The 230,686-nt window shown below is 69.2% G+C and carries 204 protein-coding genes and 2 pseudogenes (2 of these 206 only partly in view); 76 read left to right on the top strand and 130 right to left on the bottom strand.

The window, feature by feature from the left end; genetic code table 11:
• Nucleotides 1-393 carry the end of an immunoglobulin domain-containing protein gene (locus tag K340_RS0109225; protein WP_154674154.1) on the top strand. 696 nt of this gene lie to the left of the window's left edge, so the window shows 393 of its 1,089 coding nt (coding positions 697-1,089); its start codon lies off the left edge, out of view; it ends in the stop codon at nucleotides 391-393.
• 124 nt (nucleotides 394-517) lie between these two features.
• On the opposite strand, the gene K340_RS28625 is transcribed toward K340_RS0109225, so the two are convergent.
• Complete coding sequence (locus K340_RS28625) at nucleotides 518-1,486, bottom strand: helix-turn-helix domain-containing protein (RefSeq protein WP_051265577.1); 969 nt, start codon at nucleotides 1,484-1,486, stop codon at nucleotides 518-520.
• 165 nt (nucleotides 1,487-1,651) lie between these two features.
• Between K340_RS28625 and K340_RS28620 the strand changes: the two genes are divergently transcribed.
• Nucleotides 1,652-6,070, top strand: coding sequence for a carboxypeptidase regulatory-like domain-containing protein (locus K340_RS28620; RefSeq protein WP_154674153.1), 4,419 nt, complete (start codon nucleotides 1,652-1,654; stop codon nucleotides 6,068-6,070).
• 61 nt (nucleotides 6,071-6,131) lie between these two features.
• On the opposite strand, the gene K340_RS0109205 is transcribed toward K340_RS28620, so the two are convergent.
• Complete coding sequence (locus K340_RS0109205) at nucleotides 6,132-7,307, bottom strand: acyl-CoA dehydrogenase family protein (protein WP_051265573.1); 1,176 nt, start codon at nucleotides 7,305-7,307, stop codon at nucleotides 6,132-6,134.
• Nucleotides 7,308-7,501: 194 nt separating this feature from the next.
• Between K340_RS0109205 and K340_RS0109200 the strand changes: the two genes are divergently transcribed.
• The 5 genes from K340_RS0109200 (at nucleotide 7,502) to K340_RS0109180 (ending at nucleotide 10,739) form a co-directional block, all read left to right on the top strand.
• Complete coding sequence (locus K340_RS0109200; protein ID WP_029136513.1) at nucleotides 7,502-8,305, top strand: hypothetical protein; 804 nt, start codon at nucleotides 7,502-7,504, stop codon at nucleotides 8,303-8,305.
• 569 nt (nucleotides 8,306-8,874) lie between these two features.
• Nucleotides 8,875-9,270 (top strand): hypothetical protein, encoded by a 396-nt coding sequence (locus tag K340_RS0109195; RefSeq protein ID WP_037363585.1) that lies wholly within the window; start codon nucleotides 8,875-8,877, stop codon nucleotides 9,268-9,270.
• A 57-nt stretch (nucleotides 9,271-9,327) separates the two neighbouring features.
• The gene (locus K340_RS0109190; protein ID WP_154674152.1) at nucleotides 9,328-9,696 is read left to right on the top strand and encodes a pilus assembly protein TadG-related protein; all 369 of its coding nucleotides are present in this window, start codon (nucleotides 9,328-9,330) and stop codon (nucleotides 9,694-9,696) included.
• A gap of 220 nt (nucleotides 9,697-9,916) precedes the next feature.
• Complete coding sequence (locus K340_RS0109185) at nucleotides 9,917-10,150, top strand: HTH domain-containing protein (protein WP_029136510.1); 234 nt, start codon at nucleotides 9,917-9,919, stop codon at nucleotides 10,148-10,150.
• Between the two features lie 4 nt (nucleotides 10,151-10,154).
• Nucleotides 10,155-10,739: a Clp protease N-terminal domain-containing protein gene (locus tag K340_RS0109180; RefSeq protein ID WP_029136509.1), complete on the top strand. Its 585-nt coding sequence runs from the start codon at nucleotides 10,155-10,157 to the stop codon at nucleotides 10,737-10,739.
• A gap of 45 nt (nucleotides 10,740-10,784) precedes the next feature.
• On the opposite strand, the gene K340_RS0109175 is transcribed toward K340_RS0109180, so the two are convergent.
• Genes K340_RS0109175 through K340_RS0109165 form a run of 3 tightly spaced genes read right to left on the bottom strand, consistent with a single transcriptional unit; the run spans nucleotide 10,785 to nucleotide 12,915 of the window.
• Nucleotides 10,785-11,408: a hypothetical protein gene (locus tag K340_RS0109175; RefSeq protein ID WP_029136508.1), complete on the bottom strand. Its 624-nt coding sequence runs from the start codon at nucleotides 11,406-11,408 to the stop codon at nucleotides 10,785-10,787.
• A gap of 50 nt (nucleotides 11,409-11,458) precedes the next feature.
• On the bottom strand, nucleotides 11,459-12,574 hold the full coding sequence (locus tag K340_RS0109170; RefSeq protein WP_037363582.1) for a carboxylate-amine ligase: 1,116 nt from the start codon (nucleotides 12,572-12,574) through the stop codon (nucleotides 11,459-11,461).
• A 38-nt stretch (nucleotides 12,575-12,612) separates the two neighbouring features.
• A complete protein-coding gene (locus K340_RS0109165; protein WP_029136506.1) occupies nucleotides 12,613-12,915 on the bottom strand; it encodes a hypothetical protein in 303 nt (100 codons plus the stop codon).
• A gap of 151 nt (nucleotides 12,916-13,066) precedes the next feature.
• Between K340_RS0109165 and K340_RS34065 the strand changes: the two genes are divergently transcribed.
• Nucleotides 13,067-16,621, top strand: a complete 3,555-nt coding sequence (locus K340_RS34065; RefSeq protein WP_051265571.1) for a DEAD/DEAH box helicase — start codon at nucleotides 13,067-13,069, stop codon at nucleotides 16,619-16,621.
• 63 nt (nucleotides 16,622-16,684) lie between these two features.
• Here the strand turns inward: K340_RS34065 and K340_RS0109155 are convergent, their stop codons facing one another.
• Both K340_RS0109155 and K340_RS0109150 read right to left on the bottom strand, forming a co-directional pair.
• Entirely contained in the window at nucleotides 16,685-19,009 is a 2,325-nt protein-coding gene (locus tag K340_RS0109155) for an alpha/beta fold hydrolase (RefSeq protein WP_211229348.1), read from the bottom strand.
• A complete protein-coding gene (locus K340_RS0109150; RefSeq protein ID WP_029136504.1) occupies nucleotides 19,006-20,097 on the bottom strand; it encodes a class I SAM-dependent methyltransferase in 1,092 nt (363 codons plus the stop codon). Before K340_RS0109150 ends, K340_RS0109155 begins: the two co-directional genes overlap by 4 nt.
• Before the next feature lie 109 nt (nucleotides 20,098-20,206).
• Here K340_RS0109150 and K340_RS0109145 point away from each other — a divergent pair, with 109 nt between their 5' ends.
• Nucleotides 20,207-22,936 (top strand): AAA family ATPase, encoded by a 2,730-nt coding sequence (locus tag K340_RS0109145; RefSeq protein ID WP_029136503.1) that lies wholly within the window; start codon nucleotides 20,207-20,209, stop codon nucleotides 22,934-22,936.
• Nucleotides 22,937-23,121: 185 nt separating this feature from the next.
• Here K340_RS0109145 and K340_RS28610 read toward each other — a convergent pair whose 3' ends face one another.
• Together K340_RS28610 and K340_RS37285 are read right to left on the bottom strand one after the other, a co-directional pair.
• On the bottom strand, nucleotides 23,122-24,558 hold the full coding sequence (locus tag K340_RS28610; RefSeq protein WP_051265569.1) for an MFS transporter: 1,437 nt from the start codon (nucleotides 24,556-24,558) through the stop codon (nucleotides 23,122-23,124).
• Nucleotides 24,559-24,568: 10 nt separating this feature from the next.
• On the bottom strand, nucleotides 24,569-24,703 hold the full coding sequence (locus K340_RS37285) for a hypothetical protein (RefSeq protein WP_281170706.1): 135 nt from the start codon (nucleotides 24,701-24,703) through the stop codon (nucleotides 24,569-24,571).
• Nucleotides 24,704-24,804: 101 nt separating this feature from the next.
• Between K340_RS37285 and K340_RS0109130 the strand changes: the two genes are divergently transcribed.
• The gene (locus K340_RS0109130; RefSeq protein WP_029136502.1) at nucleotides 24,805-25,368 is read left to right on the top strand and encodes a pyridoxamine 5'-phosphate oxidase family protein; all 564 of its coding nucleotides are present in this window, start codon (nucleotides 24,805-24,807) and stop codon (nucleotides 25,366-25,368) included.
• A gap of 88 nt (nucleotides 25,369-25,456) precedes the next feature.
• On the opposite strand, the gene K340_RS0109125 is transcribed toward K340_RS0109130, so the two are convergent.
• Nucleotides 25,457-25,933: a VOC family protein gene (locus K340_RS0109125; protein WP_029136501.1), complete on the bottom strand. Its 477-nt coding sequence runs from the start codon at nucleotides 25,931-25,933 to the stop codon at nucleotides 25,457-25,459.
• A 202-nt stretch (nucleotides 25,934-26,135) separates the two neighbouring features.
• Here K340_RS0109125 and K340_RS34060 point away from each other — a divergent pair, with 202 nt between their 5' ends.
• Entirely contained in the window at nucleotides 26,136-27,083 is a 948-nt protein-coding gene (locus K340_RS34060) for a GGDEF domain-containing protein (RefSeq protein ID WP_051265567.1), read from the top strand.
• Between the two features lie 8 nt (nucleotides 27,084-27,091).
• Here K340_RS34060 and K340_RS0109115 read toward each other — a convergent pair whose 3' ends face one another.
• From K340_RS0109115 to K340_RS36975, 3 genes are all read right to left on the bottom strand, one after another.
• Nucleotides 27,092-27,439 (bottom strand): thioredoxin family protein, encoded by a 348-nt coding sequence (locus K340_RS0109115; protein WP_029136500.1) that lies wholly within the window; start codon nucleotides 27,437-27,439, stop codon nucleotides 27,092-27,094.
• 101 nt (nucleotides 27,440-27,540) lie between these two features.
• The gene (locus K340_RS28600) at nucleotides 27,541-27,903 is read right to left on the bottom strand and encodes a MerR family transcriptional regulator (RefSeq protein WP_037363579.1); all 363 of its coding nucleotides are present in this window, start codon (nucleotides 27,901-27,903) and stop codon (nucleotides 27,541-27,543) included.
• A 111-nt stretch (nucleotides 27,904-28,014) separates the two neighbouring features.
• A complete protein-coding gene (locus tag K340_RS36975) occupies nucleotides 28,015-28,542 on the bottom strand; it encodes a ribonuclease H family protein (protein ID WP_029136499.1) in 528 nt (175 codons plus the stop codon).
• 64 nt (nucleotides 28,543-28,606) lie between these two features.
• Between K340_RS36975 and K340_RS37280 the strand changes: the two genes are divergently transcribed.
• Nucleotides 28,607-29,983 carry a vWA domain-containing protein gene (locus tag K340_RS37280; RefSeq protein ID WP_029136498.1) on the top strand — a complete coding sequence of 459 codons (1,377 nt, stop codon included), beginning with the start codon at nucleotides 28,607-28,609 and terminating at the stop codon, nucleotides 29,981-29,983.
• 109 nt (nucleotides 29,984-30,092) lie between these two features.
• Here the strand turns inward: K340_RS37280 and K340_RS0109090 are convergent, their stop codons facing one another.
• Nucleotides 30,093-31,532: an MFS transporter gene (locus tag K340_RS0109090; protein WP_084614200.1), complete on the bottom strand. Its 1,440-nt coding sequence runs from the start codon at nucleotides 31,530-31,532 to the stop codon at nucleotides 30,093-30,095.
• A 159-nt stretch (nucleotides 31,533-31,691) separates the two neighbouring features.
• On the opposite strand from K340_RS0109090, the gene K340_RS28595 reads away from it, so the two are divergent.
• The 4 genes from K340_RS28595 to K340_RS28590 all read left to right on the top strand — a co-directional run bounded on the left by K340_RS28595 (nucleotide 31,692) and on the right by K340_RS28590 (nucleotide 34,747).
• Entirely contained in the window at nucleotides 31,692-32,567 is an 876-nt protein-coding gene (locus K340_RS28595; protein WP_051265700.1) for a helix-turn-helix transcriptional regulator, read from the top strand.
• A gap of 70 nt (nucleotides 32,568-32,637) precedes the next feature.
• On the top strand, nucleotides 32,638-33,138 hold the full coding sequence (locus tag K340_RS0109080) for a sigma-70 family RNA polymerase sigma factor (RefSeq protein ID WP_029136496.1): 501 nt from the start codon (nucleotides 32,638-32,640) through the stop codon (nucleotides 33,136-33,138).
• Nucleotides 33,135-33,803: a hypothetical protein gene (locus tag K340_RS0109075; protein WP_029136495.1), complete on the top strand. Its 669-nt coding sequence runs from the start codon at nucleotides 33,135-33,137 to the stop codon at nucleotides 33,801-33,803. The genes K340_RS0109080 and K340_RS0109075 overlap by 4 nt, the downstream gene beginning before the upstream one ends.
• 74 nt (nucleotides 33,804-33,877) lie before the next feature.
• Entirely contained in the window at nucleotides 33,878-34,747 is an 870-nt protein-coding gene (locus K340_RS28590; RefSeq protein ID WP_154674150.1) for a class I SAM-dependent methyltransferase, read from the top strand.
• Here the strand turns inward: K340_RS28590 and K340_RS0109065 are convergent.
• Nucleotides 34,668-35,633 carry a sugar-binding transcriptional regulator gene (locus tag K340_RS0109065; protein ID WP_029136494.1) on the bottom strand — a complete coding sequence of 322 codons (966 nt, stop codon included), beginning with the start codon at nucleotides 35,631-35,633 and terminating at the stop codon, nucleotides 34,668-34,670. The genes K340_RS28590 and K340_RS0109065 overlap by 80 nt on opposite strands.
• A gap of 249 nt (nucleotides 35,634-35,882) precedes the next feature.
• Here K340_RS0109065 and K340_RS0109060 point away from each other — a divergent pair, with 249 nt between their 5' ends.
• From K340_RS0109060 to K340_RS0109020, 9 genes are all read left to right on the top strand, one after another.
• Entirely contained in the window at nucleotides 35,883-36,512 is a 630-nt protein-coding gene (locus tag K340_RS0109060) for an SIS domain-containing protein (RefSeq protein WP_037363776.1), read from the top strand.
• Nucleotides 36,513-36,579: 67 nt separating this feature from the next.
• Nucleotides 36,580-38,115, top strand: coding sequence for a sugar ABC transporter ATP-binding protein (locus K340_RS0109055; protein ID WP_029136492.1), 1,536 nt, complete (start codon nucleotides 36,580-36,582; stop codon nucleotides 38,113-38,115).
• Complete coding sequence (locus K340_RS0109050; protein ID WP_029136491.1) at nucleotides 38,112-39,164, top strand: ABC transporter permease; 1,053 nt, start codon at nucleotides 38,112-38,114, stop codon at nucleotides 39,162-39,164. The genes K340_RS0109055 and K340_RS0109050 overlap by 4 nt, the downstream gene beginning before the upstream one ends.
• The gene (locus K340_RS0109045) at nucleotides 39,161-40,228 is read left to right on the top strand and encodes an ABC transporter permease (RefSeq protein WP_154674149.1); all 1,068 of its coding nucleotides are present in this window, start codon (nucleotides 39,161-39,163) and stop codon (nucleotides 40,226-40,228) included. Before K340_RS0109050 ends, K340_RS0109045 begins: the two co-directional genes overlap by 4 nt.
• A 99-nt stretch (nucleotides 40,229-40,327) precedes the next feature.
• Complete coding sequence (locus tag K340_RS0109040) at nucleotides 40,328-41,446, top strand: autoinducer 2 ABC transporter substrate-binding protein (protein ID WP_029136489.1); 1,119 nt, start codon at nucleotides 40,328-40,330, stop codon at nucleotides 41,444-41,446.
• A 47-nt stretch (nucleotides 41,447-41,493) separates the two neighbouring features.
• Nucleotides 41,494-42,489: an LLM class flavin-dependent oxidoreductase gene (locus tag K340_RS0109035; RefSeq protein WP_029136488.1), complete on the top strand. Its 996-nt coding sequence runs from the start codon at nucleotides 41,494-41,496 to the stop codon at nucleotides 42,487-42,489.
• 2 nt (nucleotides 42,490-42,491) lie between these two features.
• Nucleotides 42,492-44,201: a ribulokinase gene (locus tag K340_RS0109030; RefSeq protein ID WP_029136487.1), complete on the top strand. Its 1,710-nt coding sequence runs from the start codon at nucleotides 42,492-42,494 to the stop codon at nucleotides 44,199-44,201.
• Nucleotides 44,198-44,845 (top strand): class II aldolase/adducin family protein, encoded by a 648-nt coding sequence (locus K340_RS0109025; RefSeq protein ID WP_029136486.1) that lies wholly within the window; start codon nucleotides 44,198-44,200, stop codon nucleotides 44,843-44,845. The genes K340_RS0109030 and K340_RS0109025 overlap by 4 nt, the downstream gene beginning before the upstream one ends.
• The gene (locus K340_RS0109020) at nucleotides 44,842-45,507 is read left to right on the top strand and encodes a beta/alpha barrel domain-containing protein (RefSeq protein WP_029136485.1); all 666 of its coding nucleotides are present in this window, start codon (nucleotides 44,842-44,844) and stop codon (nucleotides 45,505-45,507) included. Before K340_RS0109025 ends, K340_RS0109020 begins: the two co-directional genes overlap by 4 nt.
• Nucleotides 45,508-45,561: 54 nt before the next feature.
• Here the strand turns inward: K340_RS0109020 and K340_RS0109015 are convergent, their stop codons facing one another.
• Nucleotides 45,562-46,392 carry a helix-turn-helix transcriptional regulator gene (locus tag K340_RS0109015; RefSeq protein ID WP_029136484.1) on the bottom strand — a complete coding sequence of 277 codons (831 nt, stop codon included), beginning with the start codon at nucleotides 46,390-46,392 and terminating at the stop codon, nucleotides 45,562-45,564.
• A gap of 158 nt (nucleotides 46,393-46,550) precedes the next feature.
• On the opposite strand from K340_RS0109015, the gene K340_RS28585 reads away from it, so the two are divergent.
• Together K340_RS28585 and K340_RS0109005 are read left to right on the top strand one after the other, a co-directional pair.
• Nucleotides 46,551-48,017 carry an MFS transporter gene (locus K340_RS28585; RefSeq protein WP_084614198.1) on the top strand — a complete coding sequence of 489 codons (1,467 nt, stop codon included), beginning with the start codon at nucleotides 46,551-46,553 and terminating at the stop codon, nucleotides 48,015-48,017.
• Nucleotides 48,018-48,091: 74 nt separating this feature from the next.
• Entirely contained in the window at nucleotides 48,092-49,840 is a 1,749-nt protein-coding gene (locus tag K340_RS0109005) for a proline--tRNA ligase (RefSeq protein ID WP_029136483.1), read from the top strand.
• Nucleotides 49,841-49,902: 62 nt separating this feature from the next.
• On the opposite strand, the gene K340_RS34055 is transcribed toward K340_RS0109005, so the two are convergent.
• Nucleotides 49,903-52,896, bottom strand: coding sequence for an eCIS core domain-containing protein (locus K340_RS34055; protein WP_051265562.1), 2,994 nt, complete (start codon nucleotides 52,894-52,896; stop codon nucleotides 49,903-49,905).
• 262 nt (nucleotides 52,897-53,158) lie between these two features.
• On the opposite strand from K340_RS34055, the gene K340_RS0108995 reads away from it, so the two are divergent.
• Together K340_RS0108995 and K340_RS0108990 are read left to right on the top strand one after the other, a co-directional pair.
• Complete coding sequence (locus K340_RS0108995; protein ID WP_029136482.1) at nucleotides 53,159-54,676, top strand: acyl-CoA synthetase; 1,518 nt, start codon at nucleotides 53,159-53,161, stop codon at nucleotides 54,674-54,676.
• A 77-nt stretch (nucleotides 54,677-54,753) separates the two neighbouring features.
• On the top strand, nucleotides 54,754-55,152 hold the full coding sequence (locus tag K340_RS0108990; protein ID WP_029136481.1) for a DUF3224 domain-containing protein: 399 nt from the start codon (nucleotides 54,754-54,756) through the stop codon (nucleotides 55,150-55,152).
• Between the two features lie 80 nt (nucleotides 55,153-55,232).
• On the opposite strand, the gene K340_RS0108985 is transcribed toward K340_RS0108990, so the two are convergent.
• From K340_RS0108985 to K340_RS0108970, 4 genes are all read right to left on the bottom strand, one after another.
• Nucleotides 55,233-55,637, bottom strand: a complete 405-nt coding sequence (locus K340_RS0108985) for a TIGR03618 family F420-dependent PPOX class oxidoreductase (protein WP_029136480.1) — start codon at nucleotides 55,635-55,637, stop codon at nucleotides 55,233-55,235.
• A gap of 68 nt (nucleotides 55,638-55,705) precedes the next feature.
• Nucleotides 55,706-56,305, bottom strand: a complete 600-nt coding sequence (locus K340_RS0108980) for a GNAT family N-acetyltransferase (protein WP_051265558.1) — start codon at nucleotides 56,303-56,305, stop codon at nucleotides 55,706-55,708.
• A gap of 46 nt (nucleotides 56,306-56,351) precedes the next feature.
• Nucleotides 56,352-57,113, bottom strand: coding sequence for a L,D-transpeptidase family protein (locus K340_RS28575; RefSeq protein WP_051265557.1), 762 nt, complete (start codon nucleotides 57,111-57,113; stop codon nucleotides 56,352-56,354).
• A gap of 202 nt (nucleotides 57,114-57,315) precedes the next feature.
• Nucleotides 57,316-57,810 (bottom strand): DUF2231 domain-containing protein, encoded by a 495-nt coding sequence (locus tag K340_RS0108970; protein ID WP_051265556.1) that lies wholly within the window; start codon nucleotides 57,808-57,810, stop codon nucleotides 57,316-57,318.
• A 94-nt stretch (nucleotides 57,811-57,904) separates the two neighbouring features.
• Here K340_RS0108970 and K340_RS0108965 point away from each other — a divergent pair, with 94 nt between their 5' ends.
• The 4 genes from K340_RS0108965 (at nucleotide 57,905) to K340_RS0108950 (ending at nucleotide 62,564) form a co-directional block, all read left to right on the top strand.
• Entirely contained in the window at nucleotides 57,905-58,408 is a 504-nt protein-coding gene (locus K340_RS0108965) for a sigma-70 family RNA polymerase sigma factor (protein ID WP_029136477.1), read from the top strand.
• A complete protein-coding gene (locus K340_RS0108960) occupies nucleotides 58,405-59,145 on the top strand; it encodes a zf-HC2 domain-containing protein (protein ID WP_051265553.1) in 741 nt (246 codons plus the stop codon). The genes K340_RS0108965 and K340_RS0108960 overlap by 4 nt, the downstream gene beginning before the upstream one ends.
• 102 nt (nucleotides 59,146-59,247) lie before the next feature.
• Nucleotides 59,248-59,841 carry a COG4315 family predicted lipoprotein gene (locus tag K340_RS0108955; RefSeq protein ID WP_029136475.1) on the top strand — a complete coding sequence of 198 codons (594 nt, stop codon included), beginning with the start codon at nucleotides 59,248-59,250 and terminating at the stop codon, nucleotides 59,839-59,841.
• Nucleotides 59,842-59,945: 104 nt separating this feature from the next.
• On the top strand, nucleotides 59,946-62,564 hold the full coding sequence (locus K340_RS0108950) for a hypothetical protein (RefSeq protein WP_029136474.1): 2,619 nt from the start codon (nucleotides 59,946-59,948) through the stop codon (nucleotides 62,562-62,564).
• Here the strand turns inward: K340_RS0108950 and K340_RS0108945 are convergent.
• Nucleotides 62,561-63,178 carry a DedA family protein gene (locus K340_RS0108945; RefSeq protein WP_029136473.1) on the bottom strand — a complete coding sequence of 206 codons (618 nt, stop codon included), beginning with the start codon at nucleotides 63,176-63,178 and terminating at the stop codon, nucleotides 62,561-62,563. The genes K340_RS0108950 and K340_RS0108945 overlap by 4 nt on opposite strands.
• 112 nt (nucleotides 63,179-63,290) lie before the next feature.
• Complete coding sequence (locus tag K340_RS0108940) at nucleotides 63,291-63,842, bottom strand: phosphatase PAP2 family protein (protein ID WP_029136472.1); 552 nt, start codon at nucleotides 63,840-63,842, stop codon at nucleotides 63,291-63,293.
• 370 nt (nucleotides 63,843-64,212) lie between these two features.
• Between K340_RS0108940 and K340_RS28570 the strand changes: the two genes are divergently transcribed.
• The 3 genes from K340_RS28570 (at nucleotide 64,213) to K340_RS0108925 (ending at nucleotide 69,414) form a co-directional block, all read left to right on the top strand.
• The gene (locus tag K340_RS28570; RefSeq protein ID WP_154674148.1) at nucleotides 64,213-67,275 is read left to right on the top strand and encodes a S8 family serine peptidase; all 3,063 of its coding nucleotides are present in this window, start codon (nucleotides 64,213-64,215) and stop codon (nucleotides 67,273-67,275) included.
• A 156-nt stretch (nucleotides 67,276-67,431) separates the two neighbouring features.
• Nucleotides 67,432-68,373: a lipoprotein gene (locus tag K340_RS0108930; protein WP_029136471.1), complete on the top strand. Its 942-nt coding sequence runs from the start codon at nucleotides 67,432-67,434 to the stop codon at nucleotides 68,371-68,373.
• 177 nt (nucleotides 68,374-68,550) lie between these two features.
• Nucleotides 68,551-69,414, top strand: coding sequence for a TIGR03619 family F420-dependent LLM class oxidoreductase (locus tag K340_RS0108925; RefSeq protein ID WP_029136470.1), 864 nt, complete (start codon nucleotides 68,551-68,553; stop codon nucleotides 69,412-69,414).
• A 123-nt stretch (nucleotides 69,415-69,537) separates the two neighbouring features.
• On the opposite strand, the gene K340_RS0108920 is transcribed toward K340_RS0108925, so the two are convergent.
• From K340_RS0108920 to K340_RS0108860, 13 genes are all read right to left on the bottom strand, one after another.
• Nucleotides 69,538-70,386 carry an enoyl-CoA hydratase gene (locus K340_RS0108920; protein WP_029136469.1) on the bottom strand — a complete coding sequence of 283 codons (849 nt, stop codon included), beginning with the start codon at nucleotides 70,384-70,386 and terminating at the stop codon, nucleotides 69,538-69,540.
• A 54-nt stretch (nucleotides 70,387-70,440) separates the two neighbouring features.
• The gene (locus K340_RS0108915) at nucleotides 70,441-71,451 is read right to left on the bottom strand and encodes an acyl-CoA dehydrogenase (RefSeq protein WP_029136468.1); all 1,011 of its coding nucleotides are present in this window, start codon (nucleotides 71,449-71,451) and stop codon (nucleotides 70,441-70,443) included.
• 9 nt (nucleotides 71,452-71,460) lie between these two features.
• Nucleotides 71,461-72,600, bottom strand: a complete 1,140-nt coding sequence (locus tag K340_RS0108910; protein WP_029136467.1) for an acyl-CoA dehydrogenase family protein — start codon at nucleotides 72,598-72,600, stop codon at nucleotides 71,461-71,463.
• Between the two features lie 5 nt (nucleotides 72,601-72,605).
• Entirely contained in the window at nucleotides 72,606-73,823 is a 1,218-nt protein-coding gene (locus K340_RS0108905) for an acyl-CoA dehydrogenase family protein (protein WP_029136466.1), read from the bottom strand.
• Between the two features lie 38 nt (nucleotides 73,824-73,861).
• A complete protein-coding gene (locus tag K340_RS0108900; RefSeq protein ID WP_029136465.1) occupies nucleotides 73,862-74,839 on the bottom strand; it encodes an NADPH:quinone oxidoreductase family protein in 978 nt (325 codons plus the stop codon).
• 13 nt (nucleotides 74,840-74,852) lie between these two features.
• A complete protein-coding gene (locus tag K340_RS28565; RefSeq protein ID WP_245599505.1) occupies nucleotides 74,853-75,656 on the bottom strand; it encodes an enoyl-CoA hydratase family protein in 804 nt (267 codons plus the stop codon).
• A complete protein-coding gene (locus K340_RS28560) occupies nucleotides 75,649-76,047 on the bottom strand; it encodes a MaoC/PaaZ C-terminal domain-containing protein (RefSeq protein WP_051265695.1) in 399 nt (132 codons plus the stop codon). The genes K340_RS28565 and K340_RS28560 overlap by 8 nt, the downstream gene beginning before the upstream one ends.
• 80 nt (nucleotides 76,048-76,127) lie before the next feature.
• Complete coding sequence (locus K340_RS0108885; RefSeq protein ID WP_029136464.1) at nucleotides 76,128-76,595, bottom strand: FAS1-like dehydratase domain-containing protein; 468 nt, start codon at nucleotides 76,593-76,595, stop codon at nucleotides 76,128-76,130.
• 28 nt (nucleotides 76,596-76,623) lie between these two features.
• The gene (locus K340_RS0108880; RefSeq protein ID WP_029136463.1) at nucleotides 76,624-77,418 is read right to left on the bottom strand and encodes an SDR family oxidoreductase; all 795 of its coding nucleotides are present in this window, start codon (nucleotides 77,416-77,418) and stop codon (nucleotides 76,624-76,626) included.
• Between the two features lie 16 nt (nucleotides 77,419-77,434).
• Nucleotides 77,435-78,310 carry an SDR family NAD(P)-dependent oxidoreductase gene (locus K340_RS0108875; RefSeq protein ID WP_029136462.1) on the bottom strand — a complete coding sequence of 292 codons (876 nt, stop codon included), beginning with the start codon at nucleotides 78,308-78,310 and terminating at the stop codon, nucleotides 77,435-77,437.
• Between the two features lie 34 nt (nucleotides 78,311-78,344).
• The gene (locus K340_RS0108870; RefSeq protein ID WP_029136461.1) at nucleotides 78,345-79,457 is read right to left on the bottom strand and encodes an NAD(P)H-dependent flavin oxidoreductase; all 1,113 of its coding nucleotides are present in this window, start codon (nucleotides 79,455-79,457) and stop codon (nucleotides 78,345-78,347) included.
• Nucleotides 79,454-80,248, bottom strand: a complete 795-nt coding sequence (locus K340_RS0108865) for a CoA-transferase subunit beta (RefSeq protein ID WP_029136460.1) — start codon at nucleotides 80,246-80,248, stop codon at nucleotides 79,454-79,456. The genes K340_RS0108870 and K340_RS0108865 overlap by 4 nt, the downstream gene beginning before the upstream one ends.
• Nucleotides 80,245-81,108, bottom strand: coding sequence for a CoA transferase subunit A (locus K340_RS0108860; protein ID WP_029136459.1), 864 nt, complete (start codon nucleotides 81,106-81,108; stop codon nucleotides 80,245-80,247). The genes K340_RS0108865 and K340_RS0108860 overlap by 4 nt, the downstream gene beginning before the upstream one ends.
• Before the next feature lie 132 nt (nucleotides 81,109-81,240).
• Here K340_RS0108860 and K340_RS0108855 point away from each other — a divergent pair, with 132 nt between their 5' ends.
• Nucleotides 81,241-82,050, top strand: coding sequence for an enoyl-CoA hydratase/isomerase family protein (locus K340_RS0108855; protein WP_029136458.1), 810 nt, complete (start codon nucleotides 81,241-81,243; stop codon nucleotides 82,048-82,050).
• Between the two features lie 40 nt (nucleotides 82,051-82,090).
• Here K340_RS0108855 and K340_RS37275 read toward each other — a convergent pair whose 3' ends face one another.
• From K340_RS37275 to K340_RS28545, 13 genes are all read right to left on the bottom strand, one after another.
• Nucleotides 82,091-83,161: an amidase gene (locus tag K340_RS37275; protein WP_051265546.1), complete on the bottom strand. Its 1,071-nt coding sequence runs from the start codon at nucleotides 83,159-83,161 to the stop codon at nucleotides 82,091-82,093.
• Between the two features lie 67 nt (nucleotides 83,162-83,228).
• A complete protein-coding gene (locus tag K340_RS0108845; RefSeq protein WP_051265542.1) occupies nucleotides 83,229-83,678 on the bottom strand; it encodes a Zn-ribbon domain-containing OB-fold protein in 450 nt (149 codons plus the stop codon).
• Nucleotides 83,679-83,712: 34 nt separating this feature from the next.
• Complete coding sequence (locus K340_RS0108840) at nucleotides 83,713-84,930, bottom strand: thiolase family protein (protein WP_029136456.1); 1,218 nt, start codon at nucleotides 84,928-84,930, stop codon at nucleotides 83,713-83,715.
• A gap of 35 nt (nucleotides 84,931-84,965) precedes the next feature.
• Nucleotides 84,966-85,430: a MaoC/PaaZ C-terminal domain-containing protein gene (locus K340_RS0108835; RefSeq protein ID WP_029136455.1), complete on the bottom strand. Its 465-nt coding sequence runs from the start codon at nucleotides 85,428-85,430 to the stop codon at nucleotides 84,966-84,968.
• Nucleotides 85,431-85,439: 9 nt separating this feature from the next.
• Nucleotides 85,440-85,973, bottom strand: coding sequence for an FAS1-like dehydratase domain-containing protein (locus tag K340_RS0108830; protein WP_037363566.1), 534 nt, complete (start codon nucleotides 85,971-85,973; stop codon nucleotides 85,440-85,442).
• Nucleotides 85,957-87,336, bottom strand: coding sequence for a CaiB/BaiF CoA transferase family protein (locus K340_RS0108825; RefSeq protein WP_161632079.1), 1,380 nt, complete (start codon nucleotides 87,334-87,336; stop codon nucleotides 85,957-85,959). Before K340_RS0108825 ends, K340_RS0108830 begins: the two co-directional genes overlap by 17 nt.
• Nucleotides 87,337-87,341: 5 nt before the next feature.
• Entirely contained in the window at nucleotides 87,342-88,586 is a 1,245-nt protein-coding gene (locus tag K340_RS0108820) for a CaiB/BaiF CoA transferase family protein (RefSeq protein ID WP_161632078.1), read from the bottom strand.
• Nucleotides 88,583-89,743 carry an acyl-CoA dehydrogenase family protein gene (locus K340_RS28550; protein WP_161632077.1) on the bottom strand — a complete coding sequence of 387 codons (1,161 nt, stop codon included), beginning with the start codon at nucleotides 89,741-89,743 and terminating at the stop codon, nucleotides 88,583-88,585. The genes K340_RS0108820 and K340_RS28550 overlap by 4 nt, the downstream gene beginning before the upstream one ends.
• A gap of 13 nt (nucleotides 89,744-89,756) precedes the next feature.
• The gene (locus tag K340_RS0108810) at nucleotides 89,757-90,935 is read right to left on the bottom strand and encodes an acyl-CoA dehydrogenase family protein (protein ID WP_029136451.1); all 1,179 of its coding nucleotides are present in this window, start codon (nucleotides 90,933-90,935) and stop codon (nucleotides 89,757-89,759) included.
• 46 nt (nucleotides 90,936-90,981) lie between these two features.
• Nucleotides 90,982-91,788: an SDR family NAD(P)-dependent oxidoreductase gene (locus K340_RS0108805; protein ID WP_051265538.1), complete on the bottom strand. Its 807-nt coding sequence runs from the start codon at nucleotides 91,786-91,788 to the stop codon at nucleotides 90,982-90,984.
• On the bottom strand, nucleotides 91,781-92,722 hold the full coding sequence (locus K340_RS0108800; protein WP_029136449.1) for an alpha/beta hydrolase: 942 nt from the start codon (nucleotides 92,720-92,722) through the stop codon (nucleotides 91,781-91,783). The genes K340_RS0108805 and K340_RS0108800 overlap by 8 nt, the downstream gene beginning before the upstream one ends.
• Nucleotides 92,719-94,404, bottom strand: a complete 1,686-nt coding sequence (locus tag K340_RS0108795) for a thiamine pyrophosphate-binding protein (protein WP_029136448.1) — start codon at nucleotides 94,402-94,404, stop codon at nucleotides 92,719-92,721. Before K340_RS0108795 ends, K340_RS0108800 begins: the two co-directional genes overlap by 4 nt.
• Nucleotides 94,401-96,083, bottom strand: coding sequence for a flavin-containing monooxygenase (locus K340_RS28545; protein ID WP_051265537.1), 1,683 nt, complete (start codon nucleotides 96,081-96,083; stop codon nucleotides 94,401-94,403). Before K340_RS28545 ends, K340_RS0108795 begins: the two co-directional genes overlap by 4 nt.
• Before the next feature lie 56 nt (nucleotides 96,084-96,139).
• Here K340_RS28545 and K340_RS0108785 point away from each other — a divergent pair, with 56 nt between their 5' ends.
• Complete coding sequence (locus tag K340_RS0108785) at nucleotides 96,140-96,757, top strand: PadR family transcriptional regulator (protein ID WP_029136447.1); 618 nt, start codon at nucleotides 96,140-96,142, stop codon at nucleotides 96,755-96,757.
• A gap of 128 nt (nucleotides 96,758-96,885) precedes the next feature.
• Here the strand turns inward: K340_RS0108785 and K340_RS28540 are convergent, their stop codons facing one another.
• The 3 genes from K340_RS28540 to K340_RS0108770 form a co-directional block, all read right to left on the bottom strand.
• Nucleotides 96,886-97,809 carry a sugar phosphate isomerase/epimerase family protein gene (locus tag K340_RS28540; protein WP_154674146.1) on the bottom strand — a complete coding sequence of 308 codons (924 nt, stop codon included), beginning with the start codon at nucleotides 97,807-97,809 and terminating at the stop codon, nucleotides 96,886-96,888.
• 51 nt (nucleotides 97,810-97,860) lie between these two features.
• A complete protein-coding gene (locus K340_RS0108775) occupies nucleotides 97,861-98,748 on the bottom strand; it encodes an SDR family NAD(P)-dependent oxidoreductase (protein ID WP_037363562.1) in 888 nt (295 codons plus the stop codon).
• A gap of 93 nt (nucleotides 98,749-98,841) precedes the next feature.
• A complete protein-coding gene (locus K340_RS0108770) occupies nucleotides 98,842-100,125 on the bottom strand; it encodes an ABC transporter substrate-binding protein (protein WP_154674145.1) in 1,284 nt (427 codons plus the stop codon).
• A gap of 269 nt (nucleotides 100,126-100,394) precedes the next feature.
• On the opposite strand from K340_RS0108770, the gene K340_RS0108765 reads away from it, so the two are divergent.
• On the top strand, nucleotides 100,395-100,979 hold the full coding sequence (locus K340_RS0108765) for a TetR/AcrR family transcriptional regulator (protein WP_029136444.1): 585 nt from the start codon (nucleotides 100,395-100,397) through the stop codon (nucleotides 100,977-100,979).
• A gap of 133 nt (nucleotides 100,980-101,112) precedes the next feature.
• On the opposite strand, the gene K340_RS0108760 is transcribed toward K340_RS0108765, so the two are convergent.
• From K340_RS0108760 to K340_RS0108750, 3 genes are read right to left on the bottom strand one after another with little or no spacing between them, the layout of a single operon-like run.
• Entirely contained in the window at nucleotides 101,113-101,850 is a 738-nt protein-coding gene (locus K340_RS0108760; protein WP_029136443.1) for an ABC transporter ATP-binding protein, read from the bottom strand.
• On the bottom strand, nucleotides 101,850-103,682 hold the full coding sequence (locus K340_RS0108755) for a branched-chain amino acid ABC transporter ATP-binding protein/permease (RefSeq protein ID WP_029136442.1): 1,833 nt from the start codon (nucleotides 103,680-103,682) through the stop codon (nucleotides 101,850-101,852). The genes K340_RS0108760 and K340_RS0108755 overlap by 1 nt, the downstream gene beginning before the upstream one ends.
• Nucleotides 103,683-104,543 carry a branched-chain amino acid ABC transporter permease gene (locus tag K340_RS0108750; protein ID WP_029136441.1) on the bottom strand — a complete coding sequence of 287 codons (861 nt, stop codon included), beginning with the start codon at nucleotides 104,541-104,543 and terminating at the stop codon, nucleotides 103,683-103,685.
• Between the two features lie 133 nt (nucleotides 104,544-104,676).
• On the opposite strand from K340_RS0108750, the gene K340_RS28535 reads away from it, so the two are divergent.
• A complete protein-coding gene (locus K340_RS28535; RefSeq protein WP_084614195.1) occupies nucleotides 104,677-105,714 on the top strand; it encodes a phosphotransferase family protein in 1,038 nt (345 codons plus the stop codon).
• A gap of 47 nt (nucleotides 105,715-105,761) precedes the next feature.
• Here K340_RS28535 and K340_RS0108740 read toward each other — a convergent pair whose 3' ends face one another.
• The 3 genes from K340_RS0108740 to K340_RS0108730 form a co-directional block, all read right to left on the bottom strand.
• A complete protein-coding gene (locus tag K340_RS0108740; protein ID WP_029136440.1) occupies nucleotides 105,762-106,391 on the bottom strand; it encodes an acyltransferase in 630 nt (209 codons plus the stop codon).
• Between the two features lie 36 nt (nucleotides 106,392-106,427).
• Complete coding sequence (locus tag K340_RS0108735) at nucleotides 106,428-107,648, bottom strand: acetyl-CoA C-acetyltransferase (RefSeq protein WP_029136439.1); 1,221 nt, start codon at nucleotides 107,646-107,648, stop codon at nucleotides 106,428-106,430.
• Nucleotides 107,649-107,713: 65 nt separating this feature from the next.
• Entirely contained in the window at nucleotides 107,714-109,423 is a 1,710-nt protein-coding gene (locus K340_RS0108730; RefSeq protein WP_211229343.1) for an AMP-binding protein, read from the bottom strand.
• Between the two features lie 116 nt (nucleotides 109,424-109,539).
• Here K340_RS0108730 and K340_RS0108725 point away from each other — a divergent pair, with 116 nt between their 5' ends.
• Both K340_RS0108725 and K340_RS0108720 read left to right on the top strand, forming a co-directional pair.
• Complete coding sequence (locus tag K340_RS0108725; protein ID WP_029136437.1) at nucleotides 109,540-110,694, top strand: acetyl-CoA C-acetyltransferase; 1,155 nt, start codon at nucleotides 109,540-109,542, stop codon at nucleotides 110,692-110,694.
• Nucleotides 110,695-110,717: 23 nt separating this feature from the next.
• Nucleotides 110,718-111,515 (top strand): SDR family oxidoreductase, encoded by a 798-nt coding sequence (locus tag K340_RS0108720; protein WP_029136436.1) that lies wholly within the window; start codon nucleotides 110,718-110,720, stop codon nucleotides 111,513-111,515.
• A 66-nt stretch (nucleotides 111,516-111,581) separates the two neighbouring features.
• Here the strand turns inward: K340_RS0108720 and K340_RS28530 are convergent, their stop codons facing one another.
• The 9 genes from K340_RS28530 to K340_RS0108675 form a co-directional block, all read right to left on the bottom strand.
• Nucleotides 111,582-113,261: a class I adenylate-forming enzyme family protein gene (locus K340_RS28530; protein ID WP_051265529.1), complete on the bottom strand. Its 1,680-nt coding sequence runs from the start codon at nucleotides 113,259-113,261 to the stop codon at nucleotides 111,582-111,584.
• A 131-nt stretch (nucleotides 113,262-113,392) separates the two neighbouring features.
• A complete protein-coding gene (locus K340_RS0108710; protein ID WP_051265527.1) occupies nucleotides 113,393-114,127 on the bottom strand; it encodes an ABC transporter ATP-binding protein in 735 nt (244 codons plus the stop codon).
• A 4-nt stretch (nucleotides 114,128-114,131) separates the two neighbouring features.
• Nucleotides 114,132-114,941 carry an ABC transporter ATP-binding protein gene (locus K340_RS0108705; RefSeq protein ID WP_051265524.1) on the bottom strand — a complete coding sequence of 270 codons (810 nt, stop codon included), beginning with the start codon at nucleotides 114,939-114,941 and terminating at the stop codon, nucleotides 114,132-114,134.
• Nucleotides 114,938-116,002, bottom strand: coding sequence for a branched-chain amino acid ABC transporter permease (locus tag K340_RS28525; RefSeq protein WP_051265522.1), 1,065 nt, complete (start codon nucleotides 116,000-116,002; stop codon nucleotides 114,938-114,940). Before K340_RS28525 ends, K340_RS0108705 begins: the two co-directional genes overlap by 4 nt.
• Nucleotides 115,999-116,868: a branched-chain amino acid ABC transporter permease gene (locus tag K340_RS0108695; protein ID WP_029136433.1), complete on the bottom strand. Its 870-nt coding sequence runs from the start codon at nucleotides 116,866-116,868 to the stop codon at nucleotides 115,999-116,001. Before K340_RS0108695 ends, K340_RS28525 begins: the two co-directional genes overlap by 4 nt.
• Nucleotides 116,869-116,940: 72 nt before the next feature.
• On the bottom strand, nucleotides 116,941-118,152 hold the full coding sequence (locus tag K340_RS0108690) for an ABC transporter substrate-binding protein (RefSeq protein WP_084614194.1): 1,212 nt from the start codon (nucleotides 118,150-118,152) through the stop codon (nucleotides 116,941-116,943).
• 164 nt (nucleotides 118,153-118,316) lie between these two features.
• On the bottom strand, nucleotides 118,317-119,198 hold the full coding sequence (locus K340_RS28520; protein WP_051265520.1) for a TIGR03619 family F420-dependent LLM class oxidoreductase: 882 nt from the start codon (nucleotides 119,196-119,198) through the stop codon (nucleotides 118,317-118,319).
• Nucleotides 119,199-119,255: 57 nt separating this feature from the next.
• Nucleotides 119,256-120,155, bottom strand: a complete 900-nt coding sequence (locus K340_RS28515; RefSeq protein ID WP_051265518.1) for an SDR family NAD(P)-dependent oxidoreductase — start codon at nucleotides 120,153-120,155, stop codon at nucleotides 119,256-119,258.
• A complete protein-coding gene (locus tag K340_RS0108675) occupies nucleotides 120,152-121,033 on the bottom strand; it encodes an NAD(P)-binding domain-containing protein (protein ID WP_029136431.1) in 882 nt (293 codons plus the stop codon). Before K340_RS0108675 ends, K340_RS28515 begins: the two co-directional genes overlap by 4 nt.
• Nucleotides 121,034-121,086: 53 nt before the next feature.
• On the opposite strand from K340_RS0108675, the gene K340_RS34050 reads away from it, so the two are divergent.
• Entirely contained in the window at nucleotides 121,087-121,590 is a 504-nt protein-coding gene (locus K340_RS34050) for an acyl-CoA thioesterase (RefSeq protein WP_051265516.1), read from the top strand.
• Between the two features lie 17 nt (nucleotides 121,591-121,607).
• On the opposite strand, the gene K340_RS28505 is transcribed toward K340_RS34050, so the two are convergent.
• The 4 genes from K340_RS28505 to K340_RS0108650 are packed head-to-tail and all read right to left on the bottom strand — an operon-like array spanning nucleotide 121,608 to nucleotide 125,335.
• Entirely contained in the window at nucleotides 121,608-122,078 is a 471-nt protein-coding gene (locus tag K340_RS28505; RefSeq protein WP_051265514.1) for a nuclear transport factor 2 family protein, read from the bottom strand.
• The gene (locus K340_RS28500; RefSeq protein WP_051265512.1) at nucleotides 122,075-123,187 is read right to left on the bottom strand and encodes an acyl-CoA dehydrogenase family protein; all 1,113 of its coding nucleotides are present in this window, start codon (nucleotides 123,185-123,187) and stop codon (nucleotides 122,075-122,077) included. Before K340_RS28500 ends, K340_RS28505 begins: the two co-directional genes overlap by 4 nt.
• 25 nt (nucleotides 123,188-123,212) lie before the next feature.
• Nucleotides 123,213-124,409 (bottom strand): acyl-CoA dehydrogenase family protein, encoded by a 1,197-nt coding sequence (locus tag K340_RS0108655; protein WP_029136430.1) that lies wholly within the window; start codon nucleotides 124,407-124,409, stop codon nucleotides 123,213-123,215.
• A 5-nt stretch (nucleotides 124,410-124,414) separates the two neighbouring features.
• A complete protein-coding gene (locus K340_RS0108650; protein WP_245599503.1) occupies nucleotides 124,415-125,335 on the bottom strand; it encodes an SDR family oxidoreductase in 921 nt (306 codons plus the stop codon).
• A gap of 87 nt (nucleotides 125,336-125,422) precedes the next feature.
• Here K340_RS0108650 and K340_RS0108645 point away from each other — a divergent pair, with 87 nt between their 5' ends.
• The 5 genes from K340_RS0108645 (at nucleotide 125,423) to K340_RS0108625 (ending at nucleotide 129,447) form a co-directional block, all read left to right on the top strand.
• Nucleotides 125,423-126,643, top strand: coding sequence for an MFS transporter (locus K340_RS0108645; RefSeq protein WP_029136428.1), 1,221 nt, complete (start codon nucleotides 125,423-125,425; stop codon nucleotides 126,641-126,643).
• 54 nt (nucleotides 126,644-126,697) lie between these two features.
• Complete coding sequence (locus K340_RS0108640) at nucleotides 126,698-127,495, top strand: SDR family NAD(P)-dependent oxidoreductase (protein ID WP_084614192.1); 798 nt, start codon at nucleotides 126,698-126,700, stop codon at nucleotides 127,493-127,495.
• Nucleotides 127,485-128,030 carry a nuclear transport factor 2 family protein gene (locus K340_RS0108635; protein WP_051265510.1) on the top strand — a complete coding sequence of 182 codons (546 nt, stop codon included), beginning with the start codon at nucleotides 127,485-127,487 and terminating at the stop codon, nucleotides 128,028-128,030. Before K340_RS0108640 ends, K340_RS0108635 begins: the two co-directional genes overlap by 11 nt.
• 129 nt (nucleotides 128,031-128,159) lie before the next feature.
• Complete coding sequence (locus K340_RS28495) at nucleotides 128,160-128,915, top strand: SDR family NAD(P)-dependent oxidoreductase (protein WP_051265508.1); 756 nt, start codon at nucleotides 128,160-128,162, stop codon at nucleotides 128,913-128,915.
• 19 nt (nucleotides 128,916-128,934) lie between these two features.
• The gene (locus K340_RS0108625; RefSeq protein ID WP_029136425.1) at nucleotides 128,935-129,447 is read left to right on the top strand and encodes a nuclear transport factor 2 family protein; all 513 of its coding nucleotides are present in this window, start codon (nucleotides 128,935-128,937) and stop codon (nucleotides 129,445-129,447) included.
• A gap of 111 nt (nucleotides 129,448-129,558) precedes the next feature.
• On the opposite strand, the gene K340_RS0108620 is transcribed toward K340_RS0108625, so the two are convergent.
• From K340_RS0108620 to K340_RS0108595, 6 genes are all read right to left on the bottom strand, one after another.
• Nucleotides 129,559-130,398 carry an SDR family NAD(P)-dependent oxidoreductase gene (locus K340_RS0108620; protein WP_084614190.1) on the bottom strand — a complete coding sequence of 280 codons (840 nt, stop codon included), beginning with the start codon at nucleotides 130,396-130,398 and terminating at the stop codon, nucleotides 129,559-129,561.
• Between the two features lie 11 nt (nucleotides 130,399-130,409).
• On the bottom strand, nucleotides 130,410-131,297 hold the full coding sequence (locus K340_RS0108615) for a 2-dehydropantoate 2-reductase N-terminal domain-containing protein (RefSeq protein WP_029136423.1): 888 nt from the start codon (nucleotides 131,295-131,297) through the stop codon (nucleotides 130,410-130,412).
• Nucleotides 131,294-132,100, bottom strand: a complete 807-nt coding sequence (locus tag K340_RS0108610; protein WP_211229342.1) for a hypothetical protein — start codon at nucleotides 132,098-132,100, stop codon at nucleotides 131,294-131,296. The genes K340_RS0108615 and K340_RS0108610 overlap by 4 nt, the downstream gene beginning before the upstream one ends.
• Nucleotides 132,097-133,368, bottom strand: a complete 1,272-nt coding sequence (locus K340_RS0108605; RefSeq protein WP_084614189.1) for a DegT/DnrJ/EryC1/StrS family aminotransferase — start codon at nucleotides 133,366-133,368, stop codon at nucleotides 132,097-132,099. Before K340_RS0108605 ends, K340_RS0108610 begins: the two co-directional genes overlap by 4 nt.
• Before the next feature lie 66 nt (nucleotides 133,369-133,434).
• Entirely contained in the window at nucleotides 133,435-134,619 is a 1,185-nt protein-coding gene (locus K340_RS0108600; RefSeq protein ID WP_029136420.1) for a lipid-transfer protein, read from the bottom strand.
• Entirely contained in the window at nucleotides 134,616-135,050 is a 435-nt protein-coding gene (locus K340_RS0108595) for a Zn-ribbon domain-containing OB-fold protein (RefSeq protein WP_029136419.1), read from the bottom strand. Before K340_RS0108595 ends, K340_RS0108600 begins: the two co-directional genes overlap by 4 nt.
• 135 nt (nucleotides 135,051-135,185) lie before the next feature.
• Here K340_RS0108595 and K340_RS35775 point away from each other — a divergent pair, with 135 nt between their 5' ends.
• On the top strand, nucleotides 135,186-136,187 hold the full coding sequence (locus K340_RS35775; protein WP_161632076.1) for an FAS1-like dehydratase domain-containing protein: 1,002 nt from the start codon (nucleotides 135,186-135,188) through the stop codon (nucleotides 136,185-136,187).
• Nucleotides 136,184-137,164 carry a quinone oxidoreductase family protein gene (locus K340_RS0108585; protein WP_029136417.1) on the top strand — a complete coding sequence of 327 codons (981 nt, stop codon included), beginning with the start codon at nucleotides 136,184-136,186 and terminating at the stop codon, nucleotides 137,162-137,164. Before K340_RS35775 ends, K340_RS0108585 begins: the two co-directional genes overlap by 4 nt.
• A 23-nt stretch (nucleotides 137,165-137,187) precedes the next feature.
• Here K340_RS0108585 and K340_RS28485 read toward each other — a convergent pair whose 3' ends face one another.
• The 4 genes from K340_RS28485 to K340_RS0108565 are packed head-to-tail and all read right to left on the bottom strand — an operon-like array spanning nucleotide 137,188 to nucleotide 142,553.
• On the bottom strand, nucleotides 137,188-137,787 hold the full coding sequence (locus K340_RS28485) for a TetR family transcriptional regulator (protein WP_037363554.1): 600 nt from the start codon (nucleotides 137,785-137,787) through the stop codon (nucleotides 137,188-137,190).
• A 53-nt stretch (nucleotides 137,788-137,840) separates the two neighbouring features.
• Nucleotides 137,841-140,000 carry an acyl-CoA dehydrogenase gene (locus K340_RS0108575; protein WP_029136416.1) on the bottom strand — a complete coding sequence of 720 codons (2,160 nt, stop codon included), beginning with the start codon at nucleotides 139,998-140,000 and terminating at the stop codon, nucleotides 137,841-137,843.
• Nucleotides 139,997-141,652 carry an AMP-binding protein gene (locus K340_RS28480; protein ID WP_051265507.1) on the bottom strand — a complete coding sequence of 552 codons (1,656 nt, stop codon included), beginning with the start codon at nucleotides 141,650-141,652 and terminating at the stop codon, nucleotides 139,997-139,999. Before K340_RS28480 ends, K340_RS0108575 begins: the two co-directional genes overlap by 4 nt.
• Nucleotides 141,645-142,553 (bottom strand): 3-oxoacyl-ACP reductase, encoded by a 909-nt coding sequence (locus K340_RS0108565; protein WP_037363551.1) that lies wholly within the window; start codon nucleotides 142,551-142,553, stop codon nucleotides 141,645-141,647. Before K340_RS0108565 ends, K340_RS28480 begins: the two co-directional genes overlap by 8 nt.
• Nucleotides 142,554-142,656: 103 nt before the next feature.
• On the opposite strand from K340_RS0108565, the gene K340_RS0108560 reads away from it, so the two are divergent.
• Nucleotides 142,657-143,805 carry a steroid 3-ketoacyl-CoA thiolase gene (locus tag K340_RS0108560; protein WP_029136414.1) on the top strand — a complete coding sequence of 383 codons (1,149 nt, stop codon included), beginning with the start codon at nucleotides 142,657-142,659 and terminating at the stop codon, nucleotides 143,803-143,805.
• Between the two features lie 27 nt (nucleotides 143,806-143,832).
• Here the strand turns inward: K340_RS0108560 and K340_RS0108555 are convergent, their stop codons facing one another.
• From K340_RS0108555 to K340_RS0108470, 18 genes and pseudogenes are all read right to left on the bottom strand, one after another.
• Nucleotides 143,833-145,377, bottom strand: coding sequence for an acyl-CoA carboxylase subunit beta (locus K340_RS0108555; RefSeq protein WP_211229341.1), 1,545 nt, complete (start codon nucleotides 145,375-145,377; stop codon nucleotides 143,833-143,835).
• A complete protein-coding gene (locus K340_RS28475) occupies nucleotides 145,355-147,013 on the bottom strand; it encodes a class I adenylate-forming enzyme family protein (RefSeq protein WP_051265506.1) in 1,659 nt (552 codons plus the stop codon). The genes K340_RS0108555 and K340_RS28475 overlap by 23 nt, the downstream gene beginning before the upstream one ends.
• Entirely contained in the window at nucleotides 147,010-147,579 is a 570-nt protein-coding gene (locus K340_RS34045; protein WP_051265504.1) for a nitroreductase/quinone reductase family protein, read from the bottom strand. The genes K340_RS28475 and K340_RS34045 overlap by 4 nt, the downstream gene beginning before the upstream one ends.
• Nucleotides 147,569-149,059 carry an MmgE/PrpD family protein gene (locus K340_RS0108540; protein WP_029136412.1) on the bottom strand — a complete coding sequence of 497 codons (1,491 nt, stop codon included), beginning with the start codon at nucleotides 149,057-149,059 and terminating at the stop codon, nucleotides 147,569-147,571. Before K340_RS0108540 ends, K340_RS34045 begins: the two co-directional genes overlap by 11 nt.
• A complete protein-coding gene (locus K340_RS28465; protein ID WP_051265502.1) occupies nucleotides 149,059-149,892 on the bottom strand; it encodes an ATP-binding cassette domain-containing protein in 834 nt (277 codons plus the stop codon). Before K340_RS28465 ends, K340_RS0108540 begins: the two co-directional genes overlap by 1 nt.
• 25 nt (nucleotides 149,893-149,917) lie before the next feature.
• Nucleotides 149,918-151,015 (bottom strand): ABC transporter ATP-binding protein, encoded by a 1,098-nt coding sequence (locus tag K340_RS0108530; RefSeq protein ID WP_037363549.1) that lies wholly within the window; start codon nucleotides 151,013-151,015, stop codon nucleotides 149,918-149,920.
• 2 nt (nucleotides 151,016-151,017) lie between these two features.
• A complete protein-coding gene (locus tag K340_RS0108525) occupies nucleotides 151,018-151,953 on the bottom strand; it encodes an ABC transporter permease (protein WP_084614188.1) in 936 nt (311 codons plus the stop codon).
• Nucleotides 151,950-152,960 (bottom strand): ABC transporter permease, encoded by a 1,011-nt coding sequence (locus K340_RS0108520; RefSeq protein ID WP_211229340.1) that lies wholly within the window; start codon nucleotides 152,958-152,960, stop codon nucleotides 151,950-151,952. Before K340_RS0108520 ends, K340_RS0108525 begins: the two co-directional genes overlap by 4 nt.
• 37 nt (nucleotides 152,961-152,997) lie before the next feature.
• Nucleotides 152,998-154,653, bottom strand: coding sequence for an ABC transporter substrate-binding protein (locus tag K340_RS0108515; protein WP_029136408.1), 1,656 nt, complete (start codon nucleotides 154,651-154,653; stop codon nucleotides 152,998-153,000).
• A 150-nt stretch (nucleotides 154,654-154,803) separates the two neighbouring features.
• A complete protein-coding gene (locus tag K340_RS0108510) occupies nucleotides 154,804-155,985 on the bottom strand; it encodes a lipid-transfer protein (RefSeq protein ID WP_029136407.1) in 1,182 nt (393 codons plus the stop codon).
• A gap of 83 nt (nucleotides 155,986-156,068) precedes the next feature.
• Nucleotides 156,069-156,479, bottom strand: a pseudogene (locus tag K340_RS28460) (MaoC family dehydratase); the annotation flags it as partial.
• Nucleotides 156,476-157,585: an acyl-CoA dehydrogenase family protein gene (locus K340_RS0108500; protein ID WP_029136406.1), complete on the bottom strand. Its 1,110-nt coding sequence runs from the start codon at nucleotides 157,583-157,585 to the stop codon at nucleotides 156,476-156,478. The gene K340_RS0108500 and the pseudogene K340_RS28460, both read right to left, overlap by 4 nt.
• Nucleotides 157,585-158,589 (bottom strand): bifunctional MaoC family dehydratase N-terminal/OB-fold nucleic acid binding domain-containing protein, encoded by a 1,005-nt coding sequence (locus K340_RS0108495; RefSeq protein ID WP_051265501.1) that lies wholly within the window; start codon nucleotides 158,587-158,589, stop codon nucleotides 157,585-157,587. The genes K340_RS0108500 and K340_RS0108495 overlap by 1 nt, the downstream gene beginning before the upstream one ends.
• On the bottom strand, nucleotides 158,586-159,770 hold the full coding sequence (locus tag K340_RS0108490) for an acyl-CoA dehydrogenase family protein (protein WP_029136404.1): 1,185 nt from the start codon (nucleotides 159,768-159,770) through the stop codon (nucleotides 158,586-158,588). Before K340_RS0108490 ends, K340_RS0108495 begins: the two co-directional genes overlap by 4 nt.
• On the bottom strand, nucleotides 159,760-161,472 hold the full coding sequence (locus K340_RS28455) for an AMP-binding protein (protein ID WP_051265500.1): 1,713 nt from the start codon (nucleotides 161,470-161,472) through the stop codon (nucleotides 159,760-159,762). Before K340_RS28455 ends, K340_RS0108490 begins: the two co-directional genes overlap by 11 nt.
• Nucleotides 161,473-161,619: 147 nt before the next feature.
• On the bottom strand, nucleotides 161,620-162,708 hold the full coding sequence (locus K340_RS28450) for a CaiB/BaiF CoA transferase family protein (RefSeq protein WP_037363546.1): 1,089 nt from the start codon (nucleotides 162,706-162,708) through the stop codon (nucleotides 161,620-161,622).
• Nucleotides 162,708-164,357: an AMP-binding protein gene (locus tag K340_RS28445; RefSeq protein ID WP_051265498.1), complete on the bottom strand. Its 1,650-nt coding sequence runs from the start codon at nucleotides 164,355-164,357 to the stop codon at nucleotides 162,708-162,710. Before K340_RS28445 ends, K340_RS28450 begins: the two co-directional genes overlap by 1 nt.
• Before the next feature lie 45 nt (nucleotides 164,358-164,402).
• Nucleotides 164,403-165,827 (bottom strand): ABC transporter substrate-binding protein, encoded by a 1,425-nt coding sequence (locus K340_RS0108470; protein ID WP_211229338.1) that lies wholly within the window; start codon nucleotides 165,825-165,827, stop codon nucleotides 164,403-164,405.
• A gap of 490 nt (nucleotides 165,828-166,317) precedes the next feature.
• On the opposite strand from K340_RS0108470, the gene K340_RS0108465 reads away from it, so the two are divergent.
• Genes K340_RS0108465 through K340_RS0108440 form a run of 6 tightly spaced genes read left to right on the top strand, consistent with a single transcriptional unit; the run spans nucleotide 166,318 to nucleotide 171,212 of the window.
• Nucleotides 166,318-166,956, top strand: coding sequence for a PaaI family thioesterase (locus tag K340_RS0108465; protein WP_037363543.1), 639 nt, complete (start codon nucleotides 166,318-166,320; stop codon nucleotides 166,954-166,956).
• The gene (locus tag K340_RS0108460) at nucleotides 166,956-167,855 is read left to right on the top strand and encodes an SDR family NAD(P)-dependent oxidoreductase (RefSeq protein WP_037363540.1); all 900 of its coding nucleotides are present in this window, start codon (nucleotides 166,956-166,958) and stop codon (nucleotides 167,853-167,855) included. The genes K340_RS0108465 and K340_RS0108460 overlap by 1 nt, the downstream gene beginning before the upstream one ends.
• Before the next feature lie 4 nt (nucleotides 167,856-167,859).
• Nucleotides 167,860-168,927: a TIGR03617 family F420-dependent LLM class oxidoreductase gene (locus K340_RS0108455; protein ID WP_029136400.1), complete on the top strand. Its 1,068-nt coding sequence runs from the start codon at nucleotides 167,860-167,862 to the stop codon at nucleotides 168,925-168,927.
• Complete coding sequence (locus K340_RS28440; protein WP_051265496.1) at nucleotides 168,924-169,847, top strand: TIGR03619 family F420-dependent LLM class oxidoreductase; 924 nt, start codon at nucleotides 168,924-168,926, stop codon at nucleotides 169,845-169,847. The genes K340_RS0108455 and K340_RS28440 overlap by 4 nt, the downstream gene beginning before the upstream one ends.
• Nucleotides 169,840-170,343, top strand: coding sequence for a nuclear transport factor 2 family protein (locus K340_RS0108445; protein ID WP_029136399.1), 504 nt, complete (start codon nucleotides 169,840-169,842; stop codon nucleotides 170,341-170,343). The genes K340_RS28440 and K340_RS0108445 overlap by 8 nt, the downstream gene beginning before the upstream one ends.
• 2 nt (nucleotides 170,344-170,345) lie before the next feature.
• Complete coding sequence (locus K340_RS0108440) at nucleotides 170,346-171,212, top strand: TIGR03619 family F420-dependent LLM class oxidoreductase (protein WP_029136398.1); 867 nt, start codon at nucleotides 170,346-170,348, stop codon at nucleotides 171,210-171,212.
• Between the two features lie 15 nt (nucleotides 171,213-171,227).
• Here K340_RS0108440 and K340_RS0108435 read toward each other — a convergent pair whose 3' ends face one another.
• The 4 genes from K340_RS0108435 to K340_RS0108420 are packed head-to-tail and all read right to left on the bottom strand — an operon-like array spanning nucleotide 171,228 to nucleotide 174,032.
• Nucleotides 171,228-172,055, bottom strand: a complete 828-nt coding sequence (locus K340_RS0108435) for an SDR family NAD(P)-dependent oxidoreductase (RefSeq protein WP_029136397.1) — start codon at nucleotides 172,053-172,055, stop codon at nucleotides 171,228-171,230.
• The gene (locus tag K340_RS0108430) at nucleotides 172,052-172,525 is read right to left on the bottom strand and encodes a nuclear transport factor 2 family protein (RefSeq protein ID WP_051265492.1); all 474 of its coding nucleotides are present in this window, start codon (nucleotides 172,523-172,525) and stop codon (nucleotides 172,052-172,054) included. The genes K340_RS0108435 and K340_RS0108430 overlap by 4 nt, the downstream gene beginning before the upstream one ends.
• Nucleotides 172,525-173,421: an LLM class F420-dependent oxidoreductase gene (locus K340_RS0108425; RefSeq protein ID WP_029136395.1), complete on the bottom strand. Its 897-nt coding sequence runs from the start codon at nucleotides 173,419-173,421 to the stop codon at nucleotides 172,525-172,527. The genes K340_RS0108430 and K340_RS0108425 overlap by 1 nt, the downstream gene beginning before the upstream one ends.
• Nucleotides 173,418-174,032 carry a nuclear transport factor 2 family protein gene (locus K340_RS0108420; protein ID WP_029136394.1) on the bottom strand — a complete coding sequence of 205 codons (615 nt, stop codon included), beginning with the start codon at nucleotides 174,030-174,032 and terminating at the stop codon, nucleotides 173,418-173,420. The genes K340_RS0108425 and K340_RS0108420 overlap by 4 nt, the downstream gene beginning before the upstream one ends.
• Nucleotides 174,033-174,244: 212 nt before the next feature.
• Between K340_RS0108420 and K340_RS0108415 the strand changes: the two genes are divergently transcribed.
• Nucleotides 174,245-175,180, top strand: a complete 936-nt coding sequence (locus K340_RS0108415; RefSeq protein WP_029136393.1) for a phosphodiesterase — start codon at nucleotides 174,245-174,247, stop codon at nucleotides 175,178-175,180.
• Here the strand turns inward: K340_RS0108415 and K340_RS0108410 are convergent.
• From K340_RS0108410 to K340_RS0108400, 3 genes are all read right to left on the bottom strand, one after another.
• Entirely contained in the window at nucleotides 175,166-176,623 is a 1,458-nt protein-coding gene (locus K340_RS0108410) for a stealth family protein (RefSeq protein ID WP_051265690.1), read from the bottom strand. The two genes, K340_RS0108415 and K340_RS0108410, sit on opposite strands and share 15 nt — an antisense overlap.
• A 244-nt stretch (nucleotides 176,624-176,867) precedes the next feature.
• On the bottom strand, nucleotides 176,868-179,228 hold the full coding sequence (locus K340_RS0108405) for an alpha-L-fucosidase (RefSeq protein ID WP_029136391.1): 2,361 nt from the start codon (nucleotides 179,226-179,228) through the stop codon (nucleotides 176,868-176,870).
• A 345-nt stretch (nucleotides 179,229-179,573) separates the two neighbouring features.
• On the bottom strand, nucleotides 179,574-180,620 hold the full coding sequence (locus K340_RS0108400) for a mannonate dehydratase (RefSeq protein ID WP_029136390.1): 1,047 nt from the start codon (nucleotides 180,618-180,620) through the stop codon (nucleotides 179,574-179,576).
• Between the two features lie 181 nt (nucleotides 180,621-180,801).
• Here K340_RS0108400 and K340_RS0108395 point away from each other — a divergent pair, with 181 nt between their 5' ends.
• Entirely contained in the window at nucleotides 180,802-181,629 is an 828-nt protein-coding gene (locus tag K340_RS0108395) for an SDR family NAD(P)-dependent oxidoreductase (protein WP_211229335.1), read from the top strand.
• A 10-nt stretch (nucleotides 181,630-181,639) separates the two neighbouring features.
• Here K340_RS0108395 and K340_RS28435 read toward each other — a convergent pair whose 3' ends face one another.
• Together K340_RS28435 and K340_RS0108385 are read right to left on the bottom strand one after the other, a co-directional pair.
• Nucleotides 181,640-182,080, bottom strand: coding sequence for a type II toxin-antitoxin system VapC family toxin (locus K340_RS28435; protein WP_051265490.1), 441 nt, complete (start codon nucleotides 182,078-182,080; stop codon nucleotides 181,640-181,642).
• On the bottom strand, nucleotides 182,067-182,297 hold the full coding sequence (locus K340_RS0108385) for a FitA-like ribbon-helix-helix domain-containing protein (RefSeq protein ID WP_029136388.1): 231 nt from the start codon (nucleotides 182,295-182,297) through the stop codon (nucleotides 182,067-182,069). Before K340_RS0108385 ends, K340_RS28435 begins: the two co-directional genes overlap by 14 nt.
• A gap of 163 nt (nucleotides 182,298-182,460) precedes the next feature.
• Here K340_RS0108385 and K340_RS28430 point away from each other — a divergent pair, with 163 nt between their 5' ends.
• A complete protein-coding gene (locus K340_RS28430; RefSeq protein ID WP_084614186.1) occupies nucleotides 182,461-185,916 on the top strand; it encodes a beta-N-acetylglucosaminidase domain-containing protein in 3,456 nt (1,151 codons plus the stop codon).
• Nucleotides 185,917-185,935: 19 nt separating this feature from the next.
• Entirely contained in the window at nucleotides 185,936-187,330 is a 1,395-nt protein-coding gene (locus tag K340_RS0108375; protein ID WP_029136387.1) for a pyridoxal phosphate-dependent decarboxylase family protein, read from the top strand.
• Between the two features lie 69 nt (nucleotides 187,331-187,399).
• Here the strand turns inward: K340_RS0108375 and K340_RS0108370 are convergent, their stop codons facing one another.
• From K340_RS0108370 to K340_RS28425, 3 genes are all read right to left on the bottom strand, one after another.
• A complete protein-coding gene (locus K340_RS0108370; protein WP_029136386.1) occupies nucleotides 187,400-188,704 on the bottom strand; it encodes an RNA polymerase sigma factor in 1,305 nt (434 codons plus the stop codon).
• Entirely contained in the window at nucleotides 188,701-189,057 is a 357-nt protein-coding gene (locus tag K340_RS0108365; protein ID WP_029136385.1) for a YciI family protein, read from the bottom strand. The genes K340_RS0108370 and K340_RS0108365 overlap by 4 nt, the downstream gene beginning before the upstream one ends.
• A gap of 90 nt (nucleotides 189,058-189,147) precedes the next feature.
• The gene (locus K340_RS28425) at nucleotides 189,148-189,645 is read right to left on the bottom strand and encodes a MarR family winged helix-turn-helix transcriptional regulator (protein ID WP_037363535.1); all 498 of its coding nucleotides are present in this window, start codon (nucleotides 189,643-189,645) and stop codon (nucleotides 189,148-189,150) included.
• A gap of 167 nt (nucleotides 189,646-189,812) precedes the next feature.
• On the opposite strand from K340_RS28425, the gene K340_RS28420 reads away from it, so the two are divergent.
• Nucleotides 189,813-191,255: an MFS transporter gene (locus K340_RS28420; RefSeq protein WP_051265485.1), complete on the top strand. Its 1,443-nt coding sequence runs from the start codon at nucleotides 189,813-189,815 to the stop codon at nucleotides 191,253-191,255.
• A gap of 64 nt (nucleotides 191,256-191,319) precedes the next feature.
• Here K340_RS28420 and K340_RS0108350 read toward each other — a convergent pair whose 3' ends face one another.
• The 12 genes from K340_RS0108350 to K340_RS28385 form a co-directional block, all read right to left on the bottom strand.
• A complete protein-coding gene (locus K340_RS0108350) occupies nucleotides 191,320-192,798 on the bottom strand; it encodes an amidohydrolase family protein (protein WP_211229334.1) in 1,479 nt (492 codons plus the stop codon).
• Nucleotides 192,795-194,195, bottom strand: coding sequence for a serine hydrolase domain-containing protein (locus K340_RS28415; RefSeq protein ID WP_037363533.1), 1,401 nt, complete (start codon nucleotides 194,193-194,195; stop codon nucleotides 192,795-192,797). Before K340_RS28415 ends, K340_RS0108350 begins: the two co-directional genes overlap by 4 nt.
• 27 nt (nucleotides 194,196-194,222) lie before the next feature.
• Nucleotides 194,223-195,095 (bottom strand): hypothetical protein, encoded by an 873-nt coding sequence (locus K340_RS0108340; RefSeq protein WP_211229333.1) that lies wholly within the window; start codon nucleotides 195,093-195,095, stop codon nucleotides 194,223-194,225.
• Between the two features lie 17 nt (nucleotides 195,096-195,112).
• Nucleotides 195,113-196,897, bottom strand: coding sequence for a PucR family transcriptional regulator (locus K340_RS28410; RefSeq protein WP_211229332.1), 1,785 nt, complete (start codon nucleotides 196,895-196,897; stop codon nucleotides 195,113-195,115).
• Between the two features lie 29 nt (nucleotides 196,898-196,926).
• On the bottom strand, nucleotides 196,927-198,036 hold the full coding sequence (gene menC / locus K340_RS0108330) for an o-succinylbenzoate synthase (RefSeq protein ID WP_029136382.1): 1,110 nt from the start codon (nucleotides 198,034-198,036) through the stop codon (nucleotides 196,927-196,929).
• Entirely contained in the window at nucleotides 198,036-199,499 is a 1,464-nt protein-coding gene (locus K340_RS28405) for a serine hydrolase domain-containing protein (RefSeq protein WP_084614184.1), read from the bottom strand. Before K340_RS28405 ends, menC begins: the two co-directional genes overlap by 1 nt.
• The gene (locus tag K340_RS28400; RefSeq protein WP_051265482.1) at nucleotides 199,496-201,547 is read right to left on the bottom strand and encodes a S9 family peptidase; all 2,052 of its coding nucleotides are present in this window, start codon (nucleotides 201,545-201,547) and stop codon (nucleotides 199,496-199,498) included. The genes K340_RS28405 and K340_RS28400 overlap by 4 nt, the downstream gene beginning before the upstream one ends.
• A complete protein-coding gene (locus K340_RS0108320; RefSeq protein ID WP_029136381.1) occupies nucleotides 201,544-202,518 on the bottom strand; it encodes an ABC transporter ATP-binding protein in 975 nt (324 codons plus the stop codon). Before K340_RS0108320 ends, K340_RS28400 begins: the two co-directional genes overlap by 4 nt.
• 70 nt (nucleotides 202,519-202,588) lie before the next feature.
• Complete coding sequence (locus K340_RS28395) at nucleotides 202,589-204,643, bottom strand: dipeptide/oligopeptide/nickel ABC transporter permease/ATP-binding protein (RefSeq protein ID WP_211229331.1); 2,055 nt, start codon at nucleotides 204,641-204,643, stop codon at nucleotides 202,589-202,591.
• 4 nt (nucleotides 204,644-204,647) lie between these two features.
• Entirely contained in the window at nucleotides 204,648-205,649 is a 1,002-nt protein-coding gene (locus K340_RS0108310) for an ABC transporter permease (RefSeq protein WP_084614182.1), read from the bottom strand.
• A gap of 7 nt (nucleotides 205,650-205,656) precedes the next feature.
• Nucleotides 205,657-207,381: an ABC transporter substrate-binding protein gene (locus tag K340_RS28390; protein WP_051265480.1), complete on the bottom strand. Its 1,725-nt coding sequence runs from the start codon at nucleotides 207,379-207,381 to the stop codon at nucleotides 205,657-205,659.
• A gap of 146 nt (nucleotides 207,382-207,527) precedes the next feature.
• Complete coding sequence (locus tag K340_RS28385) at nucleotides 207,528-209,309, bottom strand: ABC transporter substrate-binding protein (RefSeq protein WP_154674143.1); 1,782 nt, start codon at nucleotides 209,307-209,309, stop codon at nucleotides 207,528-207,530.
• Nucleotides 209,310-209,444: 135 nt separating this feature from the next.
• Here K340_RS28385 and K340_RS0108295 point away from each other — a divergent pair, with 135 nt between their 5' ends.
• A complete protein-coding gene (locus tag K340_RS0108295) occupies nucleotides 209,445-210,311 on the top strand; it encodes an alpha/beta fold hydrolase (RefSeq protein ID WP_029136379.1) in 867 nt (288 codons plus the stop codon).
• 425 nt (nucleotides 210,312-210,736) lie between these two features.
• A complete protein-coding gene (locus tag K340_RS0108290; RefSeq protein WP_029136378.1) occupies nucleotides 210,737-212,155 on the top strand; it encodes a hypothetical protein in 1,419 nt (472 codons plus the stop codon).
• 24 nt (nucleotides 212,156-212,179) lie between these two features.
• Here the strand turns inward: K340_RS0108290 and K340_RS0108285 are convergent, their stop codons facing one another.
• Nucleotides 212,180-212,524, bottom strand: a complete 345-nt coding sequence (locus K340_RS0108285) for a cupin domain-containing protein (protein WP_051265476.1) — start codon at nucleotides 212,522-212,524, stop codon at nucleotides 212,180-212,182.
• 183 nt (nucleotides 212,525-212,707) lie between these two features.
• Here K340_RS0108285 and K340_RS0108280 point away from each other — a divergent pair, with 183 nt between their 5' ends.
• Complete coding sequence (locus tag K340_RS0108280) at nucleotides 212,708-213,082, top strand: hypothetical protein (protein ID WP_029136376.1); 375 nt, start codon at nucleotides 212,708-212,710, stop codon at nucleotides 213,080-213,082.
• A gap of 29 nt (nucleotides 213,083-213,111) precedes the next feature.
• Here the strand turns inward: K340_RS0108280 and K340_RS28380 are convergent, their stop codons facing one another.
• Nucleotides 213,112-215,475 (bottom strand): LLM class flavin-dependent oxidoreductase, encoded by a 2,364-nt coding sequence (locus K340_RS28380; protein WP_051265474.1) that lies wholly within the window; start codon nucleotides 215,473-215,475, stop codon nucleotides 213,112-213,114.
• An 11-nt stretch (nucleotides 215,476-215,486) separates the two neighbouring features.
• Nucleotides 215,487-216,377, bottom strand: a pseudogene (locus K340_RS0108270) (LLM class flavin-dependent oxidoreductase); the annotation flags it as partial.
• 83 nt (nucleotides 216,378-216,460) lie between these two features.
• Here K340_RS0108270 and K340_RS0108265 point away from each other — a divergent pair.
• The 3 genes from K340_RS0108265 (at nucleotide 216,461) to K340_RS28375 (ending at nucleotide 218,385) form a co-directional block, all read left to right on the top strand.
• Nucleotides 216,461-216,994, top strand: coding sequence for a MarR family winged helix-turn-helix transcriptional regulator (locus K340_RS0108265; protein WP_029136374.1), 534 nt, complete (start codon nucleotides 216,461-216,463; stop codon nucleotides 216,992-216,994).
• Nucleotides 216,995-217,096: 102 nt separating this feature from the next.
• Entirely contained in the window at nucleotides 217,097-217,672 is a 576-nt protein-coding gene (locus tag K340_RS0108260) for a dihydrofolate reductase family protein (RefSeq protein ID WP_211229330.1), read from the top strand.
• A gap of 47 nt (nucleotides 217,673-217,719) precedes the next feature.
• Nucleotides 217,720-218,385 (top strand): class I SAM-dependent methyltransferase, encoded by a 666-nt coding sequence (locus tag K340_RS28375; RefSeq protein ID WP_037363531.1) that lies wholly within the window; start codon nucleotides 217,720-217,722, stop codon nucleotides 218,383-218,385.
• Between the two features lie 45 nt (nucleotides 218,386-218,430).
• Here K340_RS28375 and K340_RS28370 read toward each other — a convergent pair whose 3' ends face one another.
• Together K340_RS28370 and K340_RS0108245 are read right to left on the bottom strand one after the other, a co-directional pair.
• Entirely contained in the window at nucleotides 218,431-220,386 is a 1,956-nt protein-coding gene (locus tag K340_RS28370) for a serine hydrolase (protein ID WP_051265472.1), read from the bottom strand.
• A 181-nt stretch (nucleotides 220,387-220,567) separates the two neighbouring features.
• The gene (locus tag K340_RS0108245) at nucleotides 220,568-220,975 is read right to left on the bottom strand and encodes an MmcQ/YjbR family DNA-binding protein (RefSeq protein WP_029136372.1); all 408 of its coding nucleotides are present in this window, start codon (nucleotides 220,973-220,975) and stop codon (nucleotides 220,568-220,570) included.
• Between the two features lie 273 nt (nucleotides 220,976-221,248).
• On the opposite strand from K340_RS0108245, the gene K340_RS0108240 reads away from it, so the two are divergent.
• Nucleotides 221,249-222,103, top strand: a complete 855-nt coding sequence (locus K340_RS0108240; RefSeq protein WP_211229329.1) for a sigma-70 family RNA polymerase sigma factor — start codon at nucleotides 221,249-221,251, stop codon at nucleotides 222,101-222,103.
• A 248-nt stretch (nucleotides 222,104-222,351) separates the two neighbouring features.
• Here K340_RS0108240 and K340_RS0108235 read toward each other — a convergent pair whose 3' ends face one another.
• Complete coding sequence (locus K340_RS0108235; protein ID WP_029136370.1) at nucleotides 222,352-223,014, bottom strand: dihydrofolate reductase family protein; 663 nt, start codon at nucleotides 223,012-223,014, stop codon at nucleotides 222,352-222,354.
• 149 nt (nucleotides 223,015-223,163) lie between these two features.
• On the opposite strand from K340_RS0108235, the gene K340_RS0108230 reads away from it, so the two are divergent.
• Nucleotides 223,164-223,532: a VOC family protein gene (locus K340_RS0108230; protein ID WP_029136369.1), complete on the top strand. Its 369-nt coding sequence runs from the start codon at nucleotides 223,164-223,166 to the stop codon at nucleotides 223,530-223,532.
• A gap of 58 nt (nucleotides 223,533-223,590) precedes the next feature.
• On the opposite strand, the gene K340_RS0108225 is transcribed toward K340_RS0108230, so the two are convergent.
• Entirely contained in the window at nucleotides 223,591-224,508 is a 918-nt protein-coding gene (locus tag K340_RS0108225) for an alpha/beta hydrolase (RefSeq protein WP_029136368.1), read from the bottom strand.
• A gap of 97 nt (nucleotides 224,509-224,605) precedes the next feature.
• Between K340_RS0108225 and K340_RS0108220 the strand changes: the two genes are divergently transcribed.
• The 6 genes from K340_RS0108220 to K340_RS0108195 all read left to right on the top strand — a co-directional run.
• On the top strand, nucleotides 224,606-225,814 hold the full coding sequence (locus K340_RS0108220) for a cysteine desulfurase-like protein (protein WP_029136367.1): 1,209 nt from the start codon (nucleotides 224,606-224,608) through the stop codon (nucleotides 225,812-225,814).
• Between the two features lie 70 nt (nucleotides 225,815-225,884).
• Nucleotides 225,885-226,943: a S1C family serine protease gene (locus K340_RS28365; RefSeq protein ID WP_084614181.1), complete on the top strand. Its 1,059-nt coding sequence runs from the start codon at nucleotides 225,885-225,887 to the stop codon at nucleotides 226,941-226,943.
• Nucleotides 226,944-227,004: 61 nt separating this feature from the next.
• Nucleotides 227,005-228,009 carry an AAA family ATPase gene (locus K340_RS0108210; protein ID WP_029136366.1) on the top strand — a complete coding sequence of 335 codons (1,005 nt, stop codon included), beginning with the start codon at nucleotides 227,005-227,007 and terminating at the stop codon, nucleotides 228,007-228,009.
• A 20-nt stretch (nucleotides 228,010-228,029) separates the two neighbouring features.
• Nucleotides 228,030-228,914: a DUF58 domain-containing protein gene (locus tag K340_RS0108205; RefSeq protein WP_029136365.1), complete on the top strand. Its 885-nt coding sequence runs from the start codon at nucleotides 228,030-228,032 to the stop codon at nucleotides 228,912-228,914.
• Nucleotides 228,911-229,867 (top strand): VWA domain-containing protein, encoded by a 957-nt coding sequence (locus K340_RS0108200; protein ID WP_029136364.1) that lies wholly within the window; start codon nucleotides 228,911-228,913, stop codon nucleotides 229,865-229,867. Before K340_RS0108205 ends, K340_RS0108200 begins: the two co-directional genes overlap by 4 nt.
• On the top strand, nucleotides 229,867-230,686 hold the 5' portion of the coding sequence (locus tag K340_RS0108195; protein WP_029136363.1) for a VWA domain-containing protein. It continues 272 nt past the right edge of the window; the window shows 820 of its 1,092 coding nt (coding positions 1-820); the start codon lies at nucleotides 229,867-229,869; its stop codon lies beyond the right edge, outside the window. The genes K340_RS0108200 and K340_RS0108195 overlap by 1 nt, the downstream gene beginning before the upstream one ends.

The following is a 230,686-nucleotide window of genomic DNA, read 5'->3' as shown; positions in this document are numbered from 1 at the left end:
ACCAGTCTGAAGGGGTGGCGCGTCAATCTCGCGAGTTCGAACCCGAACGCCTGGGCCTCAGTGAAGGCTCAAGGCTTCAGCCCTGGCCCGAGCAGTGGGAACCGCTACGTGGTCGGCGAGTTCAATGTGCGCTACCTCGCGTCTGGCTCGTCGGCCGCCTGGTGGGATCTCGATGTCGAGTTCGTTGGCAGCAACGGTCGCACCTACACCGATACGGACAAGTTCTATTGGAACAACGGCATCTATTCGCTGAACGAGATGTACCGCAACGCAACCGGTTCCTTCTACTCGGTCGTGGAGGTTCCGGCCACCGCGGCGGCCGGCGGCCGGTGGAAGATCACCGACCACACCGACTGGCAGAAGCCCGTCGTGGTCTGGTACGCCGCCAATTAGCCAGTGGTTTCGCACGCGACCGGCCATCGCAGCACCAGCCCGGCGGGCAGTTCGAGATCGAACCGCCCGCCGGGCTTCTGCCGTCCGAACGATGCTCCGAGCGCGTCGGGCACCGCATCCGCCCTCAGATCCACTCCCGGCGGATGACCTCCATGCCCAGCTGGAACCGGGTCTGGGCGCCGGCTTGCACCATCAGTCGCCGGACGTGCCGCCGCACGGTGCGCAGGCTCCAGCCCAGACTGCGGGCGATCGCCTCATCGGTGGTGCCGGCCGCGAGCAGCCCGAGCAGGTCGACGTCGTCGACCGACACTGCATCGTCACTCTCGTTGTGCTGCACCCGGTTGAGCGGGCTGCCCCGGTCCCAGGCCGATTCGAACAACGCACTGACGGCGTTCAGCAGCGAAGACGGATGGATCAGGTAAGCGGCGTCGGCGGTGTACTCCGTGGTCGATGCGGGGATCAACGCGGCAATGTCGTCGCACAGCACCATCTTCATCGGGACATCGCCGACCCGGGCCAGCTCGCCGGCATGGATGCCGGCCCAGATGTCCGCCATCCGGCCGGGGATCGTCAGCGCCGACCGGTCGTACACCACCCGATAGGTGATGCCCCGGCTCGCCCGCTGATGCGTCTCTTCCTGGTTGCCCTCCACCGGATTCGTCAGATAGGGCGGTCGGTCGAAGCCGCGGACCTCACGCCGCGCCTGTTGCTGCAGCCGGCGGAACGTGCTGGCCACGTTCGCGCCGCCCTCGACGATCTCCACCAGGTCGGCCGGATGATCCCGCGATACCGTCGCCCGCCGATGTTGCTCGGCGAGATCTCGCGCGTGGCCCCGCAATTGCGATAGCCGCTGCTCCATCCCGGCGATCAGCGAGCCGGCGACCTGATCCGGCGGCGAAGCGACGAACCTGGTGGGCCGCCCCGATAACCGGGTCACCATCCCGTGATCGACCAGCTCGGTCACCGCCTTCGACACCCGGCCACGCGGCAGTCCCGTCGCCTCGGCGAGATCGCCGACGTCGCAATGTCCGCGCCGGGCCAGTGTTTCGTACACCCGCTCCTCGGTCTCCCTGATCCCGACGATGTCCCACATGCTGGTTCCGTCCTGTAGAGGTCAGCTGTCCACTTCCGGACGCACAACCGTCTTGCCCGTAGTGGTAACAAGCGGACAGTATCTCTAGTGAGCACCGCGTGTCCGTTCCCGGCCGCCCCGAACCGCGACCGCGGTGAACCTGTCGGTACCAACGAGGAGATCAGCATGAGCAGAACCCGGCGCCCGGCCATCGGAGTCGCGCTGGCCGTACTGGTCATGCTGGCCGGTCTGGTTTCCGCCGTGCCAGCAGCCGCAGCGGCGTCATCGGCAGCAGGCCTTGGCACCGTCACCGCCGAATCGCCGACCAGCCCTCAGCCGCCGGCCACCTCCACCTCGCCCGACGCCTCGACAGGTTCCGGAGCCGACGAAACACCCGGCTACGTCAAGCATTCCGATCATCCCCGGTACCAGCCCGCCGGTTGCGCCACGCTCACCGCGCAGCAACGCGCCAGCGCGATTCCGGTCGCTCGGTGCTTCGCGGTCGCCTACACTTCGCCCGCCGGCGCACGGATCGCGCAGGCCGACGGGCCGCCGACCGGTGCGCTCGGCCCGGCCGATATCCAGGATGCTTACCAGCTCCCTGCCGGCGGTGAAGGTCAGACGGTGGCGATCGTGGTGGCCGGCGGCTACGCCGCCGCCGAGGCCGATCTTGCGGTGTTCCGTTCGCACTACGGACTTCCCGCCTGCACCGTCAGCAACGGCTGCTTCCGGCAGATCGACCAGCGTGGCGGCACCGACTACCCCGCGGATGACCCCGACTGGTCGGTGGAGGCGGCACTCGATCTGGATGCGGTCTCCAGCGCCTGCCCGAAGTGCACACTCCTACTGGTGAACGGTGATTCGGCCAGCCTCGACGACCTGGCCGAGGCCGTGAACACCGCCGCCGGGCTCGGCGTGACCGTGGTTTCCAACTCCTACGGCATCGATGGCGAGACCCCGGCGCAGCTCGACTACGACCAGTACTACGACCACCCGGGTACCGCGATCGTGGTGTCCAGTGGCGATACCGGCAACGTGCAATCGTTCCCGGCCACCAGCCCGACCGTGCTCTCCGTTGGCGGTACCTCGCTGCACCGCGACGGCTCCGAGCGCGGCTGGGCAGAGTCGGTATGGGGCAGCGCCTCCGGCGGCGACGGCGCGGGCTCGGGCTGCTCGCTGTACGAGTCCCAGCCCGCCTGGCAGCAGACCGTCGACACCGGCTGCGGTCAGCGCTCGGCCACCGCCGATATCGCCGCCGACGCGGACCCGGAGACCGGTCTGGCCGTCTACAACAGCACCGGCTGGGGCGGCTGGGCACAATTCGGCGGCACCTCGCTGGCCGCGCCGCTGATGTCCGGCATGTACGCACTGGCCGGGCGTCCGACCCCGAACACCTACCCGGCGTCATACCCGTATGCGAACCCGAACGCGCTCAACGACGTCACTACCGGGGCGAACGGTCCGTGCGGGACCCTGCTGTGCCAGGCCGGGCCTGGCTGGGACGGCCCGACCGGCCTCGGTACCCCGAACGGCATCGCCGCCCTTACCCAGGGCGAAGTGGGCGAGATCGCCGGCAGCGTCACCGATTCCACGGGTGCGCCGCTGGCCGGCGTGACCGTGACGGCCGCTCCGGCGGACGGTGGCAGCTTCACGGCCACCAGCGGCACGGACGGCAGCTATCTGCTGACGGCGCCCGTCGGCAGCTACACGCTGACCGCCCGGCTGTTCGGCTACGCCGAGCGCACCACCGACGTGCAGCTGACCGTTAACGGTGCCTCCGCCGACTTCGCGTTGCCGAAGCTGGCGAGCCGCACTGTTTCCGGCACCGTCAGCGACGGGTCGGGTCATGGCTGGCCGCTGCGCGCCAGGATCACCGTGGACGCCGATCCCGGTGGCGCCGTCTACTCGGATCCGTACACCGGCCGCTACAGCATCGAGCTGCCCACCGGTGCCGCGTACACCTTGCATGCCGTCGCCGCCGACCTCCCCGGTTATCAGACCGTCGACGTACCGGCAAATCTCACCGGCACTCCGGTCAACTCGCTGCCGATTCAGGGACCACGCGGCACGAAAGCAGCCGGGGCGACCCCGGCGAGGGCCGGCGCACCGACCGCGAACCGCACCGACATCGACCTCCCGGTCGACGCGCTCAGCTGCACCACACCGGGCTACGCCTACCGCTATGCCGGGGAGTCCACCGACTTCACCGGCTGGGCCGGCCAGCCCGGCGCCGGTTGGTCGGTGACCGACGATGCCGGTACCGGAAAGGTGTGGGCCTTCGACGACCTGGGCGGCAAGGGGAACCGCACCGGCGGTAGCGGCGGGTTCGCCATCGTCGACGACTGGTACTTTCCGGCCGCGCACGACACCAGCTTGATCTCACCGGTCGCCGATCTGAGCGACATCGAGCATCCGGAGATCGGCTTCCAGACCGACTACTCGGCCTGGGGCAACTCGGTCGCACAGGTGTCGCTGAGCCTGGACCAGGGGGCCAGCTGGACTCCCGTCTGGGAGCAGAGCACCCAATCGATACAGGGACACGTCTCGATCCCGATTCCGCAGGCCGCCGGTAAAGCCGCCGTACAGGCGAGGTTCCGCTACGTCGGGCAGTACGACAATTGGTGGCAGTTGGACGATGTCTACCTCGGAAGCCGGTCCTGCGACCCGGTTCCCGGCGGACTGGTGGCCGGCACCGTGGTCGACCACAACACCGGTGAAGCCTTGGACGGCGTCACCGTGTCCAGCGGCGCACCCGCCGGTGATTTCGGCGTGAGCGCGCCGACCGCCGACGACCCGCAGCTGCCGGACGGCTTCTACTGGCTCTACAGCTCCCACACCGGCGGCACCGAGCTGAGCGCGGCGTACGGCAAGTACCGGACGGCCACCGCCGGCGTGACGGTTCCGGCGGATTCCGTGGTACGCAGTGATTTCCAGCTTCACGCGGGCCGGCTCACGGTGAGTGCCGGGTCGATCTCGATCACCGAGCGGCTGGGCGCCGCGAAGTCGAAGGTGCTCACGTTCGGCAACACCGGGACCGAACCGGTGCAGGTTGATCTGGCCGAGCGGGACCTCGGAGTGACGCCGATGATCTCGAGCACGGGCGTCGGTACCGGCACAGCAGCCGGTGCACCGACCAGCCGGCTCACGGTTCCGGTCAGCTACCGACCGTTGAGCGGGGTCGGTGTCGGGACCGAAATGCCTTCGGGCTCCCCGGGTCTGACGGCTGACGGCGTCCCGACCAGGCCGGCTGTCGGCGCTGCCGGTGACGCCTGGCAGCCGATCGCCAACTTCCCGACCCGGATCATGGACAACGCGGTCGCCGCTCTCGGCGCCACGGTGTACTCGGTCGGCGGCACGGCCGGCGCCGGCCCGGTCGCATCCGGGTACCGCTTTGACCCCGCTGCCCAGCAGTGGGCCGCGATCGCGGACCTGCCCGGCCCGCGGGAGGCCGCGCAGGGCGAGCTGATCGGCGCGAAGCTGTACGTCGCCGGCGGTTGGGACGATGCCGGCAAGAGCACCGAAACCACCTATGCCTACGACCCGGGCACGGACAGCTGGGCCGTGCTGGCCGATCTGCCGCAGCCGCTGACCGCAGGCGCCTCCGCGGTGCTCGGCGGGAAGATGTATGTGGTCGGAGGTTGCGGCGACAACTGCGACGGCGAGTCCGCCGCCGTCTACAGCTACGACCCGGCCGCCGACAGCTGGACCCGGCGCGCCGACTACCCGAAGCCCGTCGTCTTCGAATCGTGTGCCGGGGTGGTCGACCGCTTGGTCTGCGCCGGCGGCGTCGATGTCGAGTCCTCCACCGAGTACGCCGAAACCTACGTCTATGACCCGGAATCGGACGCCTGGACACAGGGTGCCGATCTTCCGGCCACCGTCGCCGGCGCCGCCGCATCGGCATCCGGCGGACGGTTGCAGATGGTGGGCGGGGTGATCGGCGGGCTGGTCAGCAACCAGGCATTCGAGTACGACCCGGCCGCCGACAGCTGGGCCGACCTGCCGAACGCGACCAACGCCCTCTACCGCGGCGGCGGTGTCTGCGGGCTGTACCGGGTCGGCGGCGCGCCACAACAATTGGATGCCACTCCGTTCGCCGAGCAGCTCCCCGGCTACGACTGCGCCGCCGCGGACGAAGTGGGCTGGCTGCAACCGGCGAACAACTCGCTCGTGGTCGCGCCCGGTCGGACCGTCAAGGTGCGGGTCACCCTGGATTCGACAGCGGTCGCGCAGCCGGGCGCCTACCGCGCCGATCTCGAGGTACAGACCGACACGCCCTACCGGCTCGACCCCATCGGGGTTGCGCTGCAGGTGAATCCGCCGGCCCGCTGGGGCAACCTGACCGGCACGGTGACCGACACCGCAGGCAAGCCGATCGGCGGCGTGACGGTCGAGGTCTGCACGATGTACACCAAGAACTCCTGCGGCCCCGTCTCCTACACCTTGACCACCGACTCCACCGGTGAGTACCGGCTGTGGCTGGACAAGGGCTACAGCCCAGTGAGTGTGATCGCCGCGAAGGACGGCTACAAGCCGCAGGTCAAGGTGGTCAAGATCCGCAAGGGTGAGACGAGCACGCAGAACTTCGCGCTGATCAAGCGGTAGCCGGTCCGCCGCTGGTGGCCTGACGGATCAAGACGTCTGGTGCGCCCGCGCCGGCCGGAGCTCAGCGGAAGGCAGCCTGCCCGGTGAGCGCCTGGCCGATCACCAGTTGATGCACCTCGGAGGTGCCCTCGTAGGTGAGCACCGACTCCAAGTTGTTGGCGTGCCTCATGATCGGGTACTCGGCGGTGATGCCGGCGGCCCCGAGGATGGTGCGGCACTCCCGCGCGATGGCGATGGCCTCACGAACGTTGTTCAGCTTGCCAAGGCTCACCTGTTCCGGCCGGAGGGTCCCGGCGTCCTTGCGGCGGCCCAGATGAAGGGCCAGCAGCATGCCCTTGCCCAGCTCGAGCGTCATATCGGCGAGCTTGGCCTGGGTCAGTTGATAGCCGGCCAGGGATTTGTCGAAGATCTCGCGATCGGCGGCGTAGCCGATCGCCGTCTGCAGGCAGTCGCGGGCGGCGCCGAGCGCGCCGAAGATGATGCCGAACCGCGCCTCCGTCAGACAGGAGAGCGGGCCGGACAGGCCACGTGCCTCCGGCAGCACCGCTGATTCCGGCAGCCGCACGTTGTCCAGGACCAGCTCGGAGGTGACGGATGCCCGCAGCGACATCTTTCGGGTGATCTCCGGCGCGGTGAACCCTGGGGTGTCGGTCGGGACGACGAAGCCGCGCACCTTGTCGTCGGTCTGCGCCCAGACCACGGCGACGTCGGCGATCGAGCCGTTGGTGATCCACATCTTGCTGCCGTTGAGTACCCAGTCGGAGCCGTCTTTGCGGGCCCGGGTGCGCATGCCGGCCGGGTTGGAGCCGAAGTCGGGTTCGGTGAGGCCGAAGCAGCCGATCGCCTCGCCGGCGGCCATCCGCGGCAGCCACTGTTGCTTCTGCTCCTCGCTGCCGTGCTTCCAGATCGCGAACATCGCCAGCGATCCCTGGACCGATACGAGCGAGCGCAGGCCCGAGTCGCCGGCCTCCAGCTCCATGCAGGCCAGGCCGTAGGCGGTGGCCGTGGTGCCGGCGCAGCCGTAACCCTCCAGGTGCATGCCGAGCAGACCCAGCGAGCCGAGCTCGACGGCCAGCTCGCGGGCCGGGATGCTCGCCGCCTCGTACCAGTCGGCCACGCGCGGGCGGATCCGGTCGCTGACGAACTGCTGCACGGTGTCGCGGATGGCCCGATCGTCCTCGCCGATCAGCTCGTCGGTGGCGAACAGGCCCAGGGGTGACTGCGGCGTGGCTGGCATCTGCCGATTGTCGCATTGCCTCATCGACCCGCCGCAGACCAGTCCGTGGCACCCCCGCGCGGAGCGTCCGCGCGGCATCGCCGCACGTCGGAGGTTGTCCACAGCCGGGACAGCGCGGGTTGCGTCGGCCCGTGGCTTCCGGGAAAGTGGTCCGGATGGTCGGACGAGGGTGGCGGCCGGGACGGGAGGACGGCATGCGAGCAGGCCTGCGCTGGGCCGCGCCGATCGCGGTAGCCGCGCTGCTGGTCAGTGGCTGCACCGGCGACCCCGACGCCGGCCCGACCACCGAGCCGCTGGCCACCATGAGCCCCGGCGGCTCCGCGGTGCCACTCCCGCCGCTGTCCGGTGATCCAGCGGCCTCCGGCTCGAGTGCCGATTCGCCGGCACCCGGCAGCACCAGGACCGTCGCCTCGACCGCCACCTCGGGGCCGGCTTCCCCGTCGACCAGCAGCGGACCGACCACCGGCCCACCGACCAGCACGTCGACGGCACCTACTCGGTCGACGAGCAAGTCCGGGACGGGGACCGGGACCGGGACCGGGAAGTCCACGACCGGCGCCGGCGGTCCGACGATCTCCGCGCAGGAGGCTGCCGATCGCAAGGCCGCCCAGGATGCGTGGCTCGCTTACTGGAAGGTCTATAACCGGCTGCCCGCCACACCCATTGACAAACGTGCGGCCCTGATCGCGACGTCAGCGGTAGACCCCCTGGCGCGGTTGACGCTGGAATCCGCCGCAATCTCGGATCAGAACAACGTGGAGACCTGGGGAACTCTGGGACACAAGTTCACCTGGAAGCCGGAGATCAACGGATCAGACATGGCCATGTTCAACGACTGTCTCGATCAGTCGAAATGGGGAACACGGGATCGAACAACTAAGAAGGTCACCGGCAAAGGTGTCGCTGATCGACTGGTCCGAGTGAGCGTGACGCGCAGCAAAGACGCCATCTGGCGCGTCGAGCGATACGACGCCTTGGGTGATGGAAAATGTTCCTGAGGAACGCACTCGTCGCTGTAGCGGTCGCTGCCGTAATGCTCTCCGAGCCGGTGCCTGAGATCGATATCGACGGGCTAGGTGATGGGAATATCCAGGAGAGTTTGTACGTCTCGGGCACGTCACCCGACAGCACCCCCATACCTAACACCGGCGACAACGGAACGGGGTCAGGCAAATCTGCGCCTCATCGGTCGTTGGCCGACATCATGTCGGTGGGCGATTGTTGGGGACATATCGACTCGTCGAAGCCAGATGCTGGACCAGGCGCCGACGGCGGCACGACACACGGCGTGTGGGTCGTCATGTGGTGTCCAACCGATCTCGACACCAGCGGCAACCTCGTCAACTACACCGCTAGCGAGCCGCAATTCGTTCCAGACGGAGAAGCGCCAATAGCTCCACCGCCACCAGATCCTGCACAGCTGGCCGCGAACGTCACTCAGCGGATGAAACTCCCCACACTCCCGCCGAAGATTGGTCCGTCGGTGGAGAATGCGGTGGTCAACCGTCCGCTGTGGCTCTGGGTTGAGGATCCGGGAGCTCAAACGTCATCCCTGAGTCTGCGGGGCGTGACCGTCACGGTGAACGCACACATCACCAAGGTCACCTGGTCGATGGGCGAGCCGACCGACAACCCGGACACCGGCAGCTCAGCCACCCAGCAGGTGATCTGCGACGGACCGGGCACCACCGCCCCGGCCCAGGACCAGCTCCCGGCCGACCCGCACGACTGGAACCCGGACTGCGGCTACACCTACCACTGGGTGTCGAAGAAGGCCCGCACCAATGGCACAGGTCGGTGGCCCGTCAGCGCCACGGTCGAATGGACCGCCGACTGGACCTCCAACATCGGCGTCGGCGGCAGCATCACCCTCGCCATGGACAGCAACACCTCCGTCGAAGTCGGCGAACTCCGTGCCGTCATGGTCAACGACCCCGACGCGAACCTGCACCCCGGCGGTTGACCCGTGCCGGATCAACGCCAGCCCGAACGGCGGACGAGCGACGCCGACCGGGGATCGGTGACGCCATTGGTCCTCGGGATGATGCTGTGCCTGCTACTGCTCGGCGCCGGGGTGATCGCCGCCGGATCGGCGGTGCTCGCCCGCCGTAACCTGCAGAGCATCTGCGACGGCGCGACCAACTACGCTGCCGGATCGACCACTCCGGAGGAGGCCGCCGGCGGCGACACCGGGCGGGTCGGTCAACTGATGGCCAACTACCTGAACGAACGACCGACCGGCGCGACGGTCGAGGCCGGCGTCACCGCGGACGCGGTCTTCGCACACTGCCAGATCGAGGCACCGATCACCTTCGGCGCATTGTTCCTCAACCCGACGGTGCACCTGGACGTCAACTCCAGCAGCAAGATCGAACGGGCCGTCGGATAGCCACGGCTTCGTCGAAGTGAGCCCAACGGCGCGCACGACGAGGCCGAGCGCCGGGTGCAGGCCGCGCTGTGGGTGGGGTGGCCTGTGTGCCGTCCTACCACTCTGCCCCGGCAGGCGGGGCATAGCGGCAGGACGGCACAGGCCCCTACCCGACCACAGACAATCGTGGCGTTTGTCAACCGGGGTTGACAAACGGTCTCCGTCAACTTAGATTGACACGGTGACCGATACCAAGAACCTGGCAGCCGATGCCGCCGACGCCGATCCGGACGTCGGACTGCGCGCCGTCCGGGCACTCCGAGTGCTGGTCGAACGGCTGGAGGCCCTGCAGGTCGACAACGCCCGCCGCCAGGCCTGGTCGTGGCAGGACATCGCCGAGCGGCTCGGAGTCAGCCGACAAGCCGTGCACAAGAAGCACTCCGCCGGCCGCGGCCTACTGAGACGGGAGAAGTAACACCATGTTCGAACGATTCACCGAAGAGGCCAGGGCAGTCGTGGTGATGGCCCAGGAGAACGCGCGCCAGCTCGGACACTCCTACATCGGCACCGAGCACCTACTGCTCGGGCTGCTGGACCGGCCGCAGACGTTGGCCGCGCGCCTGCTCGCCGAACACGGACTCGACAAGAAGACCGCCGAGCAGACGTTCCTGGGCATGGCCGGCGTTTCCGAGGACGACGAGATCGACGCAGAAGCCTTGGGCGCCATCGGGATCGACCTGGACGCGGTCCGGCGACGGGTCGAGGCGACCTTCGGCCCCGGTGCGTTGGAACCGCGCGGCGACCGGCGGTCGAAGCGGAGGAAGACAGTGACCGGGCACATCCCGTTCACCAGGCGGTCCAAGAAGGCCTTGGAACTCGCGCTGCGCGAAGCACAACGCCTGCACCACAACTACATCGCCGACGGGCATCTGCTGCTCGGCCTGCTTCGGGAGGGCAACGGGATCGCCAGCCAGATCATCGTCGGCGCCGGCATCGACCCGAAGCAACTCCGCGAGGAAATCGACGCCCAACTCCCGCCGGACTTCATCGCCTCGACCGGCTGAGCCGCGCGGGACAACCCCACTACGCCTACCCCTGGCGCGACCGCGTCAGACCAACTCGCGCAGCTGCGGACGCAACCAGTCGAGCATGTTCTCGTCGTCGTGGATCAGCCGGTGGGTGATGAGCAGATGCCCCGGCCCCAGCACCCAGGCGTGCTTCGTCTGCACGGAAATGACGGTGATCCGCAGCTCGAACGGTTTCGCGGCGCGACCGGCGGACCGTTCCACGTCGTTGACCAACTCGGTGAGCCGGGTCCCCGGAGCGAGGATGTCGCGCTTGACCCGCGGGTCGTCACCGAAGGCGGTCGTCCAGACCAGCGCGTTCGGGAAGTGCGCGACGAGCAGCGCCCGCAGCTCCGGGAGGTGACGGAACTGCTTGAACCCCGGGGCGAGATCGCGCAGCGCGGGCGCACCGATGTCCAGGGCGTGATTCCACCAGCGGGTCCACTGCACCGACGCGGCCGCTCGCTCCAACGGGGCGAGCTCGGGGAGGTCCGGGTCGGCCGGCCGGCGCACCCAGGCCGGCCAGGCCGAGGCCGGCGGGTCCAGCGGCGGGATGTCCGGATCCGTGTGCGGCGTCAGCGCGCAGACCTCGCGCAGGTACAGGGCGATCCGCAGTACCTGCGGCTCGTCGATGGAGATCTTCCAGCTCTCCCGTCCGGCGATGTACATCTCTCCATGGTGCCAGCCTTCGGCCGCCTTGGCGAGCCGTTGACCTGCAATTATCCGTTCGACACCGCGCCTGCCACGGTTCGTCTCACGGCGTCGCGAACGACCGCGGTGAGTCCGCCCTCGGCGTCGGCCCGTCGTTGGTGCTCGGCGCCGTTCCCGGTACGCAGCAGCCGGGCGACCTCGTGGTGAGCGCGCTCCCGGTCGCCGGATCTGGTGAGCGCGCCGTCAAGCTGCTCGAGCAACCCGGAGACCGCGTCGGCGGCCGGCACCGGCCGGCGGGTCCGCGGATCCAACAGCTCTTCGGTGAGGCCGTAACGGGCGGCCCGCCAGACGGCGGCCCGCCGGAGTTCGGGCCGCATCGGGAGCGGCTGTTCACCGTCGCGCCACTGCCGCGCGGCGGTGTCTACCAGAGCCCGGCACAGCACGGCGATCGCGACCGCATCGGCCACGTCGGTGCACACGTCTGCCACCCGGATCTCCACCGTCGGGTAACTCGCGGACAGCCGGGCATCGAAGTAGACCATGCCATCGTCGAGTGCGGCGCCGCTCTCGATCAGCTCGGAAACCGCTGTGTCGTAGGTACTCTCGTCGCCGAACGGGGCGGTCGGCAGGGCGCTGGGCCACATCCCCCAGAGCACTGTCCGGAAGCTGGCATACCCGGTGTCCACGCCCTGCCAGAACGGCGAATTCGCCGACAACGCCAGGATCACCGGCAGCCACGGGCCGATCCGGTCGAGTACCCCTACCCCCTCGGCGCGCGATTCGATGCCGACATGCACGTGTTGTCCACAGGTGAGCTGCCGGTCCGCGATCACCCCGAACCGGTCGTGCATCCGCCGATAGCGCTCATCGGGGGTGGCGGTCGGACGGACCCGCAGCGGGCTGGTGGCGAGCGCCGCGATCCGGACACCGGACCGGTCGGCCGCCCGGGCAGCCACCGCACGCAGCTCCCGCAGCTGACCGACCAGCTCGTCGGCGCTGCGACACGGCTCGGACCCGGTCTCGGCCTGTTCCTTCTTGAATTCGTGCTCCACGGTGTCGCCGGGCGCCAGCGCGACAACCTGCTCACCCGCCGGGGTCGGTGCTCCGCTGACCCCACCGACCAGCAGCAGTTCCTCCTCCACCCCGAACGTTCTGGATGTCGTTGGCGGCGGGGGTGTCGTCATTCCCTAGAAGTACCACGGCGCCGGGCCGGCGGCGACGCTCAGCGTGGGCCGCGCCGGTCCCGCGCCTGCCAGCACGAGCGGTGCCAGTGCCGCCGGTCGTCCAGCGCCGCTTCCTCACCGAACAGGTGATCGTCGGACCAGACCACCACGTGTCCGACGCCCGGCTGGATCTGCTGCTCGCAGCCCGGACAGCGATAGACCTTGTCGGATCCGGCCACCGGGCGCACCGACCAACGTGATCCGTCGGCCCTGCCCTCGCTCCGCGCACGGCCGCGCAACACCGACGACACGTCCAGTTCCGGATGTGGGTCGGCGTAGCGACGGTGGGATCGGCGGGCCATGGGGACAATTGTCCCCGGTCCGGCGCGTTCCGGGGCTACCCGCAGCCGCTCGCGCGCCTCCGGAGAGGGCCAGTTATCCACCCAGGCACGTCTCGGCGCCACCGTTGTGGACAGCCCGGAAGCGTCAGACGGTCGTTCTACCCTGGGGACGATGACTCCCCCACTCCCGCCCGAGCAGGCGATCCGCCGGGCCGTCGGCCCGGCCGCCTTCGAACGCGGCCGGCCGTACGCGGCCACCGGACGGGTCAGTGAGCTCCGCATCGCGGACGACCAGATCTTCGGTCGGGTTCGGGGCACCGGCGCCGCCCCCTACCAGGTGGTGGTGAGCTATGGCGACGATCCGGCCCAGCTGCACGGCACCTGCAGCTGCCCGATGGCGGCCAACTGCAAGCATGTCGCCGCGGTGGCGTTGACCGCGCTGGCCGAGCGGAGCCGGCAGACCGCGGTCGCCACCCTGCGCCGCGGCGACCGGAGTCCCGATTGGCAGCAACGGCTGCAGGGTCTGCTGGCGACGGCAGAGTCCACCCTGCCGGGCATCGACCAGCGACCGATCGGGCTGCAGGTGGAAGCCGTTGTGCCCCAACGACACACCCGGCTGTACAGCAACGTTCCGGACGAGCCGACACGGCTCCGACTGCGTCCGGTGACCATCGGCAAGCGCGGCGACTGGGTCCGACAGGGGGTTTCCTGGCCGGATCTGGAGTACGGCGGATATGGCAGCTGGAGCCGTCACCGGGCCCGGGAACCGCTGCTGGCGCTGTATCGCTGGTTGCGCAACCAGTCCAGCGGGTATTACGGCTACGGGCAGGATCCGCTGTATCTGGACGGCGGCGGGCTCGGCGTCTGGCCCCTGCTGGACGACGTGCTCGACGCCGGCGTGCCGCTGATTTTCGGCCGCAGCGGCAGCGGAAGCGTCATCCGGACACCGGTCGGGGTGAGCCTGGACATCACCCACGCCGCCGGAATGCCGGCACGGCTGTCGGCCAGCCTCGACGCCGGGCCGGATCCGAGCGCGCTGCCGATCGGTGATCCACCGGTCGGGCTCTGGGCGGTGAACGGGTCGGGCAAGGAACAACAGCTGGTGCTGTGGCGCTTCGACCGGCGGCTCGACCCGCTCACCACCGGCCTGCTCCAGGGGCGGCCGCTGGAAATCCCGGACGCGGACCTGCCGACCTTCCGGGCGCAATTCCTGCCCAGGCTGCGCCGGGTCACCGACATCGTCTCGTCCGACGACTCGGTCCAGCTCCCGGAGATCACCCGGCCGAGAGTGTTGGTCCAGGCCTGTTATGCCGACGACCATCAGGTACTGCTCGAGTGGTTCTTCCGCTACCGGATCGGGGACAACACGTATCGGGTTGCGGTGCACGGCAACAACTACGACGACTTCGCTGACGACCAACGCGCCGAGGTGGGTCGCCGCACCATCGCGGTCCGGGAGGCTGCCGACAAGATCATGCGGCAGATTGCCGAGCTGCACCTCGCCGCCGCCGGCCGCAACGGCGACGACGTCAGGTCGGAGCTGCCCGGGCCGATGGGCACGCCGTTCGCCGGACAGACCTTCGCCGACGATTCGTACTACGACGATTCCGCTGACGGCAGTGCCGAGTTCGGCGGGCACGAGTTCGGCGGGGACGAGTTGGGCGCGGACGAGTTCGGCGGGGATGAGTTCGGCAGGGAACCCGGCCCGGCCGGGCCGGCCCGCGATCCCGGCGCCGAGCAGGTGGCGCTGGACGCGTTGGAGCTGAGCCGGCCGGAATTGGCGATGCTGGTAGAGCAGATCGGTGGCCGGGTCCGACCCCGTCGTCTGCAACGCTTCTCCGGTATGGCGACGGTGGCCTTCACCCAGCAGACCCTGCCGCTGCTGCGTTCGATGGACCTCGATGTGGAGGTGATCGGCACGGCGCTGGAGTACCGCTCACCGGACTCGGATCCGGTGGTCGAGATCGGCGTCGCCGACTCGACCGACCGGGACTGGTTCAACCTGGCGATCAGCGTCACTGTCGACGGCGTCGACGTGCCGTTCGCGCTGTTGTTCACCGCGCTGGCCACCGGGCGGCCGCTGTTACTCGACAACGGCATCTACTTCGACGTCGACCGGCCGGAATTCCACCAGCTGCGGCACCTGATCGAACAGGCACGCGAGCTGGCCGACCCGGAAACCGGTGAGCTGCGGATCAATCCGTTGCATGCCGGGCTCTGGGAAGAATTGGTCGCACTCGGCGTGGTCAACGAGCAGTCCGAAGCCTGGCGCTCCTCGGTCGACGGATTGCTGGATCTGACGGAGCTGCCGGCACCCCCGCCACCGGCGTCATTCCGCGCGGAGCTGCGGGCCTATCAACTCACCGGCTACCACTGGCTGATGTTCCTCTGGCAGCAACGCCTCGGCGGCATCCTGGCCGACGACATGGGGCTGGGCAAGACAGTGCAGGCGCTGGCGGCGGTGCAGCAGATGGTCGACGGCGGCGAGCGGCGGCCGGTACTGGTGGTGGCGCCGACCAGCGTGGTCGGCAACTGGGCGACGGAGGCCGCCAAGTTCGCGCCCGAGCTGGGGGTGGCGGTGGTCAGCGAGACACTGCGCCGCCGCGGCAAGCCGCTGACCGAGGTCGCCGACGGTGCGGCGATCGTCGTCACCTCCTACGCACTGCTGCGCCTGGAATACGACTCTTACGCGGGGATCGACTGGGCCGCAGCATTTCTGGACGAGGCGCAGGCGGTCAAGAACCACCGGGCCAAGACCTACCAGTGCGCGCGCCGGCTGCCGGCGGACTTCAAGCTGGCCATCACCGGGACTCCGTTGGAGAACAACCTGATGGAGCTGTGGGCGCTGCTGTCGATCGTGGCACCCGGCCTGTTCCCGGATCCGGAGAAATTCACCGAGCACTACCGTCATCCGATCGAACGGGGCACCGACCCGCAGGCACTGGAAGTCCTGCGCCGGCGGATCCGACCGCTGATGCTGCGACGAACCAAGGAGCTGGTCGCCACCGAACTCCCGCCGAAGCAGGAGCAGGTGCTCTCCGTCGAGCTGTACCCGAAGCATCGCAAGATCTACCAGACGCAGCTGGCCAGGGAGCGACAGAAGGTGCTCGGACTGCTGGACGACGTGCAGCGCAACAGGTTCGAGATCCTGCAGGCGCTGACCAAACTGCGACAGCTGGCGCTGTCCGCCTGGCTGGTCGACGAGGAGCACGCCGGCGTTCCGTCGGCGAAGATCGACACCCTGGTCGAGCAGCTCACCGAGCTGGCGTCCGAGGGCCACCGGGCGTTGGTGTTCAGCCAGTTCACCCGGTTCCTCGGGCAGGTCCGCGACCGGCTGACGGCCGAGGGCATCGAGCACGTCTACCTGGACGGGCGGACCAAGAATCGGCAGGCGAAGGTCGCCGAGTTCACCACGGGCACCGCGCCCGTCTTCCTGATCAGCCTGAAGGCCGGCGGTTTCGGCCTCAACCTCACCGAGGCCGACTACTGCTTCGTGCTGGACCCGTGGTGGAACCCGGCCGCCGAGGCGCAGGCCATCGATCGCACGCACCGGATCGGGCAGACCAGGCCGGTAATGGTCTACCGGCTGATCTCCGCCGACACCATCGAGGAGAAGGTGCTCGCGCTGCAGCAGAGCAAGCGCGACCTGTTCGCCAGAGTGATCGAGGACGGCGGCCAGCTCGGCAGCGCGCTGACCGTCGACGACCTCCGCGGCCTACTCAGCTGACCTTCCCGAGCGCACCCGAAGCACCCTGACAGGGCACTTCTGGTGCATTTGGTGCCAGGGAGTTCAGAGCAACTCGGCGAGCATCGCTGCCGCCCTGGCCGCCCCATCGGATTCCACCGGTCGATAGTCGACCTCGGCATCCAGGCAGCAACAGATCGCGGCGGCCAGCGCCGCCGGATCGCTCGCCTCCGGATACTCCAGGCACCGACCGGCCCGGTACTGCTCCAGCCGATGACGGACATGGAAGTTCTGCTCGAAGTGGTGCCGCAGCGGCACGTACAGGAAGGGCCGGCGGGCCGCCGTCAGCTCCATGCAGGTCGTCAGACCACCTTGGACCACAGCGATGTCGCACGCCATCAGGTGCCGATACAGCTCGCCCTGATAGCCGACGATCCTCGCACCGCGTCGACGCGGCAGCGTGCCCGGGTCGATCCGCGGCCCGGCGACCACCAGGAACCGCAGGTCCGGAGCCAGCCGGCGGGCCAACGGAATCGCGTCCAGCACCCGCCGCAGCAGCGGCAGTCCCACGCCGGAGCCGCCGACGGTCACCACGCAGACCCGCTCGTCCTTACGATAGCCAAGGCTGGCCCGCAGTTCCTCCCGACTGCCGAGCGCGGCAGGATCGAAACCCGTGACGTAGCCGGCAAAATCGAAGTTGTCGGCCGCCCAGTCGCGGATCCGCGGGAGTCCGTCACCGAAGTCCAGTTCGACGATGTCGCCTGGGTTGCCGACGAAGATCGAGCGATCCCGAACCGAGCGGAATCGGTCCCGCTGCTCGATCATCTCGGCGTTGTAGTCGGCGGTCAACGCGGCCTCGGCAGCCCCGCCGTCGGGCATGGGCAGCCAGCCGATGAAGTCCGTCATCCAGGCGAACGGCGACCGCTTGAGCTCCGGGTTCTCGTGCAGGAAGTAGTCGACGTCCCAAGCCTCGTCGCCGATCACCAGGTCGTAGTGGTTGTCGGCCACCAGGTCCGCGAAGACCATGAAGTTGTTCACCAGGATCTCGTCCATCCGGCGAATGGCCTGGAAGGCGTGCAGATCATGCTCGCCGGCCTCGTGTTCGATGTGGCCGGACTCGCTGGCCAGGAACGCCGAGGCCGGGTGCACCGTCTCGCCGTTCGAGGCCAGTACCGCCGTCACCGGATGCTGCGCCAGCCACTCGATCTGCAGGTCGGGCCGTGCCGTCCGCAGCTGCTGGGCGATCGCCATGTCGCGCATGGCATGGCCGAGCCCGATCGGTGACGACAGGTACAGCGCCTTCCGCGGCCGGTTCAGCGCCCTGGTCCAGCCGCGAACGCGGACCGGCGGACACAGCCCGTCGACGAAGGCGCGGATCTCCCGATCGAGGAACACCGGGTCGCGGCTCGGGATGCCGTGTCCGCCGCCCTGTACCAGCAGCAGTGAGCCACCGGTGAGTTCGGCCAGCCGTTCGCCGATGGCGTGCGGGCGAACCCGATCGTCGGTGCCGTGCACCACCGTCACCGGGCAACCGACCCTGGCGCAGACCGGCTCCAGCGGGGCGCAGATCGCTCCGTCGCAGCCGATCCGGCCGGCGGTGGTGTCGACCAGGGTCCCCCGCGGTACCTGCCGCGCCCAGCCGAGCGCGTCCTCGGTCTGCTTGGTGGAGTGGCGTTCGCTGAACATCTTTCCGAAGAAGAACTGCAGAAAGCCGTCGTAATCCCCCTCCAGCCAGTTGAACCGGTTGTAGGCGGACCAGCCCTCGGTGGTGTCGTACCGCTGGTCCCAGCGATAGCCGTCGCGGTGCGGCTGGGAGACCGGGAATCCGCAGGACGGGGAGATGGCGAACAGGCCGATCACCCGTTCCGGGTGGTCGGCGGCGACGTGCAGCGACCAGGCGGTGCCGCAGGACAGCGAGACCAGGACTGCCCGACCCACCCCGGCGGCATCCATCACGGCCACCGTATCGGCCGCGTACTCCAGATCCGTGTAGGCGGCGGCGCCGGCCGGCCGACCGGACCGGCCGCTGCCCCGTCCGTCGAACGTCAGCACCGGGAAATGTCGTGCCAGATAGGCGATCTGCCCCTTCCAGATGCCGCTGTGGACGATCGACCAGGTCGGCATCAGCAGCACCGTCGGGCGATCGGAAATCCGATCGCCGTATGCCGCCCAGGCCAGCGAAACCCCGTCCCGCTCGGCGACCCCGGTGGTGTGCGGGATCGCCGCCCCGACGTCACGCGGTCCGGCGAGCGAGCCGGTCCAGGCGGGCTGCTCGTCAACCGGCCCGGTCGACCCCGCCGGCGGCGCACCCGGCCGCACCCTCGGCGCACCTGGCCGGGCCGCCGGCGCACCCGGCCGGGCCGCCGGCGCACCCGGCCAGGCCGCCGGCGCGGCTGCTCGACCGGAACCGAGCAGCCCGCCGATCGTCACTTCCATACCTCGAGCACGTTGTTGAACGGCGTGCCGGCGACCACCCGGAAACCGGTGAAGCCGGCCGTGGTGGTGATGTCGTTGATCCTGGCCGGTCCGGCCTGGGTGCCGATGGCCAGCCCCACGTCCTGCGACAGCGAGGCCGGGGTGCACAGCAGGGTCGAGAAGCCGTAGTAGGCGCGGCCTACCGGATTCAGGTTGTCCTCCACCCGATCACCAGCCGCCGGTTCGACGATCATCCACCGGCCGTCATCGGCCAGCGTGGAGTGGACGTGCCGGGCGGCGCCGATCGGATCCCCCATGTCGTGCAAGGCGTCGAAGGTCGTCACCAGGTCGTATCCGGTGCCGCTGTACGAGCCCGCGTCCGCCACCTCGAACCGCACCCGGTCGGCCACCCCGGCCTCCGCGGCCCGCTCCCGCGCGGTCGCAATGGATCCCGGGTGATAGTCGGACCCGACGAAGGTCGACTGCGGAAAGGCCTTGGCCATCACGATCGTCGATGCGCCGTGCCCACATCCGAGGTCGGCGACCCGCGCGCCGGCAATCAGCTTCGGCACCACCCCGTCCATCGCGGGAAGCCAGGACGACACCAGATTGGCGTTGTAGCCCGGCCGGAAGAAGCGCTCGCACCCGACGAAGACGTCATCGCCGTGCTCATGCCAGCCCACCCCGTCGCCGACAGAGGCCGCGGCCACCACCGCCGGTGAGTCGTGCACCGTGCCGAACGCGATCTGGAAGAACCCGGGCAGATAGGCCGGGCTGTCCGGATCGGTGAGGGCGATGGCATGCTCGGGCGGGAGGGTGTAGGTGCCGTCAGCCGGGTGGTACTCGACGTAGCCGCCGGCGGCCTGGGCGTTGAGCCACTCGCGGGCATAGTGGATGCCGGTTGCGGTGGCATCGGCGAGCAGCGACGGCGTGAGCGGGCCGCGATCGGCCAGCGCCCGGTAGTAACCGAGTTTGTCGCCCATCACCACCAGCGCACAATTGAGGGTCGCGCCCACCTCGTCGACGGCCTTGAAGACGAAGCCCATCAGCTTCTGCTCGTCGATCTCGGTGGGAGCGGCGGTGGGTTGATCGATGGTGGTCATAGCGGATCTCCTTGGCGAGGGAATGCGTGGCTGTTGCGCCGATGCTTCCGCCCGGTGGGGGGCCATCGCATCCGGTCACCCACCTAGTTGTCGCTCTTACACTGGGTCTGTGCTGGTGGGACGAACCGCCGAAACCGGAGCAATCGACGCCCTGGTCGCCGGGGCGCGGGTCGGCAGCAGCGGGATCCTGCTGATCACCGGCGAACCCGGCATCGGAAAGTCCACCCTGATCGAGTACGCCAGGACCCGAATCCACGACATGCGGCTGCTGACCGCCCGCGGTTCGGCAGCCGAGCGCGACCTTCCGTTCGGCGGGCTGTTGCAGGTACTCCGCCCGGCGTTGGCCCTCATCGACCGGATCCCCGCACCGCAAGCCGAGGCCCTCGGGGTCGCGCTCGCGCTGCGCGCCGGTCACCCCGTCGACCGGTTCGCCGTCGGCGCGGCGACGCTGAGTCTGCTGACCCTGCTCGGCGAGGACCGGCCGGTAGCCGTGCTGATCGACGACGGCCACGAACTCGATCAACCGTCGGCCCAGGCCATCGCATTCGCGGCCCGGCGGCTGTTCGCCGACCCGATCCTCGTCGTCGTGGCGGCCCGAGGAGAACCGCTGACCGTGCTCACCACGAGCGGCCTGCCGGAGCTCCGACTGACCGGTATCGACCGGGAGGCGAGCCGGACCCTGGTGGCGGCAACTGCGACGGCCCCGACGTCGGCCGAGACGACCAGGCAGATCCTCGAGCTCAGCCGCGGAAACCCGCTCGCCATCATCGAACTGGCCCGCGAGGGCGCCGTCCTCACGGCCACCCGGCCGGATGCCCCGATGCCGATCCCGGCGGACCTGGCCGCCCGATTCGCCGCCCGGGCGGACTCGCTGAGCCCGGACGCCCGACTCGCGGTACTGCTGGTCGCCACGGCCGGCGGCGATCTACCGTTGGTCGCAAAGGCCTGTGCCACCATGGATGTCGCGATCGGCGCGCTGGCCGAGGCGGAGCGGGCAGCGCTGCTGCGGGTAGGGGCCGAGCGGGTCGAGTTCGTCCACCCGCTGGTCCGCTCCGGGATCTACGCGACGTCCGCTCCCGAGTTGCGCAGGAGTCTGCATGCCGCTGTGGCACAGGCACTTCCAGCCACCGACGACCGGCGGGCGTGGCACCTGTGCGATGCCGCGCTCGGACCGGATCCGGAGGCCGCGGACGCGATCGCCGAGGTCGCCCGGCGTGCGGCCGACCGGGGAGCGCACGCGGTGGCCTCCATCGGGTACGAGCGCGCGGCCGGGCTGACAGCGGACGGGCCGGCCCGAGCCGGCCGGCTGCTCGCCGCCGCGACCGCCGCCTGGTCTGCAGGTGACGCGACCCGCGCCCGGAGCCTGCTGGCCGCCACCCTCGAACTGGAGCCGACGCCACCGACGCGGTGGGCGGCCAACGGACTGCTCGGCACCATTGCGGCCCGCTGCGGTCCGCTGGATCAGGCCAGGCAGACATTACTGTTGGCAGCCGCGGACGCCACCGATGTGGATCGGGCGCTGGTGCTGTTCGCCGACGCCATCTATGGCTGCTTCTACCTGGGCGACTCGGCGACGGCGCTGGCCACCTCCGCCCACGTCGAACAGTTGCTCCGAGACCCTCCTGGCCCGGTCGCGCCACTGGCCGGCACCATCGCCGCGATTGCCACCGGGGTCGCCCAGATTCTGGCCGGGCAGCTCGGGATCGACCGTATCCATGCTGCGGTGGAACAACTCTCGACGTTCCCCGATGCGGAGTCCACGCAGCCGGTGTGGAGCATGATCGGCCCGCTGTTCCTCCGCGAGTCCTCGACCGGACGCCGGCTCGCGCGGCGAGTGGTGGACAGCGGCCGGGCGCGGAGCGACGTCGGAACACTCCCGCATCTGCTCTTCCTGATCGCCAGGGACGGAGCCGCGACCGACCGATGGGCACCTGCCGCCGCCGACTACGCCGAGTCGATCGAGCTGGCCCGCGACTTCGGCCACACCACCGATCTCGGGTTGTCCTTGTCCGGTTTGGCCTGGCTGGAGGCGCGGATGGGACGCGCAGCAGACTGCCGGGCGCACATGCTGGAGGCGATGGAAGTCTGCACGCAGCAACATATCCACCTCGGCCGGGCCTGGGCGCAGTTCGCCGCCGGCGAGCTGGCGACGGCCCTGGGACGACCCGAGCAGGCGGCGACCACCTTCCGGGAGCTCTCGCAGTGGCTCGACGACAACGGGATCCTGGACGTCGACGTCGACCCCGGACCGGAACTGGTGGATGCACTGCTGCGACTGGGCCGAGCCGACGAGGCCGCGCAGGTGGCGCACCGCTACCACCGCAGGGCGGTGGCCAAAGGCCAGCCGTGGGCACTCGCCCGGGCCGAACGGGTGCTCGGCATGGTGGGCCGGCCGACCGCCGACGATCGGCACTTCACCGCGGCGCTGGAGGCGCACGCCGTCACCCTCGATGCGTTCGAGACGGCCCGGACCCAGCTGGCCTACGGCTCCCGGCTGCGCCGGGAGCGACGCCGGGTCGACGCCCGGGTCCAACTGCGGTCGGCGCTGGGCGCCTTCGAGCAGCTAGGCGCGGTGCCGTGGGCCGAGCTGACCCGATCTGAGCTGTTGGCCACCGGCGAGCGGGTCGGACCCCGCGGCGCCGACCCGGCGCAACAACTGACCCCACAGGAAATGCAGATATCCCTGCTGCTGGCCGACGGACGGACCACCAGGGAAGCAGCGGCGGCGCTGTTCCTGAGCCCGAAGACCGTCGAGTACCACCTGCGCCACGTCTACACCAAGCTCGGCATCCGCTCCCGGACCGAGCTGGCCGCGCAGCTGCGCGACGTCGATCGCTGACCTCGCCCTGCGGAGGTAGCGCAAACCTGGCCAGGTAGCGCAACTCTCGCCGGCGTGTCGCCCAACATTCCGCTACCTGCCGGGAGGGTGACCCACCCAGGTAGCGCAAACCTGGCCAGGTAGCGCAACTCTCGTCGGCGTGTCGTCCAACATTCCGCTACCTCCGGGGTGGGTGGGCGAAATCGTCAGCCCGCTCTGGTCGCTCGTTCCGAGGCGATCGCGGTCGCCACGTCCCGTGGGTACCAACGCCGGGCGGCCAGCAGCAGGATTCCGGCCGCGACGGCCAGCACCACCAGCATCACCAGGAACGCCCGGTCCAGACCGATCGCGCCGCCGCCCTGGACCTGATCGGGGTTGTCGCCGGCCGGCGACAACACCCCGGACAACCAGCCGAATACCAGGGGCGCGGAGGACTTGAGCAGCGTCTGCAGGAAATTGCGGACACTCTCGGCCCGACCCCACAGCCTCGAGTGCATGATGTCCAACCGCGCGGCGTCCAGCGGCGGATTGGCGCCGCCGATGCCGGCCGAGCCGAGGAAGAACAGCGGCAACGAGATCGCCAACGACACCGCGAAGAACCCGGGGACGAAGAAGATCACCGCGGCCAGGCAGGACAGCCCACCGGCGATCGGCCGGGCGGCGATCCGGCCCCGGGCGATGAACCGGTCGGAAAGTGGACCGGTGACCAGGGTTCCGGTGATCACGCCGAGCCCGATCACCACCAGCAACGCGGTGGCGATTCCCTGGCCCAGGTCGAAGCGGCCGCGCAGGAACACCACGGCGAAGGTCTGCATGCCGGCCGTGTAGTAGTACGCCAGCGCCGACGCCACGATCAGCAGCACGTTGCTCCGGATGGACAGCACGTAGCGCACCGCCCAGCGTAGTGACTTGTTCGTCGGATCCTCGGTGAGCACCAGCGCGGGATTCGGTTCGACGCCGGCGTCGGTCGTGAGTTGCGCCAGACTCACTGTGCCCGAACGAATTTCACCGACCTCGACGGGCGCCGGCAGCTCGCCCATACCACCGCGGACCGGCTCGGGCAGCAGCCGCAGCAGTAGCACGGCGAGCAGCAGGCTCGGGATCGCCAACAGCCAGAACGACCCCCGCCACGACCACAGTGCGGCGATCTCGCCGGCCACCAGCAGCCCGACCGCGGCACCCGCGAATTCGCCGGCCAGGATCAGCCCGAAGACCCGGCCCCGATCGGCGGGCGGGAACAGGTCACCCGTCAGCGATGCGACAACCGGCGTCGCCGCGCCGATCCCGGCGCCGAGCAACAGCTGTGCCGCCAGCACCATCCCGTAGCTCTGCGCCGACCCTTCGATCACGATCGCTGTCGACCACAGCACCACGCAGCCGGCCAGCAGCCGCACCCGCGGCACCCGGTCGGCCAGCAGCCCGAACGGCAGGGTGGTGGCGGCGCCCATCAGGCTCGCCGCGGTGACCAGCAGACCGATCTGGACGTTGTCGATGCCCAAGGCCTGCTTGAGATCCGGCGCGACCGCGGCGGCGATCGTCTGCACGCCGGCCGCCGACGACAGGGCCGCGGCGAGCAGCACCACGACCCGTAGCCGCCCCGGACCGCCGGCGGTCTCCCGCAGCCGCTGCAGGAGTGTTGCCATCAGGCCACGGTCAGCGCTTCTTGACCTTCGCGACGATCTCGGCGTCGTGGGTGTGGTCGACCTTGGCCTTCTTTTCGGCGCGCTTCTCCTTCAGCGACTTGCCGGATTTCTTCGACAGACTGCTGCGAGGTGATTTGTCGGACATGGTGATCCTCCGCTGTGGAACCGAACCGGTCCCGAACTGTCGACGGTACCCCGCGGGTCGGCGGCCCGAGCGCCGGCGGGCCATGGCGCTACCGTTGGCGAATGGGAAAGGTTCACGAACGGATCGACGGGCGCCTGCGGGAGTTCATCGAACGACAGCGGATGTTCTTCGTCGCGACAGCGCCGAGCGGCAGCGGCGGCCGGGTCAACGTGTCGCCGAAGGGGATCGGCGGCACCTTCGTGGTGATCGACGATCACACGGTCGCCTATCTCGACATCACCGCCAGTGGCGCCGAAACCATTGCACACCTTCGGGACAACGGCCGGATCACCCTGATGTTCTGCGCGTTCGAAGGGCCGCCGAATGTGGTCCGCCTGCACGGCCATGGGCGGTTCGTGACGATCTACGACGACGAGTTCAACGACCTGGCCCCGTTGTTCGCCGAGGTCCCCGGAAGCCGCGCGGTGATCGTGGTCGACGTGCAGCGCATCTCCGACTCGTGCGGCTACGGTGTGCCGCTGATGGAGTACGCCGGCGAACGCGAACTGCTGCCGCAGCACATGGAGCGCAAGGGGCCCGACGGCCGAGCCGACTACCGGCGCACCAAGAACAGCACGAGCATCGACGGCCTGCCCGCCTTTGACTTCGACCCGGTCGTCGGCTGAGCCGGCCTGTTCGGCGGACGTCCCAGCCGCTCCGTCGCGAGCGACCCTCAGCCTGGCGGATCCTGGCGTCGGTGCGGATCGCCAGCCGTCATTCCCGGTCGTAGGCCGCCCGGATCGCGGCGAAGTTCAGCGGCTGCCCGTCGGTGGACAGCACCACCTTCATCGCCCGGTTGATGCCGTCCGGATCCCCATCCTCCAGTAGCGCGCCGAGCAGGTTCGGGGTGATCTGCCACGACAGCCCGTACCTGTCCTTGCACCAACCGCACGGTCCGGGCTTGCCGCCGTCGACCAGCGCGAACCAGATCCGGTCGAGCTCCTGCTGCGTCTCGCACTGCACTTCCAGCGACACCGCCTCGGTGAACGGGAACTGCGGGCCGCCGTTGATCCCGGTCAGTTTCATCCCGAGGATCTCGAAGTCGACCGTCATGGTCGTTCCCTCGACCCCTGGCTGGTCGGGGCCGTACGGCAACGCCCGGCCGACCGTGCCGCCGAACAGCTCCGTGTAGAACCTTGCGGCCTCCTCGGCCTGGCCGTCGAACCACAGGTTGGTGACGATGCTGGGCATGATGGTGCTCCTTCTTCCCGATGACGCCGACCTGGTCGGCAGGCGTCCGCGCCGGTTGAGACCGGCCTCGACTGCTCAACTCATCGGTTGAATTCAGAACTTTCCGGCCGAACCCGCCAGTGCCGGTGCGGGTAATCTTCGTCCGGGATGGGGCGCCGGTGATCGGGCGGCGGTAGCCCATTCACGCCGAAGGGGACGCGTCATGCAGTACTTGGAGAGGGCCTGGCAACAGGATCATCGGGTCACCAGGGCGCGGCTGCTGTCCCTGCTCTACGCATTGGGCGGGGCCTTGTGTCTGTTGGTGGTGCTGGTCCGGCAGAACCCGCAGGCCAGGTACGAGGCGCTCGCCGTCTTCGGCGGTGTCGGGCTGGTGGCCGCCGGGCTGTTGCTGGTGCTGGCCGCCCGGATCCCGACCGCTGTCCTCACCGGGTTGATCAACCTCTACTCATTGCTGATCGCCACCCTCGCGGCCATCGCCGTCACCGCGGTCGGGGTCCTCGGGCTGGCCCCGGCGATGATCGCGACCTGCATGTACCTCGGCTACTTCGCCACCCGCCGCAGCCTCGGCTGGCAGGTGGCACTGAGCGTCGTCAGCTACTGCGTCGGTGCCAGAATCTCCGGCACATCGCCGTTGTTGATGGGCATCATCCCGGCCGTCATCGTCGCGGTCGCGGTGAGCCTGGTGCTCTCCCAGCTGACCCAACGACTCCGCCGCACCGGGTCGACCGACTCGCTGACCGGTGCCCTGAACCGGACCTGGCTGGTGCGGATCGCCGAATACGAGTTGCGCTCCGATGGCAGGCGTCCGTTGAGCATCGTGCTGCTGGACCTCGACCACTTCAAATCGGTGAACGACGAGCACGGTCACCTGGCCGGCGACGCCCTGCTCGCTTCCGTCGCCCGCGCCTGGAGCACGGCGATCGGGGATGACGGCATGCTCGGCAGGTTCGGCGGTGACGAATTCCTCGTCCTGTTGCCGGACACTCCCGGATCAGGACTGACGCCGATCGTCCGGCGGTTGGAGCAGGCACATCCGGCGCATTGGTCCTCTGGCACGACGACGTCCAGACCGGGTGACGACCTGCCGTCTCTGCTGGCCAGGGCCGACGCGAACCTGATCGCCGCCAAACGCGGACGCTCGCTGTTCTGAGTTCGGCCTCAGCCGGCGAGGGCGGCGTCGATCTCGGCGGTCAGCCGGGTCTTGGAACGGGCGCCGGTCACCTGCATCACCGGGATACCCCCGGTGAAGACCATCAGCGTCGGCAGACCGAGAATGCCGTAGCGGCCGGCGATCTCGGGGTCGTCGTCGGCATCGACAGTGACCACCCGCAGGGTGTCGGCGCGGTCGGCGGCGATGGCGGCCAGCACCGGCTCGATCACCCGGCAGGGCGGGCACCAGTCGGCGCCGAACTCGACCAGAACCGGGCGCGGCGAATTCAGCACCTGCGCCTCGAAGTCGGCGGCGGTGACCAGGCTGACGCCGGTTGGCGGGGCATGAGCGGTCATGGTTCTCCTTCGGTGGAAGCGGATGAGGATCCTGGAGACTCGTCGCCAGTGGACCTTTTTCTGCCTCCTGGGTCAGGATCCGGCCGACTGACGACGAGTTCTCAGTAACCAGCGTGTTGATCGACGGCGTCCAGGGCGGCGCTGATCTTGCTCCTGGCGGCCTGCAGCTCGGCGATCGCGGCGTCGAGTTCGGTGAGCTTACGGCGGTAGCCTTCGATCGACCCGCTGCAGACGTCACCGCAGCTGTTACCGGCCCGCAGGCACTCGACGAACGGACGGGTCTCGTCGAGCGAGAACCCGATATCGGCCAGCGAGCGGATCTGCCGGACGACGGCCAGGTCACGTTCGTCGTAGCTGCGGTACCCGCGCTGGTCGCGGACGGCCGTCAGCAGGCCGGACTGCTCGTAGAAACGCAGCGCCCTGGGTGTGGTGCCGGCCTGCTCGGCCAACTCGGAGATCTGCATGGATCCGACGGTAGGCGTTGACGCCGACGTCAGGGCAAATGTTTCGTCGAGTGCACCGGACGAGCCGCTCCAGCGCACGCTCGATGTACTCCGGGGAGCGAGGTTGTCAGCTCACCACAGGGTGCCATCATCAGCCGGAGCGGACGCCGGCTGAGCCGGAGCCGGCGCCGCAGAGGCCCCGGGGATGCCCGGCCCGGGATCGGGAACCACGCCATCCTTGTAGGCCAGCGCCGCGCCGTTGGCCAGTCGGTCGGCCTCCTCGTTGAGCGGGTGCCCGGCGTGGCCCTTGACCCACTCGAACCGGACCCGCCGACCGGCCATGGCCGCGTCCAGCGCCTTCATGATCTCCACGTTGAGCACCGGCTTGCGGTCCTTCTTGACCCAGCCGTTGCGCTTCCACCCCGGGATCCACTTGGTGATCGAGTTGATGGCGTACAGGCTGTCGCAGTAGACCAGCAGGTCGTCTTCCAGGTGAGCGGTCTGCCGAAGCAGGTCGAGCACCGCGGTCAACTCGCCCATGTTGTTGGTGCCGTGTGGCCAGCCGCCGCAGGCCCACCGGTCCTCGTCGATGTACCAGCCCCAGCCGGCCGGTCCGGGGTTTCCGAGGGCAGAGCCGTCCGCGGCTGCAATGATCGTCACCGGTGCGATCCTGCCACCCCGCCCGGACCGGCCAAGCCACCGCGCTTCATGTCAGGCTGGTGTGGTGAGCACACTCGACCGCGGCGCCAACATCCTCCTGAGCTCGTCCGACCTTGAGGTCGCGGTGACCGGCGCCGCGCCCGGATCGGTGGATCTGCTGGTCTTCCAGATCGGGGCTGACGGGAAGGTACGCAGCGACGCCGACATGGTGTTCTTCAATCAGCCGCGCTCACCCGAGGGCGCGGTCGAGCTCACCGGGCCTGGCGGCGTCCGGGTCTGTTTGACCGGGGTGCCGGCTGCGGTGACGACGCTGGTGGTGTCGGTGGCGCTGGACGACAGCGTCGGCGGCTCGCTGTCCGGCATCGCCGGTCTCGCGGCGACGGTGTCGCAGGGCCAGCAGCACTCGGCGCCGGCCACCGGGCTGACCACCGAGCGCGCCGCGATCCTGGTCGAGATCTACCGCCGCGGTGACGGCTGGAAGCTGCGCAACGTCTCCGCCGGCTGGGACGCCGGGCTGGCAGCGCTCGCCCGGGAGTACGGCGTGCAGGTCGAGGAGCCCACACCCGAGCCGCCGGCCGCCGCTCCATCGGTCACACCGCCGGTGCCCACCGCGCCCGCCGCGCCGCCGGTGGCGGCGATTCCCGTCAGCCCCGGGCCCGCCGTGGTGCCGGAACCGGCCGCGCCGACGGCCCCCGCACCGGCGCAAGGTCCCCGATCCGTGCCCGGCGAGGAGAAGCTGTCGCTGGTCAAGCGGCAGCAACTGGACCTGCGCAAGAATGCCGTGCACCAGGTGCTGCTCACCAAGAACGCGACCGGCTTACGGGCCAGGGTGGTGCTGGTGCTGGACAAGACCGGGTCGATGAGCCGCGAGTACAAGAAGGGCGTGGTGCATCGGGTGGTCGAGCGGATGGTGCCGGTGGCCATCCAACTCGACGACGACGGCTCGTTGGAGTGCTATCTGTACGCCGAGAGTTTCTTCAAGCTGCCGGATCTGCAGGTGGCGCAGCTGGACGAATGGATCGCCGAGTACGTGCACCTGTCCGGGAAGCACGGCGGCATCGACTACCGGCGGATCGGTGGGGTCAACGACGAGATCCCGATCCTCACCGAGATCATCGGCTCCCTCACCGTCGGCGACCCGATGCCGACGCTGGTGCTGTTCTTCACCGACGGCGGGTTCCACCGGAAGAAGCCGATCACCGATCTGATCGTGAAAGCCGCTGCCCTGCCTGCCTTCTGGCAGTTCGTCGGGATCGGCAAGGCCGGCGCGTTCGGCATCCTGGAGAAGTTGGACGACATGGAAGGCCGGGTCGTCGACAACGTCGGGTTCTTCCCGGTGAAGGACGTCGACGCACTGGACGACGCCCAGCTCTACCAGCTGCTGCTCAGCGAGTTCCCGGATTGGTTGGCCAAGGCCAGGTCCCAGGGCATCGTCGGCTGACGGGACAACCCCGCTACGCCACCCGGCGGGACAACCCCGCTACGCCACCCGGCGGGACAACCCCGCTACGCCTGCAACCTCGACGGCGTAGCAGGGTTGTCCCGGATCGTCACCGGCGGCGGCGCAGCAACAGGGCGCTGATCCCCGCGGCCACCAGCGTTCCGAACCCGAGCACCCAGCCGGTGATTCCCATCGCGTCCGATGACGCCTGCGGGCCGGCGCCGTCCAGTCGGGACAGGAACAGGGTGCCGATGGTGGCCACTCCTATCACCTGACCGAGTTGCATCACCGTGGTCATCAGGCCGCTCGCCTCGGCCGCGTCGGTCAACTTCACCTCGGCCAGCGCAACGGTGAACAGCGGCGAAAACGCAAGCCCGGTCGCCGATCCCAGCACCAGCAGGTTCAGTTCCAGCCACGGCCCGGTGTGCCCGTCCGCGAGCAGCGGGACCAACGCGGCGTAGGCGAGGGCGGCGATCGTCAGACCGACCGGGATGATCGCGACATGCCACCTGGCCGGCAGTCGCCGCCACAGCAGGCCGACTGCGCCGAACCCGATCGCCATGGGAGAGAACATCAATCCGGTCCGGACAGCCGACAGGCCGAGCCCGGACTGCAGATGCAGCGCCATCGAGAAGAGGTAGCCGGCGTAGACCGCCATCCCGATCATCATCGAGACGGCGGCCGGGGCCAGACCCGGCGACCGCAGCACCCGGGCCGACACCAGCGGCGCACCACCGGCGGCAGCCACCGAACGTTCGATCAGCACGAAGCCCACGAAAGCGATCACGCTGCCGCCCAAGACGATCCAGCTCCAGGTGGGCCAACCGAGCTCGTTACCGAGAACCAGCGGGATCACCAAGGCGGCCACCGTGACGGACAACGCGCCGACGCCCGGCAGATCCATCCGACGCGCGGGGTCGCCGGACTCCGCCGGCAGCCGGCGGGCGGCCAGCCACAGCAACGCAGCGCCGATCGGCACATTCACCAGGAACACCGGCCGCCAGCCCGACCCGAACAGGTTGGCACTCACCAGCACCCCGCCGAGCACCTGGCCGACGACGATGCCGCACGAGTTGACCGCGGCGTACAGACTCAGGGCGCGCGCTCGATGTCCACCGCCGAACAGCCGCTGGATCAGGCTCATCACCTGCGGCGCCATCATTGCGGCGCCGGCGCCCTGCAGCACCCGGAAGACGATCAGGGTCGGGCCGTTCGGTGCCAATCCGCAGGCCAGCGACATCAGCGTGAAGAACGCGGCGCCGAACCGGAACATCCGGCCGTGACCGATCCGATCGCCCAATCGGGCGCCGGTGATCAGCAGTACGGCGTAGCTGATCAGGTAGCCGGAGACGATCAGTTGCAGCTGAGCACCCGTGGTGCGCAGCTCGACGCCGATGGTCGGTGCGGCGACGTTGGCGATCGAGGTGTCGAGGACTCCCATGAACTGGCCGACCAGCAAGGTCGCCAGCACGGCGGTCGATTTGGTTCCGGGCGGATTCGTGCCTGGCGCTGCGGCGCCGGTGGTGCCTGCTGGGGCGATGGTGGTCATGAGTTCGAGCCTGCGTGCGCTCGCGACGAAGTCGGGAGTGCCCGCTGATCCGGGTATTGCCAGCACCACCCACACGATCCCGCGGGGATCCATGCTGGGGAGATGGCCGCCGCCGAAAAGACCCGGACACTGTCGGACCCGGGTGGAACACTGATCGGAATGAGCGTGCACGCAGGCGCGGGTGAGATCAGGCGCACCGAGCTGGCGACCTTTCTGCGCAGCCGACGATCCCGGATCACGCCTGCCGATGCCGGGATCGAACCCGGGCCGCGGCGCAAGACCCCGGGCCTGCGCCGGGAAGAAGTCGCGCTGCTCGCCGGAGTCGGCGTCACCTGGTACACCTGGCTCGAGCAGGGCCGGCCGATCAACGCCAGCGTGCAGGTACTGGATTCGGTGGCCAGGGTGCTGCAGATGGGTCCGGCCGAGCGCTGGCACCTGTACCGGTTGGCCGACGTCCCCGGGGTGCCGGCCGGGCGAGCAGCCCAATCGTTGCCGGACGATCTACCCAGGGTGCTCGATGCGCTCGATCCGTTCGCCGCCTGCGTATACGACGGCAAGTTCGACATGCTGGCCTGCAACAGCACCTATGCGCTGCTGTTCCCCGGGCTGGCCAAGGCCACCGGCATCGAACGCAACGCACTGTGGCAACTGTTCGCCGCGATGGGCGGCAACACGCCGCTGCGCGAACCGCTGCTGCTGCCGCACATGGTCGCGATCGCCCGCGGCAACTACGCCCGCCACCTCGGCGACCCGGACTGGGAGGAGTTCATCAGCCGGCTGTCGGCGGTCAGCACTGAGTTCGCCGACCTCTGGGCCGGCCACCAGGTCGCCGAGCCCGCCCCGCTGAAGAAGCGGTTCAACTGCCCGCCGGTCGGCATCCTGGACATGACCACCGCCAGTTTCGCGGTCGACGGCTCCCCCGAGTACCGGATGATCAGCTATCTGCCGGCCACCGACGCCGACGCGGCGAAGATCGCCCGACTCAAGGAGATCGGCGGCGTGCAGTACCCCGCCGAGTCGGAACCCCAGGGCTGACGCGCGCTCTTGCAATGTTTCCCGCCGCCCGCGGCATTCAATGAGTGACATGGCGAAAGCGAGGTGACGGGTGGAGTTCGAGGAGTTCCTCGATCGGGAGCTGGTCGCTCTGACCCGGTTCGCCGGCGTGCTGGTCGGGAACCGGCAGGATGCCCACGACGTACTCGCGGACGCGCTGCTCGCCGTCGGGCCGCAGTGGCAACGCATCTCGCGGCTGGACCACCCGACCGCCTACGTCCGCAAAGCCGTCGTCAACCGTTTCCTGGCGGATCGCCGCAAGGCCGGCCGCCGGCGCACCGAAACCACCGGTGAGGCCCACCGATTGGACCGACCGGTTGACGACGTGAGCACCGCGATCGGCAATCGGGATCTGCTCGATCGACTGCTGCGCGACCTACCGCGTCAGCAGCGTTCGGTGGTGGTGCTGCGCTACTACCTCGGCCTGAACGACGCGGCCGTCGCCGACCAGCTCGGCTGCTCGGTGAGCAGCGTGCGGTCGAACATGTCCCGCGCGCTTGCCCGGCTCCGCGTCTCACCCGAACTCCTCGAATCGGAGGCACGACGACCATGATCACCACCGACGAACTGCAACGGGCGCTGACCGAGCAGGAGCGGTTTGCCCCCGATCCGGCGCAGCTTCGGCAGCTGCTGGCGGCGACAGCAGCGCGCCGGCAGCGGACACGGCGGAGGCTCGGCGGGCCACTTCTGCTGGCAGCCGCGGTCGCCGCGGTGGCGACCACCACCGCGATCGTGTCCTCCACCGGGGACACGGTGCCATCGGGCCGGACTGCGGCCTCGGTCGACACCCGCCCGGCAGGTCAACCGACCGGAGCCCCGGTCACCACGGCCGAGTCGGAGCAGGACCGGATCATGAAGGCAGTCGAGCGGTGCCAAGCATCGGCGGAGCCGGTTCGGCTGGATTCGGCCCAGCCCGAGCCGGACGCGATCCGGGCGCTGGGCGTCGCCTGCGCGGCCGCGCTGGGTGATCGGCAGCCGCGCTCGATCGAGTGGGTACGGACCACCGTCCGCGAGCTGTATGTGCAGTTGCGGGCCGGCGGGCCGGCGACGTACGCCGACGATCCGGTGATCGCCCTTCAACTGGTCGGCGCGTTCACCCAGGCTGGCGGGTCGGGAGCGTTCATCGTGATGATCGACCTCACCGGGAAGCAACCGCCGAGTGTCCAGGGACCGGACGCCGCGATCAATCTGGCGGTCCTCGGGCGGGTTCAGCGCTGACGATCCTGGTCGATCCGTTGCCGTTCCGGCAAGCGACCTTGCGTCCCGGTCGTCGCTGCCAGCACGATCGGGTCATGACAGATCAGCACGCCATTCATCAGCACGCCGAACCGCAGCCGGAGTCCGCCGCCGCGCACGCGCCGAACGGGCACGACACGGCCGAGCCGGACAGCCTGAAACCGCAGGAGTTCTGGGACCAGCTCTACCTCGAGGCCGATCGCCGCTGGAGCGGGAATGCGAACCGGCTGCTGGTCGAGAACGTCGACGGGCTGACGCCGGGGACCGCGCTGGAGCTCGGCTGCGGCGAGGGCGCCGACGCGGTCTGGCTGGCCGGCCAGGGCTGGCGCGTCACCGCTGTCGACGTCTCGCCGGTCGCACTCGCCCGGGCGGCCGCGTACGCGGCCGAAGCCGGAGTCGGCGACCGAATCGACTGGCAGGCACACGATCTCAAGCAGACGTTCCCCTCGGGAACCTTCGATCTGGTCTGCGCGCAGTATCTACACTCCCGCCAGGACAGGCCGGCCGAACGCGAGCCGATCCTGCGGGCGGCGGCCGCCGCGGTGGCCCCGGGCGGCACTTTGCTGATCATCGGACACGCGGCTGTGCCGGCAAGTGCGGGACACCACGACGCCGAGCTGCCCAGCACCGAGCAGACGCTGCGGGCGCTGGACCTGGACCCGGCGCTGTGGCGGAGCCCCGGCACCTGCTGGCGGATCAACAACGGCCAGGTCCCGACGGTGAAATCCTGCACTACACCGACAATGTGCTCCGGATCTGCCGTCAGCAGTGAGAGGTCGATCGCTGATCGAGTGGGTGGAGAACGGCGTGGCACCCGCTGTCGTCCCGCGGTCGCCGACGACCGGCTCAGTTGCCGTCGACTCCGGGCGCCGGATGCTCAGCCGGCAGCTGATCCAACAAGAACTGCGCGACACCGTCGTCGGTGATCAGCGAGTTCACCAGTCCGGAGCGCAGCACCGCCAATACCGCCCGCTGCTTCGTTTCGCCACCGGCCACCGCAATGAGCTCCGGGATGTCGTGCAGCTGCTGGACATCGACGGCGATCATGCGGTCGTTCATCTCGGTGGCCACCCGACGACCTTCTGCATCCAGTAGCCCGCTGCACAATTCCGCCTGCACGCCCAGCTGTTTCAACTCGTCACGCTCGCGCGGAGTCATCACCATCCGAAGTTGCGAGTTCGGCGGATCCCAACTACCGATGGCAACCACGGCCTTGGTGATCGCCCCGAACTGCGCAGTGGCCGCCGCCAGATCCGGCTGCCGGCGGAGTCCGGCAGCAGTCGCGCTGTCCGGCAACAACAATGGCGCGAAGATCGGATATGCCCGGCCGCCCGATCCGCTGGTGATCTGCCGGACCAGCTCCATCGAGTTGTTCATGTCCTGGCCCGTCACCCCGGTCATCTGGACCACCGGGCAGGATGGCAGGTCGGTCAGGAATCCTGCCATGGCGGTCAGGGTGCGGCCCCAGCCGACACCCAGAACATCATCCTGGCTGACGATCTCTGTCAGCAGGTCGGCCGCCGCCCGCGCAAGCTTCCGGCGAAGATCGTCCTCGGTAGCGGCCTCGGCGCGGACCACCAGCACGTGTTGCAACCCGTAGGCGGCACCGACCCGGCCGGCCAGGTCGGCGTCCAGACTGTCCGGAAGCTCGATGGTGATCTTGACGATGCCCGCCGCCAGGCCGTCGGCGAGGATCCTGGCGACCTTGAATCGCGACAACCCGGTGCGCTGGGCGATCTCGATCTTCGAGAGCTGTTCCACGTAGTACATCCGCGCGATCTCGGCGGCCTGCGCCATCTCGACCGGACCCACGGCAGCTCCCCTCGGTACGCCGGCACCCTCGGCGTCGACCGCTCGCAACTGTGACACAGTGCGCCGCCGGCGGGCAACCTATCGGATTGCTCGTCTGAGCACATTGAGTGTCATCTGATTCCTCATTGGTCTTGACGCTCGCTCGACTGCCGATCTATGGTTCCGAGGTTGCTCCCATTCGAGCACATGGATGCTCATTTGAGCGCCACGAACGATCGTACTCAGCCAGACATGCTCAAAGGAGCGGATGTGACCGATGCCCCGACAGCCCGGGTCCTGGACGACGCGACAGCCCTGGAGATCGCCAGACAGGTGTTGCGGTCCGACGCCGCCGCGGTCGCCGGCCTGGTGGATCAACTGGGCGAGCAGTTCCTGGGCATCGTCGATGTGCTGGTCCGTTGCACCGGCAAGGTGCTGGTCACCGGCATGGGCACCTCGGGTGCCACTGCGCGCCGGATCGCCCATCTGCTCTCGGTCGGCGGCACCCCCTCGCTCTACGTGAATGCTGCTGACGGGCTGCACGGCGGACTGGGCGCTGTCGGCCCCGACGACGTACTGGTCGCCATCAGCAAGGGCGGCCGCAGCGACGAACTGAACGAGTTCGTCCTGCGGTCCGCCGAGCGTGGTGCCGCGACTGTCGCGATGACGTCGGACAGCGACTCGCCGCTGGCCGACATCGCCGACCACCTGTTGATCACCGTCACGGAGCCCGACGCGGACTTCGGCCAGGTGATCGCCATGGGGAGTTCATTGGCCAACTGCGCCATCGGAGATGCGCTGGCGGCGGTCACGATGGGCGCCCGGCAGAACGCCTGGGCCTCGTTCGCGCAGAGCCACCCCGGCGGCGCTGTCGGAAAACTGCTGGCCGCGACCGACTGACCTTCCACCACCCGGCGGGTCACTCGCCGGCCCCGACCAATGACGCTCGACCGGAGGTACCGGACCAATGACGACACCCGGCGGATTGCAGGTACCGCGCCTTGAGCTTCGCGGTGTCACCAAGCACTTCGGTGCGGTGACCGCGCTGACCGACGTCAGCTTCGCCGTCAATCCCGGCAGTATCCACGCCCTGGTCGGTGAGAACGGCGCCGGCAAGTCCACCCTGGTCGGCGTCATCACCGGTCTGCTCAGCCCGAATCGGGGCAGCGTGCTGCTCGACGGCGAGCCGATCAGCTTTCGAGATCCACGGCAGGCAAGGGCATCCGGGGTCGCCGCGGTGTACCAGGATCCGAAGCTCTTCGGCGAACTGGACGTCGCCGAGAACATCTTCGCCGGCGCCTATCCGCAGCGGATGCCCGGCGTGCTCGATCGCCAGCGGATGCACGCCGACGCGGCCGAGTTGCTCGGGCGGCTCGGTGTCCAGCTGGACACCCACGCCCTGGTCTCCGGGCTGTCGTTGGCCGAGGCGCAGTTCGTCGAGCTCGCCAGGGCGCTGGCGGTCACCACCCGCCTGTTGATCCTGGACGAACCGACATCGTCATTGACCCCCTTGGAGACGGAGCGTCTGTTCCAGGTGGTGCGCCGACTCCGGGACGCCGGCACCGCGGTGCTGTGGATCTCCCACCGGATGGAGGAGATCCACGCGCTCACCGACCATGTCAGCGTGCTGCGGGACGGTCGACACATCCGGACGGCACCCACCGTCGAGCTCGACGACGATGCGATTGTCGCTCTGATGGTCGGCCGTGGGATGGAGCGACTGTTCGCTGCGCCGGCACCGGCCGAGCCGGGAGCGACGCTACTGGAGCTGCGGGAATTGACCGTTGCCGGCGAATTCGAGCGAGTGTCGTTCGAGCTGCGGGCGGGTGAGATCGTCGGCATGGCCGGCATCGTCGGCGCCGGGAGAACCGAAGTGGCCCAAGCGATCTGTGGCGTACGTCGACCGACCGGCGGTCAACTGCTGATCGATGGCACGCCCAGGCGGATCAGCAGCCCACGTGAATTGACCCGGCATGGCATCGCCTACGTCCCAGAGGACAGGGATGTCGAAGGGTTGATCCCGTCGATGTCGGTTCTGCGCAACATCACCCTGCCCAGCAGCAGCCGACTGAGCAACCACGGCATCTTGTCCGGGCGAGCGGAAGCCAGGCAGGCCACCGGCCAGCTCACCGAGCTCGATATCAAGACCTCGGGGCTGAACGCGTTGGTGTCGTCGCTGTCCGGCGGCAACCGGCAGAAGGTCGCACTGGCCAGGTGGCTGGCAACCGAGCCGCGGATTCTCATCCTCGACGAGCCGACGCACGGCATCGACATCGTCACCAAGACCCAGGTGCATCGCATCATCGAGCGACTCGCCAGGGAGAAAGGCATGGCGGTACTGGTGATCTCCTCAGACCTCAACGAGGTGCTGGCACTGTCCGACCGGATCCTGGTGATGGCGGCCGGGCGGATCAGCGCCAGTATCGACCGCGCCGACGCCTCCGAGGAAGCCGTGATGGCGGCGGCGACCGGCGTCCCGGCCCTGGCCGGAGGTGGACGATGACAGCCGGCCTCGACCCACGGCACTCCGTCGGCATCGCCGCGCCCGGAACGGGCGGCAGATCACGGATCGGTATGGCGCTGCGGGTTCGCTTCCTCGGTGTCGCGATCTTCCTGGTGTTGCTGTGGACGGTCTTCTCGATCAGTGCGGACAACTTCCTCACCGGTGGCAATGCCAGGGCAATCGTCTTCGCTGCAGCCGTTCTGACCATCGCGGCCGTCGGCGAGGCATTGGTGGTGCTCACCGGCAACCTCGATCTGTCCGTCGGCTCGACGATGGGACTCGCGGCCTACATCACCGCCGACGTGTCGATCGGCCTGCCGGGCCTGAATGTCGGGTTGGTCGCGCTGGCCGTGTTGATCGGCGCGGCGTTGGGGGCGCTCAACGGCCTGCTGGTCGCCTGGCTGAAGATCCCTTCGATCGTCGCGACGCTCGGCACCATGTCGATCTACCGCGGCCTCACCTATGTGTACGCGGACGGCCAGCAGATCACCTCCAACGAGGTGCCGTCCTGGTTCGGCCGGCTGGCCGCCGGCGCGGTGCTGGGCATCCCCAATCTGGTACTGGCCGCCGCGGCGGTGGTGGCGGTGGTGGCACTGGTGCTCCGGCATACCGTCGCGGGCCGGATGCTGTATGCCGTCGGCTCGAACATCGAGGCTGCCAGGTTCTTCGGGCTGCCGTCGACCAGGGTCGTCTGGCTCGCCTATGTGGCCGGCGGTGCGATCGCCGGGCTGGCCGGCTTCCTCTACGCGGCCCAGGTCGGCACGGTGACGGTGGTGCTGGCCGACGGCTGGGAGCTGCAGGTACTCGCGGCGGCGGTGATCGGCGGCGTCAGCATCTGGGGCGGATCCGGCAGCGTGATCGGGGTCGCCCTCGGTGCCGTGGTGCTGGCAACCATTCAGAACGGGCTGATCCTGTTGCACGTCCAGGCCTATTGGCAGCTGCTGATCCAGGGCGTCGCCATCGCCTTGGCGGTGGCCGTCGACGCGACGGTGAGCCGCCGCGAAGTCGCGATGAACCGGACCCGGCGCCGGGTGGCGGTGACGGCATGACGACAATGCGGTCGGTCCTGGTGCGCTGGGAAACTCTGCTGGTGGTCCTCATCGTCGCCGCGATGGCCTGGTCGGCAACGCTGTCGCCCTACTACTTCTATCTCGACCAGATCCTCGGCTCGACCAGGTTCTTCATCATCCCGGGGTTGATGGCCCTCGGGCTGATGATGGTGGTGATCCAGGGCGAGATCGACATCTCCCTCACCTCGACGCTCGCGGTCGGCACCACCCTGGCTGCCACGCTGCAGGCGGCCGGTTGGGGGTTGGTCCCGACCTTCGTCGCCATCATCGTGGTGTGCGCGCTGTTGGGCGCCGTCAACGGCATTCTGGTTGCCGGCTACGGATTACCATCGCTCGCGGTGACCCTCGGCACCATGGGCGCCTACAGCGGATTGGCATACGTGATCGGCGGCGAGCAGGGCTACTCGGCCTTCCCGGACAGCTTCACCTGGCTCGGCGGCAGCGATCTCGGGATCGTCCCGGTCTCGCTGATCGTGTTCTGCCTGGTGGCGGTGACTGCGGCGGTAACGCTGCGCAGCACGGTGTTCGGGCGGTTCAGCTACGCCATCGGCGCCGGCGCTACGGCCGCTGCCTTCGGCGGGGTCCCCGTCCGCCGCAGCAAGATCGTCGCCTACACCCTCGCCGGAGCACTGGCCGGGCTCGGCGCGTTGATCTGGATCGGCCAGTACGCCTCGGCCAGAGCCGACAACGCCGACGGCGGAATCCTGTTCGTGGTGACGGCGGTGGTGCTCGGCGGAGTGAGCATCAACGGGGGCAAGGGCACCGTGCTCGGGGTGGTGCTGTCGCTGTTCCTGCTCGGCACCCTGTCCAACGGCCTCGGCCTGGCCAATGTGGCCGGTCCCACCCAGACACTGATCCTCGGCACCCTGCTGGTGGTCAGTGTCGCCGGTCCACGGTTGTACGCCATGGCCCGTCAGCGATTCGGCGGTGGTCAGGGCACACCGCAGGTGTCCGGCAGCGGCGATCCAGGGCGCCGCAGGTCCGACACCGACCCCGCCGGCTCGCTGTCGAAGGACCCCGCGGCCGAGCCGGCGCGGCCCTGACCTCGAAGTTGTCGAGCCACCAGGCCCAGCACCGCCCGCACTTCCCCGATCCGGTCCGGTGATCGGGTCTTCCCCCACAGTCCCGAAAGGACCGATCCCATGTCCCCTCGCACTCCGTCCGACGCAGTTCCCACCAACCAGTTCAGCCGCCGTCGGTTCGGCGCGGTCGCGCTCGGCGGCGTCGCCGGGCTCGGCCTTGCCGCCTGCGGCGTCTCCAGCAAGGACGGCGCCGGCTCGGCCGGCGCCGCTGCCGCCGGATCCAGCGGCGCCGCGGGGTCCGGCAGCGCGCCCACCTCCGGCTTCACCCTGTTGGAAACGCCCAAGTGGACGGGATTTCCGTACTTCGAACAGGCCCGCATCGGTGGCGAGAAGGCGGCCAAGGAACTCGCCGACTCCTTCACCTACGCCGGCGCGGACCACCCGGACTCCAGCCTGCAGACCGAGACCCTGCAGAACTTCCTGACCCAACGACCGTCGGCCATCCTGGTCGCCGCTATCGACGGTGACGCCATTGCCCCGGTGCTGAAGAAGGCGCGCCAGCAGGGCATCAAGGTGGTGTCGTTCGAGGGTGACGCGGCGGTCGACGCGCGCGACGTGTTCTGCAACCCGGTCGGCTACGAACTGATCGCCACCACCGAGCTGGACTGCGCGCTGCTGAACGACCCGGACGGTGGCAAGGTCGCCTTCGTGGCCGCGTCGCCGACCGCGCCGAATCACACCGCGATCATCAAGTACATGCGCGAGCACATCGAGAACGACCCGAAATACGCCAAGCTCACCGCGATCGACGACGTCCAGTACGCCAACGACGACGACGCCACCAGCTACAACGTCGCGGTCAACCTGATGCAGGCGCACCCCGATCTGAAGTTCATCATTTCGCCGTCCTCGGTCAGCGTGCCGGCCGCCGCGAGGGCGATTGTGGCCAGTGGACGCAAGGGCAAGGTGTACGCGACCGGCCAGACGCTGCCGAACTCGGTCAAGGAGTTCATGAAGGACGGCAGCATGAAGGCCAGCATGATGTGGGATCCGCAGGAGCTCGGCTACATCGCCGTCTACGCTGCTCATCACCTGATCACCGGCGATCTGACCGGTGAGGAAGGCGCCACCTTCGAGGCCGGCAGCGCCGGGAAGTTCACGGTTGGCAAGGATGGCGAGATCGTCTACAAGAAGCCCCTCGTCTTCACGCCGGACAACATCGACGACTTCGACTTCTGATCGCCCGCGGATAGACCACGGTTCATCAGCCACAGGAAGGCACTCACATGAAGCTCTCACTGTTCCTCGACCCCCAAGAGGGGATGAGCTACCGGACGCTGCGTGACGCTACGCTGACGGCCGAGAGTTGTGGATATCACGGGATGTACCGGTCGGATCATCTGACCTCCACCGCCGATCACTTCGAGCGGGCCGCTACCGAGGCGTGGAGCACGCTGGCCGGGCTGGCCAGGGAGACCAGCACCATCCGGCTGGGCACGTTGGTGACGCCGATCGGATTCCGCCACCCCTCGCTGTACGCCAAGATCCTCAACACGGTCGACGAGATGAGCGACGGTCGGGTCGACCTGTCCGTCGGCACCGGTTGGTATGCGCCGGAACATCTTCGGCTCGGACTGCCGTTCAACGAGATCAAGCAGCGGTTCGACGAGATGGAGGAGTACCTGCAGGTTCTCCTTTCGCTCTGGGGCGTCGCCCCGTTCGGGGCGGACGCCGACCGGGTCGAGGGTGCCGCGGCCGGCGGTGGGTTCGAAGGTGCGCACTATCGGGTCGATGACCTGACCATCGCGCCGGCATCGGTACAGCGCCCGCACCCGCGGATGATCCTCGGCGGGCACGGCCCGCGCCGGACACCGAGGATCGCGGCGCGCTACGCCGACGAGTACAACGTCGACTGGCTCTCGCCCGAGGAGACCGGACGGTTGAACCGCAACGTGGACAAGGCATGTGCCGCGATCGGGCGCGATCCGGGCGAGATCGGTCGCTCCATCCTGGTCGGTGCCGTCGTCGCGGAGAGCCCTGCCGCGGTCGACAGCCGGCTGCGTCAGGCCGGCGAGTTCCTCGGCCTGGACGACGTCGACGGGTGGCGGGAGACGAACCGGGAATCCTGGACGGTGGGCACCACCGACGACCTGATCGATCGGCTGCGGCAGTACGCGGCAGTCGGGATCGATCACACGATGCTGATGCTGGCCCCCGGCGACGATCTCGACGTGATCGAGCACGTTGCGCAAGTGGTCATGCCGGCCATCGCGAAGTCGTGACCGTGTCGGGCCCGTTCACCATCGGCGTGGACTTCGGCAGCGAGTCTGCCAGAGCCCTGCTACTGGACGTCGGCAACGGGCGGGAGATCGGCATCGCGGAGATGGCGTACCCGCACGGGGTCATCACCGATCGACTGCCGGGAACCGACCTGCGACTGCCGCCGGAGTACGCGCTGCAGGACCCGCAGGACTACCTGACGACGCTGGCGACGACGGTCCGAAAGGTGATCGCCGAGTCCGGCGTGACGCCCGACGCGGTGATCGGCATCGGGATCGACTTCACCTCCTGCACGATGCTGCCGGTGACTGCCGACGGCACTCCGCTGTGCCGGCTGCCGCAGTTCGCGGCCGAGCCACACGCCTGGCCCAAACTGTGGAAACACCATGCGGCACAGGATCAGGCGGACCGCGTCAACGCGCTCGCGGTCGAGCGGGGCGAGTCGTTCCTGCAGCGATTCGGCGGCCGGATCTCCTCGGAATGGTTGATCCCGAAGAGTCTGGAGATCCTCGAGGAGGCGCCGCACATCTACCGAGCAGCGGATCGGCTGATCGAGGCGCAGGACTGGATCGTCTGGCAACTGATCGGATCCGAGGTACGGAGCATCGCCGGCGCCGCGTACAAGGCGACCTATCTCCCGGACGCCGGCGGCTACCCAGCACGCGAATTCTTCGGGCAGCTGGACCCGGCATTCGCCGATGTGGCGGACACCAAGCTGGGCCGGGACTTCTGCGTCCCCGGCGACCGGGTCGGCGACCTCACCGGGGCGATGGCACAGCAACTGGGCCTTGCGACCGGCATCGCGGTCGCCGCGCCGAACATGGACGCCGTCGTCTCGGTCAGCGCCTGCGGGGTGGCCGAGCCGGGGGCGATGGTGATGGTGATGGGCACCTCCACCTGCGATTTCGTGCTGGGGCCGGACTTCGTGCCGGTCGAGGGCAGCTGCGGCGCCGCCCGCGACGTGGTGACACCAGGGCTCTGGGCGTTCGAGGCAGGTCAGAACGCGGTCGGCGACATGTTCGGCTGGTTCGTCCGGGAGGTGTTGCCCGAGCGGCTCACCCGGGAGGCGCAGCAGGACGGGGTCTCGGTGTTCGAGCATCTCGAATCGTTGGCCGGGCAACAGGTTCCGGGCGAACATGGCCTGCTGGCACTCGACTGGTGGAGCGGCAACCGGTCGGTGTTGGTCGATACCGGCCTGTCCGGCCTGGTGATCGGCTTGACGTTGGGCACCGCACCCGAGGACATCTACCGCGCACTGCTGGAGAGCACCGCCTTCGGCACCCGCCGGATCGTCGAAGCCTTCACCGATGCCGGGGTGGTGATTGATCGACTGGTGGCCTGTGGTGGGCTGCCACGCAAGAGCCCGCTGCTGATGCAGCTCTGCGCGGACATCACCGGACTGGAAGTTGCCGTGGTCGACAGCCGGCAGATTCCTGCGCGGGGCGCGGCCCTGCACGCGTCGGTGGCCGCCGGACCGGAGCAGGGCGGCCATGCCTCGATCGCCGAGGCGACGGCCACACTGGCATCGCCGCTGCACACCACCTACCGCCCCGATCCGGCCGGAAGCCTTGGATACCAAGAGATCTACCACGACTACGTCGCGCTGCACGACTACTTCGGCCGCGGCGGGGATGACGTGATGCGACGACTCAAACGCCGACGCAACGATGCCGTGGCAACCGCCAACGGCCCCACCGAGAGGAACCGACCGTGACCTACGACGAACTCGCCGAGCAGGTGTTCGCCGCGAACATCGCGCTGCCGCGGAACGACCTGGTGGCCTGGACGAGTGGGAACGCCAGCGCGATCGACCGGGCGTCCGGGGCGGTCGCGATCAAGCCGAGCGGGGTGCTCTACGACGAGCTGACGGTGGAATCGATCGTCATCCTCGACCTGGACGGCACGGTGCTGCGCGGTGACCTCCGGCCGTCCGTGGACACCGAGACCCACCTGCATCTGTACCGGCAGGATCCGGACATCGGTGCGGTGATCCACACCCACTCCGTCTACGCAACGGCCTGGGCGGCAACCGGAACGCCGATCCCGCCCTGTCTGACTTCGATCGCCGACAACTTCAACGGTCCGGTGCCCTGCGGCGACTACGTGGAGATCGGTGGCGACCACACCGCCCGCGAGGTACTGCGGGTACGTGGGCACTCGCCGGCCGTGCTGATGCAGAACCACGGAGTGTTCTGCGCGGCGCCGACACTGAAGGCAACGCTGCGCGCCGCCATCATGGTGGAAGAAGTCGCCAAGACCATGATCATGGCGAAGATCGTCGGCACTCCGATCGAGCTGCCGGCCGACGAAGTGCAACGCCAGTACCGGTTCTCGCTGGTGGCCGGCGGCCAGGGTTGAGCACTGCGCCGGTGCCCGGCCCGCTGTTCGACGCGCTGCCACCGGGCGTCACCGGGGCCGGCAGCCTGACCGGTCTCCCCCGGCGCTCTCAGCCCGCCGCCGCCCGTTCGCTGGCCGATCGCCACCTGTGGACCCATCTGGACGTGATGGACGTGCCCTTCGCCGGCCGCACCGGGATCCCGCCGACGGCGCTCGGCGAGCTGACCAGGGCGGCCGGCCGGTCGGACGTCCATCTCATGGTCGAGAATCCGGAGGCGCTGCTGACGGCGGTGCTGGCCGCCAGGCCGGACCGGGTCACCATCCACCTCGAGCGGCTCGACGACCCGGCCGGCACCGCCCATCGTCTTCGGGCAGCCGGGGTGTCGCCGTGGCTGGCGGCCGGGCCCGACTCGGACGACGAGCTGGCCGCAGGTGTGGCCGCCGACTTCGACGGGATTCTGGTGATGCTGATCCGGCCCGGCAGTTCCGATCCGGCCGCCCCGGGGCGAACCGGCAGCGTCCGGCGGCTGGCCCACCATCACGCCGTCGGAGTGGACGGCGGCGTGAGCGCCGACAATCTCGGTCGCTGGCTGGACGCGGGCGCCCGCTATGTGGTCGCCGGCCGCGGACTCTTCGGGGCCGGAAGCGGACTACCCGCGGGCCCGGAGGGGGCGACCACCTGACGGTGATCGGACGCCACGGGCCGGGTGCGCCGGACTGTTCTGCGGCCGACGGAATCAACTGTGCGCCAACAACTCCAGCGCATCGGCCGAGGCCGATCCGGGCTCGGCGTGATAGATCGCCATCCGCTGCGAACTCTCGGCCAGCTCCATCACCTCGTAGGTGAGATCCATCCGACCGACGAACGGGTGCCGGAACCGCTTGACCCCGAAGCCGCAGTCCTGCACCAGGTGCTGGGCCCAGAGCGTGGCGAACTCGTCGCTGTGCTGACTCAGCTCCCCGATCAACGCCGTCAGCCGGCAGTCGTCGGGATGGCGGGCCGAGGAGAACCGCAGGAACGCCGTCATGTCGTGGGCGATCTGATCGGCGTCCACGTACAGCTCGCGGCCGTGCGGGTCGAGGAAGAAATCGACGGCGAGGTTCGGCCGGTCGTCCAGGTCCGCCGGCTGGTCGAACGCGTGCGGCGACCCCAACAGCTTGTGTCCCACGGCGTTCCACGCCAGCACGTTGTTGCAGTGGTCGATGACCACCGCCGGGTTGTTCATCGACACGATCAACGAGATGGTGCCGGCCCGCGGCTGCTCGGGCGCGGCGAGCTTGCGCTGTCGCCGCCGGACCGGTTTGGCCAGCCGCCGCAGGTAGTCCAGTTCGTCCGAAGAGAGTGCCAGCGCCTTCCCCAGCGCCTCGATCACGCCGTCGGACGCGTTGTGGTTCGCCGACTGCTCCAGCCGGGTGTAGTAGGTGAGGCTGACGCCGGCCAGCTGCGCGATCTCCTCCCGCCGGAGCCCTGGCACCCGGCGCGCGCCGTAGGAGACCAGACCGACGTCCTCGGGGCTGATCGCCGCGCGCCTGGTGCGGAGGAATTCACCCAACTCTGTTGTGGCCATGGTCCCCAGTATTCCCGGGTCGGCCCGGCCCAGGGTGACCCTGCCGGTGCTACCCAGCCGGTGGGACGGCAGCGCAGGGACCTGGCTGGGGCGATCAGACCGGCGCAGGTTGGTTCTCGGCACGACCGTGCCGGGACCATCTGCGCGAAGAGAGACTCATGACAACGCTCACCACCACCGGGCCGGCGACGATGTCGCGGCGACAGCGGCTGATCCTCGTCCTGTTACTGGCCTCGCAGTTCATGCTCGCCGTCGACTTCTCCATCCTCAACGTCGCGCTGCCCACCGTGGGTGCAGGGCTCGGTTTCGCCGATGCCGACCTGCAGTGGATCGCCACCTCGTTCGCGCTCTGCGCGGCCGGCTTCACCCTGTTGCTCGGCCGGATCGGCGACTACATCGGCCGCCGCCGGTTGTTCCTGATCGGCATGTCGGCGCTCGGTGTCGCGTCGCTGGTCGGCGGGCTGGCCACCAGCCCGGCCATGCTGCTGACCGCCAGGGTCGCGCAGGGGCTGGCCACGGCGGCCGTCACCCCCGCGGCCTTGTCACTGCTCACCACTGCCTTCGCCGAAGGACCGCTGCGGGCCAAGGCACTCGGGCTGAACAGCGTGATGATGTCGACCGGCTTCACCGCCGGCGCCATCCTCGGCGGCGTGCTGACCGATCTGCTCAGCTGGCGATTCGCCTTCCTGGTCAACGTTCCGGTCGCCGCGCTGGTCGTCGTGCTGGCCCCGATGCTGCTGACCGACCCCGCGGCCAGGGTCCGCACCCGGCTCGACGTGCCCGGGTCCACTCTGGTGACGGCCGGGCTGCTCGCGCTGGTGTTCGGCGCCACCCGCGCCGGCGAAGACGGTGTCACCGACCCGATCGCACTGGGCTCACTGGCGGCCGCGGTGGCGCTGTTGGTCATATTTTGGCGGGTGGAGAGCCGTCATCCGGCCCCGTTGGTGCCCACATCGATCCTGCGCCGGCGGTCGATCAAGTGGGGCAACATCGCCGGGTTCACCACCTTCGCGATGGAGACCGCACTGGTCTTTCTGCTCACCATGTACCTGCAGCACGTGCTCGACTTCAACCCGCTGGAGACCGGCGCGACGCTGGGCGCGATGGGCGCCGGCGCGATCATCGGGGGGTTCGCCGGACCGCGGGTGATCGCGGCCGTCGGGGTGCGACGCACCCTGGTCGGCGGGCTCGTCATCCAGGCGGTCTTCACCGCGACCCTGGTAGCGCTGGGCAGTTCGACCGGCTGGGTGCTGCCGCTGCTGGTGGTCACCTTCATCGGCGCCGTCGGGCATGTGTCGGTGATCGTCGGGTTCATGGTCGCGGCTACCTCGGGGCTGCCGGACCACGAACAGGGCCTGGCCACCGGGCTGGCCACCATGACCCAGCAGGTCGGCATCGCGATGGGCGTGCCGATCCTGAGCGCCGTGGCCACCGCAGTCGGCACCCTGCACTCGCTGGCGGCGCTGCGCACCGCCATCGCGGTGGACGCCGCGGTGGTGCTGATCGTCGCGGCGGCGGTGGCGCTGCGGATGGGCCACGATGGCCCGACCGACGCCGCCCGTAGCTCCCTTACACAGGACCGCGCGCTCGACCGTGAGTCGGAACCCGCCGGATCGGTAGTCTGAGACCGCCGCCGGCCCACGGGTCGGCGGCGATTCGTCCCGAACACCCCGAGGAAGGCCACCGCGTGATCACCCGGATGTCTGAGCTGTTCGTACGGACCCTGCGCGAGGATCCGGCGGACGCCGAGGTCCCGAGCCACCGCTGGCTGGTCAGGGCGGGTTACATCCGCCGGGCCGCCCCCGGGATCTACAGCTGGCTGCCACTCGGACTGAAGGTGCTGCGCAAGGTGGAGGCGATCGTCCGCGACGAGATGGCCGCCATCGGTGCGCAGGAGGTGAGCTTCCCCGCGCTGCTGCCCCGCGAGCCCTACGAGGCGACCGGCCGGTGGACCGAGTACGGCGCCGGGCTGTTCCGGCTCAAGGACCGCAAGGGCGGCGATTACCTGCTCGGTCCGACGCACGAAGAGATGTTCACCCTGCTGGTGAAGGACCTCTATTCCAGCTACAAGGACCTGCCGCTGTCGCTGTACCAGATCCAGACCAAGTACCGGGACGAAGCGCGGCCACGGGCCGGGATCCTGCGCGGCCGGGAGTTCATCATGAAGGACTCGTACTCCTTCGACGTGGACGACGCCGGACTGGACGCCTCCTATGCCGCGCACCGGGCCGCCTACATCCGGATCTTCGACCGGCTCGGCTTCCCGTACGTGATCGTCAAGGCAATGTCCGGGGCGATGGGCGGGTCCGCTTCCGAGGAGTTCCTGGCCGTCGCAGCCAACGGCGAGGACACCTACGTCCGCTCCCCCGGTGGCTACACCGCCAACGTCGAGGCGGTGGAAGTGCCGGCACCGGAACCGATTCCGTTCGACGACGCCCCCGCCGCGCACGTCGAGGAGACCCCCGGGACGCCGACCATCGAGACGCTGGTGGCGGTGGCGAATTCGGCACATCCCCGGCCGGACCGGGCCTGGGTGGCCGGCGACACGCTGAAGAACGTGCTCTTCCGGATCACCCGACAGGACGGCAGCACCGAGGCGCTGGCCGTCGGGTTGCCCGGCGATCGCGAGGTCGACGAGAAACGCCTGGAGGCGCAGCTCGGCGAGGGGGTCGCCTTCGAGCCCTTCGGTGACGACGACTTCGCTGCGCATCCCGAGCTGGTCAAGGGGTACATCGGGCCGGGTGCACTGGGGCTGGAGTCTGCGAGCAAGGTGCGTTACCTGGTCGACCCGCGGGTGGTCTCCGGCACCCGCTGGGTGACGGGTGCCGACCAGCCGGGCCGGCACGTGTTCGACCTGGTGTGCGGCAGGGACTTTCAGCCCGACGGGGTGATCCAGGCCGCGGATGTGCGACCCGGCGACCCGGCGCCGGACGGCTCCGGCCCGCTGGAGCTGGCCCGCGGCATCGAGATGGGGCACATCTTCCAGCTCGGCCGCAAATACGCGGAAGCATTGGGGCTCAAGGTTCTTGACCAGAACGGCAAGCTGGTGACAGTGACCATGGGCTCCTACGGCGTCGGGGTGTCCCGGGCGGTCGCGGCGGTCGCCGAGGCCACCTGCGACGACCGCGGGCTGAGCTGGCCGCGGGAGATCTCCCCGTACGACGTGCTGGTGCTGGTGGCCGGCAAGGCGCCGGAGATGCTGTCCACCGCGACCGAGCTGGCCTCGTTCCTGTCCGCCGCCGGGCTGGACGTCCTGCTGGACGATCGCAAGGCCTCCCCCGGGGTGAAGTTCGCCGACGCCGAGATCCTCGGTGTGCCCACCGCCGTGGTGGTCGGTCGCGGGTTGGCTGACGGGACCCTCGAGCTGCGGGACCGGGCATCGAATTCATCCGAGGAGATCGCGGTTGACGACGCCGTCGAGACGGTGCTGGCGCGCGTGCGCGGCTGAACTCCGGTGATCGCGGGATGGAAGAGTGAGCCACCTGCGAATCGGCCTACGCCACCTCGCAGTCAGCTACCGACCTCGGCGGGCTGACGATCGTCACCGACGTCGTTCGCCACCCGGTCCCGGGACCCCGGCGGCTTCGGCGCCGGACGACGGGGCTGCCGGCGCCCGGGCGGTTGATCGGGTGGTTGCTGATCCGGCGCCGGAACCGGCCGGCGAGCCGGAATCACCAGCCGCGGAACCATGGCCTGCACCAGCGCCTTCGCGGCCGCCGCGACCTCGTCGGCGACCCGGCCGCTGAGCTCGTCGTCGACGGTCGACTTGTCCACCGCACCCAGCATCTTCCGCGCCTTCGCCAGCGCCCCCTTCAGCGTCTTGATGTCGTCCGCGCCCAACCGTCCGTTCAGTGAGATCGCCGTGTTCTTCGTGGTGGCCGCCAAGGTGAACGCCCCGACCAGCAGGTTCTGGTTGAACGTGTTCAGCTTTGCCTCGGCGCGGACGTCAGCCACCGTCTTCTGCTGCTTGCGGTCGAGATCGTCGCCGTGCGCGAGATAGACCCGGACGAACTCGGGCACGTCACCGAACTCGCCGCCGTCACCGCCAGTGAGCCCGCCGAGCGGGGCGTCCTTCAGCCGCCGCACCGCCACAGATGTGCCTCGGTAGAACCTCTTCACCCGCTTGAGCGCCTCGTCGCCGAGTTGCGGTGCAAGCACCGCCTCTTCCACGTCCTTCTTCATATTGATGCCGCCGAAGACCTGGAACTCCAACTTCATCCCCATGCCGTACAGCGGCGCCTTGGTCCGCACCGCGTTCACCACGTTGTCCAGCACCGCGATGTTCTTGACGTCCTTGAGCCAGGTGCGCCCCTTGCCGTCGGTGCACAGGTCATAGAGCGCGAGAAGCGGGTCGCGGTGAGGTTCTCCGTGGTCACCCGCGGTGTACACGATGCGGCTGGCGAACTTCGTTCGATCCAGTACGAAGTGCAGGTTCCCGTAATAGTTCGCGCCGAAGTTGTCGCGGTTGTCGGTGCCCTTGACCGTCTCCCAGTTGATATTGCCACCGCCGAAACTCGCCATCTCGGCGCCGGACATGTCCTGCAGCCCGGTCATCAACTGGTCCTTCCAGTGCCGGAATCGCAGGTAACTGGCGCCACGGGCAGCGGTCGGATCGAACTTGTCGTCCCAGGTCGGCAGGTGGGTGATCGATCCGGCGGCCGCGGGTTTGCCGAACAGCGTCTTCAGTTCGGTCGTCGCCCGCGCGGCATTGGCCGGTGCGAACTTGGGACTGGGCTTCTTCGGCTCGGCGTCGGTGCCGAACCAACCTTCGAGGTTCACGGTGACGGTGAGCTTCATGTCGTGTCGCAGGAACTGCTTGATGTCGGCCAACAGGGTCTGCGCCGCGCCCGGGAGCAGCAGGTACCGGTCGGCCAACAGGGCCAGCAGACTCGCGTCGACCGAAGGCGCCGCCGCCTCCGCCCGCTCGACCTCGGCGAGATGCCGTTCCTGCCGCTCGGTGACGCCGGCCCGCGGGTTGACCGCTGTCACCGGTGACGGGGCGGTCACCTCGGCCTTGAGCTCGGCGAGTTTCTGGTCGGCATCCGCGGTCAGCTTGAGCTTGTCGGCGCCACCGGCGCCGCCGGCCTCCCAGTCCGGCGTCGCACTACCGAAGGTCCGCTCGAAGAAGTACGGCGAGTACTCACCGTGCGCCTCGGCCCGGTTGAAGCTGCCGGCCTTGTCCTTGACGACAGCTTGTTGTTGATCGGCCCGGTAGCTGGACATGGCCGCCTGCCACCGCTCGGTCATCAACTCGAGGATCTTCAACGGGGTGAGTCCGGCGGCCGCCGCCATCGCGGCGATCTGTTCGGCAGCAATCTCTTTGCGGATCTCGCGATGCATGTACTGGGTGACCGGATCGCCGCCGGACAGCGCCTTGGTCAGCTGCATCACCGAGTCCCTTGAGGCCTTGTTCCCGCTCCGCCGCTTCTTCTTCAGCTTCTGCCCGACCTCGTCCTCGAAGGTCTGCAGCAGCAACGGCAGCAGTTGGGTGGTGACCGACGGGTCGTTCAGCTCTTCGGCGAAGACCCTGGCGATCCCGCCGAGTGCGGTGGACAGCATCATCGCGTCCCGCAGATCGACGTCCTCGCCGGGCTTCTTCTTCGCCATGTGCTCCTTGTAGCTGCGCAAGGTGGTCTCGATCCGGGTCTGCACCGACACGCCCTTGTCGGGTTGCAACGCCTTCATCCGCTCGTCCTGCAACACGGTGGCCAGGCGCGATTTCAGCTGCGGGACACTACTGATGATCGAGACGACATCCTTGGTCGTCAGACCCGTCCTGCGACGAATGACCGCCGCTCGCGGTGCGCCGACCACCGTCCGGCGACGCACGCCGCCACGCTGCTGCACCACGTGGGTCAGCTCGTGAGCCATGAGCCGGGCTCCGGCGTCGGAACTGACGTCGGGCACGCCGTCCCGGAATGCCACATGGTCGCCGACGGTGAAGGCCTGCGCACCGATCCGGTCGTTCAGCTCGCGGGGCTGCGGACCGACATGCAGTCGGACCGCCGAGAGGTCGGCGCCGAAGGCGTCCTCCATGCTCCTACGGATGGCGACCGGCAGGGGTCTTCCGCCGCCGGTCAGGCGGCCGACGGCGGCCTCGGTACTCACATCGAGCTCGCCGCCGGCCTCGCCGCCGGCGGCAGACCGCAACCGGGAGACCAGCAATCCCTGGTCCGCGATCGATCCGATGGCGGTCGACGGCACCGCATCGCCGGGCTGACGGGCGGGGGCGCGGAGCCGGGCCAGTACCGCCTCCGCCACCCGTTCTGCCTCGACCTCGGCCGGGTCTGACGCAGGTCCGACCCGTAACTTCGCCTGGATCAGCGCGCCATGCGCCCGTTCGGCAACCGGCTGCACCCGTCCGGCAACCGGCCGCGGCCAGCCGGCCGACCGGATCGAGGCCGACGATCGCACCGAGTTCCCGGCTACCTCGTCAGCAGGTTCGATCCGGCGATGCTCGGCCGCAACGGATCTGGATCCGTTCGAGCGCGAGTGTATCGACATGTGAGTCTCCCGTATTCGATGTCAGCGAAGCATGCGGCACAAGGGGGCGCAAGGAACTGATCGGGCCATCGCCAGGATTCGAATCAATCCCCTGCTCCGGTCGGTGCCAACGCGCCGAACACTCGTCAGCGGCAATCCGCGCACCCGGGTGAACTCCGCACCGGCCGGGTGATCCTCTCGTCGGCCGAGTGGTTGACTGCAGGCACTCGATCATCGCCGTACCGACCGCAGCCGACCGCCACCGTTCACCAGGGAGACCGAGATGCGCAACCCGCGCTCCAGCACCGTCGACGACGTCGTCCGCCGCAGCGCCGGCCGATATCCGGATCGGATCGCCCTGCAGTACGACGATCGCCGCTGGACCTACGCCGATCTGGACGCCGCCACCTCCCGAGCGGCCGCCCGGCTGCTCGGAATGGGACTGCAACCCGGCGACCGGGTCGCTACCGTCGGCGCCAACTCCGATGCATACCTGTTGGCCTACCTCGGATGTGCCCGCGCCGGGCTGATCCATGTGCCGATCAACTACGCCCTCACCGGTGGCGAACTCGGATACCTGCTGCGCCAGTCCGGTAGCCGGGTCGCGCTGGTCGACGCGGCGTTACGGGACCAGGTGAGAGCTGCCGCCGCGGACAGCGCGGTCGAGCAGGTGCTGGTACTGCACGGCAGCGAGGACGCCGTTCTGCCGTTGTGGCAGACCGGCGACGTTCCCGAGCTCGACAGCCGCGTCCGGGACACCGATCTCGTCCAGCTGCTCTACACCTCGGGGACCACCTCCCAGCCCAAGGGCGCAATGATGACGCACCGCGCTCTGGTGCACGAATACCTCTCCTGCCTGCTGGCGCTCGACCTCGCCCCCGACGACAACCCGCTGATCTGCATGCCGCTCTACCATTCGGCCGGGATGCACGTGTTCCTGTTGCCGTACCTGGCGATCGGCGCCACCGTGCATCTGATGACCCGCCCCGACGTCGCCGAGATCCTGCGCCGGATCGAGGCCGACCGGATCGGATCGCTGTTCCTGGCGCCGACCGTCTGGGTACCGCTGGCCAACCATCCGGCCCTCGCCGATGCCGACCTCTCGTCGCTCCGCAAGGCCTACTACGGCGCGTCGATCATGCCCGGCCCGATTCTGCAGCGACTGCGGCAGCGCCTGCCGGAGTTGGCCTTCTACAACTGTTTCGGCCAGTCCGAGATCGGCCCGCTGGCCTGCGTACTGCGGCCCGAAGAGCATGCCGAGCGACCCGAGTCCTGCGGCCGGCCGGTGCTGTTCGTCGAGACCAGGGTCGTCGACGAGACCGGCGCCGACGTCGCACCCGGCACATCCGGTGAGGTGCTCTACCGCTCACCGCAGCTGTGCACCGGCTACTGGGACAAGCCCGAGGAGACGGCAGCCGCCTTCAACGGCGGCTGGTTCCACTCCGGCGATCTGGTGGTCCAGGACGAGCAGGGGTTCGTCACCGTCGTCGACCGGATCAAGGACGTGATCAACACCGGTGGGGTACTGGTCGCCTCCCGGGAAGTTGAGGACGTGATCTACACGCACCCGGCGGTCGCCGAGGTCGCGGTGATCGCCACCCCCGACGACCGCTGGATCGAGGCCGTGACAGCGGTTGTCGTCCTGCAGGCGGGCGCCACGGTCGATGAGGCCGAGCTGATCGCCCACGCCAAGCTGAGTCTGGCCGGCTTCAAGGTGCCAAAGCGCGTCCACTTCGTGGACGAGCTGCCGCGCAACCAGAGCGGCAAGTTGCTGAAACGAGTGCTGCGCGATCAACTCTGAACGCAGGGCGGTCGCCGGCGACCGCCCTGCCGCGTTTGTCCAAGGACGCACGGCCGCCCGCTCCCTAGAATGATCAGATGATCAGCAATGCCACCTTCACCACCTCCGATTTCGAACCGACCGATTTCGTCCCCGACATCACCACTGGGCTGACCACCGGGCACCTACGGATGATCAAGCACTTCGAGGGCGGCATATCCGGGCGGAGCATCACCCAGTTCACCTCGGCCTTCGATCAGCAGACCGGCGTCGGCACCTACGTCGCGATGGAGTCGTTCGAGGGCACCGTTGACGGCCGCCATGGCACGTTCAATCTGGTGCATGCTGCCAGCACGAGTGGCACTGACCGGGCCAACGAATACGGGCTGATCGTGCCGAGCAGCGGCACCGGCGAGCTCAGCGGCATTCGCGGCTCGGTGACGATGCAGGTCGATCCGGACGGGATCCATCGGATGGTGTTCGACTATGAAGTCTGACCGCGCCGCTGTGACCGCACCGCAACTGTGACCGCGCCACCCGCCCTCGGCTCTGAGTCACTGGCGAAGCGGCGGAAGCGTTAGCCCTGCTTGGCTTTGCCCCAGCCGTGCCAGCGGTCGATCTCGATCCAGGCGCTGACCCGCGGATCGGTGCGGTTCGGGTACCGGTGTCCGGTGTAGTGGGTCGAGATCCGGTCGATGTCGGCCAGCGCCTCGTCGTCCTTCCACTCGGCGACGTGTCCGATCACGCTGACGTGGGTTGACCAGTCGTCGTCCAGCACCGTCAGCGCCACCCGCCCGTCGTTGCGCATGTGCTCGACCCGCTTGCGGGTGTTGTCCATGTTCACCAGGATCCGGTCGCCGTCCAGTAGGTACCAGGTGGCGACGGTGATCGGCTGACCGCTGCTGTTCAGCGTGGCGATCACCGCCGGGTTCGGCTTGGACAGCATGGCCCGTAGGTCGTCGGGAATGGGCGTGGTCGGCACAGTGTTGCTCCTTCGTCAGAGGGATTCCGCAGGACGCGAGCCGGTTCGACCGCTCCCGCACCTCAACGTCAACCGGTCGCCGCGTCCCATTCTTCCCGGGTGATCGCGTACTCGACGTCACCGTGCTCATCACCCGGGATGTGGTCGGGCCAGTCCTGGTGGAAGATCCGGACCAGGCTCAGCCCGCACTTCTCCATCACCCGGCGCGATGCGGTGTTCACCACCATCGTCTCGGCATGCACCCGCCGCACCCCGAAATCGGCGAACCCGCGGTCGAGCACCGCACGGGAGGCCTCGGTGGCATAACCCTTGCCCCAGGCCGACTTCTTCAGCCGGTAGCCGAGTTCGGCGTCGTCGGCCGGGTCGCCCTCCGCCGGCCGGAAGTGCACCCAGCCGAGGAACCCGCCGGTCGACTTCTCGATCACCGCCCAGAACCCGTAGCCGGGGTACCGGCGGTAGTAGTCGAGAAAGGCGGGCAGAATGTCGTCGACGACCTCCTCCCGGGGAGTCGGCCGGCCGCCGGTGATCCAGAACATCACGTCCGGATCGGCGTCCAGCTCGACCAGGTTGTCAACGTCGTCGGTGGTGATGCGGCGCAGCGTCAGTCGCTTCGTCTCGGCGAAGACGGCCGCCGACGGGGCGCCTTCCTCGTCATTCCCGTTCTGCATTTGTTCATGCAAGACCCTGGCGAGCCGACGGGCAAGCGCCGGACGATCACGGCACCCAGGGGGTGCCGTTGCGGATCGCGATCACCGGGTGCTGGGCGGGATCGAGTTTGCGCATGATCGTGGTGAGGGTGGACTGGGCGATCGAGACACACCCTGCCGTTGAGTGGCCGGTGCCGACGTGCAGGAAGAACGCCGAACCCTTGTAGGGAATGTTCGTCGGGTTGTAGGCGATGTTCACCGCCAGGTTGTAGGCGGTGCCGGAGTAGTAGAGGTTCTCACTCGCACCACCGGGACTGTTCACCCGCCGGATGTGCTTGTTGTACGTGCGGGACAACGGATTCTCGTTCCACCAGTCGAGCGGGTCGGTCTTGAAATAGCGCAACTTGGTGCCCGGGTTGTTCAGCCTGCCGAACGCCTGGTCCAGGGCGAAGGTGCCGGCCGGGGTGTACCGCGAACCCTCGTGGGCCGGCCCGATACCGCGGGAGCCGACCCGCGCCGGCACCGGACCGACCGTCCTGGTCCAACGTCCGTTCGTACCCTTCTGCCACAGCGAGAGCTTCGCGGTGGTCGCGCCGGGCGAGGTGGCGCCGACCGCCACCACCTGCCGGGCGGTCGACGGCACCGTGATGGCCGGCCGGATCAGCGGCATGGCGACGACCGGGCTCGCCACCGCCGCCGACGCCTGCAGGGCCGGCCCGATCACCATGGACAGCAGGACGAGCAGCGCCGAGCCGACGATCCTGGCCGCGGCCAGGCCGGTCGGGCGACGTCGCGGATGCCGCGGGTCGCGGGTCAGCAGGTTCGTCATCACGCCTCCCTTTCGAGCTGTGCCCCTCATCCTGCTGGACGGCCTTGCCGGCGAGGGTCGTCAAACAGGTGGTTCGGCGCCCCGATCCGGCGCCGCCGGCAACTGTCCGTGACCGCGTCCCGCCACTGGATGCCAGGTGCTCAGCCTGCAGGGCTGACGGCGTCCGCCGACGCGCCAGGTGGCCATCGGTCCGGCGACGCTGTCAGCCGACGCCCTCCCAGACGGCCCTGGCGCCGGCGTCACCGATCAGCACCACATCGACGATCGAGCCGATGCCGGCAACCATCGCGAGCACCAGCAGGCCGCTGTTCACCCACAACCTGGTCCGCGGGTTCTGCTGCCGCGGTTCGAAGTAGCGATACCAGACCCACAGCGCGCCGGCCACCACGAACAGCCCGATCACCCACGGCAGCAGGGTCTGGCCCAGCTGCTGGTGCCTGGCGATCTTCGGATTCGTACCGATCGCCGCGGCCAACGCCTCGCCGGCCCGGACGGTGATCGGGACCAGGATCAGGGCGACCGTGGCCAACCCAGGGGTGACGATGCCCAGCCGGCGGCGGGCGGCCGGCCAGGCGGCATGCAGGATGGCGGCAACTCCGGCCAGCGGCAGCAGCACGACCACGCCGTGCACCAGCAACGGATGCAGCGGCAGGCCACCGATGTGCCACGAGGCCGCGGTGATCGCGAGGGTCGTCATACCCGATTCACGCGACAACGGCCCGTACGGTTCAGCCGGGCGCAGGATTGAACCGGACCGCCGGGTACTTCGTACTGTCGGCAGGAGGTGGGCGATGGGCGGCCGCGACGCGGACACCCTGCGGGTGCTGCACGACGAGCACGCCGGGGCGCTGTGGCACTACGTGTTCCGGTTGACGCACGACCGAGCCCGCTCGGAGGACATCGTGCAGGAGACGTTGCTGCGTGCCTGGCGTACCGATCTCGCCGACGACGGCACCGGATCGGTTCGCGCGTGGCTGTTCACCGTCGCCCGGAACCTGGTGATCGACGACCACCGCAGCGCCCGCCGCCGGCACGAGGTGAACACCGACACGATGCCCGAGCAGGCGGTCGCCGACCGGACCGATGCCCTGTTCGATTCGATGCTGGTGACCGAGGCGCTGCACACGCTCAGCGCGGACCATCGGACGGTGGTCGCCAGGGCGTACTTCGCCAGGCAGACGGTGGCCGAGATCGCCGACGATCTCGGGATTCCATCGGGCACGGTGAAATCCCGTCTGCACTATGGACTTCGAGCGTTGCGACTGGAACTGCAGGAGAGGGGCGTGACCCGATGACGAACGATCCGGCCGATCCGACGTCGATCGGCGATCCGCACGCGCGGTACGCCGACTGGGACGCCGCCTATGTGCTCGGTGCGTTGTCGGCCGCCGACCGCGCCGAGTTCGAGCGACACCTGCGCGCCTGCCGCAGCTGCACCGCCGCAGTGACCGAACTGGCCGGCCTGCCCGGTCTGCTCGGCAAGGTCGATCCGGCGGATGTCGAAGCCCTGCTGACGCCGGAGCCGGCCGATCTGCCGGAGCCGGGGCCGCCGGCCGACCTTCTCGCCCGGATCACCAGGGCCGACGACCGCGCGCGGTCGAAGAGGATTCGGCGCCGGCTGACGATCCTGGTGGCAGCAGCGGTATTGGCGGCAGCGGCAGTGATCGTGCCGATCAGCCTGTCCGGTGGCGAGCACCCGACGGCGTCCGCGGTGCTGACCAAGACCTCGGACAACCCGCTGACCGCCGACGTGCAGCTGTTCAGCGAGCAGTGGGGCACCAGGCTGACGGTGACCTGTGGTTACGCCACCGACGGCAGCTGGCAGTACAAGCAACCCGCGGGCGCCTGGACCTACGGGCTGTACCTGATCGACTCGGCCGGGCGGCCCACCATGGTGTCCAGCTGGATCGCCCATCGCGGGGACATCGTGCACGCCACCGGCAGCACCAACCTCGACGTGTCCGCGATCGATGCGGTGCAGATCCGCTCGATCGACACCGGAAAGGTATTGCTGAGCGCCGATCTCGGCTGACGATGAACCAATCCCCGCGCCAACTCGTGCTGTGGATGTCCGCGGCCCCGCGGATCTGCGTCCGCGTTCAGCGGATCTGCCACCGAAGGAGCGCGTTCCATCATGACCACACGAATCCTCGCCCGGATGGTCGCCGTCGCCGCCCTCGGCGGCCTGGCGCTGGCCGGCTGCGCCGGCAATACCCCGGCCAGCACCTCACCCTCGACCTCCGCGGCGGCGGCGAGTACCGCGGCCGCGAGTGCCGCCGCTACCGGATCGGCAGCCGGCGGTTCCGCTTCCGGGTCTGCCGGGGCTGACGGATCTGCCGCCGCCGGATCGGGCCCGGTGCTCGGCGTGGCGGACTCGTCGTTGGGCCAGATCGTCGTCGACGGCAAGAAGATGACGGTCTACGTGTACGACAAGGACACCCAGAACTCGGGCAAGAGCTCGTGTTCGGGGGCCTGTGCCACCGCCTGGCCGGCAGTGAACACCGACTCGATGAGCCCGACGGTCGACGGCGTGACCGGCCAGGTCGGCACCATCACCGGGGTGGACGGAAAGACCCAGGTGACGTTGAACGGATGGCCGCTGTACTACTACGCGAATGACGCCAAGGCCGGCGATGTGACCGGTCAGGGAGTCGGCGGGGTGTGGTGGGCGGTCGCCGCCGACGGCAGCAAGGTGACGGCGGCAGCGGCCGGCGGCGGCGGGTACTGACACGGGCCGCGCGGCCCAGGGTTCTCCAGGTATCCGCAGGTCGGTCCGCGCGCTCATACTGATCGAGCACCCCCGCACGCCGATCAGTAGGGCGGTGACCGATCATGCTGCGAAACGCGCCGACCGAGATGGTTCGTACCGGCGTGCCCTACCGGGGCGACGTCGAGATCAGGGTGCACGGCGTGTCCGGCACTCCGCCGGAGGAGCTGCTCGACCGGGCGACCACGGAACGGGTGTCCGGCGACCGGATCGCCGGCTTCTACCGCCCGGCCGTCACCGAGTTGCAGCACGACGTACCGGTGGGCACCAGACCGGGGACGCCGGCCGCCACCGAAGGCCCATGGTTGGAGGGCTATTCCTGGGGCGGCTGGACGTCCGGCGCGAAGACCCGCGCGCTGTGGCTGATGCTGGCCCCGTTCGCCCTGCTGAACGTGGCCCCGCGGATGCTGCCACCCGACCCGCAAACCCGTTCCGCCGCACCCCGATCGGGTCTGCGGCTGCTGACCGCGGCGCTGATCCGGGTACTGGCGGCGACCCTGACCGTCACCTTCGTGCTCGGGGTCGCCGCGCCGATGCTGACCACCGTCGCGCGCCGCTGCCCGGTACCCGGCGGGTCGGCGGACGGAACGGTTTCTGTCTGTCACGGCCTGCCGCAGTTCCTGATCAACCTGCTCTCGGCGCTCCCGCCCTCGGGTCAGCTCGCGCTGATGACGATCATGCCGGCGGTCCTGGTGCTGCTGCTCGGGCTGTTGAGCCGGTCGTCCGCACGTCGGTACGCCACCAGATCGGCTGCGGCGCCGTATCTTCCGGGGCGCCCGGACGACGAGGCGACGCCACTACTGCGACCTGACCTGTGGAACGGCGGAGTCGCCGGCCGACGGTTGCGGGCCCTGCACGTCCAGATCGCGGTGCTGACGATTCTCGGCCTGCTGGCAGTGCTGTTCCCGCCGTCCGGCCTGCGCACCGCCGCTTTGATCGTGTGCGGGGCAACGCTCGGCGGCGCCGTCGTGCTCTCCGGTTTGCGACTTCCGGCCGGCTGGGGTGAGCCGGCGACCACCAGGTTGCCCCGTTCGTTGCCGTTGCTCTGGGTCGGGGTGCTCGGGTCCGGCGGCCTTGATGCCGCCCTGGTGATCGCCGGCGACACGGTCGGCGCGACCGCCGCCGGGCTGGACCCGGACCGGCTGGTGCGGCAGGCAGACGCGGTGGTGCGCTGGCTGTTCGGGATCCAGGCCGCACTGCTGCTGCTGGTCGCGGTGGTGCTCACCATCGCGCTGAGTCGGGGAGCCGGTCGCGGCCGCTCGATGTTCATGGCCGGTTACGCCGGCTTCTTCATCGCCTTCCTCGGCTGGCTGCTGGGCAGCATGATGGCGGCCTCGGTGCTGATCATGGTGCCGGCCTGGTTGGGAGTCGACGGATTCGCCTTCACCCCGGGGCGGATCACCGAAGTGCTGCAAGTGCATTCGACCTGGTTCGGTGACACCACCCGGAGTTCGGGTTTCGGCATGCTGGTCGGTCTGGCCGCGCTGCTGGTCCTCGCGGTTCAGCTGGGCGGCAGGGCCTGGCTCGCCTCTCGCAACGGTGGCGCCACGGTCGATCGGAGCGCCGTTCGCGCCGACTACCGGCTCGATTCCGACGGGAAACCGCGCGACTTCACCGATCCGGACGTTGCCGCCCGGGCCGGTGGCATCGGATTCATGCTGTGGACGGCTCGCCGGGTCGACCGGGTGCCGCGGGGGATGGTGGTGTTCTGTCTGGTGGTGACGGTCGTCCTGGTGATGCAGGGGGCCGCGCTGATGCTCTCCACCGGGACGGCGAACGCCGTGAACTCGTTCTGGCGCTTCACCCTGGGAACCGGCAGCGGCGGCGCCCAGCTGATCGCCTGGGGGGTGTACCTGACCGGGGCCCTCCTGGTCGGTCTGCTCGCGCTGGGCGTTCTGGCCTACCGCACGGCCGCCATCCGCCGCGGCGTCGGAGTGCTGTGGGATCTTGCCTGCTTCTGGCCACGGGATGCCCATCCGTTCGCGCCGCCCTGCTACAACGAACGGATCATGCCCGAGGTGCGGACCCGGATCGCCTACTACGTCGGCGGTGTCGTCGGATCCGCGGAGGCCCCCGACCTGGCGCCGCCGCGTGGCCGGGTGGTGCTGGCCGGACACAGCCAGGGCACGGTGATCAGCCTGGCCGCGGTGCTGATCCAGCCGCCGGAGGTTCGTGAGCGGCTGTCGTTGATGACCTTCGGCTGCGTGCTGGACCGGCTCTACTCGCGGTTCTATCCGCGCTATTTCTCTCCCGAGGTGTACCGGCTGGCGGCGTCGCTGCTGAGCACCGACGGTGGACCGACCCGGTGGACGAACCTGTGGCGGCGCACCGACTATCTCGGCGGCGCCGTGCCGTATCCGTTCGCCACCGGCACCGGCACCGGCACCGGCACCACCGGCCAGCCGGTCGACGGTCCGCGACAGGTCCGGTGCGTCGACCCGGTCTTCGACCGGGCTCCCGGCGACGTGGTCTATCCCACGGCCGGCCGGCACTCCGGATTCTGGCTCGATCCGGTCTTCCAGCAACAGGTTCGCGGCCTGCTGGCGGAAATGCAGCCGATGCAGGTCGGGCCGGATCAGCCCTCAGCACCGGACCTACCATCCGCACCGGACCTACCGTCCGCACCGGAAGTGCCATCGACACCGCGACTGCCGTCTGCCAATTCCGGACGGAACACGATCTAGCGCGGCCGGGCGGCCGCCGGCCGGCGCCGACGGCGACGGAGGTGGACCACCAGACCGATCACGCCCGCGGCCACGATTACCGCGCCGATCACCAGGGTGGGTCCGTGGAATCCATCGGCGATCCGCTGCCAGTTGCTGCCGACGGCGGCGCCGATCCAGGCCAGCGCCAGGGTCCACGGGATGCAGCCGGCCAGCGTGTACAGGCCGAACCGCACCGGCCGCATCCCGGCGAACCCGGCCGGCAACGAGATGAACGTCCGGACCACCGGCAGCAGCCGGCCGTAGCAGACGGCGGCGCTGCCGTGCCGGTCGAACCAGCGCTGCGCGACCTCCATGTCGTGGTCGCGCACACCGACGTAGCGACCCCACTTTCGCCAGGCCGCCGGGCCGCCGTAGCGTCCGACGCCCCAGGCGAGATAGCTGCCGACGACGTTCCCGAGCACTCCGGCCGCAGTGACCGCGACCAGGCTCAGCTGCGCCCCGGCGACAGCGCCGCCCGCGATCGCGCCGGCGAACAGCATGGTGACTTCCGACGGAATCGGGATGCAGGCCGACTCGGCCAGCATGAGCAGGAACACCGCGAGATACCCGTAGCTGATGATGAAATGCTGCATGACGGTCGTCCTCGTCCGAGTTCTGGGGCCCTGGCGGTTCGCGGGCCCGGTGGTTTGCGGGCCTAGTGCGGTTTGCGGGCCTAGCGGTTTGCGGGCCTAGCGGTTTGCGGGCCTAGCGCGGCTGCGCGGTCGGCCGGCCGCCATTGAGTCGGCTGCCGTGGAGCAGGGTCGCCAGCCGGCCGCGGGTGCCGTCAGCCCTGCTTCTCGCGAGCCGACCGATCAACGCAGCCGCCGCCAGGCTGCCGAGCCAGGCGGCGACACCGCCGATCAACAGGCCGGCCACGATGTCCTGCACGTGATGGACGTGGGCCGCCACCCTGGCGGCGCCGAGCACTAGCGCGACGACGCCGAGCAGAGTTCCGTACCAGCGGTGGCGCAGCCAGATCAGTACCGCGATCAGTCCCGCCGCCGCCGAATGATCGGACGGGAAGCCGTTGTCGGCGGCATGCGCGATCAACGGCTGCAGCGCAGGGTTCTGCACGAACGGCCGCGGATCGTCGTGCACCGCAGCGGCCACCGTGATCAGCACCCAGACCAGCAGCAGACCGATCAGCGCCGACCCGGCCAGCTGGACCCTGCCCGCCCGGTCCTCGGCGAACAGCCAGATCGCCGCGAAGGCGATCACCATGGCGTACAGCAGGTACTGCGCCAACCAGCCGATCACCGGACCACCCCTACTGAGTTCACTCGCGACCGACGGCCATCGGCGACGCCGGTCTGATCGATATCTACTATGCAACCTTTAGTACTACTCGACAAATAGTAGCAGAGTGGATCGCGACATTACGGGCAGCGAACGCTTGCCTGTTCCCTAACGGTTGACCAGAACTCCGGGCGGGGGTGACGGCCAGGCGATTCAGCCACTGAAAGCAGCAGTACCGGGGTCGTGACTAGACCGAGTGGGGCACGACCGTTGACGACCGGGCACCTGCTCGGTTTGGGTGTGCACAGCTGTGCTCGCTCGCACAGTCCCGGTTGTTCGCACTTCCCAGCTGGACGCAACGAGGCGTCCGGCCCGGCCCAAGGAGTAGCACTTGACCCACTCCGCTCGCGCCAGGCGGCGAACCCGCTCCCTGGCTGCGCTGTCCGCGATGGCACTGACCTTCGCGACCGTGCTCGGCGTCACCCCCGCCGCGGCAGAGACAGCCCCGAATCCCTCACCACAGGACGATCTGGGCAGCGTTCAGACCTTCACCGACGGTACCTACATCGTGCAGCTGGCCGCCCAGCCGGTCGCCGCCTACGACGGTCACGTCCCCGGGTATGCGAAGACCGAACCCGCTGCCGGGGCGAAGGTCGACACCAAATCGGCCAACGCGCAGCGGTACGCCGGCTACTTGCGCGCCAAGGGCGCCCAGGCCCGGGCCAAGGTCGGTAATCCGAAGGCCATCTACGAGTTCAGCACCGTCTATCCGGGATTCGCGGCCCAGCTGACCGGCCGGCAGGCACAGCAGCTGAGCCAGCAGCCCGGCATCGTCAAGGTCACCAAAGACGTACTGCTGAAGCCGGATTCGCTGCCGGCCGAGCCGAACCACGGCAAGGGCTGGGGCAAGGGATCGGGCGGCAGCAAGGGCGGCGGCCACGGCGGCGGCCAGGGCAGCAGCGCCGACGTACTGCGGACCAGCCAGGCGCTGGGGCTGGAGAGCAAGCACGGTCTGTGGGACGAGTTGGGCGGTTCCAAGAAGGCCGGTTCGGGGGTGATCGTCGGGGTGATCGACACCGGCATCTGGCCGGAGAGCGAGTCCTTCGATCCGATGGCCAAGAAGAAGAAGGACCAAGTCGCGCCCCAGGGCTGGAAGGGCTCCTGCGTGGCCGGCGAGGACAACTCGTTCCCGGTCGCCGAGTGCAGCGACAAGCTGATCGGCGCCAAGTACTTCGTCGACGGTTTCGGCCGGGCCAGGGTCGGCGAGGACTACCTCTCGCCGCGGGATGGTGACGGGCACGGATCGCACACCTCGTCCACCGCAGCCGGTAACTTCGGCCCGGAAGCGGTGATGCCGGACGGCAACGACCTCGGGAAGGTCTCCGGGATCGCGCCGGCCGCCAGCATCGCGATGTACAAGGCCTGCTGGAACGGCAAGGTCGGCGTCGCGGCCGACGGCTGCTCCGGGATCGACACGGTCGCCGCCACCGAGGCGGCCGTCGCCGACGGTGTCGACGTCATCAACTACTCGATCGGCTCCACCACCGAGAGCACGTACTTCGGCGCCAACGAGATCGCCTTCATGTACGCGGCGCAGGCCGGCGTCTTCGTCGCGGTCTCGGCCGGCAACTCCGGACCGGGCACCTCGACGCTGGACCATCCGAGCCCGTGGCTGACCACCACCGCGGCGGCGACCTACACGGTGAACGAGTCGACCGTGGTGATGGGCAACGGCCAGAAGTACATCGGTGCGTCGACCACGCCAGGTTTGCCGTCAACCCCGTTGGTGGAGTCGTTGGCCGCCAAGGCCGCCGGCGCCGCCGACTCGGATGCCAACCTGTGCTTCCCGGACAGCCTCGACCCGGCCAAGGTGGCCGGCAAGATCGTGCTGTGCGACCGTGGCGTCAACGCCAGGACCGAGAAGAGTTACGTGGTCCAGCAGGCCGGCGGTGTCGGGATGATCCTGCTGAACCCGTCCAACGCCGGGACCAACGGCGATTACCACTTCGTGCCGACCGTGCACCTGGAGTTCGACAACCAGGCGAAATACGACGCCATCCACGCCTACGCCCGCAGCGCCGGCGCCACGGCGGAGATCCAGGCCGGGGTGAACACCGGCAGCACAACGGTTTTTCCGCGGATCATCGAGTTCTCCTCCCGTGGACCGTCGCTCCGCGGTAACGGCGACATCATCAAGCCGGACATCGCCGCCCCCGGGGTCGACGTGCTGGCGGCGTCCGCGCCAGGGGTGAACTTCGGCCGGAGCTACGACTACCTGTCCGGCACCTCGATGGCCTCGCCGCACATCGCCGGCATCGGTGCGTTGCTGCTGGATCTGCACCCGAAGTGGACGCCGATGATGGTGAAGTCCGCGATCATGACCTCCGCGGTCGACACCAAGGGCGGCACCACCAGTCCGTTCGACCAGGGCGCCGGCTACACCCAGCCGAACCGGGCCGGCGACCCCGGCCTGGTCTACAACTCCGGGGCCGACGACTGGTGGGCGTTCCTGCGCGGGCAGGGCTGCAACGGTTGTCCCGCAGGCGCTCCGCTGGACGCCAGCGATCTCAACCAGGCGTCGATCGCGGTCGGTGACCTGGCCGGCACACAGACGGTGACCCGTACCGTCACCAACGTCGGGAACGGCACCGAGACCTACCGGGCGCACGTCTCCGGTGTCGCCGGATTCACCGTCACGGTGACGCCGTCGGTGCTGAAGGTGAAGCGGGGCGCCACGGCGAAGTTCACCATCACCTTCGCCCGGACCACCGCGCCGCTGGCCATCTTCTCCACCGGATTCCTGACCTGGTCCAGCTCTCACCATTCGGTCCGCAGCCCGATCGCGGTCCGGCCGGTGGCCTTCGCCGCACCGGCCGGAGTGACGGCTCCCGCGGCCGCCAGTGGAACGGTGGGCATCACCGTGACACCGGGTGCCGACAACCAGCAGATCGCCGGCACCATCAGGGGTCTGGTCGGTTCGACGACGGTGAGCGGCGAGGTTGCCGTGCCCGGCACCGGCGGCGCGGACAGCGTCGCCTACCCGCTGAAGGCGCCGGCCACCGGCGGCCCGTACACCTTCCGGTTCGAGACGCACGGCCTGCCGGCCGACGACATCGACCTGGATTGCGGATTCGCCTCCAGCGGTGGCAGCACCGCGGACGAGACGGTCACGGTCAGCGGTATGCCGGTCGGATACACGTTCACCTGCACGGTCTACGGGTTCGCCGCCTCGGTCGGCAACTCCTCTCCGTACACCGTGAACTGGTGGTTCGTCGACCAGAACACCCCGGTCGGCAACGCCTCCGTCCCGGCGACAACGACGACCGGCGCCCAGGGTGCACCGGTCACCATCCCGGTGACGTTCTCCGGGCTGGACCCGACCCAGCGGTACTGGGGCTGGGCGGCGCTGTCGGCGAGCGGCACCACCAGCCGGACGTTTATCAACGTCGGCTGAGGTACGGCTGACGAAGCACAGCGGCGGCCAGGCCTTCGGGCCTGGCCGCCGCTGTGTTGCTGGTGCCCCCCCCGGTCCCTTCCGGTCCGTACCATTTCGGTGCAACCCGGTGAGGCGACCATGACGTCATCTGAACGACCGGGACCGGAGGTGGGCATGAGGCGTTCACTGATCGCAGCGCTGCTCCTCGTGCTGGTTGCCGGGTGCAGCCGGGCACCCGGCGCCTACCAGCCGTCCGACATCCAACAGCAGGGCGTCTGCGACGGCGTTGCGCAGCCCGCGGAACTGACGCCGCTCGGACCGACAGCCGACGTCACCGCTGCGGTTGTCTGTGGCACGACCGAGAAGTACGTCAAGGGCAAGGGCTCGTGGGACTTCACGGTGGTCCGGGCGGTGCCGGCCGAGAAGATCCCGGCGCTGGTCACCGCCCTGCGACTGCCCGACGCCTCCGGGACCGCCGATGCCTGCACCGCGATGTTGGTCATGGTGCCCGGATTCGTGCTGACCCTGGCCGACGGATCGCGGATCCGACCGGGCGTGCCGGGCGACGGCTGCCATCCACGCCACGAGGTTCTGGACGCACTCGACGTCGCGACCTCGATCACGACCGAAACCCGTGGCACCCAAGTGCGTTCGGAACTGGAGGTCACCACCAACTGTGGCGCCACCGCCAAGAGCCCGGCCGTCTGGCAGTCGGAAACGATCCCGGGGCTGGCGAAGCTGCCGCCGGTCCCCGGGTCCGGATCGGTCAGCGTGTGCCGCTATCGCGGTACCCCGGACCAGGAGGGCCCGTTGGTCGCCGCCGGCCTGCAGCCGGCCGGCGTCGTCGCCGCCGGGTGGCCGACCGCCGCGCAGGTCGGGTCGCTGCGGTGCGACACACCCGATGACGTCCTGGACGTGCCGCCGGTCGACTGGCTGATGTTCCTTCGGACGCCGACACCGCCGTACCGGCTCGACGACGCCGGCGGCGGGGTGTTCGCCCTTCTCGAACTCGGCGGCTGCGGCCGACTGGTCGATCCGGTCAACGGAACGGCCTGGTCGGCGGATCTGGACGTCGGTACCCGACTGGCGGCGCTGGCAGACCACCCGGTCGGCTGAGCGTCCGAAGCGCAGCGTGCTCGTGCGCAACATCCGTCCCCGCGCAGCGCCTACCGCCAACGCTGAGCGAGCAGGCCTGCACGCCGCGTCGGTGTTTTCCGGGGCCATGCTCGTGGCGGAGCGCGCGGGCGATGGCACATGAATGCGCGTCGACCAAGCGCTTGCTAGGCTCCGAAGATGCGCATCGGCGTCCTATCCCCCGTCGTGTTCCGGCCGACCGGCCAGTTCAGCCCATGGGAGGTCGGCGCCGGAACTGCCGAGATCGTCACGATCGCACAAGCCGCGGACCGGCTCGGCTATCACCACCTGACCTGCAGCGAGCACACCGCGGTGCCGACCGCGATCGCCGCCAAGGGCGGCGGCACCTACTGGGATCCGTTGGCAACCCTGGGTTTTCTGGCCGCGAAGACCGAGCGGATCGCCCTGGCAACCCACGTGCTGGTGCTGGGCTACCACCACCCACTGGACATCGCCAAGAGCTACGGCACGCTCGACCGACTCTCCGGCGGCCGGGTGATTCTCGGCCTCGGCGTCGGCAGCGGAGCCGCCGAATTCGCCTTGCTGGGCAAGGATTTCGCCAACCGCGGGGCCATCGCCGACGATGCGATCGCCGCGCTGCGCGCCTCGTGGGGCCGGGAGACCCCGAGTTATCGCGGGCCGCACTTCGAGTTCGACGACTTCGTCGTCGACCCGCACGCACCCCGGACGGAGGTGCCGCTCTGGATCGGCGGCTACACGCCGCGGTCCCTGCGCCGGGCGCGGGAACTGGCCACCGGCTGGGCGCCGTTCGGACTGAGCCCCGACCGGGTGGCCGAGCTGCTGGCACGAGGCGTCAGCCCCGACGGCTTCGACGTCATCCTGCCGCTGCCGCCTCTGGACCCGACCCGGGAGGCCGAGCGCACCATCGATCTCGCCGGCCGGCACCGCGAAGCCGGAGCCACCGTGCTGAATGTCGCCCTGCGGGCCGACAACGTCGAGCACTGGGTAGAGCAGGCGACCGCACTCAAGGAGTTGCTTCCCGACGCCGCTTGGTCCAGCTGAACCCCCCGCCTCGGCGCTTATCAACTTCGCAGGCGCTTACGAACGTGGCCGATCTGGGACGGGTGTGACAGAAGTAGTCGATTTCGCAAGCGCCTGCGATGTTGATAAGCGTGCGGGGTGGGGTCAGGTGGCGGAATCGCGCATGGATTTGGCGGTCTGACCGGCCAGTGAGTCGGCACCGACCTCGGCGTTGTGGGCGTGCGCGGCGTGGTGCAGCCCGAACACCGAGTCCATCCCGGTACGCAGGCCCATCAGATCCTCGGCCTGATTGACGGCCTTCTTGGTCAGCGCCAACCCCAACCGCGGCATCTGCGCGATCCGGTCGGCGAGGGCGAAAGTCTCGGACTCCAGCTCGTCACGCGGGACCACCCGGTTCACCATCCCGATCGCCAGCGCCCGATCGGCCGGCATCCGGTCGCCGGTGAACAGGAACTCCTTGGCGAACCGCGGACCCATCACCCAGGGATGGGCGAAGTACTCGACGCCCGGGATCCCCATCCGGACAACGGGATCGGCGAAGAACGCATCGTCGGACGCCACGATCAAATCGGAACACCAGGCCAGCATCAGCGCGCCGGCGATGCAGGCTCCCTGCACCATCGCGATCATCGGCTTGGGCATCTCCCGCCAGCGCCGGCACATCCCCAGGTACACCTCCGATTCGCGGGCGAACCGGCTGTCGACGCCCTCCTTGCCGACGTGGTCCCACCACAGCCCGGCCTTACGCTCGAACGAGGAGTCGATGTCCCGGCCCGGCGTACCGATGTCGTGCCCGGCGGAGAAGTGCTTACCGGAGCCGGCCAGCACGATCACCTTCACCTCGTCGTCGGCGTTGGCCCGGTAGAAGGCCTCGTCGAGGGCATAGGTCATCGCGGAATTCTGGGCATTGCGGTACTCGGGCCGGTTCATCGTGACCACCGCAACCGCGCCACGCACTTCGTAGGTGACGACCTCGTTCTCGGTCTCGCTCATCGGGTTCTCCTCGTTGCTGGTTCGACGACGGCCGGCTGGATGACTGGCAGACAATCAGTGTGCAGGCGATGTTCCGCTGGCCGGCAGGCCGAGCGCTCTGGCCACCGCATCACGATGCCAGGCGGCCGTCCCCCACTGCGCCGCCACCGCCCAGGCCCGCTTGGCGAACAGCTGCCAGTCGTACTCGGTGGTATAGGCGATCGCACCGTGACATTGCAGCGTTGCCCTGGCCACCTGCACCGCGGCGTCCGAGGCCAGCGCCTTCGCCGTTGCTACCGCCACCGATGCCTGCTCGTCGCCGGTGGCCAGGGCATAGCCGGCCGCGGACACCGTCGGGGCGGCGAACTCGACGGCGAGCAACGCCGACGCCAAGTGATGCTTGACGGCCTGGAAACTGCCGATCGGCACCCCGAACTGCTGACGTTCCTTCACGTATCCGACCGTCAGGTCGAGCATCCGGCGGGACAACCCGACCAGCTCGGCCGCCGACCCGAGCACCCCTCGCAACCACGCGGTCCGCACCAGGGCGGGGTCGTCGATCTCGGCGATGATGGTGCCGAAGCTGATCCGCTGCAGATCGGCGGCCGGGTCGACGGCCGCCTGGGGCTCCCGTTGCGCGCCGGCCAGGTCGACGACCCGGATGACGCCGGAGCCACCCCAGCCGCCCTGCAGCAGTAGATCGGCCCGGCTGCCGAATCGAACCAGTCCGTTGCCGACCGGATCCGCTGCCACGCAGACGGTTCCAGCGAGCACGTCCTCGGCCCGACCGGTGGCCGACAGCAGACCTGGTGCCACCGCAAGGGTGTCGACCAACGGTAGCGGTGCCGCGGCCCGGCCGATCTCGACCAGGACCGGAACCAGGTAGTTCTCGTCCAACCCGAGGCCACCGGCCTCCTCGTCGACCAACAGCCCGGTGGCGCCCAGGTCGACCAGCCCGGCATACAGCCGATCCGCCTGCGGGGAGCCGGTTCCGGCCCGCACCACGTCGGGGGTACAGGCATCGCCCAGCAACTGCGCCACCACCTGGTGCAGTTCCTGCTGCTCGGTCGTCAGTGCGAAGCGCATGTCCTTGGCTTACTTCCTCGGCAGGCCGAGCACGCGCTCGGCGATGATATTGCGCTGAATCTCGTTGGTACCCGCATAGATCGGCCCGGCCAACGAGAACTGGAAGCCACGGGACCAGTCTGAGTCCAGCTGGGCATCGGGTCCGAGCAGCTCCATCGCGGTCTCGTGCAACTCGATGTCGAGCTCGGACCAGTAGACCTTGTTCAGACTGGAACGCGCACCGGTCGGACGTTCCTCGACGATGTCGGTGACCTGCGCCAGGGTGAACTGCTGGTAGGCCTGCGCCTGCATCCAGCTGCGAACTACCCGATCGGTCAGTACCGGGGTGCTCGACTCCGGATTCGATGCCGCCAGCTCGACCAGCCGGTCGGCCGCCTGCAGGAACCGGCCGGGCGACCGCAGCGTCAGGCCACGCTCGGACCCGGTAGTCGCCATCGCCACCTTCCAGCCCTCGTTCAACCCGCCGAGCACCGCGCTGTCCGGGACGAACGCGTCAGTGAAGAAGACCTCGGCGAACCCCTCGTCGCCGTCCAACCGATCGAAGCCGCGGACGGTGACGCCCTCGGTGTCCAACGGAACCAGGAAGTACGTCAGCCCGTGGTGGCGCTGCGCCTGCGGATCGGTGCGGAACAGCCCGAACAGGTGCGTGCAGAACGCGCCGCGAGTGGTCCAGGTCTTCTGTCCCGACAGCCGCCAACCGCCGGCCTGCTCGTCCCGGACCGCCGCACTGCGGATCCCGGCGAGATCGCTGCCGGCACCCGGCTCCGACCAGCCCTGGCACCACAAGTCCTGCGCGGCCGCCATTCTCGGCAACAAGGTGTCCTGCTGCTGCCGGCTGCCGAAGGCGAAGAGGGTGGGAGCCAACAGGAAGATGCCGTTCTGGGTGACCCGCTGCGGAGCCCCGGCCCGGTAGTACTCCTCCTCGAAGATCAACCATTCCCAGAGCGAGGCGTCCCGCCCGCCATAGGCCTCCGGCCACGACACCACCGACCAGCGGTCCGCGTGCAGCGCCCGCTCCCACTCCAGGTGCGCCGCGAAACCCTCAGCGGTGTCACCGGACGGCAGCGGCCGGGCAGGAACATGCCCGGCGAGCCAGTCCCTGGCTTCGGCCCTGAAGGCCTGCTCGGAATCGCTCCAGCTCAGGTCCATCCGCGTCAGCCTTCCGTCCTGGCCGGCCGGTAGCGGCGCAGCTGTTCGCGCGCCACGGATCGGATGTGGACTTCGTCCGGCCCATCGGCGATGCCGAGAATCCTGGCGCTGGCCCACATCCGGGCGATCGGGAAGTCGTCGGTGACGCCCCCGCCGCCGTGCGCCTGGATCGAGCGGTCAAGGACCGTCCGTGCCACCCTGGGCGCCACCACCTTGATCGCGGCGATCTCGGTGGCCGCACCCTTGGGCCCGACCCGGTCGATCATCCAGGCGGTCTTCAGGACCAACAGCCTGGCCTGCTCGATCTCCATCCTGGATTCGGCGATCCAGGTCCTGACCACACCCTGATCGGAGATCGGGCCGCCGAACGCCTCCCGGCTCATCACCCGCTTGACCATCAGTTCCAGGCCGCGCTCGGCCATCCCGATGCAGCGCATGGCGTGGTGGATCCGGCCGGGGCCCAACCGGGCCTGGGCGATCGCGAAGCCTTCGCCCTCGCCGCCGAGCAGATTGCCGACCGGGACCCGCACGTCGGTGTAGCTGATCTCGCAGTGCCCCTGTTGGTCGTGGTAGCCGAAGATCGGCAGCGACCGGATGATCTCGACGCCGGGGGTGTCGATCGGGACCAGGATCATCGACTGCTGCCGGTAGGTGTCGGCGTTCGGATCCGATTTGCCCATCACCACGAGGATCTCGCAGCGAGGGTCGGCGGAACCGGTGGTCCACCACTTGCGCCCGTTGATCACATACTCGTCGCCGTCCCGGACGATCGAGGTGCGGATGTTGCGGGCGTCGGAGGACGCGACATCGGGTTCGGTCATCGAGAAGCCGGAACGGGTACGGCCGTCCAGCAGCGGTTCCAGCCAGCGCTTCTTCTGCTCGTCGGTGCCGAACAGGTGCAGCAACTCCATGTTCCCGGTGGACGGCGCCGAGCAATTCAGCGCTTCCGGCGCCAGGTACGGCGAGCGACCGGTGACCTCGGCGATGTAGCTGTACTGCAGGTTGGTCAGACCCGAGATGCTCGGCAGGAACAGGTTCCACAGACCGCGCCGTCGGGCCTCGACCTTGAGCTCTTCGACCACCGGCGGCAGCACATGGCTGCGTGGCCCGGCGGCCTCCAACTGCTCGGCATACACCGGCTCGGCCGGGTAGACATGCGTCTGCATGAAATCCTCGAGCTCGGCGAGAACCTCCAGGGTCCGCTCACCGGGGCCGAGATCCATCACTGCGTCGGGTGTCGTGCCCGCTGCTTGCTGATTCACTATTCCTCGATCCGCAGGGCGATCTTGCCGAGAGCCGCACGGCCCATCACCGCGGCCAGCGCCGCTGATGCATCGGCCAATGGATAGCTGCGACTGACCACCGGCCGCAGGCTGCCGGCGGTGAACAGCTCGAACAGGCGGGACATGTTGGCGGAGTTGGCTTCGGGTTCGCGCCCGGCCCACGCCCCCCAGAGCACACCAAGGGCGGCGCCCTCCTTGAGCAACAAACGGTTGAGACCCACCCGGGGGATGTCCCCCGAGGCGTAGCCGACGGTCAGGAACCGGCCGCCCCAGGCCAGCGACTTCACCGCGGCCTGCGCTGCGTCACCCCCGACCGGGTCGTACACCACGTCGACACCTTTCGGCGCCAGCTCCCTCAACCGGGCCGCGAGGTCCTGCGCGCGGTAGTCGATCAGTTCGTCGGCGCGGTGGTCGGCTGCCAATTGCAGCTTCTCCGGCGACGAGGCGGCGGCGATCACCCTGGCGCCCAGCGCCTTACCGATCTGGACAGCGGTGAGCCCGACGCCGCCGGAGGCGCCGAGCACCAGCAGGGTCTCGCCCGGCTGCAGGTTCGCCCGGTCCACCAGGCCGTGGTACGAGGTGCCGTACACAACGGGAACCGTTGCAGCGTCGACGATGTCGAGCTCATCGGGGATCCGGTGCACCTTGGTCGCGGCGACCGCGACCTGCTCGGCATAGCCGCCGAGGCCGCAGAAGGCGGTGACCCGGTCGCCCGGCGTGAGGCCGGTGACCCCCGCTCCGATTGTCCGGACGGTGCCGGCGACCTCGCAACCGGGAACGAACGGCGGCTCGTGTCTGGTCTGGTAGGTACCGGCGACGATCAGGCCGTCCGGGAAATTGACCCCGGCCGCCTGCACGTCGACCACCACCTCACCGTCGCCGGCGACCGGGTCGGTCAACACGGTTTCGGTCAGGTTCTCCGGGCCGCCAAGCGTGCGGCACTGCATGGCTTTCATCGGGTTGCGCCCATCAGTTGTCGGGCTGTTCGCCGGTGTCCGCCTGACCCGTGACGGCCTTGCTGGTGCCGGCGAATTCGTCGCGGATCCGGTCGGCGACGCCGGCCAGGTTCAGCTCGAAGGTGAAGCCCTGCTCGAAGCGGTAGCTGCGATTCACATCCACCGGGTCGATGCCGTTGAGCGACGCCTTGGCCGCGCGGATCACCGTCGGGTCCTTTTCGGCGATGTTGCCGGCCACCGCCAGCGCGGTGTCGCGCAGCTCCGCCTGCGGCACCACAGAATGCACCGAGCCGTAGGCGTGCAGTTCCTGGGCGGTGATGGTGGCGGCGGTATAGACCATGGCGCGCATCCGATGTTGCGGCACCAGTCGGGAAAGGTGGGTAGCGGCGCCGAGGGCACCCCGCTCGACCTCTGGCAGCCCGAAGGTGGCATCGTCGGCGGCGACGATCACGTCGGCGTTACCGGACAGGCCGATTCCGCCCCCGAGGCAGAAGCCGTTCACCGCAACGACAACCGGCACCGGACACTCGTAGACGGCCTTGAAGGCGGCGTAGCAGCCGTGGTTCGCGCCGAGCAGCGCGGTGAACCCGTCGGTGCGCTGCATCTCCTTGATGTCGACCCCGGCATTGAATCCGCGGCCCTCGGCGCGCAACACCACCGCGCGGACATCCGGGTTTGCTCCCGCGGCGTCCAGCGCCGCCGCCAGCGCGAACCAACCGGCGACCGGCAGCGCGTTGACCGGTGGATTGTCCATCACGATCTCGGCGACGCCGTTCGCAAGCACAGTCGTGGTGATCATGTCGGGGCCATCAGCCATGGGAGTTCTCCTGATCGGTACCGGGCTCCGGGACGACGAAGGTCGCCCAGACGGTGACGGCCTTGCCGCCGGTCTGCCGCAGGCAGGTCAGCTCGACGTCGACGCGCCGCTCACCATCCTGCAGGTACTGCTTGGTGACTTCACCACTGCAGGTGAGGGTGTCGCCGGGCCAGACCTGCTCGAGGAAGCGGATCCGGAAGTTGCGCACGTTCTCGGCGCCGAGCCAGTCGGTGGCGTACGTGCCCAGCAGGCTTGCCTGCCACATGCCGACGGCGAACGGCGTCGGGAAGCCGGCGCCCTTGGCGAACTCCTCGTCGTGGTGGATCGGGTTCATGTCGCCCGAGGCGCCCTGGTAGCGAACGAAGTCGGTGCGGGTCGCCGGGCCGACCACCCACGCCGCCGGTGCCGACGGAACGGCGAACTCCGCCGAAGCGGCGGGGTCCGCGGTCTCAGGGCTCACGGTCTGGTCGCTCACGAATCCTCCCCTGAGGTCGCATCCTCGGCCGGTGGCCGAGCAGTCTCGACGCCGGTCATCTTGGCCTGGGCCACCAGCTTTCCGTCCTCGTCGTGGAAGTCGGTGGTCATCACCACGAAGGTCATCTCGCCGCCGCGGCGGCCTTGCTTGGTGAAGTAGTCGCTGATCCGCGACCGGCAGGTCAGCTTCTGTCCGGCCCGCGGCGGTGGCCCGAAGAAGGTGTACTCCTGCTCGGCGTGCAGGCCACGCTGCTGGTCGAGTTCCACCGTCGGCCACGGGTTGGAGTCGCCATCGTGCCAGAAGAACGTTGTCGTCAGGAAAGTCGGTGGGCTCACCGGGTTCTCGGTGCCCAGGTAGGCCGGGTTCTCCGACCCGGTGGCCCGGGCGAACTCGCGGATCTTGCCGCGTTCGATGTCCATCCGGAAGTCGGTGCCCTCGTTGCCGAGGGAATCGGGGTTGGCCATCAGGCCTCCTTTCGGGTTGACCTCAGGGTTACGGGTGCTGGCTGCTGACGGACACGACTTCGCCGGTCATGTACGACGAGTAGTCACTGGCCAGGAAGACCATCACGTTCGCGATCTCCCAGGGCTCGGCCGGCCGGCCGAACGCCTCCCTGGCCGACAGTTCGGCGAGCAGGTCGTCGGTCGTCACCTTGGCCAGGTGGGCGTGCATGGCGATGCTCGGCGAAACGGCGTTCACCCGGATCCCGTGCGGCGCAACGTCCAGCGCGGTGCACCGGGTCAGCGCCATCACTCCGGCCTTCGCGGCGGCGTAGTGGGCCTGTCCCGCCTGGGCACGCCAGCCGATCACCGAGGCATTGTTGATGATCACCCCGCGGCCCGCCGGGATCATGTGCCGCAGCACCGAGCGAGTCGTCTTGAACGTCGACGTCAGCGTCACCGCCAGCACCGAGTCCCACTGCTCATCGGTCATCTCGTCGACCGGGGCGGTGCCGCCCAGCCCGGCGTTGTTCACCAGTACGTCGATCCCGCCGAGCTCACCGGCGACGGTGTCCATCAAGTTGTCGACCTGGCCCTGGTCGGTCACGTCACAGGGAACGGCCAGCGGCCGGGTACCGGTCAGCTCGGCCAGCCGGTCGGCGGCTTCGCCGAGCCGGCGCTCGTGCCGGTCGCTGATCGCGATCGTCGCGCCCTCCTCGGCGCACCGGCGGGCCGTCGAGTAGCCGATGCCGGTGCCGGCGGCGGCGGTCACCAGCACGGTGCGGCCGACCAGCAGACCGTGTGCCGGTCCGGCCCACTTACTGGCGACCCGCGGATCTGCCGGCAGGTTGCCGGCGGTTGCGTCAGACACGATTTCGCAGCTCCTCGTCGATCTCGGCGACCGTCCAACGGCGGCCGTGGTCAATGGTCCAGTCGTAGCTCCACGGCGCGAACCGACGAATTTCGCCGCCCTTGGCGTAGTACACCTCACCGGTCACCGGGCAGTCGGCCGTCAACAACCAGGCGACCAGTGGCGAGACGTTGCCCGGGTGGTAGACGTCGAACTCGTCGGGGTCGGCCGGCGCCGCGACCAGTTCACCGATCTTGGGCAGGTTCTCCGTCATCCGGGTCCTGGCGACCGGCGTCACCCCGTTGACCCGCACCCCGTAGCGACCCAGCTCCTGGGCGAGAATCACGGTGAGCGAGGCGATCGCCGCCTTGGCGGCGCCGTAGTTGGTCTGACCGACCGCGCCGATCAGGCCGGAGGTCGACGGCATGTTCACGATCGAGGCGGCCGGCTGCCGGCCGGCCTTCGACTCGGTGCGCCAGTATTCGCTGAACACCCGACTCGGGGCGAACGTGGCCCGGAGCTGGCCACGGATCACCGCGTCCCAGTCCTGTTCGCTCATGTTCACGAACATCTTGTCCCGCAAGATGCCGGCGTTGTTCACCAGGCCGGTCACGGCGCCGAACTGGGCGACCGCGAGGTCGAGCAGCTCGTGAGCGACACCGGTCTCCGCTGCGTCACCGACGTGGGCAACGGCCTTGCCGCCGGCGGCCACGATCTCGTCGACCACCGCTGCGGCAAGGCTCGGGTCGGCGCCGGTGCCATCGGCGGCCGAGCCGTTGTCGTTCACCACGACCGCGGCGCCCTCGGCGGCCGCCAGTAGGGCGTGTTCACGCCCCATGCCGCGGCCGGCGCCGGTCACCACGACGACCCTGTCGTTCAGCGAACTCACGGTGGTTCCTCCTGTTTCGTTGCCCTGCGGCAGGTCAGTGGTGTGCGCCGGAGGCCGGCGTCAGCCGTCCGAGCACGGCGGTGGCCTCGGCGATGATGCGATTGATCAGTTCGGCGCAGCTCGGGATGTCGTCGATCAGCCCGACCACCTGTCCGGTGGCCATCACCCCGACGTCGGTCCGGCCCTCGAGCAGGGCCGACCGGTAGAGCATGGGGGCATTGGCGGCCATCACCATCTGGCTCCAGGTCAGGCCCTGGTTCTTCCGCATGGCCAGGCCCTCGGAGATCATGCCCTTCCAGCTGACGTCCGAGATCCGGTGGAACGCAACGGCATTGCGGGCGGCCCTGATCAGACGTCCCGGTTTGCTGCTGGATTCCAACTTGTCGACGGTGCCGGCCCGCAGCACCCGCTGCGGTACCCCGTCGACCTCGACGGTCAGCACTGTGTCGTTGACCGTCTTGGACAGGTAGACCTGTTTGACCGCGTCGGCCACCGGCGAGTCGCTGGTCAGCAGGAACCTGGTACCCATCGCGATACCGGCCGCGCCGTAGGCCAGCGCGGCCACCAGGCCGCGCCCGTCGAAGAAGCCGCCGGCGCCGATCACCGGAATGTCGACGGCGTCGACCACCTGCGGCAGCAGCAGGCTGGTCGGCACCCCACCGGTGTGCCCGCCGCCCTCGCCGCCCTGCACGATCACCGCGTCGGCGCCCCAGCCCGCCACCTTCTCGGCGTGCCGCCGGGCACCGATCGAGGGGACGACGACCAGGCCGGCGTCCTTGCACTTGGCGATCAGCTTCTCCTTGGGCGCCAAGGCGAACGACGCGACCTTGACCTCCGCGGAGATGAGCAGGTCGATCCGCTTCTCGACATCGGACTGGTCGGCGCGGATGTTCACCCCGAACGGCTTGTCGGTGCCGGCCTTGATCTTGTCGATCGCCGCCACCAACTCGCCGTAGGACAGCAGCCCGGCCGACAGGATGCCGAGCCCGCCGGCATTCGCCGTGGCCGTGGTGAGCGCCGCGTCGGAGACGTATCCCATGCCGGTCTGCACGATCGGGTATTGCACACCGAAGAGCTCACACGCCCTGGTGCGCAACGCGTCCGGGAGGTCGCCGACAACGCCCGCCGGCACCGCCTGCCCGGTCACCCGGATACTTCCTTGTCCCGCAAGCCCTTCGGATCCAGCACCTCGCGGATCAGCCTCAGCTCCTCGGCGGTCGGCTGCCGGGTCTCGGGGACGTCACCGTCGATCACCAGGTCGAAGCCGGTGGCCTGCTGCACCTGCTCCACCGTCACCCCCGGGTGGACCGAGGCCAGCCGCAGCCGGCCGTCATCGGCGAAGTCGAGGACCGCGAGGTTCGTCAGCACCCCCCGCAGGTCGTGGTAACGCTGGGCCGCCGGGCCGGCCTCGGCCGCCCGATCGTTGCCGACGCCGGACACCATGTCGACGTTCGGCACGAACACCCGGCTCGAGTGCTTGGGCACCCAGTAGCTGGTGGGGTGGCTGACCGTGTTGCCCGGTCCGCCGCGGACGCCCAGCAGCTGCACCTTCGGCTTGCTGTACTCACCGATCGCGGAGATGTTGGTGTTGGCGTACGCATCGACCTGCGACGGGATCATCACCACGTGCCGCTTGCCGTACCAGACCAGGTCGAAGATGGTGCGGAACGGCGTCCAGGCTTCGACGTCGCCCTGCGGCTTCTTGCCGACCGGGTTGGTGCCCCGCAGCATGTAGGCCTCCCCGTCGGAGATCAGCAGGTCCGGCGAGAAGGTCTCGCGGGCCAGCCGGACGCCGATCGCCGGAATGGTGCCGAAGGCGCTGGCGATCATCTCGCCGTTGTCCCGGAACAGATCGGCCGCGGCCGCCACGCACACCTCGGCGCGGGTGGCCGGAGCATCGGTGGTGGATTCCGGCGCGGACGTCGTCGTGCTGGTCATGCCGACACCTCCTCATGGCGCGCCGACACGGCGGCCTGATACTCGGACTCTGGCACAGCCAGGTACTTCCGCTCGAACTCCCGCCACGTTTCGGCGTCACCGGCGGCCTTCACATACTCCCGCTGGAACTGCTCGTCCCGCTCGTAGTCGGGAACGCAGGAGGTGAAGTGCGCGCCGCCGGGCGCCTCGACAACGCCGCTGACGACGACCCGGTTGATCCGCAGCGTCGCCGGATGGTGGTTCTCGGTGAGCTCGGCGGTGGGCACGATCTTCTCGCACGAGACGAACGCCTGGTCGGCGGCCATGCAATACAGATCATCGAAGTACGGGTCCGGTCCGAGGAACTGGGCGTTACCGTGCTGGTCGGCCCGGTTCATGTGCACCAGCGCCGCGTCCAGGTGGATCGCCGGCATCGCGACGGTGGTGTCGCCACCATAGGGGTCGGCAACCGTCCGCAGGTCCGGGTTGTACTTCATGACGTCGGAGCCGAGACCGGCCCGGGTCGGCAGGAACGGGAGTTTGATGCCGGCGGCGTACAGGCCCCACTGGAGCATGCCCTCGTCGTACTCGGCGACCTCGATGGCCCCGGACTGCCGAGCGGCCCGGAAGTGCGGGTCGAGGGCGATCGAGTCCAGCGAGACGAAGCCGAAGACCACCTTCTTGACCTTGCCGGCCGCGCACAGGAGTCCGACGTCGGGCCCGCCGTAGGAGACGACCGTCAGATCCTTGAGATCGGAGCGCAGGATCTCCCGTACCAGCGACATCGGTTTGCGCCGGGAGCCCCAACCGCCGATGCCGATGGTCATCCCGGACTCGAGCCGGGAGATCACCTCAGCGGCGCCGATTGTCTTATCGACCATGATCCACGTTCCCCGTTCTCGTGCTCTTGTTGCCAGACGTAGCAAGCGCTTGGTTGGTACGGTAGCAGGCGTGGGAGCGGCGTCAAGGTGTACGAGTGTGACGATCGCCCCGCCGTGACCCGAGGAGTCCCGATGGCCCAACAATCGATATCCCCGTCGCCACGGACGGTGACCGAGGACCGGCACGGCGCCGTCGCCGTGCTGACGATCGACCGCCCGCACGTCCGTAACGCCCTCGACGGCGCCACCCTGCATGCGCTGTTCGAGCATTTGACGGTGCTCGGCGCCGACCCGTCGGTGCGCGCGATCGTGCTGACCGCGACCGGCGACAAGGCATTCAGCGCCGGACTCGACCTCAAGGCGCTGGCCACCGACGGACTGCCGGAGCTGGCCACCAGGCCGGTGAATCTGCTGCGGGACGGCCGGTTCGGCACACCGGTGATCGCGGCCGTGAACGGCGCCGCGATCGGCGGCGGGTTCGAGCTGGTGCTGGCCTGCGACCTGCGGGTGGCGGCCGAGCACGCGGTGTTCGCGCTGCCGGAGGTGAGCCGCGGCATCGCCGCCAGCGAGGGCGGCACCGACCTCCCGCTGCAGCTGCCACTCGCAGTGGCGCTGGAGATCGGCCTGGCCGGCGAACCGCTGACCGCCCAACGGGCGCTGCAGTTGGGCCTGGTGAACCGGGTCCTGCCGGCCGAGCAGGTGCTGCCGGCCGCCGTCGAACTGGCGGAGCGGATCGCCGGCCACTCGCCGGCCGCGGTGGCAGCGACCAAGGAGCTGATGTACCGCTCGCTCACCGACGGTGTCGACGAGCGACGGGCGGCGAACCGGGCGGCCACCGAGCGACTGCTGGCCGGACCGGACGCCGCCGAGGGCGCCGCCGCCTTCGTGGAGAAGCGTCAGCCCCGATGGGCCGACCCGGTGGTGGCGTCTTCGATCTGCTGAGCCGTCCGCAGCAGCAGCCCTTCGGCGCCGGCACCGCCGATCAGCTGTAGCGATGCCGGGAGGTCCGTGCCGACCACGGGTACCGGCATGGCCAGCGCGGGGAACCCGCCAGGTTGACCGGCATGGTGCGGGCGAAGGTGCCCCAGTCGATGGTCTCCGCATCGTCGAGCAACGCGGGCGCGGTGGACAGGGTCGGAACGCAGAGCAGGTCGACCTCCTCCAGCAGGCGGTTGAGCCGGGCGATCCAGTACCGCCGGAACCGGTGCGCCCGCCCTACCTCGGATGACGAAATCCGGCCGCCGGCCACCAATTGCGCCGTGAGGAGCGGACTCACGCCGTCCGGGTGCGCGGCCAGCAGGTGCTGATGGTTGTGCCATGCCTCGGTGATGAGGATGGTGTAGGTCGCCTCGTGTGCGGCCGACCAGTCGTCGAGCTCGACGTCGCGCACCACCATCCCGGACGCAGCGAGCGCATCGTCGACGGCCGCGTCGATCCAGCGATCATTGCCGCTCAATCGGATCCGGCCAACAGAACGGCTGCCCGCGGCCGGGATCGAGAACCCGGGCTCCAGCAACGCCATTCCGGCTGCCAGGTCGGAGCTCGTACGCGCCATCACCCCCACGACGTCCAACGTCTGGCTCAACGGATGGACGCCGTCGGTGGGGACCCGACCGATACTCGTCTTCAGGCCGGCGATCCCGCAGCAGGCGGCAGGTATCCGGACCGAACCGCCGGTGTCGGTCCCGAACCCGATGTCGGCCGACCCGGTGGCGACGGCCACTGCCGACCCTGATGACGAGCCGCCCGGGATGCGGCCGGGATACCGAGGATTCTGCGGAGTCCCGGTCCAGGGATTGATCCCGGTCGCACCGGCAGCCAGTTCGTCCATGACGGTACGGCCGATGATCTGCGCGGTGCCGGATGCCTGTGCCCGGCGGACACCGGCCAGGCAGGCGGCGTCGGCCGGCGCGGGGGCCGCCGACTCCATCACGGCCCGGCAGCCGGCGCCGGTGATCTCACCGGCCATGTCGAAGTTGTCCTTCACCGCGACCAGCAGCCCGGCATCCGGAGCCGGGTACCGACGCGTGAACACGTCGCTGCCGGGGGTCATGTCGACGGGAGCCGGGCGCGCCGCAGTCCGGCCATGGACCAGCGGGTGTTCGCCATCGTGACCACCGTCAGCGACCGGGATCCGGCTGGTAGCGCAGCAAGGTGACGCCCCCAGGCTGGTCGCAGAACACCGGCCGTACCCGCATCCCGACGCTCAGCTCCGCCGGGTCGACGTCGACCAGTTCGGTGGACAGCCGCGGCCCCTCGTCCCACTGCACGATCGCCAGCAGCTGCGGCACCGCATCGGCCCACGGCGGCGCAGTCGGCCGGTCGGCGACGGTGTAGGTGTAGAGCGTCCCGGCGCCGGAGATCTCGCGCCACTGCAGATCGTCGGCCAGCGTGCCGGGTGCCAGCAGTCGTGGATAGAAGACGTACTCGCCGCCGGAGGGCGAGTACTGGATCCGGATCCGGTGGGAGGCAAGGGCGTCCCAGAACGGCCGGGAGACCGGCGTCGGGTCCGGCAGCGGCTTGGGCTCGCGCTCGCGCTCGATGGCGGTGTGCGCTGCGGTGTCGGTCATGGCGACTCCTCGCTGCGGCCGTTCCGATGATTCCTCATTGTCCCTGCAGGATGAGTGCGACCTGCTCGCTCATGATTCCGCCGTTGCCGCTGACGAAGGCGATGTCGCAGTCGGCCACCTGGGCACGGCCGGCCCGGCCCATGATCTGCCGGGTGGCGTCGCAGACATGGTGCATGCCACCGGCCATCCCCACCTGACCGTAGGACAGTTGGCCGCCGGCGGTGTTCACCGGGAAGTCGCCGGCGTAGGTCAGGTCGCGCTCGGTGACCCAGCGCATGCCGGTCCCTTTTTCGCAGAACCCGGCGTCCTCCAGGCTCATCAGCACGGTGATGGTGTAGCAGTCGTAGATCGAGGCCATGTCGATGTCGGACCGCTCGATCCCGGCCATTCCGAACGCCTGATCGGCGGCGGCCGCGATCGGGGTGCGCAGCAGATCCGGTGCGTAGGTAGGGGTCTTGAACTCGACGTGTTCGCCGAATCCCTTGATCCAGACCGGTCGGTGCTTCGACCGGCCGGCCAGCTCGGCGTTCGCGATGAGTACCCCGTTGCCGCCGTGGCAGCGCATCACCATCTCCAGCATGTGCAGCGGGTCGGCGATCATCGGGCTGGCCAGCACGTCGTCGATGGTGATCGGCTTACCGGCGAAGACCGCGCCAACGGTGGCGCAGGCGTTCTGCCGTTGATCGGCGGCGATCTTCGCGGTGGCCCGCGGGTCGTAGCCGAACTCCGCCGCGTAACGTCGGGCGATCTGCGCATAGGGACCGTTCTGACCCACGTTCCCGTAAGGGATCTCGAATTCCGCCTGCGGTGATCCGTAGTTGCCGCTGGAGGCGCCGAGCCAGCCGGGACCGGACGAGAATCCGTTCGCGACGTTGCCCGCTCGACCGGATCTGGGCACGTTCTGCGAATCCGGCAGCACGGCCAGCACCGCGTCACAGACACCCAGTTCGATCGCCGCGGCGGCCCGCCAGATCATCCCGGCCGCACTCGCCCCGCCGAGATCGACCACCTCACCGAAGTTGATCGGTAGACCGAGATATTCGGCCAGGGTCGCCGGCACCAGTTTGTCGGACTCGGCCAGGCCCGAGGCGACCAAGCCGTTCACCCGGCCGGCGGGCAGGCCCGCATCGGCGATCGCCGCTGCCGCCAGACTCGCCCACTGGTCCAGCATGGTCATCGGCGGACGGGTGGTTCGGCGCTCGGCGGGGAGCTCGACGAAGCCGACGATCGCGGCTTCTCCCTTGAGTCCCATAGGTTTCCTCCACATCTGTAACGGTGGCGAACCGGTCAGCCTCGACGCGGCAGTCGGACCGTCGCCGTACCCGGCATCAAGACCTGTCCGTCACCCTTGAGCCCGGTGATCTCCAGATCGACCAGACCTGTTGCGGGGCCGGCGGTATCGGCCCCGATTTCGGCTCGGACCGCGGTGACGACACCGCGGAACCGCAGTTCGTCACCCGGGAAGGCGCTGGCCCGGTTCTGTACGGCGTAGTTGACCAGGGTCCCCGCACTGCCGATCCAGTCGGTGACGGCCCTGGCCAGCAGCGCCGCCTGCAGCGGCCCCTGCACCACGATGTCGGGGTAACCCTCGACCTCCTTCGCCCACTGTCGGTCGTAGTGGATGCGGTGCCCGTTGTAGGTGGCCGCGCTGAAGAAGAACATCTGGGTCGGGTCGACGGTCACGGTCAGGGTGGGGATCTCGTCGCCGACGTTGACGTCATCGAAGTGCACCTGCGGTGGTGTGCTGGTCATGTCCGGCTCTCAGGGTCGGGCGATCATCGAGCTGGTGGACTCGGCCACCAACTCGTCGCGTTGGTTGGTGTAAGTGGTCTTCCAGGTCACCAGGACGAACCTGCCCGAGCGGCCGGATTTCTCGACGATGCTGTCGATCCGGCGTTCCTGGGTGATGACGTCGCCGCCGTACACCGACAGCAGGAAGGTGTGGTTCTCGCCGCCGGCCATCCGGCGCGGGCAGAGCGGGAACGACAGGTTCCCGTTGCCGGTGCCGGCGGTGCCGTCCGGCCGCAACTGGTCGAGGTCGGCGACGCCGAGCGCCACCTGCTGCAGGAACATCGGCGGCATCGGCACATCCGGGTGGCCGTTGGCCCGCGCCACCTCGGCGTCGAAGTACAGCGGGTTCCGGTCCTTGACGGACGCCGCCCACCGCTGGAACTCCTTGACCTCAACCACGGCCGTCCGGCTGGCCACCACTTCGCCGATCCTGGCGGCCATCTCGGCCGGGATCAGTGGCTCGACGTCCCGGGAATCCTCGCTCGGCTCAGGCAAACTGCTCATCGGTCACCAACTTTCGTCGTTTCAGATCCTGGTACCGCTCGGCCGGGTAGCCGAGCACCTCGGTGTACACGTAGTCGTTGTCCTCGCCGAACGAAGGCAACGGCCGGCCGAATGCCAGGTCGAAACCGTCGGCCCGCCAGGGATGTCCCGGGAAGCGGTGACGGCCGACGGCCGGATGACTACGGCTGACGAACCACTCGCGGGCGGCCAGGTGCTCGTCGGCGAGCAGCCGATCCTCCGCCATCACCTCGCCGGCCGGCACTCCGACAGCCTGCAGCTGCTCGACAACCTGATCTGCCGTCCTGGTGCGGACCCAGCGGGCGATCTCGTCCCGCAGCCGGCGGGAGTGCAGCCGACGCCCTTCGGCGCTGTTCCCGTCCGTCAGCACCCTCCGATCGGCCGGGTCCGGTTCGCCGAGCCCGGCCATCGCGTCGGTCAGCGCCGCCCAGTCCCGGTCGTCGCGGATCGACAGCACCACCCAACGGTCGTCCCGCGCCGTCTCGAAGACGTCCTGCAGCAGGTGCGGATCGGTGTTGCCGCGGATGGCCGGCGCCCGATCGTTCAGCTGGGCGTCGATGACGAATTCCCCGACCTCGGCCATCACCGCTTCGGCCTGGGAGAACTCGATCAGTCCGCCACTGCCGGTGTTCTCCCGGTCCCACAGGGCGGCGAGGACGGCGAAGGCCAGTCCGGCCGGCGCAGCCTCGTCCATGTGGTAGTTCTCCCCGGCAGAGTCCGGTGGCTCACCTTCGTAGCCGTCCATCGCGGCGATGCCGACCAGCGAGTTGAAATTCGGTCCGTAGCCGAGGTAGTTGCTCATCGGGCCGGTCATTCCCATCGGCGGCATCCTGGCGATCACCAGCCGCGGGTTGTGCTGCAGCAGCAGTTCGTGTCCGAGCCCCAGCTTCTCCAGGGTGCCGTTGGAGTTGTTCTCCACCAGCACATCGCTGACGGCCAGCAGGTCCAGCGCGGCCTGTCGGCCCTCAGGGGTTTCCAGATTGCAGCAGGCGGACAGCTTGTTGCGGGCGTGCCAGGCAAACAGCGCGGTCCGGTCGTAGGGCCGCGGCTCCGGGGTGCGGTCGGGATAGGTCCCGCCGTGATATCCGCTGGCCCGGAACGATTCCCGGGTGACGCGGGCGGAGGCCTGACGACTCATCCGGTTGTTGCCCTCCAATCGGATCACCTCGGCACCGAGGTCACCGAGCAGCGCGGTGGCACCGGGACCGGACCAGACCACTGTCAGGTCGACCACCCTGATCCCCGCCAGCGGCAGCTCCGCCGCCGGTCGGCGCTGATCGGTCCCCACCGAATTCGTCGTCAGGGGCGGCTCGGGCGCGCTTTCCAAGTAGTTCACTTTCGTCACACCCGTCACCTTTCGTCGCAGTTGGCAAGCGGCTGCGATGTTGATAAGCGCCACCGGGTGGGGGGCGGTGAGCCGGCGGCGAGTTCGGCCCGGATGTCGGCGCCGTCGCCGTTCAGCAACGGCGCGGTGCGCAGCAGCGCGAAGCCGCCGGCCATCCGCCACGGCGCCCCGGTGTATTCCAGTGCCCCGGCCACCGGATGATCCGCCCGGACGAACGCGCCGCGCTCGCGGAAATGCGGATGCGCCAACACTTCCGGTACCTCCAGCAGGGCGGTGATCGGAATCCTGGCGGCCTCACCGCGCTCCATGATCTCGATCTTCCCTCGAGGGGCGAACCAGCCGCGCACGTGGGCGTCGAACTCATCCCAATCCTCGCCCAGCGCCTCCCGGTCGAGGTACTTGGCCAGGAATGCTTCGTCATCGCCGCCGACCAACCGCACCAGCCGGTTCCAGAAATCTTTGGTGGTCACGTACAGCATCACGTACCCGTCCGCCGCCGGGAACGGGCCGGTGAAGGTGGTGCCGAAGCGGTGCGCGCTGCGCACGCCGCGCGGCGGAATCCAACCGGAGAACGCGTGGGACATCAGGTACGAGGCCCGCCGGTCGGCACCGGACAGCAACACCTCCTGGCCGGAGACGTCGATCACCGAGCCGGATCCGTTGCGGCGGGCGGCGAACAGCCCGGCCATGGTCGCTTCGCCGGCGGTCCGGCCGATCGTGTAGTGCTCCAGGTTGCCCGGCTTGCGCTGCGGCGGGCGACCGGCGCCACCGGTGGCGTTCATCGGGCCCCCGGTGGCCTGCAGCACGATCCCGGTCGCCTCGTGCCCGGCCCGCGGGCCGGTCTGCCCGAAGGCGCTGATCCTGGTGATCACCAGGCGCGGGTTCTGCCGGAGTAGCACCTCAGGCCCGAGATCCAGCCGTTCCAACGCTCCCGGTCGGAACGACTCGACCACCGCGTCGGCTCCGGATACCAACTGCAGTAGTACTTCCCGGTCGGCGGGGTCGGTCAGATCGAGGGCGATCGAGCGCTTGTTGGTGTTCAGATGAAGGAACAGCGCGCTGCGTTCGGGATCGGGCCGATCACCGGGAAACGGTCCCCAACGGCGGGTGTGACTGCCCTCCCCGGGCTTCTCGACCTTGATCACCTGAGCACCGAAGTCGCCGAACAGCTTGGTGGCGTACTCGCCGGCGATCCACCGGGACAGGTCAAGGACCCGCACACCGTCGAGCACTCCTGGGCGTTCGCTCATCGCCGGCTCACCCAGGTCAGCCCGATCTCGTCGGCCAGCCATCGGGCGGCCACGTCGGGGCCGCCACCGAGCACCGCTGTCACCTTGGCCCGCTCCGACCACAGGTGCAGGTCGGTCTCCCGCACGTAGCCCATACCGCCGTGCAACTGATGCGCCGTCAGACAGGCCCGCTGATACGCCTGGCTGCACAGCAGCCTGGCTATTGCGGTCTCCCGCGGCGCCGGCCGACCGTCGGCCAGCCAGCCGACGGCGGCAGCCGCGGCCAGCCGGGCGCCGTCAAGGGCGATCCGCAGATCGGCGACCTGGTGCTGAACGGCCTGGAACGATCCGATGGCCCGGCCGAACTGCTCCCGCTGCGCCACGTAGCCGACCGTGCGTGCCAGCACCGCCTCGGTGCCACCGACCATCTCCATGCACTGCAACGCCACCGCGGCCTGGGCGAACCAGCCCAGCTGGTCGGGTTGCGGGTCGGGCAGCACCGCGTCGTCATCGACCACCACGGCAGCGAAGTGAACCCGGTGCAACGAATCGCCGGCGATGGTCTGCACCGGCTCGGTGCTGACCCCCGTGGTTCCGGCCGGTACCAGCAGGGCGAGGGTGCGCCGCGGGCGTCCGTACTCCCGGGCCAGCGCCGTCACCAGCGTCAGGTCGGCACGATCGGCGTCCGGCACGAAGTGTGCCGCGCCGTCGAGAACCCAGCTCCGGCCGACCCGGTCGGCAACCAGGGTCGGCCGCAGATCTGCTGCGTCCGAGGGATTCCAACACGACAGGGAGCCGGTGAGTTCACCGGCTGCGAGCCGCGGCAGGTACTCACGACGATGGTCCCCGCCCGCCCAGCGATCGATCGCCAGCGCGAGCAGCAGCGTCGAGTACACCGCGGTCGGGCACAGCGCCCGGCCGCACTCGGTGAACAGGATGCCCAGCTCGACGAGTCCGGCACCCTGGCCGCCGACATCCTCGGGCAGCGCAAGTCCGAGCAGCCCGGCGTCGGCCAGCGCACGCCACAGCCGCCGGACTCCCGACCGGTCGGCATCGGCGGTCGCGGTGATCCCGGGAACCCCGCCGACCCGACCCGCCCGGACGTCGGCGGTCGACCAACTCTCCTGCATCAGCGCGGCGATCATGCCACGAAGTTCGTGCTGCTCAGTCGTTTCCATCGGTCGCACGGGATCACCGCCCCACTCTCGGTAGCCCATGGCCACGCTGCGCGATGACGTCCCTGAGTACTTCGTTGGTGCCGGCACCGAACCGCAGCAGCGGCGCCGACCGGTAGAGCTGTTCGAACAGGCCCCCGGCAACGGCACCCGGGCCGGTTCCGGCGAGCACGCCCGAGAGGCCGAAGATCTCGGTGCCCAGCTCGGCGATCCGCTGCCGCAACTCGCTGGAGAAGACCTTCTCCACGCTCACCTGCACCGTCGGGATGGTGCCGGCATCGAGCATCGCCGCGGCCTGCAACCCCATCAGCCGGGCCACCTCGACATCGGCGTCCAGCCGGGCGATCCGGTTGCGCACCACCGGATCGTCGGCCGGTCGGGTGCCGTCGGGCAGTACCTGGCGACTGCAGCGGATCAGCTCGTCCACCGCATGTCGCAGGTCACCGACGTTGGTCAGGGCGCCGCGTTCCAGGTCCAGCGCAGCGGTGATGTACCGCCACCCCTGGTTCACCTCGCCGATGAGGTTGCCGCGCGGCACCCGGACGTCGGTGAAGAACGCCTCGTTGGTCCGGTACCCGGACCAGGCGATGATCGGCCGGATCCGCACGCCGGGCGCATCGATCGGCACCATGATCACCGAGATGCCCCGGTGTTTCGGGGCATTCGGGTCGGTGCGCACACACAGCCATTCGTGGGTCGACCGCTGCGCCATGCTGTTCCAGATCTTCGAACCGTTGATCACCCATTCGTCGCCGTCCAGCACCGCCTTGGTCCGCAGACTCGCCAGGTCGGTACCGGCGTCCGGCTCCGAATAGCCAACAGCGCAACGCAACTCACCGCGGGCGATGGGTGGCAGGAACTCGCGCTTGTTCTGCTCGGTGCCGTGCCGGATGATCATCGGCGCCACCGAGGTCACAGTGAGCTCCGGCGCCGGCGCACCGGCGTACTCGAACTCGGTCACCAGCAGGTGCAGGTACACCGCGCTCAGGCCGAGTCCGCCGTGCTCGACCGGCCAGGTCAGACCGAACCAGCCCCGCTCGCCCATTGCCCGCCGGAAGGCGGCCACCTCGCCGTCCGGCAGATCCAGGTGGTGTTCGGCCAGCTCGGCCCGCAGCGCGTCGGTCATCTGCTCGGCAAGGAACGCCCGCACCTCATCGCGCCAGGCGAGCTGGTCGTCGTCGAGTCGAAGGTCCATCCGGTGCCTCATCATCCTGGGTAGTTTTCGGAGCGGCGGGCGACGGTCAGGCGAAGGCACCGCCGTCCGCCCGAAGTACCGATCCGCTGACGAATGACGCCTCGGCCGAGGCGAGAAAGGCGATCAGCGGGGCGATCTCGTCCGGATCCGCCTTGTGCCCGTCCAGCCCGCCGCTGCGCTTGCGCAGCGACTCGTCGTAGTCGAAGTCCGGGGCCCGCATCCCGGCTGCAAGGCCGGTCTCCACCGATCCCGGCGCCAGCACGTTGATGCGTACGCCGGCCGGCCCGTACTCGATCGCCAGCGACCTCATCAGCGTGACCAGTCCGCCCTTGGCGGCCGAGTACGCCGCCGCGTACGGCCATCCCTGCAGCCCCGCGATCGACGAGACCGCGACGATCGCCCCCCTGGTCAGCACCAGCTCCGGCAGCGCGGCCCTCGCCAGCAGGAACGGTCCGCGCAGGTTGATGTCCAGCACGCGGTCCCACTCCTGCACGCTGATCGAGGTCGCCGGCCCGAGCTGGCCGATCCCGGCCACCAATGCCACCACGTCCAGCCGGCCCCACTGCCGGACCGCGGCCGCCACGATGTCGTCCCCCACGGTCGGTTCGGCCAGATCCGCGACCAGCCCGAGCGCGTCTGCGCCGGCCGCGAGGACGCCGTCGACCACCGTGGCCAACCCGGCGGCGTCGCGGTCGACGCAGAGCACGGCGTCACCCCTGGCCGCCAGCAACCGCGCGGTGGCCCGGCCGATCCCGGACGCCGCACCCGTCACGATCGCCACCCTGGACTCGCCCCGCGACCCGTTCGGCCCCGACGCCTGCCCTGGCACCTGCTGGTCGTCCCGTTCAGCCATGCAACATCTCCCGTAGCGCGGTGGTCGTCTCGACAACGGCCCGGCGCCCGGTGTCCAACAGGTGGCCGAGGGTGAAGAAGCCGTGCGCGACACCGGGATAGCCGACCAGTGTCGCCGGGACTCCGGCAGCGGTCAGGCGGGCGGCGTACTGCTCGTTCTCGGTGCGCAACGGGCAGTACTCGGCCGTCACGATGTACGCGGGGGGCAGATCCCGCAGATCCGGCGCCAGCAACGGGGCCGCCGCCGGGTCGGTACCGTCGTGGTCGCCCAGGTATTGCTGCCAGTACCAGCGCAAGTGATCAACGGTGACGTTGTAGCCCAGGCCGTTCCTTCGATAGGACTCGGTGTCGAAGTCCGTGTCCAGCATGGGATACACCAGCAGCTGGCCGGCCAGCTCGGGCCCGCAAAGGTCCCTGGCCAACAGCGTGACGACGGCCGCCAGGTTGCCGCCCGCGCTGTCCCCGGCCACCACGATCCGGGCCGGATCGATGCCCAGTTCGGCGGCGTTCTCGGCCACCCAGGCCGTTGCTGCGTAGCAGTCCTGCGCGGCGCCCGGCCATCGCGTTTCCGGCGCCAGCCGATAGTCGACGTTGATCACCACCGCATCGACACCGACGGCCAGCTCCCGGCAGATCGCGTCGTGCGTGTCCAGGCTGCAGATCACGAAGCCGCCGCCGTGGAAGAAGACGATCGCCGGCCGGTCGGCGGTATCCGGTCCCGGACGGTAGATCCGCACCCGGACCGGCGGCGCACCGTCGGGGCCGGGCACGTGCTGCTCGTCTACCCGGTGGACCTCGGGAGCCGGCGCGGGAACGGCGGGCTTCTCGGCCAGGATCCGCCGGGCCTCGGTCGCGTCGGTGACCTCGGTGCCCAATTTCGGGAACCGAAGATCGATGGCGGCGATCAGGGTCGCCGACTGCTCGTCGAGCGTCACGACGTCTCGCCTTGCGGTCCGGGGACACTGCGGCGCAGCGGGGCCAGTGCGGTGAGGTCGACGTGGATCAGGCTGGGCCCGTTGACCTGGAGAGCAGCCCGGAAGGCGTCCGCGAACTGGCCGGGGTCGGCCGCCTTCCACGATGGCAGGCCGAAAGCGGTTGCCACCGCGGCGAAGTCCGGGGTGGCCAGGTCGACATGGTGCAGCTGCCCGTCACCGATGCCAGCCTCGATATGCCGCAGCATCCCGTACCCTGCGTCGTCGAACAGGCAGATCACCAGCGGCGCTGCGGCCTGGACCGCGGTGGCCAGTTCACCGACACCGAGCAGGAATCCTCCGTCGCCGGCCAGCAGCACCGCGTGGGTGCCGGTGCCGACGGCAGCACCGATGGCGAGTCCGAGGCCGGGCCCGATCGCTGCCGACGTACTGCGGATCGACGTCCCCCGCTGGTGTATTGCCACCAGTCGATCGCCCCAGACGTACGCCGGGACCGTCGCGTCACAAACCAGAACGCCGGCGGACGGACGTAGCTCCGAAACGGTCCTGCTGATCGCGAGGTGATCTGGTCCGGCCATCTGGGCAACCAGATCGCGAGCCGCCGCGGCGGCGATTTGTCCAGCGGCCACGTGCTTCTCGCGGTCCGGCAGGACGTCGACCGACACCTCCGGAAGTGCGTCGAGCACGGCACGCAGGCCGGACTCGGCGTCAGCAACGACCGCTTCGGCGACCGGATAGCTGCGTCCGATCACCGCTGGATCGACGTCCAGGTGCACGATCGTCGGCGGCAGCGCGAGCGTCCATTCCGCGGTCGGGTACATCTGGAACCGGGTGCCGACCGCCAGCAGCACATCACAGTTGGTCAGATACTCGGCGACCGGCGGCAAGGTGGCGTAGCCGCCGATGCTCAGCGGATCGGACTCGTCGATGGCGCCGCGTCCCTCACGGCTGGTGATCACCGGGGCACACCATTTCTCCGCGACGCGTCGCAGCGCATCGGTGGCGCCGGCTCGGATCACGCCGCCGCCGGCCCAGATGACCGGCCGCTCCGCGGTCGCCAGCAGAGCAGCGGCCCGCGCTATGGCGCTGGGGTCCGGACCGCGGCGCCGCACCGGCCGGGCCGCGGTGGTCAGGGCAACCGGGTCGACCTCGACGGCCGCATCCAGCAGGTCGATCGGGATCTCCACGGCGGTCGGCCGGGGCCGCCCGGCAGCGGCCCGGCGGCCGAGACGCACGACGGTCTCGGCGATCTCGTCGACGGCCTCGACGGTGACGACCTCGGCCGTTGCGGTGCGGAGCAGGTCGGCCTGCCGCTCGGCCTCGTGCACGTAACCGCGGCCGCGGCCGAGCAGCGCGGTCTCCGCCTGGCTGGTGATCAGCAGCACCGGCGAGGACGCGAAGTGCGCCTCGTAGAGCCCGCCCATCGCGTTCGCGGTGCCCGGTCCTCCGCTGACGACCGCGACGCCGAGCCGCCCGGTGGCCCGGGCATATCCGTCAGCGGCGTGCAGCACACCCTGTTCGTGTCGGCACAACACCACCCGGATCACCCGGCGGTCCTCCACCGCGCGCAGGATGCTCAGGTTGTGCGCGCTCGGGACCGTGAACAGCGTGTCGACGCCGAGCGCCTCGAGCGCGATCGCCACGGCCTCGCCGCCGGGCACCGTGTGCCGGTCAGGAGTCGTCATCGCGAACCGCGCAACCTGGCAGCCGCGGCGCCGGTGCTCTGGGCGGACAGGTCGAAGCCGGCGTAGCCGTCGGCGGCGACCCTGGCGCAGGTGTCGACATAGTTGTTGAAACCACCCGTATACGGCATGAAGACCCGCGGCTTGCCGGGCACGTTGGCGCCCATGTACCAGGAGTTCGCCTTCGGGAACAGGGTTTTCGCTGCGACGTCGTTGACGTGCTGCACCCAGGCATCCTGGTCGGCGCGCCGGGCCTCGATCCGGCTGATGCCGTTCGCCCCGAGGAAGGCGATCGCGTCGGCGATCCACTCCGCATGTTGTTCACCGGCCATGACGCCGTTCACCATCACCGACGGGCTGCCGGGTCCGGCGGCGATGAACAGATTGGGGAAGCCGTGCACGGCAATGCCGAGATAGGACCGCGGCCCGGCGCGCCAAGCCTGTTCCAGGCTCAAGCCGTCCCTCCCGCGGATACCCATCCGGGTCAGTGCACCGGTCATTGCGTCGTAGCCGGTCGCGAAGACCACGTCGTCCAGCGCGATCTCACGGCTGCCGGCGCACAGCCCGTTCTCGGTGAATCCGCTCAGTGCCTCGGCGTTGACGTCGACCAGGTCGACGTTGTCGCGATTGAACGTCTCGAAGTAGTGGTCGTCGACGCAGATCCGCTTGGCGCCGATCGGATGCCCGCGCGGAACGAGCTTCTCCGCGGTCTCCGGATCGGTGACGATCCGGCGGATCTTGTCCCGGGCGAACTCGGCGACCAGGTGGTTGGCCCGGTCGTCGGACAGGATGTCGGTGAACGATCCCATGAACGCCGTTCCGCCTGCCTCCCAGCGGCTTTCCAACTCGATCGCGAGCTGCTCCTGGGTGACGTCCAGTACCGACCTGCCGGTGCCGGAGTGCAGTGCGCCGGCATGGGAGCGGCGTTGCGCCACCCGGATCCCGGGATAGTCCGCCTTCACCGAGCGCTGTTCCTCGGGGGTGTAGGGCCGATTGCGGGCCGGGATCGAGAAATTGGCCGTCCGCTGGAAGACCGTCAGCCTGTCGGCGACCGCGGCCAGCATCGGAATGATCTGGATACCCGACGATCCGGTGCCGATCACTCCGACCCGGCGACCGGTGAAATCGACCGGCTGGTGCGGCCACTGACCGGTGTGGAAGGTCCGCCCGCGGAAGGCATCGGCGTTCGTCAGCTCGGGAATCCGGGATGACGACAGACATCCCGTTGCGGTGACCAGAAACCGGGCCCTGATCCGGGTTCCGGTGTCGGTGACGACCTCCCAGCGGTCGGCCCCGGCGTCGAACTCGGCCGCCGTGACCCTGGTGGAGAACGTGCAGTCCCGACGTAGGTCGAATCTGTCGGTGACATGTTCGGCGTAACGCAGGATCTCCGGCTGCCTTGCGTACTTCTCGCTCCACTCCCACTCCTGTTGCAGTTCGTCGGAGAACCCGTACGAGTACCACAGGCTCTGCACATCGCAGCGCGCCCCCGGGTATCGGTTCCAGTACCAGATCCCGCCCGGGCCGCCGGCGGCGTCGAGCGCATGCACGTCGACACCTCGCTCGCGGAGCTGGTGCACGGCGGAGAGTCCGGCGAAGCCGAGACCGATCACCAGCGCCTCGACCTGCCGTTGCGCCGGTGCCGCCTGACCGGCGGTATCCGACCCGTCGCTGGCTGTCATCCGATGTCCCTTCGTTTCTCGATCGTCGGCGTAGGCCGGCGCGGTAGGGTCTGCCCATGCCAGCCGACCCCAGCGAGCACGCGGTCGAGCCGCCGGCACTGCCGACCACCAGCTACGCGGTACTGGGTCTGCTGGCCTTCGGCGAGGAGTTGTCCGGCTACGACCTGAAGAAGTGGGCCGAGGAGAGCATCAAGTTCTTCTACTGGAGTCCGAGTTTCAGCCAGATCTACAGCCAGCTGAAGCGGTTGGCGGCCCTGGGGTTCGTCACCTCCCGCGACGAGCACACCGACGGACCGCACGACCGCCGGGTGTACGCGATCACTCCGGCCGGCCGGGATGCCGTGCAGCAGTGGGTGTCCAGCGCGCCGCTGGATCCATCCGTGCTGAAACACTCGCTGCTGATGCGGGTCTGGCTCGGTCACCTGGCCGAACCCGAGCAGCTGGAAGAACTGCTGGCGGCCCACCGGGCCCGAATGGTCGAGCTCGCCGAACGATCCGCGGCGCACGAGCAGGGAGCCCGCCGCGGCACCTGGGCCTACCCTGAGCTCGCGCTGCGTTGGTCGCATCGCTACTACCAGGCGGAGATCGCGTTGACCGATGCGCTGCTGCAGGATCTGCGCGAGCTGGCGACGGCCGACATCGACGAGACCGGACACCCGGCCGCGACTCCATAGCCAACCGTCCTTCGCCCTGGCCATCGCGCTCACCGCCGTCCCTGGTCGCTGCGTTGCGGCTGTCTCGTCGGACCCGGCGCGCCACCGCCCAACGCCCTATGCCTAATAGGCATACCTTTGATTAGAAGCTAGCGCTTGCTTGGTGTCAAGAGGCGGCGCGTCATCTGTGTCGGGTTTGCCGCGCCGGAGTTGCCGTCCGGGCGCCGATCGGGTTCAGCGAGCCAACTCTCGCCGCAACCAGCCGACGCCGCGGCGCAGCGCAGACTCGGCGCCCTCCCGCTCGATCTCCGGTCCGGCCAGTTCGAGATCGACGATCCCGGAGTACCCAGGGCCAACAGCTCCGCCAGCAGCCTGGCGATCGGCAGATCGGCGTCACCGGGCACCCAGCGGTTCGGAAAAGTCTGCGTGCCGACGACGAAATCGCTCACCTGGACCAGTTCGACCAGATCGAGTCCTTCGCGTAGCCGCTCGGCCAGTCCACCCTCCTGCCAGCAGCAGTAGAAGTCGAGGCAGAGGCCCATGCCGGACATCCTGGCCAGCGCCATGGCGTCCCGCACACTGTGGGTGAAGCTCAGGTCGCAGCGCACCGGCAGGGTGTTCTCCACGGCCAACCGGATGCCGCGCTCGCCCGCATACTCGACCACCGGCGTCAGCCGGCCGACGAACAACTCCGCCGCCTGCTCCCAGCTGGCACCCCCGGACGGCCCGGAGGTCAGGTAGACCCGCGCTGCGTCGACCGCGGCGGCGATGTCGACCGCCGCCCGCAGCCCGTCGAGCTGCTCGGCCCAACCCGCGTCATCGGCCGGATCCGCGGTGAGCGGATGGACCAGATATCCGATCTGTACTCCGCTGCGGGCGATCTCGGCGATCGACCGGTCGTGTCCGAAGGCGGCCGTCTTGTGCGACGGGAGGCCGGCCAGGTCGGTGTCGATCCGTCGATACATGGCGAGCTCGTCAGGCAGCGGCCAGGCTGCCGCCGCCATCCCGCTGACGCAGGTGAGGTTCTGGTGGCCGATCGTCGGCCCGCCCGGTTCGTTGGATGCGCTGGTCACGATGCCCCGTTCGGTGAAGTTTTCGGTGGTCGCCTGGCACGGCAACCGGTGTCAGTCCAGGACTTCGGTGCGCACCCGGCGCACGCCCGCCGGTTGCAGGCGCTGGACGAAATCGGTGTCGAAGACCTCAGCGATCGCCTCGACCGTCCAGTCGTCGCAGCTGCGCACCGGATCCAGGTTGGCCGGGTGCGTGCCGAGCATCAGCTCGGACCCGTTGAGCCGCACCACCTGTCCGGTGACGGCAGCGCTCAGGTCGGACAGCAGGTAGACGACCAGGGGGGCGTTCAGTTCCGGGGCGAGCCCGATGTTCTGACTGCCGGCGGCGCCGCGGAACTGCTCGTAGATGGTGGCCATCCTGGTGTGGGCATTCGGCGAGATGGCGTTCACCCTGATGCCGTGCTCGCGCATGTCCTCTGCCCAGGAGTAGGTGAGCGTCGCGACGCCGGCCTTCGTGGCTCCGTAGATCGCCGATGCGGTCTTGCCCATCTGTTCGCCGGAGGTGACGTTGACCACCACCCCGCGACCCTGTTCGACCATTCGGCGCAGGGCGTGCACGCCGCAGGCCGCGGTGCCGAACAGGTTGACGTCGATGGTGCGCCGCAACGGCTCCGGCTGCTGGTCCTGTGGCAAGGACAGCGCGAAGTAGCCGGCGTTGTTGACCAGGCCGTCGATCGCGCCGAACTCCTGCACGCAGCGGTCGATCAGCCGGTCGGCCTGCTCCCAGTCGGTGATATCGGCCGGGTGACTCACCGCCCGGCCACCGTCGGCGACGATCGCGTCCGCCGTTCGCCGTGCTTCGGCGTCATCGATGTCGTTGACCACCACGGCGGCACCCGCGGCGGCGACCGCGGCGGCATAGGCGGCTCCCAGTCCGCGTCCGGCGCCGGTGATCACCACCGCCCGTCCGGCCAGTGTCAGGGGTGTTGCCGGTGTACTCATCAGCGCCTTCCGGGCGTGTCCGCCGAGAGGCGGGAGCGGAAAAGAAACCCGGCCCGCCACCGCTGAACAGCAGTGACGGGCCGGGCAGTCAGGTCAGGACTTCGGGTATTGACCGTCGACCAGAGTGGTCGCCGGGATGATCTCGACCTGCGACGTGTCGACAGCGGGGCCGTGCGACTCGGCGGTGAAGGTGTACTTCGTCAGCGCCCACAGACCCTCGGTGTCGGGCGTCACCGTCTCCAGCCACTTGGCCTGGGCGGCCGCATCGGTGATGGTGTTGGTCTCCTCGGCGGCCTTGGCCGCCAGCATCACGGCGTCGTAGGCGAAGTAGACGTTCAGCGGCAGGTTGATCGGACCGACGGCCTTCAGCGCGGCCAGCATCTTCTCCATGGCTCCAGGGTTCGCACCCGGTGACCCTTCAACGGCAGCAGCCAGCACCTGGACAGACACGTTCTTGGCCTGATCGGTGCCGACGAGGCCGTCCGGTGCCGGTTGATTGAGCAGGGAAGTGACCGAAGCGGTCGAATCGGCGATCAGCGGGACATCGGTCCAGCCGATCTTCTCCCGGCTCTCCAACACGTACCCGATGGGCGACCCGGCCCCCTGCATGAACAGCAGATCCGGGTTGGTGGCCTTGAGCCGCTCGAGCTGAGCAGTCATGTCCAGATCCTCGGCGGCGTACGTCTCGTCGCCGACCAATTGCAGACCGGCATCCTTCAACGCGACCCTGGTCGCCTCTGCGGTGGCCTGACCGAAGGCATCCTTGCCGGCGATCATCGCGATCTTGGTGGCACCGTTCTTCTTCGCGTACTCGGCCAGCGACTGCGCCCAGCTGGCCGGGACCGGCGGGGTCTTGAAGAAGTACGGGTACTTGGCCGGGTCGTCCAGGGCGTCCGCACTGGCCTGCTGGACCGAAAGGATGCCGGCCTCGGTGATGATCGGTGCCATCGGCAGCGCCTCGGCGCTGGTGTTGCCCGGCAGGATCAGGTTCGGTTTTTCTCCGGACGACAGTCGCTGCTGAAGCTTGGTCACCGCCTGGGTCGGATCGCCGCCGTCGTCGATGATTTCCAGCTCGACCTTGTGGCCGAGAACGCCGCCGTTCGCGTTGAGCACCGCGACGGCCGCCGTTGCCGCCTGCACCGCCGCCTTGGCGTTCAGGGCACCGGCACCCGGCTGGTTCTGGCCGATGAGTTGGACGATGCGATACGGCTCGGAGCTGCTGCCGCCACCTGACGCGGCCGCCGATCCCTGGGCGCTGCTGCCGGCAGCGGCCGGCGTCGAACTCTGACTGCTCTCATCCGGCGCTGGACTGCAGGCCGCCGTGACCAGGGCGGCCACCGTGACCATCGCAATAGCGGCTCCGAAACGCTTTCTCACGGCAAGCCCTCCTCATCGACCGCTTGCTTCCGTAGCAAGCGCTTGGTCGGTAGGCTATGGCCAGTCCCGCCGCTGGTCAAGGGCAATCCACTGAAGCTGCGCAGTCCGTTGCACAGCCGTAATCTAGGGACGCCACCGACTGCACAACCTGCGGGTTCTCCGGGATCCGCGTCGGTCGCCCGGTCCGATCTGCGTGGTATAACAAGCGCTTGATCGGTACCTCGCCGACCTTCAGGTCGTCTTCGGGGTTCAGCGTCGAGAGGAACGTCATGGCCGAACCGCACGACCGCCGCACCGTCATCCTTGAGCACGCGGCGGATCTGTTCGCCGCCAAGGGAATCGTCGCTACCACGGTGCGCGAGATCGCCGACGCCGTCGGCATCCTGTCGGGCAGCCTCTACCACCATTTCAAGTCCAAGGACGAGATGGTGGACGCGATCGTGTCGTCCTATCTGGCCGATCTCACCGACCGGTACACCGCCGTGGTGACGGCGCATTCGGACCCGCGTACCCAGCTCACCGAACTGGTGCGGGCGTCGCTCAGCGTCATCGAGGCGCATCCGCATGCCACCGAGATCTATCAGAACAGCGGCAAGTACCTGACCTCGTTGCAGGGGTACGACCACATCAAGACCGCGGCGAACACCATCTCCAAGACCTGGATCAAGGTGATCGAGGCCGGGGTCACCTCGGGCGCGTTCCGGGACGACATCCCGCCGCGGGTGCTCTACCGACTGATCCGCGATTCCTTGTGGCTGTCGGTGCGCTGGTTCAAGCCCACCCACCAGTATTCGATGAAGCGGTTCGCCGACGACTTCGTCTCCACCTTCCTGGAAGGCATCGTCCCGCGCTGATTGCGGCGTGCCCGGGACCGTTCGCGACGTCTCGGAGCAGTTGCGGCGCGCCAACCGGTCGTTTCCGCGCCATAGGCGACGTCTCGGTGCGGTGGCGACGCGCCGCCCTCCGGATACTCACCGCGCCAACGACTCAGCTCGTCGAGCCGCGGCCAAGGTAAGCCTCGGTCAACACCTCGGTATCGGTGATCTCGGCGGCCGGCTTGTCCAACAGCACCCGGCCGACGTCGAGCACCGTCACCCGATCGGCCACCGCCAGCGAGGCGGCAACCGCCTGCTCCACCAGCAGAATGCCGATCCCGGTCTCCTTCAGTCCGGCAACCGTCGCCATCACCTCGGCAACGATGGCCGGCGCCAGACCACCGGACGGCTCGTCGAGCATCAGCAACTTCGGCTTCGACATCAGCGCCTGGCCGATGGCCAGCATCTGCTGCTGACCACCGGACAGTTGCCCCGAGGTCACGTGCTTGCGATCGGCCAACGCGGGGAACAGCTGGTAGACGTCCGAAACCTCGCGCTCCAGCGCCCGTTTGCCGAGCCCGCGGGTGTAACCGCCCAGCAGCAGGTTCTCCTCGATGGTGCGACGCCGGAAGATCCGCTTGCCCTCCTGCACCAACGCCATCCCCGCGGTCACCCGGCGATGCGGCGGCATCCCGGTGACGTCCTCACCGGCGAACTCGATGCTCCCGGAGTCCGCCTTGTTGAGTCCCGAGATCGCCCGCAGGGTAGTGGTTTTGCCCGCACCGTTGCGGCCGAGCAGCACCGTCATCTCACCGGCCCGGACGGTCAGTGAGACGTCCCAGACGGCTCTGATGTCGCCGTATCCGGTGGCCAGGTTGCGCACCTGCAGCAGCACCTCAGCAGTGCTCATCACTGCATCCCTTCCTGCCGTACACCCAGATAGTCGGACAACACCCGCGGATGGTTCTCGATCTCGGCCGGCGTCCCGGAGGCAATCAGCTCGCCCTGGGCGAGTACCCGGATGGTGTCGGCGAGTTCGAGGACCAGCTTGAAGTTGTGCTCCACCAAAACGACCGTGGTCCCGGCCGCCCGGATCGCCCTGATCAGCTCGGCCAACCGCTCGATCTCGTCCTCGTCGAGTCCGGAGGCGACCTCGTCCAGCAGCAACACCTTCGGGCGGCAGACCAGTGCCCGCGCCACTTCCAGCAGCCGCCGGGTGCCCAGCGGCAGTGATGCCGCTTCGGCATCGGCGAGGTGGTCGACGCCGACCAGGCGCAGCACGGCGGTGGTTTCGGCCCGGTCGGCCCTGACTGTGCGCCAGTACCTCGGCAGCCGCAGGATCGACGACAGCATCCCGACGTACCGCGGCGTGTACATCCCCGCGGCCACCGCCTCGTGGACCGAGATGTCCTCCGGGAACAGCGGCGTCTGGAAGGTGCGTGCCACGCCGGCCCTGGCCACCTGGTGGGTCTTCGCGCCGGTGATGTCGGTATCCCCGATGTGGATCGTCCCGTCATCGGTCCGGTAGTACCCACAGACCATGTTCAGCAGTGTGGTCTTGCCCGATCCGTTGGGACCGATCAGCGCGGTGATCTGACCGGGCTCGGCGGTCAAGCTCACCCCGCCGAGCGCCTGCAGACCGCCGAAACGTTTGGCCAGGCCCTCGATCTGCAGCCGATCGCCCGGCAACTGCGGCAGTACCGGACGCTTCGTCAGCCCACTGGATTCGCCGGCCGACTGGTCCGGATCGCCGCCGGCCGATGCCGGCTGCTGGGGATCCCAGCGTGCCTTCAACAGCTTGATCGCCCGGTTCGCCAGGCCGGCCAACCCGTTGGCCACCAATGTCCCGGCGACGATCAGGAAGACGCCGTAGATCACCTGGGCGTACTGCGCGAAGTCGGTGGACCGCAGCGGCCCGTACTGCATGATCAGCGCACCGATCAGCGCGCCATAGACGCTCTTCGCCCCGCCGAGAATCGCGGCGGCGAGCACGGTGACGGCCATGGTGAAACCGAACGTGGACGGCGAGAGGTACTTGTCGACGTAGGCGAACAGCGCTCCGGCGATACCGGCCGGGATCGCCCCCAACGCGTAGGCGGTGAGCTTGAGCCGGAACACCGAGATGCCCAGAGACGAGGCCAGGACAGGGCTCTGCCGCAGCACCTGGAACGCGATACCGTGCCGGGAGGTCACCAGATTGCGCATCACGGTGAACCAGACGACGGTGATCACCGCGACCACCACATAGAAGGTCACGGTGCTCAGCGGTTGGCCGAACAATTTCGGCTGCGGGATGCCCACCAGGCCGACGGCCCCGCCGGTGTACTTCTCCAGCAGGTCGATGATCTGTGGAACCAGCAGGACCAGGAAGAAGGACGTCATCGCCAGCGACCAGCCGCCGAGGCGTAGACCCGGAATGCCCGAGATCATCCCGACGACCAGCGCGGCCACGGCCGAGACCACCACCAGCAGCAGCAGATCGTTGACCCAGTGCATTGCCAGATATCCGGTGAGGTAGGCGCCGGTGGCGTACATGGCGGTCTGCCCCAGCGCGAGTTCGCCGGCGTATCCGAAGCTCAGGCTCAGTCCGCTGGTGACCAGCGCCAGGATGCAACTGAGCACCAGCAGTCGGCGGGTATCGGCGCTGATGCCCAGCCACGGAGCGGCGATCAGCAAGATGCCAAGGGCCAGCGGCAGCACCCAGGACGGGATCCGGCGCAGGCCTTGCACGATTGTCGTCATCTAGACCACCCGTTCCCGGGTCGAGCCGAACAGGCCGGTCGGTTTCAGCAGCAGGATCAGCAGCAGGACGACGAACACCATGATGGTCGGGAAGTCGCTACCCAGCCAGCGGCCGGACAGCGATTCGACCAGGCCGACGACGAAGCCACCGATCAGCGCCCCCGGCATGCTGCCGAACCCACCGATGGCCACCGCGACGAATCCCTTGAGAGCCAGCGCCGACCCCAGGGTGGCGACCGCGAAGGTCTTCGGCCCGACCAGCGGGCCGGTGATCCCGGCGAGCACCCCGGCGAACACGAAGGCGCCCAAAGCCAATCGTTTGACGTTGATCCCGCGCAGCAGCGCTGCGTCTCGATCCTCCGCCATCGCCAGCAGGGCAAGGCCGGTCAGCGAGCGGCGACTGTAGAGCGTGATGAGGCCGGTGATGACAATGATGGCGATGATCAGCACCAGTTCGACGATGCTGATCCGACCGCCCAGCAGCGTGATGGTGCTCGACGATCCGATCACCGGCGGCACCTTGAGCACCTGATCGCCCCAGATCAACCTGGTGATGCCGTCCAACAGGGTGGCCGCACCGAGGGTGGTCACCAAATGGGCGTGCGCCCCCTTTACCGGGCGGATCGCGATGAACTCCTCGATCAGGGCGATCAACCCGACCGCCGCGCCGCACGCCAGGAAGGTCAGCCAGATCGGCAGGTCGGCGACCACGGTCGCCCAGTAGGTGACGAAGACGCCGAACATCATCAACTGGGCGTGGGCGAAGTTGAACGTCGTGTAAGCGACGTAGACAATGTTGTAGCCGATGGCAACCAGCGCGTAGACCGCGCCGATCGCCAGTCCGGACCAGATCGGTGTCATCGGCCACCTCCTCGCTGCGCGGCGCCGACGCCGCTCCGCGAAGACTATACCTGCCAACCAAGCGCTTGCTACCCTTTCGGCATCGGCGTTGCCGGGCAGATCCCGAGCCGCCAGGATTCCCTAGGAGGGCGTCATCACCGCAATCGAGCTCGGCATTTCGGCTGGGGTTCCCGGGTGGCTCGCCGACCGACTCGCCCCGCTCACCCTGCCGCTGGATTTCCGGCGGATCACCGGCGGCCGGTCCAACCTCACCTTCGAGGTGACCGACGCCGACCGCCGACGCTGGATCCTGCGACGTCCGCCGCTCGGCGAGCACGCCGGTAGCGCCCACGACGTACTACGGGAGGCGCGACTGCTGCGCGCCCTGGCCGGCCGGGTCCCGGTACCCGAGGTGCTCGCCGTCTGCGATGACGACGCCGTCACCGGCGCGCCGTTCATCGTGCTGGAGTTCCTGGACGGACTGGTACTGCGCGACCCCGACGGGGTCCGGGCGGAATTGCCGGTGGTCGAACGCGCGGCCGTCGGGCCGGCACTGATCGATACCCTGGTCGCCCTGCACGGGGTCGACCCGAGCCTGCTCGGCCTTGGCGCGCTCGCCGACCGCACCGACTACCTGCAGCGTCAGCTGCGGCGCTGGGAGGCGAACTGGCAGCGGACCAGCACCCGGGCGCTGCCGGAGCTGGCCCAGGCGCATGCGCTCCTGGTCGAGCGGGCACCCCAGCAGCGCCGGACGAGCATCGTGCACGGCGACTACCGGCTGGACAACTGTCTGCTGGCGCCGTCCGGTTCCGGAACCACCGTGCTCGGCGTGCTCGACTGGGAGCTGACAACGGTCGGTGACCCGCTGGCCGATCTCGGTCAGTTCCTGGTCTACTGGGCCGAGCCGGGCGACGTGCACACCGCCTTGCATTCACCGCCGACGATCGAGCCGGGGTTCTCGTCACGATCGGAACTGCTGCACCGCTATTGCGCGGCGACCGGCGACTCCCCGGCCGCGCTGGACTACTACCTGGCGTTCAACTGGTGGAAGACCGCCTGCATCGTCGAGGGCGTGTACTCCCGGATGCGGGGTGGCACAACGGGGATCACCGATCGGACGCCGGAGTCGTTCGGCGACCAGGCGGCCGGGCTGGCCGCACAGGCGTTGCGGCAGGCGGCCCGATTGGGCTGACGGACGGGCTCCCATCCCCTTCGGACCGCGCGGGCGGGGGGTGGGGGTCAGGTGCGGGCGCGGAACTCACGCAGTGGCACGGCAGTGGCGACGGTGACGCCGAGTTCCCGCGGCCCGTCCGGTAGCTCGGTGAGCGCCGTGACCGGCCGCATGGTGGCCAGCGAGCGCCTGGCCAGTTCCTGATACGTCCTGGTGCCGTTGGCCTTCCAGGTCATCTCTGCCTCGGTCAGGGCGCGCTTGTCCTTCGCCGGACTACCGACCACCAGCCGACCGGGGCCGATCTGCAGGTCGGCCGGCACGAAACTGTGCGCACCGACGAACGATCGCTCACCGATCACCACCCCGTCCATCACCACAGCGCCGATACCGACCAGCACCCCGGCCCCGATCCGGCAGCCGTGCAGCATCGCCAGGTGACCGATGTGCCCCTCGGTCTCGACCACCGTCTCCCGGCCGGGAAAGCAGTGCAGCACGCAATTGTCCTGCACATTGGCACCCTGCTCGATCCGGATCCGGCCCATGTCGCCGCGCAACGTCGCACCCGGACCGATGTAGCAATCGGGTCCGATCAGCACATCGCCGATCAGCACCGCGGTCGGATGAACGAAACTGGACGGGTCGACAACCGGTACCACGCCGTCGATCTCGTACACCTGTGGTGGTGGAAGCCGCGTCATCCGTTCTCCTCCCGGGCCGACCGCCCCGATCTCATCTCAGGACAGCCGCTCGATGATCATGGCCATCCCCTGGCCGCCGGCCGTGCACATGGTCTCCAGCCCGAACTGGCCGTCGGTGAACCGCAGACCGTTGATCAGGGTGGTCGTCATCCGCGCCCCGGTCTGGCCGAACGGGTGCCCGAGGGCGATCGCTCCGCCGTGCACGTTGACCCGGTCCGGATCGATCTTCAGGTCGTCGATGGTGGGCAGCACCTGAGCGGCGAACGCCTCGTTGATCTCGATCAGATCCAGGTCACCGATGGACATCCCGGCATTGGCCAGGGCGCGTCGGGAGGCCTCCACCGGGCCGAGACCCATGATCTCCGGCGACAGCGCGGACACGCCGGTGGACACCACCCGTGCCAGCGGCGTCAGCCCCAGTTCGGTGGCCCTGCTGTCGGACATCACGACCAGCGCGGCGGCGCCGTCGTTCAACCCGCAGCAGTTCCCGGCCGTCACCGTGCCGTCCGGTCGGAAGGCCGGCTTCAACCCGGCCAGACCTTCGACGGTGACGCCCTTGCGGGGGCCGTCGTCCTTGCCGATCACCGTGCCGTCGGCCAGCGTCAGCGGGGTGATGTCGAGGTCGAAGAACCCGGCCTCGATCGCCCGCTGGGCCCGCTGCTGGGACAGTGCGCCGAACTCGTCCTGCGCCTGCCGGCTGATCCCGCGGAACTCCGCCACGTTCTCGGCCGTCTCGCCCATCGCGATGTAGACATCAGGCAGGGCGCCGGATTCGCGCGGGTCGGTCCAGTCCGGAGAGCCACCGAGGGCACGGGCCGCGGTGCGCTCGGCCGCCTCGGCGAACAACGGGTTGCGGGTGTCCGGCATGCCGTCGGACTTGCCCTGGGCGAATCGGGACACCGCCTCGGCGCCGGCCGAGATCAGCACCTGGGCCTCGCCGGCCTTGATCGCGTGCAACGCCATTCTGGTGGTCTGCAGGCTGGACGCGCAGTAGCGCTGCACGGTGGTGCCCGGCACGTCGTCCAGCCCGGCGGCCACCGCGACCACCCGGGCCAGGCCGTAGCCCTGCTCACCGGCCGGCTGGGCGCAGCCGAGCATCAGATCGTCGACGGTGTGCGGATCCAACTCCGGCACCTGGGCCAGCGCGGCCCGGACCATGGCGACCGCCATGTCGTCGGCCCGCAGCGACGTCAGCGATCCTTTGAACGCACGCCCGATCGGCGATCGTGCGGCGGCGACGATCACGGCTTCTGACATCGGTGCTCCTTGAGATTGAGTGATGGAAAGGCGGCGCCGAGCGGCTGCCGCGGGGCCGGCCCTGGTCAGGAGTCGGTGGCCAGCTTGAACTTCTGGATCTTGCCGCTGGGAGTTCGCGGAAGCTCGGTGATGAAGGCGATCCGCCTCGGCTGCTTGAAGTTCGCCATCTTTCCGCGGCAGAACTCCAGCAGCTCGCCCTCGGTGACAACGGCGCCCGCCCGCAGTTGCACGTACGCGCTGGTCACCTCACCGAGCCGTTCGTCCGGCTCGCCGACCACCGCAACGTCGGAGACGGCCGGGTGTTCGCGAATGATCCGCTCGACCTCGGCCGGGTAGACATTGAAGCCGCCGACCATCACCACATCCTTGATCCGGTCGGTGATCCGCAGGTAACCGTCGGCATCCATCCACCCGACATCGCCGGTGTGCATCCAGCCGTCGGTGTCGACGGCGGCGGCGGTCGCCGCCTCGTCCTCGAAGTAGCCGAGCATCACGTTGTAGCCGCGGACGTGCACCTCGCCGATCTGCTCGACCGGCACTTCGATGCCATCCGACCCGACGATCCGCACCTCGGTACCGGGAATGGCGATGCCGCAGCTGGTGGAGATCCGGTGCTCATCGGTGTCCGGCGGGCAGACCGTAGCGGTACCACAGGTTTCGGTGAGCCCGTAGGCGGTGATCACATCCCGGAAACCGAGTTCGTCACGCATCCGGTGCAGCAGCGGTACCGGCACGACGGTCGCGCCGGTGACGGCCAGCCGGACCGAGCTCAGATCGTGGTCGGCGAAGTCGGGATGGTCCAGCAGGGAGGTGTACACCGTCGGAGCTCCCGGGAAGACCGTGACCCGTTCGGTCTCGATCAGCCGCAGCGTTGCCGGCACATCGAAGGTCGCCATCGGCAGCATGGTGGCCCGGCGGATCAGGCAGGCGAGCACACCGGCCCGGTAGCCGAAGCTGTGGAAGAACGGGTTGATCAACAGGTAACGATCGGCCCGCAACAATCCGGTCATGTCCGACCAGGCCAGGTCGACCAACAGGTTGGATCGATGAGTCACCATGGCACCCTTGGGGTATCCGGTGGTCCCCGAGGTGAAAAGGATGTCGGCAACGTCGTCCGGCGAGAGCGCGTCGATCCGGGCGTCGATCTCCCCGACCGGGGTTTCGGCGGCACCGGCCAGGAACTGCTCGTACGACAGGGCCGGTTCCGCCTCGGCGGCGGCACCGGTACCGATGTCGGCAGCGGCCTTGGCCGGCGCAGCGTCGAGCAGGACAACGGTGTGCACGTGCGGCACGGCCGGGACCGGGCGCTCCGCGGTCGGCCGGGACGGACCGGCAGCCGCATCGGCGGAGTCTCCCCTGAGCATCTGCAGATATCCGTTGCCGAGGAAGGAGTCGTCGAGCACCACCATGGCGGCCCGGACCTTCTCAATGGCGTACCGGGCCTCCTCGCCCTTGAAGCGGGTGTTGATCGGCACCAGAATGCCGCCGGCGGCCATGATGCCGAGAGCGGAAACCACCCATCGCGCGCTGTTCGGCGCCCAGACGATGGCCCGATCGCCCGGCTGCAGACCACGGGCGACTGCTGCCCTGGCGAACCGGGTGACCTCGGCGTCCAGTTGGGCGAAGGTGAGCCGGACCTCGCCGTCGACAATGGCTTCGACATCGGGCGCGTCAACGGCGGCCGACCGCAGGCAGGCCGGAATGGTCGACAACCCCGTCGGATCGATCGCCGTCACCCGTGCCTCCTGTGTCATCGTGCCATCACGGAATCCCATCGGCTCATGCTAGCTGACCAACCAAGCGCTTGCTAGACTAGCGGCAGATGTCCGTGGGCCCGGCCACCCGTTCGCGGCGGATTGCGGGCATCATCGTCTTCAAGGAGGAAGCGCCGATGACCGAGGCATATATCGTCGATGCGGTCCGGACGCCGGTCACCCGGCGCAAGGGTCCGCTGGCCGCCGTGCACCCAGCGGATCTCGGCGGTCACGTTCTGCGCGGATTGATGGACTCGTCCGGCATCGACCCGGCCGCCGTCGAGGACGTGGTGTTCGGCTGCGTCGACACCATCGGGCCGCAGTCCGGCGACATCGCCAGAACCGCCTGGCTGGCTGCCGGGCTGCCGGACCACGTGCCGGGGGTGACCATCGACCGACAGTGCGGATCGTCGCAGCAGGCAGTGCACTTCGCCGCCCAGGCGGTGATGTCCGGGACTGCCGACGTCGTGGTGGCCGGCGGCGTGCAGAACATGAGCGCCATCCCGATCTCGGCCGCGATGTTCGCCGGACAGCAGTACGGCTTCGACGATCCGTTCAGCGGTTCGGTCGGATGGCAGCGCCGGTACGGGACCGAGCCGGTGACGCAGTTCCGGTCCGCGGAGATGATCGCCGAGAAGTGGGGCGCCAGCCGCGAGGACATGGAGGCATTCGCCCTGGAAAGCCATCGGCGGGCTCTGCAGGCGATCACCGAGGGCCGGTTCGACCGCGAGATCCTGCCGTTGGGTGAGGCGACCGTCGACACCTGCCCGCGGGCCGACACCTCGGCCGAGAAGATGGCTGCCCTTGAGCCGCTGACTCCCGGCGGCCGGGTCACCGCCGCGATGGCCAGTCAGATCTGCGACGGGTCGGCGGCCCTGCTGGTGATGAGTGAGAAGGCCGTCGCGGAGCACGGGGTCACCCCGCGCGCCCGGATCCACCACCTCTCGGTGCGCGGCGCGGATCCGGTGTGGATGCTCACCGCTCCCATCCCGGCCACCGAACATGCGTTGTCCCGCACCGGGTTGAGCCTGGACGACATCGACCTGGTGGAGATCAACGAGGCGTTCGCGTCGGTCGTGCTCGCCTGGCTCAAGGAGACCGGCGCCGATCCGGCCAAGGTCAACGTGAACGGCGGTGCGATCGCGCTCGGGCACCCGCTCGGGGCCACCGGCGCCCGGCTGATGACCACCCTGCTGCACGAGCTGGAGCGCACCGGCGGGCGGTACGGTCTGCAGACCATGTGCGAAGGCGGCGGACAGGCGAACGTGACGATCATCGAGCGCCTGGCGTGAGTGCGGGAGCGAACAGTCCCATGATGACGACACCCGAGCTGGCCGGACAGGTTGCGATCGTCACCGGGGGCACCAAGGGCATCGGCGCGGCGATCACCCGGCGGCTGCTGGCTGCCGGCGCCGAGGTGGTGATCTGCGGCCGGACCGCGCCCGCCCAGCCGATTCGAACGGCCGACGCCGGCGACCTACCCGACCGGGAAGCGGTATTCATCGCGGCCGACGTCCGGGATCCGGAACAGGGCGCGGCCCTGGTAGCCGCCACCGTCCAACGCTTCGGCCGGCTCGATCTGCTGGTGAACAACGCCGGCGGCGCGCCGAACGCCGACTCTGCCACCGTCTCGCCCAGGTTCATCGCCAAGATCGTCGAGCTCAACCTGCTGGCCCCGTTCTACGTCGCGCAGCAGGCGAACGCCGTGATGCAGCAGCAGGAATCGGGCGGACTGATCATCAACATCGGCAGCGTTGCCGGCCGCGATCCGGCTCCGGACACCGCCGCCTACGCCGCGGCCAAGGCCGGGCTGACGATGCTGACCAAGGCGCTCGGAATGGACTTCGGTCCCAAGGTGCGGGTGAACCAGGTGACGGTCGGGCTGGTGCGGACCGACCTGTCGCACCTGTACTACGGCGACGAGGCAGGTCAGGACCGGGTCGCGAAAACCATTCCGCTGCAACGGATGGCCACCCCGAATGACATCGCAGATGCCTGCCTGTTGCTGGCCGGACCGCTGGCCGGCTACGTCACCGGCACCGACCTGCTGGTGGACGGCGGCGGCGAGATTCCCGCCAGACACCTGGCCGTCACCCCGCCGTCAACACCCTGAGCCCTTGCCGCGGCTCCGGACCGGCTCCGGACCGGACCGGACCCGGTCCGGAGCCGCGGCAAGGCGTCAGCCCGCCGCGCCGTACTGCTTGCGCAGCTGGCCCTTGGCCACCTTGCCGCCCGAGGACTGCGGAATGGCATCGACGATCTCCAGCCGCTCGGGCCAGGAATCCTTCGACACGCCCCGTGACTCCAGGTGGGCAAGGAGTTCCGGCAGCTGCAGGGTCGCGCCGTCGTGCAACTCGACCACCACGCAGACCCGCTCGCCGAACACCTCGTCCGGCACGCCGACGGCGGCCACCAGCGCTACTGCCGGATGGCTGCCGACCTGCTCCTCCACCGCGGCCGCCGAGATGTTCTTGCCGCCGCGGATGATGAAGTCCGAGGTGCGGCCGACCACCGTCAGGTAGCCGTCGGCGTCGATCAGGCACAGGTCGCCGGTCAGCATCCAGCCGTCCGGACTGAACAGCTTGCGGTTGGCCTCCGGATCGGCGTAATAGCCCAGGCTGGTGGACGGCCCGCGACAGCCGGACTGTCCGGGAATCCCGGCGGCTGCTGGAATCTCGTCGAAGGCGTCGTCGAACAGTCGCACTCGCAGGTCCTCGACCACGTGCCCGGTGGTGCCCAGCCGGCGTTCGGTGGAGTCGGCCGCCGTGGTGTAGCTGAGCATTCCGGTCTCGTTCGAGCCGTAGAAGTTCAGCACCGCGGCGCCGGTCCGCTTCTCGAACTGCTCCGCGCGGGCGTACGGGATCGCCTCACCGCCGGTGAACAGGCAGCGCAGCGAACCGAGGTCGGCGTCCGCCATCTCCGGCGCGTTCAGCATCATGATGAACTGGGTGGTGACGCCCGCCATCACGGTGGCCTGCTCGGAATCGATCAGTCGGACCGCCTGCCCCGCATCGAACTTCGGCATCATCACCGTATGGGCGCCCAGCAGAATCGGCGTCGCATGGGCGGTCCAGATACCGAAGCCGTAGGGTGACGGGATCAGCGACAGCCAGGTGTCGTCGGCGGAGAACTCGGCCGCCCGGAGCACCTGGCTGTGGAAGTACCGCCAGCGATTCTGGTGGTGCACAACGCATTTCGGCATTCCGGTGGTACCGGAGGTCGAGTTCAGCAGGAAGATGTCGCCCAACCCGAGCGCCCGGCCGGCCAGCAGCCGCCGGCGCTCGGCGCCGTCGATCTCCGCGGGAGCGGCACCGTTGACGGTGACCAGGTCGGGCGACTCCGGATCGATCACCAGGTGATGCCGCAGCGGCAGTCCGCCGTCCCGCAGCCGGGCGACCAGCTCGGTCATGTCCTCGCCCTTGTGCCGGGGCGCGGTCACCAGGGTGTCGGCGCCGGACAGCGACAGCAGGTGCCGCATCTCCAGCTGGCCGGCCCGCGGCCCGATCCCCATCGAGATGGCGCCGGCCTTCTCGGTGGCCAGGTACAGGGCGTGCACCACCGGGCCGTCCGGATAGAACACCGCCACCCGGTCGCCGGTCCCGATGCCGAGCGAGACCAGCAGGGCGGCCAGCCGGCCGGACAGGTCGTCGAGTTCGGACCAGGTCACCGACAGCCCGCCGGCGGCGCTGTACGCCGGCCGGTCACCACGTTCGGCCGCATGCCGCCGGACGCAGTCGGCCAGTGTCTCCGTCCCGAACTTCCCCACCTCGGTGAGTCGCTCGGCCACATACTGCTCGTGGACGGAACCCGGCACCGGACCGGCACCGGCGGGAAACAGCGACGCGACTTGCTGGGACATCTACACACACCCTCATTCGTTGTCGGCGGACCGCGGTGTCGTCCGCTCCTTCTTGTCGACCCGGCGGCGCCCGTCCGCCCTGGCGCTGCCGCCGCCGGCGGACCGCAACGGCCGCGCCTGGGTCCGACCGGTCAGCCCACGACGCCCATCGATGCCCGGTACCGCTCCTCGAGCTCGGCACCACCCTCGACGACGTCGACGATCTCGCCTCTGGTCAGCAGGTAACCACGGTCGATGTCCGCGACGATCGCCCCGATGCTGGCCTCGGCCATCACCACGGTGGATCCGTCGGCGGCGAGTTCCTTGGCCACCCCGATCAGCTGTTGCACGATGACCGGTGCCAGGCCGGTGGCCATCTCGTCGAACAGCAGCACCCGGCTGTCGGTCATCAGGGCTCTCGTTACCGCAAGCATCTGCTGCTCACCACCGGACAGATTGCCCGACAAGGTGTTCGCCCGCTCCAGTAGCCGGGGGAATCGGCGAATGGCCGCCTCCACCGCCTCGTGCCCTGCGTCGAGCACCTCGGCGTACACCGCGAGGTTCTCCCGCACGGTGAGCGTCGGGAAGATCTGCCGGCCCTGTGGCACCAGGCCGATGCCCCGGCGGGCCCGCTGGGCCGGCTTGAGGTCGGAGATGTCCTGCCCGCCCACCGACACCGAACCGGAACTGGGCACCGCCCCGTACATGGCCAGCAGCAGGCTGCTCTTTCCGGCACCGTTCTGCCCGACGATCGCGTTGATCTTTCCCGGCTCGAGGTCCAGATCCACTCCGGCCAGCGCGGTGGCGTGACCGTAGCGCACGCGCAGATCGCGCACCGAGACGCGTTGATGCGTCCCGAGTTCAGGGGTCCGCGGTGTGTTCGTCATCGGATCAGCCCGCCGTTCCGCCGAAGTAGACCGCCCGCATCTGAGCGCTGGCCAGCGCCTGCGCCGGCGTGCCCTGGAACGCGACGGCGCCCTGGTCCATCAACACCAGCCGGTCGACGAGCGAGGCAACGATGTCCACGTTGTGGTCGACCACCAGCACAGCACAGCCCTGTTCGACGATCCTGGACAGCGCGTTGGTCATCCCACTCACGCCGCGCGGATCGCCCCCGGCGAACGGCTCGTCGAGCAACAGCACCCGCGGCCGGCGCAGCAGCGCCCGCGCCACCTCGACCATGCGTTGCTCACCCAGGGTGAGATCGGCGACCTCGCGGTGCAATCCGTGGATCCCGAGGTCATTCGCCAGTTCCGCGATGCGCCGGTCGAGGGCCTTGGTACCGGGATGGAACGCACCGGCGACGGCCTGTCCGAAGATCCGCCACGGCGAGCCGAAGCGTTCGCCCACCCCGCCGATCAGGATGTTCTCCCTGACCGTCATGTCCAGCGCCAACTGCGGATGCTGGAAGGTGCGCGAGAACCCGGCGAGCCTGGCCCGTCGCGACGGCGAGCCGGTCATCTCGATCGCACCGATCCGGATGTCGCCGGTGTTCGCCTGCTGCTGGCCCGTGATCACGTCAACCAGGGTCGTCTTGCCGGCACCGTTCGGACCGACCAGGCCGACGATCTCGCCCGCCCTGACCTCCAGCGACACGTCCCGCACCGCCCGTACGCCACCGTAGGACTTGCCGACGTCGACGCAGCTGAGCAGCACCTCGCCGGTGTCCCGCACCCCGCTGGCCGCGCCGTCGGTCGTCATCGGACCCCCCGATCGTCGTGGCCGGAGACGCCGAGTCGTCGGCAGAACCGTTGCCAGCCCTTGCCGACCAGGCCGAGCAGTCCCTCGGGGGCAAGCCGCAGGACCAGCAGGATGGCGATCGCGAAGATCAGCGTTCCGGTGTCTTCGACCAGGTCGAGTTCGAAGGTGAACACCACCACGATGAGTGCGCCGAGTACCGCGCCCCACGGCGAACGCTGGCCTCCGAGCAGCGGCATGAAGATGGCCAGGAAGATGATGTGCAGACCGAACGACTCCGGTTGCGCGACACCGCCCATCATCCCGAACAGCGAACCGCCCAGCGACCCGATCGCCGCGCCGATGGCCAGCGACACGATCCCGGTGTTGCCCGCGCTGATCCCGGACGCCTCGACCACCTGCGGCACGTCCTTGCGGAGCCGCACCACCACCCCGTATGGCGACTGCCGAAGCCTGGCCAGCAGGATGCCGACCACCCAGACCAGCACCACGCCGACAACCATGATCTGGTAGCGCTTGATGCTCTGCCCGAACAGTTCGGGGCGGGCAACCGTCATCCCCATCGCCCCACCGGTGATCGACACCCGATCGAGCAGGAACACCTGGAAGGCCACCCCGAACAACAGCGTCACGCCGGCCAGGTAGAAGCCGGTGAGCTTGCGGGTGGCCAACCCGAGCAGCACCGCGATCGCCGCCGACAGCACCATGCCGATCGGGACTCCCCACAGCGACGACCAACCGGCCTTGGTGCTGATCAGAGCGCAGGCGTAGGCGCCGATTCCGAGATAGGCGTTGTAGGCCAACGACAACGACCCGCTCATGATGTACGGGACGTACATGCCGAGGGCGAGCAGGCCGTAGGTGCAGATCAGCACCACATAGTCCTGGCGGAAGCTCGGCCCGCTGCCGTAGGCGACCAGCAGTGCGGCCGCAGCCAGGGTCACCACCACCTCCGCCGACCAGCGATGACGGCGCAGCAGCAGCACCAGGGCCGCCGGCCCGCCGCGGCCCGCCGGGACGGCGGGCTCGCTCTGGATCGGCGGCTTCTTCGTCGATTCCGTCATATCCGCACCTTGGTCTGGAAGATGCCCTTGGGCCGCAACGCGAAGAACAGGAAGGCCACCGCGAAGGTGACGTAGTCCTCCATCGCCTGGCCGAACTTGTACACGGTCCAGGTCTGCAGCAGGGCCACGATCACCGCTCCCACCAGAGGCGCCCAGACCGACCCGAGACCGCCGACGATCACCGCCAGGAACCCGACCAGGGTCCACTGCAGTCCGCTGGTGAAGGTGACGCCGCCCTTGGTGGCGAACAGGGCGCCGGCAATGCCGGCGAGGGCTCCGGCCATGGCGAACGCGACCATCCTGACCTTCGCCACCGGGATGCCGAGGATGGCGGCGGCCCGTTCGTTGTCGCCGACCGCCCGCAGCATCCGCCCGGTGGCACTGCCCCGCAGCCACCAGGCCACGCCACCGAACGCCAGCAGGCACACCGCCACCAGCAGGATGGCCTGGCCGCTGATCACCGCGCCGCCGACGGTGAACGAGTCCCGCCACAGGGCACTGCCCGGCAGTGGCCGGCGTCCGAACAGGGTCCCGGCCAGTTGCTCCAGCAGGAACAGCACGGCCACGATCGCCACGATCGACGGGTTCTCCTCGCCGCCGGTGCGTCGGTGGATCGGCCGGACCACCAGCAGTTCGCTGGCCACCGACAGCCCGGAGGCGATCACGACGCCGACCACAACGGCCAGTGCGACCGGCCATCCGTTGCGGGACACCATGTACGCGCCGAACATTGCACCGAACATGGCCAGCGGTCCGAGCGCGAACATGAACAGGTCGGCCCCGCGCAGCACCAGGAAGAAGCCGAGCGCAATCAGGCCGGCGAAGCAGCTGAGCTCGACCACCGAGATCCACAGCTGAAGGGGCATGTGAGCTCCGTTCCGGGTCGAGGGGGCATGGGCGCGGGACGCCGGGTCATTCGGACTGCGGACGTCGGCCGATCAGCAGGACGGCTGGTACACCGGCCACGGATCGCCCGGCTTGTTGTCCGCGCCGAAGGTCGCCAGCACCAGGCCACAGTTCCCGTCGGAACCGACGTGCTTGTCCTTGCCGTAGCTCAGGGTGAAGTCCTTTTGACCGTAGTGCGGCTGGTAGCCGCTGATCTGCTGGAAGGTCTCGTTCAGTTTGGCCTTGTCGTCGGCGCTGCCCGCCTTGGTCAACGCCTCCTTGACCAGGTACACCGAGTCGTAGCCCTGCACGCCGTAGGCGGTCAGCTCGCTGTGGTCGCCGCCCTTCTTCGCCAGCTTGTCGGCGAACTCGGTGGTCCGCTCGTTGCCGGGATCGATGCTGCCGACGTACACCAGGCCCTCCAGCGCGCCCTTGTCGGCCAGGTCCCAGGTGGTCGGCTGGTTGCCGATGGACGCCAGCGAGAACCGCTGCACGTCGGGCAGCTGCTGATGCAACGCGTTCTGTACCAGCGCCTCTGTCTGTCCGCCGAGGGACATCACCAGCACCACATCGGGACCGGCCGCCTTGACCCTGGCGATCTGGGCACTCACGTCGGAGGCGTCAGCCGCGATCTTCTCCTGCGCCACCTCCTTGATCCCGGCGTCGGTGATCGCACCGACCAAAGCCGGCACGTAGCCCTGGATGGTCGGCACGTCGTCGGCGATCACCGCAAGCTTCTTGTAGCCGGCCTTCGACATGCCGGCGGCGAACGACTCGCCGATGCCCTCGCTGGTCGGGCCGAGGATGTAGATGTTCTCGTTGCCGGGGGCCTTGACGATGTCGGCCGACAGGTTCGTCGGAGCGACGCAGAGCACGTTCTCCTCGACGCAGACCGTTCGGCCACTGATGGCGGAGGCCGACCCGGAATTCATCAGGATCACGTCGGCGCCGTTCTCCAGCAGCCGACGGGTCAGGGTCGGCGTCTGGGTGGTGTCGCTGCCGTCGTTCTCGGTGATCACCTTCAGCTGCTTGCCGTCGACGCCGCCGGCGGCGTTGATCTCGTCGACGGCGAGCTGGATGCCGACAGTCGTGTAGGGCGCGTAGGCGGAGGCGCCACCGGAGGTGTCGGTGATCATCCCGAGGACGATGTCGTCGCCACCGGCGCCACCGGCATTGTCGTCGGATCCGCAACCTGACAGCAACAGGCCGGCGGCGGCGGCGATGGCGATCCAGCCGGCTGTGGTTCGCATCGGGTATCGAGACATCTGTGCTCTCCTACATCGTCGGGGAGGGTGGTGCCCACCGGGGCGGCCCACGGCCGCCCAGACAAACAACCAAGCGCTTGATTGCCTAAACGATAGCACCACTGATCGGCGGCGCCGAGCTCGGAATTCCGTGCGAATTCTGATTCACCGGGGCGGTTCCGCGGTCATGAAACCGCCGCCGGGGCGAGCCCGAGGCCGCTCGCCGCCTCGTCGAGGGCGGCCAGTCGCCCGGCCAGGGTCGGCGGAATGTCGGGCCGGTTGAACGGGGCGAACACCAGATGCCGGAAGCCGGCTCCGGCGTATCGGTCGACGGTCTCCGGCGTAAGGTCGCCGACCAACCGGACGTAATGGGTGAAGTCCCCGGTACGACCCAGCCGGCCGCGTTCGGCGTCGATCTGCCCGGTCAGCTCGGCGGTGGCGGCCAGATCGAGGTTCGGACCGAACCAGCCGCTGCCGACCCGCGCCGCCCGCCGCAACGCGGCCGGGGAGTGCCCGCCGAAGACGTACGGGATCGGTTGTTCCGGCGCGCCGGCGAAATGCACCGAGGGGAAGTCGATGAACTTCCCGTGGTATTCGACCGGCCGACCGCTCCAGAGCAGGTCCAGCACCTCGAGCATCTCGTCCGTCCGGTCGCCACGACGCCGGAACGGCACGCCGACCGCCTCGAACTCCTCCCGCATCCAGCCGGTGCCAAGGCCAAGGGTGAGCCGGCCGCCGGACAGGTTCTGCAGCGCCGCGAACGACCGCGCGACATGGAACGGGTTACGCATCGGCAGGACGAAAACCCCGGCGCCGAGCCGGATCCGCTCGGTGCGGCCGGCCAGAAACCCGAGGGTGACGGCCACATCGGTCAGTGGGGTCTCGGCCCGGTAGCCGGGATCGCCGGCCGAGTTGTACGGGTAGACCTTGTCGTAGTCCAGCGGCGTCACCACGTGATCGGCCAGCCAGAGCGTATGGAACCCGAGCTGCTCCGCCCGGATCGCCAGCGGTAGATACTGATCGGCCGGGAGGCCGAAGAACTGCACAGAGAACTGCATGTCGGACATGGAATCTCCTGATTCTCGACCGGCGTCGACCTGATCCGGTCGATGGGTCTTCGGTGGTCAGCGCAGCGACGGTGGACGGGCGTCGTTGACCTCCGCCGGCTCCAGGTACTGGGTGAGCAGCGGCTGGTTCGTCCACCGCTGCGGGGTGCGGTACCAACCGCCGGCGGCCAACGTGCCACCGTCGGCCGCGATGGTGTCGCCGACGATCCAGGTGTTCAGCTCGGCCGCCAGGAAGGCGACGATCCTGGCCACCTCATCGGGCTCGGCGTAGTGGCCGGCCGGGATCCAGGTGGGAACCAGCCGCTGGTACTCCGGCGGAAGTTGGTAGTGGCCGACCTGGTGCGCCCTGGTCTTGTCCACCGCGACGGCATTGATCAGCACGCCGAACGGGGCGACCTCCACCGCCAGCGAGCGGGTGAACCCGTCGACGGCGCGCTTGAACGCGGCATACACCGCCAGGTCCGGAGCCGCCCTGATGCCCTCCACCGACGAGAAGTTGACGATCCGGCCGTAACCGCGGCCCTTCATACCGGGCAGCACCGCCTTCGTCACCCGGAAGACGTGCAGCAGGTTGACCTGGTACAGCTCACTCCACTGCTCCTCGGTGGTCTCCTCGAACGACCCGGCCGAGGCCAGATGCTCGCCCAGACCGTTGATCAGCACGTCGATCCGGCCGTGTTCCCGCTCGGCCAGCTCGACCAGTGCGGCAACGGTGGCCGGGTCCCGCAGGTCGCCGGCCAGCTCGTGCACGGTGGCGCCGGCGCCGCGGGCCGCGGTGGCCACCGCGGCCAGCCGGTCGGGGTCGGCGTCCGTCAGCACCAGGTGGGCGCCAAGGGCACCGAGCATGACGGCGGCGGACCCGCAGATCGCGCCGCCGGCCGCGGTGACGAGCGCGACGCGGTCGGCGAAGGTACCCGGGGCGAACCCGGAGGAGCCGGCGAAATCGGGGCCGGTCATCGAGCATCCCCCTGCGGATGGGTGGCCGCCGGGTCGCCGGGCTGACGGTTCAGCAACTCCCGGACCGCCGCCAGGTCGGCCAGCAAGGCTGCCGGATCGAGGTCGACGGACGGCAACCGATCGACCGCCCCGGCCAGCAGCGCAACGTCCTTGGTGAGCAACTCGGCCTGATCGTCGGCGAACCGGTCGATCATCTCGCCCATCGTGCTGGCCCCGGAAGAGGTGTCCACCACCTGCTTGACCCGGCGGACGTCCAGCCCGAGATCGGCAGCCAGCAACAGCATCGCCGCGGTGCTACGGGTGTTCAGGGCGGCCAGCGCATTGTTCACCAGCTTGACCAGGGTCGGGGTGCCGTAGTCGTCGAAGTCGATCACCCGGCCCGCGACGGTGGACAGCAGGAATTCGGTGTCCGTCGGTCGGATCGGCCCGGCGGAGAGAACGGTGAGCGTACCGGCCGCTGCTCCGACCGAGCCGCCGGACACCGGCTGCTCCAGCACCCGAACGGCTCCGTCGTCATCGGCCACCGCCGGGAGATCGCCGAGCTGCCGTGCCGCGGCGGCTTCCAGGGTGGTCATCAGGTGCACGGTGAGCGGACCGGCGGCCGGGTCCGAAGCCCGGCCGGCGGCCGCCCGGCACACCTCGTCGAGCACGCCGAGCGCTTGCTCGGTGGTCCGGACAACGATCAGAACCCGTTCCAGGGAGGCACTATCGATCTCGGCCAGCGACGCGACAGCCGGCGCGCCGGTCCGGCCGGCCCAGTCCTGCCGGCGTTCCGCCAGACCGTCGACGCCGACCACCGGCGCGCCACACCCGGCGATTCGCGCCGCGATCGGGCCACCGATGTTGCCCAACCCGACGACAGCAGTGCTGATGTTCATGGTTGCCGCGCTCCCCTCACCGTCGGAAGAACCGTCTGTGGTACATCTCTGACATGACCGAGCAGTCCGCAGCCACCGCGCCCGTGCCCACCGAGACCAACGCCATCGACCCGGCGGCGGGTGCCGATCGGCCGGCGATCCGCGAGCTGCTGGCGATGGAAACGCGCCTGACCTATGCCGACTGCGACCCCGCCGGCATCATCTACTTCGCGACCTGGTTCCCCTGGATGGAGCGGATCCAGTCGGAGTGGATGGTGCGCAACGACCTGCGCCAGGACACCCTGCTCCAGCGATTCGGTTTCAAGACGATCACCCGGGCCACCGAATGCGAATACCTGGCGCAGGCCGCGCTTTTCGACCGGATCGAGGTCTCGTACGGGATCGCCCGGATGGGTCGCAGCTCGGTGCGCGGTGAAGTCAGGATGACCAGGATCGACGACGGCGTGCAGGTGGCTCGCGGGTCGATCACCGTGGTGATCCTGGACGCCGACAACACCCCGATCGAAGTCCCGGAGCCGATGCGGTCGCTGGTGCTGGCAGCGTTGCGCGATCGCTGACTGTCGCCGCGAGGCCGTCATCCGAGCCCGATGGTTCGGGTGGCCAGTAACCAGCCGTCCGATGTCCTGCGGAACACATCGCGATAGCTGCCCATGCTCACTAGACGTGGGGTGGCCCGGGTGTCGACGTAGAACCTGAAGTACGACAGGGCATCCGCCTGCCTGGCGGGTCCACCGTCGTCCGGCGAGTGCACCCGCACCGAGGTACCGGTCACCACATGCCGGGTCCAACTTCCCGGCCCCTGAATCCCGGCCCCGCGGCGTTCCGCCGCACCCGCGCGGAGGTCGGCGCGGCCGGTCCGGAGCTGTCGGTCGACGCCGGTCGCCGGGTTCGCCGGCATCGTCCAGACCGCGTCCTCGGTGAACAGCGCCAGATAGCTGTCCAGCTCGCCCTCGTCGGCGAGTTGCGCGATCCTGGCAATGCTGTCGATGATCAGCACGATGTCAGCCGCCCGTAGGAGTTCGGCGGGCAACTCCGGTCCGCTCACTGGAACACGGCCCGTTCGAGGTGGCGGCGCAACTGTTCGCCCGACCCGAAGAACTGCTGATTCGCCTTGCCCCGCTTGAAGTAGAGGTGGGCGTCGTGCTCGAAGGTGAAGCCGATCCCGCCGTGCAGCTGAATGGTCTCGGCCGCCACATCACGCAGCACGTCGGCGCAGACGGCCTTGGCCAGCGGCGCCGCCACCGCCAGCTCTGCCGAGCCAGTGGCCGCCACCTCCGTGGCATGGTCGGCCGTCGCCGTCGCGCCGTGCACCAGGACCGCGAGGTCCGCACACCGGTGCTTGAGCGCCTGGAAGCTGCCCAACGGACGGCCGAACTGCTGCCGTACCTTCAGGTATTCGACGGTCAGGTCCAGCGCCGCCGCGGCCGCGGCTGCCGATTCCACCGCCAGCGCGACCAACGTCAGATCGACCAGCAGCCGGACGACTCGGGTGCCGTCACCGGGTTCGGTCAGCCGGACGGCCTCGGTGGCGTCAAAGTCGATGTCGGCCAGCCGGCGGGTGGCATCCAGTGTCATCCGGCTCCGCCGTTCGGCGGCGGCGGACGAGGTCACCGCGAACAGCCCAAGGCCCGAACTCTCCTCCGCCGGGTCACGAGCCGCCACCAACAACACATCGGCGGTGGCACCGAACGCGACGAACCGCTTGCTGCCGGACAGCGTCGCGCGGCCACCGGATTCGACCGCGCGGCAACCGATCCGATCGATATCCCAGTCGCTGCCGGGTTCGGCGACCGCGCTGGCCAGCGCCAGGCCCCCATTTGCGATCCGCAGCAACAACTCGTCGGCCGTTGCGGTTCCGCAGCCGGCCAGCGCAGCCGTGCCGACCAGCGTCTCGGGCAGTGGACCGGGGACCAGTCGGCGGCCGAACTCGGTGAGAACCACGGCGGCGTCGGCGAAGTCGAGTCCGAGGCCGCCGGCCCGCTCCGGGACCAGCAGGGCGCCGAGGCCCAGCTCACCGGTGATCCGCTGCCAGAGCGCCGCGTCGAACCCGGACCGGCCGGCCATCGCCGTGCGAATCCTGGCGCTGCCGGCCTCCCGGTCGAGCAGTTCGGCGACGGTGCTCCGCATCTCGCGCCGTTCGTCGGTCGAAGTCATCAGTGGGCTCCAGAGGATCTGCGCATCAGCGGGGCAGTCCCAACATGCGCTCGGCGATGATGTTGCGCTGCACCTCGTTCGAGCCGCCGTAGATGGTGTCCGACCGGGTGAACAGCAACAGCGACTGGGCATCCGACAGCTCGTAGTGATCGCCGGTCAGCAGCCCGTCGGGGCCGGCGACGTCGATGGCGAGCTCACCGAGGTCGCGGTGCCAGTTGGCCCACTGCAGCTTGGACACCGACGCCTCCAACCCCGGGGTGCCGTCACCGGCCGAGCGGAGCATCCGGACCGCGGTGTTGCGCATCACCGTCAGCCCCATCCAGGCCCTGACCAGCCGGTCCCGGACCAGTGGATCATCGATGGCCCCGGTCGACCTTGCGGTCGCGATCACCGCGGCCAGCTCGCGTTCGAAGCCGATCTGCTGACCGAGGGTGGCCACCCCCCGCTCGAAGGCCAGGGTGCCCATTGCCACCCGCCAGCCCTCGCCCTCGGCGCCGACCAGGTTGTCGGCGCTGGTCACCGCGCCGTCGAAGAACACCTCGTTGAACTCCGAGGTCCCGGTGAGCTGCACGATCGGGCGCACCGCGACGCCACTTTGGTCCATCGGGACCAGCAGGTACGACAGCCCCCGGTGCCGCTGCTGTGTCGGGTCGGTCCTGGCGATCACGAAGCACCAGTCGGCCAGGTGGGCCAGCGACGTCCACACCTTCTGCCCGTCGACCACATATTCGGCGCCATCGGGGCCCTCCCGGCGGTGCGCACGGGTCTGCACGCCGGCCAGGTCGGAGCCCGCGCCTGGCTCCGAGTAGCCCTGGCACCAGAGGGTCTCACCGCGCAGGATGCCGGGCAGGAATCGCTGCTGCTGGTCAGCGGTGCCGAACGCCAGCAGCGTCGGCCCGAGCAGCTGTTCGCTCATGTGCATCAGCCGGCCGGGGCCGCCTGCCCTGGCGTACTCCTCGTGGAAGATCACCTGCTGGGCCAGCGACGCCCCCCGGCCGCCGGCCTCGACCGGCCAGCCGATGCCGATCCAGCGGCCCTCGCCGAGCCGTCGTTCCCAGGCCCGGCGCAGCTCCAGCTGCTCGTGCTCGTGACCGGCCCCACCGGTGCCGACGACGGCGGTGAACTCACCCGTCAGGTTCTCGGCCAGCCAGGTCCGGATCTCCTCGCGGAACCGTTCGTCGGCGTCGGCCGACTGCGCGGCACTGGACTGCTGCTGGGCCATCTCGCTCAGGCTCCGTACACCGGGGCCGGTGGCTCGCTGCGGGCGATCAGGTCGGTCACCACGTCGCCGAGCTCCGTTGCCTCCCAACGGGAGTCCTTGGTGGCTGCCAGGCCGTGGCGCCAGCCATCGGCCAGCGACACCTCGCCGCCGGCCACCTCGAAGACCCGGCCGGTCACCCCGGCCGAGCCGTCGCTGCCCAGCCAGGCGACCAGCGGCGACACATTCGCCGGGTCCATGGCGTCGAACCCGGTGTCCGGCTTGGCCATCGCCTCCGCGAAGACCGCCTCCGTCATCGGCGTCCTGGCCGAGGGCGCGATCGCGTTCACCGTGATGCCGTAGCGGGCGAACTCGACGGCGGCGATCTGGGTGAGCACCGCGATGCCGGCCTTGGCCGCCGCATAATTGCCCTGTCCGACACTGCCCAGCAGGCCGGCGCCCGACGAGGTGTTGACCACCCTGGCGGCCACCGGCGTACCGGCCTTCGACAGACCGCGCCAGTGGTCGGCCGCATGCCGCAGCGGTGCGAAGTGCCCCTTGAGGTTCACCTTCAGCACCAGGTCCCACTCCTGCTCGGACATGGTGACCAGCATTCGGTCACGATTGATACCGGCGTTGTTGACCAGGGTATCCAGCCGGCCGAAATTCTCGACGGCGGTCTGTACCAATGCGGCGCTGTATTCCCAGTCCGACACGTCGCCGATGCTGGCCACCGCCTGCCCACCGGCGGCGACGATTTCGTCAGCCACCGCCTGGGCGGCCGGTCCCACGTCGTTGAGCACCAGCCGGGCACCCTGCCGGGCGAACTCGAGGGCATGTGCCCGCCCGAGCCCCTGACCGGCGCCGGTAATGATCACCGCACGCCCCGCGCATACTCCGGCCACCGTTGCCACCTCACCGTTCGCCAATGATCTGTCGATGCCAGACAATCACAACACCTCTCGCCCCGCAAGCAAGCGCTTGGTAGGGTCCGGACAGGGACCCCGCGGGGGTGTGCGCGAAAGCGGAGGACGACGGTGAGCTTGCTCGGCGCGCTGGGCCACCGGTCGTTTCGGTTCCTGTGGTTCTCCAGTCTGCTGATCCAGCTCGGCTACTGGTTCACCACCATCGCCTTCCAGTGGGAGGTCGGGCATCGCACGGACAACGACCCGCTCTGGCTCGGCGTCCTGTACTTCTGCACCTTCATGCCGTACCTGCTGTTCTCGCTGCCGGCCGGCGTGCTGGCCGACAGCCGGGATCGGCGCCGGATACTGCTGGCCTCCCAACTCGCCGCGGTGCTGCTGGCGGTGGTGTGCACGGTGCTGGCCGCCCTGGACGCCATGCCGACGCCGGCCGTCCTGGTGCTGGCCTTCCTCGGCGGCTGTGTCATCACCACCGTTTCCCCGACGAACCAGGCACTGACGGCGAACACGGTTCCGGCGGTGGATCTGGCGGGAGCCATCCCGCTGCAATCGGTGGCCCTCAACCTGGCCCGGATCGCCGGTCCAGCACTGGCCGGCCCGGTCCTGCTGGTTGCCGGGTCCACCGGAGCGTTCGCGGTCTTCTGCCTGCTGGCCATGTCGGTGTTGGCGCTGGCCTGGCAGATCCGCGTCCCGGCCCGGGTACTGCCGACCGGCGGGGAGAGCATCCGGCGGCGGGTGCTGGCCGGCATCTCGCATGCCCGCAGCCGACCGCCGGCGCTGGCCGCCCTGGCCCTGGTGGCGATGACCTCGGTGTTCGCCTGCGCCTTCCAATCACAACTGCCGCTGCTCGGAGCCAGGATCGACGGGGGTGACGACACCACCTTCTTGACCCTGGTGGTGATCGGCGGCCTCGGCTCACTGCTGGGGGTGGCGGCCGTGGCGCGATTGCACGGCCGGGTGACGCTCGCCAGATCCGCCTGGCAGCTCGTCGCACTCGGCCTGGCCGTCGGGTGCCTCGGGCTGATCCACAGCTTCACGCTGATGGCCGTGCTGATGGTGGTCGCCGGCGCATTGACCTTCTCGATCATGACCTCGGTCAACACGCTGCTGCAGCAGCTGGTGGACGACGCCCAGCGCGGCCGGGTGATGAGCCTGTATTTCGTCTGCTGGGGCGGGTTGCTGCCGTTCGGCGGCCTCGGTATCGGCCTGGTGATCCGGGTGATGGACGCGGCGGCCGCGTTCGCCGCCTTCGGCGGCATCGCCGCGGTGGCCGGCGCCGCGATCGCGATCCGCCGCACCCCGCCGAGGCTTGACGCCGCTCCGGCACCGTCCTAATCTCCAACCAAGCGCTTGCTTTGTAGGGTGCGATCCGAGGCGGGAGGCGTGGGGATGACGGAGCCGGACGTTCCCGGAGCCGGGGTGCCACAGGACTTCGGCGGCCGCACCGGGGTTGCGGTGGTGACCGGCGGCTCCGGTGGCATCGGGGCCGCGATCTGCCGCCACTTCGCCGCCCGCGGAGCCGCGGTCGCCCTCACCTATCGGTCGAATTCCGCCGCCGCCAGGTCGCTGGTCGAGGAGCTGACCGGGTCCGGCGCCGACGTGCGCGCCGATCCGCTCGACCTGACCGAACCCGCCGCGGTGGCCGAGTACCTGCACACTGTCGGGTCCGCCGGCATCCACACCGTGGTGCACGCGGCCGGACCACACATCCCGATGGTGCACCTGTCGAAGGTCACGCCGACGCAGTACGCAGATCACCTGAACCAGGAGGCCGCTGCCTTCTTCAACCTGGTGCAGGCCGCGCTGCCGACCCTGCGGGCCGGCGGTGGCAGCGTCGTCGCGGTGACCACCGCCGCCACCAGTCGCTACCCGGTGCGCGACGGACTGTCCGCAGGCACCAAGGGAGCGGTCGAGGCGCTGGTCCGCGCCTTCGCCGCCGAGGAGGGTCGGTTCGGCGTGCGGTTGAACTGTGTCGGTCCCGGGATGCTCACGGACGGCATGGCGGAGCGGCTGATGAGCTCGGGCGATCTGAACGATCGGGCGCAGGCCGTGGCGATGGCGAACATCCCGTTGCGTCGCTTCGGATCCGCCGACGACATCGCCGCCGCAGTGACCTTCCTGGCATCCGATCAGGCGGGCTTCATCACCGGACAGAAGCTCGATGTCGATGGCGGCTATGGAATCTGACGGCCACGACACCGATCGCGACGGACTGCGCACCTTGCTGGCCGAACGCGACATCGAGCGGGCACTGCTGCGCTACTGCCGCGGGGTCGACCGGATGGACGCCGGCCTGGTACGCAGCGCGTTCCACCCGGACGCGCGGGTCTGCATGGGCGAGTTCACCGGCAGTGTTGACGAACTGGTCGCGGTGATCTGGAAGCTGGTCGGCCGGCGCACGATGACCATGCACTACCTGACCAACACCCTGGTGGAGTTCGACCCGGCCGATCCCGCGCGGGCAAGGTCCGAGTCGTACGGGTTCGCGCTGCAGCCCAGCACCGCCGAGCCACCGAAGGGCAACCTGATCAACGGCTTTCGCTATCTGGACACGTTCACCCTGACCCGCGGGCAGTGGCGGATCGCCGAGCGGGTCACGGTCAGTGAATGGTTGCGGGTCGACGACCCGGCCGGGCAGTGGCCGCTGCCGGCGGGTGCGACAACGGGCAGCCGTGACGGCACCGACCTGGCCGTGCAACCCTGGGGGCCGTCAACCCGGTAGGCCAGCCGGAAGAAGAGCCGGCGGGCCGGCCGGAAGACCCAGAAGGACAGTCGGCACGACCGCAGCGACAACCGGCGTACCGCCGGAGCACCGAGAGTACGGACCACCACCGGATCGAAGGAGAACCAGATGAGCACACCGGCCGTCCCCGCAGTCCACTTCGGATTCACCCCGGGCGACGTCGTCCTCGTGACCGGCGCCGGCAGCGGCATCGGCCGGGCCACCGCGATCCGGGCGGCCGAACTCGGCCTCTCCGTTGCCGCCTGGGATCTCAACGGCGACACCGCGGCCGAGACCGCGCAGACCATTACCGCGGCCGGCGGCACGGCGATCGGGCTGGCCTGCGACGTGGGTGACGCCGACCAGATCGCCGCGGCGTTCGCCGAGACGAAGAAGGTGGGCACGATCCGGCACCTGGCCAACGTGGCCGGACCGCCGTCCGCCATCGATCTCGAGTTCGAGCAGGCCCTGGTGCTGTGCGTGGGCAGCATGCGCCGGATGGTCGACGTGTGGCTGTCCGACGGCGCCCCGGACGGCGCCTCGCTGGTGAACATCGCATCGGTGGCCGGGAACGTGATCGGCACGAACTCCGATTGGTACTGCGCCTCGAAGGCCGGGATCGCCGGCTACACCCGGCATCTGGCCGCCTATCGCAGCGATGAGGTGCGCAGCAACACGGTCGCACCGGGGATGACGGACACCCCCCGACTCGCCGGGTTCGCCGAGAGCGAGGTCGGACAGCGCGTGCTGCAACGGATTCCACTCGGCCGGATGGGTAGCCCGGACGACATCGCCTGGACCGTGCTGTTCCTGCTGTCGCCGCTGGCCGGCTACGTCAACGGGGCGTTCCTGCCGGTCGACGGCGGCTGGACCGTCACTCAGTGAGCGGGCGGCGGGCTCCCCGATGACCAACGAGCGCACGCCGGAGCGCGACCGGTTCGACATCGGCCAGGCCGTGCTGCGTTACTGCCGCGGGGTCGACCGGCTCGACTTCGACCTGGTCCGGTCGGCTTATCATCCCGACGGCATCGATCACCACACGGGCTTCGACGGCAGCATCGACGAGTACATCCAGTGGGTATCCGGCGCTCTGCAGCGACTTTCCGGAACGATGCACATCGTGGCGAACCAGCTGATCGAGCTGTCCGGGGATGCGGCGGTCAGCGAGACCTACGGCCAGGCGGTGCACTGGGGGGAACCGGTCGACAACCCGCGACGCAACTTCACCAGCGGTTTCCGCTACGTGGACCATTTCACCCTGGTGGACGGCCGCTGGGCGATCGCCGAACGATGGGCAGTCCGGGAGTGGACCCGGTCGGACGCCGGCCGGTTCATCGCCAAGGAGGGCACCGGCCCGGCCGGCCGGCGCGACACCGACGACCCGCTGTACCGGCTGCGCGCCCGGGTGCTCAGCTGACCGCGCGGATCAACATCGGCCGCGCGGATCAACATCGCCTGATTCATGACAGGTGGGACAGAACGAGCCAAACGCAGCCTCGCAGGCCATGTTGATCCTCGCCGGAAGGGTTCAGCCGCCGAGCATCCGGCGGGAGGCTTCGGCGTTGGCTGTCACCAGCTCCGCCCGGTCGAGTCCGCTACGCCGGGCGGCCAGCCTCTCGTTCCCGGCCACTACGCGAACCGGTCCGTCCGGCAACTGTGCCAGGCCCTGGGCAGCCACCGCCAGCGGGTCGGCGGCGCCGTCCAGACGCAGCCCCGCGCGATGCATCGCGGGCGTGTCCGTCAGCCCGAGGACGAGGTGCAGGACGTCGACATCGAACGGGCGAAGCTCCAGCCACAAGCCCTCGGCGAAGATCCGGGCGAAGGCCTTGGCCGCGGCATAGATGCCGATCCCGGCGTGCCCGAGATAGCCGGCAAGTGAACCGACCAGCAGGATCCCGCCGCTCCCCCGGTCCTTCATCCGCTTACCGAAGTGCCGGCACAGCTCCAGCGGCGCCGTGATGCTCAGGTCGATCACCCGCTGCACGCCGGCCGGGTCGGATTCGACGAACTCGCCGCGGTAGCTGTTGGCACCGGCGTTCACCACCACGAGGCCGACGTCGAGATCCGCGGCGGCGTCGGCGATCCGGTCCGCCGCGCCCGGCTCCAGCAGATCCACCGCCATGGTGCGCACCCGAACGCCGCGAGACCGGGCAGACTCCGCGATCGCGGCCAATGGCGCGGGCTTGCGGGCAATGAGCAACAGGTTCAGGCCGGCGTCCGCCAGCAGCTCGGCGAACCTGGCCCCGACGCCCTCGGAGCCACCGACGATCACCGCCCACGGCCCATACCTGGCGATGTCGAAGGCTTGCGGGTCGAACGATTGCGCTTCGAACGGCGCGCCGTCAGTGTCGGTGCTGCTGTCTGTCATCGCTCTCCTGGTCATGATGACGCGGCACCGGCACCGGCCAACAGCGGGACGATGATGTCGCTGACCGGCGTGGGAATGCCGTGTGCGGCACCGATCCGGCTGATCACGGCGTTGCGGGCGTCCCACTCCATGGCCCGACCGGCCAGCCGGTCGTACAGGATCGAGGTGCCGGTGCCCGCCGATTGGGCGGACAGCCGGTCGATCACCTCGTCGACGAAACTGTCGGCGAGCCGCGCACCGGCGGCTCGGCCGACCCGGACACCTTCCGCCGCTATCCGGCGGGCCACCTCGCGCAGACCGGGATCACTGAAGGCGTCGGCCCGTCGCAGCGTGAGCGGTTCGATCGCTACCGCTGCGTTGTAGACCAGCTTGGCCCAGGCTGCCGTGGTGAAGTCTTCGATCTCGGTGATGCCAACCGCAGCGCCGTGGAAGGCGGTGGCGATCACCGCCGGCGAACCGTCCGGAATCTCGATCCGGTTCTCGCCGGGGCGAACGGTGATCCGCCCGGGTCCGGTCGGTTCGGCCGTGCACCAGACGATGCCGGGAACCACATCGTCGGCCGGCACGATCCCGGACAGCCGCTCGCGGTGCTCCACCCCGTTCTGCAGCACCAGGACAGGAACGCCCGGCCGGTGCAGGGCGGCCAGATACCCTGCGCTGCCGGCCGTCTGATGCGCCTTGACCGCCAGCACCACCAGGTCGGCGTCAGCCGCGACCTCAGTGACCGGCCCGAGCTGAACGGCCGCGGCGAGCTGCTGGGAACGGTCCGGCCAGTCCACCACCGGCGGCGGGGACGGCCGTCGGCCGAACACGGCGACCGTCGCTGCCCGGCCGGCCTCGAGGGCCGCGGCCACGGTCAGCCCGATCGCGCCGGGTCCGATCACCGCGATCCGGATCATCGGTCGTCCTGCCCGAACCAGTCCCAGTGCCAGGGCTCGATCGTGCGCAGCGGACCGGTGAGCATCGGTCGGGCGACGTCGACCAGGTCGGCCGGTGCGGCGGGGACCGCTCCGTCCCGCTCGGCGGACGCCAGGTCGGCGGCAAAGGCGACCGGGTCGGCCTCCAGGTAGAGCAGGGTGATCCGCACCCCGTCGACCGGCACGGCGCCGCCGTCCGGGCCGGCCGTCCCGACCGACACGCTGCGGAACGTCCAGCCGCCGGCCACGCCGGGCAGTTCCAGGATCTTCGGCAACCGGACCGTCTCCTCGAAGGCGAGTCGCTCGTCCACCGCCGTCGGGGTGGACTCGTCGATCCGGCTGACCGTGACGTGGACCCCGCGGTGCGGACGGAACGGCAGCGCCGCCAGGCTGATCCGGGCGGCGGGGTTCACCCAACCGGTGAGCGGCCGGAACATCCCCATCATCGTCCGGGTCGTCCACCCCAGTTCCGGGCGGCGACCCTGCTGCAATGCGGTGTCCCCCAGCTCTTTCCACTGACCGATGCTCTCCCGCACCGGTTCGGCGAACCAGTACATGGCCAGGTACTGGGCGCCGGCCAGCAGTGGGTCAGGGCTGCTGCCGGCGGCGGCGCAGTCTGGCGAGCGGACCCAGCGGTCGCCGTGCAGCACCCCGGGCAGGGCAAGGTTCTCCGGCCGATGGTCGAGTTGGTGCCACGTGTTGTAGTCCCGGTGCCTGGCCGGGTCATCGACCCGAGGGAAGGAGAAGAACACCCGACTGGTGGTGGCCGGGGTGGTCTGCATCATGGTGCGCCGTGGCCGATCGAGCGGGCGAACCGGTGGATCGAATCGACCACATGGCCGACCTCGTCGTCGTCCATTCCGTGGCTCATGCCCAGCGACATCCCCCTGGCGAACACCGCGTCCGCCACCGGCAACCCGGTGGGCGGAATCCGGTGCTGTACCGAGTTCATCATCGGATGACGGGTGACGTTGCCGCTCCACACGGTCCTGGTGTCGATACCGGCGGCTTCGATCGACTCCTGCAGATCGCTGCGGGTGAAGCCGGCGTTCTCGGCGATCGTCACCGGATAGCACAGCCAGGCCGTCGTGAGATCCTGGAGTTGGCGGGGCAACGAGAACAGTTCCGGATAGCTGCCGAACGCCGAGGAGTAGGCATCGAAAGTCGCTGCCCGCCGCCGGTAGTTCTCCTGCAGCCGATCCAGCTGTACCAGCCCGAAGGCTGCGCCGAGCTCGGATGGCTCGAAGTTCCAGGACAGCACGTCGAAGATGAAGTCGTTGTCGTAGGGGACGCCGTCCAGCTCCTCGCGGAACACCCGGCCGCCCGGTTTGCTGCCGTACAGGTGCGGCTCGGACCGCCGGCCCCAGCGCCGCAGCATCAACCCCTTGTCGCGCAAGGCCTCGTCGTCGGTGAGCACCATGCCGCCGTTACCGGCACAGGTGATGATGTGGGCCATCGCGAAGCTGGTCACCGACAGGTCGGCTCGCGACCCGGTCGGCGTGCCGCGCAGGGTGGCGCCGAGCGCGTCACAGTTGTCCTCGATCACCGCCAGGCCGTGCCGGTCGGCGATCGCCCGGATCTCGTCCCAGTCCGGGGCATTGCCGGCCAGGTTCGGGATCAGCACCGCCTTGGTGCGGTCGGTGATCATCTCCGGAATCCTGCTGACGTCGATGTTGTAGGTGTCCGGTTCGACGTCGACGAACACCGGCACCAGACCGGCCCGCGCCAGCGGCGCGACGTCGGTGGAGAAGGTCAGTGGCGAGGTGATCACCTCGCTGCCGGCGGGCAGGTCGAGCAGTTCGACCGCCAGGTACAGCGCCGACGATCCCGAGTTGCACATCAGGCCGAGACGCTTGCCGGACAGCTCGGCGATCCGCCGTTCCATCTCGGCGACGTTCTTGCCGATCCGCAGCCCTTGGTTTCCGCTGCTGAGAACGTCGACCACGGCATCGATCTCGGCCTGGTCGTGCACGCTGCGCGCGTAGGTGATGCGGCGGTAGGGTGGCGGTTCTTCCGCCATCGGCAGGGTATCGGTGTTCGGTGTAGCCGTCATTGCTGTCCTTTCACAATGTGGTGCCGCGGTTCCGGAGCCATCAGCCGACGAACACCGCAAGGCCGGTCATCGGTCGATTCCCAGCACCAGCCCGCTGGTCGGCACCGGCGACCCGCCGGTGACCAGCACGTGCTCGACGGCGTGCTGTGGCTGGTTCGTCGAGGTGCCCCGAACCAGCCGCACGCCCTCGGCAATCCCGTTGACACCGTGCAGGTATCCCTCGCCGAGCTGCCCGCCGTGGGTGTTCAGCGGGAGCGCTCCGGTGACCTCGCAGATGCCGTCGGCCAGGAAGTCCTTGGCCTCGCCGCGACCGCAGAAACCGTACTCCTCCAGTTGCATCAGCACCAGCGGGGTGAAGGCGTCGTAGACCACGGCGGCGTTCATGTCGGCCGGACCGAGGCCGCTCTGGCGCCACAGCTGGTCGGCGCACAGCCGCACCTCCGGCAGCGCATCGATGTCCGGCCGGGAGAAGCTGCTCATCGAGATCTGTTGCGGCCCAATGCCCTGTGCGGCCGCCCGAATCACCGCCGGCGGGTGCTTGAGGTCCCGCGCGCGTTCGGTGCTGACGATCACCAGGGCCTGGCCGCCGTCGGTCTCCTGGCAGCAGTCCAGCAGCCGCAGCGGGTCGGCGATCAGCCGTGACCGCTGGTGGTCCTCCAGCGTGATCGGTTTGCCGTGGAACCAGGCCTTCGGGTTGTTCGCCGCGTGCGCCCTCGACAGCACCGACACCCGGCCGAAATCGGCACTGGTGGCGCCGGACAGGTGCATGTAGCGGCGGGCCAGGATCGCCTCCTGCTGGGCCGGGGTGAGCAAGCCGTACGGGTTGATCCAGTTCCGATATTCCTGGTCGGTGGACGGCCGATAGGCGAACGGTGGTGGCCCGGCCCCGAACCTGGTGCCGGACCGTTCGTTGAACGCGCGGTAGACCACCACCACGTTCGCCGCGCCGGTGGCTATCGCCATCGCCGCCTGCTGTACCGGTGCGCACGCGCCGCCGCCGCCGTGAGGTACCCGGCTGAAGAACGACAGTTGCGGGATGCCCAGCGCCCTGGCAACCGCGATCTCCGGGTTGTTCTCCATGGTGAACAGCGACACGCCGTCCACCTCTCGCGGCTCGATCCCGGCGTCGTCCAGTGCGGCCAGCACGCTTTCGCAGGCCAGCCGCCACTCGCTCCGCCCGGAATTCTTGGAGAACTCGGTGGCACCGATACCGGCGATGGCCGCCGCTGCGGACAATGGTGCGGTCGTCACGATCGGTGCCCTTCGACCGGCTGGAGCTGCGGCAGGATCTCGCCGTTCCCGTGTCGCACCAACGTGATCCGCAGTGGCATGCCGATCACCAGTCGGTCGTGCGACAGACCGGCGATGTCGGCAAGGATCCGTATGCCTTCGGGAAGGTCGGCGAGCCCGATCGCCAGCGGATACTCGAATGCCGGATCCGGCGGGTGGTGCACCACCGTGTAGCTGTGCAGGGTGGCGTCACCGCCGGCGTCGACGGCGTCCCAGTCGAAGCTGTGACAGGCGGCGCAGGCAGGTGCCGGTGGGTGCCGCAGTTCCGCACAGTTCGTACACCGCTGGATCACCAGCCGACCCTCGCGGGCGGCGTCGAACCAGAACTGGTTGTCCTGAGTGACCACCAGCCGCGGCACCGTCGATGTCCGCTCCGGCGGCTTGTTCGTCATCGTCGACCCCTTCGACCGCAGAACGTTTCGGGCACCATTGCTATTATCAAGCAAGCGCTTGGTTCGGACCGTAACCCGGTGGCGCCGGGCGGTCAAGGCCCAGGGCGGTCGAAGACGGACCAACGGAGGTCGGAAGTGACGCACGAGCAGGAGTTCTTCGAGCGGCTGCAGGCCGTGGTCGGCCGACCCGGCCCGGCCAGGGTGGCCAAGGACCCGATCACGGAGCCGGCCATCCGGATCTGGTGCGAGGCCGTCGACGACTGGAACCCTGCCTACCAGGATCCGCAGTGGGCACAGGCATCACGCTGGGGCGGGATCATCGCTCCCGCAACGACGTTGAACATGTGGACGCTGCCGGGCAATCGGCGGATGCACGAGGCCGGTGAGCCGCTCGACCAGATCAACGAGGTGCTGTTCTCCGGCGGGTTCACCTCGGTGGCGGCGGTCAACAACGACCAGGACTACCTGCGACCGCTGCGGCCCGGCGACCGGCTGCGCCAGACCCAGCACATCGGCATGGTGACCCCGGAGAAGCAGACCGCGCTCGGGGTCGGCCACTTCCTGGATCTGGTGAGCGACTACCACACGCTGGAGGGTGAGCCGGTGGGCCGGGTCACGCTGCGCATGCTGCGGTGGAATCCCGATACCTCGCCCGCCGTGCCGCCGACGAACGCAACGCCCGACGACCTGCCCGAGGCCCTGACGGGCCCGACGAGGCCGCCACGACGTGTCGACGTCCTGCCATCCGAGGCGGTGACGAAAGGCGAACATCTTGCGCCATGGGCGATCCCGGTCACCCAGTCGTCGATCGCCGCCCTGGCCACCGCGACCTACGACTTCAACGACGTGCACCTGGACCGGGATGCGGCGATCCGCCGCGGCGCCAAGGACGTCTACATGAACATCCTCGGCTCCAGCGGGCTGGTCAACTGCTTCGTGACGGACTGGGCCGGCCCGGAGGCAGAGGTCCGGTCGCTGCGACTGCGGCTGCGCAAGCAGAACCATCCGGGCGACACCCTGCTGCTCTCCGGTGAGGTCACCGAGGTCGATGACGCGACGGTCACGGTGCAGGTGGTGGGCCGGAACTCCTTGGGCGATCATCTGATCGCCGATGTACAGCTCCAGCTTCCCTGGTGAGCGAGCGGACGATGCAGGCCAGCTTCGTCAGCGAGTCGGCGACCGCGGAGAGCCTGCAGTACGGACCGGTCGCCGTCCCGCAACCGGGCGCCGGGGAGGTGCTGATCCGGGTCAGGGCGGCCAGCCTCGACCGGGTCGACAGTTACCTCCGGCGGGGCACGCACGGCATGGCGGTGCGGACGCCGACAGTGCTCGGTCGGGACATGGCGGGCACCGTCGTCGCTCTGGGCCCCGGCGTCACCGGGATCACCGAGGGCGACGAGGTGGTCGCACTCGGCCGCGGCACGCACGCCGAGTTCGCCGTTGCCCCCGCGCTGCACACTCTTCCCCGCCCGGCGGACTGGACCGACGCTCAGGCTGCCGCGCTGCCGACGGCCGGGCGGACCGCCTATGACGCGGTGGCGAACCTGGCCAGGGTGCGGCCCGGCGAAACGGTGCTGGTGATCGCGGCCGGTGGAGCCGTCGGCACGTTCGCGGTGCAGTACGCCCGGGCCCTTGGCGCACGAGTGCTGGCGACCGCCGGCAGCGCAGACAAGCGCGATGCTGCAGTACGTCTGGGGGCTGAGACGGCATTCGACCACTACGCCGACGACCTGGTCGAGCGGCTCACCGAGCAGACTGCCGGCGCCGGCGTCGAGGTGGTGATCGAGTCGGCAGGCGGGGAGTTGTGGACCGCGCTGCAGTCGGTGCTGGCCCGCGGCGGCCGGATGGTGACCTGCGGTGTGACAGCCGGGGCCAGGGCGAACATTCATCTCGGAAAGTTGATGGTCAACGGCTGGCGGATTCACGGGATCGGCCGGCCCGGACCTGCCGAGGTAGCGGCGCACCTGCGGGACTCGCTGGCCCTGAGTCGCAGCATCGCCCGCCGACCGGTGGTCGACCGGGTGTACGCGTTGTCCGACGCCTCGGCCGCCCACGACCAGCTGGAGTCTTCACAGTTCTTCGGCCGGATCGTGCTGGCTCCAGCGGCACAGTGACCGGCATGTGCGGATCCGGCCGGTCAGTCGGGGTAGAGCGCGGCGACGGCGACCCGGATCGTGTTCAACAGCTCCTCGTCGCTCTCCCGACCGTTCGCCCAGAACAACAACTCGCCGAACCAGACCCGGTTCAGGATCTTCATCACCAGCAGATCGTGCTCGGTCGGCAGGTGGTCGGCACCGATCGCCCACTGCAGCGTCTGCCGGGTGGTGGACGCGATCCGCTCCGCGTTGCCGCCCGCGTCACCACTGATCGTCACCCACGCCCGCAGGATCGCCGCGGAAAGACTCGGGGTGCGCAGCAGCGATCGGGTGGATCGCTCCAGCACCTCGGTGACCCGTTCGGCCGCCGTGGTCCCGCGTGGCCGACTCTGCCGCATCCGGCCGTGCAGCCGGTCCATCGCGCCGGCCATCACGCCGAGCAGCAGGTGGTCCTTGGACGGAAAGTGCCGGTAAACGGTGGCCAGCGCGGCATCTGCCCGCTCCGCCACCTCGCGCATGCTCACCGCGTCGTAGCCGCCCTCGGTCGCCAACTCGATCGCCACGGCGAGCATTCGGTCGCGGCGTGAGCGCTGGGCAACCGACAGCCCCCGGGCTGATCCGGTGATCCCGCGTTCGGCCATCGTTGCCCTTCCTGTCCGTTGCGTCCGCGACGCATCATGCCAGCTCGAATCGGTCAGCGTGGCAACCCGAGGATCCGCTCACCCGCCAGGGTGAGCAGGATCTGTTCGCTGCCACCGGCGATCGACAGTTGGCGGCTGTTCAGGAACATCCGGCTGACGTCGCCCTCCAGCATCGCCGACGGTCCCGTGCGGGTGAGCAGGAACTCCGCGGCAGCCTGCCGGTTCCGCACCCCGACCAATTTCTGCACGCTGGACTCGGCGCCCGGACCGGCGCCGGCGATGCTGGCCAGCACCGCCCGGTGGGCCAGCAAGGCCACCGACATCGCCTGGGCCACCAGCTCGCCGACGCTCGCCAGGTCGGCCGGGTCGAAGGAATCCTGCGGCAGCGACAGCAGCAGGTCCAGTTCCTTGCCGAGGGTGGCGCCGCCGCTCATCTGCACCCGTTCGTTGGCCAATGTCGTGCGGGCCAGCCGCCAGCCATCGCCGGGCCGGCCGATCACTGCGTCGTCGGGGACGAAGACATCGTCGAAGAACACCTCGTTGAACAACGAGTTCCCGGTGATCTCCCGCAGCGGCCGCACCGTGATCCCCGGCGTTGCCATGTCCACCACGAAGAAGGTGATGCCGTGATGTTTCGGCGCCTCCCGATCGGTGCGAGCCAGGCAGATACCCCGATCCGCCTGCGCCGCCAGCGAGTTCCACACCTTCTGCCCGGTGAGCCGCCAGCCACAGTCCGCCCGGACCGCCCGCATCTGCAGCGAGGCCAGATCGGATCCCGCTCCCGGCTCGGAGAACAGCTGGCACCAGGCCAGCTCGCCGCGCAGCGTCGGTCCGACGAAGCGCTCGATCTGCTCAGGCGTGCCGGCCTGCAGGATCGGCGGGACGGCCCACCACCCGATCACCAGGTCGGGACGCGACAGGGCGGCGCGTTCACACTCCTGGTCGATGAGGATCTGCTCGGCCGGATCTGCCGCCCGGCCATGCGGTTTCGGCCAGTGCGGTGCGATCAGGCCGGCGGCCACCAGCGCCGTCCGGCGGTCCGGCCCGGACAGGGCCGCGATCTGCTCGATCTCGGCACGGAGCTGCGGCCGCAGCGCTTCGAACCCGCCGAGGTCGACGGTCAGCTGCCGGCGTACTCCCCGGCCGGCGATAGCTGCCGTCCGGTTCCGCCAGCGGCCGCTGCCGCCGATCAGCGAACGCAGCGTCACCGCAGACCTCAGGTACAGGTGAGCGTCATGTTCCCAGGTGAAGCCGATCCCGCCGTGCACCTGGATGCAGTCCTTGGCGTTGTCCACTGCCGCGTCGAAGACCAGGGCCGCCGCCGCCGCTGCCGCCAGCGTCGCCTGTTCCAGGCTGCCCCCCGCACCGTCGCCGACAGCCGAGTCCCCCACGGCGTTCGCCGCGTCCCAGGCCAACGCCCTTGACTGTTCGGCGCGGCAGAGCATGTGTGCGCACAGGTGTTTGACGGCCTGGAAGGAGCCGATCGGTCGGCCGAACTGCTCGCGCACTCTGGCGTAGCCGGCCGCGGCGTCGACGGTCCAACCGGCGATGCCGGCGGCCTGTGCGGCGGCGAGCGTCAGGGTCAGCAGCTCGACCAGACCGGTCGTCACACCGGTCAGCAGCTGCGCCGCAGTCACCGCGACGTCCCGCAGCCTGACGGTGGCCGGTGGGGTTCCGTGGTCGATGCCGGGCAGCGGTTCGAACTCGACGCCGTCGGCGTCCGGACCGAGCACCCACCAGTCCTCGCCGGCCGGCACGATCAGACCGACACCTCCACCGGCCCCGGGGATCTGCTCGATCTGGCCGTTGATCCGCAGGCCGTCGATTCCGGAATCGACGGTCAGCCCGGGAGTCTGCGGCGGTGCGACGGCGAACGGCACGGCACCGGAGATCAGCTGCTCGAGCAGGCTGTCGTGCCCGGTCGCGCGCTGCAGTAGCAGGGCCGCCACTGTGGTCCCCAGGATCGGCCCCGGCACCCCGCGACCGGACGATGCCTCCAGCATGACGGCCAGGTCGAGGACCGTTCCGCCCGCACCGCCGTGCTTTTCCTGGACGGCGACGGCGAACAACCCGAGGTCAGCCAGCTCGTTCCAGTGTCGGCGCCAGCCACCCGGTTCCTCGGACCTGACTGTCCGGACCGGCAGCGCCCGGTCGGCCCAGGCCGCGATGGATTCCTGGATCGCCCGCTGCTCCTCGGTGGTGGCGATGCTCATCTGCTGCCTCCGGTCGCGTCGTCGGCCATCGCCTCGCCGGCCGTTGCCGGTGCGGCGAGCCGGTAGCGCAGTTCGTTGCCGTCCCGGATGTACAGCGGGTCGTCGGTGTCGATACCGTCGGCGCGCAACGGCCGTTTGACCACCTTGTTGGTGGGGGTCCGCGGCAGGGCGGCCACCACCCGGAGGTAGCGCGGCGCCCACTTCGTGCCCAGATCCGTTTGGGCAGACAGAAAATCGCCGAAGCCGTCGGCGTCCAGGGTCGCTCCCGGTACCAGCTCGACGGCGGCCATCACCTGGTCGCCGACCACTGGGTCGGGGATCGCATAGACGGCCACCAGTGACACCACCGGGTGCCGCAGCAGCAGCCGTTCGATCGGGGCGGCGGCAAAGTTCTCGCCGTCCACCCGGAGCCAGTCGTCGGTGCGACCGGCGAAGAACCAGTAGCCATCGAGGTCCCGGTAGGCGAGGTCTCCGGACCAGAACCAGCCATTGCGGATGCGCTGGGCGTCCGCCTGCGGATTGCGGTAGTAGCCCTCGAACTGCCGGGCGTTGATGAGGTTGACGATCTCTCCGGTCGCCTCTTCTGCGTTGAGGATGCGCCCGTCGGTGTCGAACCGGGCGGCCGGACACTCGATCAGGGTCTGCGGGTTCATCACCACGGTGCCTTCGTCGGCGACGCCGAGAGAGCCGGGCGGCGCGTCCGGCACCCGGTTGATCCGCATGCCGCCCTCGCTGGTCCCGTACGAATCCAGTACCTGGCAACCGAACCGACGGGCGAACTCGGCGATGTCGTGATCGGTCGCCTCGTTGCCGAAGGCGATCCGCAGCGGGTTGTCGGCGTCGTCGGGCAGCTCCGGAGTGCTCAGGATGTAGTGCAGCGGCTTGCCGACGTAGTTGAAGAAGGTAACCCCGTTGGCCCGCACATCGGGCAGGAACCCGGACGCCGAGAACTTCCGCCGGAGCACCAGGCAGCCACCTGTCAGCACAGCCGGGGCGATTCCGGCCATCAGCGCGTTCGAGTGGAACAGTGGCATCGCCAGGTAGAAGACGTCCGAGGCGGTCAGCCCGCGTCGATCCCGTTGACCCGCGGCGATTTCGGCCATTCTGCGCTGACTGCAGATCACCGCCTTCGGTCCGCCGGTGGTCCCGGAGGTGAACACCAAGGTGAGGATGGTCGCGGGATCCACCCGATCGGCGCCCGCGGCGATCGCGTCAGGCGTCTGCGCGGGCCGCCCGTCCGCGCTGACGGTCGGACGTTGCCGGTCAACCCGGATGATCCGCTCCGGGGGGCAATCGAGTTCGAGTCCGTCGAGCAGCTCGGCCCCGGCGGCGTCGGTGACCAACAGCTGGCAGTCGGTGAAGTTGATGTCCCTGGCCAGCTCCGAGCCACGTCGGGTGGGGTTGATGCCGACCACCGTCGCACCACTGACCGCCGATCCCAGTATCCAGAACAGGTTTTCGGGGGTGTTGTCCAACAGCACGCCGATGTGCCAGGGCCCGGCCCGACGCAGCGAGGTCGCGAGGTCGGCCCGGCGGGCGGCCTCCTCGATGACCTCGCGCCAGGTCCAGGCCCGGCCTTCGAACCGCAGGCCGGGGCGGTCGTCCGCGGCCCGCGCGGCCACCATGCCGGCAAAGGTCTCCGGATCAGCCATCGGCCATCAGCTCCATTGCCGCGAAGCCGCGGGCCGGATCGCGGTCGGCGAAGTATCCGGAGAGCTGATCGGCGACGTCGTCGTCCGACCACGCAGGGTTCGTGCTGGCGAATGTCCGCTCGACGGTCGGCGCGGCCATCAGTTGCACGGTGCCGCCGTAGACGACGAAGACCTGGCCGGTGACGTTATCGGCCCGCGGGCCGGCGAGGTAGACCACCAGCGGGGTCACCTGATCCACCGTCATCGGGTCCGGGCCGTCGACCGGCGCCGGAGCGAACACCGATTCCGTCATTGCGGTCCGGGCGCGCGGACAGATCGCGTTGGCGCGCACCCCGTACCGCGCGCAGCCGCGGGCAGTGGACAGGGTCAGCGCGGCGATGCCCGCCTTCGCGGAGGCGTAGTTCGCCTGTCCCGGTGAGCCGGTCAGGAACGCCTCCGACGCGGTGTTGACGATCGCCGCAGACACCGGCTGCCCGGTCCCTCTCGACCGTTCGCGCCAGAAGGCGGTGGCCAGCCGGGTGGTGACGAAGTGGCCCTTCAGATGCACCCGCAGCACCGCGTCCCACTCCTGCTCGGACATGTTGAACACCATCCGGTCCCGCACGATCCCGGCGTTGTTGACCAGGATGTCCAGCCCACCGAAGGTCTCGACGGCGGTGGTCAGCAACGCCTGGCCGGTGGCCCACTCGGACACATCGCCACGACAGGCGACCGCCCGGCCGCCGGCCGCGCCGATCTCCTCGGCCACCTCGTCGGCGGTGCTGCCGGTGTCGTTGACCACCACCGCGGCCCCGGCGGCCGCCAGGGCAAGCGCCTCGGCCCGGCCGAGTCCACCCCCGGCACCGGTCACCACGGCCACCGAACCGTTCAGGGCACTCGCGCCGCCCGATGCTGTACTCACATCACACTCCAGATTCGATACCCGTTCTTGTTTCAAACGAGAACATGTCCTAAATTCGAGAGAACGTCAAGACCTTCCGACACTGGCGTCAGGGAGCAACCTCATGAATCAACCCGTCATCGTGGACATCGCCCGCACGCCGTTCGGCCGTCGCGGCGGGCGCCTCGGCGAACTCCATCCCACCGAACTGCTCGGCATCGCCCAACGCGGGATTCTGGAGCGAAACGGCGTCGACCCGCAGCTGATCGGGCAGGTGATCGGCGGCTGCGTGACGCAGGCCGGAGAGCAGTCCAGCAACGTCACCCGAACGGCCTGGCTGCATCAGGGGCTACCGCAGCAGATCGGCGCCACCACGGTGGACTGCCAGTGCGGCTCGGCCCAGCAGGCGTTCAATCTGGTGGCGGCGCTGATCGGCGCCGGCGCGATCAGGGCGGGCGTTGCCTGTGGCGTCGAGGCGATGACCCGGATCCCGCTGATGTCCAACTTCCCCGGCCCGACGGGCCGGCCACGCCCGGAGAGCTGGAGTGTCGACCTACCGAACCAGTTCGTCGCCGCGGACCGGATCGCGGCCAATCGCGGCATCACCCGGCAGGAGTTGGACGCCTGGGGTCTGCGATCGCACGAGCGGGCGACCCAAGCCTGGGACGAGGGGCGGCTGGATCCTCAGATCATTCCGGTGAAGATCCCGGCGACCGAGGCAGCTGCGGCCGAGATCATGAGCCGGGACAACGGCATGCGGGAATCGTCACCGGAGTCGATGGCCGCGCTGAAGCCCATGCTGGACGACGGTCTGCACACCGCCGGGACCGCCTCGCAGGTCACCGATGGTGCGTCCGCCGCGCTGCTGATGGACGCTGACCTTGCGGCCGAGTTGGACCTGAAGCCGCGGGCCAGAATCGTGGCCCAGGCACTGGTCGGCGGCGACCCCTACTACCACCTCGACGGGCCGATCTTCGCCGCCGAGACCGTGCTGGCCAAGGCCGGGATGTCGATCTCCGACATCGACCTGTTCGAGGTGAACGAGGCGTTCGCCGCGGTGCCGATGTCGTTCCAGCGCACCACCGGCGCCGACGAGGACCGGGTGAACGTGAACGGCGGCGCGATCGCTGTCGGCCACCCGGTGGGGGCCTCAGGGATCAGGCTGTTGGGCACCGCGCTGTACGAGCTGGAGCGCCGGGATGCCAGTACCGCCTTCGTCAGCATGTGCGCCGGCGGTGCGCTGGCGAGCGCGGCCGTGATCGAGCGCATCTGAGCCGGCTCGGCTTCGGCAGGCCGCCGATCAGGGTAGGTAGCCGGTGTGCCGCACCGGCTCTGCCTGTCCCTGCAGCCGGTCGGCGGCCAGCCGCAGGCCGTCCAGGATCGCGGTACGCAGCTGACGCGGGTCGATGACGTCGTCGTAGGTGGCCGAGCCGGCCAGCGGCCACGGGCCGGCAGCCTCCCTGTCCAGCAACGCCTTCCGGGTCTGCTGGTCGGCCTTGGAGGTGGCGCCGCCGACCGCCGCCGGGATGCCGCCGAGGGTGGAGCCCGGAAAGGCGAGATTCAGCGTCTGCCGGTCGTAGGGGTTCATGCCCATCACCGATGAACCGAAGCCGAAGGCCTTGCGCACTGTCACATGGATCTTCGGCACCGTCAGCCGCCGCTGGGCAGCGAACATCCGCGCCCCGGCCCGCAGGATTCCGGCGCGCTCCGATGCACTGCCCGCCAACACTCCGGGATTGTCGGCCAGGAACAGCACCGGCAGGTGGAAGGCGCCGGCGATCTGGATGAACCTCGCCGCCTTGTTCGCCGCCGCCACATCGATGGCGCCGGCGAGTTCTCGCGGCTGGTTCGCCACGACGGCGACCGAGCGCCCGCCGATACTCACCAGTGCGGTGATGATCGATCGACCATGAGCGGGCTGCACCACCAGGACCGAATCGGCGTCGGCCAACAGGCCGAGCACCGGCAGCATGTCGTAGCCGCGGCGGTGGTCCGCCGGTATCAGGTCGAGGATCGACGTCAGCTCGCGCGGCCCGATATCACCCCGGTCGACGAAAGGGGCGTGCTGCCAAGCATTCGAGCCGAAGTACGACAGGTACCGGCGCACCAGGGCCGCGGCGTCCGCGTCGGTCGCGGCGACGTTGTGCGCCACCGGAGCGACCCGGGTGTGCACCAGCGAGCCGCCGAGCTCGGCCTTGGTCACCTGCTCGCCGGTGGCCGCCTGTACCAACGGCGGACCGGCGCTGAACAGGGCACCCTCCGGTTCCACCATCACCGCGAAGTCCGACAAGGGGGCGGCCAGCGCGCCGTGCCCGGCCGACGGGCCGACCACCACCGCCACGGTCGGCACCAGTCCGGCGAGATCCGCAATCGCCTGCAGGTCGCCGGGTGCCGGGCGTTGCGGGACAAGGTGATTCGTCGGCCGATGGCCGGCGCCCTCCAGCAGCATCACCAGGGGGACCCGCTCGTGTAGCGCGAGGGTGGCGATCCTGGTCCGCTTGCTGGCCGCCGCCACGCCGATCGAGCCGCCGGCGACGGTGAAGTCCTCGGAACCGACCAGCACCGGCCGGCCGTCGATGGTGCCGTGCCCGGCGACGAAGGCATCGGCCGGTGTGGCGGGATCACCGGCAAGCCGGCCGATCTCGGTGAAAGTGCCGGCATCCAGCAACATGTCGATCCGAAGCCGCGGATCGGGCCGGCCGGCCGCGGTGTAGCGGGCGAGTTTGTCCGGCCCGCCCATCGCCGCCGCGGCCGCCCGCCGCCGCTCCAGGTCTGCCAGCAGCGGCTGCCAGTCCGACGGGATCCCGGTCATCTCGCCGCGCTCACCGGTGCGCCGGGCCGACATCGGCGCCGTCCTCGGGCTGCTGCTCGGTCAGCCGCCGCTTCATCACCTTGCCGGTAGCGGTACGGGGCAGCCCGCTGGTGCGGATCTGCCACTTGGTCGGCACCTTGAATTTCGCCAGGCGCTGCTCGAGATATCCGGTGAGTGCGTCGATATCGAGCTCGTCGGGTCCGGCGGCGACGACCACGGCCAGCACGGCCTCGCCCCATTCGGGGTCGGGCACACCGAAGACCGCCGATTCGGCAATGTCCGGATGAGCATCAAGGCACAGTTCGATCTCGGCCGGATAGACGTTCTCGCCGCCCCGCAGGATCAGGTCGGAGCGCCGGGCGCTCAGCGTCAGCCGGCCGTTCGTCAGCCGGCCGATGTCGCCGGTCCGCAACCAACGGCCCGGCCCGATGACGGCGGCCGTCGCCGCCGGGTTGCGCCAGTAACCCGGCATCACCACCGGGCCACGCAGATGGATCTCGCCCTGCTCGCCGTCGGGCAGTACCAGCCCATCTGCAGCACGGATCTGCAACTGCACCGTTGGCACCGGCCGGCCGGCCGTGTCCGGGTCATCCCGCAGGTCGTCATCGGAGGCCCCGGTCGCCATCGCCGTGCTCTCGGTGAGCCCGTAGCCGAAGCCGAGGGCCGCATTCGGGAACACCTCGCGCAACCGCTGCTGCAGGGCGGCTCCGGTCGGCGCCGCCCCGCCGGCGATCTTCGTGACCGACCGCAGGTCGCGATCGGGCACGGACGGGTGCCGAAGCACCCGCCAGGCAATGGTCGGCACGATCGAGAACCGGGTGCAGTGCTCGCGCTCGATCGTCGCCAGCACCCGCTCGGCATCGAACCGGCCGGTGACGAAGACCATGGTGTCGCCGCCGATGGTGGCCGCCACCACGGATCCGTAGAGCCCGGACACGTGGAAGAACGGAAAGGTGGTGCAGGCGATGTCCTGCGGCAACCCGCCGAGCGCCGCCCGCCGGCGTTCGGTCGCCAGGGTCTGCAACTGAACCATCGCAATCACACCGCGATGGCTGTGCACCGCTCCCTTCGGCCGACCGGTGGTGCCGCTGGTGTACAGGATGACCGCCGGATCGTCCTCGTCGATCGACTGCGTCGGCAGCATCGTGATCGGTTGCGCGGCAACGAGTTCGGCGGTCCCTGTGACAATATCGACCACCCGGAACGGCCGCTCGGCGTCCGGGACGCCGCCCAGCCGGCGGCGGCCGCGGTCGTCGACGAGCAACAGCGCAGGCTCACTGTCGGACAGCGCATACTCGATCTCCGGCGCTGCCCACCAGCCGTTCAGCCCGACCACCACACCACCCAGCGAAAGGGTGGCCCAGAACGACAGCAGCCACTCGACCCGGTTCTCGGCCAGAATCGCCACCCGGTCGCCGACACCGATGCCGTGCCGTTCCCGCAGCCCGGCGGCGAGTGCCGCCACCCGGTCGGCGTGTTCGGCGTAGCTCAGCCGTACGTCGTCGAAGACCAGGTACTCGGTGTCGCGGAACCGCCGGGACGACTCGAGCAGTTCCCGCAGCGACCGTGGTCGGTGGACGAACACCTCCATCTGCTCGCCGAGCACCGGTTCGATGCCGATCTCGAACGGGTCGATCGGCGATGGGGCCGGTGCCGGGTCGCTGGTCATCGATCCGCTGCCTCGTTGGCGCCCGCACCGGCGCGGATCGACAGAACGGCGAACGGGATTGCCCGGCCGAAGGTGTCCGCCCGTTGCTGGTAGTGCGGCACATTCGGCTTGTTCTGGCAGACGAAGTCGTACAGTTCGGCGCGCTCCCGCTCGTCGGCGATGTGCCCGATCGCCGGTAGCTGCCGGCGTCCGATGTGCACCCAGCAGCGACCGTCCCGGCGCAGGTTTCGTACCCACTGCGGATCGGTCGGACCGCCGCCCTTTGACCCGACCAGGATCAGCGTGCCGTCCCGCTCCAGATAGGGCAGCGCCGCCTGCCGAAGTGCACCGCTGCGTGCGCCGATGGTGGTCAGCAGCAAGGTGGGACTGTAGCGGTGTCGGCCCGCCAAGGCGTATTGCAGCGACACCAGGGAGAACCCGGCCCGGCGCACGAGCCAGCGATCGAACGCCATCGCCCGTGGCCCGCGCAGCACGATCAGCCACGGTCGGCCGTAGGAGGCGAAACGCACCGTCTCGACCGGGATGCGCGGGGCAGCCGACCCGTGCGGCCCCCGGTCAGCGGGCATCGTCGGCCCGCCGCGGCAGGGTCTGCAGCAGCGGCGTCAGCTCGGCCGCGATGTCGGTCACCTGCTCGATGTCGATGACGGCATCGAGCAGCTGTTGCTGCGCCGACGCGGACACGATGCCCTCGCAGAAGGTCGCGAACTTGGTCCGCAGGAACTCCACCGTCGGCCGGGTGCTGTCGTCCCAGGGGTCGCCCAGGCAGAAGTCCGTCTCGATCTGATGATCCCGCCCGGCCGCTCTGATGGTCAGCGAACCGCGGGTGCGGCGGATCTGGCCACCAGGGTGCTCGGCCAGGTCGCGCTTCCATTCCTCATGCAGTACCGGGTCTTCCGCCGTTGTCACCCGGCTGGCGATCGCCCAGGTCGCCGGGTCGACCAGCCGTTGCTCGTCGTACCAGCCGGGGCCGGGCGGGATGCCCTGCAACATCATCGCCAGCGCGTACGGAATGTTGAATGCGCCGTTCAGCGGGGCCAACGGTCCGGGTTCGATGGACGTCGCCGGGTGCCGGAACATGCCGTGCCGGTAGGCGGCCGGGCTCATCCGGATCTCGATCGAGTCGATCTCGTCCAGCGCCACTCCGGTCTCGGCCGGAAAGTTCCGGACCGCGTCCATCGCTGCATGGGTGAACCGGCAGGTGGGATAAGGCTTGAGCGAAGTGTCCAGGATCCACCACTTTTCGCCCAGCCCGGCGGTCAACTCACTGCGATCGGTGCCGAGGTAGCCCTGCGCCCTGATGAAGCCCGGCTCGCGATCGAGGACGTCCAGATCGCCGACATAGCCCTCCTGCGCCATCGCGGCGGCCGTCATCCCCGCCTGACCGATGGCACCGTACGGCCCGTACTTGAACGAGTTGTACCGACTGCGTTCGGCGGTGAAGGTGTTCCGCGCGGTCGGCGCCAACCAGCCGGCCAGCGCGTACGCGTTGGTCAACGTCGACGCGTCGAACCCACCCATCACGGCGGCAGCGGCCGCGGTACCGAAGGCCGCGTACCCGTGCGAGGACAACTGTGAGTACTGGAACTGCTCGCCGTCGAACAACATCAACGAGGTCGACAGGTTCAACCGGGCGTTCACCTCGAAGGCGAGAATGCTCGCGCGCAGCAGGTCGGATCCGGTGCCGCGCAGCCGCTCCCCCTCGGCCAGCGCAGCCGCCACCCCGAACACCGCGAAGTGGGCGGAGTTGAAGAACGTGTCGTCGGCGTCCAGTGCATTCATCATCTCGGCGTTGGCGTGCACGGCGTTGATCGAGGCGACCCGCTCCGGTAGGCCGAACACAGTGGCTTCGGCCGGTCCGCCGAACCGGCGGGCCATCCGCTGCACGGTGCCGCTCCGCGGCAGGTGCGCGGCGGCCAACCCGCAGATCAGCGAGTCGAGCAACACCAGCTTGCCGTAGTCGACCACCTCGGTCGGCAGGTCGGCGTCCGTGGTGCCGACGACGTATTCGGCGAGCCGTCCGGCCGTGGAGTTCAACGTCTCGGTCATCAGGCACGCTCTCCGATACTGGTGATCCGATTGCCCATGGCATCCCGGGGCAACGGCACCGGGATCGCGCTCAGCAGTCGCTGGGTGTACTCCTGCTGCGGCGCGGCGAAGATCTGCTCGACCGTGCCTTCCTCGACCACCTCACCGGCGGCCATCACCAACACCCGGTCAGCAATCACCTCGACCAGGGCCAGGTCGTGACAAACGAAAAGGTAGGCCAGGCCGAGGTCCTCCTGTAGTTCGCGGAGCAGGTTCAGGACCTGCGCGCGGACCGAGACATCCAGCGCAGCAACGGGTTCGTCACAAACGATCATGGCGGGATTGAGCGCCAGCGCCCGCGCGATGGCGACCCGCTGCAGCTGCCCGCCGGACAATTCCGCCGGGTACCGCCCCAGGTAGCGCGAGCCCAGACCCACCCGCTCGAGCAACGCCGCCGACTGCCGCTCCCGTTCGGTGCGGGACCGGTCGGTGTGCACCAGCAGCGGTTCGGCGACGGCGTCGCCGATCGTCATCCTCGGGTCGAGCGAGCTGTGCGGGTCCTGGAAGATCATCTGCATCCGCTGACGCAAGGCGCGCAGCTCCTGGGCCCTGGCTGCACGTACGTCGACCCCGTCGAAGGTGATCGAGCCGGAATCCGGCTCGATCAGGCGCAGCGCGATCCGGCCGACCGTCGACTTGCCGGCGCCCGACTCCCCAACCACCGCAAGGCATTCGCCGGCGTCCAGGGTGAAGCTGACACCCTTGACAGCATGGGTCCAGCCGATCCGTCGACCCAGGAAATCCCGCTTGGTCGAGAACGACTTGGTGACGTCTTTGACCTCCAGCAAACTCACTGGTTCGCCTCCTGACATTCGTTCATCACGTCACCACTCCGTCCAGAGCGAGCTCGTCGGCCCGCAGGCAGCGCGACAACCCACCGGTGGAGACCACGTCCAGCGGCGGATGCGTCGTGTCGCAGCGCCCGGACTGGGCGAACTCGCAGCGCGGCGCGAACCTGCAGCCGGCCGGCCAGGTTCCCGGCGCCGGAATCCCGCCAGGGATCGTCCGCAGCCGCCGGTCGACCGACAGGCCCGGCCGCGGAATCGATGCCAGCAGCCCCGAGGAGTACGGATGCTGTGGACGGAAGAACAGGTCGACCGCCGGCGCCGATTCGATCACCTCACCGGCATACATCACCGCCACCCGTTGGCAGATCTCGGCGACAACAGCCAGGTCGTGGCTGATGAACAGCAGTGCGACGCCGGTCTGCTGCTGTACGTCGCGCAACAGGTCAAGGATCGTCTCCTGCACGGTGACGTCCAGCGCGGTCGTCGGCTCGTCGGCGATCAGCAGGCGGGGGTTGCAGGCCATCACCATGGCGATCATCACCCGCTGGCACATCCCGCCGCTGAAGGCGTGCGGGTACTCCTTGGCGCGTTCGGCAGCCCGCGGGATCTGGACCATCTCGAGCATCTCGACCGACTTGGCCTCGGCCTGCCGGCGGGACAGACCCAGGTGTTTGCGGACCGATTCGGCGATCTGATCGCCGACCGTGTACGCCGGATTCAGGCTGCGGATCGGCTGCTGGAAGATCATCCCCATCCCGGGACCGCGCACCTTGCGCCACTCCTTGGCCGGCCGCCCGGTCAGCTCGTTGCCGTCGAAGGTGACGCTGCCACTGGACAGCCGCCCACCGGTCGCTTCGGTCAATCCCATGACGGCCAGCGAAGTGACGGTCTTGCCGGATCCCGACTCGCCGACCAGCGCCATCGACTCACCGGGCATCAGCTGGAACGACACGTTCTGCACGGAGGTCACCCAGTCCCGGCCCGCGGTGGGGAACTCGACGCTCACGTCCCGCACATCGAGCAGTGGTGTCGGCCGCTCGGCGCCGGAGACAGCTTCGGGTGCAGAGTCTTTCGCAGTGGCGGGGACCGTGTCCGACGCGGCGACGTCGCGGTTCTTGGCGAGGTCCATCGTCAGTCCTGTCGTCCGGAACGGCTGCGGGTCAACGCCCGGCGCACGCCGTCACCGAGGTAGGTGAAGGCCAGCACCGTCAGGAAGATCATGATTCCTGGCGGCCACACCAGGTACGGCGCGAGGCTCATGTTCGAGGAGGCGGTCTTCAGCATCGAACCCCAGCTGGGCGTCGGTTCGACCACACCGAGGCCGAGGAAGCTCAGGCTCGCTTCGGCGGAGACCGCGGTGCCCAGCGACACCGAGATCACCAGCACGATCGGCGGCAGCACGTTCGGCAGGATGTGCCGGACCGCGGTGCGCCAGGTGCTGCAGCCCAAGGCGATCGACGCTTCGATGTAGGTCTCGTGGCGCACGTCCATGGTGCCGGCGCGGGCGACCCGGAAGAATCGCGGCGTCATCACCAGGCCGATGGCCAGCATCGCGTTGGTGATCCCGCCGCCGAGCACCGCGACGATGGTGATGGCCAGCACCAGCGACGGTGTGCTCATCATCGCGTCCATGATGCGGGTGAGCAGCACATTCAGCCAGCGTCCGTAGAACCCGGCCAGCACACCCAGCGGCAGCCCGAGGATCAGCGCGACGCCGGTGGCCTGCAAACCGGCCCACAGCGAGACCCGCGACCCGTAGATCAATCGGCTCAACGCATCCCGGCCGTAATCGTCGGTGCCGAGCCAGTGTGCGCCGCTGGGCCCCTGTAACCGGATCAGCAGGTCCTGCTCGGTCGGGTCGTAGGGCGCCAGCAGCGGGGCGGCGAGCGCGACGACGATCAGCAGCAGGATGAAGACCGCCGCCACCACGGTCGACCTGCGGCGCAGGATGCTGCGCAAGATGCCGGGTCGGGTCGGCAGCTCCGGTTCCGCGTCGGGCCCCGGCACTTCGCCGACCGGAGTGTCGCCCGGGTCGGGGAATCTCGGATCCACCTCTTGTTCGGTCATGACCGCACCTTCGGATTGAAGTAGCCGTAGGAGATGTCGACCAGCAGGTTCACCAGCACCACAACGATCGTCGAGAACAGGACGAACCCGAGGAGTACCGGGATGTCGCGATTCTGCACGCTGTCGACTGCCAGCTGACCCAAACCCGGCATGTTGTAGACGATCTCGATGGTGACCGAGCCGGCCAGCACCTCGGCGACCCGGAACCCCAGTACGGTGATGACCGGGATGGCCGCGTTCTTCAGGCCGTGTTTCATCACGATCGTCGGGCGGGACAGCCCCTTTGCTTCTGCGTTGAGGACATAGTCGGTCTTGAGCACCTGGCCGAGAGCCGACCGCAACTGCAGCGCCACCTCCGCGGCCGGCAACAGGCCGAGGGCGATGCCGGGCAACACCAGGTACGACAGCCAGGTACCGAATCCTTCGGACATCGGCTGGTAGCCGAACGGCGGGAAGATCTGGTAGGTCACCGCGAACAGGGAGGCGAGGACCAGCCCGAACCAGAAGGCCGGGATGGCGATGGCCACCGAGGCCGCCCAGTTGATGAACCGGTCGAAGAAGCCACCCGGTCGCATTGCCGACAGGATCGCCAGCACGGCGCCCACCAGCACGGCCATCACCATCGCGACCAGAACCAGCGACATGGTGGTCGCCATTCGCCGCAGCAGTAGATCGATCACCCGTTGGTCCGACAACAACGAGGTGCCGAGGTCACCGCGGATGGCGTGCACCACCCAGTCGAAGTACCGGACGATCAGCGGGTCGTCCAGCCCGAGTTGTTCTCGGATGGATGCGATCCGCTCCGGCGTCGGGTTCTCGCCGGCCAGTACCACCGCCTGGTCGCCGGGTGCGCGGTCGATCAGGATGAACACCAGCAACGGCACGACGAACAGCAGCGGGATGGCCGCCAGCAGTCGTCGGCCCGCATAGCGGAGCATGGTGGTGTCCTTTCGCCCTGGGTAGATCGATTGCGGTGGATCGGTAGCGGTGCCGGTGATCTGCCGCACTCAGCGATTGATCACCGGCACCGCCGTCAACGGATGGTCAGCCCTTCTTCACCGCAATGTTGCGCAGGTCCCAGATGCCGATGTTGGCCCACGGAATGGCTTCGGCGTTGAGCACCTTGTCGTTGTAGATCGTGGCGCTGGTCTGGTTGCAGAGTGGGATGTACCAGTTCTGCTCCAGTGCGGTCTTCCAGATGTTCTGGTACAGGGGTGCCCGCTGCTCCTGCGACAACGTCGGGTCCGCGGCCTTGGCCGCGTCCGCCTTGATCAGCGACGGATCGCTGGCCAGCTTGTAGGTGTCGAGCAGGTACGTGTCGACCGTCTGTGCCGGATCGATCTTCGGGCTCCAGGAGGTCGCGACCATCAGCTCGAAGTCCCCGGCGATGAACCGCGGCTCGTTCTCCGAGTTCGGCACCGGGTTGAGGGTGGCCTGGATGCCGACCTTGGTCAGCGCCGCCTGCACCACGTTCGCCGGCTGCTCGGCGTTCGTCCCGGCCGCGAAGGTCACGGTCACCTTGCCGCCGCCTGCCTTCTGCACCAACTCCTTGGCCTTGGCCTCGTCGAACTCGTACGGGTAGGTGTAGTCCGGGATCGCCGACCAGTCGTTCGCCGGAACCAACTGCCGGGTCGGCGCGCAGGTACCGGAGAACAGCGCATTGACCGCTTTCGGGTCGACTGCATAGGCGATGGCCTGCCGGATCTCCGGCTTGGCCAGGTCACCCTGGTTGGTACGCAGGTAGATGCCGAGCACATTGCGGAAGGTGACCAGGTTCTGCTTGATCTGGCCGGCGTCGGCGAGCTGCTTGGCCTGCGCCACTTCGTTCGCGGAGCTGACCAACGACAGATCGGTTTCCCCGGTCTGCACACCCTTGAGCCGGGTGCTGGCATCGGGGACGCGGGTCAGTTCCATCCCGGCGAGGGTGCCGACATTCGGATCCCAGTACGAGTCGGCGCGCTTGAGCGTCACCTTCTCGTTCGCCACGTACTCGCTCACCACGTACGGCCCGGAGCCGGCATCGACCTTGCCGTCCTCCAACTTCGCGCCGGACTCGATGGCCTTGGGGCTGACCATCATTCCGGCGTCGGTGGCGAACACCGACGGCAGCGATACACCGCTGCCCTTCGCCAGATCCAGCTTCACCGTGTAGTCGTCGACCACCTCTACCTTGGCGATGCTCTGCAACGACGCCTTCAGCGATGAGTCCTCGAGGGTCTGGCCCCGCTCGATGTTCGCCTTGACCGCGGCCGCGTTGAAGGGGGTGCCGTCGTGGAACTTCACGTCCTTGCGGAGGGTGAGCTCGAGCGAGGAGCCGTCCTTGGCGAATGCCCATTCGGTGGCCAGGCCCGGGACCACCTGGTCCTTGTCGTCCAGCATGGTCAGCCGGTCGTAGACCAGGACAAGGTATCCCCAGCCGCCGTAACTGGTCTGCTTGGCCGGATCGAGATTTCTGGTCGGCCCGGCCGAGGTGAACTTCAGCACCGCCGAGGTGTCGACGTCGGCAGCCGGTGCGGCGGCCGAGCCGCTCGCGCTGCCGGTCGCGGCTGACGACTGGCTGCCGGCCCCGGCGGCCGCCGAACTGGTCGCGGCCTGGTCGCTGGTCGGGTCGTTGCTGGATCCGCCGCTGCAGGCGGTGAGCGCCAGCGCGCCGGCCGCGACGAACGCCAGCCAGTAGCGCCCGGCCCTTCTTCTACTCATCGTCATGTCGATCCTTCGAGGAGGCGGTCGGTGTTGCCGACCGTGAGTGCCGACTCGGCCGACGGGCGTCGGCCGGGTGAGGGATGCACTGTCGCCCGATCCCCGATCACGGGAGGCAGCGCGGTGGTGGTGCAGCAGTTGCGGTATTCGTCAGCGTGCGGTGGAAAGGATCAGGGCGCTGGTCGGTACCCCGACGCCTGCGGTCACCAGGACGTTCGACACCCCCTTCGGCTGGTTGGTTGAGGTGCCCCGGATCAACCGGACGCCTTCGGCGACACCGTTGGTGCCGTGCAGGTAGGCCTCGCCGATCTGTCCACCGTGGGTGTTGGTGGGCAGCCGTCCGTCGAGCTCGAGATTGCCGTCCGCGATGAAGTCCTTGGCTTCGCCGCGGCCGCAGAACCCGTACTCCTCCAGCTGGTTGAGGACGTACGGGGTGAAGTGGTCGTACAGCACCGCGGCATCCATCTCGCCCGGGCCGAGACCGGACTGCGCCCACAGCTGCCTGGCGCACAATTCGACCTCGGGGATCCGGGTCAGGTCGTCGCGGTAGTAGCTCACCATCTGGTACTGGTCGGGGCCCAGACCCTGTGCGGCAGCGGTGATCACGGCGGCGGGCTGCGGCAGATCCCTGGCCCGTTCGGCACTGACGATCACCATCGCCTGACCGCCGTCGGTCTCCTGACAGCAGTCGAATAGGTGCAGCGGCTCGGCGATCCACCTGGACGCCTGGTGTTCGGCCAGGGTGAGCGGTTTGCCGTAGAACCAGGCGTGCGGATTCTTGGCAGCGTGCTTGCGCGCCAGCACGGCGACCCGGCCGTAGTCCTCGCTGGTCGCGCCATAGGCGTGCATGTATCTGCGGGCGAACATCGCGGTCTGCTGGGCTGGGGTCAGCAGCCCGTACGGGTTGACCCATGACCGGTATTCGTTGTCGCTGGTCGCCTGCGTCTTGGCCGGCGGCGGCCCCTGCCCGAATCGCACCCCGGATCGTTCGTTGAAGGCGCGATAGGCGACCACCACATCCGCGACGCCGGTGGCGACGGCCATCGCTGCCTGCTGGATCGGCGCGCAGGCACCGCCACCGCCATACGGAATCCGGGAGAAGAACTTCAGCTCCGGAATGCCCATGCTGCGGGCGACCATGTTCTCCGGATTGGTTTCCATGGTGAACGTGGTCAAGCCGTCCACGTCCGCCGGCGTCAGACCGGCGTCGGTCAGCGCGGCGCCGACCGCCTCGATCGCCAGTTGCAGTTCGCTGCGTCCGGAATCCTTGGAGAACTCGGTGGCACCGATACCGGCGATCGCCGCCTTGCCGGACAGGAAGTCGGAGGTCATCGGGTCGCCTCCGCTGCATTATCGGGCGCTGCACTATCGGGCGCTGTGGTGTCGGGCGCTGCGGTGTCGGGCGCTGCGGTGTCGGGCAGCCGGACGCTGACCTGCGACACCACGTGAGAGCCGGCACCGTTCGTGCCGCGGACGGAGATCTCGATCAGGTTGTCCTGCTTGCCGACCACCTCACCGGCCAGCGTCATGGTGTCGCCAGGAAAGTTCGGTACCCCGAGGCGGGTGGACAGTTTGGTGATGAAGGCACCAGGGCCCGTCCAATCGGTGACGAAGCGGCCGACCAGACCGTTGGTGTTGTTGATGCTCATGTACACATCCGGAGTCCCGCGGTCGATCGCGCCCTGCGGATCGTGGTGCACGTTCTCGTAGTCCCTGGTGGCCAGCGCGCCGGCGACGATCAGCGATCGGGTCAACGGGATCGCCAGCTCCGGCAACGCGTCCCCGACCGATACGGCCGCTGCGGTACGTCCGGTGGTGCCGGTCATGCGGCCGACTCCGCGATCTGATCGGACAGCTGCTGAAGGTGCCAGGACGCCGACCCGAGGGTGTTCGCCAGCTGCGTGGTCCAGAGCATGTACCGGTGGATCGGGTAGGTGACGTCCGCCCCCAGCCCACCGTGCAGGTGCTGCACGGTCCTGGCCACCCGGTCGCCTGCCTCGGACGCCCACCACTGCGCGACGTGTGCCGCTGCTCCGGCGTCCCGACCGGTGGCCTCACGCCACACCGCGTTCAGGAACGTTACTTCCATTGCCTCGGTGTCGATGTGGCAATCGGCCGCCTGGTGCGCCACCGCCTGGAAGGTGGCCAGCGGAACTCCGAACTGGTGACGCATCGAGGTGTACTCGGCCGCCTGCCGGACCGCCGACTGGCTGATGCCGACCTGCAGGCCGGCCAACGCGATCCAGCACTGCCGCAGCAGCCAGTCGAGCCGGTCGTCCTGCGGGCCACCGGCGAGTCGCTCGGCAGCCGCTCCGGCCAGTTCCAGATCCACCGCGATGCCTCGGTCGGTGCGCTCGTAGCGCTGCCGACCGACCGGCGACTGGTCGGTGCGCACCAGGAAGAGCTCGATGCCCGCATCGGTGGTCGCCGGCACCACGATGGCCTCGGCCAGGTGCCCGGCCGGGACGCCGACGGCGGTACCGGTCAGTGCCCAACCGCCGTCATCTCCGGAGGCGCTGACGGACGTCCGCCACGGGCGGGCGGCTCCGATCGGTTCCAGGGCAACGGTCAGCACCGCCGACCCGTCGGCGATCCTCGGCAGCCATTGTGCCTGCTGCTCCTGGGTTCCGTAGCGGATCAGCGGCAGCGCGCCGCCGATCACCGTCTCCCACAACGGAACGGTCCCGAGGGTGCGGCCCTGCTCGGGCAACACCATGGCGAGCTCCTGCAGCCCGAGTCCGGCGCCGCCGTGCTGCTCGTCGATGGCCAGGCCCAAAACACCGGCCTCGGCCAGCTGCTGCCACAGCACCCGGTCGAACCGATCCTCGGTGGACTCGATGTCGGGCAGCCGCAACGGGTCTGCGTGCCGGGCGAACACGCCGGCAGCGAGGTCGCGGACCGCCTTCTGATCCTCCGACAGGTGGAAATCCATCAGCTCTGCTCCTCGCGGTTGCGGAATCGGGGAAGGGTCACGTCGCCGCCGTAGTCCAGCCAGTCGACCTCAACCGGCAGCCCGACACGGACCGTCTCCGGGTCGCCCGAGTAGTCGGCGACCAGCCTGGTGCCTTCCTCGAGGTCGACCAGCAGCACGGTCAGCGGGTAGTCGTAGCCCGGTGCCTTCGGATGGTGGCTGGTCACGTAGCTGTGCACGGTTCCCCTACCGGCCGCAGCGGTCTCGTGCCAGGCGAAGGATCCGCACTGTGGGCAGCTCGGCCCTGGCGGGTGACGCAGTTGGCCGCAGTCACTGCAGGTCTGGATCACCAGTCGCCGCTCCCGCGCAGCATCGAACCAGAACTGGTTGTCCCGCATCACGAACGGCCGGTGCCGCAGCCCCGGGTCGGCGGCCGCCGGCTGCCCCGAGCTCTTGGTGACGGTCGGGTCGAAACGCAAGATCCGGAATCGCTGCCGCGCCACCACCTGATCGTCCGCGTCGGTGTACGTGCGCAACGTGGTGATGAAGTGTCCGGCACCCAGGCCGGTCACCTTCCTCGGTGAGACGTCCTCGATCACCGCTGTCATCTTGAGCCGGTCTCCGATCCGCAGCTCGCGGACGTACTCCTGCTCGTCATTCGTGGCGACCACGCCGACGTATCCGGCGTCGCCGAGCAGGTTCAGCAACCGGGTCATCGGGGAATCCGGGGCCCCGTGCTCGGCCGCGGCCGTGTGCGCCTTGTAACCCACCATCAGCCAGCTGGACAGCATCGGCGGCGGCGCGACGATGCCGGACCGACCGGTCGACCTGGCGGCGGTTTCGTCGGTGTAGACGGGGTTCTCGTCACCCATCGCCTCCACGAAGTGCCGGATCATCGCCGGGTTCACCGCATCCTGGGCGTACCGCACCGGGGTGGCCTGCTGGCCGACGAAGGTGCGCAGTTGGGTCAGGAACTCCTCGGCGTCCGGGCCGGCCGCCGGCCGCTGCTGCGTGGTGGCGCTCATTTCGTCGCCCGTTTCGCCCGCGGCATGCCGAGACCGGACACCGCGATCATGTCGCGCAGCACCTCGTTGGTGCCACCGCCGAAGGTATTGATGTATGAGCCACGGGTGTAGGACTCGAGCTGTCCGCCCAACACCGCATCGGGCGCCCCGGGGCGGCGCGTCGCCAGTGCCCCACCGACGGTCACCAGCGCCCGACAGACCCGGTCGTGCGTCTCGGTGCCGTAGACCTTGGAGACCGAAGCCGCTGCCGGCGAAGGGTTCTCGTTCTCGCCGACCACCGCGAGCTTCCAGTTCAGCAGCCGCATCGCCTCCAGCTGGGCGTAGCTGCGGGCCAGGTCGGTGCGGGTCCACGGCTGGTCGATCACCCGACGGCCGCCCACCTCGGTGCTGCGGGCCCAGTCGGCGACATCGCTCCACAGCTGTTCGGTACGGCCGCCCATCGCGGCCAGGCCGACGCGTTCGTGGCCGAGCTGGGAGGTGATCATCTTCCAGCCACCGTTCACCTCGCCGACCACGCTGGCGGCCGGGACGCGGACGTCGTTGTAGTACGACGCGTTGGTGTGGGTGATTCCGGAGGTGGCGATCGGAGTCGAGCTGAACCCGGGGTCCGAGGTCGGCACGATCAGGATGGTGATGCCCTTGTGCTTCGGCGCCTCGGGATCCGTCCTGGCTGCCACCCACACGTAGTCCGCCAGTGCGGCGGCGCTGGTGAACACCTTGTTGCCGTTGATGACCCATTCGTCGTCCACCAGCACCGCTGGGGTCCGCAACGACGCCAGGTCCGTGCCGGCCTCCGGCTCGCTGTAGCCGATGGCGAAGATGACGTCGCCGGTCAGCATGCCCGGCAGGTACTTCTTCTTCTGCTCCGGCGTGCCGAATCGCTGCAGCATCGGACCGATGTTGTTGATGGTGACGAACGGGAACGGTGCCTGGGCCCGGTTGATCTCGTCGAACAGGATGTACTGGTCGATCGCCGGCCGGCCCTGCCCACCGTATTCGGTGGGCCAGCCGAGGCCGAGCCAGCCATCCTTGCCGATCTGCCGGATCACCTCCCGGAAGGCGGGCCGATCCTCGTTCGTACCGCCGAGTGCCTCGCGGACGTCAGGCGTGAGCAGGGCGGCGAAGTACGCGCGCAACTCCCGGCTCAGCTCCTGCTGCTGCGGGGTGTACTCAAGAAACATTCGAGTCCTCTCGGTGAATGGCCGCGCCGTCGTCTTCTGAACCGCGCGGTGTCGGGAGCAAAGCGGTGCGGCCGTGGTCGGCGAACTCCTGCTCGAGAGCGTCGAGATCGGCGCGCGTCAGCCGGCGAAGATCGCGTTCAGTTGAGGCACGCCAGTAGAGCGGATCGCCGGTGGCCCAAGCGGTCTGCCGCAGTACGGTCTTGGCGACCTTACTGTTGCCGGTGGTCGGCACCTGCTCAACGACCCGGACGAAGCGGGGCCGCCATTTGGTGCCCATATCCGCCTGCTGGTCGAGGAACTCGACGAAGGCGTCGGGCTCGAACTGCTGCCCCGGTTGCATCTGCAGGGTGCACATCACCTGGTCGCCGGTCCGCGGGTCGGGGACGGCGTAGACCAGGGCCACCGCGACCGCGTCCCAACGCTCGAGGATGCGTTCCACCGGGGCGGCGGCGAAGTTCTCGCTGTCCACCCGCAGCCAGTCGTTCGACCTGCCGGCGAAGAAGAATTGCCCGGCCGCGTCCCGATAGGCCAGGTCGCCGGTCCAGAAGTCGGTGCCCCGGATCCGATCCGCCATCGCCCCTGGATTGTTGTAGTAGCCCTCGAACAGATGCGCCATACCCATCGCGACGATCTGCCCGATGGCTTCCGGGGCATTGAGTAGCCGGCCCTGCTCATCGCACTCGGCCGGCGGGCACTCATGGCCGGTGGTCTCGTTCAGCACCCGTGCGTCCGCACCGCCGACCGGTAGCCCGAGCGCGTCGGAGGGCGACTCGGCGGTGCGGTTGATCCGCAGCACCCCCTCGCTCAGCCCGTATCCCTCGGAGACCCGGCAGCCGAACCGCGCGGCAAATCGCTCGGCATCCGCGGCGGAGGCTTCGGTGCCGACGACCAGCGACAGCGAACTCGCGGCGTCCCGTTCGTCGAGTGGTTGGGCGAGCACGTAGGACAGTGCCCGGCCCACGTAGTTGGCGTAGGTGGCCCGGAAGCGGTGAACGTCCCGGACGAATCCGGAGGCGGAGAACTTGCGGGCGAGGCAGACGGTCGCACCGACGAAGGTCGCGGGAGCCAGGTTCATCATCGCCGAGTTCCCGTGGAACAGCGGCATGCTCATGTACGACACCGATTCCCGGCTCAGCTCGGTGCGCACGGTGAGCGTTTCGGCCAGCATGCCGAGCCGGCCCTGCGAGCAGATCACCGCCTTCGGTGCACCGGTGGACCCGGAGCTGAACAGCAGCAACAGGATGGCATCAGGGTCGGGGCTGGTCGTCGGCAGCGCTGCGCCGCGGTGCGGCTCGAGCAGTGCCAGGTAGCCGGCGGAGTCGACGTTCAGCACCTTGTCGGCCGGTACTCCGTGGTCGATGCCGTCGAGCAGGTGTGCCAGCCGGTCCTCGGTGATGATCAGATCGCAGTCGGTGTGCCGGATGTCGCGAGCAAGTTCGTCACCGCGGCGGGTCGGGTTGATGCCGACGACGACGGCTCCGGACAGGGCAGCGGCGGCGATCCAGAAGACGAAGTCCGGCGTGTTCTCCAGCAGCACCCCGACATGCAGTTGCCGATCCGTCGGGACGAACTGCTGCACCGCCGCAGCTCTGACGGCGCTCTCGGCCACCAATTCGGACCACGTCCACGACTGGTCCTCGAACTTCAGACCGGTCTGGTCGTCGGCCGCGCGTGACCGCACGATCTCGGCGAATGTGGCCAACGCTGGACCTCCAGAAATCTCGTCGCTGCGGTGCGAGCTATCTCACGGACATGCTATCAAGCAAGCGCTTGGTTGAGGCTAGCCAGGCGCTGTCGAACGGTCAAGGGTGCCGGGCGAACTTGTTGGGCAGGACCGGCCGGCATCGTCCTATGACGGGTCGGACCGGATCCGGTCGTTGTGCTGTCCGGGGACGGGCGGGGCGCTCAACGCCGGTGCCGGAGTCCTGGAGAACCGCGGCGCCGGTGCCGGCTGGGCCACCCCGGCGACGTCCACGATGGCGTTGCGTGCCCGCATCTGCCGATGGTCGCTCGACTCGTCAAGGCCGAGAACCGGTGTGACGCACGCATCCTGACCTTCGAAGATCCTCTCCCACTCCAGCCTGGTCCGGCCGGCGAAGATGTCGGCGATGCGCTGCTTGGCGGCCGGCCAGCCGGCCGGGTCGTTCTGTTCACCGAGCTCCCCGTCAGCGATCCCCAGGCAGGCCAGAAAGCGCTGGTAGAACTGCGGCTCGATCGCGCCGACCGCCATGTAGCCACCGTCAGCGGTCCGGTAGGTCTGGTAGTAATGGGAGCCCGAGTCCAGGAAGTTGACGCCGCGCTGCTCCGCCCAGGCGCCGCGGGCGGCCAACCCGCGGAGGGCGACCGTGAGCAGATTGCTGCCGTCCATCATCGATGCGTCGATCAGCTGACCGCGGCCGGAGGTACTCCGTTCGATCAGTGCGGCGAGCACCCCGAAGGCCAGCACCATGCCGCCGCCGCCGAAATCGCCCAGATACATCAGTGGGATCACCGGACCGCTGTCAACGGTGCCGATGGTGCCCAATACCCCCGACACACTGATGAAGTTGATGTCATGGCCCGCCGCTCCGCTGTCCGGACCGGTCTGGCCCCAGCCGCTCATCCGGCCGATCACCAGCCGCGGGCACCTCGCCTGCAACTCGTCGGGGACCAGGCCGAGCCGCTCAAGGACCCCCGGTCGGAACGGGTCGATCAGCACATCGGCGGTGTCCAGCAGCGACAGCAACTCCCGGCGACCCTGGTCTGACTTCAGATCCAGCTGGACCGACTGGCGCCCGCGATTGATCGGATTGGCCGCGCCCGGGGGCTGCCGGCCCGGCGGTGGGTCGACCCTGATCACCTCGGCGCCGTGATCGGCCAGCATCATCGCGGCGAAGGATCCCGGCCCCTGCCCGGCCAGCTCGACGACGTTCACCCCGGCCAGCGCGCCGACGGACATCACCCGCCCGCCGACGTCGCCACCGCGTTGTGCACCGCCGCGCCACGGTCTTCCTGCGCCCGCGGATCCGTTGACCAGGTGGCAGCGGTGACGCCCTGTTCACGCAGCTCGCGCTTGAGGACCCGGCCGACCGCGTTCTTCGGCAGCTCGCCGCGGATCTCGATGTGGGACGGCACCGCGTAGCGCGGGACCCGGGGACGAATCCACTCGAACAGCTCAGCCGGGTCGAGGGTCGAGTCGTCGTTTGCCACCACGGTGACCTTCACCTCGTCCTCGTTCAGTGGCGAGAAGACTGCATGCACTGCGGCCTCACGCACCTGTGGGTGCTGGGCGACGATGCTCTCGATCTCGTAGCTGGAGATGTTCTCGCCGCCGCGCCGCAGGTAGTCCTTGCCCCGATCGACGAAGTACAGGTAGCCGTCCGCATCCATCCGCCCGAAATCGCCGCAGTGGAACCACAGGCCGCGGAACACTTCCAGTGACTTCTCCGGCTGCCGCCAGTATCCGGTGAACATGATGTTCGGGAGCTTGGGCCGGCAGACGATCTCGCCGATCTGCCCGACCGGGAGCGGATTGTCCCGCTCGTCGACGATCTGGACCTCGAACGAGTCGTTGAGCATGCCGGCCGAACCCGCCCGGTATTCACCTGCCGGGGTCATCGTGAGCAGGCACGCCTCGGTCATCCCGTAGGCACCGGACCCGACGCGCTGCACCCCGAACCGCTCCTGCCACTGCCGGGCGAGGTCCTCGGTGACCGGCGAGCCTGACGCGGCCCGCAGCTTTCCGTACGCAGCCCGGGAGCTTTCCGTCTCCGGCGCCCTGGCGATCATCGGCAACATCGAGCCCATCAGCGCGACCATCGTGGCGTCTGCGGCCAATACGTCATCCCAGAAGCGGGAGACCGAGAACCGCCGGGCGATGGTGATCTCGGAACCCAACTGGAGCGAACCGACGACATGGCCGATCGCCGACAGGTGGAACAGCGGCATGGCTGTCCAGAGCCGGTCCGCCGCAGTACGTTCCAGGTTCTCCCGCATCTGCCGAGCCATGTTGGCGACGTAGCCGTGACTGACCTGGCACGCCTTCGAGGGGCCGGTGGTGCCCGCCGTGTACACCAGGTGACTGGTGCCGCTGAGATCCAGCTCGAGGTCCGGGACCACCGGATCCCCCGCCTCGACAAGGGCGTCGAAGTCGAGAACCTCGCCGGCGTATCCCGGGACCGCGTCGACGCTGTCGGAGCCACCGATCACGAACGGCAGTACCGGCTGCAGGTCGGCGACCGCTTCGACGAGCACCTCGGTGAACTCGGACTCCGCAACCAGCAGGACGGGCTCGCTGTCCGTGAGCTGGTGAGTGACGATGGCACCACGGTTGTTCACGTTGAGCGGCACCAGATATGCCCCGCAGTAGGTCGCGGCCCACCAGGTGAGCAGGGCGAGCCGTCCGTTGCGGGCCATGACCGCGATCCGCTCGCCGGGGACGACCCGCTGGGCGAACGACCCGGCCAACGCCCGCGCTTGGCTGTCGAGCTCGTCGAGCCGCCAGCGGCGTCCGTCCACGGTCACCGACAGCGCCGGGTCACGCTCGAGCTGCTCGGCAATAGCGACGATCAGCGGTGCGGAGGCGGGTCGGGGTTGCTCGGGTGTCATGCTGGATCCTTCCGTCGGTGAGGCACGGTTCCGCCGCGTGCGGAGTCAGTTCTTCTTCAGGGCGACGTTCCGCAGATCCCACAGGCCCACGTTCGCCCAGGGCACGTTGTCGATGCCGACCACGTTCTTTCCGGCCACCGCATCCACCGAGAGATTGCACAGCGGGATGAACCAGGCCTGCTCGAGCATGGTCGTCCAGATGCCCTGGTAGTCCGCGGCCCGCTGGTCCGTCGTCCTGGTCGGGTCGGCGGCAGCCGCGGCGGCCTTGTCGACCAACGACGGATCGACGGCGAGCCGGTAGGTACCGAGCAGGTAGTTGTCCACCGTGCTCGCCGGGTCGATCCGCGGATTGAAGGTGTTGGTGACCTCGAGCGGGAAGTCGCCGGCGATGAACCGCGGTTCGACCTCCGAATTGGGCAGCGGCGTGAGGTTGGCCTTGATGCCGGCTCCGGACAGCGCCGACTGGATCACGTTGGCGGGTTGCTCGGTGTTGGTTCCCGAGCCGAACGCGATCGGCACGGTGGCTCCACCGACACTCTGGATGAGCTGCTTGGCCTTCTCTAGATCGTATTCGTACGGATACGCCCCACTGGCCGCCCACGGGCTGTCCGTCGGGTACGGCGATCGGGTCGGCGTACACATCCCGGAGAACAGCGCGCTGATGGCCTGTGGATCGATGGAGTGCGCGATGGCTTGTCGCACTTCGGGTTTGGCCAGATCGCCCTGATCACCGCGGAGCATCACGCCGAGCACATTGCGGAACTGATAGCCCTGGACCTGCAGCGCGCCGCTGTCGGCCAACTGCTTGGCCTGGGTCAGCTCGTTCGCGGAGCTGACGAACGTCAGGTCGGTATCGCCGGTCTGCACGCCCTTCAACCTGGTGGCCGCGTCGGGCACCCGCAGCAGCTCGATGCCGGCAACACGGCCGACGGCCGGATCCCAGTAGCTGTCCGCCCGCTTGACCACCAGCTTCTCGTTCGGCACGAACTCGGTGGCGACGTACGGCCCGGATCCCGCAGTGCCAGGGTTGTTCTTCAGGTCGACACCGTCGGCAATCGCCGTGGGGGAGACCATCATTCCCGCGGCGGTCGCCAGCGACGACGGCAGGGCGACTCCCTCGCCCTTCTTGAGCATCAGGCGGACGGTGGTCTTGTCGACCACCTTGACCGACTGAATGGGCGCCAGATCCACCTTGACCGTGCTGCCCTCGATCGTCTGACCGCGCTCGATGTTCACCTTGACCGCGTCGGCGTCGAACGGGGTGCCGTCGTGAAAGGTGACGTCGTCCCTGAGAGTGAGCTCGAGATACGAGCCGTCGGCCGCGAAGTTCCACTTCGTGGCCAGCCCAGGGATCACCGCATCGTTGACATCCAGGAACATCAAACGATCGAAGATCAGTGCGGGATACGGATATCCACCCGGTGCCTGCACTGCCGGATCGAGATTGAGCACCGGCGCCGACGACGTCATGTGCAGAACGCTGGTGGTATCCAGATCGCCGTCGCCGACGGGCGCGCCGGTTGCGGACGGCTGTGCCCCGCCGGCGGAGGGCTCGCTCCCACTGTCGGCCGCTCCGCATCCGGCGAGAATTACTGCGGCTACGGCAATCATGGCTACCCGGCGATGGAGGGTACGGGCCAACTCGCGCATCGATCGTCCTCTCTGACGACAACACCGACAAGACTCAAGGTCAACTACTGGGGGTTGCGCGCCGAGATCCGTCGCTCATGGCGTCGGGATCCGCTCACTGCGGCGCGGCAGAACAAACAAGCAAGCGCTTGCTCAGGGTCAGGATAGGCGGGCAGCGGTCGGTGGTCAACCATTCGGTTCCACTCCCGGCTGCTGCCGAGCCGCCGGCGTCGGGTCGCAGATCACGGCGGCAGGCAGCGACCTCCCCTTGCCACATCGGGCCTTTCCTGGTATCTGTCGACCAAGCGCTTGACCGATTGAAGGGCTGTGCATGACCTCCTCCACCGCGGTAACCGCCCCGATCCGGGACGGCGGAGCCGATCTCGTCGCGGCCGCCACCCGCCGGTTGATCGACGCCGTTGTCCGCACCGGGTCCCGGATGGACGAGGGAGTCGGGGTGCTGACCGATCAGTTGAACGCCGTCACCGCCGCGATCGAGGCGAGCGCGCCAACCCCGCAGCAGCGAATGGACGACATCTGGACCAGCAACGGGTATCGACGCCACGATCCTTGCTCGGGCACGGAGAACCCGATCGCACCACCGCTGACACTGCACCGGGAACCGGACGGCTCGCTGCGCGGCACCCTGACTCTCGGGCTGCCGTACCAAGGACCCCCGGGACTGGTCCACGGCGGCATCTCTGCGCTGCTGCTCGACCATGCGCTCGGGCTGGCCAACGCCAGGGCCGGCACGCCCGCGGTGACGGCCGAGCTGACCATGCGCTATCTGCGGCCGGTGCCGCTGTACACCGAGGTCACCGTCACCGCGCGCCGGACGTCGGTGGACGGCCGGAAGATCCGCGCCGAGGGCGCGGTGAGTGTCGGCGGGGAGCCCTGCGTGGCTGCCTCCGGACTGTGGATCACCACGCCGTCGGTCGACTACGGCCGCGCCCATGACGAGGTGACGTGATGACCGTCGCCGGTTCGGCTGGGCCGGTCGGATCCGGTGCGCTGTCCGGGCGCAGCGCGCTGATCACCGGTGGCGCAGGCGGTTTCGGGCGGGCGATCGCCTCCCGGCTGGCCGCCGACGGCGCCGCCGTCACCCTGATGGGACGTACCGCGAGCACCCTGCAGGCGGCCGCCGAGCAGATCGCGGCCGAACTCGCCGGCGACCCGACCGCCGGCACCATCGGTTGGTCCGTCGGTGACGCCGCGAGCAGCCACGACGTGGCAACCGCGGTCGCGGCCTGCGAGCAGGTGGCGCCGCTCGGGGTCACCGTCGCGGTGGTCGGCGGCAGCACCGTCGCGCCGCTGCTGGCTCTCGGCCAGCAGACCCTGGAGGCCGACTTCCGCCGCAACGTCACCACCGCGTTACTGGCCATCCGACACAGCGCTTCGGCGATGGCCGTCCATGGCGGCGGCTCCATCGTCTGCATCTCCTCCAGCGCCGGCGGCTCCTCATTTCCCTTCATGCCGGCCTATGCGATCAGCAAGGCGGCGTTGGAGGCCCTGGTCCGGGGGGCGGCGGACGAGCTCGGTCATCTCGGCATCCGGGTCAACGCCGTCCGGCCCGGCCTGGTCGCCACCGATGCCGAGAAGCCGGGAATGCTGGTCACCGATCCGGAGCAGCACGCGACGGTGTTGGCGGAGAAACCATTGGCGCACACCGGCACTGCCGCCGATGTCGCCGAGGCGGTCCGCTTCCTGGCCGGGCCCGGGTCGGCCTGGACCACCGGTGTGGCGCTACCGGTCGAGGGTGGCAGTCATCTACGCCGGGCGCCGTACCTGGAGAAGCTGGCCAGGACGCTGTGCGGCGACGACGTGATCGACGCTGCGCTGGCCGGTCGACTGCCGGACGCGGACCGGTAGTCGAATGGAGTTGGTGACGACCCTTCCTGCGGACACCTCGCTGCGCGACGTCGCCGATCGGGTACGGCGGATCGAGCGGCTCGGATTCGACACCGTTCACGTCCCCGAGACGGTGCACGACTCGCTGGCGGTCGCGCTGCTCGCGCTGGAACACACCTCGCGGCTGGCCGTGCGCACCAGCATGACATTGGCGTTTCCGCGCAGCCCGATGGTGATCGCCTACGCCGCATGGGATCTGGCCCGATTCTCCGGCGGCCGGTTCCAGCTCGGCATCGCCACCCAGGTACGCGGCAACATCGTCGGGCGGTTCTCGGTGCCGTGGACAGATCCGGCCGGCCGGCTGGCCGACTATCTGCGGTCGTTGCGGGCGATCTTCGCCGCCTTCGCCGACGGCTCGCCACTGCACCACGATGGCAAGCACTATCGCTTCGATCGCCTGCAGCCGTACTTCAATCCGGGTCCGATCGACAGCCCGGCGCCGCAGCTGTGGACCGGCGGGGTGAACCGGCAGGTGTGCCTGGTCGCCGGCCGACTGGCAGACGGTTTCGTCACCCATGCCACCAACTCGCATCCCAGGTACCTGCGCGAACGACTACTACCGGCGCTGACCGAGGGCGCAGCGGCGGCCGGCCGCCGCGACGGTGGTCCCCGGGTGGTGGTGGTGCCCCGGTGCGTCACCGCACCGGATGCCGACAGCATGGTGTCCGCCAGGGACGCGATCCGGCGTGAGTTGGCATTCCTGTACTCCACCCCCGCCTATCGCCCGACGCTGACATTGCTCGGTCACCAGGAGATCGGCGAGCGGCTGACCACCCTGGTCCGGGACGGCCGGTGGGCGGAACTGCCCGGTGTGCTGCCCGACGAGCTGCTCGCGGAACTGCTGCCCCAGGGCGAGTACGCGGAGCTGCCCGCAGTCCTCGCGCAGTGGTACGGCGGGCTCTGCGACGGCCTGAACGTTGCCGTTCCGACCATCGATCCGGCCGACGTCGGTGCCGGCCCCGACACCGACGCAGCGTTCCGCCGGACGCTCGAGCAGATCCGGGAAATTCCGGACAGGCAGCAGGCAGCATGAAGTTCGGCCTGCTCAGCCCGATCGTCATCCGGCTTCCCGGCGCTCACGCCCAGTGGGAGAGCGCCGCCGGCGTCACCGAACTGACGCAGGTCGCTCGCGCCGCCGACCGGCTCGGCTACCACCATCTGACCTGCAGTGAACACACCGGTGTGCCACGTGAGGTCGCCGCCGTGCGCGGCGGGACCTACTGGGATCCTTTGGCCACCTTGAGTTTCCTGGCCGGCCAGACCGAGCGGATCGCCCTGGCGACCAACGTGCTGGTGTTGGCCTATCACCATCCGTTGAGCATCGTGAAGTCCTACGGCACCCTCGATCGACTCAGCGGTGGCCGGGTGGTCCTCGGCGTCGGCGTCGGCACCCTGCAGCAGGAGTTCGACCTGCTCAGCGCACCCTTCGACGACCGCGGGCCACGCGCCGACGACGCCATCAGGGCGATCCGGGCCGGCTGGGCAACCGGAGTGCCCAGCTACCACGGAACGCACTACGACTTCGATGATTTCGCGGTCGATCCAGTGGCTGTGCAGCCACGGGTGCCGATCTGGATCGGCGGACGGACCGGGCGTTCGTTGCGCCGGGCCGCGACCCTGGCCGACGGCTGGATGCCCTTCGGTCTCACCCTCGAGCAGATCTCCGCGATGGTCGGCGCGCTCCCGGCCCGGCAGGATCCGCTCGAGGTGGTGCTGCAACCCGGGGCCCTTGACCCACTCGGAGATCCGGACCGCACCAGGTCGGCCGTCGACAACGCGGGCGCCGCCGGCGCGACGATCGTCAATGCCCGATTCGTCCACCGCGATCTCGCACATCTTCTCGATCAGATGCACGCGCTGGCCGAGCTGTTCCCGCAGGCCTTCACCACTGCCGATGACCCTACCGAGCCATCCACCATGCCAGCAGCACCCACCAGGAGACGACATGACTGATGTGAACGCGAGAATCGATGCGCTGGAACGCCGGCTTCAGGACGCCGAGGACCGGCTGGCCCTGCTGCAGATCATTGCCGCGTACGGGCCCGCGGTCGACAGCGGCACTCCGGAGGCCACCGCCCAGCTGTGGACCGAAGACGGCAGCTACGACACCTCGATCATCGAGATGCGCGGGCGGGACGAGCTACGGGCCATGGTGTTGGGCGAGCGTCACCAGGGCCTGATCCGGGGCGGGGCAGCACATCTGCAGGGCATCCCGCACATCGATCTCGACGGGGACACGGCGACGGTGACCCACTATTCCCAGCTCGTCCAGCGCGACGCCGGCACCGACAGCTTCCGGATCTGGCGCACCGGCGTCAACCAATGGAAGTTCGTCCGCACGCCGGAAGGCTGGAAGGCGACCCACCGGGTCAACCGACAGCTGGACGGCACCGACCCCGGCCGTGAGCTGCTCGCCTCGACCATCGACCCGGCGCTGCGGGAGGACTGAGCGTGCGCACCGGAATCAGCTCGCCCGTCCTGGCCGACTCCGGACCGCGTCCGGACTGGGAGGCAGCCGCCGGGGTCGAGGAGATCAAGGCGTTCGCCCAGGCGGCCGACCGGCTCGGCTACGAGTTCCTGACCTGCCCGGACCACGTCGCGGTGCCGCCGGACCTGCCACGTGGCGAGCGGTTCTACGACCCGCTGGCCACCTTCTCCTATCTCGCCGCGCTGACCGAGCGGATCCGTTTCCTGCCTTACGTTCTGGTGCTTCCGTTCTACCACCCACTTGAGCTGGCCAAGAGGTACGGGACGTTGGATCACCTCAGCGGCGGCCGGCTCAACCTCGGCCTGGGGGTCGGCAACCTGCAGGAGGAGTTCGACCTGCTGGGCGCACCCTTCGACGACCGCGGGGCAAGGGCGGACGACGCGTTGCGGGCCCTGCGGGCGAGCCTGGGCAGGCGACTGGTCTCTTATCGCGGTCCGTACTACGGCTACGAGAATCTCGTGGTGTCACCGCATGCCGCGCAGCAACGGCTGCCGATGTGGATCGGCGGCCACTCGATGCGCGCGCTGCGGCGCGCGGTGGAGCTGGCCGACGGCTGGACACCGGCACCGCCGCGGTTCCGGGGACCGGATGCGGCGACGATGAAGGACATGCTGACAAGGGTCGAGCGGCCGGACGGCTTCGACGTGGTGATGGCACCGGAGCGCGCACTCGATCCGGTGGGTGATCCGGCCGAAGTGCGGCAGATGCTCGAACGGGCCGGGTGGGCCGGCGCCACGGTGATCAACCTGGCGGTCCGGCACTCGTCACTCGCCCACTATCTCGAGCAGCTGGACGCCTACGCCCGGATCGCCGAACTGCCGGTGGCGTAACGGTTCGATCCGGCGTCAGGCCTCGTTCGGCATGTTGCTCCAGCCCTTACGGTCGGCGCGGGCGTACCAGCCGGAGGCGGCCAGGGTGCCACCGTCCACCGGGATGGTGTGCCCGGTGACGAACCGCGCGTCGTCGGAGGCGAGGAACTCCACCACCGCCGCATAGTCGTCCGGCCGGCCGAACCGGCCGAGCGGCAGCCAGGTGCGGAGCAGCTCGGGGTCACGGCCACGCAACATCAGTTCGGCCGGCGTCTGCGGCGTGTCGGCGAGATCCGGGGCGATTGCGTTGACCCGGACGCCGTGCTGGCCGACCTCCACCGCCAGGCTCTTGGTGAAGGCGGACACCCCGGCGTTGAACGCCGAATACGGTGCGCTGGCCGGGATGCCGCGAAACGCCTCGACCGTCGAGTTGTTGATGATCGCCCCCGAGCCCTGCCGCACCATGGCCGGCAGCAGCGCATGGGTCACCCGGAACACGTGCAGCAGGTTGACCTCGTACAGCGCCTGCCACTGGTCCTCCGTGCTGTGCAGGAAGTCCCGGGACGCCGGCCGGAAGTCGCCGACGTTGTTGACCAGCACGTCGATCCGGCCGTCAGCCACCGCCGACGCGGCATCCGCGAGCGCGGCCACCGTCGCCGGCTGCCGGATGTCGCCGACCAGCACCGTGACGTCACCGCCGGCCGCGGCGATCTCGGCGGCGGTGGCGTCCGCTGCGGCGGCGTCGAGGTCGACCAGCACCACTCGGGCGCCGGCGTGGGCCAGCCGGCGGGAGATCCCGCCGCCGATACCGAGGGCACCGCCGGTGACCACTGCCACCTGGCCGGCGAGTCGTCCGGTGGTCATTGATCCTCCAGATCACCGGTCCGGCGACTGCGCACCGGCCGGGTCTCGATCCAGTCGATCTGCACCGACCGGCGCGAGATCTGCCAGGCGCCGCCGATCCGGCGGTATTCGTCGTCGTAGTGCAGGTACCAGACCAGATTCCGGTGCTGATCGTCGCGGGTGGTGAGGTGGTGAGCCTCGGCGGTGACCCGTCCGACAGCTCGTGTCGGATCGTCCGCCTGGTCGATCACCGTACCCAGCACGGCATGCAAGGTGACCGGGATGTCGGACAGGTGGACCATGCTGTCGCCGATCGCGGCTCGACCGGTGACCGGCCGGATCGGCGCCAGAGACGCCGGTGGGTCCGGAAGCACCAGTTCGGCGTCCGGCGTGAACAGTTCGACCAGCGTCCCGAAGTCCCGGCGGTCGACCAGCATCGCATACCGCGCCGACAGTTCCGCAAGGTCAAGGCGGTCGGCGACGGTCAGCATCAGGCGCTCACCGCAGCGGAGAGCTCGAGTCGCTCCGCGCAGGCGGACAGCTCGTCCTTGACCGCCTCCAGGTCCGCGGTCGGGGTGAGCGCCAACAACAGCCGGTCGGCGCCCATGGCTGCCAGCTTGGCCGCCTTCTCCGGCGTCACCTTGGCCACCGAATGGCCGAGCGTGACCTCAAGGGCATCCGGATCGCGGTCGGCGCTCACCGCCTCCTGCCGCATCAGAGCGAGCAGCCCGGCCAACTGGTCGCCGACCACGCCGAGTGGCTGCAGACCGTCACCCCGACGCCCGGCACGCCTGGCCGCCGCCTCGCTGTGACCGCCGATGTGAATCGGAACGCCTTGCGGAGAAACGGGTTTCGGGTAGCTCATGGCGTTGTCGAAGTCGAAGAACCGGCCGTGGTGCGAGGCGCCGGTCGGCCCGGTCTCCGCCCACAAGGCGCGCAGCACGTCGATCGATTCGTCGGTCCGCAGACCCCGGGTGCGGAATTCCGCGCCGCATGCCTCGATCTCCTCGGCCATCCAGCCGACGCCGATCGCCAGTCGCAACCGACCACCGGACAACGCATCGAGGCTTGCCACCCGCTTGGCCAGCACCACCGGATGGTGGTTCGGCAGCACCAGCACGCCGGTAGCCAGTCCGATCGTGGTTGTTCCACCGGCCAGGAAGCTCAACAGCTCCAACGGGTCCGGGATCGGGCAACTGTCGTCCAGCTCCATCTTCCCGTCGGCCGCATACGGATACACGCTGGCGTAACTGCTCATCACCACGGCATGTTCGATCACGGTGATCGATTCGAAGCCGCAGGCCTCTGCGTGCCGGGCGAAGGCCAGCATCCATTGCGGGTCGGCGGTGGTGTTCGCCACGGCCGGTGCGAGTACGGCGTACTTCACGATGTCTCCTCGTCGCTGCTGTTGTCGTTGTCGATCTGCCCTGGCTGCGCGCTCTGCTCGACCTGCCCGGGCTGCTCGCCCACCGCTTCCCTTGACCAGAACTCCTGCCAGCTCGGCCAGCTCTCCGGCAGGCTGGCCGCGGTGATGTACGGGTTGTCCGGGAAGTTGAACCGCCCCGGCACCTGCAACGGATTCTGCTGGACGTCCGCCGCGTAGAACGGTTTCGGCTTGCGGCTGCGGAAGTACCAGTTTCCGTCCGCCTCACGCTGGTAGCGGTCGTGGTACACCACGGGCATCACGATCCATTGATCGCCGACCTGGTGCTCGGGCCGGCAGTACACCAACCCGGTAGCGGTGTCCGGTCCGGTGAAGTCGATGACGTGGTTGCCGACGAAGTGAATGGTGATGCCGTACGGACGCAGGATCGGGTCGTACCACTGGGCCAGGGCCGACCGTCCGACCCGACCGTCACCGACCTTCACGTCGCTGACGAACAAGGCCGCCAGGTCGGCGACGTTGCGGCTGTCGAGGGCAACCGGGTAGCGAGCGGCCAACTGCCGGATCTGCTCCGCCGACTCGAGTCGGTCGATCCGTTCCACCAGGTCCGTCATGGGCCTCCGCCGTCTGTCGAATGCGAACGAGCAAGCGCTTGGTTGTTTGAGCTTACCCGGGCGGTTCCGGTCCGCGCGCGCTGGTCGCCGGCGAAGTTCATCACGTCATCCCCGGCGTTTCCCATCTCCGTGCACTCCCTGGTCTGGTTACCGTTGGCCGTTGCCCCAGACCGCACCACCACCGGCAGGCGGGCCGAGCGGAGCGAACAGCGATGACGAACGTCCGAACGGCCGAGTACCCCCGACCATCGCACGTGCTGCTGCACCTGTCCGATACCCACCTGCTGGGCGGCTCCGAGTTGCTCTACGGAGCGGTGGACAGCGCGCAGCGGCTCCGACAGGTCCTCGATCGGGTCGAGCAGTCCGGCAACCGACCGGACGCGCTGATCTTCACCGGAGATCTCGCCGACACCGGCGACCCGGCCGCCTATCGGCGACTGCGCAGCATGGTGGACCCGATCGCCGAGCGGACCGGCGCGAGGGTGATCTGGGCGATCGGAAATCACGACGATCGGGCCGCGTTCCGGACCGGACTGCTCGACCGCGAGCCTTCTGCCGCACCGGTCGACATCAGCTACCAGATCGATGGGCTGCGCGTCATCACCATGGACACCACCGTTCCCGGCCACCATCACGGCGAGCTGACGGTGCGGCAACTCGATTGGCTGGAGCACGAGCTGGCCACCCCGGCGCCCTTCGGAACCCTGCTGGCCCTGCACCACCCGCCGGTGCCGTGCGTGCTGGATCTGGCGGTGCTGGTGGAGTTGCGGGACCAACAGCGGTTGGCGGCGGTACTCAGCGGCAGTGACGTCCGCGGGGTCCTGGCCGGTCACCTGCACTACTCGACCACCGCACTGTTCGCCGGTATTCCGGTATCGGTGGCGGCAGCCACCTGCTACACCCAGGACCTGCAGCTGCCGGCCGGAGAGATGCGCGGGCAGGACGGCGCGCAGAGCTTCGGCCTGGTGCATGTCTTCCCGGACACGGTGACCTTCTCGGTGGTGCCGATCGGCAGTGGAGACACCGTCGGGGAGCCCGTCGACCGGGAGCAGACCACCCGGCGACTGGCCGCCGCCGGCGTCCGGATCGACGACCCCGATCGGACGCCGTATCGGCAGCTGAGCCCGGCTGCCTCAGCTGCCAGGTAGGCCGGCCGGCGGCTCGGATCCCGGGTAGTCGATCTCCCAGGGAGCCGGGATCGGGAAGTAGGTCTGCAGGAATTCGGTGACGCGTTGCGCCCTGACGACCGGATCGACCTCCGGCCTGCTGCCATCGTTCAAACAGAAGAAGTCCATCGATCGCTTGGCCAGCAACGCGTCCATCCGGTTGAGCCCGGCGGCGACAGTCGTGTCGAGGTAATCCACCCTGGCCGATTGCTGAACCACCGCGCGGCCAGTGATCAGCGCGTAGTAGTGGTAGAGCGAATTCGTCACCGAGATGTTCCCACTGGCGCGGAAGGCGCTGGCCGCGGTCGCCGCGAACTCGTCCGGGAACTCCTGCTGCAGTTGCTGCATCACGCTGCGCCGCAACGGTGTCGGCGCATGCGCGAGGTGCCGGGTCGTCACCACACCGAACTTCTCATGCAGCAACCGACGGTTCACCCTGGCGGCATTCTCGTAGCCGCTGCGCTCCTCGTTGCTGCGCCCCATGCCGATCCGGACGTCGGACTCGATGAACTTGCTGATGCCACCCGGCGAGAAGAACATCTGCGGGCCGACCGAACGGCCGAAGAACATGTCGTCGTTCGAGTACAGAAAGTGTTCGGCCAGGCCGGGAATGTGGTGCAGCTGGGACTCCACCGCCTGGGAGTTGTGGGTCGGCAGAACGGACGAATCCTCGAAGAACTCGACGCTACGGACGAAGGTGACCCTGGGGTCGTCGGCCAGCCAGGCCGGCCGGTCGGAATCGGTGGCCACAAAGATCCGGCGGACCCACGGCGCGTACAGGTGCACCGAGCGCAGCGCGTACTTCAACTCGTCGATCTGTCGGAAGCGTGCTTCGGAGTCGTCGCCGTCGCCGACCACGTATGCCTGCATACGTTTGGCCCGTTGCGCCTGCCATTCGATCGACGAGCCGTCCACCCAGGAGAAGATCAGATCGATCTCGAACGGGATGTCGGCGGAGTGTTCGGCGAACATGTTCTCGATGGTCGGCCAGGTCCGGCCGAATCGTTCGACGCTGCCGCGGACGGCCTCGTTCGTCGAGAGCACCCGCCGGGTGAGCGAATTCTCCATCGGCAGGGTGATCCGGTCGGCATCGAACTCCCACAACTCGATCTGCACCGCGGTCGACGCCCCGTAGGCGAGACCGCTGGTCAGCTCGATCCGCGGCCGGAACAGCCGGAAGATCCTCGCCTGTGACGCGTTGGACAGCCGGCCATCGGCCACCAGGATGGCCGGCCCGCCCTTGATGTCGACGGTCTTGGCGTAGAACGGCTGGTCGGCACAGGCGGCGACCAGACTGTCCCGCAGCCGCCGACGATCGGCCCAACCGACGGCGATCACCGGGCGCTCGTCGTTGCCCCGCACCAGCAGGTAGTCGATCCCGGCGGCATCCAGCGCGGCGCCGATGAAGATCAGGTCGGCGACCATCGCTTCGTGCGGCGTGGTGGTGGTGATCGCCAGCGCGTGGCGGCCCTTGTGACGAACGATCCCCGGCCGGTCCTGCAGGCGGGAACGCACCCGCGCCGACGGGGTGACGAAGGTGTCGTCGTCCGGCTCCGGCGGAACCAGGTACACCTCGCCGGGTCCGGAAGGAGCCACCATGGAGCTCCCTTCGCCGGAGTAGCCGTCGACGGCCGCTGCTGTGCAGTCTATGGCTCGCCCGGCCGGCGGTTCACCGGGTGCTGATCCGGAACACCCAGGCGTACTTGCCGGCCCGACGGGCGGCCGCCGGCACCGTGATCCGCAGGCTGCCGCCCTGCACCGTCCAGTCCAGCGGCCGGCCATGGCCGAGCATGGTGACCCGGTCGTTCGGCCGGATCGGCACCGGCGCGCTGACGGTGAGCGTCTCGCCCGGATCCTCCAGCGAGGTGATGTAGAACGCCTCGTTCTGCTTGACGGTGAACCGCAGGCTGCCGAGTTCGGCCATCCGTGACCAGTAGGTGGTGCCGTAGATGGATTCGGAGTTCACCCCCATCCAGGCGCCGGTCTCCCGGAGCCGTTGCTGCATGATCGCCGGGATGGTGCCGTCGAAGTTCGGTCCGATGTCCAGCAGGAAGTTGCCGTTCTTGCTGGTGGTGTCGACCAGGGTGTGCACCACCTCCTCGGCGGTCATGTACGCATCGTCCGGGGTTTCCCGGTTGATGCCGTAGGAACGCGGATCGAGGCCGCGGCTGGCTTCCCACTTCGCAACGACGGTGTTCGGATAGGTCGCGTACTCCGGGGTGGTGAAGTCGTGCTGACCGATCCCGCCGCGGTCGTTGAAGGTGACGCTCTTGGGTCGCGGACGGTTCATCGCCCGGTTGAAGTACTCCGCCAAGACCGCGAGGCTGTCGTTGACTCCGCCGATGTCGTACCAAATGACGTCCGGGTCGTACCCGTCGATCAGTTCGATCAGCTGCGGCGTCTGGTAGTCCTTGACGAAGTCCTTCCCGGCCTGATATCCGGTGTACGGCACAGACTTCTGGGTGTAGGGGTTGCGCGGCGCATGGCCGAGCCACGGGTTGTCCGGGTTGAACCACTCCGGCAGTGAGAAGTACAGCCCGTTACGCAGCTTCGGGGTGTAGCGACGGGACGCGGCGAACAGGTCGCCGATGATGTCGCGCTTCGGGCCCATCTTCACGGCGTTGCGATCGGACACCTTGGAGTCCCACAGGGCAAAGCCCTCATGGTGTTTGGAGGTGAGCACGTAGTACTCGGCACCGGAGGCCGCGATCAGCTCGACCCAGGAACGCGGGTTCCACTTCTCTGCGGTGAACATCGGAATGAAGTCGTCGTAGTTGAAGTCCGCGCCATAGGTGTCCCGGTGATGGGCGTAGGTCGGATTGTTCGGATCGTCCAGTTGCGCCCAGTACCATTCGGCGTATTGCTGACCGACCGGCGCCCAGCCCGGTACGGAATACACGCCCCAGTGGATGAAGATGCCGAACTTCGCGTCGCAGAACCAGTACGGCGCTTGATGTGTGCCGATGGATTCCGCCGTCGGGTGATAGCCGGGGACCCCCAGGTCGAAGGTCGCCGGCGCGTCGGCCACCGACCGGTTTCCGGACGTCACCAGCGCCGAACCGGCCGACGGTGTGCCGTCGGCATCACCGTCTTCGATGCCGATCCGCACCCGCAGTTGCTCGCCGGGACCGAGTCGGCGCACCCGGGCGGGGCTGACGGTACGGGCGCCCGGCGCCCGCACGCTCACCTGAAGATTGTCCGCGGGCAGCAGCCACACCGTGCCGGCGTTCACCACCGTCGCCTCGACCGACTGCGGACCGCCGTCCACCAGGCTGTTGGTCGTCGATCGGACATCGCGCAGCAGCAGCGATCTGCCGACCGCGGCCGGTTGCACGGTCAGCGCCCAGATGTGCAGACTTGCTGTCCCTGCCGCCGGCTGGCCCTGATCGGGCAACGACAGCGCCACCGCATCCTTGCCAGGGTCCAACGCCAGCGAAGCCACCCCGATCGACACCGGACTGTGGTCGACCGCGCCGTCGGGGCCGTAGCGGAAACTGCAGACGATCGGCCCGGCGGCCGAGTACCAGTTGGGTGCCGTCAGCCCGACGGTGGCGGTACTGCCGTCCTGGTAGTGGACCGTTACCTCGGCCGACGCCGGTCCGTATCCGGCGGAGACCAGCAGCTCAACGGAGAGGTACCGGCCGGCCGGCAACGGAATCTGCTGCCCGGTGGGAATCAGGTTGTTCGGAGTCCCGGCCGGCCAAGAGCCCGGCAACCGGAACGGCAGGTCGCCGACCAGCACGGTGCCGGTGGCCAATTCTTCGGCCGGGTAGGTGTAGCCGGATCCGTCGAAGTTGCCGTCGGGTGCATTGGCACCGGACACCGCGTCGTTGTTGAACAGCGCTGCCAGGTCCACCGGCGTCGGATCCGGCGGGGGCAGATAGACGTCGGAAGTCAGGGCGGGTGCCGCCGGCTGCGACCCGGGACCGGCGATGCCTGCGGCACGCGCAATCCCGGCCGGAGCCACGGTGGCCACCAGGGCAGCACCGCCGGCCAGCCCCAACACCCGTCGGCGTGAAATCTCTGCCATACCAACACTCCTCGTTGAGATCGGTGGACATCGGACTGTCCGGTCGGACTCTCCGGTCGGACTCTGTCGGGCGGGTTGGTCACGGTGCGAGAGTCAGGCGGGCCGGCAGAATTGATCGGATGTCCGTAGTGAGGTGTAGCCAGCACCAGCGACAATGTCAACACCGAGCCGCCAATCTGACGGCAAATTCATCCGATGTTACGAACGACGCCTCCGGTCGCGCGGAATCCACCACAGCGGGTTACCGGACGGTGGGGCGAACCCGTAGGTTCCGAAGAACCCGTCGCCAGTCGGCCTGATCCGGCGGCCGATCGGCCCGGGAAACGGCCTACTGGCGACGGGTTTTCAGGCCTTGCCGTCGAGTCCGAGACCGTTCAGCACGCCCTGCAGGTAGCCGATGGCATGGGCGCGGCCGCGGCTGATGTAGGCCCGGGACGACGTGTCCCCCCAGGTGTCGACGTCGCCGATCATCGCCGGTACGTGGTCGTCGATCAGGAAGCCGTCGAAACCGCGTTCGTGCAGCCGGCGGACCACGGCGGCCGGATCCAGGTTGCCGCCGCCCAGGAAGGTCTCGGTGAAGGCCGGCACGGTGCCGAGCACATCGCGGAAGTGACAGTAGAAGATCCGACCGGCCGGCGCGAGCAGGTCGATGACCTCTTCGACCGCGGCCTGGCCGCCCATCTCGGAAACGGTGCCGATGCAGAAGTTCAGCCCCCAGGCCGGACTGTCGCCGGCCCGCCGGTAGCCCTCCGCGATGGCCGCCGGTGAGGTGAAGATGCGGGCCGCGCCGCCGAGCGGTTCGTCGACCGGCGGGTCGTCCGGATGCAGCGCCAGCCGGACGCCGACCTGCTCGGCGACCGGCAGCACCGCGTCCAGGAAGTACTGGTAGTTGTCCCAGAGCTGATCGGCGCTGATCGGCTCGGTGAGCGGCTGGTCCGGAGTGAGTTTGTAGGTGGCCAGTTCGTTGCCGCGCACGGGCACCTCGGCCAGGTCGAACGCGGTGGCCACGGCGCCGCCGCGGCCGGCGGCCCGCATCCGGGTACGCCAGACGTAGGTCACCAGGAAGTTGTAGCCGAGCAGGTCGAGCCCGACGGCGGCCATGTTCCGGATCGTCGCCTGATAGTTCTCGATCTGCTCGTCGCGACCGGGAACGCCGCGCTGGATCTTCCAGAATGCCGACGCCGGAACGTTTTCCAACCCTTCGATGCGCAGCCCGTCGGCCGTGCAGCGGTCGACGATGGCCTGCAGGTCGGGCACCGACCAGACCCCATCGGTGAGCGGCAGGTTGCTCGGATTGTGCAACTGCACGCTGGCCAGACCGAGCTGATGGGCGAAGATCGCCACATCGTCGTCGTACTCGTCGACATGGCCGAGGGACAGCCGGATCGCCATGGTTCTCCATCCATCGGATCGGGTGCAGATGCAGGTCGGGTGCCGAGATGTCGACCGTGTCAGTATGGCCGCCGGCGCGATTCCGCCGGGTCCCGGGTTGAGGGTCAAGGGTTGAGGGTCCCGGTGGGAATGTCCGGGTGAAAGACTGCCGGAAGTTGACCCAACCTGGAGAGGCGAGACGGTGACCAGCAGCGAGGCACGAGTGGATCAGGAACTGGCGGGCAAGGTTGCCGTCGTCACCGGCGGCGGCAGCGGGATCGGCCGGGCAGCCGTCGAGCTACTGCTGGCCAGAGGCGCTTCCGCGACGGTCGGCTGCGTCGATCTGGCCGAGGCGGACCGGGTGTCGGCCGAGCTCGCCGACGCCGCCGACCGGGTTGACGCCCAGGTCGCGGACGTCACCGACGAGGACGCCGTTGCCGCCCTGATCGATGGCACCGCAACGCGTTTCGGCGCCCTGGACATCCTGGTGACGGCGGCCGGCGTGCAGCGCTACGGCAGCGCGGCGGACACCACCTCCGGCGAATGGGACGAGGTGCTCTCGATCAACCTGCGGGGCTGCTTCTACGCCGTCAAACACGCGGTGCCGCACCTGCGCGCCCGGGGCGGCGGCAGCATCGTTGTGGTCTCGTCGGTGCAGGCCTTCGTCACCCAGACCGACGTCGCCGCCTACACCGCCAGCAAGGGCGCACTGAACGCGCTGGCTCGCTCGATCGCCGTCGACGAGGCGGCCAACGGCATCCGGGCCAACGCCGTCTGTCCCGGGTCCGTCGACACCCCGATGTTGCGCGCCTCCGCCCGCCGGTTCTCCGACGGCACCGATGCCGGTGCCCAAGCCCTGATCGACAGCTGGGGTACCAGCCATCCGCTGGGCCGGGTGGCCCGGCCGCAGGAGGTGGCCGAGGTGATCGTCTTCCTGGCCTCGGACCGGGCGTCGTTCGTCACCGGCGCCTCGATCCCGGTCGACGGCGGCCTGATCGCCACCGTCCCGGTGGCGCTGCCGAGCGACTGACCGCCGGCCGTCAACGGCTCCCGGCCAGCTCCTGCTGATTCCCGGAATCCGGGTTCTCGGATTCGAGCAGCTCAAACCGGCATTGCGGTCCGGGCAAGGTTGCGAGCCGCCGGTCGGCAGTCAGCAGGATCGCATCGTGCAGCTCGGCCAACGCCACATAGACGGCGTCGTAGACAGTGAGGTTGTGCCGCAGCTGCCAGCAGCGGCGCAGCAGCGCCGGATGCTCGGCCCGACGAAGCGGCAGGTCACTCAGGTCGGCGAGCGCATCCGCGCTCCTGGCATCAGTGAGTGTCCCGGACCTGTTCAGCCTGCGGAGCACCGATGCGACCTCCACGTCGATCAGCTGCGGCGCCGCGAGGACCTCGCCTCTCAGCCTGCGGCGGGCGAGCAGTCCGTCCGCTCCGTCGTCAGCAAGAGCGGTGACCAGCACACTGGCATCAACGACGAGCACGGTCGTCCCGGACAGCAGCGACGGTGTCCGCGAACGGAGCGACCCCGCCGCGGCGGCCACCGGCCCGCTCGAGGATCTCCTCGAGTGTCGGTCGACTCGCTTCTTCGATCAGCCGCGCCCGTAAGTACTCCTGCAACGATTGATGCGCGGCGGCCGCCCGCTGTCGCAGGATCGCGTGGGTCTGTTCCGGCACATCCTTGATCTGTACGCTCGTCATGGCGCCATTGTGGCGCCACTGGCGCCATTTCACAAGCATTGCCCTTGACCTGCTTCTTCCTGTTCACTTTTGCCGATATCCGGACAATCTTGAGCTATTGACGCCGGGTCCCGGTGGTGGTGGCATGAGCTGACACCGTTGTCCGAACCCTCGGGAGAACCGCATGCGCCGTTCATTGGTGGCCTTCGTCAGCTGTTTGGCACTCGTCGCCGGGGTGACGACCACACAGTCGGCCGCGGCCGGCAGCGCCGCCGCACAAGCGCCCGAGTCCGCGCCGTCGCCGGCCGCGCACGGGCGGGAACTCCCGGCGGTCTATCCGAAGCCACAGTCGATGACGGCCCGCAACGGCCGGATCACGCTCGGCGACCGGGCGGTGCTGATCACCGGAGCCGGCAGCGACCCGGCCGCGGTGACCGCCGTCCGGGCGATCCTGGCCGAAGCCGGCGTGACGAACGTCAGCAGCGTCGACGACAGCAGGCCGGTCCCGCACGGGGTGCCGGTCTTCGTCGTCGGCGGGCCTGACGAGAACCGCGCCACTGCACCGGCTCTGCGTGATCTTCAGGTCGGCGGCCCGCAGACCCTGGCGGCCGACGGATACGTGCTGGTGGCCGGACAGGCACGCAACCAGCAACTGGTGGTGCTGGCCGGCAAGGACGCCACCGGCACCTTCTACGCCGCGCAAACCCTGCGCCAGCTGGTGACGAAGGACCACGGCAACGCCGGCATCCCCGGTGTGCAGGTCCGGGACTGGCCCTCACTGGCCCTGCGCGGCACCATCGAAGGCTTCTACGGCTACCCCTGGTCGGACGCACAACGGTTGCGCCAGCTGGATTTCTACGGCACGCACAAGATGAACACCTACGTCTACTCGCCGAAGGACGACCCGTATCTGCGGGCGCAGTGGCGCGATCCGTACCCCGCCGACCAACTCGCGGCCCTCAAGACCCTGGTCGATCGGGCCCGGGCCAACCATGTCGAGTTCACCTACGCGCTGTCCCCCGGGCTGTCCGTCTGCTACTCGTCGGCCGCCGACGAGCAGGCCCTGGTGGCGAAGTTCCAAACCCTGTGGGACATCGGCGTTCGGACCTTCGCGGTACCGCTGGACGACATCAGCTACACGAACTGGAACTGCGACGCCGACCGGGCGAAGTGGGGTACCGGTGGTGCCGCCGCCGGCCACGCCCAGGCGTATCTACTCAACCAGGTCCAGCAGAGCTTCATCGCCACCCATGACGGGGCACAGCGGCTGGAAATGGTGCCGACCGAGTACTACACGGTGAGCAACAGCCCGTACATCAGCGCGATCAAGGCCGACCTCGACCCGTCGATCATCGTCGAATGGACCGGCGTCGGTGTGGTGCCGGCCGCGATCACCAAGTCCCAGGCCCAGGCCGCGAACACGGTCTTCGGGCACGACATCCTGATCTGGGACAACTACCCGGTCAACGACTACACCACCAGCCGATTGCTGCTGGGGCCGTATGTCGGCCGCGACCCCGGGCTGCCGGTGTTCGGCATCACCGCCAACCCGATGATCCAGGCAGAGGCATCCAAGCTGGCCCTGTTCGGGGTTGCCGACTACACCTGGAACGACACGGGCTACGACGCCGATGCCGCCTGGCAGGCCGGCATCACCGAGCTGGCCGGCGGCGATCCGGCGACCAGGGAGGCGCTGGCCGCGTTCGCCGACCTCGAGTACTACTCCATCCTGGACACCAGGCAGGCGCCGGTGCTGGCCGATCGGACCGCACAGTTCTGGACGGCGTGGAACGCCGGCGACGCCCGGGCCCTGGCCTCCCTCGACCGCTATCTCGCGGTGATCCAGGGTGCCAGGCAGACGCTGACCGACCGGATGGACAACCCGTCGTTCGTCACCGACGCGGCGCCGTGGCTGGCCGCGACGGAGCTGTGGGGCAGCTCGGCCAGGGCAGCACTGCGGATGTTGGCCGACCAGCGCGCCGGGGACGGCGCCGCGGCCCTGACCGACCGCGCGGCGGCGACCGCGGCGATGGCGCAGGCAAAGACGGTGACCTATCACGGTCTCGGCGGCGACGCGGCGGTGCAGGTCGGCGACGGCGTACTGGATCGCTTCATCAACGATGCGCTGACGGCGAACGATCGCTGGCTGGGTACCGCCGGCGAGCGGGTCACCGCCGGCAGTTCGATGGCCACCTACCAGAGCTACCTGCCCTCGAACATGGTCGACGGCAACGATGCCACCTTCTTCTGGAGCTCTGCCGCACCCAATCCCGGCGACACCGTGCAGGTCGATCTCGGGGCGGTGAAGGACATCTCGGCGGTGAAGCTGCTGATGAGCAAGTCCGGCAGCGTCGACGACTACATCCACGACGGAGTCCTGGAGTATTCCGCCGACGGGACGACCTGGACGCCGATCGGCAGCTACTCGGACCAGGCGGAGATCAGCGCCGACCTGCCGGCCGGGACCGCCGCCCGGTACGTGCGGATGCGGGCGACCGCGGCCCAGACGAACTGGGTGGTCGTCCGGGAATTCCAGGTGGTCGGCCCGGACACCAGCGTCGGCACGGTGAGCGGAACCCCGTCCGCGGCAACCGGTTCCTCCCTGCACGCGGCGGCCGACGGCGATCCGGACACCGCTTACTCCGCCGCCTCGGCACCGGCCGACGGCGACGCCTTGTTGCTGACGTTGTCGAACGCACGGCCGCTGGATGCGGTGGTGGTAGCCGGCACCGGGCAGGCCGACGTGCAGGTGCAGCTCGACGGGCAGTGGCACACCATCGGTGCACTGGCCGCATCCGGCTACACCGAACTGACCGCCCGATCGGCGGGCAGCGACAGCGCTACCGCGATCCGGTTGCTCTGGACGCCGGGTTCGGCGGCCCCGAAGATCGCCGAGATCGTGCCCTGGTACGCCGATGTCGCGGCCGCGGAGATCGGCGTCAGCCCGGCGGTGGCCGAGACGACGGTGGCGACACCGACCGAGCTGACCACCACCATCACCGCGACCCGGATCACCGACCAGCGCGGGCGTTGGCAACTCATCGCCCCGAAGGGGGTGAAGGTCAAGCCGGCCACCAGGAGCATCACCGTGCACCGCGGCGACCAGCTGACGCTGCCGGCCACCGTCTCGTCGTCGACTGTCGGCGAGTATCCGGTCACCGCCGGATTCACCCCGCACTCGGGGGCTCCGGTGTCGGCGGCCGCGGTGCTCCGGGTGCACCCGAAGGTGAGTGACACCAATATCGCGCTCGCTGCGAACGGCGGCGTCGCAACGGCTTCCAGCACGGAGGACGATCTGCCGCAGTTCACTCCTGACCACGCGATCGACGGCAACAACGGCACCCGGTGGAGCTCGAACCACGCCGACGGCGAGTGGCTGCAGGTGAAGTTCGCGGCGCCGGCCCGACTCGGCAAGGTGGTGCTGCGCTGGGAGTCGGCCTTCGGTAAGGACTTCACCCTGCAGACGTCCGCCGACGGTGTGCAGTGGACAACGGCGGCTACCGTCAGCGGCGGCCTTGGTGGTGTGCAGACGCTGTGGATCGAGGCCGGCGACGTGTCGTACCTGCGCATGCAGGGGGTAGCCCGTGGCACCGCCTACGGCTATTCGCTGTACGAGCTGCAGGCCTACCCGATCGCCTGACCCGGCCTAGGCTTCGGTGATGGATGACCTCACCGAACTGCTGCACACCGTTGCTGACGAGGCCGGGCGGTTCCGCGCGGGACTGCCCGAACGTCCGGTGGCGCCGCGAGCCGATCTGGCCGGGGTACTGCCGGCGTTCGAGGGTCCGTTGCCCGACCACGGAGTACCGGCCGGGCAGGTGATCGCCGACCTGATCGGTGCCGGCCCTGGACTGATGGGCAGCGCCGGTCCGCGGTTCTTCGGCTTCGTGGTGGGCGGCGCGCTGCCGGCCGCCACCGCGGCGGACATGCTGGCCACCGGCTGGGACCAGGCCGCGTTCAACGCGGTGCTCTCGCCGGCGGCGGCCGCGGCCGAGCGGGTGGCCGGCGGCTGGCTCAAGGACCTGCTCGGCATCCCGGCCGGCGCCTCGGTGGGCTTCGTCACCGGCGCCCAGGGCGGGAACACCGTCGGCCTGGCCGCGGCCCGTCAGCACGTGCTGGCGGCGGCCGGTTGGGACGTCGGTGCCCGCGGGCTGACCGGCGCGCCGCGGGTACGGGTACTGGCCGGTCAGGAGCGGCATGCCACCATCGACGCCTCGTTGCGGCTGCTCGGGTTCGGCACGGACGGCATCGAGGCGGTGCCGGCGGACCGGCACGGTGCGATGGACATGGCCGCGCTGGCAACGATTCTCGCGGCGGACCCCGCCGACACACCCCTCATCGTCTGTCTGCAGGCGGGCAACGTGAACACCGGGGCGTTCGACGACCTGCGGGCCGGCGCCGAGCTGGCGCACGCCCGCGGCGGCTGGGTCCACGTCGACGGGGCGTTCGGGTTGTGGGCCGGCGCCAGTCCACGGCTGCGGCAGCTGGTGGACGGTGTGGAGTTGGCCGACTCCTGGTGCGCCGACGGGCACAAGTGGCTCAATGTGCCGTACGACAGCGGGTTCGCCTTCTGCTCCCGCCCGGCCGCCCAGGCCACCGCGATGTCGTACTCAGCCTCGTACCTGTCCGGCTCGGAGGCGATCTCCTACGGGCCGGGCGATCTGGTTCCCGAATCGTCGCGCCGGGCACGGGGTTTTGCGGTCTGGGCGGCCCTTCGCGAACTCGGTCGCGACGGGGTGGCCGATCTGGTCGAGCGGTGTTGCGCACTGGCCCGCCGGTTCGCCGACAGTCTGACCGAAGGCGGCGCCACCGTGGTCAACGAGGTCGTGCTGAACCAGGTGCTGGTGGATGTCGAGCACCCCGGTGCAGCGGACCCGGCGCGGGTGGACAGGATCATCGACGCCGTGCAGCGGGAGGGCACCTGCTGGCTCGGCGGCACCACCTGGCGCGGGCGGCGGCTGATCCGGGTGTCGGTGTCCAACTACGCCACCACCGAGGCTGACGTGGACGCCTCGGTGGCCGCGGTGCTGCGGGTGATCAACGGAACGGCCTGACGGCGAAGTGCGTGCGGGGTGCCGCCTGAACCCACTCGGTTGCATCGGACCCGAATTGGTCGGTGGCGGTCAGCGGTGTGCGCGAACCTGGCCGAGCCGCCCACTCAGGAACGAACGCTCGACGGCGTTGTCGGTGAGCGCCAATGCCTCTTGGTAGGCGTCTGCCGCCTCCGTCCACCGGTGCAGCCGGCGCAGGAAGTCGGCCCGGGCAGCACTCAGGTAGCTGTAGGTCGCGATCGTCGATTCGTCCAGCAGTGGTTGCAGGGCATCCAATCCGGCCTGCGGGCCGTCCCGCATGCCGATCGCAACGGCCCGGTTCAGTTCCACCACCGGCGATGGCCACCGGGCGCGCAGCAGGTCGTACAGCCCGACGATCTCGGCCCAGTCGGTGTCGTCCCAGCACGCCGCCTCGGCGTGAACGGCGGCGATCGCCGCCTGCACCGCGAAAGTCCCCGGCGACGATCCGGCGAGCGCGGCGGCCAACAGCCGGGCACCCTCGTCGATCTTGCCCCGATCCCACCGACTGCGGTCCTGGTCGGGCAACAGCACCAACTCACCGGCCGGCGTCAGCCGGCTGTCCCGGCGGGCGTCGATCAGCAGCATCAGCGCCAGCAGGGCCGCGACCTCTGGCTGGTCCGGGAGCAGCTCGCGGAGCTGACGGGTCAGGCCGATCGCGTTGTCCAGCAGGTCGTTGCGGACCAGTTGGTCTCCGATCGGCGCGGTGTGTCCGGTGCTGAACACCAGGTGCAGAACGTCGAGGACGACCGCCACCCGCTCCGGCAGGTCGCGATCGGAGGGCACCCGGAAGGGAATCCGCGCTCCACTGATCTTCTTCTTCGCCCGGGTGATCCTGGCCGCCATGGTGGATTCGGTGACCAGAAAGGCGCTGGCCACCTCCGCGGTGGACAGTCCGCACAGCAGCCTCAGCGACAGTGCGACCTGGGCATCCCCGGACAGCGTCGGGTGGCAGCAGATGAAGATCAGGGCCAGCCGGTCGTCAACCGGGACCTCTGCCGGGGAGCCATTCGGATCGGCCGCCGGATCCTCGACCGGATCGTCGACGACCAGTTGGGGCATCACCCGCCGGAACCGGGACTCGCGCTGCAGCACGTCTTTTGCCCGGTTCCGCGCGACCGTGGTGAGCCACCCGCCGGGAGATGCGGGGATGCCGGAGGCCGGCCAGGTCTGCAACGCCCTGGCATACGCGTCCTGACAGCACTCCTGCGCCAGGTCGAGATCCCTGGTGACCCGGACCGTCGCCGCCAGCACCCTGGCCCACTCGGTGCGGTGAGCGGCGGCCAGCACCTGCCGGACCCGATCGAGCGGGGCCGGTAGGTCGGGCGGATCGGTCGGGTCCGGCGGGTCCGGGGTCAACTGGCGGCCGTCATCGGCCGGATCTCCACCCCGCTGTGACCGGCGCCGTTCTCCGGGAGCAACCGGGCCAGCGCGACCGCGGCATCCAGGTCGGCGGCCTCGATCAGGTAGAAGCCACCGAGCACCTCCTTCGTCTCCAGGAACGGCCCGTCGGTGACGGTCGGTGCGCCGTCGCCGCTGCCGCGCAGACTCGTTGCGGTGACGGTCGACATCAGCTCCCCGCCGGCCAGCACGGCCGCACCCGCCGTCGCGTGGAAGGCGCGGTGCCCGGCGTCGATCCGTTGCCGCTCCTGCTCGGTCATGCTGTCCCACTGCTGCTCGTCGCCGTAGATCCCGATCAGGTACTTCGCCATGTTCTTCCGTCCTTTCGTCAGGGCCCGGTCGGCCCGATCACCTCTACGACGATCGGCCCGCCCCGCCATCGACACCGAGGCCGGGCAACCTCACGACTCGTCGCCCGCCCTCTTGCCTGCCGGGGTCGCAGGTAGTGGGCGCGGCCAGGCCGCTCCCTCTGCGCGCTCGATGTCACGATTGAACCTGGCCAGGACCTCGACGAAGTCCGAAATTTCCGCCGCCGTCCAGTCCCGCAGGATCTGGCTCAGGCCGTTGACGTTCGTCTCGCGGTCGCTGTGCAGCCGGCGCCGACCCTGCTCAGTGATCCGGAATTTCCGGGCGATGCCTCCGTCCGGGTCCGGGATCCTTTGCAGCAGACCGGCTCTCATCATCGCGGTGGTCTGGCGGTTGACCGTCGACGCATCCAGCCGGAAGGCATCACTGAGCTGCCCGATCGACATCGGACCGTCGAGTTCGATCCGACTGAGCACCACGTAGGCACTGCGGTCCAGCCTGCCCTCGGGGATGCGGGTCCGTGAGGTGGAGAGGTACCCGTGCCTGGCCAGCAGCATCGTCTCGAACTCCAGCGCCGAGATCGGCTCGTCCATCACCGTGCCTCCGTGGGTATAGATGTGGCTGTCCCCAGGTATATCACGGTGATGTGTAACACACACATTATATGCATCATGCACATCACGTGTAGGGTTCCCGGGTCGGCCGGTCGCCGATCCGCAGGCAGTCACTTTCTGCCCGGCTGATCCCTTGGGAGTACCAGATGAGTGAACTCACGCCGTCCGCATCCGCGCCGGCGACCGGTCGGATCGTCGGGGTGCTGGCCTTCGCCGGCATCGTCGCCGCGATCATGCAGACCCTGGTGGTGCCGTTGCTCGGCAACCTGCCGGAGATGCTGAACACCACCGCCTCCAATGCCACCTGGGTGGTGACCGCGACCCTGCTGACCGCGGCCGTCGCGACGCCGACCGCCGGCCGGCTGGGCGACATGTTCGGCAAGCGACGAATCCTGCTGCTGTGCACAGTCCCGTTGATCATCGGATCGGTGGTGTGCGCGCTGTCGTCGGGGTTGCTGCCGATGATCGTCGGCCGTGGCCTGCAGGGCCTCGGCATGGGCGTGGTCCCGCTCGGGATCAGCCTGATGCGCGACGTGGTGCCGGCCGAGAAACTCGGCTCCTCCGTCGCCGTGATGAGTGCCTCGCTCGGTGTCGGCGGCGCGCTCGGGCTGCCGTTCGCCGCGATCGTGGCGCAGAACACGAGCTGGCGGGTGCTGTTCTGGGTCGCCGCCGGCCTCAGCGTTGTGGTGGCAATCCTGGTCAGCTCGCTGGTTCCGGCCGGCCGGAAAGCGGAGACCAGCAGTCGGTTCGACCTGGTCGGCGCGATCGGCATCGGCATTGCCCTTGTCGCCCTGTTGCTCGGCATCTCCAAGGGCTCGGACTGGGGCTGGGGCAGCGCGACCACGCTCGTCATGCTGATCGGATCGGTGGCGGTGCTGCTGGCCTGGGGCTGGTGGGAGCTTCGGACCAAGGACCCGCTGGTCGACCTGCGGGTGACGGCACGTCCACAGGTTCTGCTGACGAACGTCGCGTCGATCCTGATCGGCTTCTCGATGTACGCCCAGTCGCTGGTGATCCCGCAACTGCTGCAGCTGCCGGCCGCCACCGGATACGGCCTGGGCCAGTCGATGATCCAGATGGGCCTGTGGATGGCGCCGGCCGGCCTGATGATGATGCTGGTGGCGCCGGTCGGTGCGAAGCTCTCGGCCGCCAAGGGCCCGAAGGTGACCCTGATCGTCGGCGGTCTGGTGATTGCGGTCGGCTATGCGATCTCCATGCCGCTGCTCGGCAGCACCCTCGGCCTGCTGGTCGTGACGCTGATCTGCGGTACCGGCACCGGCTTCGCCTACGGTTCGATGCCGGCGCTCATCATGGGCGCCGTGCCGCTGTCGGAGACCGCCTCCGCCAACAGCTTCAACACCCTGATGCGCTCGATCGGGACCTCGTTCGCCGCCGCCGTAATCGGGGTTTTGCTGGCACAGATGACGACGGACTTCGGTGGCACCTCGCTGCCTTCGGAGGCCGGCTTCCGAACCGTCCTGCTGATCGGCGCGGGTGTGGCTCTGCTAGCGGCCGCGGTGACGTCGCTGATTCCGGCACGGCAACAGGCGTCCGTCACCGCCCCGCAAAGGGCCGGCGCCGGGGTCTGACGAGAACAACACCTCGGGTGCACCAGGAATGCGCTGTACGCCACTGCTGGTGCACCCGACAGGTTCAGCGCGGCTCGCCGCGCAGCGGACGGCCCGGGTAGGCATCGACCAGCAACTGCCCGTCGGCGATGACCGAGGTGCCATTGACCAGCAAGTGCCGGATGCCGTCCGACGGCCGGGTTGGTGCGGTGTAGGTGGCGCGGTCGCCGACGACATCCGGGTCGAGCAGCACCAGGTCGGCGTCGGCGCCGATCCCCAGGTGCCCCTTGGCCTTCGCCGTCGGTGCGATCTCGTCCAGCACCCTGGACGGCAGGTACGAGCAGCGCCGGAACGCTTCCAGCCAGCTCCATTGATTGCTGTCCCGCACCATCGTCCGCAACGACCGGCAGAAGGTGCCGGCCGTCCGCGGGTGGGTGGCACCATCGGCCGGCAGCGGCCAACGCCGCGGGTCGGCCACCAGACCGGGCGACAGCACCGGCATTGCGTCGCTGGCCACCACGGCGTCGGGGAAGGCCAGCGACGACTGCAGCAGCGCGGCGTCGACCGGGTTGTTCTCGTCGAGGAACTCCACCAGCACCTCGGTGGCCGGTCGGTCGGATCGCAACTGCCGCAGCCGATCCACCGACCCGATCCGCTCACCGGACTCCACGACCACCATGCTGGACGGCTCGATTCCCCAGTGCGTCAACCGTTCCGGCGCCAGGAACGCGGCGCCGACGGCGGTCGATCCGGCTCCGTACGGATAGGTCTCGACGGTGACCCTGGCGCCGGCCAGCCGCGAGCGTTCGATGGCCGACAGCACCCGGTCGATGTGTCGGCGTGAGGTGGAGTTGACATGACAGTGATGCATTGCCGCGCCGGTCTCCGCGGCCGCCCGCAGCACCTCGTCGGATCCGTCAACGGGAGTGCCGGGGTCGGCCTCGACCAGCTCGCGGACATGGGTGAAGGTGGGCGCACCGGCAGCGGCCGCCAGCCGCGCGACCGCGAGGTACTCCGCCGGATCGGTCTGCGGTGCGTAGCCCAACAGCACCCCGACACCCAGTGCGCCGTCGGCGATCTCGCGTTCGAGCAGGGCCAGCCAGCCGGTCAGCTCGGCCGCCGTCGACGACCGCTGCCAGCCGACGTCGCCGAGCAACCCGAGGGTGCCGTCGATGGTGGCGTCCGGCTGCACGCCGATCAGCACCTGCGCCCTGGCCGCCGCCCAGGAGGCCGAGAACCCGTAGTTGAGCGGCCTGCCCTCGGCGGCCGCGGCGGAGTAGGCCAGCCCGATCGGCATCAGCCCGGCCTCCAGATCGAGCGCCGTCGTCACCCCGTCGAAAGCCTGCAGGCGTTGCCCGGCGATCGAATGCACGTGGCTGTGCAGGTCAACGAAGCCCGGCCCGACGACTAGACCGGCGGCATCAAGAACCTCCGCATCCGCGGCATCGATCGCCGCGGACACCTCGGCAATCGACCCGTCCCGGACCAGCACGTCGCGCACCGCATCGGTGCCGTCACCGGGGTCGATCACCCGACCACCGCGGATCAGCAATGACGAGCTCACCCGCGGCCGGCCGGCACGTTGATCCTGGCCGCGAACCGTCCACCGATGTGCGCGCCGGTGACGGCGCCGTCCGGCGAGCGGAAGAACACGCCCTTCATGCCCTTGCTGGAACCGTCGACGGCGATGAACCGGTCGCCGTCCGCGCCGACCATGCCGAGCGCCACCGGCGGTTGCGCGAAGTCCTCTTCGCTGGCGCCGAGGGCCTCGAGGAAGGCCGGTTTCGCCTTCATATCCGCCGACAGGCGATGTCCGTCAACGGAGATGTCGATCGCCATCGCCACTGTCTCGTACTGCCCGGCGTAGCCGCTCAGTTCCGCGTCCGTGCGGTCGGTGGGCTCCGGCTCGACCTCTTGCACGCCGGCAAATTCGGCCAGCGCGGCCTTCACCACCGCGGTGTTGAAGCTCCCACCGGGCCCGGACGCGTTGGTCAGCGTCGCGATGCCGAAGCTGCGCTCGGGCACCATCACGAACGCCGACTCCTGCCCGATGGTGTTGCCGCCGTGGCTCACCAGGCGCACCCCGTCGACGTCGGCCAACATCCAGGAGATGCCGATGTGATCACCGAGGGCGGATCCTTCGATGTCGACGGTCGGCTGCTGCATCCGCTTCAGGGTCGCTTCCTCGAGCACCCGGCTGCCGTCGGCGGCGGTGCCGTCACCGAGATGGAACCTGATCCAGGACACCAGGTCACCGGCGTTGGCCGTGAGCCCGCCGGCCGGAGCGCCGGACCGCGGTAGGCCCCAGGGCCGGGCAACGGCGAGCGCGTCCTCGCCCGCCGGCACGTGCCCGACCGCGAACCGGCGGGTCATCGCATCGTCGCCCGAGGTGAAGGTGTGCTCGAGGCCGAGCGGCGTCAGCACCAGCTCCTGGATCGCCTGCTCGAACCGTTGTCCGGTCACCACTTCGATGATCCGGCCGGCCACCGACAGCGAGGCGTTGTTGTAGGACATCGCCGTCCCGGGCGCGAACTCCTGCTCGAGGCCGGCCATCGCGGCGACGAACCTCTCGATGGATTCCGGGCCGTTGTCCGACGCATCGCCCATCCGGTCCCCCGACCAGCCGGCGGTGTGGTTGAGCAGTTGTAGCACCGTGACCGCCGCCGAGGCCGCCTCGTCGGACACCCGGAAGTCCGGCAGATACTGCCGGACCGGCGCGTCGAGATCGATCCGGCCGTCCTGCACCAGGCGCATGATTGCCGTGCCGGTGAACGTCTTGCCGGTGGAGCCGAACTGGAACAACGTGTTCTCGTCGACCGGCAGCGGGTTCTCGATGCTGGTCACCCCGTGATAGGCGTAGGAGGCGTCGCCGTCGAGCCACACTCCGACGGACACGCCGGGGACCCCGGCCAGTTCGGCCTGTTCGGTGACGATCGCCTGCAGTCGCTCGGTGACGTTCATGTCTCTCCTCGTTGTTCGTGGTTGGGCTTATTCGCGCACCAGCAGATAGCTGCCGCCGGCGGTGAATCCGTCGATCCGCCAGCCGGACTGCAGTGGTTCCATCGCATCACGGACGGCGATGCGCCACCGGCCGGCCAGGTCGGGGTCGACCCGGCGGAGCTGCTCGATGTTCGCCGGTGTCGCCACCCACGCCCGGTCGCCCTCGATCGTCCCGGCCACCGGGCGGCCGTCGCCGTCGGGTTCCAGCAGCCGCTGGCGATCACCCACCGGCTCTACGGCGACCCTGGGAACCGCCGGCAGCTGCAGGTCCCACCGGGCGAGCAGCCGGTCGCTGCCCTGCCCGGCGTTCCGGCCGTCCGCCATCTCGCCGTAGAAATCCGGGTAGTACCGCACGAACTCGGCGCCCAGATGGGCGTTGAACCCGGCGTTGCGCCGGACCAGCGGGTCGAAGGTCCAGGTGATCGAGCGGAGTCCGCGCCGGATCGCCCACCCGCGTTGGTGCAGCTTGAGCGCGCTGCCGATCCCGTGTCGCTCCGTTCCCGGTGCCACGGCGGCGATATGCGAGTGCATCGAGGCCACTGGTGACTCGGTCCCGCCCACCTCCGCCGACCGCACGTCGGTGGCCAGGAACCCGACGCCGGCCGCGGCGAGCCGACCGTCAGCGGTGTAGGCCGCGGCGACATACGAACCGGAGTGGACCAGCGCCCGCAGCACATCGGCGCTGATCGGCGGCCGGTCCCGGTCGGTCTCCCAGACGGTCCGGAACAACTGCTCGACGTCCTTGAGCCGACCAGGGCTCACCACCTCGTCGACGGTCACCCCGGCACGCTGCGCGGCGGCCTGTGCCACCTGGTCGGCGTGCCGCTGCGGCGTCGGCAGGGTTCGAGATACCTGAGTCACCTTGTCAGAATGGTGCCTCACCTCGGTCGGTCCTTCGTCGGCGCAGCAGAATCGACACCCGCTACTTGGTGCGGTTGGCCTATCGGCGGCGAGGTTCCCGCCGCCGACCTTCCCGCCGCCGACCCTCCGGCCGACAACGTGGGGGCCGACGACGGCGCCCGTCCGTCGAAACCGACCAGCCGCAGTTGCAGCATCGCGGCGAACCGGACCCGCGGGTCGGCCAGGTCCAGGCCGCCGATCTGCACGATCCGACGCAGTCGGTAGCGAAAGGTGTTGGGATGCACCCGTACCCGTTCCGATGCTGCCGTGACGTCGCCGAGCTCTTCGAGATAGGACCACAGCGTCGGCACCAGTTCGGCGTTGTGGTTGCCGTCGTAGTCGGCCAGCGCGGCCAATGAGCCCCAACCCCGGTAGCCCTCGGCCTCGGCCCGATCGCTGAGCTCGATCAGCAAGGCCTCGGCGAATACCTCGTCGATGCCGGCGACCGAGATCGTCGCACCCGGCCGACGGAGCACCCGCAGCGCCCGGTCGGCGTCGGCCCGGGAGCGTTCCAGGTCCCGAAGATCGTGCGCGACCCGGCCGATGCCGACCGCGACCCGGAGCCGGGACCCGGTGCGCGCCACGAAGTTCTCGGCGATCCGCCGGGCGGTCGAGGTGGCCCGGTCACCGCTGTCACTGGGCAGGACGCCGTAGGCGATCCCGCCGATCAGCGCGCTCGCCGAACGTGGATGCACCGCCGACAGGTGCAGGCTCAGCGCATCGGCGATCTGCTGCCTGCCGACCTCCAGGTCTGCCTGTGGGCCCAGTTCGGCCTCGTCCAGGGGGGTGGCGGCCAACACCACGGTCGCGCCGGCGCCGAGCCCCAGTCGGGCGGCGGCGGACACCGCCTCGGAGCCGCCGCGGAGCACCGTGGCCACCAGATCCGAGCGCACCCGGCGCTCGACGTCCGCCCCGGCCCGCTGTCGCAACAACTGCAGAGCCACCACGTGCGCGGCGTCGATGAAGGCATCCCGTCGCTGCGACGTCAGCTCCGCGTCGACCGCTGCCCACATCGATCCGAGGATTTCGTCGCCGGCCCGGATCGCAATGGCGGTGCGGGACTTGGCGATCGACGGCTCACCCAGGTCCCGGTGATCGACGAACACCGGCCCGCCCTCCCGGAACATCCGGCGGAACACCCCGATCCGCTCGAGTTTGTCCCGGTAGGCTGCCGGCACCTGACGGCCGAGCACCGTTTCGATCCGGGACGCGTCCGCGGCGTCCTGCCCGCCGGAGAAGGCCAGTACCCGCGACGCCCGGTCCTCGATCGTCACCGGTGCATCGATCAACGCGCTCACCGCGTTGGCGACCGCGAACAGGTCGCCGTTGGGAGCTCCGTCCGGGAGGCCGGCGTCGGCCCCGACCCAGCTGACCTGGCCCTCCCCGATGACGGTCCGCACCAGGCTGGTGATCTGCGTCCAGGTGGCCCCGTGGGTCAGCTCCAGCAGGACCGCCCCGGCTTCACCGACGGCCCGCTGCACCACCGGCCCGGCCTCCGCCGGTGCCCGCACCACGACAGCCGAAACCTGCAGCCCGGACAGCGATTCCAGCAGGCCGACGATTCCGTCCGACCCGCTGACGCCCACCGCGAGCACGACGGCGTGCGGCGGCACGATCTCCTCGTCCAGCGGGTCGTGGATCACCACCGCCTCGACCGGACGGTCGTCCGCGACACCGGCGGCCAGCGACAGCAGGGTGCCACCGAGATGCGCCAGCAAGCCGGCCAGCGTGGCCCTGTCACCTGTCGTGGCGGTGGTCCGCACGTGCGCTCCGCTGGCCATCCCGTCGCCCGTCAGCTACCGGGGGTGAAGGTCTGCACGCTCTCGGTGCGCGCGCTCAACCTGTCCGGGTCGGGCGCCACTCCGATCCCCGGGCCGGTCGGCACCCGGACGTACCCGTCCTCGAGGACGAACGGCTCGGTGAGATCCTCTGCGTAGTAACGGTCCGAGGCCGAGGTGTCGCCGGGCAACACGAATCCCGGCAGCGCGGCCAACGCCAGGTTGGCGGCCCGGCCGATACCGGTCTCCAGCATCCCGCCGCACCACACCGGCAACCCGTGCGCGCTGGCCACGTCGTGAATCCGCCTGGCCTCCAGATAGCCGCCGACCCGGCCCGGCTTGATGTTCACCACCTCGCAGGCGCCGAGGGTGATCGCCTGGGCCACACTTTCCGCCGAGGTGATGCTCTCGTCCAAACACACCGGGGTGCTGATCTGCTCGGCCAGCCTGGCGTGCCCCAACAAGTCTTCCTCGGGCAGCGGCTGTTCGATCAACAAGAGGTCGAACTCGTCCAGCCGGGCCAGCTGTCGGGCATCGGAGAGCCGGTAAGCGGTGTTCGCGTCGACCTGCAGTGGCAGCTCGGCGCCGAACTCCCGACGCACCGCGGCCACCGGCTCGACGTCCCAGCCCGGCTGGATCTTCAGCTTGATCCGGCGGTAGCCGGAGTCCAGGTATCCGCCGACCTCCTGCAGCAGAGCCGGTATCGAGTCGGCGATGCCCACCGACACGCCGGCCGCCACCCGGTCGGTGGTCGCGCCCAGGTATCCGGCCAGTGATTCGCCGCGCAGCTGCAGCTCGGCGTCGAGTACCGCTGCCTCGATGGCAGCCTTCGCCATCCGATGGCCGCGGAATCGCTCCAGCAGCGGCCCGACGTCGGTGGCCCGCAGCTCCCGGTCGGCCAGGGCCGGCAGCAGGAAGCGCAGCAGCACGTCGGTCGCGGCGTCGCGATATTCGGAGGAATACAAGGGATCCGACATCGCCACGCACTCGCCCCAGCCGACGGCGCCGCCGCTGTGTACGGCGAGCAGCAGGATGCTGCGGTCGTACTCACTGCCGAACGAGGTGCGGAAGGGCGACTTCAGCGGCATCCGGACCTGCCGCAGTTCCACCGCGTCGATGCGCATCAGTTGTCGACCTTGGGGTTGGCCCGGACGCCGTAGTGCACGTATCTGGCGCCGTTGTCGAGCTGGTAGAAGGTCACCGGCATCCAGCTGTCGATCTCGGCGACGTGGGCGGCGAACAGGTTGTCGCTCACCGCCACCAGCGGCAGCTCGTGACTGCCCGCGTCCGGATCCAGCTCGGCGAGCGGGCCGACCGCGGTCTCCTTGAGGACCGGCTTGCCGTCCTCGAGGAAGATCTCGGTGTGCAGCGAGGCCCGCTCGTAGCGGCCGAGCCATGGCGTGATGTCCACCGTCGGCGGTTCCGCCGGCGGCTCGAACTTCGGCGGAATGGCGGTGTCGGCCAGCTCGGCGAAGATCTCGGCATACAGCTGCTGGAACAGCCCCTTGCTGTCACCACCGTTGGTGAACAGCGCCACGGCGAAGTCCTGCCCTGGCAGGATCCGCAGGAACGCGTTCTGCCCGATGGTGGACCCGTCGTGGCCGATCAGTTCCGTTCCGTTCCAGTCGAACCGGATCCAGCCCAGCCCCCATGATCCGCCGCCGAGGGTGTACGGGTCGGGCACGTCCGCCTGGTGCTCGGTCATCTGCCGGGCGCTGTCGACCGACAGCAGCCGCCGGCCGTCGGCGGTGACGCCGCCGGCCAGGTGCATCCGGGCGAAACACAGCAGATCGTGCGTCCGGGCGGTGATCAGGCCGGCCGGCCCCGCCGAACGGGGTAGCAGCATCTGCGGGGTCGGCCTCGGATCGGCACCCGGCTCGCCGACATGGCCGACCGCCGCTCGGTGCAGCAGGGCCTGCTCGGGCAGCGTGACCGTCGCCTGCAGCCCCAGCGGGGTGATCAACTGCTCGGTGAGCGCGGCGTCCCAGATCTTTCCGGTCACCTTCTCGATGATGCCGCCGAGCAGGATGTAGCCCGAGTTGCAGTACGACCAGGTGGCACCGAGCGGGTGGTTCTGTTCCACCCCGGTGAGTTGCGCGACGTACTCGCCGACGCAGTCGTCACCGCGGCCGGTGTCGGTGAACACGTCGCCGTCGATACCGCTGGTGTGGGTCAGCAAATGCCGGACGGTGACCTCGGCGGTCACCTCCGGGTCGGCGACCTTGAAGTCCGGCAGGATCTCCACCACCGGTTGGTCGAGCCCGATCTTGCCCTGGTCGACCAGTTGCATGATCAGGGTCGCGGTCCACACCTTGCTGATGGAACCGATCTGCCACACCGAATCCGGGGTTGCCGGGACACCGGTGGCCTTGGACAGGACTCCCGCCGACACGTCGGTGATGGCGCCGTCACGCAGAATGCCGAGGCTGGCTCCCGGCACCCGGTAGGTGTCGATGAGCTCGGCGAGCCTGGCTCGCCAATGGGCGGCGTCCAGTTTGGTCGTCGCGGTGCCGGGAATCGAGAACCGTTGCGGTTCTTCGGCTGACGGGGCTGACGCGCGGGTTTCCTGGTCGGTGGCCGTGCTCATGCTGACTCCTTCTCGGTGGTCGTGGTGGATGCTGCGGCCCCTCCGGCGTGGTCGGTGACCCAGGCCGTCAGTCGTTCGCTGTAGTCGCGACGATGGGAGGGTCGGCCGTTGAGGATGAACAGGTGGGAGCCGCCCGGATAGAGCACCAGCCGGGTCGGCACCCCTCGGGAACGCAGTGCGGTGAACCAGAGTTCGGCCTGACCGACCGGGCAGCGGTCGTCCGATCCGCCGTGCAGGATCAGCGTCGGGGTGTTCACCGCCGCCACCGATTCGAACGGCGACTGTCCGGCCAGCTTCTCCCGGTCCGCCCACGCGGTGCCGCCCAACTCCCAGCTCAGCCCGGGGTAGCCCTCGTCGGAGGTGAGCAGGCCGACGGTGTCGGAGACGACGCCACCGGCGACCGCAGCGGCGAAGACGTCGGTGTGCCCGGTGAGCCAGCAGGTGGTGAAGCCGCCGTAGCTGTACCCGGTGACGGCCAGCCGGCCCGGATCGGCGAGTCCCTCGTTCACCAACTGCTGCAGCGGTTCGAGGAAGTCGGCCTGATCGCCGTGACCCCAGGCACCGACGTTGGACAGGTAGAAGTCCTCGCCGTAGCCATCGCTGGCCCGCGGGTTCAGCAGCAGCACCGACCAGCCCTTGTCCACCAGCAGTTGGTGGTAGCCGTGACCGGCGTCCGGCACCGGACTCCAGGCGTTGTGCGGCCCACCGTGCGCGTCCAGCAGCAGAGGTGTTGCGCCGTCGGCGTTCTCCGGGCGCAGCAGAAATCCGTGCACGGTGCCACCGTCGTCCAGGGTGAAGGTCCGTTCGACGACGCGGGCCGGCCGGACGTCCGCCGGCCAGCTGTGAGTGTGCGCCGTCAGCGTTGCCCTGGATCCGTCGGTGAGGTCGACCAGCACGATCTCGCCGTAGCTGTCGCCGTCGGCGACCACCGCCGCAGCGACCGGCGCGGCCGCCGCGACGCTCAGCCCGGAGACCACCGAGGTGGCGGTCGCCAGCACCGGAGTCGGTGTGGCGCCGTCCATCCCGACCCGATAAACGCCGGTGCAGCCGCGATCGCGGGCACAGAACAGCACCTCGTCTCCACCCGGGATCGGCTGTGGCAGTCCGCCGGGATAGCCGGGACCGCCGGGCATCACGTTCCGGTCAAGGCCGTCGGTCAGCGATTTCAGCTTGCCGTCCGGGGCCATCCGCAGCAGGTGCAGGTGTCCGACGCTCGGCTCGGCGCGCCCGACGGCGAGCAGATCGGTGCCGTCCGGCAGCCAGCCGGCCAGCGCGATCATGCCGTCTTCGACGCCGATCGGGTCCAGATCCGTTGCCGGCGAGTGGTTCTCCAGCTCGGCGGAGCCCGGAACGGCGACCTGGAACGCGGTGCTCACATAACCGAGATCGGCATCATCGCCGAGCGATCCGGTCACCACGATCCGATCGCCGTCGGGGTGCCAGGACGGCGCCCCCAGATGCCCGTCGACGTCGGTCAGCTGCCGGGCGCCGCCGGCCGTGCCGGCAGCGGCGTCCGTGTCGGCAGCTGCGACGAACAGCTGGCTGCGCAGCTCGCCGAGCCGTCCCGAGCCGTCAGCCTTGTACCCCAGCCGGTCGATGGCGACCGGCGCCGTCGACCGGCGGGCGGCACCGGCCGCCGCATCCTCAGCCTCCGGCGCCGCCCGGTCGACCGGTGCGGTGAAGGCGATCCGGCGTCCGTCCGGGCTCCAGACCGGTGCGCCGGCGCCCAGCGGGGCGGCGCCGAGCTTCGTCGGCTCCCCCGGCCCGGTCATGTCCAGCAGGTGCAGCTGCGGTGCACCATCGACCACCCGGAGGAAGGCGATCCGGCTGCCGTCCGGCGAGAACCGCGGCGCCGCATCGTGATCGCCGCTGGTCAGCTCCCGCGCCGAGCCGCCAGTGCTGACGCACCAGAGCCGGCTGCGGTCGGCATCGGCGGTGGTGTCGACCGTGGTGACGACGTAGACGACGGTGCCGCCGTCCGGCGAGATCGTCGGGTCGCTCGGTCGCTGCAGCACTTCCAGGTCGTCCAGGTTCGGCAGGCGGGTCACGCGGGATCCTTTCGAAGGGAGTGGCGGCCGGCGTACAGACAGGCCGCGCGGTGTGGTCGTTCGTCGATCGACAGGAACGGATCGTCGGTGACGCAGTCGGTACGGCCGGGGTCGACGGCGGGGCCGACCGGGCACCGGGGATGGAACGAGCAGCCCGTCGGCGGGTCGTGCGGGTCGGCCGGCTCGACATCCCGCACACCGTCCGGCAGCCGTCCGGCCGAAAGGGTGGCGCCCAGGCGTGGTGCGGTGGACAGCAGCAGCCGGGTGTACGGGTGCTGTGGATCGTTGATCAGCTGTTCGGTGGGGGCGATCTCGACGATCCGGCCCAGGTACATCACCGCAATGAGGTCGCTGACGTACCGCACCACGGCCAGGTTGTGCGAGATGAACAGCATGGAGAGGCCGAGGTCCCTGCGCAACTCGCGGATCAGGTTGAGGACCGCTCCCTGCACGGAAACGTCGAGCGCCGAAGTGATCTCGTCGGCGATCATCACCTTGGGTTCGGCGGCCAGCGCCCTGGCCAGCGCGACCCGTTGCCGCTGCCCGCCGGACAACGCGGCCGGTGGCCGCACCGCGAGCTCCGGGTCGAGGTGCACCTGCTCCAGCAGTCGGCCGATCTGCCGGCCGCGGTCCCGCCGTCCGCGCACGCCGGCAACGGCGAGCGCCTCGCCGAGGCTGGCGCCGATCGTCATCCGCGGGTCGAGGGCCGCCACCGGATCCTGGAAGATCATCTGCACCGGCCGGGTGCCGCGCCGCGGGATCGGCGTCCCGTCCACCGTGATGCTGCCGGTGGTCAACGGCGCCAGCCCGACGGCAGCCCTGGCCAGGGTCGACTTTCCGGATCCCGACTCGCCGACCAGCCCGACCACGGTGCCGTCCGGTACCTGCAGGTTCACTCCGTCCACTGCGCGCAGCGCCCCCGGCCCGAACCCGAAGGTGACACCGACGTCACGGAACTCCAAGCTGCTCATCGGGGTGCCTGCCGCTCGTCCCTCGCGCGGACGCCCCGACCGGCGCCATCATTCGCTCGCTGTCGCTCGCTCATCGCGTCTCCCCGATCCCGGGGGCGCCGACCTTGCTGATGTCCACGATGCTGACGCCGCTTTCGGACACCGGGTCGAGGTGCGGGTGATGGCAGGCGGCCAGCCCGAGCGCCCGGCGACCGGCGACCGGCAGCAGCGCCGGCTCGACCCGGCAGCGGTCGTCGGCCCGGGGGCACCGCGGGGCGAACGGGCAGCCGACCGGCAGGCTCGCCGGATCCGGCGGCCGGCCGGCAATGGTGGCCAACGGTTCCTCCCGAGGCGTGTCCATCGAGGGGACGGCACGCAACAGCGCCTTGGTGTAGGGATGCCGCGCGTGCTCCAGGTCGGCGGTCGGCAGCTCCTCGACGATCCGCCCGGCATACATCACCACCACCCGGTCGCACACCGAGCTGACCACCGACAGGTCGTGCGAGATCAGCAGCAACGCCGCTCCCGATTGCTGCTTGGTCGACTCGAGGAGTTCCAGAACCTGTTGCTGGACGGTGACATCCAGGGCGGTGGTCGGCTCGTCGGCGATCAGCAGCTTCGGCTCACCCATCAGGCCCATGCCGATCATCGCCCGTTGCCGCATCCCGCCGGACCACTCGTGCGGCAGTTGCCTGGCCCGGCGACCCGGCGCGGCGATCCGGACGTCCCGCAGCCGGCTGACGGCACGCTCCCGCGCGTTCTTCCAGCTGAGATGCTGATGCTCGGTGGCCACCTCGGCCAGCTGGTCGCCGACCCGCATGGTCGGGTTGAGCGAGCTCATCGGATCCTGGAAGACCAGGCTCAGCGACGTGCCCAGCTGGGCCCGGCCACGCCGGCCGATCGCCGACCGCAGATCCAGTTCGTCGAACCACAATTCGTCGGCCGTCACCTCCAACGGCTCGTGGGTGAGGCCGGCGATCGACAATGCGGTGAGGCTCTTGCCCGATCCCGATTCGCCGACGATGCCGACCGCTTCACCGGCTCGTACGGTCAGATCGACTCCGCGGACGGGTTCGATCGTCCCGCCGTCGGTCCGCACACTCACCCGCAGGTTGCGGACCACCAGCACCGCATCCGATGACGGCGTGTCGGCCGCGGCCGGCAGCCCGCCGGCACCCGGGGCGCGCTGGTCGTCCGACCCGTCGGCGGCACCGCGCTGCCGGCGCCGGCCACGAGTGGTCCGCCGACCCGCGAGCTGCGCGCCGAGTTCGCCGGTGAGGTTGAAGGCCAGGCCGCTCAACACGATCGCCAGCGCCGGGCCCAACGCGGCCATCGGGTTGGTGTAGATCGCATTCAGCCCCTCCGCCAGCATCCGGCCCCAGTCGTAGGACGGCAACTGCACGCCGAGGCCGAGGAACGACAGGCCGGCGAAGGCGAGCAGGCAGGAGCCGGCGGCCAGGGTGGCGTTGACGATGAGCGGCTCAGCAATGTTCGGCACCACGTGCCGGGTGAGCACGCGGAGCCGGCTGACGCCGAGAACCTTTGCCGCGGACACGAAGTCCCGGCCGACCACCGAGGCAGACAGGGTCTGCGTGAGCCGGGCGAAACCTGGCGCCATGGCGGCGCCGAGGGCCAGCACCGCGCCGGTCGGTCCGGCCCCGAAGATCACCGCGAAGAACAGTGCGAGCAGCAGACCGGGGAAGGCGACGGCGATACCGATGAAGGTCGAGAACACCCGGGACAGCCTGCGCCCGGCCAGGTTCGCCATGGTGCCGATCAGCACACCGACCACGATGCCGATCAGGGTCGCCGACAACGCCAGCCCGATCGACAGCCGGGCGGCCACCAGCACTCTGGCCAAGATGTCCCGGCCCAGCTTGTCGGTGCCGAACGGGTGGCCGGAGATCGGTCCCGAATCCAGGTTGTCGAAGTCGTTGGTCTCGGCCCGAGTGCCCCAGATGATCGGCCCGAAGACGGCCAGCAGGATGACCAGCAGGTCGGCAGTGATCGCCGCGATTCCTACCGGGGTGGCGAACAGCATGGCCAGCCGGGACCGCCGTCCGGACACCGGCTTTCCGGACGACGGCGCTGCGTCCTTGGCAGTGGAGTCGACACTCGCGTCGACGTGGTCGTTGGCTGCGGACACGGCGTCAGGCCTTCCGGATCGCGGAGCGCGGGTCGACGATCGCCAGCACGATGTCCACCACCAGGTTGATCAGCAACACCAGGCCGCCGTAGACCAGCACGATGGCCCTGACCATCGGGAAGTCCTTGGACAGGATCGAGCTGACCATGGTCGGCCCGAGGCCTGGCCAGGCGAAGATGTTCTCCACCAGCACGGTGGCCGCGACCAAACTGGACAGCAGCAGCCCGGAAAGGGTGAGGGTCGCCGTCATCGCGTTGGGTAGTGCATGCCGCAGGTAGATGCGGTGCGGGCGCAGCCGTTTGGCCGCCGCCGTCCGGACGAAGTCCTGGCCGAGCACCGACAGCATCTCCACCCGGACGATCCGGGAGATGGCCGCCGCCGAACCCAACGTCATGGCAGCGACCGGCAGGATGAAGGAGCTGAACCCGGCCCGGCCGGCGATCGGCAGCAGCTGGAACTTGACCGCGAACAGATACACCAGCACCACCGCCAGCAGGAACTCGGGAATGGCCGAGAGCACCATGGCTCCGCTGGTGTAGCCGAGCTCGGTGCCTCGCCGGCGGCCGTGCTGGGTGAGGATCGCCATCCCGACCCCGAGCGGAACCGCGATCAGCAGGGTGACGACGAAGGTGATGCCGGCCAGCGCCAGGGTGTTCGGCAGTCGATCCGAGATCACCTGGGACACCGGCAGTCTGCTCTGCAAGGAAGTGCCGAGGTCGCCGTGCAGCAGTTGGCCGAGGTAGGTCCAGTACTGGGTGAGCAGGCCCTGGTCGAGGCCGAGTTCGGCGCGGCGGGCGGCGACCAGTGCCGGGTCGGCGTTGAAGCCGAGCGCCGCCCGCACCGGGTCGCCGGGGATCAGGTGGATCATGCCGAAGGCAAAGGTCACCAGCAACCACATCGACAACACCAGGATGCCCAACCGACGCACGGCGAACCGCACCCATTCGTTGGCCAGCAAAGATTGTCGTCGGCTCGCTCCAGCGATGGTGGTCTCGACCGTTGCCATCGACGGATCAGCCCGCTGTCAGCCGCAGCGACGGCGCATCCAACTCGCCGCCGACCAGGTTCACCGTGGCCTTGTTCAGGTACATCGCGTTGCTGGTGTCGAACATCGGGATCACGTCGAACGCGGTGAACAGGGCCGTCTCGGCCGAATCCCACAGCGCGCAAGCAGCCTTCACGTCGCCGGTCGCCAGCGCCTTCTTGCTGTCCTGGTCGTAAGTGGCGTTGGCCAGGTGCGAGAAGTTGGTGCCGTCCGGCGGAACCGCGCCGGACAGGAACGGCGCCAGCTGCGATGGCAGGTTGACGGTGACCGGGACCCACCCGGCATCCCAGGCGCCGGTACCGAACGCAACCTCATTGAGCTGGGTGGAGGTGACGCTCTGCAGCTTGGTGCCGACACCGAGCTCCTTCCACATCTGACCGACCAACTCGGCGGCCGCGGCCATCGAGTCGCCACCGGCCTGCGGGTAGATGAAGGTGAACTGCAGCGGGGTGCCGTTCTTCGCCCGGATGCCGTCAGCACCCGGTGCCCAGCCTGCGTTGTCCAGGATCTGCTTGGCCTTGGCCAGGTCGTAGTCCGGCAGGTGGCCGGTCACCGTGTCGGTGCCGCACGGCCGGGGGTCGATGGTGACCAGGCCGGTGGAGGCGGCGCCCTTGCCGGCGGTGCCGACCTTGGTGAGGGCCTCCCGGTTCAGGGCGGTGATCAAGGCCTCCCGAACGGCCGGGTCGGCGCCCGGCCGGCCCTTGTCCTGGTTGAAGAAGAACTCACCGAGCGGGGCCTTCACGTCGACCTTCTTCAGACCCGCTGCGTCCAGCCGGGCGGTGTCCGCTCCGATCACCGTCCCGCCGTTGACCTCACCGGAGATCAGCAGGTTGGCCAGGGTCGTCGGGTTGGTGATGATCCTGGCGTTCACGGTGTCCGGGACCCCTGGACCCTCCATCGGCTTGCCGCCGGGCCCCCAGGCGTACTTCTCGTTGCGGGTGTAGGTGTAGTGATCGTCGGCGACCGCCTCGGACAGCACGAACGGACCGGTCCCGATGGTCTTCTGGGCCAGCTTCTTGTGATCGGCGAGGCCGGCATTGCAGACCATGAAGACGCCGGCGAAGCCGTTGAGCAGGAACGCATTCGGTGCGGGCGAGGTGACGGTCACGGTGTGCTTGGCGGTGTCGGCCTCGGTCGTCAGCCCCGGTGGCAGCATCACGCCGAGCAGCGGCGACTTGTTCTTCGGGTCGGAGAGGAAGTCGATGTTGGCCTTGACATCCTCGGTGGTGAGCTTGCTGCCATCGGAGCAGGTGACGTCCGGGTTCAGGGTGAACTCGATGCTGTCCGGCTTCACCTTCCAGCTGGTGGCCAGGCCGGAGACGAACGATCCGTCGGTGGACTGATTGATCAGGGTGTCGTAGGCAAGGTGCGAGATGCTGCGGGTCACCGACAGCACCGTCATCGACGGATCGAGGTTGCCCGGGTCGTTGGCCAGACCGAGGGTCAGCGTGCCACCGGATCCCGCACCTGGCGCGCCCGATCCCGAGGCCTCGGCCGTCCCGGAAGTCTCGGCGGCGTCCGAGCCGGACGGGCCCGAGGCGTCGGGGGATGCCGGCGCCGTGGTGCCGGCGCCGGAATCACCCGCCTGGCTGGCAGTGCCAGTCGGGGAACTGCCGGAATCCGACCCGCCGCAGGCCGTGACGATGATGCCGGCGGTCAGCAGAACGGGAAGGAGTCGATGCGACGACCGCATGGGTTGCCTCCTAGGCGATGTTCGATCGGCCAATCGTCCTCGGGCCGGCCCGCGAAAGGCATCGTTCGATTGCACAATGATGCACCTGCAGTTTGGTCGGAAGCGCCGAAGGCGCGGCCGCCGGATCGCCGAAGTCGGCCGTCAGCTCAGCCCGTGGTCCGCCGGATCGACGTGGCGTCGAACTCGCCGCCGACGACGTTCATGGTCGCCCCGTTCATGTACGCAGAGGTGTTCGCATCGAACATCGGCGTCACGTCGAAGGCGGTGAACAGCGCCGTCTCGGCCGAGTCCCAGAGCGCGCAGGCCGCTTTCACGTCACCGGTGGCCAGTGCCTTCTTGCTGTCCTGGTCGTAGGTGGCGTTGGCCAGATGGGCGAAGTTGGTGCCGTTCGGCGGGACCGGCCCGGACAGGAACGGCGGCAGCTGCGAGGGCAGACTGATGCCGATCTGGATCCAGCCGGCATCCCAGGCACCGGTCCCGAACGCGACCTCGTTGAGCTGGGTGGGCGAGATGACCTGCAGTTTGGTGTCGACCCCCAACTCCTTCCACATCTGCGCCAGGAGTTCGGCGCCCGCGGCCAGCGCGTCGCCGCCCTGCTGCGGGTAGATGAAGGTGAGAGCGAGTTTGGCGCCGTCCTTGGCGCGGATCCCGTCCGCACCCGGCACCCAGCCGGCGGCGTCCAGGATCTGCTTGGCCTTCGCAACGTCGTAGTCCGGCAGATGGCCCGTCACCGTGTCGGTACCGCACGGCCGCGGCTCGATGGTGACCAGGCCGGCGGACGGGCTGCCGGTGCCGCCGGCGCTGACCTTCATCAGCGCGTCCCGGTTCAGTGCGGTGATCAGCGCCTCACGGACCGCCGGGTCGGCGCCCGGATGACCCTTGTCCTGGTTGAAGAAGAACTCACCGAGCGGCGCCTTCACATCCGCGTGTTTCAGGCCGGCCTCGTTCAGCCGGGTCGCGTCGGCGCCGACCACGGTGCCGATGTTGACCTCACCGGAGATCAGCAGGTTCGCCAGGGTGGTGGTGTTGGTGATGACTCTGGCGTTCACCGTGTCCGGAACCCCTGCGCCCTCCATGGGTCTCCCACCTGGCCCCCAGGTGTATTTGGTGTTGCGGGTAAAGGTGTAGTGATCGTCGGCGACCGCCTCGGACAGCACGAACGGCCCGGTACCGATGGCCTGCTGGGCCAGCTTCTTGTGGTCGGCGAGGCCGGCCCTGCAGACCATGAAGACTCCGGCGAACCCGTTGAGCAGGAAGGCGTTCGGCGATGGCGACGTCACCGTGACGGTGTGCTTGGCATCGTCGGCACTGGCGGTCAGTCCGGGCAGCAGCATCACCCCGAGCAACGGCGACTTGTTCTTGGGGTCGGAGACGAACTCGATGTTGTTCTTGGCATCGGTCGCGGTGAACTTGCTGCCGTCCGAACAGGTCACGTCCGGATTCAGGGTGAATTCGATGGAGCTGGGCTGCACCTTCCAGCTGGCGGCGATCCCCGACACGAAGGAACCGTCCGGCATCTGATTGACCAAGGTGTCGTAGGTGAAGTGTGAGACGGACCTGGTGGCGGACAGCACCGTCATCGAGGGGTCGAGGTTGCCCGGGTCGTTGGGCATACCGATGGTGACGGTGCCACCGGACCCGACGGATCCGGCGTCGGTTGACCCCCCGTCCGCGGATCCCGCGGACGATGCGGCCGTTGATGCTCCGGTGGTGTTCGCGGTGGCGCTGTCCGCGGTGGTGGAACCCGTGGCGGACGCCTCGGCCGCGGCGCTCGGCGACGAGGCCGATGTGCCGGCGTCCGATCCGCCACCACATCCAGTCAGGACGAGACCGCCGGCCACGACGAACGGGAGTACTTGACGCAACGACCGCATGAGTGCCTCCAGGACGGGTCCGATGGTGGCGCTCATGATCCACGTGGCGGACACCGAAGGCATCGTCCGATTGCACGATGGTGGCGCCCGATCCTGGTGCAAGCGGCCGAGCGACACGCCTGATCACGACGGGGATGAGATCGGTCGCAGCCCCGATGATTCCCGGCGGCTACGACGGTCTCACTGCCCATGAAGACACATACGCTCTCGAATGACGCAGTGGACCTGGTGTACGACGTGCACGGGCCGTTACCGCCCACGGACGGCCGACGGCCACTGGTCTTGATCGGCCAGCCGATGGACGCCAGCGGATTCACCGCCCTGGTGGCGCAGTTCCCGGACCGAACGGTGGTGACCTACGACCCGCGCGGCCTCGGGCGCAGCGTCCGCAAGGACGGCCGGACCGATCACGATCCGGACAGCCAGGCTGCTGACGTGCACGCGCTGATCGCCGAGCTCGATGCCGGTCCGGTCGACCTGTTCGGCAGCAGCGGCGGCGCGGTGACGGCACTCGCGCTGGTGGCCGCGCATCCCGACGACGTGCACACCCTGGTGGCGCACGAGCCGCCGCTGATCGCCGTGGTGCCCGACGCCGAGGCCGCCGAGCGCGCCCGGGCCAGAGTGCGAGATGTCTATCAGGCCAAGGGATCCAACGCGGGGATGGCCGCGTTCATCGCCCAGACCTCGTGGCAGGGCGAGTACACCGATGCCTACTTCGACCAGCCTGTCCCGGACCCGGCCGCCTTCGGCATGCCGTCCGAGGACGACGGCACCCGGGGCGACCCCTTGCTGTCCGACGCCTCCTGGCCGGTGAGCAGCTACCGGATCGACCCGGCCGCGCTGGCGGCGGCGCCGACCCGGGTGGTGATCGCCGTCGGCGAGGAATCGGCCGGAGTGTTCACCGGCCGCACGTCGGTCGCCACCGCCGAACTGCTCGGCCAGCAGCCGGCGGTGTTCCCCAGCCATCACGTCGGATTCATCGGCGGCGAGTACGGCCACGCCGGCAAGCCCGAGGAGTTCGGCGCCCGGCTCCGCGAGGTGCTGGACGGAGGCTGACGGCACCGACGGGGCTGACGAGGCCTCGACCTGCCGAGTGGGTCCCGCGCACGGGGCAACGGCCGGCCGCCATCGACTTTCGGCGCATTCGGACCGTTGACGCCGGCGAGACCGGCGATCATCCTGGTGGAACGCGAGGAGGTGGCCTGTTGTCCGAACCACTGAGCGTTCCGCTGCGGATGCCGGCCGAGCCGATTCGTCGATCGGTGACGTCCTCATCACCGGCGCCGACGGATAGTCAGGTGCCCGCCTTCCCGGCGGTGGTCCCACATCTGACAGCCCCTCGGCGGACGACGGCCGGTGGGTCGCCCGCGACTCGAGCGTCAGCCCCGGTACCCGACCTGCCGAGCAAGCTCACGGCCCTGCGACGCAAGCCCAGCGCGCCCGCCCCGGCACCTGTGATCCGTCGCCTCGTCGACTTCCGGATGAAGAAACCGGGCGAGCCGACTGCCGAGGAGGTGGTTGCCAAGCTCGACCCGAAGGCGCAGCAGCGGTACCGGCGGCTGCTGGACGACAAGGATCTACTGTTCGTCTTTCACAGCGTCGAAACCCTCGCCGAATACTGCCTCACCGGCGACACGGCGCTGTACTCGATGTACCAACGTCAGCCGACCACGGAGCCGAACAATCGCCTGCCGGCACCCAAGTACGGCTCCGGGAACAAGTACGAGTCCAGCCGCGCGAACCTGCCTATTTACATGGAGATCGAGCAGACTCCCTACCACGGCGGTAGTGTCCGGCCGCCGGCACAGGTGGTCGGGAAGGAGCGGCTCGACACCCTGTCCGCGGATGTGGCCAAGAACCGCCGGAAGGAATCCGGCATGAACGTCGACCCCCGCCCCACCACCAATGTCTTCCAGTACGAACTGCAACTGACGTTCAGAATCACCCCGATGGAACACACGGAATGGGGCTGGCGCGAACTGATCGACCAGGAGACCAACGGCCTGGAGGTCCTCGCCCGGTCGCCGATGTACCAGAGCAGCGGAAAGGCGATGCCCAAGGGCGACACGTCGAAACAGACCAGCAGCCGGGCCGCGCTGACCCCGGTGGAGATCGGTGACGAGGTGCGCGGCGGGGTACAGCAGGCCGCCGTGTACGCCAAGCAGTTCGACCAGTTCAAGCCCACGCTGCCATGGACACACCAGGAACGCGGCGGAAAGCTGGATCTGAGTCTGGCCAACCAGAAGGATCCCTCGGTCAAGGGTGGATACACCATCGCCTCCGGCTCGCTGTCGTCGCTGTGCTTTCACTCCGAGCCGCAGGCGCTGGGTGCCACCACCCGGGAACTGCCGCCGATCATCACCGAGCTGGTGGAGAAGTTGCTGGCGCGGGCGGACAAGACTCAACGGCCTGCCGCGCTGGTGTTCAACTCCCTGCAGGTCTTCGGCGCCTCCAACCCGAATACCGTGTGCGGCAACGCCTGCAAACCAGCGCTCGCGAAACTGCTCGACATCATCACGGATCGCTTCGACGCCGCGATCGCCGGGCGCCGCGACGCGCTGCTCAAGGAAGGAATCATCGTCCGTCCCAGCCACTTCTTCCGAGCCCACATGAGCGTCGGCGCGCCGGAGGAATTCGGCGGCTACGGCACCGGAGCGATCGAGATCGACGCCATGGTTCAGCCGAAACACGGTGTGGTGACCGAGTTCCCACCGGGGATCTTGATGAAGGACAATCAGAAGTTGAAGGATCGGAAGGAGAAGCGGGAGAAGGCCAAGGCGCTCAAAGCTGCGAAGACGGCGACACCGCAGTCAGCCCATCCGCAAGGGACCAAGACGACCGCCTCGCAAGCTCAGCTGAAGGGGCACCCGAGCAAACGTCAGAAGAAGGACCACACCTGACGCCGATGCCGCGCTGCCCGAACCTCACTCCAGCCAGGTGGTGACGAACCGCTCGTTCGCGTGGATGTGCACGGCCTCGTAGCCGCCCGGCAGCGTCCGGAACTTGTGCGGCGTCTCGGCCGGCACCACCAGGACCCGGCCGGCACGAACGGTCTGCTGTTCACCGTCGACGGTGAACACCGCGCCACCACGGCGGATGACGAACGTCTCGGCGTAGGGATGCTGGTGCAGGCGTGGCCCGACGCCCTCCTGGGTAGTGGATTCGAAGATCAGCGAGACGCCGGCCGCACCGGGCAGTTCCTCGTAGTTCTCGGCCCAGTCCTCTCCGTCGTCACGCCCGTCCTGCCGTTCGATCACGAATGCCTTCATCGCTGGCCCTCTCCGTTGAATCCTTCCGCCGCCCGCGGAGCTGCGACGACGTCCTCCGTGTCGACCGGACAACCGACGCGAACTCATCGGGCTGCAGCCGGCGTGCCGGGAACCGGTGACCCGGGTCGTCCGTTGTCGGGACAGTCGGGTTCGGGCAATGGTGCCCGAAGGAAGAAGGCAACGATGGAGCCGGAACTCACACCGGAACAGTCCGACCGGTTGGCCGAGGCGCTGATCAACGACGTCATCACCGAGCTCGTCGACGAGCGGCAAACGGCGGTCGACGACTGCAAACATCAGCTCGAGAACGCCCAACGCGCCCTCGACGAGGTGCGCCGGTCGCACCAGGACTGGGCCCGGCATCGGGAACTCGACTACTCGATCGGTGAGCGGGTGGTGATGAACGCCAAGCTGGCCGACTTCGGGTCGCCGGCGGTGCCCCCCGGCACGCATGTGCGGGCGGTGCGCTCGTACTTCGAGCGCCACCCGCCCAAGATTGCTCTCGAGCGATTGACCCAGCCGCACCGCCGGTTCGGCGGGCTGGTCCGGGGCCGCTGACGAGCCGTGGCGAGCCACGCGCGGCCTGCCTATGACACCCTTCCGGTGGCCTTGCCGATCGCGCCGTCGGGAACTCCAGAGGCGAGCGGGAAATTGTCGCGGAACACGTTGTCCGGGTCATAGCGGCGTTTGAGCTCCCGCAGCCGGGCCAGGGTGGCCGGCGGGAACGCCTCAAGCAGCCGCTCGGGACGCTGGTCCGTCTCGAAACTCAGGTACAACCCCGAGAAATGGTGTCGCATCGCATCCCAGACCGGGTCGATCCGGTCGTGCGATGCCCCCATCGCGACCACCGAGAACTGCGCCGACCGGTGGGCGAACGCGGTCGCCTCCGGTTCGACGTCGGTGGTGGCTCCGCCGAGCGCGCGGATCTGGAAGAAGTAGGTGGTCCCGCTGCGCAGCAGCCGATCGGCGGCGGCGGCGAACTCCGGCGTCACGTGTTCCAGCAGCCCGGACCGGGACACCGGTTCACCTGCGGCCTGATGTCCGCCCCGCGGTGGCGCGCTGACCAGCGTGTCGTAGGGCAGGATCAGCGCCTGCTGGCCGGCCAGCGGGGCGATGTCGGCGAGCCGCTGCAGCCGCTCGATCACCGTGTCGGGGTCGTCGGAATCAACCACATTCATGGTGTGCGCGACCGTCTTGCCGGCGCGCGGCGGTCCCATGGTCAGAAAGCTCGTGGTGTCCCGAGGCGACGCCTCGACCGCGGCCCCCCAGCGGACCAGGAAGCCGGGGAGGTCTTCGGACACATCGAAGGTCAGCTGGCCGAAGCCGACGTCGCCGACCTGGTCGACCTCGAACTCGAACGCGGTGACGATTCCCAGGGCGAACCCGGCGCCGCGCATTCCCCAGAACAGGTCGGCATTCTCGTCTTCGGTGGCCCGGACCGCGGTGCCGTCGGCCAACACCAGCTCAACGGCGCGGACGTGATCGATGGTCAAACCGTGGGCGCGGCCGAGGAAGCCGACCCCACCCGCGGTGGCCAGTCCGCCGACACCGACCCCGCCGGAGTCACCCGAGCTCAGCGCCCAGCCGTGCGGCCGGAGCGCCGCGGCGACCTCGCCCCAGCGCGCCCCGGGTTCGATCCTGACCCGACGGCTCGCCTGGTCCAGCACCTCGATCCGGCGCAGATGTCCGACGTCGATGACGATCCCACCGTCGTTCGTCGAACGGCCCGAGATCCCGTGTCCAGCACTGCGCACCGACAGCGGCACCGGCTGCGTGCGCGCCCAGGTGACCGCGTCGGCGATCTCTTCGGCGGTGCGCGGCCGCAGCACCAATCCGGGTGAACCACCGCGCAGGTAGTTCGACCGGACGGCGCCGTAGCGCACGTCCCCGGGTTCGACCGCGTCGTCGGCGAGAGTGGCCGGCACGCCGTCATAGTCGATGCCGTCCCGGCGCGCCGCCCGGACCCGCAGCGGCGGGACGACCCGGACGGTGGTGCCGCGGGCTGCCCGTTCGACGGCGACCGCTTCCCGCACGGCCGGCACTACCTCGGCGGCGAAGACGTCGATGGCGGCCGGGTCGTCACCGGACAGCAGCACCGTCGAGATGCCGCCGTCGACGATCAACGGCACGAGTTGCTCGACCCACTGTGTGGGTGGGCCGTCGAACCTCTCGAGTGCGAACGGGCCGGACAACATCTCGGACGAAACTGCCGACGACACAGCGGATGACGGCGCGAAGCTGCCGGTCAGGTTCAGCACCCGGCGAATCTCCCGCGGGTCGCGACCCGCCGCGACCGCGGCCCGGTCGATCCGGCGGTTGCCGTCGGCCAGCCTGGCCAACCCCGCGGTGCCACCGGGCAGCACCCAGCCATCGCCGACCCGGCCGATCAGGTCCAGCATCCGTGGTCCGGCCGCGCCGATCCAGATCTGGATCCGGTGCGCGGGCGCCGGTCCGCGTTCCGCTCCGGAGGCGCGGTGGTAAGTCCCGGCGAAGTGCAGCGGACCCGGCTTGCTGGTGTCCCACAGATCGCGGAGGATCTCGATCGCCTCGGCGAGGGCAGCCACCGATTCGGCGGACTCGAGTCGCTTGATCCCCATGGCGGACATGGCTTCCCAGTAGTGACCGGCGCCAAGTCCCAGCTCCAAACGGCCGTCGGAGAGCAGGTCGAGACTGGCCGCGGCCCTGGCCACCACGGTGGGCAGCCGCATCGGCACGTTCAGCACGTTCGGGGCGATGCGGATCCGGTCGGTGCTCCCGGCGATCCAGCTGAGCAGGGTCCAGGTCTCGTGAAAGTCCGGCTGGTACGGGTGATCGGCGACCGTGACCAGATCCAGCCCCGCACGCTCGGCCCGTTGGGCGAGCACGACAGGGGCCAGCGGATCGCCGGCGGCCCGCGCGCCGTTCCGCGGGCTGATGGTGGCGCCGAAACTCAACGGCTGTCCGTAGTCCATCGGCGTTCTCAGCGCTCGGCTGCGACGAGCTCGCGGGTCGCCGGGGCGATCTCCTGACCGAACAGTGCCAGCGTGTCCCGATCGTCCCCGGCCAGGATGAAGGCACTGACGCCGTACTCGAGAGCGAGGGCGGCCAACTGCTCGGCCCACTGTCGCGGCGGTCCGACCAGCAACCGGTCGCTCGGCTGGGCCGACAGTTGCCCGTTGATGTTCAACAGTCGGCGGATCGCGGCCGGCTCGCGGCCCGCGGCCAGCGCCGCGTCGTCGATGATCATGTTGGATTCGGCGATCTGCTGCAGCCCCTTCAGGTATCCGAGCGATGGCAGCCAACCGTCCGCGCTGCGGCCGATCAACCGCAGCATCCGGGGCTTCAGGGCACCGAGCCAGATGCCGACGTCGTGCGCCGGCGCCGGCCCGCGCTTGGCACCGTCGACCCGGTGGAAGCTGCCGTCGACGACCAGCCGGGTGTGGTTGTCCGCATCCCAGATGCCACGGATGATCTCGATCCCCTCGGCCAGCGCCCGGACCGATTCGCCGGCGGAGAGCCGCTCTCCGCCCATCGCGACGATCGGGTCCCAGAAGCCGCCGGCGCCGAGGCCGAGTTCTATCCGGCCACCGCTGAGCAGATCCAGGCTGGCGACCGCCCGTGCCAGCACCGCGGGCTGCCGCAACGGCAGGTTGATGACGTTGCCGGCCAGCCGGATCCGGTCGGTGCGGGAGGCCAGGTAGCTCAGCAGCGTCCAGGTGTCCAGGAACGCCGCCTGGTACGGGTGATCCTGAAAGGTCGCCAGGTCCAGACCCGCCGCCTCGGACACCCGGGTGAGCTCCAGGACACCCTCGATGTCCTGATTGGTCGGGGTGATGAACGATCCGAAGAGCAGGTCGTGGCCGTAGTCCGTCATTTTCCTCACCAATCTGTTGTTTTACAGATGATATGCCACACCACTGGTTTGCCCAACAACAGGTTGGTGGATAGGATTCCCGGATGAGCACCGCCCGCGACGACCAGCGAACCGCCGAGCGCGGTCTGGGCTGGTCACTCGGCGTGCTGCTGCGCGCCTACGAGGCGTCGGTCCGCGACATCGTCGACGAGCTGCCACATGGACACCGTGGCTACCGAGTGCTGTCCGAGGTGGTGCATGGCGCACAGCCGAGTCAGCTGGCCTTGGCGGCCCACCTGGGCATCGATCGCACCGTGATGACCTACGTCATCGACGACCTGGTGGCGGCAGATCTGGTGCAGCGCCAATCGAATCCCACCGATCGCCGACAGCGCCGGGTCGTCGCGACGGCCACCGGCCGCCGCGTCCTGCGCCGGCTGGAACGGCGGGTCCGGGCCGCCGAGGACGAGGTGCTCGGCTCACTGGATGCCACCCGCCGAGCCGCGCTCTGTTCGATGCTGCAGCAGGTTGCCTGGGATGTCCGGGGGGTCGGCGTCGGGACGGACGTGTGCGAGGTGGCCGAGGACTGGATCGGCGCGGGGCCGCCGGAACGCGGTTCAGCTCGGGCCACGCGCTGATCGATCGCCGAGGCGGCCGATGAATTCGGCGCTCGCGGCAGGTCGATACCGGGACAGCCAACGAACACCTGGAGGCCGGCCATGGGCGCAGTGAGGTCACACATGACGATGTCGCTGGACGGATTCATCGCGGATCGAAGCGATCAGGTCGGAGAACTGTTCGAGTGGTACGAGGCGGGGGAGATCACCGTGCCGAACCCGAACGAAACGGTCACGTTCCGGGTCGACGACGCCGGCGCCCAGGTACTGGGTGAGCTGACCGGCCGCTGCGGCGCGCTCGTCGCCGGCCGGCATCTGTTCGACATCGCCGATGGCTGGGGCGATCAGCACCCGGTGGGCGCGCCGGTCGTCGTGGTCACCCACCGCCCGCCCACCGAGGCCGCCAGCAGGTGGCCGACCACGACCTTCGTCGACGGGGTTGATGCCGCGATCACCCGCGCCCGGCAGATCGCCGACGGCAAGGACGTGGTCATCGCGAGTCCGACCATCACCCAACAGGCACTGGACCTCGGGCTGATCGACGAGGTGTGCGTCAGCCTGGTCCCGGTGCTGTTCGGCGAGGGAATCCCCTACTTCGCGACCTTGCGCGACGGCCACCAACTGCTCGAGGATCCGGTCGTGGTGCAGGGACACCGCGCGCTCCACCTTCGGTACCCGGTCCGACGTCGGGACCGCTAGGGCCGCCAACCCTGCGCTCCCTCGCGACGGCTGCCACACTGGACGCCATGACTCACCACGACCACGGGTCCGGCACCGATCATTTCGATGAGGCGTCGAAGACCTGGGACGACGATCCGGCGAAACTCGAGCGCGCTCGTACCACCGCCGCCCTGCTGCGGAAACGGTTGCCGCTGACCGGGTCCGAGCGCGTCCTGGAGATCGGCGGCGGCACCGGCCAGCTCAGCCTCAACCTCGCCGACGCCGTCGGATCGGTGACGGTGTCCGATGTCTCGCCCGGCATGGTGCAGGCGGCAGCGGTCAACATCCGGGCCGCCGGACTAGCCGACCGTTTCACCGCGATCCAGCTCGATCTCGCACGCGAATCCGCGCCGGGCGCGCCCTTCGACGGCGCCTGGAGCCAGCTGACCTGGCATCACGTGTCGGACGCCGAGCAACTGCTGCGCCGTACGCGGGAAGCGCTGGTCCCCGGCGGATGGCTTGCGGTGGTCGAACTGGACACCGACGCCGCCGGCGATTTCCACGCCCACCACGCCGAGTTCACCGGCCACCACGGGTTCGATCGGGACACCTTCGCCGGGCAGATGCGGACGGCCGGCTTCCGTGACGTCACGGTCGAGGACGCCGGCTCGGTCGAGCGGGAACTCGAGGCCCGCGGCCGACAGCTGTTCACCATGTTCCTGGCCATCGGGTACGCCGCCGGGCAGTCCTGACCTGGCGAGTTCCGGACGGCCGGCGGCTCCCCGGCCGACCGCGCGTCAGTCCCGGCTGCTCACCCATCCGTCCGGCTGGAACGCGGCCGCATCGCCCGGCCGCCGGTCGTTGAAGACCACGGTGTGTCCGGCCCGGATCGAGACCGCGTCGACGTAGACGCCGCGCCCGTGATAGAGGTTGTCGGTGGTGTACCGCCACCGAAGTTGCACCGCGCCGGTCAGCGAGGACAGGTCTGCCTGCGCCCGAAGCCATTGGTGCCCTTCGTATCCGGAAATGGCGCCGGTCGTCTGCACATCGAGGTTCCGGCCGCGAAGGGTGAACGGGACCTGAGTCCAGGTCGTACCCGCGTCGTTCGACGCCTCGAGACGGACGAAGTCGTATTCGGGTTCGGTGTCGTACCACAGGCCGAAGTCGAGCCGGGACGACGCCGGCAAGGTCAGCGGAACGGTCAGCGTTGTCGTCGTCCTGTCGGCCATGCCGGCGAACCACGCAGTGCCTCCCTGCCGGGGCTGGACGCCGACGGCGCGGGCCAGATCGTCGGCGACATCCCGTCGCGGCGGATTGACCGACCCCCAGTTCCGGCTCGGGTGCACATGGTTGGTAAGCAGGATGACGAACGACTTGGTTGTCGGGTCGATGACCAGCGAGGTACCGGTGAACCCGGTGTGCCCGAAGGTGTACGGCGTGGCCAGCCCGTTCATGTACCACTGCTGGTACAGCTCGAACCCGAGCCCGTTCGGGCCGGGGATCGCCGGTGAGTCGGACAGCATCGCCAACACCGAGGCCCTGGACAGGATCCGGGCGCCGCCGTACCGGCCACCGTTGAGCATCATCTGACACAGGATCGCCAGATCGTGCGCGGTGGAGAAGACCCCGGCGTGGCCGGCCACACCGTCCAGCGCCCAGGAGTTCTCGTCGTGTACCTGACCCCAGACCAAACCGCGGTTCGGAGTGAGCTGGTACTCCTGCGCCGCCACCCGGTACTTCAGCGCAGCCGGCGGGTTGTACATGGTGTCGGTCATCCGCAGTGGCCCGGTGATGCCGTTGTGCACCAACACATCCAACGTCTTGCCGGTGATCGACTCCTCGACGAACTGCAGGGTGATCATGTTCAGGTCCGAGTAGATGTAGGTGCTGCCGGGAGCGGCCTGCAGAACGGTGGCGTACACCGCGTCCACCTTCTGCTGGCGGGTCGGATAGGTCCACAGGCCCGGGCTGGGATCCGGCGGCAGACCGGAGGAATGGGTGAGCAGCTGCCGGATCGTGATGTCCTGCTTGCCGTTCTGCGCGAAAGCCGGGAGGTAGGAAGCGACGGCGGCGTCGAGGTTCAGTTCGTGGTGGTCCACCAGCTGCATGGCGACGATCGTGGTGAACAGCTTCGACAGCGAGGCGAGGTCGTAGATGGTGTCCTTGGTGGTCGGGATCCACTGCGCACGAGGCAGTTCGGTGCCCTGCTGGTCGGCGTAACGCAGGTTGTAGCCCTCGGCTGCGTATTCGGCGACCACCCCGTTGCGGGCCGCGAGGACGACGCTGCCCGGGTACAGCGCGTGTCCGTCGACGCCGGTGCCGGGGTCCGACCCGTGCGCGGCGTCCACCGGGATCCGGTCGGCGTACTGCTCGATCAGGTGTGCCTGGCGCGGGGTGCCGTCACGCAACGTCGTCGCGCCGTGACCGACCACCTGGTCAAGGGTCGGGCCGCCGCCGGTGGTCGCCGACACCGGAGTCGTCGGGTCGGCGGCGGGCGCGACGCCCTGAGCTGCGGCCGATACCCCGGCCCGCGCTCCGGTCGGCGCGTCCGCCGACTCTGCGACCGCGGTTCCTGCCGACGCTGCGGTTCCCGGTGATTCCGGGTCGGCGGCCGGGTTTGGGGCCGCGGAGACCACGGTGGCCGGGAGCAACGCCGCCAGGATCGCTACCGAGGCAAGCACGACCAACCATCGATGGCGGGCACTGCGCTGCCTGCGCTCGGTGAGTGAACCCGGATTCGTCTGACGAAACATTGCTGGTCTGTCCCTTCGATAGCCGGAACGGCAGGCACGGCTGACGATCCCGACCACCTCCGCCCGACGACGCCCGTCGACGCCCGTCGACGCCAAGATGACGTGAATCATCAACGCGACCCGCACTCAGCGCGGAAGTTTTCTACGACGTCGCGGCGATGTCAACGGATTGCGCGATCCGTCAGCCGGATGCCTGCTCAACCAACCTGGCCAGCTTGCGGGGCGCGAGTAACAGATAACTCTCGGTGAGCAATTCGGCCAGCTCGACCCAATCGACATCCGGTTCAAGGGCCAGCGCCAAGACGTTGGACCTCCCTCGCGGCTGGTAGAACGGGTAGCCCGAGTGCGCCAGGGCCATCAGCTCCGCTCCGGCCGACCGGAACGTCACCACGTCGATCGATTGCGGTACCGGTGCCCCGCGGCTGAAGAGCGAGCCGTCGTCGGGATCGACCCTGGCCAGGTGAGCGATCGTGTGCTGCCGGACCCGCCACCGGACCCCACGCCAGGCATCCTCCTCGTAGGCCTCGGGCAGCCCGAGACAGATCCCCGCGACCCGGGCGACGTGGGCCGCGGACGTCTCGTTCGTCATCCCGGCGGGTCGAGGTGGCAGCGTCGGTTCATCGGACTATTCGACACCCGGCCACCGACAGTCGGTGATCGGACGGCACCCTTGTCCTCGACCCGGCCGGCGTCGAGGCTGCCGACCCGGACGCCGCCAGGCGCGGCGGCCGACGGCTCCGCCGGGATGGAAGGCCTACTGGTGCGGTTGTCGGTTACCCGGGCCGTCGCCGATCCGTCATCCTCATGACAACACCATTCAGCAGGAGGTAACGACGTGCCGGGACCGAGTCCGGAGCAGTCAGTGGCGGCGGCATTCGAGGAGCAACGTGGGCGCCTGCAGGCGGTCGCGTACCGGATGCTCGGTTCCCGGTCGGACGCCGAGGACGCCGTGCAGGAGGCCTGGCTGCGATTGGCCCGCCTGGACGCCGGCGGGATCGACAACCTGGCCGGTTGGCTGACCACTGTGGTGGGTCGGGTATGTATCGACCAACTGCGCTCGCGTCGGGCCAAACCCGAGACGTCGTACGAGGAACAACTGCCGGAGATGGTGGTCACCGAGGACGACACCGAGGGACCTGAGGACGCCGCGCTGCTCGCCGATTCGATCGGGCCGGCCCTGCTGGTGGTGCTCGACACCCTTGGCCCGGCCGAACGTTTGGCCTTTGTGTTGCACGACATGTTCGCGGTGCCGTTCGAGGACATCGGCCAGATCGTCGGCAGGTCAACGGATGCGAGCAAGATGCTGGCCAGCCGGGCTCGCCGGAAGGTGCAGGGGCCGCATCACTCGACCGCCGAACGGCGGCAGCAGCGCGCGGTGGTCGATGCCTTCCTCGCGGCCGCCAGGAAGGGCGATTTCGAGGAACTGCTGCGGCTGCTCGATCCGGACGTGACCTGGCGGACCCGGACGGCCCATGGCGTGACCGTCCGGCTCGGTGCGACCGAGGTCGCCGCACACGCCGAGCGCGGCGCTCGGGCCAGGGCGACCGCCCAGCGCGTCCTGGTCAACGGTGAGCCGGGGGTGGTGGCCTGGAGCGCGGGCGGCCGACCGCTGGGCGTGCTCGCCTGCACCGTGGTGGACGGCCGGATCGTCGAGATCCGTTCGATGCGGGATCCGGATCAGCTGGCGGCGATGAACCTTCCGCGGCCTCGCGGCTGAGCCGATCCGGTCGGCGCCGCGCAAGGACTGAACGGCCGCCAGATCTCCGCATGATGGGCCAACGCGGCCTCGATCGTCTGCAGCGTTACGGCCCGAAGTCGCAACTCGTCGCGCGTTGAACCGTCCGTCACCAGCCCCACCCGTCTTTCGTCAGCGCCATTCTTTCCTGCCGGTGTGTGCTTTGGTGTGGCGAACCGCCGTTGGTGGGCCGGCCGCCGATGTCGGTCAAGGCGTTGCCTGCGCTGCGGTCAACCGTCATTACGGGCCAGCGTCAGGTGGGTCACCCCGCTGGGCGAGGACACCGCCTCGATCCGGTAGCGGTCCTGTAGTCCCTCCAGCCCGTCCCACAGGCGGACCCCGCGCCCCAGCAGCAACGGCACCTGGACCACGTGCGCCACGTCGATCAGGCCGGCGGCCAGGAAGTCCCTGACGATTGTCGGGCCGCCACCGATCCGGATGTCGAGGCCACCGGCGGCCTCCGCCGCGGCAGCGATCGCCTCCTTCGGTGATGCATCGATGAAATGGAAGGTGGTGCCGCCCTCCAGCTCGACCGACGGCCGCGGGTGGTGGGTGAGCACGAAGACCGGGGTGTGGAACGGCGGGTTCTCGCCCCACCAGCCCCGCCACTCCCGCTCGGTGCCCAGGTCTTCCCAGGGGCCGGTCTGCCAGCCGAACTTGCCGCGGCCCATGATCTCTGCGCCGATGCCGGGTTCGTGACGTTCGGCGAAGGCGTTGTCGATGCCGGTCGAGCCGCCAGGCTCGCCCACCATCGCGCGCCAGAACCGGGTGGCGAACATCCACTCGTGCAACCGTTCTCCGGCATGGCCGAACGGCGCCTCGGCCGTCCTGCCGTCGCCGGTTCCGAAGCCGTCGAGCGAGATCGAGAAGTTGTGCACGCGTACCTGCGTCATTGCATCCTCCAAGTGCTTGCGATCTGCAACTGGTCGGAAACACAGTACTTCCTGAACCGGGCTGACGGCGCCCATACTGATGACGCGGATCCCCTACTTCGGGTATCCGAGATACGGGACGCTGCGGGCAGGCAGAATCGAGGAGTGCCATGGTGCTGATCCAGGTCGCTCAACGCGCAGCCGATCTGCAGCGCGCAGCCTTGTTCTATGGCGACCTGCTCGGTACCGCACCGGCCGCGGTCTACGACCCGCCGGGGCTGCTGTTCTTCGATCTCGGGAACGTTCGGCTGCTGCTGGAGAACAACGCGCCACCCGCACTGGTCTACCTCGGGGTGGACGACATCGATGCCACGATCGAACGTTTGCGCTCCCAGGGCGTTCCGATCGTTTCCGAACCGCAGGTGATCTTCCGGCACGAGGACGCGGCGCTGGGTCCGGCGGGCACCGACGAGTGGCACGCCTTCATCACCGACAGCGAGGGCAACACCGTCGGACTGGTGGAGCAGCGGCCGAGCTGACCTCCCGCCACCTGCAGCGGCCGGGGGCACGGCATGCGCGCCGGATCGGCCGGCCGTCCTACCGGTGGGCAGCCCGCTCCCGGAGCCAGGCTTCGACGCCGGCCCGCGCCATCGCGGCAATGCCGGTCGGGTGGCCGGTGAACCCGTGTGGCGACTCCGGATAGATCCTGAGTTCGACGTCGTTGCCCGCGGCGGAGAGCCGACCTGCAATCGCGAGGTTGTCCTCCAGCAACACATCGGCGCTGCCGACGACCAGCAGCGTCGGCGGAAGGCCGCGGAGTTCGCCGTAGACGGGCGAGATGTCCGGCACAGTACGGTCTTTCACGTCGCCGACATAGGCTTGGATGAAGTACTCGTCGGCGATCAGCCGGCCCGCTGGAGTCTGCGCACTCAGATCGTAGGTGCCGAACAGCAGTGCGGCGCCGCCGAAACCGGCCGAGTCGCCACCGTCCCGCAGCCGGAGCAGCGTCACCATGGCGAGCGTTGCGCCGGCCGAGCTGCCGCCGATCGTCAGCCGGGATGTTCCGAAATGGCCCTCGGCGTTTTCGACCAGCCACCGCGCCGCGGTCTCACAGTCGTCGGGCGCGGCGGGCCAGGGATGCTCGGGCGCCAGCCGGTACTCCACGCTGACGACGGCCATCTGCAGAGCGTCGGCGAGCTCACGATTCCGGACGTCGCCGCGCGCCGCCGAATCCAGGTAGAAGCCGCCACCATGGATGTCCAGATAGACGCCAAGGGCCGGACCTGCGGTCGGCCTGAAGATCCGCACCGGAACCCGCCGTCCCGCGGCTTCGACCATCTCCTCGATGGCCGGCGGATCGCTGGGAGCGGGCGCGGATCTGGCTGCGCGTGCGTCCCGCAACTCCTCGGGCGTGCTCGGGCCACGGCCGGGCGTCCTCGCGTCGTAGAAGGCTCGAGCGTTGTCGACCTGCCAGGCGGGTACGTCGACCAGCAGGGTGTTCACAGCGAATCGCACGCGGCTCCTTGGCTCCAGGGTCTGGCCAGAACGGTACTGCCGGTTACTCGGCCGGACCCCAGCGCGGCCGCCGACTGCTCGGCAGCGAAGATGAACCATGACCTTCGACGTCGCCGCAGTCCGAGCGCACTTCCCTTCGCTGACGTCCGGCATCGCCCATTTCGACGGACCCGGCGGGACCCAGACACCGGCGGTTGTCGGACAGGCGATCGCGCACAGTTTGACCGGACCCTTGTCCAATCGCGGCAGGTCGGTGGTCAGCGAGCGCAACGCCGACGACGCCGTCGACGGTTTCCGATCTGCCATGGCCGACCTGCTCGGTGCCACCGCGAACGGCATCGTCTACGGCCGCAGTGCCACCCAGATCACCTACGACTTCTCCCGCACCCTGGCCAAGACCTGGAATCCCGGCGATGAGGTGGTCGTCAGCCAACTCGACCACGATGCCAACGTCCGGCCGTGGGTCCAGGCGGCCGCCGCCGCCGGGGTGACCGTTCGCTGGCTCCGGCTCGATCCAGCGACCGCCGAACTGGATCTCACCGACCTCGACGAGGTCGTCAACGAGCGCACCCGGCTGGTCGCGGTCACTGCCGCGTCCAACCTGATCGGCACCGCACCACCGGTCGCCCGGATCGCCGCCCGGGCACACGAAGTCGGGGCGCTGGTCTACGTCGACGGAGTGCACTACACGGCGCACCGCACGGTCGACATCACGGCGCTGGGCGCGGACTTCTTCGTCTGCTCCCCGTACAAGTTCTTCGGACCGCACTGCGCCACCCTGGCCGCCGACCCGGCACTGCTGGAAGAACTCGATCCGGACAAGCTGCTGCCGTCGACCAACGCGGTCCCGGAACGGTTCGAGTTCGGCACCCTGCCCTACGAAATGATGGCCGGCGCCGCCGCGGCCGTCGACTTCCTCGCCGGACTCACCACCGCCGAAGGTTCTCGCCGCGCACAGCTGACCGCCGCGAATCACGTCATCGACGAACACGAACAGCGGCTGCGCCGCGACATCGAAGATGGACTGGCCGCCCTCGGCGACCGGATCACCGTTCACTCGGTCGCGCCGGAACGCACCCCGACCCTGTTCTGCACGTTCAGGGACACTGACGCCGCCGACGTCAGCCGCCGGCTCGCCGGTCGCGATATCCTCGCCCCCGCCGGCAGTTTCTACGCCTACGAGCCCTTTCGCGCGCTGAACCTCGGGGTCGACGCCGGACTGCGGATCGGCCTGGCGCCCTACAACGACGACACCGACGTCGATCGGCTCATCACCACCCTCGGTGAGGTCGTGTCCGGGCGATAGCTCTGCCCCCTGACACAGGGGCGGAAAGATTCTGGGCTCGTTCTCAGGAACCGTGACTACCGTTGCTTTCATGGACGATGAGTCCGGCGAACGAACACCACCGACGAGCGGTGCTGGTGCGCGGCCGCGGTTCAGCGCGCCGAGCCCGATCGCCGGCGCCGAGGGCCAGGGTGCGCCGGGCCGGATCACCGGCGGCGGAGCGCAGCGCAGGCCGGCCACTCACCGCGGATTCCGCGCGGAGCCACCCACGGTCCCGAGAGAGCAGACCGACGCCCGGCAGCCCGTCACCGAGCAGACCGCCACCCTGCAGCCCGAGCAGTCCGCCGCCGGTGATCAGCCGGCCGGACGAGCCGCGGCGCGCACCCGCACGGCCAACTCAGCCCGGTGGGCCGCGGCCGCGGCCGGCGTTGCCGCGGTGGCCATTGTCGTCATCGCCCTGTTGGCATTCCGGTTGGGCGCCAGCGATTCCGACACCGCGAGTCCGGCGGCTACGAGCACCGCGGCGAGCACGGCGAGCAGCCCGACCACCCTCGCGGCGGGCGACATCTACCGGTTCGCGGTGCCATCGGTCGTGGCGATCACCACCTCCAAGGGCTCCCTCGGCACCGGATTCATCGTCACCGACAAGGGCGTCATCATGACCGCCAACCATGTCGTGTCCGACGGCGGCGACATCGCGGTGATCTTCGCCGACGGCACCAAGTCGACCGCCACCGTGGCCTCCGGCGACAAGGCCGCCGACATCGCCATGCTGGTCCCGGCCACGCTGCCCGAGGTGGTCGTCCCGGCGACCCTGGGCGGAGGCGTCGCGGTCGGCTCCGACGTCGTGGCGATCGGCAACCAGCTGGCCCTGGCCGACAGCACGACCAGCGGCATCGTCTCCGGCCTCGACCGCACCGCGAAGACAGACGCCGGCCGGCTCTCCGGGCTGATCCAGTTCGACGCGGCGGTGAACCCCGGCAGCTCGGGTGGACCGTTGCTCAACAACCAGGGCGCGGTGGTCGGGGTCGTGGTGTCGATCGCCGACCCCGGCAACGACGACTCCTGGTCCGGCATCGGCTTCGCCGTACCGATCGGCGGCGCCCTCGTCGCCGCCGGCGACGGCCCCGGCGGCGGGCCGGTGCTGTGAACCCACAGTGAGCGCGGCCACGAACGAACCGGCCATCACCCCCGACCGAAGAGGAACGCAGATGACGTCAACACCGGCCACACCCGGGCCGTCGTTCAACCCCGGATTTCCCTTGGAATCGGTGCTGTTCGAGGTCAAGCGCACCATCGTCGGCCAGGACGTGCTGCTGGAGCGGATGGCCGTTGCGTTGCTCTCCGGTGGCCATCTGCTGGTCGAGGGCGTGCCCGGGCTGGCCAAGACCCTGGCCGTCAAGTCGCTGGCCGGCGCGATCGGCGGCGAGTTCCAGCGGATCCAGTTCACTCCGGACCTGGTACCGGCAGACCTGGTCGGCACCAGGGTCTTTCACCAACCGACGGGCGAGTTCCAGGTCTCGCTCGGGCCGGTCTTCACCAACCTGCTGCTGGCCGACGAGATCAACCGGGCGCCCGCAAAGGTGCAGAGCGCGTTGCTGGAGGTGATGCAGGAACGGCAGGTCACCATCGGCCGGCAGACCCATCGGGTGCCGGATCCGTTCCTGGTGATGGCGACCCAGAACCCGATCGAGTCCGACGGCACCTACCCGCTCCCGGAGGCGCAGGTCGACCGCTTCATGATGAAGGTCGTCGTCGGCTACCCCACCGGCCCCGAGGAACACGCGATCGTCGAACGTGCCCTGCAGCCGCCGGCGGCGGCCCAGGCGATGATCTCCCCGGACATGTTGGTACGCATGCAGCATTCGGTCGAACAGATCTACGTCGACCCGGCGATCACCGACTACGCCGTCCGGCTGGTCGCCGCCACCCGCTCCCCCGGCCGGGTCGGCCTCGGCGAGCTCGACCGCTACCTGACCTACGGAGCCAGTCCGCGGGCGTCGATCGCGTTGGTCCTCGGCGGTCGCGCGCTGGCCTTCCTGCGCGGCCGCGACTACGTGTTGCCGCACGACCTGGACGAACTCGCCCTCGACGTGCTCCGGCACCGCGTGGTGCTGTCGTACGAGGCGCTGGCCGACGACCTGGACCCGGACGCCATCCTGACCCGCGTGCTGCGGGCCGTGCCGACCCCCGAAGTCGTCCTGCAGGATCGCTGAACGGGAACGGCGCCGAGCCCATGACCTCCGCACCCGACAAGCTGCTGCTCCGCCTCGAGTGGCGGGTGATCCGGCGGCTGGACGGTCGGCTGCAGGGGGCGTACCGCACCCTGCACCGCGGCTCCGGCCTGGATTTCGCCGGTCTGCGGGCCTACGTCGACGGTGACGACGCCCGGCACATCGACTGGAACGTCACCGCGCGGCTGGGCGAACTGCAGGTGCGGGAGTTCATCGAGGATCGCGAGTTGACCGCCTGGCTGGTGCTGGATTCTTCGGCGTCCATGTCGATCGGTGCCCCCGGCCGCGGCAAGCACGACGTGCTCGCCGAGCTGGCGATGATCCTGGCCCGACTGCTCAGTCGCAACGGCAACCGGGTCGGCGCCGTGCTCTACGACACCGGGTCGGTGCGCATCGTGCGACCCGGCACCGGTCGCAATCAGGCACTGCGGATCAGCCGGGAGATCGACCGCACCCCGGTCGACCGCAGGGGCAGCACCACCGATCTCGCCGCGATGCTCGAGGCGGCGGCGTCGCTGGCCAAGCGGCGCAGCCTGGTGGTGGTGATCTCCGATTTCATCGGCACCGGCGACTGGGAGCGGCCGCTGCTGCGGCTGGCCCACCGCAACGAGGTGGTGGCGCTGCGGGTGGTGGACGCCGCCGACGACGCCATCCCCGAGGTCGGCATGATCGTGGTGGAGGACGCCGAGACCGGCGAGCAACTACTGGTCGACTCCAGCGATCCGTGGTTCCGTTCGCGGTTCTCCGAAGGGGTCGACGTCCGGGAGGCCGGCCTGCTGGCCGGCATGCGCCGTGCCGGGGTGCCGCACCATCGGGTCGACACCGACAGCGACCTGGTCGACACCCTGGTGTCGGTTGTCGCCGAGACCGGCCGGCGACACAGATGACGCTCACCAGCCCGTTGCTGCTCGTCGTCGGCGCTGTCTTGGTCGTCGCGCTCATCGTCGGCGTCGTGCTGTTCACCCGGCGTCGGCGCGAAGCGCTGGCCGGCGCGGGAATCTCGGCCCCGACCGGTCGACGCCGGGCCATCGGTGGATGGTTCACCCTGGCCGGCCTCGCCGTGCTGGCGGTCGCGATGGCCGGCCCGGCGGCCTCGCTCCCGGTCGGCAGGTCGGCGGGAACCGTCATCGTGGCGATGGACCTGTCGAACAGCATGGCGGCCACCGACGTCGCACCCAGCCGGCTGGCCGCCGCCCAGCAGGCGGCGACCGCGTTCATCAATGCCCAGCCGGACACCGTCGACATCGGGGTGGTCGGGTTCGACCAGGGTGCGCTGAGCACGTCGCTGCCCGGGCCGGACCGGGCGGCCGCGGTGGCTGCCGTGCAGAACCTGCGGATCTCGGGTGGGACGTCACTGGCCGCGGCGATCGTCGGCTCGCTGACGGCGATCACCGGCAAGACCGTGTCGCTGAACAAGGACGGCTCGCTGCCCGATCTCGGGTACTGGGGGTCGGCGACCATCGTGCTGTTCTCCGACGGTGAGGACCAGGGCCAGCAGGGCAGCGCCGAGCTCGCCGCGACCGCCGCCCAGAACGCCGGGGTGCACATCGACACGGTCGGCGTCGGCACCGCAGCGGGCGGCACGGTGCAGGTGGACGGCTACCAACTGCACACCGCGCTGGACGAGCAGGAGCTGACCATGATCGCCCGGACGGCAGGTGGCAGTTATCACCCGGCATCCAGCGCCGCCGAGCTCGACGGGGTCGCCTCGAGCATCGACCTGCGGCTGACGGTCGCCGATCAGCAGGTGCCGCTGGCCGGCGCCTTCATCGGCTTCGCCCTGCTGCTGCTCGGCGCCGGGGCGGTACTGACGGTCGTGCGCACGGGGAGGTTGGTCTGATGACCTTCAGCTGGCCGCTGGCGCTGTTGTCGCTCCTGCTGATCCCGCTGGTGCTGGGCATCGCCTGGTGGTCCCGGCGACGCCGGCGCCGGTCCGCCGTCACCGTCACCTCGATCGCCTTGGTGCGGGCAGCGGTGCCCGGTCGAACCCGGTGGACCAGGCGGATCCCGGTACTGCTGCTGATGCTCGGCCTGCTGGTGCTCGGGGTGGGGGCGGCTCGCCCACAGGCGACCGTGCCGGTGCCGAGCGACTCGACGACGATCATGCTGGCGATGGACGTCTCGGGCTCGATGTGCTCCACCGACGTCGCCCCGAACCGCATCACCGTCGCCGAGCAGGCGGCGATCGCCTTCGTCAGGTCCCAGGCCGGTGGGCCGAAGATCGGCCTGGTCGCCTTCGCCGGAGTCGCCGGGCTGCAGGTCCCACCGACCACCGACACCGATGCGTTGGTCGCCGCGATCCAGCAACTGACCACCGCCCGCGGCACCGCCATCGGGTCGGCGATCCTCACTGCCATCGACGGTATCGCCGCCATCGACCCGGCGGTCGCGCCGACCGGCGCCGATCTCACCACGACCGCGCAGGCCGACGCCGCTGACGTCATCGTCGTACTCACCGACGGAGCCAACACCCAGGGCGTCGACCCGGCCCAGGCGGCGCAGCAGGCAGCCGCCCGGGGGCTGCGGGTCTACACCATCGGATTCGGCACCACTACCCCGACCAGGATGGCCTGTACCGGCGCCCAGGTCGAGGGTTGGGCCAGCGGCGGCAGTTACGGAGGCGGGGGCGGGGGTTTCGGCGGTCCCGGCGGCGGATTCG

The sequence above is a fragment of the Nakamurella lactea DSM 19367 genome (assembly GCF_000426645.1).
Lineage (GTDB): Bacteria > Actinomycetota > Actinomycetes > Mycobacteriales > Nakamurellaceae > Nakamurella > Nakamurella lactea.
This window is presented reverse-complemented; position numbering and strand designations above follow the sequence as displayed.

Coding starts and splice junctions, on each gene's coding strand:
- K340_RS28625 (WP_051265577.1), bottom strand. CDS start 1,486: ATGTGGGACATCGTCGGGATCAGGGAGACCGAGGAGCGGGTGTACGAA.
- K340_RS28620 (WP_154674153.1), top strand. CDS start 1,652: ATGAGCAGAACCCGGCGCCCGGCCATCGGAGTCGCGCTGGCCGTACTG.
- K340_RS0109205 (WP_051265573.1), bottom strand. CDS start 7,307: ATGCCAGCCACGCCGCAGTCACCCCTGGGCCTGTTCGCCACCGACGAG.
- K340_RS0109200 (WP_029136513.1), top strand. CDS start 7,502: ATGCGAGCAGGCCTGCGCTGGGCCGCGCCGATCGCGGTAGCCGCGCTG.
- K340_RS0109180 (WP_029136509.1), top strand. CDS start 10,155: ATGTTCGAACGATTCACCGAAGAGGCCAGGGCAGTCGTGGTGATGGCC.
- K340_RS0109175 (WP_029136508.1), bottom strand. CDS start 11,408: ATGTACATCGCCGGACGGGAGAGCTGGAAGATCTCCATCGACGAGCCG.
- K340_RS0109170 (WP_037363582.1), bottom strand. CDS start 12,574: ATGACGACACCCCCGCCGCCAACGACATCCAGAACGTTCGGGGTGGAG.
- K340_RS0109165 (WP_029136506.1), bottom strand. CDS start 12,915: ATGGCCCGCCGATCCCACCGTCGCTACGCCGACCCACATCCGGAACTG.
- K340_RS34065 (WP_051265571.1), top strand. CDS start 13,067: ATGACTCCCCCACTCCCGCCCGAGCAGGCGATCCGCCGGGCCGTCGGC.
- K340_RS0109150 (WP_029136504.1), bottom strand. CDS start 20,097: ATGACCACCATCGATCAACCCACCGCCGCTCCCACCGAGATCGACGAG.
- K340_RS28610 (WP_051265569.1), bottom strand. CDS start 24,558: ATGGCAACACTCCTGCAGCGGCTGCGGGAGACCGCCGGCGGTCCGGGG.
- K340_RS37285 (WP_281170706.1), bottom strand. CDS start 24,703: ATGTCCGACAAATCACCTCGCAGCAGTCTGTCGAAGAAATCCGGCAAG.
- K340_RS0109130 (WP_029136502.1), top strand. CDS start 24,805: ATGGGAAAGGTTCACGAACGGATCGACGGGCGCCTGCGGGAGTTCATC.
- K340_RS0109125 (WP_029136501.1), bottom strand. CDS start 25,933: ATGCCCAGCATCGTCACCAACCTGTGGTTCGACGGCCAGGCCGAGGAG.
- K340_RS34060 (WP_051265567.1), top strand. CDS start 26,136: ATGCAGTACTTGGAGAGGGCCTGGCAACAGGATCATCGGGTCACCAGG.
- K340_RS0109115 (WP_029136500.1), bottom strand. CDS start 27,439: ATGACCGCTCATGCCCCGCCAACCGGCGTCAGCCTGGTCACCGCCGCC.
- K340_RS28600 (WP_037363579.1), bottom strand. CDS start 27,903: ATGCAGATCTCCGAGTTGGCCGAGCAGGCCGGCACCACACCCAGGGCG.
- K340_RS0109090 (WP_084614200.1), bottom strand. CDS start 31,532: ATGACCACCATCGCCCCAGCAGGCACCACCGGCGCCGCAGCGCCAGGC.
- K340_RS28595 (WP_051265700.1), top strand. CDS start 31,692: ATGAGCGTGCACGCAGGCGCGGGTGAGATCAGGCGCACCGAGCTGGCG.
- K340_RS0109075 (WP_029136495.1), top strand. CDS start 33,135: ATGATCACCACCGACGAACTGCAACGGGCGCTGACCGAGCAGGAGCGG.
- K340_RS28590 (WP_154674150.1), top strand. CDS start 33,878: ATGACAGATCAGCACGCCATTCATCAGCACGCCGAACCGCAGCCGGAG.
- K340_RS0109055 (WP_029136492.1), top strand. CDS start 36,580: ATGACGACACCCGGCGGATTGCAGGTACCGCGCCTTGAGCTTCGCGGT.
- K340_RS0109050 (WP_029136491.1), top strand. CDS start 38,112: ATGACAGCCGGCCTCGACCCACGGCACTCCGTCGGCATCGCCGCGCCC.
- K340_RS0109045 (WP_154674149.1), top strand. CDS start 39,161: ATGACGACAATGCGGTCGGTCCTGGTGCGCTGGGAAACTCTGCTGGTG.
- K340_RS0109040 (WP_029136489.1), top strand. CDS start 40,328: ATGTCCCCTCGCACTCCGTCCGACGCAGTTCCCACCAACCAGTTCAGC.
- K340_RS0109035 (WP_029136488.1), top strand. CDS start 41,494: ATGAAGCTCTCACTGTTCCTCGACCCCCAAGAGGGGATGAGCTACCGG.
- K340_RS0109015 (WP_029136484.1), bottom strand. CDS start 46,392: ATGGCCACAACAGAGTTGGGTGAATTCCTCCGCACCAGGCGCGCGGCG.
- K340_RS28585 (WP_084614198.1), top strand. CDS start 46,551: ATGACAACGCTCACCACCACCGGGCCGGCGACGATGTCGCGGCGACAG.
- K340_RS0109005 (WP_029136483.1), top strand. CDS start 48,092: ATGTCTGAGCTGTTCGTACGGACCCTGCGCGAGGATCCGGCGGACGCC.
- K340_RS34055 (WP_051265562.1), bottom strand. CDS start 52,896: ATGTCGATACACTCGCGCTCGAACGGATCCAGATCCGTTGCGGCCGAG.
- K340_RS0108995 (WP_029136482.1), top strand. CDS start 53,159: ATGCGCAACCCGCGCTCCAGCACCGTCGACGACGTCGTCCGCCGCAGC.
- K340_RS0108990 (WP_029136481.1), top strand. CDS start 54,754: ATGATCAGCAATGCCACCTTCACCACCTCCGATTTCGAACCGACCGAT.
- K340_RS0108980 (WP_051265558.1), bottom strand. CDS start 56,305: ATGCAGAACGGGAATGACGAGGAAGGCGCCCCGTCGGCGGCCGTCTTC.
- K340_RS28575 (WP_051265557.1), bottom strand. CDS start 57,113: ATGACGAACCTGCTGACCCGCGACCCGCGGCATCCGCGACGTCGCCCG.
- K340_RS0108970 (WP_051265556.1), bottom strand. CDS start 57,810: ATGACGACCCTCGCGATCACCGCGGCCTCGTGGCACATCGGTGGCCTG.
- K340_RS0108965 (WP_029136477.1), top strand. CDS start 57,905: ATGGGCGGCCGCGACGCGGACACCCTGCGGGTGCTGCACGACGAGCAC.
- K340_RS0108960 (WP_051265553.1), top strand. CDS start 58,405: ATGACGAACGATCCGGCCGATCCGACGTCGATCGGCGATCCGCACGCG.
- K340_RS0108955 (WP_029136475.1), top strand. CDS start 59,248: ATGACCACACGAATCCTCGCCCGGATGGTCGCCGTCGCCGCCCTCGGC.
- K340_RS0108950 (WP_029136474.1), top strand. CDS start 59,946: ATGCTGCGAAACGCGCCGACCGAGATGGTTCGTACCGGCGTGCCCTAC.
- K340_RS0108945 (WP_029136473.1), bottom strand. CDS start 63,178: ATGCAGCATTTCATCATCAGCTACGGGTATCTCGCGGTGTTCCTGCTC.
- K340_RS0108930 (WP_029136471.1), top strand. CDS start 67,432: ATGAGGCGTTCACTGATCGCAGCGCTGCTCCTCGTGCTGGTTGCCGGG.
- K340_RS0108925 (WP_029136470.1), top strand. CDS start 68,551: ATGCGCATCGGCGTCCTATCCCCCGTCGTGTTCCGGCCGACCGGCCAG.
- K340_RS0108920 (WP_029136469.1), bottom strand. CDS start 70,386: ATGAGCGAGACCGAGAACGAGGTCGTCACCTACGAAGTGCGTGGCGCG.
- K340_RS0108915 (WP_029136468.1), bottom strand. CDS start 71,451: ATGCGCTTCGCACTGACGACCGAGCAGCAGGAACTGCACCAGGTGGTG.
- K340_RS0108910 (WP_029136467.1), bottom strand. CDS start 72,600: ATGGACCTGAGCTGGAGCGATTCCGAGCAGGCCTTCAGGGCCGAAGCC.
- K340_RS0108905 (WP_029136466.1), bottom strand. CDS start 73,823: ATGGATCTCGGCCCCGGTGAGCGGACCCTGGAGGTTCTCGCCGAGCTC.
- K340_RS0108900 (WP_029136465.1), bottom strand. CDS start 74,839: ATGAAAGCCATGCAGTGCCGCACGCTTGGCGGCCCGGAGAACCTGACC.
- K340_RS28565 (WP_245599505.1), bottom strand. CDS start 75,656: ATGGCTGATGGCCCCGACATGATCACCACGACTGTGCTTGCGAACGGC.
- K340_RS0108885 (WP_029136464.1), bottom strand. CDS start 76,595: ATGGCCAACCCCGATTCCCTCGGCAACGAGGGCACCGACTTCCGGATG.
- K340_RS0108865 (WP_029136460.1), bottom strand. CDS start 80,248: ATGACCAGCACGACGACGTCCGCGCCGGAATCCACCACCGATGCTCCG.
- K340_RS0108860 (WP_029136459.1), bottom strand. CDS start 81,108: ATGGTCGATAAGACAATCGGCGCCGCTGAGGTGATCTCCCGGCTCGAG.
- K340_RS0108855 (WP_029136458.1), top strand. CDS start 81,241: ATGGCCCAACAATCGATATCCCCGTCGCCACGGACGGTGACCGAGGAC.
- K340_RS37275 (WP_051265546.1), bottom strand. CDS start 83,161: ATGACCCCCGGCAGCGACGTGTTCACGCGTCGGTACCCGGCTCCGGAT.
- K340_RS0108845 (WP_051265542.1), bottom strand. CDS start 83,678: ATGACCGACACCGCAGCGCACACCGCCATCGAGCGCGAGCGCGAGCCC.
- K340_RS0108840 (WP_029136456.1), bottom strand. CDS start 84,930: ATGGGACTCAAGGGAGAAGCCGCGATCGTCGGCTTCGTCGAGCTCCCC.
- K340_RS0108835 (WP_029136455.1), bottom strand. CDS start 85,430: ATGACCAGCACACCACCGCAGGTGCACTTCGATGACGTCAACGTCGGC.
- K340_RS0108830 (WP_037363566.1), bottom strand. CDS start 85,973: ATGAGCAGTTTGCCTGAGCCGAGCGAGGATTCCCGGGACGTCGAGCCA.
- K340_RS0108820 (WP_161632078.1), bottom strand. CDS start 88,586: ATGAGCGAACGCCCAGGAGTGCTCGACGGTGTGCGGGTCCTTGACCTG.
- K340_RS28550 (WP_161632077.1), bottom strand. CDS start 89,743: ATGGAAACGACTGAGCAGCACGAACTTCGTGGCATGATCGCCGCGCTG.
- K340_RS0108810 (WP_029136451.1), bottom strand. CDS start 90,935: ATGGACCTTCGACTCGACGACGACCAGCTCGCCTGGCGCGATGAGGTG.
- K340_RS0108805 (WP_051265538.1), bottom strand. CDS start 91,788: ATGGCTGAACGGGACGACCAGCAGGTGCCAGGGCAGGCGTCGGGGCCG.
- K340_RS0108795 (WP_029136448.1), bottom strand. CDS start 94,404: ATGACGACTCCTGACCGGCACACGGTGCCCGGCGGCGAGGCCGTGGCG.
- K340_RS28545 (WP_051265537.1), bottom strand. CDS start 96,083: ATGACAGCCAGCGACGGGTCGGATACCGCCGGTCAGGCGGCACCGGCG.
- K340_RS0108785 (WP_029136447.1), top strand. CDS start 96,140: ATGCCAGCCGACCCCAGCGAGCACGCGGTCGAGCCGCCGGCACTGCCG.
- K340_RS0108775 (WP_037363562.1), bottom strand. CDS start 98,748: ATGAGTACACCGGCAACACCCCTGACACTGGCCGGACGGGCGGTGGTG.
- K340_RS0108765 (WP_029136444.1), top strand. CDS start 100,395: ATGGCCGAACCGCACGACCGCCGCACCGTCATCCTTGAGCACGCGGCG.
- K340_RS0108760 (WP_029136443.1), bottom strand. CDS start 101,850: ATGAGCACTGCTGAGGTGCTGCTGCAGGTGCGCAACCTGGCCACCGGA.
- K340_RS0108755 (WP_029136442.1), bottom strand. CDS start 103,682: ATGACGACAATCGTGCAAGGCCTGCGCCGGATCCCGTCCTGGGTGCTG.
- K340_RS0108750 (WP_029136441.1), bottom strand. CDS start 104,543: ATGACACCGATCTGGTCCGGACTGGCGATCGGCGCGGTCTACGCGCTG.
- K340_RS0108740 (WP_029136440.1), bottom strand. CDS start 106,391: ATGACGCGGCTTCCACCACCACAGGTGTACGAGATCGACGGCGTGGTA.
- K340_RS0108735 (WP_029136439.1), bottom strand. CDS start 107,648: ATGTCAGAAGCCGTGATCGTCGCCGCCGCACGATCGCCGATCGGGCGT.
- K340_RS0108730 (WP_211229343.1), bottom strand. CDS start 109,423: ATGGGATTCCGTGATGGCACGATGACACAGGAGGCACGGGTGACGGCG.
- K340_RS0108725 (WP_029136437.1), top strand. CDS start 109,540: ATGACCGAGGCATATATCGTCGATGCGGTCCGGACGCCGGTCACCCGG.
- K340_RS0108720 (WP_029136436.1), top strand. CDS start 110,718: ATGACGACACCCGAGCTGGCCGGACAGGTTGCGATCGTCACCGGGGGC.
- K340_RS28530 (WP_051265529.1), bottom strand. CDS start 113,261: ATGTCCCAGCAAGTCGCGTCGCTGTTTCCCGCCGGTGCCGGTCCGGTG.
- K340_RS0108710 (WP_051265527.1), bottom strand. CDS start 114,127: ATGACGAACACACCGCGGACCCCTGAACTCGGGACGCATCAACGCGTC.
- K340_RS0108705 (WP_051265524.1), bottom strand. CDS start 114,941: ATGACGACCGACGGCGCGGCCAGCGGGGTGCGGGACACCGGCGAGGTG.
- K340_RS28525 (WP_051265522.1), bottom strand. CDS start 116,002: ATGACGGAATCGACGAAGAAGCCGCCGATCCAGAGCGAGCCCGCCGTC.
- K340_RS0108695 (WP_029136433.1), bottom strand. CDS start 116,868: ATGCCCCTTCAGCTGTGGATCTCGGTGGTCGAGCTCAGCTGCTTCGCC.
- K340_RS0108690 (WP_084614194.1), bottom strand. CDS start 118,152: ATGTCTCGATACCCGATGCGAACCACAGCCGGCTGGATCGCCATCGCC.
- K340_RS28520 (WP_051265520.1), bottom strand. CDS start 119,198: ATGTCCGACATGCAGTTCTCTGTGCAGTTCTTCGGCCTCCCGGCCGAT.
- K340_RS28515 (WP_051265518.1), bottom strand. CDS start 120,155: ATGACCGGCCCCGATTTCGCCGGCTCCTCCGGGTTCGCCCCGGGTACC.
- K340_RS0108675 (WP_029136431.1), bottom strand. CDS start 121,033: ATGAACATCAGCACTGCTGTCGTCGGGTTGGGCAACATCGGTGGCCCG.
- K340_RS34050 (WP_051265516.1), top strand. CDS start 121,087: ATGACCGAGCAGTCCGCAGCCACCGCGCCCGTGCCCACCGAGACCAAC.
- K340_RS28500 (WP_051265512.1), bottom strand. CDS start 123,187: ATGACTTCGACCGACGAACGGCGCGAGATGCGGAGCACCGTCGCCGAA.
- K340_RS0108655 (WP_029136430.1), bottom strand. CDS start 124,409: ATGGCCCAGCAGCAGTCCAGTGCCGCGCAGTCGGCCGACGCCGACGAA.
- K340_RS0108640 (WP_084614192.1), top strand. CDS start 126,698: ATGACGGAGCCGGACGTTCCCGGAGCCGGGGTGCCACAGGACTTCGGC.
- K340_RS0108635 (WP_051265510.1), top strand. CDS start 127,485: ATGGAATCTGACGGCCACGACACCGATCGCGACGGACTGCGCACCTTG.
- K340_RS28495 (WP_051265508.1), top strand. CDS start 128,160: ATGAGCACACCGGCCGTCCCCGCAGTCCACTTCGGATTCACCCCGGGC.
- K340_RS0108625 (WP_029136425.1), top strand. CDS start 128,935: ATGACCAACGAGCGCACGCCGGAGCGCGACCGGTTCGACATCGGCCAG.
- K340_RS0108620 (WP_084614190.1), bottom strand. CDS start 130,398: ATGACAGACAGCAGCACCGACACTGACGGCGCGCCGTTCGAAGCGCAA.
- K340_RS0108615 (WP_029136423.1), bottom strand. CDS start 131,297: ATGATCCGGATCGCGGTGATCGGACCCGGCGCGATCGGGCTGACCGTG.
- K340_RS0108610 (WP_211229342.1), bottom strand. CDS start 132,100: ATGATGCAGACCACCCCGGCCACCACCAGTCGGGTGTTCTTCTCCTTC.
- K340_RS0108605 (WP_084614189.1), bottom strand. CDS start 133,368: ATGACGGCTACACCGAACACCGATACCCTGCCGATGGCGGAAGAACCG.
- K340_RS0108595 (WP_029136419.1), bottom strand. CDS start 135,050: ATGACGAACAAGCCGCCGGAGCGGACATCGACGGTGCCGCGGCTGGTG.
- K340_RS28485 (WP_037363554.1), bottom strand. CDS start 137,787: ATGGCCGAACGCGGGATCACCGGATCAGCCCGGGGGCTGTCGGTTGCC.
- K340_RS0108575 (WP_029136416.1), bottom strand. CDS start 140,000: ATGAGCATCGCCACCACCGAGGAGCAGCGGGCGATCCAGGAATCCATC.
- K340_RS28480 (WP_051265507.1), bottom strand. CDS start 141,652: ATGGCTGATCCGGAGACCTTTGCCGGCATGGTGGCCGCGCGGGCCGCG.
- K340_RS0108560 (WP_029136414.1), top strand. CDS start 142,657: ATGAATCAACCCGTCATCGTGGACATCGCCCGCACGCCGTTCGGCCGT.
- K340_RS0108555 (WP_211229341.1), bottom strand. CDS start 145,377: ATGTCGGCCCGGCGCACCGGTGAGCGCGGCGAGATGACCGGGATCCCG.
- K340_RS28475 (WP_051265506.1), bottom strand. CDS start 147,013: ATGACCAGCGACCCGGCACCGGCCCCATCGCCGATCGACCCGTTCGAG.
- K340_RS34045 (WP_051265504.1), bottom strand. CDS start 147,579: ATGCCCGCTGACCGGGGGCCGCACGGGTCGGCTGCCCCGCGCATCCCG.
- K340_RS0108540 (WP_029136412.1), bottom strand. CDS start 149,059: ATGACCGAGACGTTGAACTCCACGGCCGGACGGCTCGCCGAATACGTC.
- K340_RS0108530 (WP_037363549.1), bottom strand. CDS start 151,015: ATGGACCTCGCCAAGAACCGCGACGTCGCCGCGTCGGACACGGTCCCC.
- K340_RS0108525 (WP_084614188.1), bottom strand. CDS start 151,953: ATGACCGAACAAGAGGTGGATCCGAGATTCCCCGACCCGGGCGACACT.
- K340_RS0108515 (WP_029136408.1), bottom strand. CDS start 154,653: ATGAGTAGAAGAAGGGCCGGGCGCTACTGGCTGGCGTTCGTCGCGGCC.
- K340_RS0108510 (WP_029136407.1), bottom strand. CDS start 155,985: ATGACCTCCGACTTCCTGTCCGGCAAGGCGGCGATCGCCGGTATCGGT.
- K340_RS0108500 (WP_029136406.1), bottom strand. CDS start 157,585: ATGGATTTCCACCTGTCGGAGGATCAGAAGGCGGTCCGCGACCTCGCT.
- K340_RS0108495 (WP_051265501.1), bottom strand. CDS start 158,589: ATGAGCGCCACCACGCAGCAGCGGCCGGCGGCCGGCCCGGACGCCGAG.
- K340_RS0108490 (WP_029136404.1), bottom strand. CDS start 159,770: ATGTTTCTTGAGTACACCCCGCAGCAGCAGGAGCTGAGCCGGGAGTTG.
- K340_RS28450 (WP_037363546.1), bottom strand. CDS start 162,708: ATGTCCGTCGGCGCGCTGGCCGGGGTGAACGTCGTCGAGCTGGCCGGG.
- K340_RS28445 (WP_051265498.1), bottom strand. CDS start 164,357: ATGACACCCGAGCAACCCCGACCCGCCTCCGCACCGCTGATCGTCGCT.
- K340_RS0108470 (WP_211229338.1), bottom strand. CDS start 165,827: ATGACGTCGTCGGCGCCGGTGCTCAATCTCGATCCGGCAGTGCAGGCA.
- K340_RS0108465 (WP_037363543.1), top strand. CDS start 166,318: ATGACCTCCTCCACCGCGGTAACCGCCCCGATCCGGGACGGCGGAGCC.
- K340_RS0108460 (WP_037363540.1), top strand. CDS start 166,956: ATGACCGTCGCCGGTTCGGCTGGGCCGGTCGGATCCGGTGCGCTGTCC.
- K340_RS0108455 (WP_029136400.1), top strand. CDS start 167,860: ATGGAGTTGGTGACGACCCTTCCTGCGGACACCTCGCTGCGCGACGTC.
- K340_RS28440 (WP_051265496.1), top strand. CDS start 168,924: ATGAAGTTCGGCCTGCTCAGCCCGATCGTCATCCGGCTTCCCGGCGCT.
- K340_RS0108445 (WP_029136399.1), top strand. CDS start 169,840: ATGACTGATGTGAACGCGAGAATCGATGCGCTGGAACGCCGGCTTCAG.
- K340_RS0108435 (WP_029136397.1), bottom strand. CDS start 172,055: ATGACCACCGGACGACTCGCCGGCCAGGTGGCAGTGGTCACCGGCGGT.
- K340_RS0108430 (WP_051265492.1), bottom strand. CDS start 172,525: ATGCTGACCGTCGCCGACCGCCTTGACCTTGCGGAACTGTCGGCGCGG.
- K340_RS0108420 (WP_029136394.1), bottom strand. CDS start 174,032: ATGACGGACCTGGTGGAACGGATCGACCGACTCGAGTCGGCGGAGCAG.
- K340_RS0108415 (WP_029136393.1), top strand. CDS start 174,245: ATGACGAACGTCCGAACGGCCGAGTACCCCCGACCATCGCACGTGCTG.
- K340_RS0108410 (WP_051265690.1), bottom strand. CDS start 176,623: ATGGTCGCCGACCTGATCTTCATCGGCGCCGCGCTGGATGCCGCCGGG.
- K340_RS0108405 (WP_029136391.1), bottom strand. CDS start 179,228: ATGGCAGAGATTTCACGCCGACGGGTGTTGGGGCTGGCCGGCGGTGCT.
- K340_RS0108400 (WP_029136390.1), bottom strand. CDS start 180,620: ATGGCGATCCGGCTGTCCCTCGGCCATGTCGACGAGTACGACGACGAT.
- K340_RS0108385 (WP_029136388.1), bottom strand. CDS start 182,297: ATGACGAGCGTACAGATCAAGGATGTGCCGGAACAGACCCACGCGATC.
- K340_RS28430 (WP_084614186.1), top strand. CDS start 182,461: ATGCGCCGTTCATTGGTGGCCTTCGTCAGCTGTTTGGCACTCGTCGCC.
- K340_RS0108375 (WP_029136387.1), top strand. CDS start 185,936: ATGGATGACCTCACCGAACTGCTGCACACCGTTGCTGACGAGGCCGGG.
- K340_RS0108365 (WP_029136385.1), bottom strand. CDS start 189,057: ATGGCGAAGTACCTGATCGGGATCTACGGCGACGAGCAGCAGTGGGAC.
- K340_RS28425 (WP_037363535.1), bottom strand. CDS start 189,645: ATGGACGAGCCGATCTCGGCGCTGGAGTTCGAGACGATGCTGCTGGCC.
- K340_RS28420 (WP_051265485.1), top strand. CDS start 189,813: ATGAGTGAACTCACGCCGTCCGCATCCGCGCCGGCGACCGGTCGGATC.
- K340_RS28415 (WP_037363533.1), bottom strand. CDS start 194,195: ATGAACGTCACCGAGCGACTGCAGGCGATCGTCACCGAACAGGCCGAA.
- menC (WP_029136382.1), bottom strand. CDS start 198,036: ATGCGCATCGACGCGGTGGAACTGCGGCAGGTCCGGATGCCGCTGAAG.
- K340_RS28405 (WP_084614184.1), bottom strand. CDS start 199,499: ATGAGCACGGCCACCGACCAGGAAACCCGCGCGTCAGCCCCGTCAGCC.
- K340_RS0108320 (WP_029136381.1), bottom strand. CDS start 202,518: ATGAGCAGCTTGGAGTTCCGTGACGTCGGTGTCACCTTCGGGTTCGGG.
- K340_RS0108310 (WP_084614182.1), bottom strand. CDS start 205,649: ATGGCAACGGTCGAGACCACCATCGCTGGAGCGAGCCGACGACAATCT.
- K340_RS28390 (WP_051265480.1), bottom strand. CDS start 207,381: ATGCGGTCGTCGCATCGACTCCTTCCCGTTCTGCTGACCGCCGGCATC.
- K340_RS0108295 (WP_029136379.1), top strand. CDS start 209,445: ATGAAGACACATACGCTCTCGAATGACGCAGTGGACCTGGTGTACGAC.
- K340_RS0108290 (WP_029136378.1), top strand. CDS start 210,737: ATGAAGAAACCGGGCGAGCCGACTGCCGAGGAGGTGGTTGCCAAGCTC.
- K340_RS0108285 (WP_051265476.1), bottom strand. CDS start 212,524: ATGAAGGCATTCGTGATCGAACGGCAGGACGGGCGTGACGACGGAGAG.
- K340_RS0108280 (WP_029136376.1), top strand. CDS start 212,708: ATGGAGCCGGAACTCACACCGGAACAGTCCGACCGGTTGGCCGAGGCG.
- K340_RS28380 (WP_051265474.1), bottom strand. CDS start 215,475: ATGGACTACGGACAGCCGTTGAGTTTCGGCGCCACCATCAGCCCGCGG.
- K340_RS0108265 (WP_029136374.1), top strand. CDS start 216,461: ATGAGCACCGCCCGCGACGACCAGCGAACCGCCGAGCGCGGTCTGGGC.
- K340_RS0108260 (WP_211229330.1), top strand. CDS start 217,097: ATGACGATGTCGCTGGACGGATTCATCGCGGATCGAAGCGATCAGGTC.
- K340_RS28375 (WP_037363531.1), top strand. CDS start 217,720: ATGACTCACCACGACCACGGGTCCGGCACCGATCATTTCGATGAGGCG.
- K340_RS28370 (WP_051265472.1), bottom strand. CDS start 220,386: ATGTTTCGTCAGACGAATCCGGGTTCACTCACCGAGCGCAGGCAGCGC.
- K340_RS0108245 (WP_029136372.1), bottom strand. CDS start 220,975: ATGACGAACGAGACGTCCGCGGCCCACGTCGCCCGGGTCGCGGGGATC.
- K340_RS0108235 (WP_029136370.1), bottom strand. CDS start 223,014: ATGACGCAGGTACGCGTGCACAACTTCTCGATCTCGCTCGACGGCTTC.
- K340_RS0108230 (WP_029136369.1), top strand. CDS start 223,164: ATGGTGCTGATCCAGGTCGCTCAACGCGCAGCCGATCTGCAGCGCGCA.
- K340_RS0108220 (WP_029136367.1), top strand. CDS start 224,606: ATGACCTTCGACGTCGCCGCAGTCCGAGCGCACTTCCCTTCGCTGACG.
- K340_RS28365 (WP_084614181.1), top strand. CDS start 225,885: ATGGACGATGAGTCCGGCGAACGAACACCACCGACGAGCGGTGCTGGT.
- K340_RS0108210 (WP_029136366.1), top strand. CDS start 227,005: ATGACGTCAACACCGGCCACACCCGGGCCGTCGTTCAACCCCGGATTT.
- K340_RS0108205 (WP_029136365.1), top strand. CDS start 228,030: ATGACCTCCGCACCCGACAAGCTGCTGCTCCGCCTCGAGTGGCGGGTG.
- K340_RS0108200 (WP_029136364.1), top strand. CDS start 228,911: ATGACGCTCACCAGCCCGTTGCTGCTCGTCGTCGGCGCTGTCTTGGTC.